This window comes from Ideonella benzenivorans (assembly GCF_020387415.1).
Lineage (GTDB): Bacteria > Pseudomonadota > Gammaproteobacteria > Burkholderiales > Burkholderiaceae_C > Ideonella > Ideonella benzenivorans.
Genome location: NZ_JAGWCB010000006.1, coordinates 109,437 through 334,142, shown reverse-complemented (window position 1 = coordinate 334,142; position 224,706 = coordinate 109,437). Strand labels below are relative to the sequence as shown.

At 70.0% G+C, this 224,706-nt stretch carries 199 protein-coding genes, 1 pseudogene and 1 riboswitch (2 of these 201 running past the window's edge); of the genes and pseudogenes, 81 read left to right on the top strand and 119 right to left on the bottom strand.

Annotated elements, in window-relative coordinates; translation table 11 throughout:
- Positions 1 to 824: the 3' portion of an AEC family transporter gene (locus KGA65_RS02400; protein WP_225861539.1), read on the top strand. Its footprint begins 190 nt before the window's first position; 824 of the gene's 1,014 nt are visible here — the last part of the coding sequence; its start codon lies off the left edge, out of view; the stop codon is at positions 822 to 824.
- Here KGA65_RS02400 and KGA65_RS02395 read toward each other — a convergent pair.
- Together KGA65_RS02395 and KGA65_RS02390 are read right to left on the bottom strand one after the other, a co-directional pair.
- Positions 799 to 2,385: an amidase gene (locus KGA65_RS02395; RefSeq protein ID WP_225861538.1), complete on the bottom strand. Its 1,587-nt coding sequence runs from the start codon at positions 2,383 to 2,385 to the stop codon at positions 799 to 801. The two genes, KGA65_RS02400 and KGA65_RS02395, sit on opposite strands and share 26 nt — an antisense overlap.
- Before the next feature lie 11 nt (positions 2,386 to 2,396).
- Positions 2,397 to 2,819 carry an Lrp/AsnC family transcriptional regulator gene (locus tag KGA65_RS02390; RefSeq protein ID WP_225861537.1) on the bottom strand — a complete coding sequence of 141 codons (423 nt, stop codon included), beginning with the start codon at positions 2,817 to 2,819 and terminating at the stop codon, positions 2,397 to 2,399.
- A 131-nt stretch (positions 2,820 to 2,950) separates the two neighbouring features.
- Here KGA65_RS02390 and ocd point away from each other — a divergent pair, with 131 nt between their 5' ends.
- Positions 2,951 to 4,024 (top strand): ornithine cyclodeaminase, encoded by a 1,074-nt coding sequence (ocd, locus tag KGA65_RS02385; protein WP_225861536.1) that lies wholly within the window; start codon positions 2,951 to 2,953, stop codon positions 4,022 to 4,024.
- Between the two features lie 18 nt (positions 4,025 to 4,042).
- On the opposite strand, the gene KGA65_RS02380 is transcribed toward ocd, so the two are convergent.
- A complete protein-coding gene (locus KGA65_RS02380; protein ID WP_225861535.1) occupies positions 4,043 to 4,849 on the bottom strand; it encodes a carbon-nitrogen hydrolase family protein in 807 nt (268 codons plus the stop codon).
- A 32-nt stretch (positions 4,850 to 4,881) separates the two neighbouring features.
- On the bottom strand, positions 4,882 to 8,880 hold the full coding sequence (locus tag KGA65_RS02375; RefSeq protein ID WP_225861677.1) for a YhdP family protein: 3,999 nt from the start codon (positions 8,878 to 8,880) through the stop codon (positions 4,882 to 4,884).
- A 205-nt stretch (positions 8,881 to 9,085) separates the two neighbouring features.
- On the opposite strand from KGA65_RS02375, the gene glnE reads away from it, so the two are divergent.
- The 3 genes from glnE to KGA65_RS02360 are packed head-to-tail and all read left to right on the top strand — an operon-like array spanning position 9,086 to position 13,368.
- Positions 9,086 to 11,818 carry a bifunctional [glutamate--ammonia ligase]-adenylyl-L-tyrosine phosphorylase/[glutamate--ammonia-ligase] adenylyltransferase gene (glnE, locus tag KGA65_RS02370; RefSeq protein ID WP_375142598.1) on the top strand — a complete coding sequence of 911 codons (2,733 nt, stop codon included), beginning with the start codon at positions 9,086 to 9,088 and terminating at the stop codon, positions 11,816 to 11,818.
- Between the two features lie 12 nt (positions 11,819 to 11,830).
- Positions 11,831 to 12,457, top strand: a complete 627-nt coding sequence (gene rrtA / locus KGA65_RS02365; protein WP_225861533.1) for a rhombosortase — start codon at positions 11,831 to 11,833, stop codon at positions 12,455 to 12,457.
- The gene (locus KGA65_RS02360) at positions 12,454 to 13,368 is read left to right on the top strand and encodes a DMT family transporter (protein ID WP_225861532.1); all 915 of its coding nucleotides are present in this window, start codon (positions 12,454 to 12,456) and stop codon (positions 13,366 to 13,368) included. Before rrtA ends, KGA65_RS02360 begins: the two co-directional genes overlap by 4 nt.
- Before the next feature lie 9 nt (positions 13,369 to 13,377).
- Here KGA65_RS02360 and KGA65_RS02355 read toward each other — a convergent pair whose 3' ends face one another.
- From KGA65_RS02355 to corA, 3 genes are all read right to left on the bottom strand, one after another.
- Entirely contained in the window at positions 13,378 to 14,244 is an 867-nt protein-coding gene (locus tag KGA65_RS02355) for a ferritin family protein (RefSeq protein WP_225861531.1), read from the bottom strand.
- A gap of 325 nt (positions 14,245 to 14,569) precedes the next feature.
- Positions 14,570 to 15,280, bottom strand: a complete 711-nt coding sequence (locus tag KGA65_RS02350; protein WP_225861530.1) for an HAD family hydrolase — start codon at positions 15,278 to 15,280, stop codon at positions 14,570 to 14,572.
- Positions 15,277 to 16,251 (bottom strand): magnesium/cobalt transporter CorA, encoded by a 975-nt coding sequence (gene corA, locus KGA65_RS02345; RefSeq protein ID WP_225861529.1) that lies wholly within the window; start codon positions 16,249 to 16,251, stop codon positions 15,277 to 15,279. Before corA ends, KGA65_RS02350 begins: the two co-directional genes overlap by 4 nt.
- A gap of 444 nt (positions 16,252 to 16,695) precedes the next feature.
- Here corA and hpf point away from each other — a divergent pair, with 444 nt between their 5' ends.
- The 3 genes from hpf to hprK all read left to right on the top strand — a co-directional run bounded on the left by hpf (position 16,696) and on the right by hprK (position 18,724).
- Positions 16,696 to 17,037 (top strand): ribosome hibernation-promoting factor, HPF/YfiA family, encoded by a 342-nt coding sequence (gene hpf, locus KGA65_RS02340; protein WP_225861528.1) that lies wholly within the window; start codon positions 16,696 to 16,698, stop codon positions 17,035 to 17,037.
- 237 nt (positions 17,038 to 17,274) lie between these two features.
- Positions 17,275 to 17,745 (top strand): PTS sugar transporter subunit IIA, encoded by a 471-nt coding sequence (locus tag KGA65_RS02335; protein ID WP_225861527.1) that lies wholly within the window; start codon positions 17,275 to 17,277, stop codon positions 17,743 to 17,745.
- A 19-nt stretch (positions 17,746 to 17,764) separates the two neighbouring features.
- A complete protein-coding gene (gene hprK, locus KGA65_RS02330) occupies positions 17,765 to 18,724 on the top strand; it encodes an HPr(Ser) kinase/phosphatase (RefSeq protein WP_225861526.1) in 960 nt (319 codons plus the stop codon).
- On the opposite strand, the gene fur is transcribed toward hprK, so the two are convergent.
- On the bottom strand, positions 18,678 to 19,157 hold the full coding sequence (gene fur / locus KGA65_RS02325; RefSeq protein WP_225861525.1) for a ferric iron uptake transcriptional regulator: 480 nt from the start codon (positions 19,155 to 19,157) through the stop codon (positions 18,678 to 18,680). The genes hprK and fur overlap by 47 nt on opposite strands.
- Before the next feature lie 220 nt (positions 19,158 to 19,377).
- Here fur and KGA65_RS02320 point away from each other — a divergent pair, with 220 nt between their 5' ends.
- Genes KGA65_RS02320 through KGA65_RS02285 form a run of 8 tightly spaced genes read left to right on the top strand, consistent with a single transcriptional unit; the run spans position 19,378 to position 26,453 of the window.
- Entirely contained in the window at positions 19,378 to 19,833 is a 456-nt protein-coding gene (locus KGA65_RS02320; protein WP_225861524.1) for an outer membrane protein assembly factor BamE, read from the top strand.
- Positions 19,830 to 20,645 carry a 4-hydroxy-tetrahydrodipicolinate reductase gene (dapB, locus tag KGA65_RS02315; protein ID WP_225861523.1) on the top strand — a complete coding sequence of 272 codons (816 nt, stop codon included), beginning with the start codon at positions 19,830 to 19,832 and terminating at the stop codon, positions 20,643 to 20,645. Before KGA65_RS02320 ends, dapB begins: the two co-directional genes overlap by 4 nt.
- A 5-nt stretch (positions 20,646 to 20,650) precedes the next feature.
- On the top strand, positions 20,651 to 21,298 hold the full coding sequence (locus tag KGA65_RS02310; protein ID WP_225861522.1) for a MotA/TolQ/ExbB proton channel family protein: 648 nt from the start codon (positions 20,651 to 20,653) through the stop codon (positions 21,296 to 21,298).
- Positions 21,299 to 21,316: 18 nt separating this feature from the next.
- Positions 21,317 to 21,754 carry an ExbD/TolR family protein gene (locus KGA65_RS02305; protein WP_225861521.1) on the top strand — a complete coding sequence of 146 codons (438 nt, stop codon included), beginning with the start codon at positions 21,317 to 21,319 and terminating at the stop codon, positions 21,752 to 21,754.
- A 39-nt stretch (positions 21,755 to 21,793) separates the two neighbouring features.
- Positions 21,794 to 24,484 (top strand): leucine--tRNA ligase, encoded by a 2,691-nt coding sequence (gene leuS / locus KGA65_RS02300; RefSeq protein WP_225861520.1) that lies wholly within the window; start codon positions 21,794 to 21,796, stop codon positions 24,482 to 24,484.
- Positions 24,485 to 24,495: 11 nt separating this feature from the next.
- Positions 24,496 to 25,062 carry an LPS-assembly lipoprotein LptE gene (locus tag KGA65_RS02295; RefSeq protein WP_225861519.1) on the top strand — a complete coding sequence of 189 codons (567 nt, stop codon included), beginning with the start codon at positions 24,496 to 24,498 and terminating at the stop codon, positions 25,060 to 25,062.
- 10 nt (positions 25,063 to 25,072) lie between these two features.
- Positions 25,073 to 26,164 (top strand): DNA polymerase III subunit delta, encoded by a 1,092-nt coding sequence (gene holA / locus KGA65_RS02290; protein WP_225861518.1) that lies wholly within the window; start codon positions 25,073 to 25,075, stop codon positions 26,162 to 26,164.
- Between the two features lie 55 nt (positions 26,165 to 26,219).
- Positions 26,220 to 26,453 (top strand): DUF2789 domain-containing protein, encoded by a 234-nt coding sequence (locus KGA65_RS02285; RefSeq protein ID WP_225861517.1) that lies wholly within the window; start codon positions 26,220 to 26,222, stop codon positions 26,451 to 26,453.
- 163 nt (positions 26,454 to 26,616) lie between these two features.
- Here KGA65_RS02285 and KGA65_RS02280 read toward each other — a convergent pair whose 3' ends face one another.
- Genes KGA65_RS02280 through thiL form a run of 3 tightly spaced genes read right to left on the bottom strand, consistent with a single transcriptional unit; the run spans position 26,617 to position 28,713 of the window.
- The gene (locus KGA65_RS02280) at positions 26,617 to 27,147 is read right to left on the bottom strand and encodes a CinA family protein (protein ID WP_225861516.1); all 531 of its coding nucleotides are present in this window, start codon (positions 27,145 to 27,147) and stop codon (positions 26,617 to 26,619) included.
- Positions 27,148 to 27,154: 7 nt separating this feature from the next.
- Positions 27,155 to 27,754 (bottom strand): phosphatidylglycerophosphatase A family protein, encoded by a 600-nt coding sequence (locus tag KGA65_RS02275; RefSeq protein WP_225861515.1) that lies wholly within the window; start codon positions 27,752 to 27,754, stop codon positions 27,155 to 27,157.
- Positions 27,751 to 28,713, bottom strand: a complete 963-nt coding sequence (thiL, locus tag KGA65_RS02270) for a thiamine-phosphate kinase (RefSeq protein ID WP_225861514.1) — start codon at positions 28,711 to 28,713, stop codon at positions 27,751 to 27,753. Before thiL ends, KGA65_RS02275 begins: the two co-directional genes overlap by 4 nt.
- Positions 28,714 to 28,872: 159 nt before the next feature.
- Here thiL and KGA65_RS02265 point away from each other — a divergent pair, with 159 nt between their 5' ends.
- From KGA65_RS02265 to KGA65_RS02255, 3 genes are all read left to right on the top strand, one after another.
- Complete coding sequence (locus KGA65_RS02265) at positions 28,873 to 31,167, top strand: NADP-dependent malic enzyme (protein WP_225861513.1); 2,295 nt, start codon at positions 28,873 to 28,875, stop codon at positions 31,165 to 31,167.
- A 272-nt stretch (positions 31,168 to 31,439) separates the two neighbouring features.
- A complete protein-coding gene (locus KGA65_RS02260; protein WP_225861676.1) occupies positions 31,440 to 31,784 on the top strand; it encodes a guanyl-specific ribonuclease in 345 nt (114 codons plus the stop codon).
- 56 nt (positions 31,785 to 31,840) lie between these two features.
- Positions 31,841 to 32,236, top strand: coding sequence for a barstar family protein (locus KGA65_RS02255; RefSeq protein ID WP_225861512.1), 396 nt, complete (start codon positions 31,841 to 31,843; stop codon positions 32,234 to 32,236).
- Positions 32,237 to 32,472: 236 nt separating this feature from the next.
- On the opposite strand, the gene rsmA is transcribed toward KGA65_RS02255, so the two are convergent.
- Genes rsmA through KGA65_RS02240 form a run of 3 tightly spaced genes read right to left on the bottom strand, consistent with a single transcriptional unit; the run spans position 32,473 to position 36,913 of the window.
- Positions 32,473 to 33,249 carry a 16S rRNA (adenine(1518)-N(6)/adenine(1519)-N(6))-dimethyltransferase RsmA gene (gene rsmA, locus KGA65_RS02250; protein WP_225861511.1) on the bottom strand — a complete coding sequence of 259 codons (777 nt, stop codon included), beginning with the start codon at positions 33,247 to 33,249 and terminating at the stop codon, positions 32,473 to 32,475.
- Entirely contained in the window at positions 33,246 to 34,589 is a 1,344-nt protein-coding gene (locus KGA65_RS02245; protein ID WP_225861510.1) for a peptidylprolyl isomerase, read from the bottom strand. The genes rsmA and KGA65_RS02245 overlap by 4 nt, the downstream gene beginning before the upstream one ends.
- The gene (locus KGA65_RS02240; RefSeq protein ID WP_225861509.1) at positions 34,586 to 36,913 is read right to left on the bottom strand and encodes an LPS-assembly protein LptD; all 2,328 of its coding nucleotides are present in this window, start codon (positions 36,911 to 36,913) and stop codon (positions 34,586 to 34,588) included. Before KGA65_RS02240 ends, KGA65_RS02245 begins: the two co-directional genes overlap by 4 nt.
- 190 nt (positions 36,914 to 37,103) lie before the next feature.
- On the opposite strand from KGA65_RS02240, the gene KGA65_RS02235 reads away from it, so the two are divergent.
- On the top strand, positions 37,104 to 38,165 hold the full coding sequence (locus KGA65_RS02235) for an aminoglycoside phosphotransferase family protein (protein WP_225861508.1): 1,062 nt from the start codon (positions 37,104 to 37,106) through the stop codon (positions 38,163 to 38,165).
- 13 nt (positions 38,166 to 38,178) lie between these two features.
- Here KGA65_RS02235 and KGA65_RS02230 read toward each other — a convergent pair whose 3' ends face one another.
- From KGA65_RS02230 to hcaE, 10 genes are all read right to left on the bottom strand, one after another.
- Positions 38,179 to 39,045: an alpha/beta fold hydrolase gene (locus tag KGA65_RS02230; RefSeq protein WP_225861507.1), complete on the bottom strand. Its 867-nt coding sequence runs from the start codon at positions 39,043 to 39,045 to the stop codon at positions 38,179 to 38,181.
- A gap of 17 nt (positions 39,046 to 39,062) precedes the next feature.
- Positions 39,063 to 40,103 carry a 4-hydroxy-2-oxovalerate aldolase gene (dmpG, locus tag KGA65_RS02225; RefSeq protein ID WP_225861506.1) on the bottom strand — a complete coding sequence of 347 codons (1,041 nt, stop codon included), beginning with the start codon at positions 40,101 to 40,103 and terminating at the stop codon, positions 39,063 to 39,065.
- Between the two features lie 11 nt (positions 40,104 to 40,114).
- Complete coding sequence (locus KGA65_RS02220) at positions 40,115 to 41,029, bottom strand: acetaldehyde dehydrogenase (acetylating) (RefSeq protein WP_225861505.1); 915 nt, start codon at positions 41,027 to 41,029, stop codon at positions 40,115 to 40,117.
- 30 nt (positions 41,030 to 41,059) lie between these two features.
- Positions 41,060 to 41,857 carry a 2-keto-4-pentenoate hydratase gene (mhpD, locus tag KGA65_RS02215; RefSeq protein ID WP_225861504.1) on the bottom strand — a complete coding sequence of 266 codons (798 nt, stop codon included), beginning with the start codon at positions 41,855 to 41,857 and terminating at the stop codon, positions 41,060 to 41,062.
- Between the two features lie 29 nt (positions 41,858 to 41,886).
- Positions 41,887 to 43,140: a 3-phenylpropionate/cinnamic acid dioxygenase ferredoxin--NAD(+) reductase subunit gene (gene hcaD / locus KGA65_RS02210; protein WP_225861503.1), complete on the bottom strand. Its 1,254-nt coding sequence runs from the start codon at positions 43,138 to 43,140 to the stop codon at positions 41,887 to 41,889.
- An 18-nt stretch (positions 43,141 to 43,158) separates the two neighbouring features.
- Positions 43,159 to 44,103 (bottom strand): 3-carboxyethylcatechol 2,3-dioxygenase, encoded by a 945-nt coding sequence (locus KGA65_RS02205; protein ID WP_225861502.1) that lies wholly within the window; start codon positions 44,101 to 44,103, stop codon positions 43,159 to 43,161.
- Between the two features lie 105 nt (positions 44,104 to 44,208).
- Entirely contained in the window at positions 44,209 to 45,021 is an 813-nt protein-coding gene (gene hcaB, locus KGA65_RS02200; protein WP_225861501.1) for a 3-phenylpropionate-dihydrodiol/cinnamic acid-dihydrodiol dehydrogenase, read from the bottom strand.
- On the bottom strand, positions 45,018 to 45,341 hold the full coding sequence (gene hcaC / locus KGA65_RS02195) for a 3-phenylpropionate/cinnamic acid dioxygenase ferredoxin subunit (RefSeq protein ID WP_225861500.1): 324 nt from the start codon (positions 45,339 to 45,341) through the stop codon (positions 45,018 to 45,020). Before hcaC ends, hcaB begins: the two co-directional genes overlap by 4 nt.
- Before the next feature lie 2 nt (positions 45,342 to 45,343).
- Complete coding sequence (gene hcaF, locus KGA65_RS02190; protein ID WP_225861499.1) at positions 45,344 to 45,910, bottom strand: 3-phenylpropionate/cinnamic acid dioxygenase subunit beta; 567 nt, start codon at positions 45,908 to 45,910, stop codon at positions 45,344 to 45,346.
- Complete coding sequence (gene hcaE, locus KGA65_RS02185) at positions 45,903 to 47,267, bottom strand: 3-phenylpropionate/cinnamic acid dioxygenase subunit alpha (protein ID WP_225861498.1); 1,365 nt, start codon at positions 47,265 to 47,267, stop codon at positions 45,903 to 45,905. The genes hcaF and hcaE overlap by 8 nt, the downstream gene beginning before the upstream one ends.
- A gap of 123 nt (positions 47,268 to 47,390) precedes the next feature.
- Here hcaE and KGA65_RS02180 point away from each other — a divergent pair, with 123 nt between their 5' ends.
- Positions 47,391 to 48,293, top strand: a complete 903-nt coding sequence (locus KGA65_RS02180; protein WP_225861497.1) for a LysR substrate-binding domain-containing protein — start codon at positions 47,391 to 47,393, stop codon at positions 48,291 to 48,293.
- 8 nt (positions 48,294 to 48,301) lie between these two features.
- Here the strand turns inward: KGA65_RS02180 and lipA are convergent, their stop codons facing one another.
- Complete coding sequence (gene lipA, locus KGA65_RS02175; protein WP_225861496.1) at positions 48,302 to 49,288, bottom strand: lipoyl synthase; 987 nt, start codon at positions 49,286 to 49,288, stop codon at positions 48,302 to 48,304.
- A 69-nt stretch (positions 49,289 to 49,357) separates the two neighbouring features.
- Positions 49,358 to 50,077, bottom strand: a complete 720-nt coding sequence (gene lipB / locus KGA65_RS02170; protein WP_225861495.1) for a lipoyl(octanoyl) transferase LipB — start codon at positions 50,075 to 50,077, stop codon at positions 49,358 to 49,360.
- 89 nt (positions 50,078 to 50,166) lie between these two features.
- On the opposite strand from lipB, the gene KGA65_RS02165 reads away from it, so the two are divergent.
- Positions 50,167 to 50,817: a tetratricopeptide repeat protein gene (locus KGA65_RS02165; protein WP_225861494.1), complete on the top strand. Its 651-nt coding sequence runs from the start codon at positions 50,167 to 50,169 to the stop codon at positions 50,815 to 50,817.
- Positions 50,818 to 50,829: 12 nt separating this feature from the next.
- Here KGA65_RS02165 and KGA65_RS02160 read toward each other — a convergent pair whose 3' ends face one another.
- From KGA65_RS02160 to KGA65_RS02130, 7 genes are read right to left on the bottom strand one after another with little or no spacing between them, the layout of a single operon-like run.
- Positions 50,830 to 51,108 (bottom strand): DUF493 family protein, encoded by a 279-nt coding sequence (locus KGA65_RS02160; RefSeq protein WP_375142597.1) that lies wholly within the window; start codon positions 51,106 to 51,108, stop codon positions 50,830 to 50,832.
- Between the two features lie 60 nt (positions 51,109 to 51,168).
- Entirely contained in the window at positions 51,169 to 52,062 is an 894-nt protein-coding gene (locus KGA65_RS02155; protein ID WP_225861492.1) for an aminotransferase class IV, read from the bottom strand.
- A 27-nt stretch (positions 52,063 to 52,089) separates the two neighbouring features.
- Positions 52,090 to 53,253 carry a D-alanyl-D-alanine carboxypeptidase family protein gene (locus tag KGA65_RS02150; RefSeq protein ID WP_225861491.1) on the bottom strand — a complete coding sequence of 388 codons (1,164 nt, stop codon included), beginning with the start codon at positions 53,251 to 53,253 and terminating at the stop codon, positions 52,090 to 52,092.
- Between the two features lie 54 nt (positions 53,254 to 53,307).
- Positions 53,308 to 53,934, bottom strand: coding sequence for an alpha/beta hydrolase (locus KGA65_RS02145; RefSeq protein WP_225861490.1), 627 nt, complete (start codon positions 53,932 to 53,934; stop codon positions 53,308 to 53,310).
- 3 nt (positions 53,935 to 53,937) lie between these two features.
- Complete coding sequence (locus KGA65_RS02140; RefSeq protein WP_225861489.1) at positions 53,938 to 54,267, bottom strand: (2Fe-2S) ferredoxin domain-containing protein; 330 nt, start codon at positions 54,265 to 54,267, stop codon at positions 53,938 to 53,940.
- A complete protein-coding gene (locus tag KGA65_RS02135; protein ID WP_225861488.1) occupies positions 54,264 to 55,448 on the bottom strand; it encodes a VanZ family protein in 1,185 nt (394 codons plus the stop codon). The genes KGA65_RS02140 and KGA65_RS02135 overlap by 4 nt, the downstream gene beginning before the upstream one ends.
- A 10-nt stretch (positions 55,449 to 55,458) precedes the next feature.
- Positions 55,459 to 55,893, bottom strand: coding sequence for a CopD family protein (locus KGA65_RS02130; protein ID WP_225861487.1), 435 nt, complete (start codon positions 55,891 to 55,893; stop codon positions 55,459 to 55,461).
- Between the two features lie 350 nt (positions 55,894 to 56,243).
- Between KGA65_RS02130 and hemB the strand changes: the two genes are divergently transcribed.
- Both hemB and KGA65_RS02120 read left to right on the top strand, forming a co-directional pair.
- Positions 56,244 to 57,179 carry a porphobilinogen synthase gene (gene hemB / locus KGA65_RS02125; RefSeq protein WP_375142600.1) on the top strand — a complete coding sequence of 312 codons (936 nt, stop codon included), beginning with the start codon at positions 56,244 to 56,246 and terminating at the stop codon, positions 57,177 to 57,179.
- Positions 57,180 to 57,189: 10 nt separating this feature from the next.
- On the top strand, positions 57,190 to 58,308 hold the full coding sequence (locus tag KGA65_RS02120; protein WP_225861486.1) for a magnesium transporter CorA family protein: 1,119 nt from the start codon (positions 57,190 to 57,192) through the stop codon (positions 58,306 to 58,308).
- Between the two features lie 23 nt (positions 58,309 to 58,331).
- Here KGA65_RS02120 and ybeY read toward each other — a convergent pair whose 3' ends face one another.
- Together ybeY and KGA65_RS02110 are read right to left on the bottom strand one after the other, a co-directional pair.
- Positions 58,332 to 58,796: an rRNA maturation RNase YbeY gene (gene ybeY / locus KGA65_RS02115; RefSeq protein WP_225861485.1), complete on the bottom strand. Its 465-nt coding sequence runs from the start codon at positions 58,794 to 58,796 to the stop codon at positions 58,332 to 58,334.
- 27 nt (positions 58,797 to 58,823) lie between these two features.
- Complete coding sequence (locus KGA65_RS02110; RefSeq protein WP_225861484.1) at positions 58,824 to 59,807, bottom strand: PhoH family protein; 984 nt, start codon at positions 59,805 to 59,807, stop codon at positions 58,824 to 58,826.
- Positions 59,808 to 59,860: 53 nt separating this feature from the next.
- Here KGA65_RS02110 and ruvA point away from each other — a divergent pair, with 53 nt between their 5' ends.
- A complete protein-coding gene (gene ruvA, locus KGA65_RS02105; protein ID WP_225861483.1) occupies positions 59,861 to 60,436 on the top strand; it encodes a Holliday junction branch migration protein RuvA in 576 nt (191 codons plus the stop codon).
- 12 nt (positions 60,437 to 60,448) lie between these two features.
- On the opposite strand, the gene KGA65_RS02100 is transcribed toward ruvA, so the two are convergent.
- The 3 genes from KGA65_RS02100 to KGA65_RS02090 all read right to left on the bottom strand — a co-directional run bounded on the left by KGA65_RS02100 (position 60,449) and on the right by KGA65_RS02090 (position 62,174).
- The gene (locus KGA65_RS02100; RefSeq protein WP_225861482.1) at positions 60,449 to 60,946 is read right to left on the bottom strand and encodes a copper chaperone PCu(A)C; all 498 of its coding nucleotides are present in this window, start codon (positions 60,944 to 60,946) and stop codon (positions 60,449 to 60,451) included.
- A gap of 44 nt (positions 60,947 to 60,990) precedes the next feature.
- Entirely contained in the window at positions 60,991 to 61,698 is a 708-nt protein-coding gene (locus KGA65_RS02095) for a Crp/Fnr family transcriptional regulator (RefSeq protein ID WP_225861481.1), read from the bottom strand.
- 92 nt (positions 61,699 to 61,790) lie between these two features.
- On the bottom strand, positions 61,791 to 62,174 hold the full coding sequence (locus KGA65_RS02090) for a DUF2946 domain-containing protein (RefSeq protein WP_225861480.1): 384 nt from the start codon (positions 62,172 to 62,174) through the stop codon (positions 61,791 to 61,793).
- 79 nt (positions 62,175 to 62,253) lie between these two features.
- On the opposite strand from KGA65_RS02090, the gene ruvB reads away from it, so the two are divergent.
- Positions 62,254 to 63,318: a Holliday junction branch migration DNA helicase RuvB gene (ruvB, locus tag KGA65_RS02085; RefSeq protein ID WP_225861479.1), complete on the top strand. Its 1,065-nt coding sequence runs from the start codon at positions 62,254 to 62,256 to the stop codon at positions 63,316 to 63,318.
- Between the two features lie 138 nt (positions 63,319 to 63,456).
- Positions 63,457 to 65,394, top strand: coding sequence for a methyl-accepting chemotaxis protein (locus KGA65_RS02080; protein WP_225861478.1), 1,938 nt, complete (start codon positions 63,457 to 63,459; stop codon positions 65,392 to 65,394).
- Here the strand turns inward: KGA65_RS02080 and KGA65_RS02075 are convergent.
- From KGA65_RS02075 to KGA65_RS02045, 7 genes are all read right to left on the bottom strand, one after another.
- Complete coding sequence (locus KGA65_RS02075; RefSeq protein ID WP_225861477.1) at positions 65,391 to 66,419, bottom strand: sulfotransferase family 2 domain-containing protein; 1,029 nt, start codon at positions 66,417 to 66,419, stop codon at positions 65,391 to 65,393. The genes KGA65_RS02080 and KGA65_RS02075 overlap by 4 nt on opposite strands.
- Positions 66,420 to 66,514: 95 nt before the next feature.
- On the bottom strand, positions 66,515 to 67,330 hold the full coding sequence (gene phnX, locus KGA65_RS02070; RefSeq protein WP_225861476.1) for a phosphonoacetaldehyde hydrolase: 816 nt from the start codon (positions 67,328 to 67,330) through the stop codon (positions 66,515 to 66,517).
- Between the two features lie 41 nt (positions 67,331 to 67,371).
- Positions 67,372 to 68,064 (bottom strand): HAD family hydrolase, encoded by a 693-nt coding sequence (locus KGA65_RS02065; protein ID WP_225861475.1) that lies wholly within the window; start codon positions 68,062 to 68,064, stop codon positions 67,372 to 67,374.
- A gap of 8 nt (positions 68,065 to 68,072) precedes the next feature.
- A complete protein-coding gene (locus KGA65_RS02060) occupies positions 68,073 to 69,182 on the bottom strand; it encodes a 2-aminoethylphosphonate--pyruvate transaminase (protein ID WP_225861474.1) in 1,110 nt (369 codons plus the stop codon).
- Positions 69,183 to 69,233: 51 nt separating this feature from the next.
- Positions 69,234 to 70,982 (bottom strand): putative 2-aminoethylphosphonate ABC transporter permease subunit, encoded by a 1,749-nt coding sequence (locus KGA65_RS02055; RefSeq protein WP_225861473.1) that lies wholly within the window; start codon positions 70,980 to 70,982, stop codon positions 69,234 to 69,236.
- The gene (locus KGA65_RS02050) at positions 70,979 to 72,067 is read right to left on the bottom strand and encodes a putative 2-aminoethylphosphonate ABC transporter ATP-binding protein (protein ID WP_225861472.1); all 1,089 of its coding nucleotides are present in this window, start codon (positions 72,065 to 72,067) and stop codon (positions 70,979 to 70,981) included. The genes KGA65_RS02055 and KGA65_RS02050 overlap by 4 nt, the downstream gene beginning before the upstream one ends.
- Positions 72,068 to 72,126: 59 nt before the next feature.
- The gene (locus KGA65_RS02045) at positions 72,127 to 73,161 is read right to left on the bottom strand and encodes a putative 2-aminoethylphosphonate ABC transporter substrate-binding protein (RefSeq protein WP_375142596.1); all 1,035 of its coding nucleotides are present in this window, start codon (positions 73,159 to 73,161) and stop codon (positions 72,127 to 72,129) included.
- Positions 73,162 to 73,313: 152 nt separating this feature from the next.
- Here KGA65_RS02045 and KGA65_RS02040 point away from each other — a divergent pair, with 152 nt between their 5' ends.
- From KGA65_RS02040 to KGA65_RS02030, 3 genes are read left to right on the top strand one after another with little or no spacing between them, the layout of a single operon-like run.
- Positions 73,314 to 74,075: a phosphonate utilization associated transcriptional regulator gene (locus KGA65_RS02040; protein ID WP_225861471.1), complete on the top strand. Its 762-nt coding sequence runs from the start codon at positions 73,314 to 73,316 to the stop codon at positions 74,073 to 74,075.
- Between the two features lie 26 nt (positions 74,076 to 74,101).
- The gene (locus KGA65_RS02035; RefSeq protein ID WP_225861470.1) at positions 74,102 to 74,653 is read left to right on the top strand and encodes a phosphonate degradation HD-domain oxygenase; all 552 of its coding nucleotides are present in this window, start codon (positions 74,102 to 74,104) and stop codon (positions 74,651 to 74,653) included.
- Entirely contained in the window at positions 74,650 to 75,528 is an 879-nt protein-coding gene (locus KGA65_RS02030) for a DMT family transporter (protein WP_225861469.1), read from the top strand. The genes KGA65_RS02035 and KGA65_RS02030 overlap by 4 nt, the downstream gene beginning before the upstream one ends.
- A 17-nt stretch (positions 75,529 to 75,545) precedes the next feature.
- Here the strand turns inward: KGA65_RS02030 and KGA65_RS02025 are convergent, their stop codons facing one another.
- From KGA65_RS02025 to KGA65_RS02010, 4 genes are read right to left on the bottom strand one after another with little or no spacing between them, the layout of a single operon-like run.
- Complete coding sequence (locus tag KGA65_RS02025) at positions 75,546 to 76,205, bottom strand: histidine phosphatase family protein (RefSeq protein WP_225861673.1); 660 nt, start codon at positions 76,203 to 76,205, stop codon at positions 75,546 to 75,548.
- A 13-nt stretch (positions 76,206 to 76,218) separates the two neighbouring features.
- Positions 76,219 to 76,545 carry a DUF1840 domain-containing protein gene (locus KGA65_RS02020; RefSeq protein WP_225861468.1) on the bottom strand — a complete coding sequence of 109 codons (327 nt, stop codon included), beginning with the start codon at positions 76,543 to 76,545 and terminating at the stop codon, positions 76,219 to 76,221.
- A gap of 51 nt (positions 76,546 to 76,596) precedes the next feature.
- Positions 76,597 to 78,696, bottom strand: coding sequence for a GGDEF and EAL domain-containing protein (locus KGA65_RS02015; RefSeq protein ID WP_225861467.1), 2,100 nt, complete (start codon positions 78,694 to 78,696; stop codon positions 76,597 to 76,599).
- On the bottom strand, positions 78,693 to 80,009 hold the full coding sequence (locus KGA65_RS02010) for a cyclic di-GMP phosphodiesterase (RefSeq protein WP_225861466.1): 1,317 nt from the start codon (positions 80,007 to 80,009) through the stop codon (positions 78,693 to 78,695). The genes KGA65_RS02015 and KGA65_RS02010 overlap by 4 nt, the downstream gene beginning before the upstream one ends.
- A 140-nt stretch (positions 80,010 to 80,149) precedes the next feature.
- Between KGA65_RS02010 and KGA65_RS02005 the strand changes: the two genes are divergently transcribed.
- Positions 80,150 to 81,208 carry a homocysteine S-methyltransferase family protein gene (locus KGA65_RS02005; protein WP_225861465.1) on the top strand — a complete coding sequence of 353 codons (1,059 nt, stop codon included), beginning with the start codon at positions 80,150 to 80,152 and terminating at the stop codon, positions 81,206 to 81,208.
- On the opposite strand, the gene KGA65_RS02000 is transcribed toward KGA65_RS02005, so the two are convergent.
- Positions 81,172 to 81,831, bottom strand: a complete 660-nt coding sequence (locus tag KGA65_RS02000; protein ID WP_225861464.1) for a cyclic nucleotide-binding domain-containing protein — start codon at positions 81,829 to 81,831, stop codon at positions 81,172 to 81,174. The two genes, KGA65_RS02005 and KGA65_RS02000, sit on opposite strands and share 37 nt — an antisense overlap.
- 163 nt (positions 81,832 to 81,994) lie before the next feature.
- A riboswitch (S-adenosyl-L-homocysteine riboswitch) is annotated at positions 81,995 to 82,080 on the top strand.
- Positions 82,081 to 82,128: 48 nt separating this feature from the next.
- Here KGA65_RS02000 and metH point away from each other — a divergent pair.
- Entirely contained in the window at positions 82,129 to 84,945 is a 2,817-nt protein-coding gene (gene metH / locus KGA65_RS01995; RefSeq protein ID WP_255650406.1) for a methionine synthase, read from the top strand.
- A gap of 56 nt (positions 84,946 to 85,001) precedes the next feature.
- On the opposite strand, the pseudogene KGA65_RS01990 reads toward metH, so the two are convergent.
- The 3 genes and pseudogenes from KGA65_RS01990 to cysQ all read right to left on the bottom strand — a co-directional run.
- A pseudogene (locus tag KGA65_RS01990) lies at positions 85,002 to 86,051 on the bottom strand (capsule polysaccharide biogenesis protein); the annotation flags it as partial.
- Positions 86,052 to 86,232: 181 nt separating this feature from the next.
- Positions 86,233 to 88,344 (bottom strand): capsule polysaccharide biogenesis protein, encoded by a 2,112-nt coding sequence (locus tag KGA65_RS01985; protein ID WP_225861462.1) that lies wholly within the window; start codon positions 88,342 to 88,344, stop codon positions 86,233 to 86,235.
- A 19-nt stretch (positions 88,345 to 88,363) separates the two neighbouring features.
- Positions 88,364 to 89,137: a 3'(2'),5'-bisphosphate nucleotidase CysQ gene (gene cysQ / locus KGA65_RS01980; RefSeq protein WP_225861461.1), complete on the bottom strand. Its 774-nt coding sequence runs from the start codon at positions 89,135 to 89,137 to the stop codon at positions 88,364 to 88,366.
- A gap of 553 nt (positions 89,138 to 89,690) precedes the next feature.
- Here cysQ and cysD point away from each other — a divergent pair.
- The 3 genes from cysD to KGA65_RS01965 all read left to right on the top strand — a co-directional run bounded on the left by cysD (position 89,691) and on the right by KGA65_RS01965 (position 94,470).
- Positions 89,691 to 91,064, top strand: coding sequence for a sulfate adenylyltransferase subunit CysD (gene cysD / locus KGA65_RS01975; RefSeq protein WP_255650405.1), 1,374 nt, complete (start codon positions 89,691 to 89,693; stop codon positions 91,062 to 91,064).
- Between the two features lie 120 nt (positions 91,065 to 91,184).
- Positions 91,185 to 93,089, top strand: a complete 1,905-nt coding sequence (gene cysN / locus KGA65_RS01970) for a sulfate adenylyltransferase subunit CysN (protein ID WP_225861460.1) — start codon at positions 91,185 to 91,187, stop codon at positions 93,087 to 93,089.
- Between the two features lie 49 nt (positions 93,090 to 93,138).
- Positions 93,139 to 94,470, top strand: coding sequence for a glycosyltransferase family 61 protein (locus KGA65_RS01965; protein ID WP_225861459.1), 1,332 nt, complete (start codon positions 93,139 to 93,141; stop codon positions 94,468 to 94,470).
- Here the strand turns inward: KGA65_RS01965 and KGA65_RS01960 are convergent.
- Genes KGA65_RS01960 through KGA65_RS01945 form a run of 4 tightly spaced genes read right to left on the bottom strand, consistent with a single transcriptional unit; the run spans position 94,429 to position 98,934 of the window.
- The gene (locus KGA65_RS01960; protein ID WP_225861458.1) at positions 94,429 to 95,463 is read right to left on the bottom strand and encodes a hypothetical protein; all 1,035 of its coding nucleotides are present in this window, start codon (positions 95,461 to 95,463) and stop codon (positions 94,429 to 94,431) included. The two genes, KGA65_RS01965 and KGA65_RS01960, sit on opposite strands and share 42 nt — an antisense overlap.
- 12 nt (positions 95,464 to 95,475) lie before the next feature.
- The gene (locus KGA65_RS01955; protein WP_225861457.1) at positions 95,476 to 96,840 is read right to left on the bottom strand and encodes a glycosyltransferase family 61 protein; all 1,365 of its coding nucleotides are present in this window, start codon (positions 96,838 to 96,840) and stop codon (positions 95,476 to 95,478) included.
- Positions 96,837 to 98,045 carry a DegT/DnrJ/EryC1/StrS family aminotransferase gene (locus tag KGA65_RS01950; RefSeq protein ID WP_225861456.1) on the bottom strand — a complete coding sequence of 403 codons (1,209 nt, stop codon included), beginning with the start codon at positions 98,043 to 98,045 and terminating at the stop codon, positions 96,837 to 96,839. Before KGA65_RS01950 ends, KGA65_RS01955 begins: the two co-directional genes overlap by 4 nt.
- On the bottom strand, positions 98,035 to 98,934 hold the full coding sequence (locus KGA65_RS01945) for a glycosyltransferase family 2 protein (protein ID WP_225861455.1): 900 nt from the start codon (positions 98,932 to 98,934) through the stop codon (positions 98,035 to 98,037). The genes KGA65_RS01950 and KGA65_RS01945 overlap by 11 nt, the downstream gene beginning before the upstream one ends.
- Positions 98,935 to 99,040: 106 nt before the next feature.
- Between KGA65_RS01945 and KGA65_RS01940 the strand changes: the two genes are divergently transcribed.
- Positions 99,041 to 99,727, top strand: coding sequence for a WbqC family protein (locus KGA65_RS01940; RefSeq protein ID WP_225861454.1), 687 nt, complete (start codon positions 99,041 to 99,043; stop codon positions 99,725 to 99,727).
- 7 nt (positions 99,728 to 99,734) lie between these two features.
- Here the strand turns inward: KGA65_RS01940 and KGA65_RS01935 are convergent, their stop codons facing one another.
- On the bottom strand, positions 99,735 to 102,053 hold the full coding sequence (locus tag KGA65_RS01935) for a sulfotransferase (protein WP_225861685.1): 2,319 nt from the start codon (positions 102,051 to 102,053) through the stop codon (positions 99,735 to 99,737).
- Positions 102,054 to 102,168: 115 nt separating this feature from the next.
- Between KGA65_RS01935 and KGA65_RS01930 the strand changes: the two genes are divergently transcribed.
- Positions 102,169 to 102,936, top strand: a complete 768-nt coding sequence (locus tag KGA65_RS01930; protein WP_225861453.1) for a sulfotransferase family 2 domain-containing protein — start codon at positions 102,169 to 102,171, stop codon at positions 102,934 to 102,936.
- Here KGA65_RS01930 and KGA65_RS01925 read toward each other — a convergent pair.
- The 17 genes from KGA65_RS01925 to KGA65_RS01845 all read right to left on the bottom strand — a co-directional run bounded on the left by KGA65_RS01925 (position 102,861) and on the right by KGA65_RS01845 (position 122,495).
- Positions 102,861 to 104,762, bottom strand: coding sequence for a glycosyltransferase family 61 protein (locus KGA65_RS01925; protein WP_225861452.1), 1,902 nt, complete (start codon positions 104,760 to 104,762; stop codon positions 102,861 to 102,863). The two genes, KGA65_RS01930 and KGA65_RS01925, sit on opposite strands and share 76 nt — an antisense overlap.
- Before the next feature lie 8 nt (positions 104,763 to 104,770).
- Positions 104,771 to 105,670, bottom strand: coding sequence for a dTDP-4-dehydrorhamnose reductase (gene rfbD / locus KGA65_RS01920; RefSeq protein ID WP_225861451.1), 900 nt, complete (start codon positions 105,668 to 105,670; stop codon positions 104,771 to 104,773).
- Position 105,671: 1 nt separating this feature from the next.
- Positions 105,672 to 106,736, bottom strand: a complete 1,065-nt coding sequence (gene rfbB / locus KGA65_RS01915) for a dTDP-glucose 4,6-dehydratase (protein WP_225861450.1) — start codon at positions 106,734 to 106,736, stop codon at positions 105,672 to 105,674.
- A gap of 21 nt (positions 106,737 to 106,757) precedes the next feature.
- Positions 106,758 to 107,297, bottom strand: a complete 540-nt coding sequence (rfbC, locus tag KGA65_RS01910) for a dTDP-4-dehydrorhamnose 3,5-epimerase (RefSeq protein WP_225861449.1) — start codon at positions 107,295 to 107,297, stop codon at positions 106,758 to 106,760.
- Positions 107,297 to 108,184 carry a glucose-1-phosphate thymidylyltransferase RfbA gene (gene rfbA / locus KGA65_RS01905; protein ID WP_225861448.1) on the bottom strand — a complete coding sequence of 296 codons (888 nt, stop codon included), beginning with the start codon at positions 108,182 to 108,184 and terminating at the stop codon, positions 107,297 to 107,299. The genes rfbC and rfbA overlap by 1 nt, the downstream gene beginning before the upstream one ends.
- 3 nt (positions 108,185 to 108,187) lie before the next feature.
- Positions 108,188 to 109,195: an NAD-dependent epimerase gene (locus tag KGA65_RS01900; RefSeq protein WP_225861447.1), complete on the bottom strand. Its 1,008-nt coding sequence runs from the start codon at positions 109,193 to 109,195 to the stop codon at positions 108,188 to 108,190.
- An 88-nt stretch (positions 109,196 to 109,283) separates the two neighbouring features.
- The gene (locus tag KGA65_RS01895; protein WP_225861446.1) at positions 109,284 to 111,869 is read right to left on the bottom strand and encodes a glycosyltransferase; all 2,586 of its coding nucleotides are present in this window, start codon (positions 111,867 to 111,869) and stop codon (positions 109,284 to 109,286) included.
- Positions 111,870 to 111,899: 30 nt separating this feature from the next.
- Positions 111,900 to 113,123, bottom strand: coding sequence for a glycosyltransferase family 4 protein (locus tag KGA65_RS01890; protein ID WP_225861445.1), 1,224 nt, complete (start codon positions 113,121 to 113,123; stop codon positions 111,900 to 111,902).
- Positions 113,120 to 113,908, bottom strand: coding sequence for a hypothetical protein (locus tag KGA65_RS01885; protein WP_225861444.1), 789 nt, complete (start codon positions 113,906 to 113,908; stop codon positions 113,120 to 113,122). Before KGA65_RS01885 ends, KGA65_RS01890 begins: the two co-directional genes overlap by 4 nt.
- Entirely contained in the window at positions 113,905 to 114,951 is a 1,047-nt protein-coding gene (locus tag KGA65_RS01880) for a sulfotransferase family protein (RefSeq protein WP_225861443.1), read from the bottom strand. Before KGA65_RS01880 ends, KGA65_RS01885 begins: the two co-directional genes overlap by 4 nt.
- A 51-nt stretch (positions 114,952 to 115,002) precedes the next feature.
- On the bottom strand, positions 115,003 to 115,824 hold the full coding sequence (locus KGA65_RS01875; RefSeq protein WP_225861442.1) for a hypothetical protein: 822 nt from the start codon (positions 115,822 to 115,824) through the stop codon (positions 115,003 to 115,005).
- Positions 115,825 to 115,863: 39 nt separating this feature from the next.
- Positions 115,864 to 117,318, bottom strand: coding sequence for a mannose-1-phosphate guanylyltransferase/mannose-6-phosphate isomerase (locus KGA65_RS01870; protein WP_225861441.1), 1,455 nt, complete (start codon positions 117,316 to 117,318; stop codon positions 115,864 to 115,866).
- Positions 117,319 to 117,471: 153 nt separating this feature from the next.
- The gene (locus KGA65_RS01865) at positions 117,472 to 118,641 is read right to left on the bottom strand and encodes a glycosyltransferase (RefSeq protein ID WP_225861440.1); all 1,170 of its coding nucleotides are present in this window, start codon (positions 118,639 to 118,641) and stop codon (positions 117,472 to 117,474) included.
- Entirely contained in the window at positions 118,638 to 119,606 is a 969-nt protein-coding gene (locus KGA65_RS01860) for a hypothetical protein (RefSeq protein ID WP_225861439.1), read from the bottom strand. Before KGA65_RS01860 ends, KGA65_RS01865 begins: the two co-directional genes overlap by 4 nt.
- Entirely contained in the window at positions 119,603 to 120,817 is a 1,215-nt protein-coding gene (locus tag KGA65_RS01855; RefSeq protein ID WP_225861438.1) for a glycosyltransferase family protein, read from the bottom strand. Before KGA65_RS01855 ends, KGA65_RS01860 begins: the two co-directional genes overlap by 4 nt.
- Before the next feature lie 53 nt (positions 120,818 to 120,870).
- Positions 120,871 to 121,773 carry a hypothetical protein gene (locus tag KGA65_RS01850; protein WP_225861437.1) on the bottom strand — a complete coding sequence of 301 codons (903 nt, stop codon included), beginning with the start codon at positions 121,771 to 121,773 and terminating at the stop codon, positions 120,871 to 120,873.
- Positions 121,770 to 122,495 (bottom strand): hypothetical protein, encoded by a 726-nt coding sequence (locus KGA65_RS01845; protein WP_225861436.1) that lies wholly within the window; start codon positions 122,493 to 122,495, stop codon positions 121,770 to 121,772. The genes KGA65_RS01850 and KGA65_RS01845 overlap by 4 nt, the downstream gene beginning before the upstream one ends.
- A gap of 116 nt (positions 122,496 to 122,611) precedes the next feature.
- Here KGA65_RS01845 and KGA65_RS01840 point away from each other — a divergent pair, with 116 nt between their 5' ends.
- Positions 122,612 to 123,757: a glycosyl transferase family 90 gene (locus KGA65_RS01840; protein ID WP_225861435.1), complete on the top strand. Its 1,146-nt coding sequence runs from the start codon at positions 122,612 to 122,614 to the stop codon at positions 123,755 to 123,757.
- On the opposite strand, the gene KGA65_RS01835 is transcribed toward KGA65_RS01840, so the two are convergent.
- The 10 genes from KGA65_RS01835 to KGA65_RS01790 form a co-directional block, all read right to left on the bottom strand.
- Positions 123,740 to 125,161: a sulfotransferase family 2 domain-containing protein gene (locus tag KGA65_RS01835; RefSeq protein WP_225861434.1), complete on the bottom strand. Its 1,422-nt coding sequence runs from the start codon at positions 125,159 to 125,161 to the stop codon at positions 123,740 to 123,742. The genes KGA65_RS01840 and KGA65_RS01835 overlap by 18 nt on opposite strands.
- 274 nt (positions 125,162 to 125,435) lie before the next feature.
- Positions 125,436 to 129,563 (bottom strand): glycosyltransferase family protein, encoded by a 4,128-nt coding sequence (locus KGA65_RS01830; RefSeq protein WP_225861671.1) that lies wholly within the window; start codon positions 129,561 to 129,563, stop codon positions 125,436 to 125,438.
- A 25-nt stretch (positions 129,564 to 129,588) separates the two neighbouring features.
- Positions 129,589 to 131,340 carry a polysaccharide biosynthesis/export family protein gene (locus tag KGA65_RS01825; RefSeq protein ID WP_225861433.1) on the bottom strand — a complete coding sequence of 584 codons (1,752 nt, stop codon included), beginning with the start codon at positions 131,338 to 131,340 and terminating at the stop codon, positions 129,589 to 129,591.
- Between the two features lie 4 nt (positions 131,341 to 131,344).
- The gene (locus KGA65_RS01820) at positions 131,345 to 132,466 is read right to left on the bottom strand and encodes a KpsE/RkpR family capsule polysaccharide export protein (protein WP_225861432.1); all 1,122 of its coding nucleotides are present in this window, start codon (positions 132,464 to 132,466) and stop codon (positions 131,345 to 131,347) included.
- On the bottom strand, positions 132,463 to 133,146 hold the full coding sequence (locus KGA65_RS01815) for an ABC transporter ATP-binding protein (RefSeq protein ID WP_225861431.1): 684 nt from the start codon (positions 133,144 to 133,146) through the stop codon (positions 132,463 to 132,465). Before KGA65_RS01815 ends, KGA65_RS01820 begins: the two co-directional genes overlap by 4 nt.
- A gap of 7 nt (positions 133,147 to 133,153) precedes the next feature.
- Positions 133,154 to 133,909: an ABC transporter permease gene (locus KGA65_RS01810; protein ID WP_225861430.1), complete on the bottom strand. Its 756-nt coding sequence runs from the start codon at positions 133,907 to 133,909 to the stop codon at positions 133,154 to 133,156.
- A gap of 172 nt (positions 133,910 to 134,081) precedes the next feature.
- On the bottom strand, positions 134,082 to 136,739 hold the full coding sequence (locus tag KGA65_RS01805) for a glycosyltransferase (protein ID WP_225861429.1): 2,658 nt from the start codon (positions 136,737 to 136,739) through the stop codon (positions 134,082 to 134,084).
- 145 nt (positions 136,740 to 136,884) lie between these two features.
- On the bottom strand, positions 136,885 to 137,832 hold the full coding sequence (locus KGA65_RS01800; protein WP_225861428.1) for a glycosyltransferase family 29 protein: 948 nt from the start codon (positions 137,830 to 137,832) through the stop codon (positions 136,885 to 136,887).
- The gene (locus tag KGA65_RS01795; RefSeq protein WP_225861427.1) at positions 137,802 to 138,878 is read right to left on the bottom strand and encodes a glycosyltransferase family protein; all 1,077 of its coding nucleotides are present in this window, start codon (positions 138,876 to 138,878) and stop codon (positions 137,802 to 137,804) included. Before KGA65_RS01795 ends, KGA65_RS01800 begins: the two co-directional genes overlap by 31 nt.
- 62 nt (positions 138,879 to 138,940) lie before the next feature.
- A complete protein-coding gene (locus KGA65_RS01790) occupies positions 138,941 to 140,461 on the bottom strand; it encodes a YifB family Mg chelatase-like AAA ATPase (protein WP_225861426.1) in 1,521 nt (506 codons plus the stop codon).
- Between the two features lie 441 nt (positions 140,462 to 140,902).
- Here KGA65_RS01790 and KGA65_RS01785 point away from each other — a divergent pair, with 441 nt between their 5' ends.
- The 5 genes from KGA65_RS01785 (at position 140,903) to KGA65_RS01765 (ending at position 147,393) form a co-directional block, all read left to right on the top strand.
- Positions 140,903 to 141,241 carry a P-II family nitrogen regulator gene (locus KGA65_RS01785; protein WP_022979924.1) on the top strand — a complete coding sequence of 113 codons (339 nt, stop codon included), beginning with the start codon at positions 140,903 to 140,905 and terminating at the stop codon, positions 141,239 to 141,241.
- Between the two features lie 37 nt (positions 141,242 to 141,278).
- On the top strand, positions 141,279 to 142,808 hold the full coding sequence (locus KGA65_RS01780; protein ID WP_225861425.1) for an ammonium transporter: 1,530 nt from the start codon (positions 141,279 to 141,281) through the stop codon (positions 142,806 to 142,808).
- Positions 142,809 to 142,968: 160 nt separating this feature from the next.
- Entirely contained in the window at positions 142,969 to 144,264 is a 1,296-nt protein-coding gene (gene gshA, locus KGA65_RS01775) for a glutamate--cysteine ligase (protein ID WP_225861424.1), read from the top strand.
- 66 nt (positions 144,265 to 144,330) lie between these two features.
- A complete protein-coding gene (locus tag KGA65_RS01770) occupies positions 144,331 to 146,217 on the top strand; it encodes a potassium transporter Kup (RefSeq protein ID WP_225861423.1) in 1,887 nt (628 codons plus the stop codon).
- 12 nt (positions 146,218 to 146,229) lie between these two features.
- Complete coding sequence (locus KGA65_RS01765) at positions 146,230 to 147,393, top strand: benzoate/H(+) symporter BenE family transporter (protein ID WP_225861422.1); 1,164 nt, start codon at positions 146,230 to 146,232, stop codon at positions 147,391 to 147,393.
- A 23-nt stretch (positions 147,394 to 147,416) separates the two neighbouring features.
- Here KGA65_RS01765 and KGA65_RS01760 read toward each other — a convergent pair whose 3' ends face one another.
- Complete coding sequence (locus tag KGA65_RS01760) at positions 147,417 to 148,199, bottom strand: glycine zipper 2TM domain-containing protein (protein WP_225861421.1); 783 nt, start codon at positions 148,197 to 148,199, stop codon at positions 147,417 to 147,419.
- A gap of 197 nt (positions 148,200 to 148,396) precedes the next feature.
- Between KGA65_RS01760 and gshB the strand changes: the two genes are divergently transcribed.
- A complete protein-coding gene (gene gshB, locus KGA65_RS01755) occupies positions 148,397 to 149,368 on the top strand; it encodes a glutathione synthase (protein WP_225861420.1) in 972 nt (323 codons plus the stop codon).
- A 13-nt stretch (positions 149,369 to 149,381) separates the two neighbouring features.
- On the opposite strand, the gene KGA65_RS01750 is transcribed toward gshB, so the two are convergent.
- The 3 genes from KGA65_RS01750 to KGA65_RS01740 are packed head-to-tail and all read right to left on the bottom strand — an operon-like array spanning position 149,382 to position 152,551.
- Positions 149,382 to 150,071, bottom strand: coding sequence for an ABC transporter ATP-binding protein (locus tag KGA65_RS01750; protein ID WP_225861419.1), 690 nt, complete (start codon positions 150,069 to 150,071; stop codon positions 149,382 to 149,384).
- On the bottom strand, positions 150,064 to 151,299 hold the full coding sequence (locus KGA65_RS01745; RefSeq protein ID WP_225861418.1) for an ABC transporter permease: 1,236 nt from the start codon (positions 151,297 to 151,299) through the stop codon (positions 150,064 to 150,066). The genes KGA65_RS01750 and KGA65_RS01745 overlap by 8 nt, the downstream gene beginning before the upstream one ends.
- Positions 151,300 to 151,309: 10 nt before the next feature.
- Positions 151,310 to 152,551, bottom strand: a complete 1,242-nt coding sequence (locus KGA65_RS01740; RefSeq protein WP_225861417.1) for an efflux RND transporter periplasmic adaptor subunit — start codon at positions 152,549 to 152,551, stop codon at positions 151,310 to 151,312.
- Positions 152,552 to 152,739: 188 nt separating this feature from the next.
- Here KGA65_RS01740 and KGA65_RS01735 point away from each other — a divergent pair, with 188 nt between their 5' ends.
- Complete coding sequence (locus KGA65_RS01735) at positions 152,740 to 154,632, top strand: ATP-binding cassette domain-containing protein (RefSeq protein WP_225861416.1); 1,893 nt, start codon at positions 152,740 to 152,742, stop codon at positions 154,630 to 154,632.
- 11 nt (positions 154,633 to 154,643) lie between these two features.
- Here KGA65_RS01735 and KGA65_RS01730 read toward each other — a convergent pair whose 3' ends face one another.
- Positions 154,644 to 155,090 carry a c-type cytochrome gene (locus KGA65_RS01730; RefSeq protein WP_225861415.1) on the bottom strand — a complete coding sequence of 149 codons (447 nt, stop codon included), beginning with the start codon at positions 155,088 to 155,090 and terminating at the stop codon, positions 154,644 to 154,646.
- Positions 155,091 to 155,279: 189 nt separating this feature from the next.
- Between KGA65_RS01730 and KGA65_RS01725 the strand changes: the two genes are divergently transcribed.
- Together KGA65_RS01725 and KGA65_RS01720 are read left to right on the top strand one after the other, a co-directional pair.
- Entirely contained in the window at positions 155,280 to 155,981 is a 702-nt protein-coding gene (locus KGA65_RS01725; protein ID WP_225861414.1) for a cytochrome b/b6 domain-containing protein, read from the top strand.
- A 58-nt stretch (positions 155,982 to 156,039) separates the two neighbouring features.
- Positions 156,040 to 156,531: a GNAT family N-acetyltransferase gene (locus KGA65_RS01720; RefSeq protein WP_225861413.1), complete on the top strand. Its 492-nt coding sequence runs from the start codon at positions 156,040 to 156,042 to the stop codon at positions 156,529 to 156,531.
- Positions 156,532 to 156,539: 8 nt separating this feature from the next.
- Here KGA65_RS01720 and KGA65_RS01715 read toward each other — a convergent pair whose 3' ends face one another.
- From KGA65_RS01715 to hemE, 3 genes are all read right to left on the bottom strand, one after another.
- Positions 156,540 to 158,606 carry an ATP-dependent helicase gene (locus KGA65_RS01715; protein ID WP_225861412.1) on the bottom strand — a complete coding sequence of 689 codons (2,067 nt, stop codon included), beginning with the start codon at positions 158,604 to 158,606 and terminating at the stop codon, positions 156,540 to 156,542.
- A 63-nt stretch (positions 158,607 to 158,669) separates the two neighbouring features.
- A complete protein-coding gene (gene priA / locus KGA65_RS01710; RefSeq protein ID WP_225861411.1) occupies positions 158,670 to 160,832 on the bottom strand; it encodes a replication restart helicase PriA in 2,163 nt (720 codons plus the stop codon).
- A gap of 388 nt (positions 160,833 to 161,220) precedes the next feature.
- Positions 161,221 to 162,315, bottom strand: a complete 1,095-nt coding sequence (gene hemE / locus KGA65_RS01705) for a uroporphyrinogen decarboxylase (protein ID WP_225861410.1) — start codon at positions 162,313 to 162,315, stop codon at positions 161,221 to 161,223.
- Positions 162,316 to 162,423: 108 nt separating this feature from the next.
- Here hemE and KGA65_RS01700 point away from each other — a divergent pair, with 108 nt between their 5' ends.
- Genes KGA65_RS01700 through KGA65_RS01690 form a run of 3 tightly spaced genes read left to right on the top strand, consistent with a single transcriptional unit; the run spans position 162,424 to position 164,517 of the window.
- The gene (locus KGA65_RS01700; protein ID WP_225861409.1) at positions 162,424 to 163,047 is read left to right on the top strand and encodes a LemA family protein; all 624 of its coding nucleotides are present in this window, start codon (positions 162,424 to 162,426) and stop codon (positions 163,045 to 163,047) included.
- 43 nt (positions 163,048 to 163,090) lie between these two features.
- Complete coding sequence (locus tag KGA65_RS01695; protein WP_225861408.1) at positions 163,091 to 163,987, top strand: TPM domain-containing protein; 897 nt, start codon at positions 163,091 to 163,093, stop codon at positions 163,985 to 163,987.
- A 5-nt stretch (positions 163,988 to 163,992) separates the two neighbouring features.
- Positions 163,993 to 164,517: a TPM domain-containing protein gene (locus KGA65_RS01690; protein WP_310740926.1), complete on the top strand. Its 525-nt coding sequence runs from the start codon at positions 163,993 to 163,995 to the stop codon at positions 164,515 to 164,517.
- Between the two features lie 67 nt (positions 164,518 to 164,584).
- Here KGA65_RS01690 and KGA65_RS01685 read toward each other — a convergent pair whose 3' ends face one another.
- The 13 genes from KGA65_RS01685 to KGA65_RS01625 all read right to left on the bottom strand — a co-directional run bounded on the left by KGA65_RS01685 (position 164,585) and on the right by KGA65_RS01625 (position 176,508).
- Positions 164,585 to 165,004: a F0F1 ATP synthase subunit epsilon gene (locus KGA65_RS01685; protein WP_225861406.1), complete on the bottom strand. Its 420-nt coding sequence runs from the start codon at positions 165,002 to 165,004 to the stop codon at positions 164,585 to 164,587.
- Between the two features lie 80 nt (positions 165,005 to 165,084).
- A complete protein-coding gene (gene atpD, locus KGA65_RS01680; RefSeq protein ID WP_225861405.1) occupies positions 165,085 to 166,497 on the bottom strand; it encodes a F0F1 ATP synthase subunit beta in 1,413 nt (470 codons plus the stop codon).
- Positions 166,498 to 166,537: 40 nt separating this feature from the next.
- Complete coding sequence (gene atpG, locus KGA65_RS01675) at positions 166,538 to 167,422, bottom strand: F0F1 ATP synthase subunit gamma (protein WP_225861404.1); 885 nt, start codon at positions 167,420 to 167,422, stop codon at positions 166,538 to 166,540.
- Positions 167,423 to 167,531: 109 nt separating this feature from the next.
- On the bottom strand, positions 167,532 to 169,085 hold the full coding sequence (atpA, locus tag KGA65_RS01670) for a F0F1 ATP synthase subunit alpha (protein ID WP_225861403.1): 1,554 nt from the start codon (positions 169,083 to 169,085) through the stop codon (positions 167,532 to 167,534).
- A 144-nt stretch (positions 169,086 to 169,229) separates the two neighbouring features.
- On the bottom strand, positions 169,230 to 169,763 hold the full coding sequence (locus KGA65_RS01665) for a F0F1 ATP synthase subunit delta (RefSeq protein WP_225861402.1): 534 nt from the start codon (positions 169,761 to 169,763) through the stop codon (positions 169,230 to 169,232).
- A gap of 2 nt (positions 169,764 to 169,765) precedes the next feature.
- Complete coding sequence (locus KGA65_RS01660) at positions 169,766 to 170,236, bottom strand: F0F1 ATP synthase subunit B (RefSeq protein WP_225861401.1); 471 nt, start codon at positions 170,234 to 170,236, stop codon at positions 169,766 to 169,768.
- Positions 170,237 to 170,273: 37 nt separating this feature from the next.
- A complete protein-coding gene (gene atpE / locus KGA65_RS01655; RefSeq protein WP_225861400.1) occupies positions 170,274 to 170,525 on the bottom strand; it encodes a F0F1 ATP synthase subunit C in 252 nt (83 codons plus the stop codon).
- Positions 170,526 to 170,576: 51 nt separating this feature from the next.
- Positions 170,577 to 171,455 (bottom strand): F0F1 ATP synthase subunit A, encoded by an 879-nt coding sequence (atpB, locus tag KGA65_RS01650; RefSeq protein ID WP_225861399.1) that lies wholly within the window; start codon positions 171,453 to 171,455, stop codon positions 170,577 to 170,579.
- A 22-nt stretch (positions 171,456 to 171,477) separates the two neighbouring features.
- Complete coding sequence (locus KGA65_RS01645; protein WP_225861398.1) at positions 171,478 to 171,996, bottom strand: ATP synthase subunit I; 519 nt, start codon at positions 171,994 to 171,996, stop codon at positions 171,478 to 171,480.
- 151 nt (positions 171,997 to 172,147) lie between these two features.
- Positions 172,148 to 173,059, bottom strand: coding sequence for an SMP-30/gluconolactonase/LRE family protein (locus KGA65_RS01640; protein ID WP_225861397.1), 912 nt, complete (start codon positions 173,057 to 173,059; stop codon positions 172,148 to 172,150).
- 10 nt (positions 173,060 to 173,069) lie between these two features.
- Positions 173,070 to 173,921 (bottom strand): LytR/AlgR family response regulator transcription factor, encoded by an 852-nt coding sequence (locus KGA65_RS01635; protein WP_225861396.1) that lies wholly within the window; start codon positions 173,919 to 173,921, stop codon positions 173,070 to 173,072.
- A 41-nt stretch (positions 173,922 to 173,962) separates the two neighbouring features.
- Complete coding sequence (locus KGA65_RS01630) at positions 173,963 to 175,402, bottom strand: sensor histidine kinase (protein ID WP_225861395.1); 1,440 nt, start codon at positions 175,400 to 175,402, stop codon at positions 173,963 to 173,965.
- Between the two features lie 134 nt (positions 175,403 to 175,536).
- Entirely contained in the window at positions 175,537 to 176,508 is a 972-nt protein-coding gene (locus KGA65_RS01625; RefSeq protein ID WP_225861394.1) for a septal ring lytic transglycosylase RlpA family protein, read from the bottom strand.
- A 28-nt stretch (positions 176,509 to 176,536) separates the two neighbouring features.
- Here KGA65_RS01625 and KGA65_RS01620 point away from each other — a divergent pair, with 28 nt between their 5' ends.
- Positions 176,537 to 177,418: a WcbI family polysaccharide biosynthesis putative acetyltransferase gene (locus KGA65_RS01620; RefSeq protein ID WP_225861393.1), complete on the top strand. Its 882-nt coding sequence runs from the start codon at positions 176,537 to 176,539 to the stop codon at positions 177,416 to 177,418.
- 60 nt (positions 177,419 to 177,478) lie between these two features.
- Positions 177,479 to 178,048: a peroxidase-related enzyme gene (locus KGA65_RS01615; protein WP_225861392.1), complete on the top strand. Its 570-nt coding sequence runs from the start codon at positions 177,479 to 177,481 to the stop codon at positions 178,046 to 178,048.
- Between the two features lie 13 nt (positions 178,049 to 178,061).
- On the opposite strand, the gene KGA65_RS01610 is transcribed toward KGA65_RS01615, so the two are convergent.
- Complete coding sequence (locus KGA65_RS01610; RefSeq protein WP_225861391.1) at positions 178,062 to 179,162, bottom strand: NAD(P)/FAD-dependent oxidoreductase; 1,101 nt, start codon at positions 179,160 to 179,162, stop codon at positions 178,062 to 178,064.
- Between the two features lie 183 nt (positions 179,163 to 179,345).
- Here KGA65_RS01610 and KGA65_RS01605 point away from each other — a divergent pair, with 183 nt between their 5' ends.
- Positions 179,346 to 180,965, top strand: coding sequence for a fatty acid--CoA ligase (locus KGA65_RS01605; protein ID WP_225861390.1), 1,620 nt, complete (start codon positions 179,346 to 179,348; stop codon positions 180,963 to 180,965).
- Between the two features lie 12 nt (positions 180,966 to 180,977).
- Here the strand turns inward: KGA65_RS01605 and KGA65_RS01600 are convergent, their stop codons facing one another.
- Positions 180,978 to 182,303, bottom strand: coding sequence for an aspartate aminotransferase family protein (locus tag KGA65_RS01600; RefSeq protein WP_225861389.1), 1,326 nt, complete (start codon positions 182,301 to 182,303; stop codon positions 180,978 to 180,980).
- Positions 182,304 to 182,408: 105 nt separating this feature from the next.
- Here KGA65_RS01600 and KGA65_RS01595 point away from each other — a divergent pair, with 105 nt between their 5' ends.
- Entirely contained in the window at positions 182,409 to 183,266 is an 858-nt protein-coding gene (locus KGA65_RS01595) for a LysR substrate-binding domain-containing protein (RefSeq protein ID WP_225861388.1), read from the top strand.
- A gap of 91 nt (positions 183,267 to 183,357) precedes the next feature.
- Positions 183,358 to 185,022 (top strand): acyl-CoA dehydrogenase family protein, encoded by a 1,665-nt coding sequence (locus KGA65_RS01590; RefSeq protein ID WP_225861387.1) that lies wholly within the window; start codon positions 183,358 to 183,360, stop codon positions 185,020 to 185,022.
- A 6-nt stretch (positions 185,023 to 185,028) separates the two neighbouring features.
- On the opposite strand, the gene KGA65_RS01585 is transcribed toward KGA65_RS01590, so the two are convergent.
- On the bottom strand, positions 185,029 to 187,443 hold the full coding sequence (locus KGA65_RS01585; RefSeq protein WP_225861386.1) for an ATP-binding protein: 2,415 nt from the start codon (positions 187,441 to 187,443) through the stop codon (positions 185,029 to 185,031).
- Positions 187,444 to 187,542: 99 nt separating this feature from the next.
- Positions 187,543 to 188,337: an exodeoxyribonuclease III gene (locus KGA65_RS01580; protein WP_225861385.1), complete on the bottom strand. Its 795-nt coding sequence runs from the start codon at positions 188,335 to 188,337 to the stop codon at positions 187,543 to 187,545.
- Between the two features lie 13 nt (positions 188,338 to 188,350).
- Here KGA65_RS01580 and pyrE point away from each other — a divergent pair, with 13 nt between their 5' ends.
- The 3 genes from pyrE to KGA65_RS01565 are packed head-to-tail and all read left to right on the top strand — an operon-like array spanning position 188,351 to position 190,114.
- Complete coding sequence (gene pyrE, locus KGA65_RS01575) at positions 188,351 to 189,025, top strand: orotate phosphoribosyltransferase (protein WP_225861384.1); 675 nt, start codon at positions 188,351 to 188,353, stop codon at positions 189,023 to 189,025.
- A gap of 2 nt (positions 189,026 to 189,027) precedes the next feature.
- Complete coding sequence (locus KGA65_RS01570; protein ID WP_225861383.1) at positions 189,028 to 189,732, top strand: DUF4124 domain-containing protein; 705 nt, start codon at positions 189,028 to 189,030, stop codon at positions 189,730 to 189,732.
- Positions 189,733 to 189,748: 16 nt separating this feature from the next.
- Positions 189,749 to 190,114 carry a hypothetical protein gene (locus KGA65_RS01565; RefSeq protein ID WP_225861382.1) on the top strand — a complete coding sequence of 122 codons (366 nt, stop codon included), beginning with the start codon at positions 189,749 to 189,751 and terminating at the stop codon, positions 190,112 to 190,114.
- Between the two features lie 33 nt (positions 190,115 to 190,147).
- On the opposite strand, the gene gatB is transcribed toward KGA65_RS01565, so the two are convergent.
- The 3 genes from gatB to gatC form a co-directional block, all read right to left on the bottom strand.
- Positions 190,148 to 191,602, bottom strand: a complete 1,455-nt coding sequence (gene gatB / locus KGA65_RS01560) for an Asp-tRNA(Asn)/Glu-tRNA(Gln) amidotransferase subunit GatB (RefSeq protein ID WP_225861381.1) — start codon at positions 191,600 to 191,602, stop codon at positions 190,148 to 190,150.
- Positions 191,603 to 191,683: 81 nt separating this feature from the next.
- Positions 191,684 to 193,177, bottom strand: a complete 1,494-nt coding sequence (gene gatA, locus KGA65_RS01555) for an Asp-tRNA(Asn)/Glu-tRNA(Gln) amidotransferase subunit GatA (RefSeq protein WP_225861380.1) — start codon at positions 193,175 to 193,177, stop codon at positions 191,684 to 191,686.
- Positions 193,174 to 193,473: an Asp-tRNA(Asn)/Glu-tRNA(Gln) amidotransferase subunit GatC gene (gene gatC, locus KGA65_RS01550; RefSeq protein ID WP_225861379.1), complete on the bottom strand. Its 300-nt coding sequence runs from the start codon at positions 193,471 to 193,473 to the stop codon at positions 193,174 to 193,176. Before gatC ends, gatA begins: the two co-directional genes overlap by 4 nt.
- Positions 193,474 to 193,863: 390 nt before the next feature.
- On the opposite strand from gatC, the gene KGA65_RS01545 reads away from it, so the two are divergent.
- The 5 genes from KGA65_RS01545 to rodA are packed head-to-tail and all read left to right on the top strand — an operon-like array spanning position 193,864 to position 199,688.
- Positions 193,864 to 194,907, top strand: a complete 1,044-nt coding sequence (locus KGA65_RS01545) for a rod shape-determining protein (protein ID WP_022979182.1) — start codon at positions 193,864 to 193,866, stop codon at positions 194,905 to 194,907.
- Between the two features lie 39 nt (positions 194,908 to 194,946).
- Positions 194,947 to 195,897, top strand: coding sequence for a rod shape-determining protein MreC (gene mreC / locus KGA65_RS01540; RefSeq protein ID WP_225861378.1), 951 nt, complete (start codon positions 194,947 to 194,949; stop codon positions 195,895 to 195,897).
- The gene (gene mreD, locus KGA65_RS01535; protein ID WP_225861377.1) at positions 195,894 to 196,418 is read left to right on the top strand and encodes a rod shape-determining protein MreD; all 525 of its coding nucleotides are present in this window, start codon (positions 195,894 to 195,896) and stop codon (positions 196,416 to 196,418) included. Before mreC ends, mreD begins: the two co-directional genes overlap by 4 nt.
- Before the next feature lie 13 nt (positions 196,419 to 196,431).
- On the top strand, positions 196,432 to 198,537 hold the full coding sequence (mrdA, locus tag KGA65_RS01530; RefSeq protein ID WP_225861376.1) for a penicillin-binding protein 2: 2,106 nt from the start codon (positions 196,432 to 196,434) through the stop codon (positions 198,535 to 198,537).
- The gene (gene rodA, locus KGA65_RS01525) at positions 198,534 to 199,688 is read left to right on the top strand and encodes a rod shape-determining protein RodA (protein ID WP_225861375.1); all 1,155 of its coding nucleotides are present in this window, start codon (positions 198,534 to 198,536) and stop codon (positions 199,686 to 199,688) included. The genes mrdA and rodA overlap by 4 nt, the downstream gene beginning before the upstream one ends.
- A 19-nt stretch (positions 199,689 to 199,707) precedes the next feature.
- On the opposite strand, the gene KGA65_RS01520 is transcribed toward rodA, so the two are convergent.
- A complete protein-coding gene (locus tag KGA65_RS01520) occupies positions 199,708 to 201,198 on the bottom strand; it encodes a sensor histidine kinase (RefSeq protein WP_225861374.1) in 1,491 nt (496 codons plus the stop codon).
- A gap of 55 nt (positions 201,199 to 201,253) precedes the next feature.
- Positions 201,254 to 201,925: a response regulator gene (locus tag KGA65_RS01515; RefSeq protein ID WP_225861373.1), complete on the bottom strand. Its 672-nt coding sequence runs from the start codon at positions 201,923 to 201,925 to the stop codon at positions 201,254 to 201,256.
- A 140-nt stretch (positions 201,926 to 202,065) separates the two neighbouring features.
- Between KGA65_RS01515 and recA the strand changes: the two genes are divergently transcribed.
- The 16 genes from recA (at position 202,066) to KGA65_RS01430 (ending at position 219,411) form a co-directional block, all read left to right on the top strand.
- Entirely contained in the window at positions 202,066 to 203,136 is a 1,071-nt protein-coding gene (gene recA / locus KGA65_RS01510; RefSeq protein ID WP_225861372.1) for a recombinase RecA, read from the top strand.
- 61 nt (positions 203,137 to 203,197) lie between these two features.
- Positions 203,198 to 203,806, top strand: a complete 609-nt coding sequence (locus tag KGA65_RS01500) for a regulatory protein RecX (RefSeq protein ID WP_310740925.1) — start codon at positions 203,198 to 203,200, stop codon at positions 203,804 to 203,806.
- 286 nt (positions 203,807 to 204,092) lie between these two features.
- Positions 204,093 to 205,253 (top strand): ADP-forming succinate--CoA ligase subunit beta, encoded by a 1,161-nt coding sequence (sucC, locus tag KGA65_RS01495; protein ID WP_225861371.1) that lies wholly within the window; start codon positions 204,093 to 204,095, stop codon positions 205,251 to 205,253.
- A 23-nt stretch (positions 205,254 to 205,276) separates the two neighbouring features.
- Positions 205,277 to 206,170, top strand: coding sequence for a succinate--CoA ligase subunit alpha (gene sucD / locus KGA65_RS01490; protein ID WP_225861370.1), 894 nt, complete (start codon positions 205,277 to 205,279; stop codon positions 206,168 to 206,170).
- A 118-nt stretch (positions 206,171 to 206,288) separates the two neighbouring features.
- Positions 206,289 to 207,029 (top strand): TerC family protein, encoded by a 741-nt coding sequence (locus KGA65_RS01485; RefSeq protein WP_225861369.1) that lies wholly within the window; start codon positions 206,289 to 206,291, stop codon positions 207,027 to 207,029.
- A 228-nt stretch (positions 207,030 to 207,257) separates the two neighbouring features.
- Positions 207,258 to 207,947: a TerC family protein gene (locus tag KGA65_RS01480; protein ID WP_225861368.1), complete on the top strand. Its 690-nt coding sequence runs from the start codon at positions 207,258 to 207,260 to the stop codon at positions 207,945 to 207,947.
- Positions 207,948 to 208,010: 63 nt separating this feature from the next.
- On the top strand, positions 208,011 to 209,042 hold the full coding sequence (locus tag KGA65_RS01475; protein WP_225861367.1) for a serine/threonine-protein kinase: 1,032 nt from the start codon (positions 208,011 to 208,013) through the stop codon (positions 209,040 to 209,042).
- Positions 209,026 to 209,772, top strand: coding sequence for a Stp1/IreP family PP2C-type Ser/Thr phosphatase (locus KGA65_RS01470; protein ID WP_310740924.1), 747 nt, complete (start codon positions 209,026 to 209,028; stop codon positions 209,770 to 209,772). Before KGA65_RS01475 ends, KGA65_RS01470 begins: the two co-directional genes overlap by 17 nt.
- A gap of 73 nt (positions 209,773 to 209,845) precedes the next feature.
- The gene (locus tag KGA65_RS01465; RefSeq protein WP_225861366.1) at positions 209,846 to 210,484 is read left to right on the top strand and encodes an FHA domain-containing protein; all 639 of its coding nucleotides are present in this window, start codon (positions 209,846 to 209,848) and stop codon (positions 210,482 to 210,484) included.
- Positions 210,484 to 212,442 carry a CHASE2 domain-containing protein gene (locus KGA65_RS01460; protein ID WP_225861365.1) on the top strand — a complete coding sequence of 653 codons (1,959 nt, stop codon included), beginning with the start codon at positions 210,484 to 210,486 and terminating at the stop codon, positions 212,440 to 212,442. The genes KGA65_RS01465 and KGA65_RS01460 overlap by 1 nt, the downstream gene beginning before the upstream one ends.
- Positions 212,443 to 212,554: 112 nt before the next feature.
- Complete coding sequence (locus KGA65_RS01455) at positions 212,555 to 213,334, top strand: 3',5'-cyclic-nucleotide phosphodiesterase (RefSeq protein WP_225861364.1); 780 nt, start codon at positions 212,555 to 212,557, stop codon at positions 213,332 to 213,334.
- A 207-nt stretch (positions 213,335 to 213,541) separates the two neighbouring features.
- A complete protein-coding gene (locus KGA65_RS01450; protein ID WP_225861363.1) occupies positions 213,542 to 214,012 on the top strand; it encodes a pilin in 471 nt (156 codons plus the stop codon).
- A gap of 85 nt (positions 214,013 to 214,097) precedes the next feature.
- Positions 214,098 to 215,822 carry a PglL family O-oligosaccharyltransferase gene (locus KGA65_RS01445; RefSeq protein WP_225861362.1) on the top strand — a complete coding sequence of 575 codons (1,725 nt, stop codon included), beginning with the start codon at positions 214,098 to 214,100 and terminating at the stop codon, positions 215,820 to 215,822.
- A gap of 56 nt (positions 215,823 to 215,878) precedes the next feature.
- The gene (locus KGA65_RS01440) at positions 215,879 to 217,615 is read left to right on the top strand and encodes a PglL family O-oligosaccharyltransferase (RefSeq protein ID WP_225861361.1); all 1,737 of its coding nucleotides are present in this window, start codon (positions 215,879 to 215,881) and stop codon (positions 217,613 to 217,615) included.
- A gap of 78 nt (positions 217,616 to 217,693) precedes the next feature.
- A complete protein-coding gene (locus tag KGA65_RS01435) occupies positions 217,694 to 218,383 on the top strand; it encodes a DUF6088 family protein (RefSeq protein ID WP_225861360.1) in 690 nt (229 codons plus the stop codon).
- Positions 218,380 to 219,411 (top strand): nucleotidyl transferase AbiEii/AbiGii toxin family protein, encoded by a 1,032-nt coding sequence (locus KGA65_RS01430; RefSeq protein ID WP_225861359.1) that lies wholly within the window; start codon positions 218,380 to 218,382, stop codon positions 219,409 to 219,411. The genes KGA65_RS01435 and KGA65_RS01430 overlap by 4 nt, the downstream gene beginning before the upstream one ends.
- Before the next feature lie 10 nt (positions 219,412 to 219,421).
- On the opposite strand, the gene moaC is transcribed toward KGA65_RS01430, so the two are convergent.
- Positions 219,422 to 219,913: a cyclic pyranopterin monophosphate synthase MoaC gene (gene moaC / locus KGA65_RS01425; RefSeq protein WP_225861358.1), complete on the bottom strand. Its 492-nt coding sequence runs from the start codon at positions 219,911 to 219,913 to the stop codon at positions 219,422 to 219,424.
- A 138-nt stretch (positions 219,914 to 220,051) separates the two neighbouring features.
- Here moaC and KGA65_RS01420 point away from each other — a divergent pair, with 138 nt between their 5' ends.
- Positions 220,052 to 221,638, top strand: coding sequence for a M48 family metalloprotease (locus KGA65_RS01420; RefSeq protein ID WP_225861357.1), 1,587 nt, complete (start codon positions 220,052 to 220,054; stop codon positions 221,636 to 221,638).
- Positions 221,639 to 221,648: 10 nt separating this feature from the next.
- Here KGA65_RS01420 and KGA65_RS01415 read toward each other — a convergent pair whose 3' ends face one another.
- Positions 221,649 to 222,002, bottom strand: a complete 354-nt coding sequence (locus KGA65_RS01415; protein ID WP_225861356.1) for a phage holin family protein — start codon at positions 222,000 to 222,002, stop codon at positions 221,649 to 221,651.
- 261 nt (positions 222,003 to 222,263) lie between these two features.
- On the opposite strand from KGA65_RS01415, the gene KGA65_RS01410 reads away from it, so the two are divergent.
- Entirely contained in the window at positions 222,264 to 222,650 is a 387-nt protein-coding gene (locus tag KGA65_RS01410) for an SWIB/MDM2 domain-containing protein (protein ID WP_225861355.1), read from the top strand.
- A gap of 86 nt (positions 222,651 to 222,736) precedes the next feature.
- On the opposite strand, the gene KGA65_RS01405 is transcribed toward KGA65_RS01410, so the two are convergent.
- Positions 222,737 to 223,576, bottom strand: a complete 840-nt coding sequence (locus tag KGA65_RS01405; protein ID WP_225861354.1) for a hypothetical protein — start codon at positions 223,574 to 223,576, stop codon at positions 222,737 to 222,739.
- 40 nt (positions 223,577 to 223,616) lie between these two features.
- A protein-coding gene (gene uvrA / locus KGA65_RS01400; protein WP_225861353.1) for an excinuclease ABC subunit UvrA crosses the window boundary here: on the bottom strand, positions 223,617 to 224,706 show its final stretch. It continues 1,856 nt past the right edge of the window; 1,090 of the gene's 2,946 nt are visible here — the last part of the coding sequence; the start codon falls outside the window, past its right edge; it ends in the stop codon at positions 223,617 to 223,619.

The window sequence follows — 224,706 nt, the reverse complement described above, 5'->3', positions numbered from 1 at the left end:
TCGTGCTGGGCCTGTACCTGGGGGTGGGCCTGGGGGTGGTGGCCGTGGCGGTGGCGCTGGCCCGCGCCCGCGGTGTGCCCGGCGCGGACGCTGCCTTCGGCGCGCTGGTGGCGGCCTTTCCCAACAGCGGCTTCATGGGCGTGCCACTGCTGGTGGCGCTGCTCGGGCCGGCCGCCGCCGGGCCCATCATCTGCACCGTGCTGGCCGACATGATCGTCACCAGCTCGGTCTGTGTGGCCCTGTCCCAGGCGCTGGGCGGGCATGGCGGCGATGCCCGCGCGGCGGCGCTGCGGTCGCTGCGGGGCGCGCTCTCCAACCCGCTGCCCTGGGCCATCGGGCTGGGCGCGCTGCTGGGCGGCCTGGGGTGGTCGCTGCCCGGCCCGGTCACCGCGGTGGTGAACCTGCTGGCCGACGCCGCCAGCCCGGTGGCGCTGTTCACGATTGGCGCGGTGCTGTGGCGGTCCACCCCGCACACCGGCGCCCATGGCGAGCCGCCAGGCTGGCACCGCGCGCAGCGGGTGCTGGCGCCCTTTCTGCCGGTGCTGCCGGAGGTGCTGCTCAAGCTGCTGCTGCACCCGGCGCTGGTCTGGGGCGGTGGTCGGGCGCTGCAGGCCGCTGGCCTGCCGCTGGACGACGCGGCCCTGCTGGCCCTGACCCTGACCGCCGCCCTGCCCAGCGCCAGCAACGTGGCCCTGCTGACCGAACGCTACGGCGCCGACACCGCGCGGGTGGCCCGCATCATCCTGGCCAGCACGCTGCTGGCCTTCGCCAGCTTCAGCCTGCTGGCGCGCTGGCTGGTCACAGCGGCACCGTCCGGGGGGTGAAGCGGGGCGGCTGACGGGCCTGGGTCACCTGCTCGAAGTGCAGGCCCAGGCTGAGCAGCGTCCACTCGCTCCAGGCCGGGCCGACAAACGACAGCCCCAGCGGCAGGCCGCGCACCAGGCCGGCCGGCACCGTCAGGTGCGGATAGCCGGCCACCGCCGCAGGGGTCGAGAAGCCGGCCAGCGCATGGTCGCCGGCGATCGGGTCGGTCAGCCAGGCCAGACCGCCGGTGGGCGCCACCAGCGCATCCAGGCGGTGGGCGCGGAACACCTTGTCCAGCCCCTCCTCACGCGCCAGCCGGCCGCACAGCGCCAGCGCCGCACGGTAGGCCGGCGTGTCCAGGCCGCCCAGGGCCTGGGCCCGCTCGAACAGCTCCTGGCCGAACCAGGGCATCTCCTGCGCGCGGTGCGCCTGGTTGAAGGCGATCACGTCGGCCAGGTTCTTCACCGGCGCCTGCGGCGCGAAGCTGGCCAGCCAGGCCGCCAGGTCGTGCTTGAGCTCGTAGAGCATCACGTCCAGCTCGGCATCGTTGTAGGGCGTGGTGGGCGGCAGGTCCACCGGGTCGATCACCTCGGCGCCCTGGGCCTGGAGCACCGTGATCATCCGGTCGATCAGCGCATCGGCCTCGTCGAAGCCGGTGAAGTAGGTCCGCGCCACGCCCAGGCGGGCGCCGCGCAGGGCCTGGGGCCGGAACTGGCCGTCACCCGCCTGCGACGCGGGCGCCCGCTCGGTGGCGGCATCGGCCGGGTCACGCCCCGCCAGCACTTTGTAGAGCAGGGCCGCGTCGGCCACGCTGCGGGTCATGGGGCCGGCCGTGTCCTGCGTGTGCGAGATGGGGATGATGCCGTCGCGGCTGATGCGGCCCACCGTCGGCTTCAAGCCCACCAGGCCGCAGATCGAGGCCGGCGAGACGATGGAGCCATCGGTCTCGGTGCCCACGCCCAGGGGCGCCAGCTCGGCGGCGAGGGCGGCGGCCGTGCCCGCGCTGGAGCCACTGGTGTTGCGGTCCAGCGCATAAGGGTTGCGGGTCAGGCCACCGCGGCCGCTCCAGCCGCTGGTGGCGCGGGTCGAGCGGATGTTGGCCCACTCGCTGAGGTTGGTCTTGCCCAGGATGACGGCGCCGGCCGCGCGCAGGCGCTGCACCAGGTGGGCGTCGCGTGTGGCCCGCACGCCGTCCAGCGCCAGCGAGCCCGCGCTGGTGCTCATGCGGTCGCCGGTGGCGATGTTGTCCTTGAGCAGCACCGGCAGGCCGTGCAGCGGGCCATGCAGCCGGTTGCGGGCCCGCTCGGCATCCAGCGCGCGGGCGATGTCCAGCGCCTCGGGGTTCAGCTCGATGACGCTGTGAAGCTGCGGCCCCTGCCGGTCGATGGCCTTGATGCGCTGCAGGCTGTCCCGCACCAGGTCCTCACTGCGCAACCGGCCGGCGGCCAGTTGGGCGGCCAGTGCGGTGGCGGTGGCACCGCCGGCTGGGGGTGACGTGCCCCACGCGCCGGCCTGGACGGTGCCGGCCGCGGCCAGGCCCAGGGAAGAGGCGGAAGACAACAACAGGGTGCGGCGTTGCATGGGGCGCTCCATCAGAGTTTGTGGGTGGACAGCAGCAGGCTGGTCTCGGTGTGGGCGATGCCCTCGATCTGGCGGATGCGGCCCAGCACCCGGTCGAAGGCCTCCAGGCTGTCGGCGCGCAGCTCGGCCACGATGTCCCAGCGGCCGTTGGTCGTGTGCAGGGTGGCCACCGCCGGGTCGCCGCGCAGCGCACGCAGCACCGCGTCGGCCCGGTTGCCCTCCACCGCGATGGTCATCCAGGCGGCGATGCGCTGGCTGTCGGTCTGGGGCTTCAGGCGCACCGTGTAGCCGGTCAGGGTGCCGTCCGCCTCCAGCCGGGCGAGGCGGTTCTGCACCGTGCCGCGCGCCACCCCCAGCGTCTTGGCCAGGGCGGCCACCGGCGTGCGGGCGTTGTCGCGCAGCAGGGCGATCAAGGCCCGGTCGATGTCGTCCATGTCCTGCCTCTCGATTGAACACATCGCCAATTCTGCGCGTCAGTTTGCGCAAACCTGCTGCGCAATCCGCCAGGATGCTGGCTTCACTCTGGCCGGGCCGGTCCGCAGAATCGACCAACAAGGAGATTCCCATGGTGAACTACATCGGCGTGTCCGACATCCAGACCCTGGTGCGCGAGATCGGTGCCGCCGACTTCCTGGCCCGGCTGGCCGACACCCTCGAGGACGACTACCGGCGCTGGGACCAGTTCGAGAAGTCGGCCCGGGTGGCCAGCCACTCGGCCCAGGGCGTGATCGAGCTGATGCCCGCCAGCGACGGCGCGCTCTACGGTTTCAAGTATGTCAACGGCCACCCGAAGAACACGGCCGCCGGCCTGTTGACGGTGACCGCCTTCGGCGTGCTGGCCGAGGTGGCCACCGGCTACCCGCTGCTGCTGTCGGAGCTGACGGTGACCACCGCGCTGCGCACCGCCGCGATGTCGGCCCTGGCGGCCCGCCACCTGGCGCGGCCCGACAGCCGGGTGATGGCCCTGATCGGCAACGGCGCGCAGAGCGAGTTTCAGGCCCTGGCCTTCCACCGCCTGACTGGCGTGCGGGTGCTGCGCCTCTTTGACACCGACCCGCGCGCCACCGCCAAGCTGGTGCAGAACCTGCGCGGCCTGCCCGGGCTGGCCGACTTGCAGCTGCAGGTCTGCGCTTCCGCGGCCGAAGCGGTCGAGGGGGCCGACATCGTGACCACGGTGACGGCCGACAAGCGCCGGGCCGTGGTGCTGACGCCGGAGATGGTCCGCCCGGGCATGCACCTGAACGCGGTGGGCGGCGACTGCCCGGGCAAGACCGAGCTGGCGCGCGACATCCTGCTGCGACCGGATGTGAAGGTCTTCGTCGAGTACGAACCGCAGACCCGGCTGGAGGGCGAGATCCAGCAACTGCCGGCCGACTTCCCGGTCACCGCCTTTGCCGACGTGGTGCGCGGCCAGGCGCCGGGCCGCGAACGGCCGGCGCAGGTCACGCTGTTCGACTCGGTGGGCTTTGCGCTGGAGGACTTCTCCGCACTGCGCCTCTTGCACGAACTGCTGCAGGCGCGGCAGTACGGCGTGCGCCAGATCGATCTGGTGCCGGCGCTGGACGACCCGAAGGACCTGTTCGGCGGCACGCTGGGCCGCGCCGCCACCGGCCCGACGCGGCTGCGCCGGGTGGCCTGAACCCGCCGCGAACCGCGCTCAGCAGGCCAGCGTGCGGTGGCGCAGCGCGGGCAGCTGGGTGCGCACGGCGTCGCGCCGCAGGCGGGACAGCTCGCCCAGCACCACGCCCTCGCCCTCGGCCTGCATCGCCATCACCTCGCCCCAGGGGTCGACGACCATGCTGTGGCCCCAGGTGCGGCGGCCGTTCTCGTGCAGGCCGCCTTGGCCGATGGCCAGCACATGGCACTGGTTCTCCACCGCCCGGGCGCGCAGCAGCAGCTCCCAGTGGGCCTGGCCGGTGGTGTAGGTGAAGGCCGCCGGCACGACCAGCAGGTCGCAGGGCGGGGTCATCAGCGCCCGGTACAGCTCCGGAAAGCGCAGGTCGTAGCAGACCGACAGGCCGATGCGGTGGCCATCGGCCTCAAAAGCCACCGGCGTGTCACCCGCCTCCAGCACCCGCGCCTCGTCATAGGCCTCGCGGCCGTTGTCGAAGGAGAACAGGTGGATCTTGTCGTAGCGGGCCACGCGGGTGCCGTCCGGCCCCCAGGCGCAGCAGGCGTTGCGCACCCGGCCGGGCGTGGCGGCGCGGATCGGCAGCGTGCCACCGATCAGCCACAGGCCGTGCTGGCGGGCCAGGGCGGACAGCGCGTCCTGGATCGGGCCCTGGCCATCGGCCTCGGCGATGGCGAGCTTGTCTTCGTCGCGCCGGCCCATCAGGCAGAAATACTCGGGCAGGGCCACCAGGCGGGCACCCGCATGGGCGGCCTCGCCCACCAGGCGGGCGGCGGTGGCCAGGTTGCGGTCCACGTCGGGCGTGGAGACCATTTGCAGGGCAGCAATCTTCATGGTCGCCGAGCATAGCGCCCGCCGCCCGGGCGTCAGCCGCCGTGGGGTTTTGAAGCCGCCGGGGCGGCGCCCTCGGCCTCGCGGCGCGGCACCGGCACCACGGTGGGATCGTCCCAGGTGCCGCCGACACGGAATTCGCGCGTGCCGGCCTCGGCCAGCGGCTTGCTCAGCAGAAACTGGGCCAGGAAGGCCCCCAGGCCGATCACCGGGTTGATCGCCGCATAGGCCAGCGAGGCGGTGCCCGCGCTGATCTCGGGCACCACCACCATGCGCAGATCCTGGGTCTCGTGGCGCAGATCGGTCTGGCCGTCCATCAGCACCACCGCCTGCACGCCGCGGATGCGCAGGTTGTTGGTGCGCGCGATGCCGTCGGAGAGCTGCACGTCGGCACTGACGTTGTCAAAGGCAAAGCCGGCGTCGAACAGGTCCCGGAAGTCGAGCAGAAAGCGGCGCGGCAGGGCCTGCAGGCTGAGCACGCCCAGCAGGCGGCCGGCCCCCGGGTTGATCTTGAGGAACTGGCCCTTGTCCAGCGCCAGCTGCATGTGCCCGGTCATGCCCGACCAGTCGGGCGACAGCGGCGAGCCGTTCCAGGCCAGCTGGCCGGTCACCTCGCCCTTGGCGCCCTTGAGCTGCCGGCCCAGGCCCAGGTGTTCCAACAGGTTGCCGCCATCCTGCACCTCGAGCTTGAAGTCCAGCGCCATGCGCCGGCGCGGCCCGGGCAGCCATTGCCCGCTGCCGGTCAGGCGGGCATCGGGCCCGCTCATCGCCAGCCGGGACAGCCGCCACTCCTGCCCATCACTGCCGCGGTAGTTGGCCAGCACCTCCAGCTTGCCCAGCGGCCGGCCCTTGAAGACGAAGTCGTCGACCACGATGTCCAGCGCGGGCACGCTGTCCCCAGCCTGGTCGAGCAGGCTGTCGACCTGCTCGACCTCGGCCGCGGGCACCACCAGCCGGCCCAGCCGCGCCACCAGCCGCCCGGACTGGGGCGCACCGGCCTGGGCCGGCCGGTAGTCGACCCGGCCCTGCACCTGTTGCGCGCCCAGCTCGGCCAGCCAGTGCAGGCCATCGGCCTGGCTGCGGCGCTGCACCTGCGCCTGCACCTGGTCGAGCCGACGCCCATCCAGGTGCAGCGTGCGGGCGCGGACGCTCAGGTCGGTGGGTTGGTAGTCCAGGTGCCCCGAGGCGGCGGTGGTGGTGGCGACACTCTCCAGGCTGCGGCCCAGCGCATGCCAGGCGTCCAGGTCCACGTCGCCCAGCTGCAGCGCGGCCTGCACGCTGCCGGGCGCCGCGGCCGGCAACGGGGCCCCCACCCCGACGGCACCGCGCAGCACCTGGGGCTGCGGGCCGGACAGGTCGCGCTGGTATTCCGCCACGACCAGATCACCCAGGGCCACCCGCAGCGTGTCGCGCAGCGGTGCGCCCGCGGTGCTGTCGTTCAAGGTCGTCTGGTAGCGCAATGGCAGGGCCGCCTCGGCCGGCTTGGCCAACGGGGCCGGCAGCCGGCTGGCCAGGCCGGTCAGCGGGCTGGTCAGCAGCATCTCGGTCTGACCGTGCCGCACGTCCAGCGCCAGCCGGTACGGGGCCTGGCCGCTCAGCTGCGCAGCCAGACGGGACACGGCGCCCAGCTCCGGCGCCTGGCGCAGCCCCTCCGCGGTGGCCACGCCCTGGCTCTGGAAGCGCAGGCTGCCATCGCTCTGCAGGCTGCCCGCCAGCGTGGTCTCGCCGCCCAGCACCCGGGCGGTGGCACCGGTCAGGCTGAAGCTGGTGTCGCTGAAGGCGATGGTGCCGCGCGTGCGGCCGAGCAGCGGCAGGTCGGGCGCCATGCGCACGTCGTTGCCGGTCAGCGCCAGCTGGCCCTTCACCGTCGTCTTCTCGGTGTGCTCCAGCGGAATGGCCAGGGCCAGCGTCAGGTCCATCGGCCCGGCGGCGCTGGCCTGGCGCAGCGCGCCGTCGATCAGGCCGTCCACCGGCGAGTTGGCGACGTAGCGCAGCCCGTCGGCCAGCGGGCCACGCACCATGCCGCCAATCGTCAGCACCGGGTGCTGGATCAGGTCGGCGATCTCGCCGTTGATGCCCTGCAGCGTCAGCCCATAGACGCGGGCCTGGGCGTTGCGGATGCGCATGCGGTCGCGGTCGAACAGCAGCTCGCCGCGCAGCTGCTCGAAGGCCGGCCAGGCCGGCGCGGCCCCCGCCTGGTCCGGCGGCACATAGGCCAGTGTCACGTCCTGCAGCTGGGCGCCGATGTGGAACTCGCCGCTGCCGGCCTGCGGATAAGGGAAGTCCCAGAGGTCGCCCCGGGTCTTGAACTGCAACTGCCGGACCTGGCCGGCCAGCACCGCGGCGCGCACATAGTCGCGCGCCTCCGGGCCCACCCCCAGCGGCAGGTAACGCACCACCCGGGGCGCCGCCACCTGGGCGATGCGCCCGCTCAGATCCAGCCAGCCGGGAAAGCGCTTGCCGCTGCCCGTCCCGGGCTGGGCCCCGGTGCGCCAGCGGGCCTGCAGCTCGCCCTGCAGGTCGGGGTTGGCGAAGCGGACATCGCGCACCAGCAGCTCGATGGCGGACGGCTGGCCGGCGGTGCTCTGCCGGAGCTGCCACACCAGCCTGGCCGACAACCGGTCCATCGGCACCTCGGCTTGCTCGAACACGCCCGGGAAGCTCAGCGCGCCCTGGTGCACCGACAGCTGGCCCTCGCCGCCGGACTCGTTCGCATCCACCGTCAGCTCGGCCCCGCGCCAGCCCGGCCGGGCGGGTTCGGCGGGATGGGCCGGGTCCACCTCGCCGGGCTGCAGTGACAGGCCGGTGGCCCGGGCCTGCACGCGGTAGTGGTCCGGGTGGTCCAGCGGGCCGCTCCAGCGCGCCTGCAAGGCTTGCACGACGCCTTCGGGCTGGGTGCGTGCCAGGCCCTGGCGCAGGCCGGCGGGCAGCGGCAGACGCTCGGCGATGTGGGCCATCACCGCCAGGTCGAGTCGGTCGGCGCTGAACTCGCCGCCGATCACCGGCGCCTCGGGCCAGGAGGCCCCTGCGGCGGCACCGCGCTGCTGGTCCTGCTGCCAGCGCAGCGAGAAGGCGCCGGCCGGCCAGACCTGGCCGTCGTCGGTCACGAAACCCAGCCCGCTGGCGCTCAGCTGCACGCCGTCGCGCTGGCGTTGCAGCTGCAGCCGGCCGTGCAGCCGGCTCAGCGCCAGCGGCTCCAGGCCGCGCCCCAGGGCCAGCCGGACCTCGTCCAGCGCCATGTCCAGCGTGCCGCCGCGCCAGTCGCCATGGTCCACATCCAGCCACAGCCGCAAGCCGCCCAGCCCGGCCTTCAGGTCGAAGGGCAGCGCGACGTAGCGGTTGAGGGTGTCCACATCGGCCCGCGGCAGGTCGGCATAGGCGGTGCCGGACCAGCGCTGCCAGTCCCCCGCGCGCGCCAGCAGCGGCTGGGCAAAGCGCCCGCGCAGGCTGAAGCGCTGGCCCCAGTCGGCCGGCGGGGTGGCGTCCAGCCGCAGTTCGTGGCGGCGCAGGCCGTTGCGCACCACCAGATCCACCTGCGTCAACACCAACGGTGGCGCGGCGCGCTGCTCGTCCAGCCAGCGCAGCTGGCCATTGCGGATCACGAATTCGGGCTGGGCGAAGAACCAGTCGGCCACCCGGTGGTCGTCCGCGCCGGCCGGCCGGCTCAGGTCCAGCCCGCCGATGAACAGGCGGCCTTGCGGATCGCGGCGGATGTCGAGCCGCGCGCCGTCGATGTGGATCTGCGAGAGCCGCAGCGACCAGCTCAGCAGCGAACGCAGCGACAGCGCCGCGTTGACCCGCGGCAGGCGCAGGGCCTCGCGGCCTTGGGGGTCCAGCAGCACGACGTCGCGCAGCTCCAGCGCCGGCACCCAGCGCGACGAGCCGGCGCGGATGCCCCCGAGCCGGACCGGCACCCCCAGGGCCCGCGAGGCCTGCTGCTCGATCTCCGGACGCCACTGGGCGATGTGCGGCAGAATCCCCCAGTGCAGGGTCAGCCATCCCAAAAGCAATAAGCTCCACGCGCTGATCAGCATCAGCGACAGCGCACGGAAGGCACCGCGTGACAGGGATACGAGCAAAGGACGGCGAGGCTTGGGCACTCGCTCGGATTCTGGGGGCATCAACGGCATGGGACGGCGTCTCGGCGTGCACCGCACCCCCCCTGGACGGAACGGTGCTCCGCAACGTGGTTGCACGCCCGTCGCGTTGGCAATCTAGCACACCGGATGGACGCGCGTGATGGAAGGTTTACAACCGGTGACGCCCCCTTGCCGGGCGCAGGCAAGCCACAGCCGTTTCGTACAACGCATCCGCCGCCGCTACCCGGACGAACTCAGCCTGCTCCCACCGGGGGTGCCGGACCGCGCCACCATCCTGGCCCTGATCGCCCGGCTTGAGGCCGATGGCCGGCCGCTGGTGTCGGCCCTGCGGGTGGCCCGGCAGTTGGTGGTGGAGCGCCTGGTGGTGCTGGATGTGGAGCAGCACGCAGCGCTGGCCGATGTCACGCTGACCATGACCGCGCTGGCCGAGGCCACACTGGAGCGCGCCCTGACCCAGGCCCGCCTCGAGGCCGATGCGCGCCACGGCAGCCCGCGCACCGAGCGCGGCGAGCCGATCGACTTCTGGATCGTCGGCATGGGCAAGCTGGGCGCCCGCGAGCTCAATGTCTCCTCCGACATCGACCTGATCTACGTCTACGAGGACGAGGGCGAGACCGACGGCCCACTGCCGGTGACCGCGCACGAGTACTTCGCGCTGGTCGCCAAGAAGCTCTACGCGCTGATCGGCGATGTGACCGAGGACGGCTTCGTCTTCCGCGTCGACCTGGCGCTGCGCCCCAACGGCAACTCCGGCCCGCCGGCGGTCAGCCTGGGCATGCTGGAGGAGTATTTCTTCGTCCAGGGCCGCGAATGGGAGCGTTTCGCCTGGCTCAAGAGCCGGGTCGTCGCCCCGCTGGCCAGCGTCGCCAGCGGCCGGCCACTGGCCCTGCGCGCCCTGGTCACCCCCTTCGTCTACCGCAAGTACCTGGACTACGGCGTCTTCGAGGGCCTGCGCCAGCTGCACCGCAAGATCCGCGAAGAGGCCCAGCGCCGCGCCGCCGGCCGGCCCGAGCGGGCCAACGACGTCAAGCTCTCGCGCGGCGGCATCCGCGAAATCGAATTCATCGTCCAGCTGCTGCAGGTGGTGCGCGGCGGGCAGTACCCGGAGATCCGCACCCGCGCCACGCTCAAGGGCCTGCAGAAGCTGGCCGCCGGCGGGCTGATGAAGCCGCTGACCGCCCAGGCGCTGGCCGACGCCTACGTCTTCCTGCGCCAGGTGGAGCACCGCATCCAGTACCTGGACGACCAGCAGACCCACTTGCTGCCCACTGCGGACACCGATCTGGGCTGGATTGCCGGCAGCCTGAACCTGGCCTGCAACGCCGACGCCTGCGAGCTGCTGGACCGGCTGTGCGAGGTGCGCGAGCTGGTGGCCACCGAATTCGACGCCCTGCTGCACGACGGCCAGGGCGGCGGCACCTGCCGCGGCAAGGGCTGCGGCGCCCCGCTGCCGATCGACAGTGAACGGCTGTGGGAGAAGCTGCCGCCCGAACTGCTGCCGCGGGTGAAGGCGCTGGCCGCCAGCCCGCGGGTGCAGGCCTTGCGCGAGGACAGCAAGCTGCGCCTGGGCAAGCTGGTGCTGCGCGCCGCCCACCGCGTGGCCCAGGGCGATTGCAGCCTGCAGGCGGCCGAACGCTTCGTCGACTGGCTGGAGCCGCTGCTGCGGCGCGAAAGCTACCTGGCCCTGCTGGTGGAGCGGCCGGCGGTGCACCAGCGTCTGCTGCGCCTGCTGGGCCTGGCCCGCTGGCCGATGCGCTACCTGATGCAGCACCCGGCGGTGATCGACGAGCTGGCCGACGAGCGCCAGATCGCCGAGCGCTTCGACCGCGCCGCCTTCACCGCCGACCTGGACGAGCGCCACACCGCCTGGGTGCGCGCCGGCGAGGCCGACGAGGGCGAGCTGCTGGACACGCTGCGCCGCGCCCACCACGCGGAGACCTTCCGCACCCTGGTGCGCGACGTGGAGCAGCGCATCACGATCGAACAGGCCAGCGACGATCTCTCGGCCCTGGCCGACGCCATCGTCGACTGCTGCATCCGCTGGGCCTGGGCCCACCTGAAGCAACGCCATCGCGACGAGCCGCAGTTCGCGGTGATCGCCTACGGCAAGCTGGGCGGGCTGGAGCTGGGCTACGGCAGCGACCTGGACGTGGTCTTCCTCTACGACGACGATGCCGAGCCCGACACCGACCGGGCGCAGGAGGTCTACGCCGCCTTCGTGCGCAAGCTGATCGCCTGGCTGACGCTGCGCACCGCCGCGGGCGAGCTGTTCGAGATCGACACCGCGCTGCGCCCCAATGGCGGCGCCGGCTTGCTGGTGACCTCGATCGCCGCCTTTGACAAATACCAGCGCGGCCGCGGCAGCAACACCGCCTGGACCTGGGAACACCAGGCCATCACCCGGGCCCGCTGGTGCGCCGGCAGCCGCCACCTGGCCGAGCGCTTCGAGGCCACGCGGCGCGCCGTGATCAGCGCCCCGCGCGACCCGCAGGCGCTGCAGCAGGAGGTCACCGCGATGCGCCAGAAGGTGCACGCGGCCCATCCGGAGCGCGGCGGGCTGTTCGACGTCAAGCAGAGCACGGGCGGCATGATGGACGTGGAGTTCTGCGTGCAGTACCTGGTGTTGGCGCACAGCGGCCAGCACCCCGAGTTGCAGGACAACGCCGGCAACATCGCGCTGCTGCAGCGTGCCGAAGCAGCCGGCCTGCTGCCGGCCGGCGTGGGCCATGCGGCAGCCGATGCCTACCGCGAGCTGCGCCGCGCCCAGCACCGGGCCCGGCTGGACGAGCAGCCGACCCAGTTCCCGCCCGAGCAGCTGGCCACCGAGCGCGCTGCCGTGCAGGCCCTGTGGCAGGCCGTGTTCGGCGCCTGAGCCGGCGGCCCCGTGCGCCTGCGCCACCGCCGGCATCTGGCCCGCCCCGCCGCTCTGGCCTGGCCGCTGTTCGCGGCCGGGCTGGCGCTGCTCGCGCTGGGGCTGCAGGCCGGCAGCCCCGCCTGGCCCGACCCGCGCTGGGACTGGCAGCCCACGCTGGCCTTTCAGCAGCCCTGGCGCTGGTGGACCGCCGCCGGCGCCCACTGGAGCCCGCAGCACCTGCGGATGAACCTGGTCGGCTGCGGCCTGCTGGCCTGGCTGGGCTGGCGGGCCGGCCTGGGCCCGCGCGCCACGCTGGCCTGGGCCCTGGCCTGGCCGCTGACCCAGCTGGGCCTGCTGCTGCAGCCCGCGCTGGCCCACTACGGCGGGCTCTCTGGCGTGTTGCACGCCGGCATCGCGGTGCTGGACATCTGGCTGCTGCAGGGCCCGGCGCGTGACAAGCGACTGGGCCTGGCGCTGGCCGCCGGCCTGCTGCTCAAGCTGATGAGCGAACAGGCCTGGACCGGCCCCGCCCATGCGGTGGCCGGCTGGGACTTCCCCCTTGCGCCGCTGGCCCATGTGAGCGGCGCCATGGCCGGCTGGCTGTGCGGCGCGGCGCTGCTGCGCCGCCCCCGGCGCCCTCCCCCTGTTGCCGAATGACCGAACGACACCTTCACCTCGACCGCCTGGCGGTGCTGTGCCTGCTGGGCTGCACCGCCGTCTGGGGCCTGAACCAGGCCGCCGTCAAACTGGCGCTGCATGATTTCCCGCCGCTGGCGCAGGCCGGCCTGCGCTCGCTGGGGGCGGCGCTGCTGCTGCTGGCCTGGGCCCGCTGGCGCGGCATTGCGCTGGCCCCGACGCGGGCCACCTGGGGCCCCAGCCTGCTGACCGGCCTGCTGTTCGCCGGCGAGTTCGGCATCTACTTCAGCGGGCTGCAGTTCACCACGGCCTCGCGCATGGTGGTGTTCGTCTACCTGTCGCCCTTCGTCGTCGCGCTGGGCATGCCGCTGATCGCGCCCGGCGAGCGGCTGGGACGGGTGCAAATGGCCGGACTGCTGCTGGCCTTTGCCGGCGTGGCCGGCGCCTTCACCGACGGTGGCCACGGCCACCCACAGCAGTGGCTGGGCGATGCGATGGGCGTGCTGGGCGCGGTGCTGTGGGGCAGCACCACGCTGGCCATCCGGGCCAGCACGCTGTCCCACGCCCCGGCGGAACAGACGCTGATGAGCCAGCTGGCCGTCTCGGCCGTGGCTCTGCTGGCGGCCTCCCGGTTGGCGGGAGAGCCCTGGCCGGCCCACATCCAGCCGCTGTCCTGGGCCGCCTTCGGCTTTCAGACGGTGATCGTGACCTTCGCCAGCTACCTGCTGTGGTTCTGGCTGATGCGCCACTACCCGGCCACCAAGATCTCGGCCTTCACGCTGCTCACGCCGGTGTTCGGCCTGCTGGCCGGGGTGCTGCTGCTGGGCGAGCCGGCCACACCGCGCATCCTGCTGGCGCTGGCGGCGGTGGCAGCCGGCATCGCGCTGGTGAGCCGGCCCAGCCCGGCGCCGCGGGCGGCGGCGGCGGACTGAAGCTGCCGCTCAGGCCGGCTTGACGGTGCCGGCCGGGGCTGCGGCGGCCAGGCGCTGGGTCAGTTCCTTGCGGAAGCGGTTGAGCTCCTGCACGGAGGCGAAGCTGCGCTCCATCAACAGGCTCATGTTGTGCAGGATGCGCTCGACCACCTTGCTCTCCCAGACGGCGTCGAACTGGATCTGGGTGTCCAGCCAGCGTTCCAGCCACGCCGGGTCGGGCAGGCGGCTCTGCACGGTGTCGCGCGGGAACAGCTTCTCGTTGACGTGCAGGTTGGTCGGGTGCAGGGCCTGGGCCGTGCGCCGGGCGCTGGCCATCAGCACGCCCACCTTGGCGAAGGCGGCGCGGGCCTCGTCGCCGAACTTGTTCATCGCGCGCTTCATGTAGCGCAGGTAGGCGCCGCCGTGCCGGGCTTCGTCCTTGGACAGGGTCTCGTAGATGGCCTTGATCACCGGCTCGGTGTGCCATTCGGCGGCGCGGCGGTACCAGTGGTTCAGCCGGATCTCGCCGCAGAAGTGCAGCATCAGCGTCTCCAGCGCCGGGGCCGGGTCGAACTCGAAGCGCACCTCGTGCAGCTCTTCCTCGGTGGGCACCAGGTCGGGACGGAAACGGCGCAGGTACTCCATCAGCACCAGCGAATGCTTCTGCTCCTCGAAGAACCAGATGCTCATGAACGCGGAGAAGTCCGAATCGTCCCGGTTGTCGCGCAGGAACATCTCGGTGGCCGGCAGTGCCGCCCACTCGGTGATGGCGTTCATCTTGATGGTCTGGGCCTGCTCCTCGCTCAGCAGACTGGCATCGAAACGGTCCCAGGGAATGTCTTTGTCCATGTTCCAGCGAACGGCTTCCAGTTGCTTGAACAGTTCGGGGAACAACATCGGGCTCGGCTCCTTGGCGTTGATGCAGATCAGAAAAAGACCGCGCAGTGTCTCATGCCCTCTTTACAGACGGAAATCAAAAGCCGTGGAACTTTCCCTTGAACCGCGGTTCTGACAGAGCGTGGGTTGGGTTGTGGCGCTTCGGCGCCCACCCCGGTCTCGGCGCAGTGGTGCCCGGGGCCGTCTTCTTTGAGCCGCGCAGCCGCCGGAGTTTTCCGGTCGATGCCGGGAGTGCCTCTCCTCCTCCCTCCCTGTTGCACTCCCGGTCGCTGCGCGGCTTCTTCTTTTCCGCCCGCGCCTCCCCCTTCGCTTCCTGCCGCCGGGCTCAGTCCGGCAGCGCGTCCAGTGCGTCGGCCAGGGCCTGCAGATCCGCCACGATGCGCCAGGGTTGCGCCGCCGTCGGGGCCGGCACGGTCAGCTCGGGCCGGCGACGGACCCAGACGCTGGGCAGGCCGGCGGCATGCGCCCCCTCAATGTCCAGCGCCCAGTCGTCCCCGATGTGCAGCACCTCGTGCGGCGCACAGCCCAGCTGCGCGCAGGCGGCCTGGAAGAAGGCCGGATGGGGCTTGCCCAGGCCGAAGGTCCGCGCGCCCAGGGTGCCCACGAAATGGGCCCCCAGACCGATGCGCGCCACATCCGCATTGCCATTGGTCAGCGCCAGCACCGGAAAGGCGGCCGAGAGCCGGGCCAGGGCCGCCGGCACGTCCGGGTAGAGCTCGACCCGCTGCCGGTGGTCCATGAAGAGGGCGAACGCGGGCTCCGCCAGCACGGGGTCGTCCCCACACTGGGCCAGGGCCCGGGCGATGCTGGTCTGGCGCAGCCAGCTGAGGTCGTGCGCCCGCTCCGGGTGCTCGCGCCCGACCTGTTCGCGCACCGCGCGCAAGGCCGGCGTGTCGAAGGCCGCGGCGGTGGCCGGGGCATGGTCCCTCAGCCACGCATGCAGGACCGCCTCGGCCCGCTCGATGGCCGGCCAGACCGGCCAGAGCGTGTCGTCCAAGTCCAGCGTGAGCGCCCGCGGGCGACGGGTCAGACTCACCGCATCCAGCCCTTGCGCCGGAAATAGATCAGCGGCGCCGCCACCGACGCCACCATCAGCGCCAAGGCGAAGGGATAGCCCCAGGTCTGGCTGAGCTCGGGCATGTGCTGGAAGTTCATGCCGTAGATGCTGGCGATCAGCGTGGGCGGCAGCAGGGCCACCGAGGCCACCGAGAAGATCTTGATGATCTTGTTCTGGTTAATGTTGATGAAGCCGACCGTGGCGTCCATCAGGAAGTTGATCTTGTCGAACAGGAAGGCCGTGTGGCTGTCCAGCGAGTCGATGTCGCGCAGGATCTGGCGCGCCTCCTCGAACTGCTCGGCATGCAGCATGCGGCTGCGCATCATGAAGCTGACCGCCCGGCGGGTGTCCATCACGTTGCGGCGGATGCGGCCGTTCAAGTCCTCCTCCTTGGCGATGGCGGTCAGCGCCTCGCCGGCAGCGGCGTCATCCACCTCGTGCTTGAGCACCCGCGCCGAGACCTGCTCCAGCGCGTCGTAGATGCCCTCCAGCGCGTCGGCGGAGTATTCCGCGTCGGCGTCGTAGAGCTTGAGCAGCACGTCCTTGGCGTCCTCGATCAGGGCCGGGATGCGGCGCGCGCGCAGGCGCAGCAGGCGAAACACCGGCAGGTCCTCGGAGTGCACCGAGAACAGCACGTTGTTGTAGAGGATGAAGGCCACCCGCACGTTGCGCGGGGTGACATCGTCGTCGATCAGGAAGTCCGAGCGGATGTGCAGCTCGCCGTTGTCTTCCTCGTAGAAGCGGGCCGACTCCTCCAGGTCATCGTCGACGATGTTGCCGGGGATGTGCAGGCCGAAACGGCCGGCGATCCAGCCGATCTCCTCGGCGGTCGGATCTTCCAGGTCGACCCAGATCGGCTGCACCTGGGCCAGGCCGGCCGCGGAATCGATTTCCTCTTGCAGCAGGCGGCCACTCAGGCGGCCCTTGTCGAGGGTGAAGACATTGAGCATCGGGTACTTCCAGCATCGACACGCCCCTCACGACGGGAGGGGCATGCGCATGTGAACAGGCAGGCGAGGGGGCGGGGGTCAGACCGTCTCGCCCCGGCCTGCACTCCGGGCGCGGCAAGCGCCAGTGGGCTGCTGGAGCGGACGGTCACCGAGGGTGAGGTGTGTCCAAAAGATGCTCTTCTTTCAAGAAACGCAAGGCACGGAACCGGCAACGCGGAAACAGGTCTGTGGGTGGACAGTGGACCCGTGCCAGACCTCTCGTTCAGCTGTGCGGTTGTGCACGCCAAACGGAAAGTCTAACCGGGGTTTCCCTGCCTGACCATTCTTGTCAAAGCATGGCCCGATGGGCACACTGATTCCAACCGATGGCGTCATCGAGGCGTCATCGGCCACGCAGGGCGAAACGTCCTGCTTCTGTCACCTGTCCTGAGAAAGGAGTCCTCGATGAACCTGACGATCAGCGGACATCACCTGGAGGTCACCCCGGCCCTGCGCGAATACGTGCGCACCAAGCTGGATCGCATCACGCGCCATTTCGACCAAGTCGTCGACGTCAACGTGCTGCTGATGGTGGAGAACCTGAAGGAAAAGGCGCGACGCCAGAAGGCTGAGATCACGCTCCACATCAAGGGCAGGGATATTTTCGTGGAACAGTCCCACGAGGACCTGTATGCCGCGATCGACCAGTTGGTCGACAAGCTGGACCGGCAAGTCTGCCGTCACAAGGAACGCATCCGTGAATACCATCACGAACCGGTCCGCCGTCAGGCCGCCAGCCTGACGTGACGCAAACGAAAGATCCCTGACCCGGCGGCCCTCAGGGGCCGCTTTGTTTTGGGGCTTCTGTTGCTGCAATGCAGCACCCAGGCCAACCGTTCGGGGTTCTCGCGCGTTCTCAAGTCACCGCACCGGCCGCCGATTTCTATAATCCGCTCCCTTACGCGTGCAGATCAGTTCCAGGATCCGGGCACGCAGGGGTCGGCCCGACCGCCCGAGTCTCATTCAGTTGCCGGAGATTTGCCCATGAACCGCCTTGCCGCCATCCTGCCTGCCGCCAACGTGTTGGTGGGTGTGGAAGCCACCAGCAAAAAGCGCGCGTTCGAACACGCCGGCCTGCTGTTCGAGAACCAGCACGCCATTGCCCGCGCCACCGTGACGGACAACCTGTTCGCCCGTGAACGCCTGGGCTCCACCGGCCTGGGCCACGGCGTGGCCGTGCCGCATGGCCGCGTCAAGGGCCTGAAGAACCCGCTGGCCGCGGTGATCCGCGTCGAGCAGCCCATCCCCTTCGACGCCCCGGACGAGGAACCCGTCAGCCTGCTGATCTTCCTGCTGGTGCCGGAAGCCGCGACGCAGCGCCACCTGGAGATCCTCTCGGAAATCGCCGAGCTGCTGTCCGACCGCGAGATGCGCGAGAAGCTCAAGACCGCGCCGGACGCTGCCACCGTGCACGAGCTGATCCAGCGCTGGGAACCGCTGAAGTCGGTCGCTTGAGCCCGACCCGGCGCGGCCCATGAAGGCCCTCTCCATCAGCGCCGAGGCGCTGTTCGAGGAACACCAGCCCACGCTGCGCTGGGAGTGGATTGCCGGCCATGCCCATCCGGAACGCCGCTTCGATGAAGCGGCCATGCGCGAGGCGCAGTCGGCTGCCGACCTGGTCGGCTACCTGAACTACATCCACCCCTACCGGGTGCAGCTGGTGGGCAAGCGCGAGGTCGCCTACCTCACCGCGAACATGGCGGCCGACGTGATCGAGCGCCGCATCCAGCGCATCGTCACGCTGGAACCGCCGGTCATCATCGTCGCCGACGGCCAGCACCCGCCCGACCGGCTGGTGGCCTTGTGCGACCGGGCCGAGATCCCGCTGTTCGTCACCGACCAGCCGGCCGGCTACGTGATCGACGTGGTGCGCAGCTCGCTCACCCAGCACCTGGCCGAGCGCACCACCCGCCACGGCGTGTTCATGGACATCCTGGGCCTGGGCGTGCTGCTGACCGGTGAATCCGGCCTGGGCAAGAGCGAACTGGGGCTGGAGCTGATCTCACGCGGCCACGGCCTGGTGGCCGACGACGCGGTGGACCTCTACCGCATCGCACAGAACACGCTGGAAGGCCGCTGCCCCGAGCTGCTGATGAACCTGCTGGAGGTGCGTGGCATCGGCCTGCTGGACATCAAGGCCATCTTTGGCGAGACCGCCGTGCGCCGCAAGATGCGGCTCAAGCTGATCGTCCACCTGGTGCGCAAGGAGACGCTGGAGCGCGACTTCGAGCGCCTGCCCTACGAGCCGCTGCACGAAACCATCCTGGGCGTGCCGGTGCAGAAGGCGGTGATCGCGGTGGATGCCGGCCGCAACCTGGCCGTGCTGGTGGAGGCGGCCGTGCGCAACGCCATCCTGCAGCTGCGCGGCATCGACACCTACAAGGAATTCATTGCCCGTCACCAGGCGGCCATGAACTCGTCGGCGGAGTCTTGACCACCGTGGCACGGTGTTCGCACTGCGGCTTGACGCAGGTGGCATAAAGCGCCAGCGCATGGTCCTGCAGCGCGAAGCCGTGTTCTTCGGCGATCGCGCGCTGGCGGGCCTCGATCGCAGCGTCGTAGAACTCCTCGACCCGACCGCAGGTCAGGCACACCAGATGGTCGTGGTGCTGCCCCTCGTTGAGCTCGAACACCGCCTTGCCGGACTCGAAATGACTGCGCTCCAGGATGCCCGCCTGCTCGAACTGCATCAGCACCCGGTAGACCGTGGCCAGACCGATGTCGGACCCCTCGGCCAGCAGGGCCTTGAACACGTCTTCGGCCGTCATGTGGCGCTGCTGCGCCTTCTGGAAGATCTCGAGGATGCGGATGCGCGGCAGCGTGGCCTTCAGGCCACTGTTCTTCAATTCGTCTACATGGCTGGTCATGGTGTCTCCTGGCCCGGGAACAGCGCCGGCGGGACCGCTAGAATCGGCGCATCATAGCCAGCCCCACCGTTTCCACGAACGATGGGGGTGTTTCCGGCCCCGTGCCGCTGCCCCGCCGCGCAGAGCGGCCCGCCGTATGCCCTTGTCTCCTCGGATTGTCGCACTCGCCTTGCCACTGGCCGCAGGCCTGCTGGGTGGCTGCACCCTGATCTCCCGCACCATGAGCGAAGGCATCACCAGCGTGATCACGCCCTACAAGGTGGAGGTCGTGCAGGGCAATGTGGTCACCCGGGAAATGCTGGCCCGCATCCACCCCGGCAGCTCCCGCACCGACGTGCGCGACGCCCTCGGCTCACCGCTGCTGGCCGACCCCTTCCACGCCGACCGCTGGGACTACGTCTTCACGATCAAGCGCCAGGGCACCGAGCCGCAGAAGCGCTCGGTCGTGATCTGGTTCGACGGAGACTCGGTGAAGTCCATCGACGCGCCGGAACTGCCCTCCGAAGACGAATTCGTCGCGTCCATCACCCGCCAGCGCGCCGAGCCCCTGCCCGAGCGCAAGCTGATGCTGACGGATGAAGAGCGCGCCGCGCTGCCCGTGCCCAAGGCCCCCGAGCCCACCGAGGCCCAGCCCCAGGGCGCCAAGCGCAGCTACCCCCCGCTGGAGAACCCGTGAATTCCGCCTCCCCTTCCCTGCGCATCGCGATTGCCGGTGCGAGCGGCCGCATGGGCCGCATGCTGATCGAAGCCGTGCAGGCCGCCCCCGACTGCGTGCTGGCCGGCGCGCTGGACCGCGCAGGCAGCCCCACCATCGGCCTGGACGCCACCGCCTGGCTGGGCGTGTCCAGCGGCGTGGCCATCACCGACGACCTGGCCCAGGGCCTGTCGCAGGCCGACGTGCTGATCGACTTCACCCGCCCCGAGGGCACGGTGGCCCACCTGGCCGCCTGCCGCCAGGCCGGTGTCAAGATGGTCATCGGCACCACCGGCTTTTCCGAAGTGCAGAAGGCCGAGATCGCCGAAGCCGCCAAGGACATCGCGATCGTGATGTCGCCCAACATGAGCGTGGGCGTGAACGTGGTGATGCGCCTGCTGGACATGGCCTCGCGCGCACTCAACGAGGGCTATGACATCGAGATCATCGAAGCCCACCACCGCCACAAGGTCGATGCCCCCAGCGGCACCGCGCTGGCGATGGGCGAGGTGGTGGCCAACGCGCTGGGCCGCGATCTGCGCCGCTGCGCCGTCTACGGCCGCCAGGGCGTGACCGGCGAGCGCGATCCCTCGACGATCGGCTTCGCCACCATCCGCGGCGGTGACATCGTGGGCGACCACACCGTGCTGTACGCCGGCATCGGCGAGCGCATCGAGATCACCCACAAGAGCAGCAGCCGCGTCACCTATGCCCAGGGCAGCCTGCGCGCCGCGCGCTACCTGGCCGGACAGTCCAATGGCCTGTTCACGATGAACGACGTGCTGGGTCTCTGACCACCATGAACGGGCTGCAGGATTTCTGGTCCCAGAGCGATGCCGTGGGCCGCAGCGTGGCCCTGCTGCTGCTGGCCATGTCGATCGGCACCTGGGTGGTGATCCTGTGGAAGGGCTGGCTGCTGCGGCGCGCGCTGCGTGGCCTGGCCCCCAGCAGCCACGCCTTCTGGCAGGCCAGCGACCTGAGCGCCGGGCAGGACCGCCTGCGCCAGCTCGACCGCGAGCAGGTGCTGCTGCCGCTGGCCGTGGCCGCCGCCCAGCCCGTGACCCACGGCACGCTGGAAGCCGCCGCCAGCACCGAGGCTCAGCTCACGCGCCGCCTGCGCGACGCCCTGCAGGCCACGCTGGGCCGGCTGCAGACCGGCCAGGTCTTCCTGGCCTCGGTCGGCGCCACCTCGCCCTTCATCGGCCTGTTCGGCACCGTCTGGGGCATCTACCACGCACTGCTGGGCATCTCGGACGCCGGCGCGCTGTCCATCGACAAGGTGGCCGGCCCGGTGGGCGAGAGCCTGATCATGACCGCCTCGGGCCTGGCTGTGGCCATCCCCGCGGTGCTGGCCTACAACCTGTTCAGCAAGTGGCTGGGCCAGTGCGAAGCGGAACTGGAAGGCTTCGCGCAGGACCTGCTGCAGCTGGCCCAGCGCCAGGCCTGAGCCCCGCGGCGGCAGACGATGGCCTTCGGACGCCTGACCCGCCAGCCGGCCCCCAAGCCGATGAGCGACATCAACATGACGCCGCTGATCGACGTGATGCTGGTGCTGCTGGTGATCTTCATCATCACCGCGCCGCTGATGGCCAGCAGCCTGCGCCTGAACCTGCCCAAGGCCCAGGGTGCCGCCCCCAGCGACAGCACCACCGTGCTGGCCATCTCGGTCGATCCTGGCGGGCAGCTCTACCTGCAGGACCAGAAGATCGACGCCGTGCACCTGACCGAACAGGCCAAGGCCGCAGCCCAGCGCAGCCCGGAGACCGAGGTGCAGCTGCGCGCCGACCAGAGCGTGCCCTACGGTCGGGTGGCCGAACTGATCGGCCTGCTGCAGGACGCCGGCCTCTCGCGCATCGGCTTCGTCACCAGCGGCACCCCGACAGATCCGCCAGCCGGCCCCTGAGCCCGGCCCGGGAGCGGGCGCCGCTCCTACAATCCGGGGATGAACGAGAAATACGTCCCCGCCGAGGTCGAAACCGCTGCCCAAGCGCACTGGAACGCGCTGGACGCCTACCGCGTCACCGAGGGCGCGCGCGACAGCCAGGGCCAGCTCAAGCCCAAGTTCTACGCCTGCTCCATGCTGCCCTACCCCTCGGGCAAGCTGCACATGGGCCATGTGCGCAACTACACCATCAACGACATGCTGACCCGTCAGCTGCGGATGAAGGGCTTCAACGTGCTGATGCCCATGGGGTGGGACGCCTTCGGCCTGCCGGCCGAGAACGCCGCCATGAAGGGCAAGACGCCGCCGGCGCAGTGGACCTACTCGAACATCGCCTACATGAAGGGCCAGATGCAGGCCATGGGCCTGGCCATCGACTGGTCGCGCGAGGTCGCCACCTGCCAGCCCAGCTACTACAAGTGGAACCAGTGGCTGTTCCTGCAGATGCTCAAGGCGGGCATCGCCGAGCGCCGCACCCAGGTCGTCAACTGGGACCCGGTGGACCAGACCGTGCTGGCCAACGAGCAGGTGATCGACGGCAAGGGCTGGCGCTCGGGCGCGCCGGTCGAGAAGCGCGAGATCCCCGGCTACTACCTGAACATCGTGAAGTACGCCGACGAGCTGCTGAGCGCGGTGGCCAACCCCGAGGACCCGAACTACCTGTCGGGCTGGCCCGAGCGCGTGCGCCTGATGCAGGAGAACTGGATCGGCAAGAGCGAGGGCGTGCGCTTCGCCTTCCCGCACGAGATCCGCGACGCCTCGGGCACGCTGATCCAGGACGGCAAGCTCTACGTCTTCACCACGCGCGCCGACACCATCATGGGCGTGACCTTCTGCGCCGTGGCGCCGGAGCACCCGCTGGCCACCCATGCCGCCGCCGGCAATGCCGAGCTGGCCGCCTTCATCGAAGAGTGCAAGAAGGGTGGCACGACCGAGGCCGAGCTGGCCCTGAAGGAAAAGGAAGGCCGCCCGACCGGCCTGTTCGTCACCCACCCGCTGACCGGCGCCCAGGTCGAGGTCTGGGTCGGCAACTATGTGCTGATGAGCTACGGCGACGGCGCGGTGATGGGCGTGCCGGCGCACGACGAACGCGACTTCGCCTTCGCCCAGAAGTACGGCCTGGCCATCCGGCAGGTCGTCGCCGTCGACGGCGAGACCTTCTCCACCGAGGCCTGGCAGGAGTGGTACGGCGACAAGCAGAAGTGCGTCTGCGTGAACTCCGGTGAACTCGATGGCCTGGGCCACAAGGCGGCGGTCGGCAAGGTGGCTGAACTCTTGGTTGCCCGTGGCCTGGGCGAGAAGAAGACCACCTGGCGCCTGCGCGACTGGGGCATCAGCCGCCAGCGCTACTGGGGCACGCCCATCCCCATCATCCACTGCGACGATTGCGGCGCCGTGCCGGTGCCCGAGCAGGACCTGCCGGTGGTGCTGCCCGAGGACCTGATCCCCGACGGCAGCGGCAACCCGCTGAACAAGTGCGCGTCCTTCCTGAACGTGCCCTGCCCCTGCTGCGGCAAGCCGGCCCGCCGCGAGACAGACACGATGGACACCTTCATCGATTCGTCCTGGTACTTCATGCGCTATTGCGACCCGACCAACCCGGACGCGATGGTGGCCGAGGGCGCCAAGTACTGGATGCCGATGGACCAGTACATCGGCGGCATCGAGCACGCGATCCTGCACCTGCTGTACGCCCGCTTCTGGACCAAGGTGATGCGCGACCTGAAGCTGGTCGAGGTCAGCGAGCCCTTCACCAAGCTGCTCACCCAGGGCATGGTGCTCAACCACATCTACTCGCGCCGCACCGACAAGGGCGGCATCGAGTACTTCTGGCCGCACGAGGTGGAGAACGTGCTGGACGCCGGTGGCAAGGTCGTCGGCGCCAAGCTGAAGGACGCCAAGGGCGATCTGCCCGCCGGCACGCCGATCGACTACCAGGGCATCGGCACGATGTCCAAGTCGAAGAACAACGGCGTGGATCCGCAGGACCTGATCAACACCTACGGCGCCGACACCGCGCGCCTGTTCGTGATGTTCGCCAGCCCGCCCGAGCAGACGCTGGAGTGGAACGACGCCGCCGTGGAAGGCGCGCACCGCTTCCTCAAGCGGGTCTGGGGCTTCGCGGCCAAGCACAGCGAACTGCTGAAGGCCGCTGGCAGCGATTTCGCCGCCCTGTCGGCCCCGGCCAAGGTCCTGCGCCGCGAAGTGCACCTGGTGCTCAAGCAGGTCTCGTCCGACTACGAGCGCATGCAGTACAACACCGTGGTGTCGGGCTGCATGAAGCTGCTCAACGCGCTGGAGGGCTTCAAGCCCGACGGCTCGGCCGGCGACACCGCCGTGCTGCGCGAAGGCTACTCGGTGCTGCTGCGCGCCCTCTACCCCGCCTGCCCGCACATCACCCACGGCCTGTGGACCGAGCTGGGTTATGCCGCCATGCTGGGTGACCTGCTGGACGCGCCCTGGCCGCAGGTGGACGAGGCCGCGCTGGTGCAGGACGAGATCGAGCTGGTGCTGCAGATCAACGGCAAGTTGCGCGGTGCGGTGAAGGTGTCCGCCACGGCCGACAAGGCAACCATCGAAGCGGCCGCCGTGGCCGCACTGGCCGACCCGGAGCTGGCCAAGTTCACCGAGGGCAAGCCGCCCAAGAAGGTGATCGTGGTGCCGGGCCGTCTGGTCAACGTGGTGGTCTGAGGCCGGTGCCCATGACGCCCCCCCGTCGCCGCCTGCTGCAAGGCTTGGTCAGCCTCTCGCTGGTGGCCGCGCTGGCCGGTTGCGGCTTTGCGCTGCGCCGCCCGCCCGAGCTGCCCTACACCCGCATCGCACTGGTGGGCTTCCAGGCCCGCTCGCCGATGGAAGCCGCCCTGCGCGCTGCGCTGCCCACTTCGGCCGTGGTCGTGGACAGCCCGGCCCAGGCCGAGGTGGTGCTGACCGCGCTGGATGACCGCACCTACCGCATCGTGGCCGCCTCGACCACGGCCGGCCAGGTGCGTGAATTCCGCCTGCGGGTGCAGCTGCGCTTCCGGCTCAGCCGGCCGGACGGCCGGGTGCTGCTGGGCGACACCGAACTGCAGCGCGAGCGCGACCTGAGCTACAACGAAACCAACGCCCTGGCCAAGCAGACCGAGGAAGCCAGCCTGCTGCAGGAGATGCGCGACGACCTCGCCCAGCAGGTCCTGCGCATGCTGGTGGTGGCCGCGCACAAACCGCTGCCCCCGCTGCCGGCCGCCTCGACGGCCAGCGCCGCGGCCTCGGCCCCGTCGGCCCCCTGAGGCGCGCGCGATGCAGGTGCGCGCCGACCAGTTGGCCTCGCAGCTCGCCCGCGGGCTCAAGCCGCTCTACACCGTCCACGGCGACGAGGCCTTGCTGGCCCAGGAGGCCGGCGATGCGGTGCGCGCCGCCGCCCGGGCCGCCGGCTACAGCGAACGCCAGGTCTTCACCGTCAGCGGCGCCCACTTCGACTGGAGCGGGGTGCTGGGCGCGGCCCAGTCCATGGGCCTGTTCGCCGACCAGAAGCTGATCGAGATCCGCATCCCCTCCGGCAAACCGGGCAAGGACGGCTCGGCCGCGCTGCAGCAATACTGCGAGCGGCTGCCCGAGGGCGTGCTGACCCTGGTGCACCTGCCCCGGCTGGACCGCCAGCAGCTGCAGGGCGCCTGGTTCCAGGCCCTGGACCGGGCTGGCGTCACGGTGCGGGTGGATCCGGTGGAACGCCACCAGCTACCGGCCTGGATCGCCCAGCGCCTGGCCGCCCAGGGCCAGCGCGTGCCCGTCGGCGAGGCCGGTCAGCAGGCCCTGGCCTTCTTTGCCGACCGGGTCGAGGGCAACCTGCTGGCCGCGCACCAGGAACTGCAGAAGCTGGCCCTGCTCTACCCGGCGGGCGAGCTGGATTTCGCCCAGATCGAAGAAGCCGTGCTGGACGTGGCCCGTTACGACGTGTTCAAGCTGGGCGCGGCCGTGCTGGCCGGTCAGGCCGGCCGGGCCTTGCGCATGCTCGACGGCCTGAAGGCCGAGGGCGAGGCGGCCGTGCTGGTGCACTGGACGCTGGCCGACGACATCCGCGCCCTGGCCCGTGCCCGCGCGGCGATGGCCGATGGCAAGCCGCTGCCCATGGCCCTGCGCGAGGCCCGCGTCTGGGGCGAGAAAGAGCGCCTGTTCGAGCGGGTGCTGCCCGGTCTGGACGACACCCGGCTGACGGCGCTGGTCGAAGCCGCCAGCGTCTGCGACGGCCTGGTCAAGGGCCTGCGCCACCCCGCGTGGCCGGAAGACGCCTGGGACGGCCTGCGCCGCCTGGTGCTGATGATGCTGGACACGGTGGCCACGCCGCCGCGCCGCGGCCAGCCGGTGCCGGCCCGGTTGACCCTGCCCGCCTGACACGCCGGTCCGTCGCCAGCGTGCGACACTGCCCGCTCCCGACGGAGGATCTGCCATGGACGCCACCTTCCACCCGCTGAGCGAACTCTTCAAGCAACTGGGCCTGCCGTCCTCGCCCGAGGAGATCGAGGCCTGGATCGCCGCCCACCGCTGCGACGCCCAGGGCTGCGCCCTGCCGGAGGCGACGGTCTGGACGCCGTCCCAGGCGGCTTTCCTGCGCCAGGCCATTGCCGACGACGCCGACTGGGCCGAACCCGCCGACCAGCTCTGCGAACGGCTCTGCCGCTGAACGGGCCCGCCCCGAAGGGCGCCCGTACAGCGCCTTCGGCGACGACACGGTCCAGAACGCCAGGCAAACCCAGCGCAGCCGCGCCGTCTGGCACGGTGGTTCGGCCCGGCGGCACAACCTGGGCCTGCACGGCGACTTCTGAACCGGCGTCGCCGCCGCCCGCTCAAGCCTGCAACAGGCCCTGCGCGGCGCGCTGCAGCGCCTGCAACGCGGCGGCCACGGTGGCCGAGCGCACCGCCGTGCGATCCCCCGGCAGCGACAGCAGCCGGCTGACGACCTCGGGCGCCACGCCAGTGCCACGGCGGGCCAGGGCCAGCCACACGGTGCCCACAGGCTTGCCCGGCACCGCGCCGCCGGGGCCGGCAATGCCGGTGACGGCCACCGCCAGTTGGGCCTCGCTGTGGGCCAGCGCGCCCAGGGCCATGGCCTCGGCCACCGGCTGGCTGACGGCGCCCTCGGCCGCAATCAATGGCGCCGGCACGCCCAGTTGGGCCGTCTTGGCGGCATTGCTGTAGGTCACGAACCCGCGGTCGAACCAGTCGCTGGAACCGGCCACGCTGGTGCACAGCGCAGCGATCAGCCCGCCGGTGCAGCTCTCGGCCGTGGCCAGGCGCCAACCCTGGGCCCGCAGCGTGTCGCCCAGGGGGCCCAGGGCCGCCTGCAGCGCGGCGGCATCGGTCAGCAAGGTGTCCATCGCGTCCTCAGGCCTGCCAGAGGGCCAGCACCAACAGCGCGCACAGCGCCGCCACCAGGTCGTCGAACAGGATGCCGAAGCCCTGCGCCCAGCCCGGCATCTGACCGGGGGCGAGCTTGAACAGGCGATCGGCCCAGCCCACCGGCCCGACCTTCACCATGTCGAACAGACGGAACAGCACGAAGGCGGCCAGCTGCAGGCCGAAGCTGGCGGGCATCACGACCCACAGGATGATCCAGAAGGCCAGCACCTCGTCCCAGACCACGCAGGACGGGTCGGCCACCCGCAGCGCGCGGGCGGTGGCGGTGCAGGCCCACCAGCCGGCGAAGAAGCCGACCCCCAGCACGATCGCCCAGGCCGGCGTGCTCAGCCACGGGTCCAGCAGCCGCCAGGCCAGCCAGGCCCACAGCGTGCCCATGGTGCCCGGCGCCACCGGCGACAGGCCACTGCCCATGGCCAGCGAGACCCAGTGCAGGGGCGAGCGCCCCAGCAGCCAGACGCCCGGCCGCACCGGCGGCTGGGCCGCGGCGGGGTCCAGGCCCGTGCGGGTGGTTTCGGCGAGGACGCGGGCGTCGGAGACGCCGTCCTGCGGATCGGTGATGCTCATGTCCTGAAGTGATCAAAGGCGGCCCAACCCGCCAGGTCCAGCGCTGCGCCCGTTTCGTCCCGAACCTGCAGGCCGGGCTCGGCGGTGATGCGGCCGATGCGGTGCACCGGCACCCCGGCCTGGGCGGATGCCGCCTGCACGGCATCGGCCGCTGCCGGCGGCGCAGTGAACAGCAGTTCGTAATCGTCGCCGCCGGTCAGCCAGGCCATGCGCTGCACCGCCGCGGGCTGACGCGCCAGCAGCGGGCGACGTGGAAAATCGGCCAGGCTCAGCGCCGCCCCGACGCCAGAGGCCTTCAGCACATGGCCCAGGTCGCCCAGCAGGCCGTCGCTGACGTCGATGGCCGCGCTCGCCACGCCGCGCAAGGCCAGGCCCAGCGCCACGCGCGGCTCGGGCTGTTCCATCGCCCGGCGGGCGGCGTTGAAATCCACCTCCGGCAGCGACAGGGTGCCGCGGAACACCTCCAGCGCCAGCCGGGCCTCGCCAGGCCAGCCACTGACCCACAGCGCGTCGCCCGCCCGGGCCCCGCTGCGGCGCAGGGCCTGGCCGGCCGGCACCTCGCCCATCACGGTGATGCCGATGGTGAGCGGCCCGGCCGTGGTGTCGCCCCCCACCAGCTCGATGGCATGGCGGTCGGCCAGCGCCAGCAGGCCCTCGGCAAAAGGCGCCAGGAAACGCTCATCCGGCCGGGGCATCGACAGGCTCAGCGTGAAGGCCAGTGGCTCGGCGCCACAGGCGGCCAGATCGCTCAGGTTGACCGCCAGCGCCTTGTGCCCCAGCCGCACGGGGTCGACGGTCGAGAGGAAGTGCCGCCCCTCCACCAGCAGGTCGGTCGAGACGGCCAGCTGCATGCCGGGACGCGGCTGCAACAGTGCGCAGTCATCCCCCACGCCGAGCACGGCGCGCCGCACCGGACGGCGGAAAAAACGGTCGATGAGTTCGAATTCGCCCAGGGCCATGGCAGGGATTGTCGCAGCCGACAGAACGGCCCTCTGCCGCGATGATGGCGAGCGATGCCAGGCGGCCCAGGGGGCCGGTTTTTCGCATGGCGACCTGGCCTTCTACAATTTGGGATTCCCTGCACCCAGCCGGGGCACACGAGACCAAGGAACGCCGCGATGTCCACTGCCGAAGAACGCCAAGCCCAGCTGCGCCGTGCCGCACTGGAGTACCACGAGTTCCCGACCCCGGGCAAGGTTGCCATCAGCGCGACCAAGCAGCTGGTCAACCAGCGCGATCTGGCCCTGGCCTACTCGCCCGGCGTGGCCGCGGCCTGCGAGGAGATCGTCGAGGACCCGGCCAACGCCTTCCGCTACACCAGCCGCGGCAACCTGGTGGCCGTGGTCTCCAACGGCACCGCCGTGCTGGGCCTGGGCAACATCGGCCCGCTGGCCTCCAAGCCGGTGATGGAAGGCAAGGGTGTGCTGTTCAAGAAGTTCGCCGGCATCGACGTCTTCGACCTGGAGGTGGCCGAGAACGACCTGGACAAGCTGGTCGACATCATTGCCGCCCTGGAGCCCACCTTCGGCGGCATCAACCTGGAAGACATCAAGGCGCCGGACTGTTTCTACGTCGAGCGCAAACTGCGCGAGCGCCTGTCGATCCCCGTCTTCCACGACGACCAGCACGGCACCGCCATCGTGGTGGGCGCCGCCCTGCTCAACGGCCTGAAGGTGGTCGGCAAGGACATCAAGCAGGTCAAGCTGGTGTCGTCGGGCGCTGGCGCGGCCGCGCTGGCCTGCCTGAACCTGCTGGTGAAGCTGGGCCTGCCGCGCGAGAACATCTACGTCACCGACCTGGCCGGCGTGGTCTACAAGGGCCGCACCGAGCTGATGGACCCGGACAAGGCGCTGTTCGCCCAGGACACGCCGCACCGCAGCCTGCGCGAGGCCATCGCCGGCGCGGACATCTTCCTGGGCCTGTCGGCGGGCGGTGTGCTGAAAGCCGACATGGTGGCCAGCATGGCGACCCAGCCGCTGATCTTCGCGCTGGCCAACCCGACGCCGGAAATCATGCCCGAGGAGGTCAAGGCGGTGCGCGACGACGCCATCATGGCCACCGGCCGCACCGACTACCCCAACCAGGTCAACAACGTCCTGTGCTTCCCCTACATCTTCCGCGGTGCGCTGGACTGCGGTGCCAGCACCATCAACGACGAGATGGAGATCGCGGCGGTGCGGGCGATCGCCGAGCTGGCCCAGGCCGAGCAGAGCGACGTGGTGGCCTCGGCCTATGCCGGCACCACGCTGTCCTTCGGCCCGGAATACCTGATTCCCAAGCCCTTCGACCCGCGGCTGATGATCCAGATCGCCCCGGCGGTGGCCGAGGCGGCGATGGCCTCGGGCGTGGCCACGCGGCCGATCGCCGACATGGTGGCCTACGAGGAGAAGCTGCAGAGCTTCGTCTATGCCTCGGGCACGCTGATGAAGCCGATCTTTTCGGTGGCCAAGAAGGCCAAGGCCAAGCGCGTGGCCTTTGCCGAGGGTGAGGACCGCCGTGTGCTGCGCGCGGTGCAGGTGGTGGCCGACGAGGGCCTGGCCCGGCCGGTGCTGGTGGGCCGCGCCCACATCATCCGCACCCGCATCGAGAAGCTGGGCCTGCGCCTGGAAGAGGGCCGCGACTACGAGATCGTCAACATCGACGACGACCGCCGCTACCGCGACTTCTGGCAGACCTACCACCAGATGATGGAGCGCAAGGGCGTCACCGAGCAGTTCGCCAAGATCGAAATGCGCCGCCGCCTGACGCTGATTTCCAGCATGCTGCTGCACAAGGGCGAGGTGGACGGCATGATCTGCGGCACCTGGGGCACCACCGCGATGCACCTGGCGCACATCGAATCCGTCATCGGCCGCCGCGCCGGGGTGAAGAACTTCGCCTGCATGAACGGCCTGATGCTGCCCAACCGCCAGGTCTTCCTGGTGGACACCCACGTCAACTACGACCCCACGGCCGAGCAACTGGCCGAGATCACCATCCTGGCGGCCGAGGAGATGCGGCGCTTCGGCATCCAGCCCAAGGCCGCCCTGCTCTCGCACAGCAACTTCGGCAGCAGCTGCCAGCCCTCGGCGGTGAAGATGCGCGAGACCCTGGCCCTGGTGCAGCAACAGGCGCCCTGGCTGGAGATCGACGGCGAAATGCACGGCGATGCGGCACTGGACGCCGAATACCGTGCCGAACTGATGCCCCGCAGCACCCTGAAGGGCGAAGCCAACCTGCTGGTGCTGCCCAACATCGATGCCGCCAACATCAGCTACAACCTGCTGAAGACCGCCGCCGGTGGCGGCATCGCCATCGGCCCGATGCTGCTGGGCGCGGCCCAGCCGGTGCACATCCTGACCCCGTCGGCCACCGTGCGCCGCATCGTCAACATGACGGCCCTGACCGTGGCCGACGCCAACGCCGCCCGCTGAACACCCGCCACCGCAAGGGCTAGCACAAAAGCGAGCCCCTACTCACAAAACCCTCCGTTGCACGTTTTTCGGGCAGCGGACTTGTGGTATTTCTGCCAATCGGCTACGATTGTGGTTTAGGCTTTCAGGGTAAACCCGTGGTTTCGTCCAGTCCGGATTCGGTGGGGCAGTCCTTCGACAAGAAGGGCCGCGTCGCGGCAGCCGGGCTGTGCTGGAAGCGTGCCTGGCTGGCCCTCTCGGTCGGCGTCCTGGCCCTGGCGGGCCTGGGGGGAATGACACCGGCCGCCGTCTGGGCCCGTGAAACGGCCCCCGCAGTCGCCTCGGTGCTGCCCACGGTGGCGCTGGCCGATCTGCCCCGCCAGGCCCAGATCACCGAGCGTCTGGTCCGTGCAGGCGGCCCCTTCCCTTACGAAAAAGACGGCATCGTGTTCGGCAACCGTGAACGCATCCTGCCGCGCCAACCCCGGGGCTACTACCGCGAGTACACCGTGCCCACACCGGGCGCGCGCGACCGCGGTGCCCGGCGTCTGGTGTGCGGCGGACGTCAACCACGGAACCCCGACGCCTGTTTTTACACAGATGATCATTACGCCAGCTTCCGGCGTGTGCTGCCCTGATGACACACGCCCTGGAAGCCGGTCCGGCTTTTTTTGACCACAGGAGGAACGCGACCATGCTGCTGCAGTCAGTCCGTCCCAACATCGTGCAGGCGATACGCGCCTATCGGGTCGACGACCTGATGCGCGCGGCCCAGGAATCGGGCCAGCACTTTCTGTTCGCCAATCTGACCGATGCCCAGTCCAAGCAGGATGTGCTGGAGACCATTGCGACCTCGTTCCTGTTCCCGCAGCACTTCGGCAAGAACCTGGATGCGCTCTACGACTGCATGACCGATCTGGTCAACAAGTCGGGCGCGCAACCGGGCTTCGTGGTGGTGCTGGAGCACATCCCGGACAACGGCAAGTTCGACCGCGAGTCGCGCGAGCAGTTGCTGGACGTGTTCCGGGATGCCGCGGACTTCTGGGCCGACCGCAAGGTCCCGTTCCGATGTTTCTATTCTTTTCAGTAGCCCGCTCCCAAGAAAACGGGTCATGGGAGCGGGCTGCTGAAACGGCCCCCACGAAGCCGGCCACCAAGGCCAGCACCAAAGCAGGCACCAACCCCAACTTCGGCATGAACATGCCGATGATGTGCAGTGCCTTCGACACCGCGATGTGGCGCGACGCAGCCTGAGCGGCTGCCACAGCGTCCATCCACCGCGCCACAAACGGCCCGCTGAAGCGGGCCGTTTGTCTTGGCGCAGCCTCAGGCCTGGGGCAGGACCTGCGCCAGGGCGACGTACTCCGCCACCGGCACTTCCTCGGCCCGGCGCTGCAGGTCGAAGCTGCCGCCAAAGCCCTGCTCGTCCAGCCAGCGGCCCAGCGAGTGGCGCAGCAGCTTGCGCCGCTGCGAGAAGGCCACCTGCACCATCTGCTCGAAGCGGGGCAGGTCCAGCTGCGCGGTCGACGGCCAGGGCAGCATGCGCACCACCGCCGAATCGACCCGCGGCGGCGGGTCGAAGGACTCGGGCGGCACATCCAGCAGCGCCTCGATGTGGTAGCGCCACTGCAGCATCACCGACAGGCGGCCATAGGCCTTGTGGCCCGGCGTCGCGGCCATGCGGTCCACCACCTCCTTCTGCAGCATGAAATGCTGGTCTTCCACCCGGTCCGCCCAGGGCAGCAGGTGGAACAGGATGGGGCTGGAGATGTTGTAGGGCAGGTTGCCGATCACGCGCAGCTTGCCGCCCAGGCGCTCGGCCAGGGCGCCGAAATCCACCGTCAGCACGTCGGCCTCGACCACGTCCACATCGCCCCGCTTGCGCAGGCGGGCGGCCAGGTCGCGGTCCAGTTCGATCACGGTCAGGTGCTGGCAGCGCGCCAGCACCGGCTCGGTCAGCGCGCCCAGGCCAGGGCCGATCTCGACCAGCGGCTGGCCCGGGTGCGGGTCGATGGCGCGGACGATGTCATCGATCAGCGCGGTGTCGGTCAGGAAGTGTTGGCCGAAGCGCTTGCGCGCGTGGTGGCCGGTGCCGGCACTCACAGCGGGGGCTCACGCATCTCAATGAAAGCGTGGCTGCGCAGCTCGTCGAGCCAGGCGGTGTAGGCGTCGTTGTACTTGCGCTCGCTCAGCACCGCGCGCGCCTGGCTGCGCAGCTGCTCGGGACTGACCTGCACGTCGCGCCGGTCCAGCACCTGGATCAGGTGCACGCCAAAGCGCGACACGACCGGCTGCGAGATGCCGCCCTTGGGCAGCGCGTTCATCGCGCTCTCGAACTCCGGCACGAAGGAGCCCGGCGAGGTCCAACCCAGATCCCCCCCGGCGGCGGCGCTGCCGTCTTCGGAATACTCCCGCGCCAGGTCCTCGAAACGGGCCTTGCCGGCCAGGATCTGGCCGCGGAAGTCCGACAGCCGGCGTTGCGCATCCTCGACCGACAGCTGGGCCGAGGGCCGCAACAGGATGTGGCGCGCCCGCGTCTGGGTGACCTCGCCTGGATTCGATTCCGCCCGCGACAGCAGCTTGAGCAGGTGGAAGCCTGCGCCGCTGCGCAGCGGCTGCGGCGTCACGCCGCCCACCGGCAGGAAGCGCACGGCGTTAACGAACAGGTCCGGCAACCGGTCCATCGCCCGACCGCCGATCTCGCCGCCGCGCTCGCGGTTGCTGTCTTCCGACATGTCCTTGGCCACCACGGCGAAGGGCTCACCCGCCTTGAGACGGGCCTGGGCCTGCTCGATGCGGGCCTTCTTCTCGGCCACCACCGCGTCGCTGGCCCCCTCGGGCACCCGCACCAGGACCTGGGCGATGTTCAGCTCCAGCCGGCTGGCCTGGTTGCCGCGCTGGGCGGTCAGGTAATCCTCGATCTCGCCGTCGCTGACCTTGATGCGGCTTTGCACCTCGCGCTCACGGATGCGCTGCGCCAGGATCTGGTCGCGCAGATTGCTGCGGAAGGTGCCGTAGTCCAACCCGTCCTGGCGCAGGCGCTGGCGCAGCTGGGCCACGCTCAGCTTGTTCATGGAGGCGATGTTCTCGACCGCCCGGTCCAGCTCGGCGTCATCGACCTTCAGCCCGCTGTCGCGGGCCGCGCTGATCTGCAGCCGTTCGTTGACCAGCGCATCCACGGCCTGCTGGCGCAGGGCGGCGGCGTCGGGCACCGGCGCCTGGTTGCGCTGCGCCTCGGCCGCGATCTGGCTCATGCGCTGCTGGACCTCGACCTCGGTGACCAGCTCGCTGTTGACGACTGCGACGATGTAGTCGGCCGTCTTGGGGGGCGTTGCCGTGGCAGCGGCCCGGGCCGCCGTCTGCGCCAGCACGGCCGCATGCGGGAAGGCCAACGCGGCCGCCAGGGCCAGCACGCGGAAAACAGGACGGGGAAATGCGCTCATGGGGTCTCGGAAGTGGGGGACAGGCCCGCGCCCTCATCGCGCAGCAGCCGGTAACCGGGGATATTGTCCTTCAGGACCTGCAGCGGGTTGGTCCCCAGGCTGGACAGGCCGACCAGCTCCAGCTGGATCATCCAGCGCTGGGTGGCTTCGCTCTGGCCGGTGGACTGCCGGCTGTTGACCACACGCAGGATCCAGCAGCCGGCGTCGTACTCGATGCCGGCCACCGAATCGGTGACCTTCTGGTCCTTCATGCTGTAGTTGACCCGCCCGACGCCGTACAAGGTACCCTGGCAGCGGCCCGAGGAGCCGGTGCCGCCGCCGCGGTAGAGCGGCCACTGGACGCCCAGCTCAAACTGCTCGCTGCTGCCGCGGGTGTAGCGGTAGGTGCCGGCGATCGTCTGGAACGGCCCCGGGCTGTAGCGCGTCGACAGGATCGTCCGCTCGGAGCTGTGGATGTCCGAGTTGTACTGCAGCATGGTGTCCATGCTCCAGGCCGGCGTGAGCTGGCCGGAGGCGAACAGCAGCAGGTCCGAGGCCCGCTTGGTGCTGGGCGTGCCGCTGGCAGTCAGGCGCTGGTCGCGGAACTGGAAACGCTGGGCCGCGCCAAAACGCAGCCGCTCGATGCCGGACTGGTCGTCCAGGAAACGGGTGGTCGCCCCGACCGTCACCTGGTGCTCGTCGCTGACCCGGTCGATGCCGGTGAACTCGTTGTCCTGGTAGATGGACATCGAGTTGAAGTCGCTCGCCGCGGTGTCGAACTCCGGCAGCAGCGACTGGTCCCGGTAAGGGGTGAACACATAGTGCAGCCGCGGCTCCAGCGTCTGGGTCAGGCCGGCGCCAAACCAGGAGACGTCGCGCGCCATGCGCAGGCCGCTGTCCAGGCTGAAGGTCGGGATGCCCCGGCTGGCATGCTGGCGGCCGTTGCTCATCGGCTGGTCCAGCGAATAGCTGGCGTAGTTGAGCGACGCCTTGGGCGTCAGCCAACCCCAGCCGTTGTCGAACCGGCGCGACACGGCGGCCAACAGATGCCCCCGGTTGCCCTCGGGCCGGTTGTCGTCGGCCGTCCGGTCGGCCAGCACGAAGCGGTTGGCCTCGGTCTCGAGCGAGAAATCGATGCCCTGCATCAAGCCCAGGTTCAGCTGCAGCCCCAACTGGGGTGCGCGCTCGTAGGGCACGACGATGGGGTTGTCCGGATCCTGCAAGGTGCGCCAGCCCTGAGCGCGGGCGTACAGCGTGACGTCGCCCCGGTCCAGGGCCCACTGCTTGGCCACCCCGGCCGCCTGCGACAGCAGCCGCGGCGTGGGCGTGGACAACATCCCGGAGAAATCCTTCCAGTAGCGGTCGTCCGAGGCGTCGCGGTAGGACAGCTCGTAGCGCAGCCCGTCGCCATCGTCGCCGTAGTGCTCGGCCTGCACCGAGTAACGCTGGTGGTCGATGGTGCGGTCGAACGGCAGGTAATGCGCGGCGATGCGCCCGCTGTCGTGCGCCCCCAGGTAACGGAACTCGCCCAGCAGCGCGGCGTCACGCCGGGTGGACAGGACCGGCCCCAGGGTCAGGTCGTAATTGGGAGCCAGGCGCCAGTAGTAGGGCTGCCCGTACTCGAAGCCGCCGCGTGAGTCGATGTTGAAGGTCGGCGCCAGCAGGCCGCTCTTGGCCGCGGCCGTGGCCGGGAAGCTCATCACCGGCGCCGCCAGGATGGGCACCCCCAGAAAATGCAGCACCGCGCCCCTGGCCAGGCCTTCGTTCTGGTCGAAGTCCAGGTCGAGCTGGTCCATGCGCAGCTCCCAGTCGGGCTGCTGTCCATCGCCGGGGCGGCAGCTGCTGTAGCTGGCGTCGTAGGCGTGCAAGCGCTGGGGACTGTCGAAATCGATGCGGGCGGCCTGCCCACCCGCCTGGGTGCGGCCGAAGAAGTAGGTCGGCTGCGCCACCGTGCCGGCGTTGCTGTCCAGGTGCAACTGGGCCGTCGTGCCGGTGAAGCGATCCCCCTGGTTGCGCAGCGTCACATGCCCTTCGGCGATGGCGAGCTGGCTGGGCTGCAGGTAGCGCAGCTGGTCGGCAGTCAGCACCAGGCCGCCGCGCCGCAGCTCGACCTCGCCCACCGCCACGCTCTCGCCGTCCAGCACGCTGTGCACGGTGTTGGCCGTCAGTTGGGCCGGGCCATTGGGGGCATCGGTGGCCACCAGCTGCCCGAACGGCGCACTGGCGGCCGGATCCGGCACCGGCGTCGCGGGCACCGGGATGGCCGCGCCGGACTGGGCCCGGGCCGGCAAGGCCAGCAAGGCCCCCGCACTCAGCACCCCGGCGGCCATCAGCGCACGGCTCAAGCGGCGTGCGCGGCCAGGCAGCGGCCCACACGGGGACGCCGCCACGCGGGAAGGAACAGGGGACATGGGATGGAACAAACGCACTTCGCGGACTCTCGGCCGCCGCCGCCCGGGGAGGGCGTCATTAGAATCCCGCAGATTATCCATGAGCCCCGCCCCTCGGTGTCTGCCGAGGGCAGGCGCACTGCGCATGAGTGCCTCTTCCCTCCCCGCTTCCCCCGCCATCACCTGGGCCGATCCGACCCGTGAGGCCGCCTTCCAGGCCTGGCTGGCCCCGCTGGCGAGCCGCCACGGCCTGCAGCCCGAAACGCTGGCGCCGGCCTCGGCCGACGCCAGTTTCCGGCGCTACTTCCGCATCCAGTCGGCCCAGGGGCCGCGCATCATCATGGACGCGCCGCCGCCCCAGGAGGACGTGCGCCCCTTCCTGCAGGTGGCCGGGCTGATCCAGGCCGCAGGCCTGCACGGCCCCGAGGTGCTGGCCGCCGATGCAGCGCAGGGCTTTCTGCTGCTGACCGACCTGGGCAGCACGCTGTATCTGGACGCCGTGCAGGCCGATGGTGGCGCCCAGGCCGAGCGCCTGATGCGCGAGGCCGTGGCCGCGCTGGTGCAGTGGCAGGTCAAGGTGGACGCCAGCAGCTTGCCGCCCTACGACGACGCGCTGCTGCGGCGTGAACTGGCGCTGTTTCCCGAGTGGTGCGTGCAGCGCGAGTACGGCGTGACCTGGACCGCCGAGCAACAGGCCCGCTGGCAGCGCATCTGCGACCGGCTGGTGGCCAGCGCCCTGGCCCAGCCCACGGTGGCGGTGCACCGCGACTGGATGCCGCGCAACCTGATGGTGACCGAACCCAACCCCGGCATCCTGGACTTCCAGGACGCGGTGCGCGGCCCCATCAGCTACGACGTGGCTTCGCTGCTGCGTGACGCCTTCCTGTCCTGGGACGAGGAACGCGAGCTCGACTGGGCGGTGCGCTACTGGGAGGCCGCCCGCAAGGCCGGCCTGCCGGTGGACGCCGACTTCGGCGAGTTCTGGCGCCAGCTGGAGTGGATGGGCCTGCAGCGCCACCTGAAGGTGCTGGGCATCTTCTGCCGCCTCAAGCACCGCGACGGCAAGCCCAAGTACAGCGCCGACCTGCCGCGCTTCTTCCAGTACGCGGTGCGGGTGGCCAACCGCTATGTCGAGCTCAAGCCCCTGATCCCCCTGCTGGAGACGCTGACGGGCCCGCTGACGACGACCGCCTTCAGCCTGCGCTGAGGCGGCGGGCCGGTCAGCGCGACAGGAAGTCCGCCACCAGGCGGTTGAAGCTGTCCGCATGCTCCCACTGCGCCCAGTGGCCGCAGCGGTTGAACACATGCAGCTCGACCTTGGGAATGCCGGCCAGCAGGCGCAGGCCGGTGTCCATCGGCACGAAGCGGTCCTCGCGGCCCCACACCACCAGGGTCTCGGCCGCGATCTCGCCCAGCCGCGGGCCGAAGTCCGGGAACTGACGCGGATTGGCCTGCAGGCTCTTGACGAAGTTCTCCAGGTGGTCGCGCCGCGCCAGCATGTTGGCCAGACGCGCCTGGTAGAGCTCTTCGGTCAGGCTGGCCGGATCGAACACGAACACGGCCATCATCTTCTTCAGGTTCTCGATGGTCGGCTCGCGGTACAGGCCCTGGAGCAGCTTGATGCCCTCGGTGGGCATGGGCACGAAGGGGCTGGCCCCGCCGGTGCCGCCGCCCATCAACACCAGCTTGCCCACCCGCTCGGGGTAGCGCAGCGTGAAGGCCACCGCGCTGTGGCCGCCCATGGAGTTGCCGATCAGGTGGGCCTGCGGGATGTCGAGCACGTCGAGCAGGCCTTTCAGCGCGGTCGCGTTCAGGTCTGACCGGGACCCGGTGCTGACGATGGGATCGCTCTGGCCCCAGCCCGGGCAGTCCATCAGGATCACCCGGTAGCCGGCCGCCACCAGCGGCGCCACATTGCGGTTGAAGTTGGCCCAGCCGGTGGCGCCGGGGCCGGAGCCATGCAGCATCACGACCGTCTCGGCGCCCGCGCCAGCGTCGTTGTAGTGCAGTTGCAGGTCCAGCTCGCCTTCGCGGATGCGGGCCAAGCGGCTGGTGCCGGCTTCGGTGAGGGGGGTTGCAGCGCTCATCGTGTCTCCCTGGGGGTTCAGGCCGCGACCGGCATCAGGCCCTTGGCCCGTGCCAGCGTCATGGCGGTGTCTTCGATCATGTCTTCCTGGCCGCCGACCATGCCGCGCCGGCCCATCTCGACCAGGATCTCCCGCGCCGGCACGCCGTACTTCTTCTCCGCCCGCTTGGCGAACAGCAGGAAGGAGCCGTAGACCCCGGCATAACCCAGCGTCAGCGCGTCGCGGTCGAGGCGGATCGGGAAGTCCATGATCGGCACCACCAGGTCCTCGGCCACGTCCTGGATCTTGAACACGTCCACGCCGGTGGCGATGCCCATCAGCGCACAGACCGCCACCAGCACCTCCATCGGCGTGTTGCCCGCGCCCGCGCCCAGGCCGGCCGCCGCCGCATCCACGCGGTTGGCCCCGGCCTCGATCGCGGCGATCGAGTTGGCCACGCCCATGGCCAGGTTGTGGTGGCCGTGGAAACCCAGCTCGGTCTCCGGCCGGAGCGCGTCGCGCACCGCGCGCACCCGCGCCTTCACGGTGTCGGGCAGCAGGTGCCCGGCCGAGTCGGTCACGTAGATGCAGTTGGCGCCGTAGCTCTCCATCAGCTTGGCCTGGCGGACCAGCCCTTCGGGCGTGTTCATGTGCGCCATCATCAGGAAGCCAACCGTGTCCATGCCCAGCTGGCGGGCCATGCCGATGTGCTGTTCGGAGACATCGGCCTCGGTGCAGTGGGTCGCCACCCGGAGGGTGTTCACGCCCAACGCATGGGCCCGCTTCAGGTCCTCGACGGTGCCGATGCCTGGCAGCAGCAGCGCCGAGACCTTGGCCTGCGTCATCAGCGGGATCACCACCGACAGGTATTCCTCGTCGGTGTGGGCCGGGAAGCCGTAGTTGACCGAGCTGCCGCCCAGGCCATCGCCGTGGGTCACTTCGATCAGCGGCACCCCGGCCTGGTCCAGCCCCACCGCGATGGTCTTCATCTGGTCCAGCGTCATCTGGTGGCGCTTGGGGTGCATGCCGTCCCGCAGCGTCATGTCGTGGACGGTGATCTTCTTGCCTTGCAGGCTCATGGTGGGTCTCCTCAGGCGGCGATCGGTTGAAGCTGGAGTTCGCCCTTGAGGATCTCCTCGGCGAACATCTCGGCGGTGCGGGCCGCGGCGGCGGTCATGATGTCCAGGTTGCCTGCGTACTTGGGCAGGAAGTCCCCCAGCCCTTCGACCTCCAGGAACACCGACACGCGGTGGCCGTCGAACACCGGGCCATTGATCAGCTTGTAGCCGGGCACGTACTTCTGCACCTCGGCGATCATGGCGTGGATGGAGGCGGTGATCTTCGGCTGGTCCGGCGTGGTCGCGGTCAGGCAGTGCACCGTGTCGCGCATGATCAGCGGCGGGTCGGCCGGGTTGATGATGATGATGGCCTTGCCCTTCTGCGCACCGCCCACCTTCTCCACCGCGCCCGAGGTGGTGCGGGTGAATTCATCGATGTTCTTGCGCGTGCCCGGGCCGACCGACTTGCTGCCCACGGTGGCGACGATCTCGCCGTAGGTCACCGGCTGCACGCGGGAGATGGCCGCCACCATCGGGATGGTGGCCTGGCCCCCGCAGGTGACCATGTTGACGTTCATCTCCTTCTGGCCCACGTGCTGCTTCAGGTTCACCGGCGGCACGCAGAAGGGGCCGATGGCCGCCGGGGTCAGGTCGATCATCATCACCCCCAGCGCGTTGAGCTTGCGGCTGTTCTCCGCGTGCACATAGGCGCTGGTGGCGTCGAAGGCGATCTGGATGCCATCGGCCTGCACATGGGGCAGCAGGCCGTCCACCCCGTCGGCGGTGGTCTTCAGGCCCATCTCGGCGGCGCGCTTGAGGCCTTCCGACGTCGGGTCGATGCCCACCATCCACACCGGCTCCAGCAGCGGGCTGCGCTGCAGCTTGTAGAGCAGATCGGTGCCGATGTTGCCCGGCCCGATCAGGGCGCATTTGATCTTCTCGCTCATGTTCTTCCTCTCAGTGATGCGGACGGGCGCTCACGCGAAGCGTGCGCTGACGTGGCCCAAGCCCTCGATGAACACCTCATAGCTGCGGCCCGAGGCCGCGGCCACCATGGGCCCCAGCGCCCCGGTCAGGACGATGTCGCCGGCCTGCAGCGGCCGGCCGCAGCGCACCATCACGTCGGCCAGCCAGACCGCCGCGTTGAGCGGGCTGCCCAGGCAGGCCCGGCCGTGGCCCTGTGAGACCCGCTCGCCCGCGCAGTGCATCTGCATCGCGCAGGCGGTCAGATCGACATCGCGCAGGCGCACCGGGCGCCCGCCCAGCACGAACAGGCCGCTGGAGGCGTTGTCGGCAACGGTGTCGGCAAAGCGAATGTTCCAGGCCTCGATGCGGCTGTCGACGATCTCGATCGCCGGCAGCGCGTAGGCGGTGGCCCGGATCAGGTCGGCATAGGTGTGGCGCTCATGGGTCAGATCGGCCCCCAGCACCAGCGCCACCTCGGCCTCCACCTTGGGCTGGATCAGGCCCCCGGCCGGCACCGGTTCGCCGTCCCCCACCGCCATGTCGGCGAACAGCATGCCGAAGTCGGGCTGGTCCACGCCCAGCTGGGCCTGCACCGCCGGGGAGGTGAGGCCGATCTTGCGGCCCACCAGGCGGCGCCCCTGCGCCAGCCAGGCCTGTGTGTTGACCTCCTGGATGGCGTAGGCCGCCTGGGCGTCCAGCCGGGCCAGCCGGTCGCGCAGCGGCGCCACCGGTCGGCCGCTGCGATGGGCCTCGAACAACAGCGCGGCCGCGGCCGCCGTGTCCAGAGGACTCGATGCAATCGTGCTCATGTCAAACATCTCCGGATGGGGCTGGCGCATCAGGCCGTCGCGGCCAGCGCCGTGGCCAGCTTGCGCAGGTCGCGGGTCGGGTCGAGCAGCGCGTCGGCGTCGCCCAGCGGCGCGGCGGCGGCCACCAGCTGGCGCGCAGGGCGCATCTCGCGGCCGTTGTCGACGGTGATCGCGCCGACGATGCGGCCGTCGCGCACGCCGAACTGGGTGCGTCGGCCGGCCGCGTCGCCCCGGGTCAGCCAGCGGTCCACCTCGACCTCGCCGGCGACCTGGATGTTGTGGCCGTACTGGTCGGTCCAGTACCAGGGCAGGTCGGGCGCGAAGCTGCTGCCGTCAAGCATGGCCCGGGCCACGTGCTCGCCCTGGTGCTGGGCATTGCTCCAGGTCTCCTGACGCTGGTGGCGGCCGGTGCGGGGGTCGCGCTGGCGGGCCACGTCACCGGCGGCATAGATGCCACTGACCGAGGTCATGCCCTGCGCATCGGTCAGGATGCCGTCGTCCACGGCCAGGCCGGCCTGGCGGGCCAGACCGTCGTTGAGCGTGACCCCGATGCCGTACACCACCAGATCGCCCTCGAAGCGGCGCCCATCGGCCGCCTCCAGCACGATCGCGCCGGCCTCGTCGCGCCCGGCCCAGGTCAGCTCGGCGCCAAAAGCAACCTGCACCCCGTGGGCCAGGTGCAGGTCCAGCAGCGCCTGGGACAGGTGCAGCGGCGCGGCCCGGTTCATCAGCCGGGTGCCGCGCTCGATCACGCAGACCTCGGCGCCCAGCCCGCGGGCACTGGCCGCCACTTCCAGCCCGATCACCCCGCCGCCGACCACCAGCAGGCGCACACCGGCCCGCAGGCGGGCCCGCAGGGCCTCGGCATCGTCCAGCGTGCGCACGGCGAACACGCCCTCGCCCAGGCCGTCGAGCAGCGGATAGGGCCGCGCCTGGGCCCCGGTGGCCAGCAGCAGCTTGTCAAAGCCGATGCACTCGCCATCGGCCAGCGTGACCGTCCGGGCCAGCGCGTCGAGCGCGGTGACAGCCACGCCGAAGCGGCACTCGATGCGCTGCTGCGCATAGTCGGCCGCGCTGAACAGCGTCGTCTTGGCGCTGGCCGGCGAGACCAGCACTTCCTTGGACAGCGGCGGGCGCTCGTAGGGCAGATGCCGCTCGGCGCCGATCAGCACCAGGCGCCCGTCAAAGCCCAGTCGGCGCAGCGTCGTGGCCGCCACCGCGCCGGCCTGGCCACCGCCCACCACCACGAAGCACGCGCCCCCCGATGCGGGAGAGTTTTCCATGACCATCGTCCGTCCTCCTCAGGCCGCCACCGGTTCGGCGCTCAGCATCGCCATGCCGACGATCCACTCGTCGATGGCGCGGTAGTAGTGCGACTGGGCGCGGTACTCGCCGCAGGCCCGCAGCGCCGAGAACGCGGCGATCCAGGCGCGGATCTCCTGCCCGCCGCGCCCGCCTTCGGCGAGGATCTCCTCGTCGGTCAGGGTCAGAAAGCGCTCCAGCCGGGCGTCCAGGAAGGTGTCGATCAGGCCGCGGTCCCACGCGGCGTTCAGCCGCAGGGCGCTGTCCTCCCCGGCGGCCAGCCGGCGCCCGGTTTCGATGACCTTGCTCTGGCGGCGCGCGCGCGCGTCCTCGCTGGGGTTGCGCCCGGCGATCAGGAATTCCTCCACCTCCGGCGGCACCTGGCCGAACTGGGGCGTGGGCGGGTCATGGGACAGGCCGCCGGAGCCGATGATCAGCACCCGCTCCGGCCGCTGGGCCAGGAAGCGGCCCACCGCCTCGCCCAGCTTCAGCACGCGCCGGCACGGCGGCAGCGGGCGCGCCGCGCTGTTGATGAAGATGGGAATCACCGGGCAGGGCCGCTGCCCCTGGGTCAGCAGGCTGAGCGGCTGGGTGAAGCCGTGGTCGGCCTGCATCCGGTAGGAATAGGCCACGTCCACATCCTCGGCCTGCACCGCGCGCACCAGCGCCAGCGCGGTGGCTTCCGGGATGTCCAGCGCCGCGGTGCCAAAGCCCCAGTCCCCGGCAGACTGGCCGCGCAGGCCCACGCAGAACGGCGGCATCAGGTCGTAGAAGAAGCCGTTGAAGTGGTCGGGCGCGAACATCACGATCAGCTCGGGGTCGTAGGCCCGCACCTGTTCGGCCAGGCTGGCGAAATGGCCGCGCACCTCGCGCTCGATCTCCCCCGCCAAGGGCACGAAGTCCATCATCGGCGTGTGAGAGGCGCAGATCAGCTTGACTGGCATGAAGAGTCTCCTGGTGTGGGCGCCTTCGGAGGCGCCTCGTTTGTCATGGCTGGCGTGGGATCCCCCGGTCGGCGGCGCGTGGGGACGGCCGCGAGCCGGCCGCGGCTAGAGCGACAGCCCGCCCGCCACGTGGCGGATGCCGCGGATGCCCAGCCCGCAGTCGGCATTGATCGCCACGCCGCTCAGGGTCTGGTTGTTGGCCCGCGAGGCCAGCAGCACGAAGGGCCCGGTGAAGTCGGCCGGATCGGGAAAGACCTGCAGCGGCAGGATGGCGCGGATGGCCTCGGGGCTGCGCGAATCCATGATCGCCCGGTCCTGCTGGCCCAGCGCCGCCGGGCCGCGCAGGTCGCTGGCCATGCCGCTGGGCCCGACCGCGTTCACCCGCACCTTGGGCGCCAGCTCGTAGGCCAGCTCGCGCATCAGCCCCAGCACCGCATGCTTGGACGCCGTGTACAGCGGCCCGCCACCGCCCGGGTAGAAGGCGGAGTTGGAGAGCGTGTAGATGATCGAACCGCGTGAGGCCAGCAGCGCCGGGGCCGCGGCCTTGGCCCCCAGCAGGCAGCCCTTGACGTTGATCGCAAACAGCTCGTCGAAGCCCTTGGCCAGGCCTTCCATCGAGGTGTCCACCAGGCTCGCGCCGTGGTCCCAGATCGCCGCATTGCCGATGAAGCAGTCGAGCTGGCCGAAGGCCTCCACCGTGGCGGCGACCGCCTGGGCGTTGGCCGCCGGGTCGGCAACGTCGCCCTCGACCACCGTCACCGCGGCGCCAAAGTCGGCCCGCAGCGCCGCCGCCTTCTCGGCGGAACGCTCCAGCACCCCGACCCGCGCGCCCTCGGCGATGAAGCGCGCCACCAGGGCCCGCCCCAGGCCGGAGCCGCCGCCGGTGATGAGGCAGCTCTCCCCCGCGAGCCAGCTCATGCCGCACCGCCTTCCGGCACGTCGACAAAGATCTCGCCGCCCTCGACGCTGACCGGGAAGGTCTGCAGCGGCTCGGTCGCCGGCTGGCACAGCGCGGCGCCGGTCTTCAGGCAAAAGCGCGCGGTGTGGATCGGGCACTCGACGGTGCAGTCGTCCTCCAGATAGCCCTCGGAGATCGAGGCGGTGGCGTGGGTGCACAGGTCGGCCACGGCGTAGAAGGCATCGTCCACATGGAACAGCGCGACGGCGGGCGTGGTGTCCACCCGGCGGCCTTCGCCGGCGGGCAGCTCGGAAACAGAACAAACGTGGATGCGGGCCATGGTCAGAACAGGATGCTGAGGTTGGGGGCTTGCAGCACGAACTCGTCCAGCGCCAGCTCGCGGCTGGCAACTTCCCAGCCGGGGCCGGTGTCGGTGCGGCGCAGCACGTCGCGGCGGGTCCCGACAAAGGTGTAGATGTCGTGGGCCTTCGAGGCGCGGTGGATCAGGTAGTTGCAGCTGGTCTCGACGCTGCGGCCATCGTCCGAGAGCACGCGCAGGTTGGAGACGAAGTGACGGGTCCGCGAGGGCGGCTCCTCGGCCCAGGCCATGCCGGTCTCCAGGCGCGCCACCCGGCGCTCCAGCTGGAACTTGTCCTCGTTGAAGATGTAGGTCAGCGGCGGGGCCACGCCGCGGCGCCGGTCCCGGGTCTGGGCCTGGGTGTTGGTCGTCAGCACGTAATGGATGTCGTCGGCCATCAGCGCCAGCCATTCGCGAAAGCGCCATTCGTCCAGCAGGGCCGCTTCCAGGTAGAGGAACTGCTCCACCGCGTAGTGCACCGCCTGCGGGACCAACACCGCCGGCTGCACGGTGGGGCGCAGGGCTTCGATCAGGGTCGCCGGTTCACTCATGGACAAGCTCCTTCTCGTAGCTGGCGTTCAGGGCCTGGATCTCGTCCCAGTTTTCGGCGGACATCATGTTGGCCCAGTGCTGGTAGAAGCCGCGCGCCGCGGTTTCGGCAAAGGTGTAGTTGGTGACGCCGGGAATGCCATCGGCGCGGCGCGCCTCGTGGCCCAGGCCCATCTCCATGCAGAACTCGGTCTGACGGGCCTTGTGGCCCTGCAGCACCTTCTGCACCTCGACCCAGTTCTCCGAATCGTCCTGTTCCAGGAAGCCGGCCGGGCCAAAAGCCCGGGCGTGGCTCTTGATCAGCGCATCCTTGACTTCGGCCGGTGCCTCTCGGTCGCAGAGGCAGAACGCCCACACCTCGATCTTGTTCGGCCCCCGCGGGTGCCAGACGCGCAAGGTCTGAGTCCCATTGAGCCAGGAGAGCGTCGGGAAGAGCGTGTTGTGGCCGGCCAGGCGCAGCGCGCGGACCTTGCCCAGGCGGGCTTCGGCCTCCGGATAGGTGTCGCGGAAGTAGGCCGAGACGGCCCCGTCCACCCAGACGTTGGCGTCCGGCTTCTCGGTGAAGAAGAAGGCGCTGCCGTGGCCCTGGCCGCCGAACTGCACGCCGCCCAGCGCATCGGCCCACACCGGCCGCGCGGTCTGCCCTTCGCCCAGCGGCTTGCCGTCGCTCTTGTTGGCGGGGCTGGCCTGCAGCACCTGCACCGCCGAGGCGTGGGTGTAGGGCGCGTGGTACTGGTCGCTGCAGAACTGCTCCGCGGCGAACTTCCAGTTGCAGTCGATGACCCACTTGTGGATGCCGCCCAGCACCTCGGTGCCGCCGGCGCGGCGGTCCAGGAAGCCGTCGAGGTACCAGGCCATGTCGCCCATGTACGCCTCGAGCGAGGGCGCGCTCTCATCCCAGTTGCCGAACACCAGGCCCTTGTAGGTGGCCAGGCGTGGCACACGGGTCAGGCCCCAGCGCGACTTGTCGAGCTGATTGCGGTAGGCCTGCTCTTCCAGCGGCACCGAGGTCAGGCCGCCGTCCAGGCCATAGGCCCAGCCGTGGTAGGGGCAGGTGAAGGCCTTGGTGTTGCCGCCATCGGCGTGGCACAGGCGCATGCCGCGGTGGCGGCACTGGTTGAGGTAGGCCTGGAGACTGCCGTCCTTCTGGCGCACCACCACCACCGGGTCCTCGCCCATGGAGGTGGTGAAGAAGTCCCCGGCCTTGGGCAGCATGCTCTCGTGGGCCAGGAACAGCCAGCTGCGCGCGAACACACGTTCAAGCTCGAGCTGGTAGATCTCCGGGTCTGCGTAGATCTGCGGTTTCACACGCCCATGGCGGGCGTCGACCATGCTGCGGACCTGAAGCCGATCGTCCATCTGCGTCTCCTCTTATGGTGTTTTGAGCACGACACCCCTGTGCCGTGGCGCCAAGATTAGAAGAGCGCTTGATGTTTGTGAAATACTTATGAACTCGCTTTTAAGACGTCTGACGTCTTACCGATGGAACTGAGGCACCTCCATTACTTCATCGCCGTCGCCGAGGAACTGAACTTCACCCGCGCCGCCGCCCGCCTGCACACAGCCCAGCCTTCGCTGAGCCAGCAGATCCGGGACCTGGAGGCCGAGGTCGGCACCCCGCTGTTCGAGCGCAGCAAGCGGCATGTGGCCCTGACCCCGGCGGGCGCCGTGTTCCTGAACGAGACCCGGTTGGTGCTGGCGCAGGCCACGCGCGCGGTCGAGCTGGCGCGCCAGGCCGCCCACCGCCAGGGCAGCACGCTGCGGGTGGGCTTTGTGCCGGCGGCCGAGGTCCGCATCTTTCCGCGCGTGCTGCCGATGCTGCGCGCCCAGTTCCCCGAGGTGGAGCTGAGCTTTCACAGCCTCACCACCGCGGAACAGACCGAGGCGCTGCTTGCCAAGCGCATCGACGTGGGCTTTCTGCGCCCCCCGCTGGACCATCCCCAGCTGGCCAGCACGGTCGTGATGAACGAAGGCTTGGTGCTGGTGCTGCCAGCCGACCATCCCCTGGCCGCGCGGCCGGACATCCCTCCACAGGCTCTGCAGGGCGTGCCCTTCCTGCGCATCAACCCCGATCAGGCCGGCCACGCGCTGGACGACGCGATCCAGGCCTGGCTCCGGCAACGTCAACTGGCGCTGCCGGTGTTCCAGGAGGTGCACAACGTGCTGACCCTGCTCAGCCTGATCAGCATGGGTGGCGGCGTGACGCTGCTGCCCGAGTACGCCGAGCAACTGACCTTCCGCAACGTGGTGACGCGCAGACTCAGCGTGCCCTCACAAGCCGTTCCGCTGCTGCTGGCCTGGCGCAAGGACACCGCGCAGCCGATGGCCGACGCCTTCGTCCAACTGGTCCAGGAGAGCCTGGGCTGGCCCGATCCCGCAGCCTGAGCGGGGGTTCAGGCCCCCACCCCGGCCTGCGCGGCCTGCTGGTCGGCGTGGTAGCTCGAGCGCACCAGCGCACCGACGGCCGCGTGGGTGAAGCCCATCTTGTAGGCCTCGGTCTCGAACATCTTGAAGGTGTCCGGGTGCACGTAGCGGCGCACCGGCAGGTGGTGGCCCGAGGGGGCCAGGTACTGGCCGATGGTCAGCATGTCGATGCCGTGGGCGCGCATGTCGCGCATGACCTCGAGGATCTCCTCGTCGGTCTCGCCCAGGCCCACCATCAGGCCGCTCTTGGTCGGCACGCCCGGCACCTCTTGCTTGAAGCGCTGCAGCAGGGTCAGGCTGAACTGGTAGTCGGCACCGGGGCGCGCTTCCTTGTAGAGGCGCGGCACCGTCTCCAGGTTGTGGTTCATCACATCCGGCGGGTTGCCCTTCAGGATGTCCAGCGCCTTGTCCAGGCGGCCGCGGAAGTCCGGCACCAGCACCTCGATCCGGGTCTGCGGCGACTGTTCGCGCACCTGGCGGATGCACTCGACGTAGTGGCCGGCGCCGCCGTCGCGCAGGTCGTCGCGGTCCACGCTGGTGATGACCACGTACTTGAGCTTCATCGCCGCGATGGTCTGGGCCAGATGGGCCGGTTCCTCGGTGTCCAGCGGATCGGGCCGGCCATGGCCCACGTCGCAGAAGGGGCAGCGGCGGGTGCACTTGTCACCCATGATCATGAAGGTGGCCGTGCCGTGGCCGAAGCACTCGCCGATGTTGGGGCAGGAGGCTTCCTCGCAGACGGTGTGCAGCTTGTGCTCACGCAGGATCTGCTTGATCTCGTAGAAGCGGGTCGTGGGGCTGCCGGCCTTCACGCGGATCCAGTCGGGCTTCTTCAGCGTCTCGGCCGGCACGATCTTGATCGGGATGCGGGCGGTCTTGGCCTCGGCCTTCTGCTTGGCCGAAGCATCGTAGGCGGCGCCGGTCTTGTGTTCGTGCGTGGTGTTCTCGGTGGCCATGTCGTCAGTGCCTTGCCGCCGGGGCGGCGTTGCGTGAGATGCGGGAAGAAGCGAAAAAACCGGGGCGGCTCAGGCCGCCGCAGGTGGGCTCAGGTGGGCGGCCAGGCGCTCGATCAGCACGGCCGCCACGGCCTCGGGCGTGACGTGGACGCCCAGTGTAGCGAGGTCCACCGTGGCCAGACCGGCATAACCGCAGGGGTTGATCTGGTGGAACGGCGCCAGGTCCATCGCCACGTTGAGCGAGACCCCGTGGTAGGTGCAGTGGTTGCTGATCTTGATGCCCAGCGCAGAGATCTTGGCCAGACCGGCAAACGGGTCCTGCCGGGGCCCGGCCGGCAGGCCGGCGTGCAAGGGATCCGCCAGGTTCACATAGATGCCCGGCGCGCCCTCGACCCGGAAGCCGATCACGCCGAAGCGCTCCAGCGTCTGGATCACCGCGGCCTCCAGGCGGAAGACGTATTCCTTGACGTAGATGCCCAGCCGGCGCAGGTCCACCAGCGGGTAGACCACCACCTGGCCCGGGCCGTGGTAGGTGACCTGCCCGCCCCGGTTGCTCTGCACCACCGGAATGTCGCCGGCGGCCAGCACATGCTCGGGCTTGCCGGCGATGCCCTGGGTGAAGACCGGCGGATGCTCGACCCACCAGAACTCGTCAGGGGTGTCCGGGCCGCGCGCGGCCGTGAAGGCCTGCATCGCGGCAAAGGTCTCGGCGTAGGGCACGCGGCCCCAGGTGCGCACACGCGGCCCCGGGGACACCTCGGGGGCGGCGGGCACGATGCTGCTGTTCATGACCTCGATTGTCCCCGACCCGCCAAGGGCTTGCCGGAGCGGGTTTATCGTCGGAACCCCGCCCCCCCCCCGCCTGGAGCCCGACCGCCATGCCCATTGCCATTGGTTTGCGTTGCTGGACCGCCCTGGCGCTGGCCGGGGCCATGGCGGCGGCCCAGGCCGCGCCCGCACTGCCCGAGGCGCTGGCGGCCTATGCCCAGGGCCGCTGGCCCCAGGCCGAAGCCGCGTTCCAGACCCTGGCCGCGCAGGGCGAGCCGGTGGCCCAGCATGATCTGGCGGCCATGCACCTGCGTGGCGAGGCCCGCGCCCCCAGCGTGGCGACGGCGCTGCACTGGCTGCTGCAGGCCGCCGAAGCCGGCTTTGTCACCTCGCAACTGGCCCTGGGCGAACTCTACGAGAGCGGCCGACTGGGCTGGAAGGACCTGCCGCAGGCCGTGGCCTGGTACCGCCGCGCGGCCGAGGCCGGCAGCCCGCAGGCCGCGCTGGAGATGGGCACCGCCTGCTTCCTGGGGCGTGGCACGGCACAGGACCTGCCCCAGGCCGCGCACTGGTACCGCCAGGCCGCGCTGGCCGGCGACGTGGGGGCGATGTACATCCTGGCCTCGATGTACGAGAAGGGCGAAGGCCTGTCGGCCGACCGCCGGCTGGCCCGCTACTGGTACGCGGCCGCCGCGCAGGCCGGCGACGAGGCCGCGCCCTTCAAGCTGCGGGAACTGGCCGACGACGAGGCGACGCCCTGAGGCCCGCCGGGCTCAGAGCACGACCTTGACCAGCGGGTGCGAGGTCAGGGTGCGGTAGAGCTCATCGAGCTGGTCGCGGCTGGTGGCGGTGACGGTGATCGTCAGGCCCAGGTAGTTGCCGCCCTTGCTGGGGCGCCGCTCGACGCAGCCCGGGTCGAAACCCGGATCGAACTGCATCGCCACCTCGACGATGGCGGTCTCGAAACCCTCGACATGCGCGCCCATCACCTTGATGGGAAAGGCGCTCGGGTATTCGATCAGCGATTCTTCGGGGGGGATGGGTCGGTTCATCATGGCGCCTGAAGTGGGGACGGTGGACGGAAATTGCAAGACCCCGCCCACCGGAAAGGGTCAGGCCGCCTGCTCGGCCTTGGCCCGCTGGTAGGCCTCGTACAGGTGGCCATAGACGGGCCCGGGCTTGCCGCGCAAGGCGCCATGCCCCACGAGCTCGCCGTCCAGCCGGGTCACGGCCAGCACCTCGCGGGCGGTGGAGCTGAGCAGCACCTCGTCGGCGACCCGCAGCTCGGCCTCGCTGATCGGCCGCAGGTTGTAGCCGATGCCGGTCTCCTCGCACAGCGCCTGCAGCAGCCCGACGCGGATGCCAGGCAGCAGGTGCTCGCTCATCGGCGGCCCCAGCAGGGCGCCGTCCTGCACGATCCAGACGTTGCTGCTGGCCCCTTCGGTCAGCCACGGCCCGCCGGGCTCGCCCTCGCGCAGCAGCAGGGTCTCGGCGGCGCCTGCGTCGGCGGACAGCTGGCGGGCCATCACATTGCCCAGCTGGGAGATGCTCTTGATGTCGCCGTGCGACCAGCGCAGGTCCGGCGCGGTGACGCAGGCCACGCCCTGATGCCGCTGCTCGGCCGGCACCGGCCGCATCGGCGTGCTCATCAGGAACACCGTCGGCGTCAGGCCGGGCGTCATCGCATGCTCGCGCAGCGCCACGCCGCGGGTGACCTGCAGGTAGATCAGCTGGTCCTCGAAGGGCTGGGCCGCCACCAGGCGGCGCACGCGGGCCTCCCAGCCGGCGGCATCCAGCGGCGACGGGATGCGCACCCGCGCCTGGTTGCGGGCCAGCCGGGCCAGGTGGTCGCTCAGACGAAACAGGCGCCGGTCGTAGACCGGCAGCACCTCGTAGACGCCATCGCCCAACAAAAAGCCCCGGTCCAGCACCGACACGCGGGCCTGGGACAGGGGCAGCAGTTCACCGTTGAGATCGCAGACGAAGTCCGGCAGCGGTGCGTTCATGGGGCCCTCCTGACCGAGGGCCCGAGATTACTTGATCCAGAGCCGGATGGCATCCCAGGCGCGGCCGAAGATGCCGGCCAGCGGCACGTCCTCGGCCACCACCAGCGGCACGGTGGCAACGGTGGCGCCGGCCGCGTCGGTCACCTTCAGCGTGCCCACGCGCTGGCCCTTGGTCAGCGGGGCCACCAGCGGGTCGGTGCGCTCGACGCTGGTCTTGAGCTTGTCGCCCTCGCCCTTGGGCACCGAGACATAGACCGCCCCATTCGGGCCGACCAGCTGGACCTCGTGCTTCGCGCCCTTCCAGACCTTCACGGTGGCGACCGGCTTGCTGCTGTCGAACAGGCGCACCGCGTCGAACTGGGTGAAGCCCCAGTTCAACAGCTTCTGGCTCTCGTTGGCCCGGCCGTCCTTGGAATCCGCCCCCAGAACCACCGACAGCAGGCGGCGCTTGCCGTTGGGCAGGTCGCGCTGGGCCGAGGCCACCAGGCAGTAGCCCGCGCCATCGGTGTAACCGGTCTTCATGCCGTCCACCGCCGGATCGCGGCGCAGCAGCAGGTTGCGGTTGTCCTGCCGGATCTTGTTGAAGGTGTACTCCTTGATGGCGTAGTACGGGTAGCGATCCGGGAAGTCGCGGATGATGTGCTGGGCGATCACCGAGAGGTCACGCGCGCTGGAGTAGTGCCCCGCCTCGGTCAGACCGGTGACGTTCTTGAAGGCCGTGTTCTTCAGCCCCCAGGCCTGGGCCTGGCGGTTCATCAGGCCGACAAAGCCCTCCACGCTGCCGGCAGCGCCTTCGGCCAGGGCGACGGAGGCGTCGTTGCCCGACACCACGATCATGCCCTTGAGCAGCTCATCGACGGAGGGCTGCATCGTGGTGTCGATGAACATCAGCGAGCCGCCGCCCTTGCGTTCGGCCCAGGCCCGTTGCGACACCGGCAGATGCTGGTCCAGCGACAGCTTCTTGTCGCGCAGCGCCTGGAACACCTCGTAGGCGGTCATCAGCTTGGTCAGCGAGGCCGGCTCGAAGCGGGTGTCGGCATTGCGCTCGGCCAGGACCTGGTTGGTCGTCATGTCGACCAGCAGGTAGCCACGGGCGGCGATTTCAGGCGCGGCCGGCAGTTGCGCGGCGGCGGGCAGCACGGTGCCCAGCGCCAGCGTGGCGCCCAGCAGGGAAAAGCGGAAAGAGGTCATGGGGTTCCGGTCACAAGAGGAAGAAATGCGCCCTGCCGTTCGCCGGGCGGCGCCTCAGCGGCGCCAGGCTCCGACCACCAGGGACTTGAGGACAGACAGCTGTCCGTGGAAAAAGTGCCCTACGCCGGGCACGACCACCACCGGCAGGGCCTGCGGGCGGGCCCAGTCCAGCGTGGCCTGCAAGGGCACAACGTCGTCGGACTCGCCATGGATGACGAGGGTGTCGGCCGGCACGGTCGGCACCGGAAAGCGCGAGGTCGCGGTGCCCACCAGCACCAGGCGCTCGGCGGCCTGCGCCGCCGGCAAACGGGCCGCGGCGGCAGCGGCCACGTAGGCGCCAAAGGAGAAGCCGGCCAGGGCCAGCGGCAGCGCCGGGTCCCGCTCGGCGGCGATCACCGCCAGCGCATCGTCCACCTCGCCCCGGCCCTCGTCGTACTGGCCGGCGGAGGCGCCCACGCCGCGGAAGTTGAAGCGCACCACCCGGTAGCCCAGCTGCAGAAAGGCGCGGGCCAGGGTCTGCACCACCTTGTTGTCCATCGTGCCGCCGTGCAGCGGATGCGGGTGGCAGATGACCGCCACACCGCGCGCCGCGGTTTCCGGCGGCACGTCCACCACCACCTCCAACGCGCCGGCCGGGCCGGCCAGCGACAGCAGACGGGACTGCGGATTGAGGCCCGCCATCGTTCAGCGGCCGACCGACGGCGGCAGCATCAGGCGCTCGACCGGCTGGCCGTCCCGCAGGTGCGACTGCACGATCTCGTCGATGTCCGCCTCGTCCACGAAGGTGTACCAGACGGCTTCGGGATAGACCACCGCCACCGGGCCACCGGCGCAGCGGTCCAGGCAGCCGGCCTTGTTGACCCGCACCCCGCCCGGCCCGGCCAGCCCCGCCGCCTTGACCTGCTGCTTGCAGCGGTCGAAGCCAGCCTGGGCGCCATGCTGGGCACAGCAGTCCTCGCCGTTGGGGCGCTGGTTGAGGCAGAAGAAGATGTGGCGCTGGTAGTAGCTGCTCATGCCGCCATTGTAGGCAGCGGCGGCATGCGCTCGGATGAACTCAGGCGCATGGTCATCCAGCCCAGCGTCAGCAACGGCCACAGCCAGCCCACCCACTTGGCCAGGCCATGGAAGCGGATGAAGCGGCCCTGCTCCCAGCCCTGCAGGCTGAGCGCGAAATAGGGATCGGCCGGCGCCTGCACGACGATGACGATCTGCAGCGCCAGCACCACCAGGCCCAGCGCGGCCGCCAGCCGCTGGGGCATGGGCAGGGCCAGCAGCGCCAGCAGACCGCCCAGTTCCAGCGCCGGCGTGACGCCCGGGGTGATCCAGGCCAGCGCATGGGCCGGCCCGAAGTTCAATGCCGCCGACAGCGTGGTGGCCCCCAGGCCCAGCAGCGCCACACCCAGGCCCAGCACCACCCGGCGCCAGCCCGGCCGGGTCACCGAATAGGCCAGCAGACAGGGGGCCAGCAGGCCCAGCGCGGTGCCCAGCGCCTCGACCGGCTCGGGCAGGCGGTCCTCCGGCACGGGGATGTCGCTGACCCACTCCAGCAGGCCCTGGGCCCAGGAGACGTCCAGCAGCCAGTCCACCAGCTGATCCTGCATGCGCGACCAGCTCGGGCCCAGGCCCAGCGGCAGCGCGGCCGGGAACAGCAGCCCCACCGGCCAGAGCAGCAGCAGCAGCAAGGCACCCCGGCTGCGGCGCCAGAACCAGCGGTCGCGCGTGGCCTGCCAGCGGTCGATCAGCGACAGGGCCTGCAGCAAGGCGCCCAGCGTGGCACCGGCCACCGCGCCCACCGTGTTGAGGATCCAGTCCAGCGCGGACGGAAAGCGCCCAGGCAGGAACTGCTGGGTCACCTCCATCGCATAGGACAGCCCCGAGGCCAGCCCGCAGGCCAGCAGCCAGGCCCCGACCGGGAGGAAGCGGCGGCTGCGCACCCCGGCCAGGTAGAACAGCATGCCCAGCGGCGCATAGCCCAGCCCGTTGGCCACCATGTCGAAGCGGTCCCGCCAGGGCGGCAGCGGCAGATGCAGGATCTCCAGCCAGCCCAGGTGGCTGGGCCAGGTCCAACCCTCGAACGGGTACAGGCTGGCATAGACGATCAGCCCGGCGAACAGCAGGGCCAGCGGGATCGTCGTGCTCAGATGGCCAAGGCCACGCGGCGGCAAGGTGTCCCGTGCCGCCTCGGAAGCAGACATGCGCCGGCCCTCAGAACGGCTTGACCACCACCAGCAGCACGATGGCGGTGAACAGCAACACCGAGAGCTCGTTGAACCAGCGGAACCAGCGATGGGGCCGCCGGTTGGCGAAATGCTCGAACTGACGCAGGAACTTGCGGCACTGCACGTGGTAGGCGATCACCCCCAGCACCAGCAGCAGCTTGGCATGGATCCAGCCCTGGCCCTTGCCGATGCCAAAGCCCAGCCACAGCCACAGGCCCAGCAGCACCGCCGGCACGGCCAGCAGCGTGGCGAAACGGTAGAGTTTGTGCCCCATCAGCAGCAGGCGTTCGCGCTCGGCATGGCTGTCCTGCGACACCATGGCCAGATTGACCAAGATGCGGGGCAGGTAGAACAGACCGGCAAACCAGCTCGCCACGAAGACGATGTGGAAGGCCTTGACCCACAGGTAGAGGTTGCTCATGCCGGGGATTATGGTCCGGGCCTCGCCGGCGTCGCAAAATGGGGGCCGGAAAGAAAAGAGCCCCGGCCAAAACTGACCGGGGCTGGAAAGCCTTGACGCTGTCATCACGTGAAGGCACCTGCTCAGGGAGGAAAAGCAGGGAACGCAACCCGGAGGCTGCGCTCAGAACAGATCGTAACACCCTCCCTGGCCGATGCCATCGGGTTTTTGTCAGCAAAATCTCACACTTGCGCGCCCTGGATGCGGCCTTCCGAGAGAGGCCTGCGGCGCGCCGAAGGATCACCGTGACTCTCCCCCTGTTCCCCGCCCACCGTCCCCGTCGCCTGCGCCGGGATGCCTTCAGCCGCGCCATGGTGCGCGAGCATCGCCTGAGCCCGGCCGACTTCATCCTGCCGGTGTTCGTGCACGACCTGCCGGGCCGTGCGCCGGTGGCCTCGATGCCCGGCGTGGAGCGCCTGTCGATCGACGAACTGCTGAAGGTGGGCGAGCAGGCCCTGGAGCTGGGCGTGCCGGCGCTGGACATCTTCCCGGTCATCAACCCCGCGGCCAAGAGCCTGGATGCGGCCGAGGCCTGGAACCCCGAGGGCCTGGCCCAGCGCGCCGTGCGCGCCCTCAAGGAACGCATGCCCGAGCTGGGCGTGATGACCGACGTGGCGCTGGACCCGTACACCGTGCATGGCCAGGACGGCATCATCGACCCGCGGGGCTATGTGCAGAACGACATCACCGTCGAAGCGCTGGTCAAGCAGTCGCTGTCGCATGCCGCCGCCGGCGTGGACATCGTCTCGCCCTCGGACATGATGGACGGCCGGGTCGGCGCGATCCGCCACGCGCTGGAGGCCGGCGGCTACATCCACACCCGCATCATGGCCTACTCGGCCAAGTACGCCTCGGCCTTCTACGGCCCCTTCCGCGATGCGCTGGGCAGCTCCAGCAACCTCGGCAAGTCCGACAAGTACACCTACCAGATGGACCCGGCCAATGGCGACGAGGCCCTGCGCGAGGTGGCGCTGGACATCGCCGAAGGCGCCGACATGGTGATGGTCAAGCCCGGCCTGCCCTACCTGGACGTGCTCTGGCGCGTGAAGCAGGAATTCCACGTGCCGACCTTCGCCTACCAGGTCAGCGGCGAGTACGCGATGATCAAGGCCGCCGCCCAGAACGGCTGGCTGGACCACGACAAGGTGATGATGGAGTCGCTGATCGCCTTCAAGCGGGCCGGCGCCGATGGCGTGCTGACCTACTTCGCGCTGGACGCCGCGCGCCTGCTGCGCGAGCAGCGCTGACCGCCCGCCGATGCGGATCTTCCACATCACGGCCGAGCACTCGGCCGTGCTGTCCGAGCCCCCGCCGGTCCTGCCCGCGGCGGGCTACCTGTGGCTGAGCTTCAGCCGCCGCACCTTCACCGACGCGATCCCGATGCTGCAGCGCCAGCTGCAGCACTGGACCGGCGCCGGCCTGGTGGACCTGCACCTGAGCGACCTGCTCAACCCGCAGCTGCCCTCGCACTATGAGGACACCTCCTGGTACGACCTGCTGGTGTTCCGCCGGCTGGCCGCCGCCAACGGCACGCATGGCAGCCCGGTCGCGGCCGGCCCCGACGAGACCGTCGCCCCGGGGCCGCTGACGGCCCTGCCCGCCAGTGCGATCGATACCAACCCGGTCGGCTTCGCGGTGTTCGACCGGGTGCTGGTCACGGTGCACCCGGAGGACTGCCTGGTGCGCGAGTATTTCGCGCAGCGGCTCTCACAGCAATCGCGCGAGACGGACCTGCGCGGCAGCGGCCGCCTGCCCACCAGCCCGGCCGAGCAGATGCTGCGCATGGTCAACCACATGGTGGACAGCTACCTGGACCTGCGCCGCCTGCTGACCCGGCATTTCGCCGCACTGCAGGTCGAGTTGCTGCGCCCGCGCAGCCGCTTTGCCGACTGGAAGATCATCCTGCAGTCGCGTGAGGCGCTGCACCGGCTGGAAGACACCTGCGAGGACCAGCGCAGCGCCATCCAGGAATGGATTGACGCACTGGGCGAGTGGCCGGAGGCCGAGGGGGCGGGAGCCCAGCGTGAACGCGAGCTGCTGCGGGTGCGCTCCCGGGACGTGCTGGAACACATCGAACGGGTGCTGACCCATGTGCGGCGGCTGGACCAGACCCTGGAGGCCGCGCTGCAGATGCACTTCTCCGCCGTCGGTCAGCGCACCAACGACATCATGCGCACGCTCACGGTGCTGACCGCCATCTTCCTGCCGTTGAACCTGATCACCGGCATCTTCGGCATGAACTTCGAGGGGCTGCCGCTGATCCACAAGCAGGATGGCTTCTGGATCGCGGTGGGCGTGATGGCCGCCATCGGCCTGGGGCTGGGCGGGCTGTTCTGGCGCAAGCGCTACCTGGGCACCCGGCACGCGCCCGACTGAAGAGCCGCGCCGGTGGGGCCGCGTCAGGCGCCGCGGCGCTGGCGGTACGGGTCCTTGAAGCCAAGGCCCAGCAGGATCTCGGTCTCGCGGGCCTCCATGGCTTCGGCATCTGCCTCGCTGGTCTCGTGGTCCCAGCCCTGGGCGTGCAGGGTGCCGTGCACCAGCAGGTGGGCGTAGTGGGCGGCCACCGGGATGCGCAGCTCGCGCGCCTCTTTCGCCACCACCGGCGCGCACAGCACCAGGTCGGCCATCACCACCGGCTCCTGCGCGTAGTCGAAGGTCAGCACATTGGTGGCGTAGTCCTTGCCGCGGTATTCACGGTTGAGGGCCTGGCCCTCCTCGGCATCGACGATGCGCACCGTCATCTCGGCCGGCGCCGCCAGCGCGTGGCGGATGCAGCGGATGACGGTGTGGCGCGGCAGCTGGTCGCGGTGACGCGCATCGGCGAACTGCAGGGACAGGCTCAGCGTGGGCAGGGCAGCGGGCATGGGCGGTTCAGGTCGAAAAGAAAGAGATCAGCGGCGCTCGGCCTTGCTCAGCTGTTCGCGCTGGGCCTGCTGGGCGTCGTAGGCCTCGACGATGCGGGCCACCAGCGGGTGGCGCACCACGTCGGCCGCGGTGAAGCGGGTCATCGCGATGCCCTTGACGTTCTTCAGCACCTGGGCCGCATCCACCAGGCCACTGGGCATGCCGCGCGGCAGGTCGATCTGGCTGATGTCGCCGGTGATCACCGCCTTGGCGCCGAAGCCGATGCGGGTGAGGAACATCTTCATCTGCTCGGGCGTGGTGTTCTGTGCCTCGTCCAGGATGACGAAGGCGTGGTTGAGCGTGCGCCCGCGCATGAAGGCCAGCGGGGCGATCTCCAGCGTGCCGCGCTCGAAGGCCTTGGTCACGCGGTCAAAGCCCATCAGGTCGTAGAGCGCGTCGTAGAGCGGGCGCAGGTAGGGGTCCACCTTCTGCGTCAGGTCGCCCGGCAGGAAGCCCAGGCGCTCGCCGGCCTCCACCGCCGGGCGGGTCAGGATGATGCGCTGCACCGTGCTGCGCTCCAGCGCGTCCACCGCGCAGGCCACCGCCAGAAAGGTCTTGCCGGTGCCGGCCGGGCCGATGCCGAAGCTGATGTCGTGGGCCAGGATGTGCTGCAGGTACTGGATCTGGTTGGGCGTGCGGCCGGTCAGGTCGGCGCGCCGGGTGTGCAGCACGATGTCGCCACCGTCGGCCGAGGGCGCATGGGCCGGCAGGTCACCGCGGCGCACATCGTCCAGCGCCAACTGGAAGGTCTCGGCGCTGATGGGCTTCTTGGCCCGCTCGTAGAGCGACTCCAGCAGGCCCAGGGTCTTCTCGGCATCGCGCTTGGCGCCCTCGATGCGGAAGGCGCCCTGGCGGCGGGTGATCGTCACCGGCAGCACCGCCTCCACCAGGCGCAGGTGCTCGTCCAGCGGGCCGCACAGGTGCGACAGGCGGGTGTTGTCCAAGGGGGAAAAAGTGTGTCGCAGCAGCATGGGCGCAATCGGGGGTCGGGCTGGGATTGTCCGGCAAACGATAATCCCGCGCCATGATCGGACGCCTCACAGGCATCGTGGCGGAAAAGGCCCCGCCCCAGGTGCTCATCGACGTCGGCGGCGTGGGCTACGAGGTCGACGTCCCGATGAGCACGTTTTTCAACCTGCCCGGGCTGGGCGAGAAGGTCACGCTGCTGACCCACTTCGTCGTGCGCGAAGACGCCCAGTTGCTCTACGGTTTTCTCAGCGCCGAAGAACGCCAGACCTTCCGCGAACTGGTGAAGATCAGCGGCATCGGCCCGCGCACCGCGCTGGCGGTGCTCTCGGGCATGTCGGTGGGCGATCTGTCGGGCGCCGTCGCGCGCCAGGAAGGCGCCCGGCTGCAGAAGGTGCCCGGCATCGGCAAGAAGACGGCCGAACGCCTGCTGCTGGAATTGAAGGGCAAGCTGGGACCGGACCTGGGACTGCCGGCCGGCGCCAGCGTGGCCAGCGACGCCCAGGCCGACATCGTCCAGGCCCTGGTGGCCCTGGGCTACAGCGAGAAGGACGCCGGCCTGGCGCTCAAGAAGCTGCCGGCCGACGTCGGGGTGTCCGAGGGCATCAAGCTGGCCTTGAAGGCCCTGGGCTGAGGCCCCCTTGGCTCAGTGCTGCATGCCCTGCATGTGGTCATGGGGCGCCGCGGCCGGCGCGCCCAGGGCCCGCACCGGGGCCTTGACCTCGACCGTCTCGGTCTTGCCGTCCTTGCTCTTGACGGTCAGGGTCAGCGGCACGGTGTCCCCGGCCTTGAGCGGCTGCTTCAGGTCCATCAGCATCACGTGGTAGCCGCCCGGCTTGAGCTCGACGGCCTGGCCGGCCGGCAGCGCCAGCGCGTCGACCGCGCCCATCTTCATCACGCCGCCGTCCATCTTCATCTCGTGCACCTGCACCACGCCGGCCACCGGCGAGCTGGCACCCACCAGGCTGCCGCCCTGGACGGAGGTGATGCGCATGAAGGCGCCGGTGCTCTTCTGCGTGGCCACGGTGCCGCGCACCCAGGGCTCGGTGACGGTGGTCTGGGCCAAGGCCAGGCTGACGCCGGCCAGGTTCAGCGCGACCAGCGCGGTCGCCTTCAGCCAGCGGGAGGAACGGAAAGAGGTCATGGGAAGGTCCTTCTGAGGTTGGCAGGGGAAAGAGAACAACGGGCTCAAGCCGCCCAGGCAGCGGTCGGTAGACCGCCCGAGGCCCGCTGGCGCAGGGTCTCGCGGTCGGTGCGGGTCATGCCGGTCGGCCAGGTCACCTCGCGCAGGCGGGCCGGGCTGAAACAGGCGGTCTGGCGCTGGCGGCCATCGAGCAGCCGGGTGCGGCGCAGGCTGCTGAGGATGCGCGACACCGTCTCGGGCGCGGTGTCGATGATGGCGGCCATGTCCTTGAGGGTGGGCAGGTCCCAGGCGCTGACGTCATCCGCCGATGCGGCGGCTTCGGGCGCCAGCAGCAGCAGCAACTGCTTGAAGCGGTCCTGGGCCGAGCCGCTGCGCAGCAGCACCAGATCCTCGCCCCGGCGCTGTTGCTGCAGCAGCCCTTCGGCCATCCAGTGCAGGCGCTCGGCCACGCTGCCGGCCGGCAGGCGCTGGACCCGGCTGGGCACGATGGCCCGCACGCGGTAGGCCGCGGCCTCGCCGGCCAGGCCTTCGAGGCCGACCAGATCGCCTGGCAGCACCAGCTGCATGAACAGGCCGCCCGCCGGATCGACCGGGTCCAGGCGGTCCAGCCGCAAGGCGCCGCTCTTCAGGCGCCAGAGCGGGCCGGGGGCGCCCGGCGCGGCCAGCACGTCGCCAGCCGCCAGTTCGGAGATGGAAAAACAGGCCTCGGAAGCGTCGTCGGCCTTCCAGGCACAGGACAGGGTGTGAGGCATATCGCCCTCGCTCGTCGAAGAGAACACGGGGTGCGCGGCCCGCCATCGGCAGGCGACCGCGCAGCGGCCACCGGGCCTGCGCCCGGCATGGTTCAGGCGAGGAGCGGTGGGGCCCGCGGCTGGGCCGAGGCCCAGCTGAACAGCGGCCGGGACGACTGGCCGAACAGCGGCGGCGGGCCGGCGCGCAGGCCGGACGGCACGGCCAGGGTGGCCAGCGTCGGCGGCAGCAGCGGACTGGCGCCCAGCCCGCACAGCGGGCAATGCTGGAAGTGATCCCCCGTCACCGGCAGGTGGCTGCCCCCGGCATCGGCGGCACCCGCCGCCGGGGTGTCGGCCGAGCAGACGTCGGTCCAGGCGCCCCCGGTGGTGGCCAGGGCGACCGCGTGCGAGATCGTCGGCGCGAACACCAAGCCGAAGATCGCGAACAACGCGACCCAGGACAGGCGACGGCAACGGTGACGCAACAGACTCAGCATCGTGGCTTGATTCTAGTCAGCCGCCCGGCCGCGGCACATTGCGCTTGGTCAGCCGGAACGCGCCAGGGATAATGACTGTATGTCCATCCAGACCGACGACTTCGGCAGCCCCCCGCCCCGTGTGGCCCGGGTGGTCACCGCCGACCCCGCCACGCCCCAGGAAGAAGCCCTGGAGCGGGCCCTGCGCCCGAAGGCCCTGGAGGAGTACGTCGGCCAGACCAAGGCCCGCGAACAGCTGGAAATCTTCATCGGCGCGGCCAAGAAGCGCAGCGAGGCGCTGGACCATGTGCTGCTGTTCGGCCCGCCGGGCCTGGGCAAGACCACGCTCTCGCACATCATCGCCGGCGAGCTGGGCGTGAACCTGCGCCAGACCAGCGGCCCGGTGCTGGAGAAGCCCAAGGACCTGGCCGCCATCCTGACCAACCTCGAGAAGAACGACGTGCTCTTCATCGACGAGATCCACCGGCTCTCGCCGGTGGTCGAGGAAATCCTCTACCCGGCGCTGGAGGACTACCAGATCGACATCATGATCGGCGAAGGGCCGGCCGCCCGCTCGATCAAGCTGGACCTGCAGCCCTTCACGCTGGTGGGCGCCACCACCCGCGCGGGCATGCTGACCAACCCGCTGCGCGACCGCTTCGGCATCGTCGCGCGGCTGGAGTTCTACACCGCCGAGGAGCTGGCCCGCATCGTCACCCGCTCTGCCGGCCTGCTGAACGCGCCGATCGACCCCGACGGCGCGGTGGAGATCGCTCGCCGCAGCCGCGGCACGCCCCGCATCGCCAACCGGCTGCTGCGCCGGGTGCGCGACTACGCCGACGTGAAGGGCAATGGCCGCATCACCCGCGCGATGGCCGACAGCGCGCTGAAGATGCTGGACGTGGACCCGGTGGGCTTCGACCTGATGGACCGCAAGCTGCTGGAGGCGGTGGTGCAGCGCTTCGACGGCGGCCCGGTGGGCCTGGACAACGTGGCCGCCGCGATCGGCGAGGAGCCCGACACCATCGAGGACGTGATCGAGCCCTACCTGATCCAGCAGGGCTTTCTGCAGCGCACGCCGCGCGGGCGCGTGGCCACGCTGCTGGCCTGGCGCCACCTGGGCCTGACGCCCCCGGGACGGGACGGCGAGCTGTTCGAAGGCTGAGCCGGCCGCAGCCAGGCCTGCGGGCGGCGATCCCGTTGCTGCGTTGCGCTTCACAACCGAGGGTTTTTGCCGATAACCCGGCTTGGCCCGGCGGCAACGACGCCGCCGGACGTTGCTGGTTGCATCTCCCGAGGAGCCATGAAGTTGCCGTCTCTCGTCCCTACCCAGTGGCGCGTCAGTACCAAGATCCTGCTCAGCGCGGGGGTGGGCGCCGGAGTCTTGTTGCTGCTGCTGGCGTCCTTCTCGCTGCGCATGTGGCAGCGCGAATACCGCGCCAACTCCGAGGCCCTGCTCGGCACCTCCGCCTCGCTGGCCCACACCATCGAGGAGATCAACGTCAGCGGGTCCGAGGGGGCTGTCCGCAGTGCCGCCACGCTGCGCGACCGTCTGCCCCCGGAGCTGCTCTCCCCCGGCGAGACGGAGGGCCGCGCCACCCTGCTGATGGGGGGCATCCCGCTGGACGACGACTACAACGCGGTGGACGCCTATGCCAAGTCCGCCGATGGCGCGGCCACCGTCTTCGTGCGCGATGGTGACGATTACCGGCGCCTGGTCACCAGCCTGAAGAAGGAAGACGGCAGCCGCGCCGTCGGCTCCTTGCTGGGCAAGCAGCACCCCGCCTGGGCCCTGATGAACGAGGGCAAGCCCTACACCGGCATGGCCATCCTGTTCGGCCACGCCTACATGGGCCATTACGAACCGATCCGGCAGGGCCAGCAGACCATCGGCATCATCTTCAACGGCTCGGATCTGAGCGTGCACCTCAAGCTGCTCCGGGACGCGTTCGTGCAGGCCCGCAGCGGGCAGATCCAGACCTATGCCCTGGACCTGCGCAGCGGCCCCACCCAGGGGGCGGTGTTCGGTCTGGAGGCACAACAGACCCTGGCCAAGGACGCGCCACTGCTGACCACCCTGCAGAAGGCGGTGGCCGCGGGAGAACGCAGCGGCACGCTGCCCGCCTGGCGCCAGGCCACGGCCGCCGGCCAGGCGGGCGTGGCCCGCCACGTGACCTGGACCTGGCAACCCCAGTGGCAGTGGGCCGTCATTGTCGAAGAGCCCGAAGCCACGATGATGGCGGCCAGCCGCAACGACCTGCTGTCCCTGTGGGGCATGCTGCTCATCGGGCTGCTGCTGGCGGCTGGCGCCATGATCTGGGCCACGCGCCGCTTCATCGGCATGCCGCTGGCCGAGCTCCAGGCCGACCTGAAGAACCTCGCCGAGGGGGACTTCAGCCATCCGCTGGTGCCGGGCGGCCGGGACGAGGTCGGCCAGCTGCTCAACAGCCTGGAAACCGTGCGCGGCAGCGTGGCCAGCCGCTTGCACGAGGTGCAACAGGCCAGCGAGGCCATCGCCACCGCCAGCCGCGAGATCGCCAGCGGCAACACCGACCTGTCCCAACGCACCGAGACCACCGCGGCCCACTTGCAGCGCACCGCCTCGACGATGGAAGAGATCACCGAGACCGTGCGCCACAGCGCCTCCAACGCCGCCCAGGCCAGCCAGTTGGCCCAGGCCGCCAGCGCGGTGGCGCAGCAGGGCGGCGGCGTGGTCGAGAACGTGGTCGCCACCATGCAGGACATCCACCAGGCCAGCCAGAAGATGGCCGACATCATCGGCGTGATCGACGGCATCGCCTTCCAGACCAACATCCTGGCGCTGAACGCGGCCGTCGAGGCGGCCCGCGCCGGCGAGCAGGGCCGCGGCTTCGCGGTGGTGGCCAGCGAGGTGCGCTCGCTGGCCCAGCGCAGCGCCGAGGCCGCGCGCGAGATCAAGGGCCTGATCGACGCCAGCGTGCAGCGGGTCGCCCAGGGCAACGCCCTGGCCGGCGAGGCCGGGCAGACGATGCAGGGCGTGGTCGACTCGATCCGCCGCGTCAACGACATGGTCGGCGAGATCAGCGAGGCCAGCCAGCAGCAGAGCGTGGGCGTGAGCGATGCCGGTCAGACCATGCGGGAGATGGACCAGGCCACCCAGCAGAACGCCGCGCTGGTGGAGCAGACCGCCGCCGCCGCGGCCAGCCTGCAGACCCAGACGCAGCAGCTGCTGCAGGCCGTCTCGGCCTTCAAGCTGGCCTAGGCGTAGAGCGCGATGTCCCGCCCGTACAGGCGCTCCAGGCGCTGGCGGGCATCGGCCGCCAGCAGCTGGTCCGGCCAGGGGCCGGACCGGGCCTGCTCCACCGTGAGGGGCAGCTTGTAGAGCGCATCGATCTGCCCGCTCATGGTTTCTGGCACCCGGTTGGCCTGCAGTTCGTGCAGCCAATGCAGCTGGGCGAAATCGGTCGCCGGCAGGCCCAGCCGGGCCTCGAAGGCGTTCAGCCCCTCGAACAGGTCGCTGCGGTCGATGTTGATGAGCTGATCCGGCGTGCGCACCGCTTCCAGCGGATGCCATTGCTGGCGGTGGTGCGGATCGCAGGTGGCCAGGTTCTCGGTCTCCAGGAAGTCGATGAACTGGCGGAACGACAGGCCCTGGGTCTCGACATCGACACCGAGGGCCTGCCGGATGGCCGCATTGGCATAGCCCAGGCCCAGCGCGTGGCGAAAGCTCGACACCGCCCGGCGCAGCGGATCGCGCACCACCTTCAGCACCTGGACCTGCTCCGGCCGGCTGCTGGCCCGCGCGGCCAGGTAGTCCTCGCGCTTGTAGAAGCGCTTGAGGCGGTACTCGTGCGGCCAGTTGCCATAGGTCCGGGCTTCGTCAGCCAGGCCCAGCCGGTGGAAGAACCAGATCACCACGCTGGAGCAGGCCGACTTGGGTGAGAACAGCACCACGAAGCGGCCCTGCGGGTCCAGCAGCGGCATTTCCTGCTGGCACAGGGCCGCCCGCCAGCGCATGGCCGTCGCCTCCTGCAGCGAGGGCACCTCGTCCGGCAGGAACAGCACCCGCCGGCCGGCCTTGGCCTCGGGCGGGTTCGCCGCCGGCGGCCGGCGGAACACGCCCAGCCCCGCCACCGGCTGCGGGGACCCCGGCTCGGCCGCCAGGGCGGCCTCGCGCACGGCCAGCAAGGCGGCGCGCAGCAGCTGCATCTGCCGCGCGGTGGGCGGCGTATCCAACACGGAAGGGTCCAGCGCGCGCACGCGCTGCATCAGGCCTTGGATGTCCATGCCGCCACCTTAGCCGATGGCCGGCCGGCCGTCACCGCACGTTCACGGGATCACTGGCTCCGCCTCCGGCAGTGGCCTACCTGCAACGCAGTGGTTCAGGGCCGCTCACCACGGGCCAGTCGGGCCTCGATGTCGTCCAGCACCGGCAACAGGTCTGCCACGCTGTCGATCACGTAGTGGGCGCCCTCGGCCTTCAGCTGGGCGGTGGCCTTCTCGCGCAGGGCCTGCTGCGCGGCCGCCGGCAGGGCCTCCCACTCGGCCCGCGACAGGCCCACCGCATTGCCACTGACGGCCACGCCGACGGCCCAGGTGCCGGCGTTCAGCCCCTCGGCCAGACCGACGCCGGTGTCGTCCACCTTCACCACTGTGTGCGGCGGCCAGACCCCCAGGTCGGCGAAGCAGCGGTACATCATCAGCGGCGTGGGCCGGCCGGCGGCCAGGTCACCGGCGCAGACCAGGTTGTCCGGCGTGTAGCCGGCCGCGGTGGCCAGCCGGGTGACGACCTCCATGATGGGCCGGTTGTAGCCGGTGGTGGAGCCGATCTTCAGGCCACGGGCGCGCAGCGCGGCCACGGTGTCGAGGGCGCCGGGGATGAGGTCGGCAAAGTCGGGAATCACCGCCGCGTTCATCGGCGTGAAGACCTCGTAGAGCCGGTCCACGTCGGCATCGGTGACCGGCCGGCCGTGCAGGGCCTGCCATTGGCGCTCAACCGAAGGCAGGTGGCCCAGCGCACGGATGTGGTCCCATTTGGCCATGCCCATCGGGCCGCGGGCCTCCTCGATGCTCAGCGTGACGCCGAACTGTTCGAACAGGCGCACGAAGGCGCCCATGGGGGCGCGCGAACCGAAATCCAGGATGGTGCCGGCCCAGTCGAAGACCACGGCGGTCAGGGAGGTGGCGGGAGAGTGCATCGGAAGGGCCTCGCAGGAAAGAAGGGAAAAAGGGATGCCGGTCAGGCCGGCGGGTTGACGGCGCGATCCAGCCGCAGCACCGGCCAGCCGCGCAGGCGCGCCTCACGGGCCAGCCGGGCATCGGGGTCCACCGCCACCGGGTGGCCCACCGCCGCCAGCAGCGGCAGGTCGTTGATCGAATCGCTGTAGAACCAGGCCTGCGCCAGCGCCGCTTCGGGCGCCAGGCCCTGGCCGACCAGCCAGGCCCGCAAGCGGCTGACCTTGCCCTCACGCATGTTGGGCGTGCCGCGCAGCGCGCCGGTGAAGCGCCCTTCGGCGTCGACCGCCAGCTCGGTGGCCAGCAGCTCGGCAAAGCCCAGCTCGGCCGCGCTGGGCTCGACCAGCACCCGGTTGGTGGCACTGGTCAGCAGCAGGCGGTGGCCTTGGGCACGGTGCTGTGCCACCAGGGCCCGGGCCGAGGCCGGCAGGCGCGGCCGCAGCACTTCGTCCAGAAAGGCCTGCCGCAGCGGCTGCCACTCGGCCGGGCTGCGGCCGGCCAGCGTGCCGGCGTAGAAGGTGCAGAACTCAACCGCCCCGACGGTGCCGGCCTGGTAGGCCTCGGCCAGGGCCTGGTTGCGGGCGGCGAAATCCGGCCCGAGCAGCCCGCGACCGACCAGGAAGTCACACCACAGCAGGTCACTGTCCCCCGACAGCAGGGTGTGGTCCAGGTCGAACAGGGCCAGGGGCGGGCTCATGCGCGGGCTCAGTCGGCGCGCTGCAGGCCCATACTGGCCAGCGTGTGGGCCACGGCGTCCACGGCCTGCTGCATCTCCTTGGGCCCGATGGCGCCGATGCAGCCGACGCGGAAGGTCTCGACCTCGGTCAGCTTGCCGGGGTAGAGCATGAAGCCATGCGCCTTGGCGCCGGCGTAGAAGGCCTGGAAGTCGTAGCGCGCGTCGGCCGGCGCATGGAAGGTGACGATGATGGGCGAGAGGTGCTCGGGCGCCAGGAAGGGGCGGAAACCCAAGGCCGCCATGCCGGCCATCAGGGTGTCGAAGTTGGCGGTGTAGCGGGCCAGGCGGGCCGGCTGGCCGCCCTCCTCCTCGTACTGGTCCAGCGCGCAGGCCAGCGCGGCCACCACGTGGGTGGGCGGCGTGAAGCGCCACTGGCCGGTGCGTTCCATGTAGCGGTGCTGGTCGTGCAGGTCCATTGCCAGCGAGTGGCTGCGCCCGGCGCAACCGTCCAGGATGGCGCGGCGCAGGAACACGAAGCCCATGCCGGGCACACCCTCCAGGCACTTGCCGCTGGCAGCGATCAGCGCGTCGAACTGCAGCGTGCGGGCGTCGATGGGCAGCGCGGCAAACGAGCTCATCGCGTCGACGATCAGACCGCGGCCCAGGCGCTGGCAGATCTCGCTGACCGCAGCCAGCGGGTTGACGATGCCGGTGCCGGTCTCGCAGTGGATCAGGCCCACGTGGGTGATGCTGGGGTCGGCCCGCAGCTGCTGCTCCAGCACGGCCGGGTCCACCGGCAGGTGCTCGGGCAGGGGCAGGACCGTGGTGCGCCGGCCCATCAGCGCGGCCAGCTTGCCCATGCGCTTGCAGTACGCGCCGTTGTCCAGCACCAGCAGGTGGCCGTCGCGCGGCACCACGGTGGCCACCGCGGCCTCCACGCTGAAGGTACCGCTGCCCTGCAGGGGCACGACGACGTGGCTGTCCTGGGCGTGCAGCACGTCCAGCAGGCCACGGCGCACGCGGGCGGTCAGCGCGTTGAAGTCGGCGTCCCAGGAGCCCCAGTCCTTGAGCATGGCCAGCTTGGTGCGCAGCGTGGTGGTCAGCGGGCCCGGGGTGAGGAGGATGTTGTCGCGGTCCATGGTGAAAGTCGTTCGTTCAGGTCGAAAGGAAACAGGCGGATGCCGCGCCCCTCAGCGGGCGGGCTGGCGCCAGGCCTGGGTGCGGCGCTGGGCCCAGGCGCCCAGCGCCAGGTAGAGCCCGTTGACGGTGATGGAGCTGGCCATGATCAGCACCGCCATCGCCGCGGCCGGGCCGATGTCGCCGGCCTCATCCAGGTTCAGGATCGCCACCGAGGCCAGCTTGGTGTCGGGCGTATAGAGGAAGACCACCGCCGAGATCGTCGTCATCGCGTTGACGAAGAAGTAGCGCGAGACATCGAGCAGCGTCGGCAGGCAGATCGGCAGCGTGACGCGGCGCAGCGTGGTGGTGAACGGCACCTTCAGCGAGGCGGACACGGCCTCGAACTCCGGGTCCAGCGCCTTCAGCGCGGTCACCAACGTCAGGTGGCCGGTGGTGTAGAAGTGCACCACCGTGCACAGCACCAGCAGGGCCCCGGTCTGGTAGAGGCCGTGCAGCGGGTTGGCCGGCGCGTTGAAGAAGAAGATGTAGCCCAGGCCCAGCACCAGGCCGGGCACCGCCATCGGCAGCATGGCCAGCAGGCGCAGCAGCGGGCGCAGCGCCGCCCAGCCGGACGTCTTCTCCAGCAGGTAGGCGCCCAGGAACACCACCACCGGCCCGATCAGCGCGGTGCCGGCGGCCAGCTTCAGGCTGTTGATCAGCGCATCGCCCAGCTCGGCATCCACCAGGCCCATGGTGTAGTGGTCCAGGCTGAGCGTGAGGTTGTAGGGCCAGAAGGCGACGAAGGAGGCGAACACCGCCATGCCGGCCATCGCCAGCATCAGCAGCGCGATCACGCTGCAGTAGGTGGTCATCAGCAGGTCGAAGCCGGCCGAGCGCTGGGGCACCAGGGCCACGGCCCGCGCGCCCAGCTGGGCCGTCTGGCGGCGCTGCACCCAGTGGTCGATGCCAAAGGTCAGCAGCGCCGGGGCCAGCAGCAGCAGGGCCACCACCGCGCCGCGCTGGAAGTCCTGCTGACCGATGACCAGCTTGAACACATCGGTGGCCAGCACGTTGAAGTCGCCCCCCACCACCTTGGGCACGCCGAAGTCGGTGACGACCAGCGTGAAGGTGACCAGCGCGGCCGAGATCAGGCCGTACTTGGCGCCCGGCAGCGTGATGGTGAAGAAGACGCGCCAGCGCGAGGTGCCCAGCGCCGCGGCCGCCTCGTACAGGCGCGCGTCGGCCAAGGTCAGCGCGGTGACCAGGATCATCAGCGTGTGCGGAAAGACCGCGAAGCACTCGGCCAGCACGATGCCCGGCGCGCCGTAGATGCCATCGAAGCCCAGCGCCAGCCAGAGGTCCTTGGCCAGGCCCTGGTTGCCGAACCAGTAGATCAGCGAGATGGCCGACAGCAGCGAGGGCGCCAGCAGCGGGATCAGGCTCAGCGTGCGGAACAGGCCCTTGCCGGGCATCGCGCTGCGGGTGAGCGCATAGGCGAAGGTGAAGGCCAGCGGCAGCACGATCAGCGTGACCAGGGCCGACACCCACAGGCTGTTCCAAAGGCTGGACAGCAACGCGGGTGAAGCGAAATAGGTGGCGACATGCTGCCAGACACCCTGGCGCTGGCCATCGACCACGCCCGGCGCGAAGGCCTGGGCCAGCAGCGCCAGCAAGGGCCCCAGCAGGCCCAGCCCCAGCAGCAGCGCCAGCCCCAGCAGGCCGGCACGCGCCAGGCGGTCGGTCCAGTGCAGGCGCAGCACCGGCGGGGCCGGCAGCACCACCGCCCCGGTCTCGGCGGGCAGGGAACGTGCGCCCGTCATGCGACCGCCGGGAAGACGTGCAGCCGGTCGGTGCGCAGTGCAAAGCGCAGGCCGCCGCCCGCGCGCACCTGGTACTCGTCCATCTGGTTGAGCGAGAACTGCAGCTGCAGCGGGGCCGGCAGGCCGGGCAGCACCACCTCGGCCAGGCAGTTGCCGCCCAGGAACTCGACCTGCTGCACCTGGCCTTCACAAGCCGCGGGATGGTCCGGCCCCAGGCCGTCGACGATGCGGTCCTCGGGCCGCAGATAGAGCCACACCGGCGTGCCCACCCGGTAGTCCGCCCCCTGCCCCGGCGGGCACTGCCAGCGGAAGTCGCCGCAGCGGAACCAGCGCTCGCCCTCGGCCACCGCCGGCAGCTTGTTGACCTTGCCGACAAAGTCCGCCACGAAGGCGGAGGCCGGCTCGCGGTAGATCTGCAGCGGGGTGCCGACCTGCTCGATGTGGCCCTGGTTCATCACCACGATGCGGTCGGCCACCGACAGGGCCTCCTCCTGGTCGTGCGTGACCATGATGGTCGTCACGCCCAGGCGGCGCTGCAGCGCGCGCAGCTCCTCGCGCAGCCGCACCCGCACGATGGCGTCCAGCGCGGAAAGCGGCTCATCCAGCAGCAGCAGCCCCGGCGAGGTGGCCAGGGCCCGCGCCAAGGCCACCCGCTGCTGCTGGCCGCCCGACATCTGGGCCGGGAACTTGGCCCCGCTGCCGGGCAGGCCCACCAGCGCCAGCAGCTCGTCGACGCGGGCCGTGACCTGCGCCCGCGGCTGCCGCCGGTTGACCAGGCCATAGCCCACGTTGTCGGCCACGCTCAGGTTGGGAAAGAGGGCGTAGGACTGGAACACGATGCCGTAGTCCCGCTGGGCCGGCGGCAGGCGGGAGATGTCCCGCCCGTCCTGCACCAGCGTGCCACGGCTGTGGGCCTCCAGGCCCGCGATGATGCGCAGCAAGGTGGTCTTGCCGCAGCCCGACGGGCCCAGGAAGCAGACGAACTCGCCGCGCGGGATGGACAGGTCGATGTCCTCCAGCGCGGTGAACGCGCCAAACTGCTTGCCCACGCCTTGCAGCGTCAGATAGGCCGAAGCCTGCGTCATCACGAAGCCTTTCTTCCACTCGATCCGGATCTGCCGTTCCCGCCTTGCGGGGGCGCGGCTTACTTCTTCTTTTCGCTCTTGGCGTCGTAGCGCTGGGTCCATTCGGTCAGCACACGGGCACGGTTGCGGGCCGACTCGGTGAAGTCCAGCTTGACCAGGCGCTGCTCATAGTCGGCCGGGATGCCGGTCAGCTTGGGCGCCACGCCCGGCTGCGCGGTGATCGCGAAGTTCTTGCCATACAAAACCATCGCGTCCTTGCTCGAGGCCCAGTCGGCCAGCTTCTTGGCAGCCGCCAGGTGCTTGGTGCCCTTGTGGATCGCGAAGGCTTCCAGGTCCCAGCCCAGGCCTTCCTTCGGGAAGATCAGCTCGATGGGCGCGCCCTTGGCCTTGTTGGTGTAGCCGCGGTACTCGAAGGAGATGCCGGCCACGTACTCACCGGTGGCCGCCATGTTGCAGGGCTTGGAGCCGGAGTGGGTGTACTGGGCGATGTTCTCGTGCAGCGCGTCCATGTACTTCCAGCCGCCGCCCTTGCCGTTGTCATCGCCCCAGAGCTTGAGCCAGGCGTTCACGTCGAAGTAGCCGGTGCCCGAGGAGGCCGGGTTGGGCATCACGATCTGGCCCTTGTAGATGGGCTTGGTCAGGTCCTTCCAGCTGGTGGGCGCCGGGATGCCGCGCTTCTTGGCCTCGACGGTGTTGAAGCAGATGGTGGCGCCGAACACGTCCATGCCGAACCAGGCCGGCGGCGTCTTCTTGTCACGGTACTGCGGCATGATCGCGTCGAGGTTCAGCGGCGCGTAGGGCTCCAGCATGCCGTTGATGTCCAGCAGGGCCAGGCTGGAAGCGGCCACGCCCCAAACCACGTCGGCCTGCGGGTTGGCCTTTTCGGCCAGCAGCTTGGCGGTGATCACGCCGGTCGAGTCGCGCACCCACTTGATGTCGATGTCCGGATTGACCTCGTTGAAGGCCTTTTGATAGGCCTTGAGCTGGTCGGTCTCCAGCGCGGTGTAGACCGTCAGGGTGGTCTTTTCGGCCATCGCCCCGACGGCGAACACCGAGCCCAGCAGGCCGGCCAGCATCGATTTCCAGAACTTCATCGCTACCTCCAAAGTTGTGAGAGACCACCCTTGTGGCCCGAGGACATGACAAGCGCGTGAAAGTGCCTGAGCAATTTCAAGACCAGCCCATTCTGCTCATCGCATATTGCCAATTGTTGACAATCTGCCGCTCGTCTACACTGGATGCCGCCATGAACGCGACGCCGCCCGCCCCTCCGACCATCGCCCAGCTTCAGTGCAATTCCCTGGCCAACCTGGTGCAGGGCGCCATTGAGCGCAAGATCCTGGACGGCACGCTGAAGGCCGGCGACAAGCTGACCGAGGCGGCGCTGGCCGACGAGCTGGGCGTCTCGCGCGGCCCGGTGCGCGAGGCCTTCCGCATGCTGGAGGAGGCCGGCTTGGTGCGCACCGAGAAGAACCGCGGCGTGTTCGTGCGCGAGATCCCGGTCGAGGAGGCGCTGGACATCTTCGAGGTTCGGGCGGTGATGGACGCCTACGTCGGCCGCAAGCTGGCGCAGACCCTGCCCGTGGCCCAGGTGAAGGAGCTGCGCCGCGGGGTCGAGACGATGGAGGCCGCCGCCAAGGCCCAGGACGCCGCGCTGTTCCACGAGGCCAACCTGGCTTTCCATGACCGCCTGCTGGCGCTGGCCGGCAATGCCAAGCTGACCACGGTCTACCGCAAGCTGACCAAGGAGCTGATGCTGTTCCGGCGCCAGAACCTGACGCCCGAGAGCATGGCCATCTATGCCAAGGAGCACCGGCAGATCGTCAAGGCGATCGCCGCCGGCGACGTGGAGGCGGCCGGACGCGCCATGTTCGACCATGTGATGGCCAGCCGCGAGCGCACCCGCATCAACCACCTTCCCGCGTTGGCCCCGGTGCCGACGCCGGCGCCCTCCGCAGCCCCCCCGGCCCGCCGCCCGCGCGCAAACGCCGCCCGGCGGTCCGTCTGAATTTCTTCCTGACCGAACCCCAGCCCATGGCCCTCAGCCTCGACGACATCGCCTGGCTCTTTCAGCAGAAGGGCGACGCCCAGTACAGCGGCGAGCCCGTGACCCAGCGCGAACACGCGCTGCAGTCGGCCTGGCTGGCCGAACAGGCCGGCGCGGACGCCGTGCTGGTCACGGCCGCGCTGCTGCACGACCTGGGCCATTTGCTCAACGACCAGGGCGAGACGCCCACGCTGCGGGGCGTGGACGACCGCCACCAGTACGTGGCCCTGCCCTTTCTGCGCGGTGTCTTCCCTGATCGGGCGCTCGACGCCATCGTGCTGCACGTGGACGCCAAGCGCTACCTGTGCGCCACCCGGCCGGGCTACCACGACGCCCTGTCGGCGGATTCGCAGCGCAGCCTGGCGCTGCAGGGCGGCGTGTTCGACGCCGGGCAGGCCGCCGCCTTCATCGCCCGCCCGCATGCGGCGGACGCGGTGCAGTTGCGGCTGTGGGACGATCTGGCCAAGCAACCCGGGCTGGCCACGCCGCCGCTGGACCACTACCTCGCGCTGGCCCGGACCTGCTGTCTCACCCCATGAGCCTCGACATCGGCAGCGGCGTGCTGCTGGCCGTCCTGCTGGGCGCGCTGCTGCACGCCAGCTGGAACGCCCTCATCAAATCCGCCCAGGACAAATCGCTGGACACGGCCCTGATCCACGGACTGGGCACCCTCACCGCACTGCCGATGCTGGCGCTGTTCGGCGCGCCACCGGCCGCAGCCTGGCCTTACGTGCTGGGCTCGACACTGATCCACATCGGCTACTACACCTCGCTGGCCGGGGCCTACCGGCACGGCGACCTGGGCCTGACCTACCCGCTGATGCGCGGCAGCGCGCCGCTGCTGGTGGCCTTGTTCAGCCACGCCCTGATCGGCGAGGCCCTGTCCCCGTGGGCCTGGGCCGGCGTGCTCACGATCTGTGCCGGGGTGCTGACGCTCGGGCTCGCGCGCAGCGCACTGCGCAACCAGGGGGATGAAGTGCGCCGGCGCCAGGCGCTGCGCTACGCGCTGACCAACGCGCTGTTCATCGCCGCCTACACACTGGTGGACGGCATCGGCGTGCGGGTCAGCGGCAACGCGCCAGCCTATGTCTCGGCGCTGTTCCTGTTCGACGGCCTGCCCTACCTCAGCCTGGTGCTGTGGCAGCGCCGGCACGACCTGGCCCCGGTGCGGGCCTATGCGCGGCGGCGCTGGCCGGTGGCGCTGCTGGGCACGCTGGCCTCGCTGGGCAGCTACGGCATCGCGCTGTGGGCGATGACCCGCGCGCCGGTGGCCATGGTGGCCGCGCTGCGCGAGACCTCGGTGCTGTTCGCTGCGGCGCTGGGCACCCTGCTGCTGCGCGAGCCCTTCGGCTGGCAGCGTGCGCTGGGCACCGGCGTGATCGTCGGCGGGGTGATGCTGCTGCGGCTGGGCTGAGCGCCCCGCGCCGCCCCTCAGGCCGCGTGACCGACCCGGTCGGACGATTCGTCGCGCGCCGCGTCGTCCAGGTGCTGCACATCGCCCCAGCCGACCAGCGTGAAGCCTTCGCCGGTCCACAGCAGGCGGTTGACCCCGGTGTTGGGCAGTTCCCAGGTGCGGGGGGCATTGAGCGCGATGCGCGAGGCGGCGCGGTACAGGCAGTCCAGCACCCCGCCGTGCGCGACCAGCACCAGCGTGTGCCCCGCATGGGCCCGGGCCAGACGGGTGGCGGTGGCGACGATGCGGTCGAAGAACTGCTGCAGCGTTTCGCCGCCCTCCGGGCCGAAGTCGGGCTCGCGGCGGCGCCAGCGCTCGCTCTGCGCCGGCCAGCCGGTCTCGACCTCCTGGTAGGTGTGGCCCTGCCAGATGCCGAAATGACGCTCGCGCAGCCCGGCGTCCAGCTGCAGCGGCAGGCCGGTGGCGGCGGCAATCGCCTCGGCGGTCTGCCGGGCCCGGGCCAGGTCGCTGCTGACCAGCACCTGCGGCGCCTCGTGCTGCAGGGCCAGGCCGACCCGGCGGGCCTGTTCCTCGCCGCGCGGGTTCAGGGGCACATCAATCTGCCCCTGCAGGCGGGTGCCGACGTTCCAGGCCGTCTCGCCATGGCGCACGGCAATCACGCGGGTCGGCTCGGGCATGCTCATGCGCGCCTCACACGCCCCAGACGATCGGGTGGTCGTCCTCGATGCACTGGTGCATCATCTGGACCAGTGGCCAGACCCGCTGGCGCAGCGAGACGGGATCCAGCGGCTCGCGCGCCGGGCTGTCCTCGGCCGGCTCGGTCTCCTCGGGCGGGCGGGCCCGGCGTTCCTCGTCCTCGGCCACGGCCTGGGTCAGGCGCTCGATCGCGGCCGGCATGTCGGCCACCTCGACAATGCCTTGCGGGGCCGGTTCGCGCCCCAGCAGGGCCAGCACCCGGTCCCCGGTGGGGGTCAGCATGATCAGGTCGGCGGTGGCCTGGCTGCGGAATTTGTACATGGCGGCGCTCCTGGACAAGAGCCACCATTGTGCCGCCCCACGGGGGGAGACTCAGCGGCCGGTGGACGCCCCCACCAGATGGCGCGCCGCGCGCCCCAGCACCGCCCGCTCGCAGGCCCGCGGCTCCAGCGGGGCCGCGCCCAGCAGGCCCTGCCAGCCCGCGCAGCCCAGCTCGGTGGTGATGAACTGGCGCTGCGCCTCGTGCTCCACGCCTTCGGCCAGCACCTTCAGACCCAGCGCCCGGGCCACCTGGGCCAGGCCCCGTGCCAGATCGGCCTCGGCCGGATGGTCCGGCACGGCCCGCAGCAGACGGCGGTCGATCTTGACGGCCGAGAATGGCACCCGCCGCAACCAGCCCAGGGCGCAGTCGCTCAGGCCCCAGTCGTCCAGCACCAGCCGCACGCCCAGGCGGTGCAGCGCATCCAGGTTGTTCTGCGCGGCCTCGGGGTCGCGCTGCAGCGCCTGTTCGGTGACATCCAGTTCCAGGAAGCGGGCCGGCCAACCATGGTGTTCCAGCACCGCCGCGAGCCGGCGCGCGCAGGCCGGCTCGGCCAGCGACGCGCCGCTGATGTTGACGGTCAGGGCCTGGCGCCAGCCCTGGGCGGCCCAGCGCACGGCCTGGTGCACCGCCTGCTCCAGCGCCCAGTCATCGAGTGCGCGCATCAGCCCGGCCCGCTCGGCCAGCGGCATGAAGCGCGGCGGCAGCATCAGGCCCTCCTGCGCATCCTGCCAGCGCAGCAAGGCCTCCATGGCCTGGACTTCACCGCTCACGCTGTCGAAGCGGGCCTGGTAGTGCAGGCGGAAGGCCTGGCTCGACAGGCCCTCGCGCACCGCCTGTTCCAGCCGTTGCCGCCGGCGCCCTTCATGGGCCGGGTCCGAACCGCCGCGGTGCAGTTCCCAGCCGGACACCCCGGCGCCGCGAGCGCGGTGCAGGGCCGTCTCGGCATGCTGCAGCAGCTCTTCGCCACACCAGCCGGCCTGCGGATAGACCGCCGCCCCCACATGCACCTTCAGGCCGGCGGTGGCCAGCAGCGCCGGCTCCGGCCGGCTGCCCAGCAGCACCAGCCGCCGCGCCAGCGTCTCGGCGGCCGACTCGCCCGCCGGGCGCAGCAGCACCCCGAAACGGGCCGCGCCCAGGCGCGCGATCCGGGCCGGCTCGCGCACCGCCGCCCGCAGCGCCTCCAGCAGCTCGGCCATCGTGCGGGCACGGGCCGTCCCGTCGGCGGAGAACAGCGCATGGCGGTCGAACTCCACCGCCAGCACGGCCAGCGGCTGGCCGTCGTCGCGCGCTTCCAGCACGGCCTCGTCCAGGGCCTCCAGGAAGCCATGGCGGTTGGGCCAGCCGGTGGTCTCGTCCAGTCCGGGCATGCGGTTCCCCTCCGCGCTGGCGCTCCGGGGGGCCGCCAGCTCGCGGAAGGAGTACACCCGGCCGATCGGCCGGCCCGCTCGCCACTGCGGCTGGGTGTAGCGTTCCAGCTGCCGTCCGTTGAGCAGAGCGAGGGTGTCGGTGCCGGTCAGCAGCAGCTGTGCCTGGATGTCGTCCAACCGGGCCTGGTAGGCCTCGGGCTGCAGCACCGAGCGGCGCATCCAGTCCAGCACCGCCTCGTCCGAGGGTTCGGCCAGGGCCGGCTCGGGCAGGTCCCAGAGCTGAGCGAAGCGGCGGTTGAAGGCACGGATGCGGCCGGCCGTGTCCAGCACCAGGATGCCGTCGGCGGTGGATTCGAGCGTGGCCCGCAGCTCGGCCAGCAGGGTCTCGCGCTCGGCCGTGGCCTGGACCTCGCGGCTGCGGTCCTGCAGCGTGACCAGGTAGGCCTGGGCCGGCTCGCCCAAGGGCACGATGCGGCGGTGCACCTGGCGCAGGCCCTCGGGGCCGGCCACCTCGGTGTCGGAGGCCAGCCGCCCCGGCGTCCCGGCCCGCAGCTCGGCCCAGAACACCTGGTCCTCCAGCCCGGGCAGCAGGGTTTCCGGGGCCTGCCCGACACACTGCGCCAGCGGCAGGCCCAGCCAGCGCAGTGCGGCCGGGTTCAGCAGGCAGACGCGCCAGTCGCTGGCATCGACCAGCCAGGCCGGATCCTCCAGCCCGTTCAGCCACTGGTCGGCGCCCAGCAACAGCGCCGGACGCGACAGCAGGCCAGGCTCCAGCGGGATCACACCAGGGCCGGTGTGTCGCTGTCCGCGTTCACCGGTTCCACGTCGAAGAAGTACGCCACCCGCAGGCGCGGCGCCAGGCAATCGGCGGCGGCGGCCGGCAATTGGTCGGCCCGCAGGCTGCGGCGGATGCCCAGGTCCGGAGTGGTCTCCAGATCCAGGTGGATGGCCCGGCTGCTGGAGCGGCTCGGGTCGTAGACCTGGACCCGCGGCTTGAGCGGGCGGGCCGCGTTGATCGCGGTGACCGTGGCGTAGCGGTCGTCGCTGAGCTGCACCACCGAGCCGGGCGGGTAGATGCCCATCAGGCGGATGAAGCCGCTCAGGATCGCCACGTCGAACTTGCTGCGCGACTGGGCGAACATGCGCGAAAGCGCCTCGTGCGGCGTCAGCGACTGCGACGGCAGCGCGCCATTGCACAGGTTGTCGTACAGGTTGACCATCGAGACGATGCGCGCCGGCACCGACTGGCTGTCCAGCTTCGAGCCGCGGGGGAAGCCCGAGCCATCGGCGTACTCGTGGTGCTGGGCCAGCACCAGCAGCGCCCCGGCCTTCAACCCCATGCGCTGCCCCTGCAGCACCCCCTGGGCCACGTGGTCGCGGTAGAGGGCCTGTTCGGCGTGGGTGAAGTCCTCGCGCGGCAGGCGCACCCGCTCGGGCAGGGCCAGCTTGCCGATGTCGTGCAGCAAGGCCCCGGTGCCCAGATCCAGCAGGTCCGGGGCGGCCATGCTCAGGGAGCGGGCCAGCAGCAGCGACACCACCGTGACGTTCATCGCATGGGCCGTCGCGCGGTCGCTCAGCGGCTCGGCCAGCAGGCGCACGCACAACTCGCCCTCGACCAACAGCTTGTCGAGCAGCGCCTGGGAAAGCCGTTCGGCCCCCTCGCGGGCCTGCTGGGGCTCAGCCCCCACACCATCGTTGATACGGCGCAGGTCGCGGCAGGCCTCCTGGTACTGGCGTTCGCAGACGCGCAGGGCCGCCTGCTGCGCCTCCAGCCAGGCGGCTTCCCGGCTGCGAGCGGCCTCGGCAGCCCCCTGCCCCGCCAGGGCAGCCTCGGCCACCGGCTTGCCGGAGGCAGCGGCCGCGGCGGTCTCGGGGTCGGCCGGCGCTTCGGCGGCCACATCCGGGGTGTCGGCATCGCTGCGGTCGGGGCTCCAGCGCAGCTGCTTCAGGCCCAGCCCGCGGATCACGTCGATCTGCTCGACCGAACTGAGCTTGAAACTCGACAGCGGAAAGGGGTGCGACATCCAGCCCACGTCGAGGTGGATGAACATCCCCACCCGCAAATCCTCGACTGCGATCACCGCTGTTGCTGACATCTTGTTCAACTCCCGTGAGGCCACACCCAACCCGCAGGCGCCTCGTCTGGCCTTGTTTCGGCCGTTTCAGAGTGAAACTTGAGTGTCCCCCAAGCCCCCCTCGCCCGAAGGTGCAACGCCGCCTTTTTTAGAATAGCCCCATGAACACCCCTGCCCAGCCCCATTACACGCGCGGCGCCGCCCTGCCGGCCCTGTTGCGTCAGCGCATCGTCATCATCGACGGGGCGATGGGCACCATGATCCAGCGTTACAAGTTGCAGGAAGCCGATTTCCGCAACGCGGCCCTGAAGGACCACCCCAAGGACCTCAAGGGCAACAACGACCTGCTGGTGCTGACCCGGCCGGACGTGATCCGCGAGATCCACGCGCAATACCTGGCCGCCGGCGCCGACATCATCGAGACCAACACCTTCGGCGCCACCTCGGTGGCCCAGGCCGATTACGACCTGGCCCCGCTGGCCCGCGAGATGAACCTGGCCGCGGCCCGCATCGCCCGCGAGGCCGCCGACCAGTTCAGCACCCCCGAGCAGCCGCGCTTCGTGGCCGGCGCCCTGGGCCCGACGCCCCGCACCGCCAGCATCAGCCCGGACGTGAACGACCCGGGCGCCCGCAACATCAGCTTCGACGAGTTGCGCGCGGCCTACGCCGAGCAGGCCCAGGCCCTGCTGGATGGCGGGGTGGACCTGTTCCTGGTCGAGACCATCTTCGACACCCTGAACGCCAAGGCCGCCATCTTCGCGCTGGACGAGGTGATGGAACGCAGCGGCGAGCGCCTGCCGGTGATCATCTCCGGCACCGTGACCGACGCTTCCGGCCGCATCCTGTCCGGCCAGACGGTGGCCGCCTTCTGGAATTCGGTGCGGCACGCCAAGCCCATCGCCATCGGGCTGAACTGCGCCCTGGGCGCGGCGCTGATGCGCCCCTACATCGAAGAGCTGGGGCGCATCGCGCCGGACACCTGCATCAGCTGCTACCCGAATGCCGGCCTGCCCAACCCGATGAGCGAGACCGGCTTCGACGAGACGCCGGAGATCACCGGCGGCCTGATGGGCGACTTCGCGAAAGCCGGCTTCCTGAACATCGTGGGCGGCTGCTGCGGCACCACCCCGGCCCACATCGCCGCTATCGCGCAGAAGGTGCGGCCCTACCGGCCGCGCCATCCTCAGGACCCGCTGTTCGGCAAGCTGCTGGCGGACTGATCCCCGGCCAGGGTGTCCCCGTTCGGGGAGGCGCCCTCCCCCGGGCCCTGGCGCTGGGCCGATCCGGCCATCACGTACTGCAACTGCCGGTTGACCTCATCGAGTTCATCCTGCATCGCCCGCATCAGCTGGTGGTAGAGCCGCTGCTGGCGGCCGGATTCGCGCAGGCGCTCGGCCAGGCGGCTGCCGATGCTGGCCAGCAAGCGGGCGGCGGCGACGGGCTCGTCGTCCATCAGGCGGCGCAGATCGCGCCGGGTCAGGCTGGCGCAGATGACGGTGGACTGGGCCACGCAGGTGGCCATGCGGGGCGCGCCATCGAGCAGCGCCATCTCGCCGATCAGGCTGCCCTCGCCCAGCACCGTCACCACGACGGGGTTGTCCCGGCTCATCACCGAGGTCTCCACGCTGACGTCCCCATGCAGCACCAGCAGCATGTGGGCGTTCTCGCCCTGGTCACCCTCCTGCAGCAGCACGTCGCCATCCTCAAAGCGGCAGGGCCGCATGTAGGACACGATGCAGCGGGCATCGCTGCGGCTGAGCTGCGACAGCACCGACGGCCGACACAACAGCTCAGCCGCCTGGATCATCCAGGGCTCGTCGGCGGAAAGGAAACGGAAGGCCATGGGGAGTGCAGCAAGCACGGGTGAACGCAGCTTAAGGGCCCTCCAGTGTCGCGCCAATGCGCCAGATGGCGCATACGCCAACGCGCCTGGTGCGGGTGGGCGGGCAGATTTCACGCCGCTGTGGCCGGGGCGCGGCGACCCGGCCGGCTAAAATCGCAGCCCATCTGCCAAGGAGCGTTGCAGCGCGGAACCCGTCCCGGACCGGTCCCGCGTCAGGCTTGGTGACGAATTCAACGACGCTCACCCCTTGCCGTGGGTGAGTGCCGTGCGTCCTCGCCCGCGACAGGGGCCCGGTTTCTGCCTGTTGCCGCCACCATGACCGCTGCCACCGTCCCCTTCGCCCCCCCGCCCCTGCGCCTGTCCGGGCTGGAACCGCTCACCATCGACGCGCAGAGCCTGTTCGTCAACATCGGCGAGCGCACCAACGTCACCGGCTCCAAGGTCTTCGCCCGCATGATCCTGGCCGGCGAGTACGAGAAGGCCCTGGCCGTGGCCCGCCAGCAGGTGGAGAACGGAGCCCAGATCATCGACGTCAACATGGACGAGGCGATGCTGGACAGCCAGGCGGCGATGGTGCGCTTCCTGAACCTGATCGCCAGCGAGCCCGAGATCGCCCGCGTGCCCATCATGATCGACAGCTCCAAGTGGAGCGTGATCGAGGCCGGCCTCAAGTGCATCCAGGGCAAGGGCATCGTCAACTCCATCAGCCTGAAGGAGGGCGAGGCCGAGTTCATCCGCCAGGCCCGGTTGATCAGGCGCTATGGCGCCGCCACCGTGGTGATGGCCTTCGACGAACAGGGCCAGGCCGACACCTACCAGCGCAAGACCTCGATCTGCGAGCGGGCCTACCGCATCCTGGTCGAGCAGGTGGGCTTCCCGCCCGAGGACATCATCTTCGACCCCAACATCTTCGCGATTGCCACCGGCATCGAGGAGCATGACAACTATGCGGTGGACTTCATCGAAGCCACCCGCTGGATCAAGCAGCACCTGCCCGGCGCCAAGGTGTCGGGCGGCGTGTCCAACGTGAGCTTCAGCTTCCGCGGCAACGAGCCGGTGCGCGAGGCCATCCACACCGTGTTCCTGTACCACGCCATCCAGGCGGGCATGGACATGGGCATCGTCAACGCCGGGATGGTCGGCGTGTACGACGACCTGGACCCGGTGCTGCGCGAGCGCGTCGAAGACGTGGTGCTCAACCGCACGCCGGTCCTGCAGCCCGGCGAGGCCGCCAAGTCCCCCACCGAGCGCCTGCTGGAGATCGCCGAGCAGGTCAAGGGCGCCGCCAAGGACGACAGCGCCAAGCTGGCCTGGCGCGCCGCGCCGGTCAACGAGCGCCTCTCGCACGCCCTGGTGCATGGCATCACCGACTTCATCGAGGTCGACACCGAGGAGGCCTGGCAGGCCATCCACGCCCGCGGCGGCCGCCCGCTGCACGTCATCGAAGGCCCGCTGATGGCCGGCATGAACGTGGTGGGCGACCTGTTCGGCGCCGGCAAGATGTTCCTGCCCCAGGTGGTCAAGAGCGCCCGCGTGATGAAGCAGGCGGTGGCCCACCTGCTGCCCTACATCGAGGCCGAGAAGCAGGCCCTGGCCGACGCCGGCGGCGACGTGAAACCCAAGGGCAAGATCGTCATCGCCACCGTCAAGGGCGATGTGCACGACATCGGCAAGAACATCGTCACGGTGGTCCTGCAGTGCAACAACTTCGAGGTCGTGAACATGGGGGTGATGGTCCCCTGTCAGGACATCCTGGCCAAGGCCAAGGCCGAGGGCGCGGACATCATCGGCCTGTCCGGCCTGATCACGCCCAGCCTGGAGGAGATGCAGCACGTGGCCGCCGAGATGGCGCGCGACCCCTGGTTTGCCGGGCGCCAGATGCCGCTGCTGATCGGCGGCGCCACCACCAGCCGGGTGCACACCGCGGTGAAGATCGCGCCGAACTACGACGGCCCTGTCGTCTACGTGCCCGACGCCTCGCGCGCGGTGGGCGTGTGCTCGGACCTGCTGAGCGACGAGCGCGCTGCCGCCTACATCGCCGAGCTGGAGGCCGACTACGAGCGGGTGCGCCTGCAGCACGCCAACAAGAAGCAGACCCCGCTGGTGACACTGGCCCAGGCCCGCGCCAACAAGACCCCGGTGGATTGGGCGCAGTTGCCGCCGGCGCCCAAGTTCCTGGGCCGACGCGAGTTCCGCCACTATGACCTGGCGGATCTGGCCCCGTGCATCGACTGGGGCCCCTTCTTCCAGACCTGGGACCTGGCCGGCCCCTTCCCGGCCATCCTGGACGACGCGGTGGTGGGCGACACCGCCCGCAAGGTCCTGGCCGATGGCCAGGCCATGCTCAAGCGCCTGATCGACGGCCGCTGGCTGCAGGCCAACGGCGTGCTGGCCTTCTACCCGGCCAACACGGTGGACGACGACGTGATCGAGATCTACCGCGACGAGACCCGGCAGGAGGTGCTGATGCGCTGGGCCCCGCTGCGCCAGCAGCAGGAGCGCCCGGTGATCGACGGCGTGCCCCGCCCCAACCGCTCCCTGGCCGACTTCATCGCCCCCAAGGGCCAGGGCGCCGACCACATCGGCCTGTTCGCGGTGACGGCCGGCCTGGGTGCCGACCAGAAGGCGGCCGAGTTCGAGGCCGCGCACGACGACTACAACGCCATCCTGCTCAAGGCCCTGGCCGACCGCCTGGCCGAGGCCTTTGCCGAGCGCCTGCACCAGCGGGTGCGCACCGAGCTCTGGGGCTACGCGCCGCAGGAAGCGCTGAGCAATGCCGAGTTGATCGCCGAGAAGTACCAGGGCATCCGCCCGGCGCCGGGCTACCCGGCCTGCCCGGACCACGGCGTCAAGGCCGACATGTTCCGCGTGCTGCAGGCCGAGGCGATCGGCATGGGCCTGACCGAAAGCATGGCGATGACGCCGGCCGCCAGCGTCAGCGGCTTCTACCTGGCCCACCCACAGGCGGCCTACTTCAATGTGGGCGCAGTGGGCGAGGACCAACTGGCCGCCTGGTCGGCGGCGCTGGGCGTGGACGAGGCCAGCGCACGGCGGCGGCTGTCACCGGTGCTGAGCACCGCGCCGATGTCCGGCAAGCCGGGCGCCGCGGCGTAGAAGCTGGCGTTGAGCTGGGTTTCGCGCAGCACGTGGGCGCGGAACTTCAGGAACAAGGGGCGGTTGACCCGCCCGGGCTGCCGCCAGAAGGTCTCCAGCGGCCCCGCGTGCACCAGGCCAGGCACGGCATAGAAGCACTCGCCCAGCGTCACCACCGGCGTGCCGTGGTAGAGCGACTGCAGACCCGTGGTGCTGTTGACCGTCACCACCCCGCGGGCGAAGCGCAGCAGGGTCGGCAGATGCTGGTCGTGCAGGTAGTGCACCCGCCCGTCCAGCCCCAGCCGCGCGGCATGGTCGCGGATCAGGGCCCGGTAGTCGTTGTAGGGCCGGTCCAGCGGGTGGTGCTTGAAGACCAGCAGCTGGTCCTGCGGCGCATGCTGGGCGAAGGACTCCAGCACCTCGACGATGAACTCGGCCACCGAGCCAAAGCGGGAGTGGCGCACGATCTGGGCATCGTTGTGCACCTGCAGCGGCACCAGGAAGTAGCGTTTGCGGCAGGCCGGGTCGCTCAGCTGGGCCTGCATGTGGCGCTCCGTCCAGCGGCTGCGCCACTTGCGCCAGCCCCCCAGCAGCCAGCGGCTGCCTTCGCGCACCGGGTGCAGGCAACGGTGGTGTTCGTAATGGGGGAACTGCGCCCGGGCACGCCACAGGGCCCAGCTGTAGCGCATCGCCAGTTCGGCCACCCCCCAGAAGTTCTGCCCGGTGGGCAGGGGATCGGGCTCGTCCTGGCGCTCCTGGGCCCGGTAGAAGGCGGTGTCGCGCGGCAGGGAGGAGTCGGCGTTGACGCCGCCCACCTCCAGCGTGACGTAATCCGGCCGCAGGTAGCCTTCCTCGAAGACGAACACCCGCACCCCCAGCGAAGTGGCCAGTGCCAGGGCCTGTTCGTGCAGGCGTCGGGTCTGGCCGAACAGCACGATGGCGTCGATCGCGCGGGTCTGCAGCAGGCCACGCAGGTACTCAGACCACTCGGCGCCCGGGCGATCGAAGCGGAGCACACCTTCCGCCGGCGGGAAGAAGAACTCGTCTCCACCGTTGAAGTTCACCTTCCAGACCTGCTGCCCATGCGCCCGCAGCACCTGGGCCAGCTGGGCAAAGAACGGCCCCATGGGCCCCTGCAGCAGCAGGGTGCGGTCGTGCGACAGCAGTTCTTGAAGGGAGGACGGGACCATGGTACTGCAGGCCTTCCAGCCAAGCCGGCCTCTCGCCACGCCCCTGGCATGCCGAAAGTCTGCTTCGCCGATAGAAGATGAGCCGAGTCTGCGGGAGCCCAGAAGGGCTGACCATCCCCTAATTCACAGGCCCTGGCGGGAATTCATCACCATTCTTCACGAAATCATCGTCTTCGGGCACCTGTCGACGTCGCCAGGCGACCGCTTCGCGCAGCACGGCCCGCCGCGCGGCCTGCCAGAGCCGCCGCCAGCCGGGCAGACGCGACTGGGCTGACGCCGCCTCCGCCCGCCAGGCCAGCAACTCGTCCAGCGCGCCTTCGGGGGTGGTGAAGTGCCCGGTCCGGCGGCTGACATAGGTGGGGTACTGGATCAGCGCCGCCGCGACCAATTCGTCCAGGTCACGCGGCCGCCCCCGCCGGGGCGCCGGCAGGCGGTCCTCGGTCAGGCCCCAGCCGGCATAAAAGGGCAGGCCCCAGCAGACCACCCGCCGACCGCGCAGCAGGGCCTCGAAACCCGCCAGCGAAGTGAGCACATGCACCTCGTCCACCTGCTGCAGCAACGCGGTGATCGGCGGATCGGCCACGATCTCATCGCACCAGCGGCCGGCCTCGTCCTCGTCCGCCCCCCGGGCCCGCAGCCGCGCCACCACATCGGGGTGCGGCCGGTAGACCAGCCAGGCGTCCGGCCGTTCGTGCCGCACGGCCTGCAGCAGGCCCAGGTTGGTACGGATTCGGGGGGAGCCGAGGGCCAGCGAGGCGTCGGACTCCACCTGCCCCACCACCAGCACCACCGGCTTGTCGCCCGGCGGACGCTGCCAGCCCCCCTGCCCCACGTTGTACTTGGTCAGGTCGGCGGCCACCAGCCGTTCGCGCAGGCGCTGGGCGCGGGCCCGCAGCGCCCCATCACACGCCCCCTGTGCCAGCGCGTGCTCCAGGTCGGACGGTCGGCGGGCGTCGTAATGCAGCCCGCGGCCGTCGATCACCCAGGACAGGGGCTGAACCAGATCCGCGCCCAGGCCGACCGAGCGCAGAAAGCCGTCCTCGACCCGCAGCAGCCGCCTCGGCTCGGCCGGCGGCCAGGCCCGCCGGCCCCAGACCGCCACCGGCCCGGCAAAGGTCTGCGCCGCCGCCGCCGAACCGGACACGATCCGGCTGCCGGCCAGAAAACGCCGCAGGCTGGCCAGCTTCCAGCCGGAGAAACCGACCGCCATCACCTCGGCCGGAAAGCGCTCACGCTGCTGCCGCTGCAGGCCAATCCAGGCCAGCAGGCGCTCGGGGCTGCAGGGCCCGCCGGTCTCCGGATCCAGGTAGCGCGGATAGTCCACCAGGGCCGCATGGACCAGCGCCGACCCTTCGACCGGGCGGCGGCGCGCCGGCGCGGGCAGCTCGTCCTGCGTGAGGCCCCAGCCGGCGTAGAACGGCAGGCCGAAGCAGCGCACCGGCCGCTGCCACAGCAGGGCCTCGAAGCCCATTTGCGAGCTGACCACGTACACCGCCGTCGCCTGCGCCAGCAGGCCGGCTGGGTGCACCGGCGCCGCCAGCACCCGCACCCGGCTGCGCTGGCCCGGGGTCAGATCGGCAAAGTGACCGCGCTTGCGCCCGGCCAGCACGTCCGGATGCACCTTGAGCCAGACGGTGGCCGACGGGTGCTCGTCCAGGGCCGCGTCCAGCATGCGCCGAAAGCTCCCGGCATCGGCCTGCGCCCCGGCGATCGAGGCGTCACCAGCGGTCTGGTCCACCACCAGCACGTCGCCCGGCGCCAGCTGGCCAGTCCATTCCCGGGCCTGGTTGTACTTGGACGCCCGCGCGGCCTGCCAGGCGGCCTGCAGGGCCTCGGCCCGCTGCCGCCGGGCCTCGGTCAACGGCAGCTGCACCAACGCCTCCAGGCGCGAGGGCCGGCTGGCGTCGTAGTAGATGCCCTGGTCGTCCAGCACGATCGACAGTGGCGGCTCGTCCGCCCCCAGGCCGACCGAGCGCAGGAAGCCGTCCTCCAGCCAAAGCACCGGCAGCCCCCGCCGGCGGGCCCAGGCTTCGGCCCGTTGTGCGCTCGGCTTGCGGCCCCAGGCCAGCACGGCCTGGGCGCCTTCGGCCTCGGCCCGGGCCGCCGGCACCAGGCGCCAACCGTCCAACAGGCCCGGCAGGGTCGGAATCCGGCCCACGCCACGCCCATGCCAGGCCACACAGCGCAGCGTGGCCAGCAGATCGGGGGTCAGCGTCCGTGGCCCCGGCATGGACAGCCCGGCGACCGACTCAGAGACCGGCCGCGGCGAAATGGGGGTTGTCGAAGCCCGGCTTGCCATAGCGCAGCGGCTGCCCGTCGGCCACCACGGTGACCTTGCCCCCCGCGGCCCGCAGCACGGCATCGCCGGCGGCGATGTCCCACTCCATCGTGCGACCCAGGCGCGGGTAGAGATCGGCCTCGCCGGCGGCCACCAGGCAGAGCTTCAAGGACGAGCCGGCATTGGTGCGCGACGCCACCTTGCGCCCAGCGAGGAAGGCGTCCAGCGCGGTCTCGTCGCCGTGCGAACGGCTGGCCACCACGGTCAGGCCCTCGGCCGGCACCGGGCGGCAGGCGATGGTGCGCCGGCCGTGCGTGTCTTCCAACCAGGCTCCGGCACCGGCCACGCCACCGAACAACCGCCCGATGGCCGGCGCATAGACCAAGCCCAGCACCGGCACGCCGTGCTCGACCAGCGCGATGTTGACGGTGAATTCGCCATTGCGGCTGATGAACTCCTTGGTCCCGTCCAGCGGGTCGACCAGGAAGAAACGCTCCTTCACCTCCGGCACCCGCCCCGCGGCCACCGACTCCTCGGCCACCACCGGGATGCCGGGCGCGATCTCGGCCAGCCCGGCCAGGATGACCTCCTCGGCCTTCTGGTCGGCCTGGGTGACGGGGGACGCATCCCCCTTCTGGGTCACGTCGAAGTCGGTCGCATAAATGTCCATGATGACGCGGCCAGCCTCCCGGATCAGGGGCACCAGGCGATCCAGCAGGGCGACGGTGGCAGAGGTCTCTTGCATGGGGTCACTTTCATATGAGGGATATGGCATTGTGCAGACCGGATGGCAGAATGAAACTCCCTAAAACATTTAATGACCACACTTCGTGCCCCACGTCGCCCCCGAACTGGATGAGCTGAATGCGCGCCGCCGGCGGGCGGTTCAGTTGCGGGTGGACGGCCTGAGCCTGTCACGCATCCGGGAAGAAACCGGCCTGAGTGTGCCGACCATCATCAAGGCCTGCCAAGCCTTCGAGCGGGGCGGATGGCAGGCCATTGACGTGGGCGAGCGCGGCCGGCCGCGCGGCACCGGCCGCGTGCTGAGCGCCGCCCAGGAGGCCGAGCTGCGGCAGGCCGCGCTGACCCAGACCCCGGAGCAGGCCGGCCTGGCCGTGGCCTTGTGGGATGGTGCCGCGCTGCAAGGGTTGGCCCAGACGCGCTTTGGCCTGACCCTGCAGCCACGTGCGCTGTCTCGCCTGCTGGAACGCTGGGGCCTGGCGCTGCGCCCGCTGCGTGAACTGGCGGCCACGCAGGCCGAAGGCAGCCGCTGGCTGGACACCCACTGGGACCCGGGCATGCGCCAGACCACCGGCCAGCAGGCCTGGGCCGGCACCCTGGCCCACCCGGACCGGCCGGCCCCCGGCGGGCTGGTGCTGGCCGTCTCACCGCGCGGCAGCCTGCGCTGGCTGCCGGTCGAACGCCTGGCCAGCACCGACACCTACATCGACTTCCTGGACCGCCTGCTGCGCAGCCGCAGCGGCGCCTGGCGTGTCTGGCTGCACGGACCCGCGCTGGACCGGGCGCCGGCCCTGCGGGACTGGCTGGCCCGCCAGCCCCGGCTGACGCTGCAGCCCTGCCCGGTGGCCCCGCAGGCGCGCACCCAGGCCGAGGCGCGGCCCGACACCTCCGCGACGGTGCCCGCACCACCGCCGGCCCATCCTGCCGCCCAGGCCGAACCGCTGCCCGTGCCACGGGCCGTCACAGCGGCCCGACGCGTCCCGGCCTCTCCCATTTCGTCCTCTTTTGCACAGCCCACCACGGAACCCACCATGAGCCTGACCCACCTGCAGCGACTGGAAGCCGAAAGCATCCACATCATGCGCGAGGTCGTCGCGGAAGCCGACAACCCCGTGATGCTCTATTCGATTGGCAAGGACTCGGCGGTGATGCTGCACCTGGCCAAGAAAGCCTTCTACCCGGCGCCGCCCCCCTTCCCGCTGCTGCACGTGGACACGACCTGGAAGTTCCGGGCCATGTACGAGATGCGCGACCGCATGGCCCAGGAGCTGGGCATGACGCTGCTGGTCTACCAGAACCCCGAAGCCAAGGCGCTGGGCATCAACCCCTTCGAGCATGGCTCGCAGATCCACACCGACATGTGGAAGACCCAGGGCCTGAAGCAGGCGCTGGACAAGTACGGCTTCGATGCCGCCTTCGGCGGTGCCCGCCGCGACGAGGAGAAGAGCCGTGCCAAGGAGCGCATCTTCTCGTTCCGCACCGCGCAGCACCGCTGGGACCCGAAGAACCAGCGCCCCGAGCTCTGGCACCTCTACAACGGCCGCAAGCAGAAGGGCGAGTCGATCCGCGTCTTCCCGATCTCCAACTGGACCGAGCTGGACATCTGGCAGTACATCTACCTGGAGAACATCCCCATCGTGCCGCTGTACTACGCGGCCGAGCGGCCGGTGGTCGAACGCGACGGCACCCTGATCATGGTGGACGACGAGCGCTTCCCACTGCGCCCGGGCGAGGTGCCGATGATGAAGAGCGTGCGCTTCCGCACCCTGGGCTGCTACCCGCTGACCGGCGCGGTCGAATCCACGGCCGACACCCTGACCGACATCATCCAGGAGATGCTGCTGACCCGCACCTCCGAGCGCCAGGGCCGCATGATCGACCACGACAGCGCGGCCTCGATGGAGAAGAAGAAGCAGGAAGGCTATTTCTAAAGCCCCCACGCTCCCTGCCGGTCGCTGCCCCCCGAGGGGGCTCGCGCGGCGGACCGGCCAAGCCGGATCCGCGCACGCCACTGGGTTGAACACCCCACACCCGTTTCGAAGGAATTGACCATGGCCCACGTTTCGGACCTGATCTCCACCGACATCGAGAAGTACCTCAAGCAGCACGAGAACAAGAGCCTGCTGCGCTTCATCACCTGCGGCTCCGTGGACGACGGCAAGTCGACCGTCATCGGGCGCCTGCTCTACGAATCGAAGATGCTCTTCGAGGACCAGCTGGCCGCGATGGAGAACGACTCCAAGAAGTGGGGCACCCAGGGCGGTGACCTCGACTTCGCGCTGCTGGTCGACGGCCTGGCCGCCGAGCGCGAGCAAGGCATCACGATCGACGTGGCCTACCGCTTCTTCTCGACCGACCGCCGCAAGTTCATCGTCGCCGACACCCCGGGCCACGAGCAGTACACCCGCAACATGATCACCGGCGCCTCGACCGCCGATGTGGCGGTGATCCTGATCGACGCGCGCAAGGGCGTGCTGACCCAGACCCGCCGCCACAGCTACCTGGTCAAGCTGATCGGCATCCGCAAGGTGGTGCTGGCCATCAACAAGATGGACCTGGTCGACTTCTCGGAAGACGTGTTCCGCAAGATCGACGAGGACTACCGCGAGTTCGCCAAGCAGATCGGGCTGGAAGACATCACCAGCATCCCGTTGTCGGGCCTGAAGGGCGACAACATGACCGAACGCAGCCTGCACACGACCTGGTACCACGGGCCGACGCTGATGGGCTTCCTGGAAACCTGCGAGATCGACGAGACGCGCCTGCAGAAGCTGCCCTTCCGCATGCCGGTGCAATGGGTCAACCGCCCCAACCTGGACTTCCGCGGCTTCTGCGGCCTGGTCGCCAGCGGCGTGATCAAGCCCGGCGACCGGGTGCGCGCCCAACCCTCGGGCCGCGAGAGCAAGGTGGCCCGCATCGTCTCGCTGGACGGGGACCTGCCCGAGGCGATCGCCGGCCAGAGCATCACGCTGACGCTGGAAGACGAGATCGACATCTCGCGCGGCGATGTGGTCTCGATCGCCGAGTCGCCGGCCGAGGTGGCCGACCAGTTCGAGGCCACCGTGGTGTGGATGACCGAGGAGCCGCTGCTGCCGGGCCGGCCTTACCTGCTGAAGATCGGCACCCAGCTGGTGACCGCGACGATCACCGAGCCCAAGTACAAGGTGAACGTCAACACGATGGAGCACCTGGCGGCCAAGCAGCTCGAGCTCAACGAGATCGGCGTGGTCAACCTGGCGCTGGACCGGCCCATCGCCTTCGACCCCTACACCGACAACCGCGACACCGGTGGCTTCATCCTGATCAACCGCCTGACCAACAACACGGTCGGCGCCGGGATGATGCACTTCGCGCTGCGCCGCTCGCACAACATCCACCTGCAGCCGGTGGACGTCAACAAGACCGCCCGCGCCGAAGCCAAGGGCCAGAAGCCCGCGGTGCTGTGGTTCACCGGCCTGTCCGGCGCCGGCAAGTCCACCATTGCCAACCTGGTCGAGAAGAAGCTGTTCGCGATGGGTCGCCACACCTATCTGCTGGACGGCGACAACATCCGCCACGGGCTGAACAAGGACCTGGGCTTCACCGAAGCCGACCGGGTGGAGAACATCCGCCGCGTGGCCGAGGTGGCCAAGCTGATGGTGGATGCCGGCCTGATCGTGATGACCGCTTTCATCTCGCCCTTCCGCTCGGAGCGCGCGATGGCCCGCAGCCTGATGGGTGAAGGCGAGTTCATCGAGGTCTATGTCGACACCCCGCTGAACGTGGCCGAAGACCGCGACGTGAAGGGTCTGTACAAGAAGGCCCGCCGCGGTGAGATCGCCAACTTCACCGGCATCAGCTCGCCCTACGAGGCGCCGGAACTGCCGGAGATCCGCGTGAACACCACCAACTGCACGGCCGAGGAAGCAGCCGACAAGGTGATCGCGCGCATCCGCCAGCTGGGTCTGATCGACTGACACAGGCGGCTCGGCGGGTCGGGCAGCGTGTAGAGTCCGGGCTCTGCCCATGCCCGACATCGCCGACCTGCTCGACCAACTGCGGCGGGACATCCCGCTCTACGGCCACCTGATGGCCTCCATCGGCTTCAAGCGCGAGCTGGTGGCCCGCCTGGGCGTGCAACAGGCCCACGCCGTGGTGCGCGAGCCCTTGCAGTTGCCAGACATGGAGCGCCTGCGCCGGCTGCCGGTGACCCCGCTGCGCGAGGCCGCCCGCACGCAGGGGCGGTGTTACCACGAGCTTTGGCCCGGCGGGAAGACCGCCACCCTGCCGCGCATGCAAGTGGTCGGCGAGGGCGACGATCAGCCCTGCCCGGTCACCGACCGCGCCGGCTACCTGACTTGCCTGGAGGACGTGGCCGTCCGGGGCCGCTCGGAGTTGCTGCTGTGGCGCGACCAGGTGCTGCACGACGTCGAAAGCGACGAGGCCAGCCGGACCCACGACCAGTTCATCTTCGACGCCCAGGTGTTGCACGCCGAGGCGGACCACTGGTGGGTGATGGACAGCGCCGAGCCCGCGCCGGTGATCGAGGAGGCCTTCTGGCTGGGCGGCCACCATGCGCACGACTTTGGCCACTGGCTGAGTGAATACCTGCCCAAGCTGGCCACCGCCCGCCTGGCCGGCTGGCCGGGCGGCATGCCGGTGCTGGTGGACGCCAGTGCGCCGGCCACGGTGCGCGAAGCCCTGCCCGCCCTGTTGCCGCCCGACACCCCGCTGCGGGTGCTGCCCTACCTGGGCCGGCTGCGCGTCAAGCGCCTCTGGTGTGCGCCCAATGTCAGCTACCCGGGCTTCTGCCCCTCGCTTGCCAGCAACACGGACGCGGTGCGCCTGCTGACCGCACCCTGGCGCATGGCCAGGCTGATCCAGTCCACGGCCGAAGCTGCTGACCAGGCCCTGAGCCAGCCCACCGGCATCGACCGCCTGTACCTGGCCCGGCGCCCAGGACGCCACAAGGCGATCGTGAACCACGAGGCGGTGGACGCGGTCCTGGCCCGACATGGCTTCGTGCGCGTGCTGCCCGAGGAACACACCCTGCTGGCGCAATGGAACCTGGTACGGCAGGCCCGCTGGATCGTCGCGCCGGAAGGGTCGAACGCCCTGCTGGGTTTTTTCGCCCAGGCCGGCACCCGCATGGCCCTGCTGACCTCCCCGTACACCCAGCCTCTGCTGGACCTGAGCGCCACCGCCACTGCGCTCAACCTGCCGTTCACTGTCGTGACCGGCCCCTGCGCCACCGACAGCCCGCACCACACCGAGCACCCGTTCTGGCGCTTCTGGAACGACTACCGCATCGATCCGTCAGCGCTGGACCGGTTCCTGAGCGACTGGCTCGGCGCCTGAGGCCGGCCGGGCGGCGTAGTAGGCCGGGAAATAGCCGTCCCCCACGCTGGCGGGCACGCCCGCGGCGGCGCACAGCTCGGCGTAGCGGGCCGGGTCATACACCTGCTTGAGGCGCCGAAAGGCCTGGGAGCGGGGACGCCAGCGCAGCTTGGCGGCCGCCACGTTGTCGCCCGGACGCACCCCACCGCCCAGATTGAGCCAGGGCACCGCGCGCTCGGCCAGGTCCCGCACCCCGCCCAGCATCAAGGCCGTCGTGTGGTGGCGCCCCTCGGGCAGGGCCGCCTGGATCACCCCTTCCGCGCCCCAGGGCGTCCAGCCGTAGAGCGTGACCGCCACCAGGCGGCCCTCCATGTCGGCGGAGCCCAACAAGCCGGCCCCCGGCGCCCGCAGCAGGGTGGTCAGGGCCGCGTCGTTCCAATAGGCGGCCGGGCCGGCCCCCATCCGGTCCAGGAAGGGACGGTGCTGGGCCCGCATGAATTCAGCCAGGTGATCCCGCTCCAGGATGAACCGATGGCCCTGCTCCTGCCAGCGCCGCCAGTCGCGCCGCCGGTCGGTGCCCGCTTGGGCCAGCACGCCGTCCAGCCCCGACTGCAGGTCCAGGAAGTACAGCATCTCATCGCCGGCCGGCGCCCCTTCGAGCGAAGGATCCCCGAAGGCCGGGTGTTGGGCGATGTAGCCGCAGACCGCCCCCTGGGCCCGGGCGAATGCCGCCCAGTGCGCCGCAAAGCCAGGCCAGGCGCCGTTGCTGGCGAAGCCGGAGAAGCCCACCGGCGTCACCCAGTCCAGCGCGCCATCGCGCTCACGCACCGAGAACGGACAGACCACCCGCACCCCTTGCTGCTCGCCCACGTACAACCAGGTCGGCCGCCCGGTGTTGAGGGCGGCGGCGTGGCAACAGTCCCAACTGGCGTAGAAGCTGTGCGGCACCCCGGCCAGGGCCGCCTGCCAGGCCTGGGGGTCCTCGCTGCTGATCAACCGGTCGGTCGTGCGCATGCGGTCCGTCCGTCAGGCCGCGGCACCACCGGCCTCGAGCCGCTGCAGCAACTGGGGCAGCAGGGCCAGGTCGATCTCGTAATTGCCGAAGTACTCTCCCGGTCGCAAGGCCGCCGGCTGCTGGCCATGGCACAGGCACAGGTGCTGGCCCAGCGCCTGCGTCACCTGGGCATAGGACTCGTGGTGCACCACGCGCGGCCCGGCCAGCACGCCGATGCGCGTGCCGGCCGGGGCGAACAGCGTGTTGCTGAGCGCCGAGCCCTCCGGCGCCACCACCCACTCGGCACCGCGCATCAGCGCCAGCTGGTCCCGGAACGACAAGCCATTGCAGTCGACCACGGCAAAGCCCTGGTCCCGGAACCAGGCCTCCACCGCGGGACGGTTGAGCAGCCGACGGTGCTGGCTGTCGGAGCGCGCCAGGTAGAGCCGGCGCAGGGGTCCGCCAGGCACGGCCTCGGCCCAGCGGGCCGACAGCCGCTGCAGGCAGGCCGCCATCCAGGGGCCATCCATCACATGCCAGCCCACCCCGTCCTCGGCCCCGGGCGCCGGACCGATCGGATAGAACAGTGGCGCGGTGACCGCCCACAGCGCCCGCACCCGCAGGGCCTCGCCGGGCCGCACGGTGCGCACCCGGTCCAGACCACCCAGTGCCAGCGCCAGAGACTCCAGGTGCTGCGCCGGCATCTGGGCATCGACCAGCACGGGCAGGGTCTCGACCCCCGGCACGCCCAGGCAGGCCCAAAGCTTGGGGAACAGCTCCTCCAGCCAATGGCCGTAGGCGAATGAATGCAGCCCCAGCAGGGACAGCGCCCGCGGCAGCTCCGGCAGGTCTGCGCGGTCGGGCAGGGCCACCTGCTCGCCCGCGTGGGCCAGCACCGCGCCATCGGTGCTGAGGTGGCAGGGCACATGCGCGAACTCGTCGTTCTGATGGTCCAGCAGGGCCACCTCGCCCACCCGGACCAGATTGGACTTGCTGTGCACCACCGCATCCGGCAGCCGCACCAGGGCCATGCTGCGGCAGCGGTATCGGCCAGCGGGCTGGTCCGGCGCGCCCACCGCCGGCAGCACCGGCACCTCGACCTCGCGGCTGGCCGAAAAGACGGTCACCGGCCAGCCGCGCGCCTGGGCCTCACCCAGCAGCGGCCGCAGCGTGTACCAGCGGGCCTGCCAGGCCCCCGGCTGATCCAGGGCCGCCATCCAGCCCTCCACCAGCGCCTGCACGCCCAGCGCCGCGGCCAGCGCGTCCTTGGCCGGTCGCAGGCCATAGAACTGCGGGCGCGGCGCCAGCAGCCCCTCGCGCAGACGGGCCATGGGCAGCAGGGCCTCGGCCTGGCTGCGCTGGGCCTCGGTCCAATGGGCCGGCCAGCCGGTGCTCATGTGGCTCCGGCCTCGCGCAGGCGCGCGGCCACCTCGGCGCCATGCCGTCCCCAGTTGGCCAGCCGCTGGCCCAGGCGCTGCGCCTCGTCGGGCGACAACTGCCGGCCCGAGGGCAGCTGCAACAGGGTCTGGCTGAGCCGGTCGGTGACCGGCAGCGACGGCGGGCCGCCCGGACGGGACCGATACGGCTCACCGCGGTGACAGCCCGGCCGGAAGTAGCGCCGGGCATAGACGTTCTCCGCCCGCAGCAGGCGCACCAGCTGATCACGGTCGAGCGCCGCGCCGGGCAGCACCTCCAGCACGATGTAGTGGTGGCTGAAGGCCTCTCCCGGCGCCGGGGCCACCAGCCGCAGGCCGGGCACACCGGCCAGGGCCGTCGCATAGGCCTCGTAGAGACGGTGGTTGTGGGCACACAGGTCGTCGAAGTGGTCGAGGTTGCACAGCCCCACCGCGGCGCTGAACTCGTTCATCTTGGCATTGGTGCCCACGCAGCTCACCTGGTCCTCGTCCGGGATGCCGAAGTTGCGCATCAACCGGATGCGCTGGGCCAGCGCCTCGTCGGTGGTGGTGACCAGCCCGCCTTCGAGCGAATTCAGGCCCTTGGTGGCATGCAGGCTGAACACCTCCACCGTGCCGCGCGAGCCCAGGGGCCGGCCCGCATGACCACAGCCCATGGCATGGGCCGCGTCCAGAATCAGCGGGATGCCGTGCCGGCGGGCGATGTCCTCCAAGGCCTCGACCGCGCAGGCCCGGCCCCACAGATGCACCCCCAGGATGGCGCCGGTGGCCGGGGTGATGCGGCGCGCCACCTCGGCCGGGTCCAGGCCATGGTCGGCGTCGCGCACATCGCAGAACACCGGTGTGAGGCCCAGCCACTGCGCCGCATGCGCCGTGCCGATGAAGGTGAAGGCCGGCAGCAGCACCTCGCCCTGCACCCCCAGCGCGCGCAGCGCCACCTCCAGCCCCAGCGTGGCATTGGCCACCGCGATGCAGTGCGGCACCTGCAGGCGCTCGGCGCAGCGATGTTCCAGTTCCTGCACCAGCGGGCCATCGTTGGTCAGCCAGCGCCGGTCCAGTGCGCTCTGGATGCGCGCATGCACCTCGGCCTCGGGCGCCATGCTGGGCCGCCCAACGTAGAGCGTCCGGTCGAACAGCGGCACGCCGCCCAGCAGGGCCGGCGTGAGGTCGGCAGGCTCAGTGGCCATCGGGATGCCCCTCCGGATGATCCAGCAGCTGGCGGGCCGATTGCAGGGCGCCCTCGGCCCGCAGGCTCGCGAATTCCTGCGCATCCAGGTGCTGCAGCGCGAACTCGGCCTGCACCGCCGCCTCGTCCGGCAATGCGGCCCAGCGCCGCCAGTGCCAGGCCGCGCCGGGCGGAAAGCGGTCTGGATAGGCGCTGAACAGGGCGCGGATGTTGGCCAGCTTGCGGGCGAAACGCTCGGCCGTGCTGAACGGCAGGTGGGCGGTGATGAGGTCGCGCGACAGCGCCCGGACAAAGGGCTGGCCCGGCTGGCCCTGGGCATCGTGGCAGCCCAGTTCCAGGCTGGCCAGGTGACGCGGCCGCACCGCGATCTTGGGCACCGGCACGCCGGAGATCCAGGGCGTGAGCGGGTGCGTCGCCAGGTGCTGGCGGAACTCGGGGATGGGGCGCGCAAACAGCCAGAGCCGGTCGTACACCGCGGGCGTGGGCGGCCAGGGCAGGTCCAGCCCCTGCGGGCCCAGGGCCACGTTGTAGCGGGGCACCCGAAGCAGGTCCAGGCCATCGTCCTGCCACTGCGGGCTGTCGCGCAGCCGGCCGGTGGCAGGCAGCCAGAACTCGTCGGCATCCAGGTGCAGCACCCAGTCGGCCCGGGTCTGCTCGGCGATCTCGCGCTCGCGCGCATGCCAGGCCGACGGCTGGGTCTTCTCGTCCTCGCCCACCGGCACCAGCCGCAGGCGCGGCCCCTGGTGGGCCTGGGCCCATTCCAGGCTGCCATCGGTGGAGCCGGCATCGCGCACCACCACCTCGTCCACGCCGATCTCGTACAGGTGGCGCACGCAGCCGGGCAGCAACACCCGCTCATCCATCACGCCCACCACCGCCACCAACTTCATGTTCGGATGCCTTCCCGCCTGCTGGCTCTGGCCATAGTGTAGAGGCGCCCATCCCCGGGGGCGTGGCATGCTTGCACACTTCATCCCCCCACTTGCCCCTTTGCCCATGCCCGCCCCGACACGCCCCCGCACGGTGGCGGTGATGCAGCCCTACTTCTTTCCCTACGCCGGCTACTTCCGCCTGCTGGCCCAGGCCGATGTGTTCGTGCTGTTCGACTGCGTGCAGCACCGCGCGCGCGGCCGGGTCCACCGCACCGAGGTGCCGGCCCCGGCCGGCGGGCTGGAATGGCTGACGCTGCCGCTGGCCCCGGCCGCGCGCGAGACCCGCATCCAGGACCTGCGTTTTGCCGATCAGGCCGATGCGCTGTGGGCCGAGCGCCTGGCCCGGCACGCCGACTGGCCGCGCGCCTCGGGCGAGGCGGCGCAGGCGGTGCGGGCCTTCCTGCACCGGCCCCTGCAGGGCCCGCTGGTGGACCACCTGGAAGCCGGCCTGCGGCTGGTGGCCGGGCTGCTGGACCTGCCAGCCACGCTGGTGCGCAGCTCCAGCCTGGGCATCGACCCCGCGCTGCGGGCCCAGGACCGGGTGCTGGCCATCGTGCAGGCGCTGGGCGGCCAGCGCTACCTCAACCCCCCCGGCGGACGCGCGCTGTACCAGGCCGAGGCCTTTGCCGCCCACGGGCTGACGCTGGATTTCCTGCCCGACTACAGCGGGCCGCACCGCTGCCTGCTGCCCACCTTGCTGACGGCCCCCACGCTGGATGCGCTGCGGGCCGACGTGCACGCCCCGGCCTGACCGTCCCTCAGACGGCCGGCCGCCAGGCGGCGGCCTGCCAGTCGGCCCACAGGGCCGCCACGTCCGCCGGCAAGGCGGCCTGGACATCGCCGGCCAGGTTCTGGTGCACCCGGCCCGGGCGCACCTGGGCCAGGGCCTGGGCCCACTGTCCCTCGCTGGCCTGCAACCCCAGGGCGGCCAGCACCGGGGCCAGGGTGGCCCGGGGCGCGGCCAGCAGGTCGCTGTGCAGCAGCACCGGCACCTCGGCCCGCCCGCGCCAGGGCGCGAGCGCCCGGTGGTGGGCGGCCCACAGCGCCAGGCCGTGGCGCAGGCTGCTGTAGCCGCCGCGGGCCCGCAGCGAGCGGGCCACTGCCAGGGGATGGCGCAGCACCACCAGCCCCTGCAGTTCCGGCACCTGGGCCTGCCAGAAGCCGGCCGTGTAGCACAGGCGCGGGTCCTTGAAGGCGGTGAGCACGGCCCCTTCCGGCCGCGAGCGCCACAACCCCCGCAGCCACAGACGAGCCTGTGCCTGCAGCACGGGATCGGTGGCCAGGGCCTGGACGCGGGCCAAATCGGGCGCGGGGTCGTCCCAGGCCGAGTCCGCCCGGTCCAGCACCGCCTCGTCCAGCCCCATCAGGGCCGGGTGCTCGAAGAAGCCTTCGGGGTTGTCCGGCTGGGGCCCCAGCAAATCCTCGGCCGGCCCCAGCCAGACGCCCAGGGCCTGCAGCATGCCTGCCAACAGCGAGGTGCCCGAACGGTGCATGCCCAGCAGGGCCAGCCAGCGCGCTTCAGGGGCCCGCCAGTCGGCCAGCGCGGCCTGCACCGGGTCCGAGGCCCGCAGGGCGGGCGCCTGGGCGCAGGCAGCCATCGCCTGCACATGGGCCGCCAGGCGCGTCTCGGTCGGCAGAACCGCCAGAGACGCCGCCGTCCACTGGGCGGGCGCCGGCGCCGCGGCAACCGGCAGCTCGGCCCCGGGCGGTTCGGCCGCGGTGCCCGCCGGCCAGACCTGCCGCCCCTCCAGGCGCCCGTGCGCCAGGTAGTGGAAAAACGGGTTCAGGCCCGCCTCGCGCACATCGGCGTGCCAGGCCAGGTAGGCGCGGGTGCCAAAGTCCGGGCTGGGGTCCAGCCCCTGCGCCGCGCCGCGGGTCAGGTAGTGGAGTACCGGGTCCTCCCCCCGCTCCTGCGGGGACAGCTGGGCCGCGTAGAACACGGGGTCGAGATGGCCCCGGATCAGCTCGACCATCGCTGGATCGACATAGACCGCGGCAGCGCCTTGGGGCCCCGAGGTGCCGGGCTGCGCATTCACCGGCGCGCTGGGCGCCCGGGCGGGCGCTGACGGCGCCGGCGACGACGCACCGTCCAGGGCCCGCAGATCGCCCAGTTGCAGCCAGTCCATCGCCGCGGCCAGCGCAAAGCCCCGCTGGCGGGCGGCCTTCTGCACCCGGTGCCAGTCCGCGTGCAAGGTGGCCAGGTCCGGCACCGGCGCGCCGGACAGTTCGGTGGGCGGCACCGGCCACTCGAGCCCCCAGCGGTGGCTCAACCGCCGACGGTCGCCGGCATAGGCTCCCGCCACCTGGGCCGCCAGCTCGGGCCCCACCCGCATGCTCCCCTGGAAGCTGGGCTTCAGCTTGGACAGCACCATCAGTTCGTCCACCATGGACGCCGCCTCGGCCGGCGGCAGCAGGTTGTTGAGCAGGCGCTTGATGAACAGCAGGTTGCCGCTGATCGAGGGATTGTTCTCGTAGGGCTTGCGCACGAAGCGGCCCAGGTCGCCCTCCAGCCCGACCTGGGCGGCGAAATCCTTCAGCACATCGCCGCCCACCAGGCTGCGCCGGTCGTAGAGCCGCAGCGTCAGCTGCCCATGGCCAAACACCTGGCCCCAGGTCTCGGCCACCTCGCTCAGGGGTTTGTGGGTGAGGTGGCAGAAGGTCTCAAAGCTGCACGACAGGCCCGAGGCCTGCACGTTCTGCTGGTACCAGCTGGCCAAGTAGGCCAGGTGCTCACGCAGGTACAGCACGATGCGCACTGGATGCCCCTGCAGCAGCCGCGCCAGGTTGCGTGCCCCGCGCGGCCCCCGCGCATGGAAGTCCTCGGACGACAGCCAGACCCTCGGCATGCCCTGGATCTCGGCCAGCAGCGCCTGGGCCACCGGGCTGGCGCTGGGGTCGGCGTCGGCCTCGGCGCTGCCCACCCAGGCCGACAGGGCGTGATGGGCCGCACCGGTGCGACCCGCGCGGGGATAGCAGATGCCCTCGGCCCGCAGCGCGTCGGTGTTCAGGGCCAGGAAATCCTGGATCGAGGAGGTGCCGGTCTTGTTCAGACCGATGTGGACGACGACGTCGGACATGCGAGGGGGTCGGTCAGCGAAGGGGCAGGGTCGAGGCATCATAGGCGAGGCCCTCCCCGGTGCCGATCCCCCATTGCTAGACTGCGCCCACTCCTCCGGCCCTTGTCTGCGGACCATGATCGTCTCGTTCAACCGTCAATTCGTGTTCGTCCATGTGCACAAGTGCGCCGGCACCAGCATTGAGGTGGCGTTGGCCGCGCACCTGATGCCCAACGACCTGGTGCTGGGCTCCACCCCGGGAGGCGAGCGCCTGCAGGCGGTGTTCAAGCAGGTGATCGGGCTGGACAAGCACGCCACCGCGGCCCAGGCCCGGCAGTGGCTGGGGCCGCAGCGCTGGGCGCAGTGGTTCAGCTTCGCCTTCGTGCGCCACCCGCTGGAGCGGCTGCGCTCGCTCTACACCTTCGCGCGCGGCCTGGCGGAGACGCAACCGATGACGGACGACGAACGGCGGCTCTGGGAGGAGCAGGAACGTTGGCCGAACCGCCTGCCCTACCACTACGCGGCGGTGCGGGCCGCGCTCCAGAGCGAGACCTTCGACGCCTTTCTGTGCCACCCGCTGACCTGGCGCGATGCCGGCGCCCAGCCGATGTGGCGCAGCCTGTGCGACGAACGCCAGCAACTGCTGGTCGACTTTGTCGGCCAGGTGGAACGGGCCGAGGACGACTGGGCCGAGGTGCAGCAGCGGCTGGCGCTGCAGGCCCCGCTGGGCATGCACAACCGCAGCCAGCGCAACACCGAGGCCCAGTTGTCCGACGCGGCCTGGGCCCAGGTGCGGGCGCACTGCCTGACCGACTTCCAGCTGTTCGGCTACCCGGTGCCCGAGCCCTTGACGGGTGAGCCCTGGCCCGCCCCCTCGCCCGAGAACGACGACGCGGCGGGGTGAGCCCGCCGGGCCAGCCAGCGCGCCACGCGCGCCTGGGCCTCGGGCTGGTCGGTCTGCAGCCAGGCCGCTAGGCGCCGTTGCAGTTCGGCCCAGGGATCGGCCTCCGGTTCGCCCCCGCTCACCGCGGCGCCGGGCTCGGCCAGCGCACGCAAGGCCCGGGCCCAAGGCTCCGGGCTGCAGACCGGCCAGCGCCCCTCCAGCAGCAGATGGAACCAGGCCAGCACGCAGCGTTGCCAGACCGGCAGCGGCGCGCGGCGCAGCGCCTGCCAGCCCGCAGCATCCAGCCGCAGCGGGGCACGGTAGTGAAAGCGCGCCGGGCAGGCCAGGCGCAGCAGCACCAGGCGCTGGATCACCGGCATCGCCGTCGCCATTGCGGCCGGATCCCGCCAGGGCCCGGGCCGCGACAGGACGACGTCCTGCACTGCCCCGTCCGCAGCGGCCAGGCTGCAGAGCACCGCGCCGGTCAACACGTCGCTGTGCACCCAGTCCGGCCCCAGCACGCCCCCGGAGCGATCCAGCGCCTCGGCCACGGTCCACAGGCCGGGGTCGGGCACACCGTCCGCCACCTGGCCCAGCAGCGCCAGCCAGGCCGTCGGGGGGGTCTGCCCGCGCAAGGCCGCCACCGGCAGCGGGGCCCCGCCCAGCGACAAGGCGGGCACGCTGTCCAGCCCGGCCAGCACGGCACTGGCCTGCAGCCGCACAGACCAGGACAGTCGCCCGGTGCCCGCCAGATCGCGCAGCACGGCCCCGCTGTCCTGCCAGAGCGGCTGGCCACGGTGGCTCCGCAGATAGGCCAGGGTGGCCGGCGCCTCCTCGGCAGCCAGCCGATCCTGCAACTGGGTCAGGGCGTGCGCCAGGCGTTCGGCCGCGTGGCCGGGGAACAGCCGCCGCGCCAAGTCGGCCAGCGGCGCCGTGTTCAGGTACACCAGCCCAACCCAGTTCGCGCGGCGGCCCTCTGCCGCACGGCCGTGGACGGCCGGGCCGGCCAGCGGCACATGGTGCAGCGCGGCCACGCGGGGCGCCAGAAAGGCCTGGCCAAAGCGGCCCGGCCGGCGCGACAGCACCGTCAGCTCGCCCGGGAGACGCCCCAGCAGCTGCAGCCCGTGCAGCGCGCTGCCCTCGGTGAACACGAGCTGGGTGTGCGCGAGGTAGGTGGCCAACTGCTCGGCCAGTGGGTGCTGCTCGGGACGGTAGATGCGCGCGCCCAGGGCGGCGAAGAAGTCCTCCAGCGCGGCCTCGCCCACCAGGCCCTCCCCCACCCCGGCGCGGCTGACGAACAGCACCTCGCCGGCCGGCGCGACGGGCAGCGCCGCCTGGCGTTCCGCCAGCCGTGCCAGGTAATCGGCCGCGGGCGGCGGGCCACCCAGGCACTCGGCCTGCGGGGCCACCCACAGCATGCCCACGCGGGTCGGGCGGTCCAGCACCCGCACGCGGCCGGCCACGCCCAGGTATTCAAAGACGGCCTGGATGAAGCCGGGCAGCGGCTCGGCGCCCTGCCCCGGCCGGGTGACGTAGAGGATGGGCAGATCGGGTCGGGCCTGGGCGGCCGGCAACAGGCGATGGGCGAACTCGGCCAGGAAGTGGCCGAAGTGGTTCACCAGGCAGCCGCCCCACAGGGCTTCGCCGTCCAGGCTGTCGATGGGCTCGCCTTCGGCCGGGGGCTGCGGACAGACATCCACCGGGGCCGTGCCGCGCCAGTGCCGAGCCCGGCCCTGCCGGTCGAAGTCGGGATAGATCGGACCGGCCTGGTGCACCGGCCCGCCGTGGAAGGCTGCGAACAAGGCCTGCACCGGCGCTACGAGGATGTCGGCATAGGCCTGCAGCATCGCCAGGCTCAGACGCCGAGGAACTCGGTCAGCATGCGCTCGACGCCGCTCTGCCAGGGCGGCAGCTGCAGGCCGAAGGCCTCGCGCAGCCGGGTGGTGTCCAGCCGCGAGTTGAGCGGGCGCTGCGCCGGCGTGGGGTAGGCACTGGTGGGAATGGCCTCGACCGTCTGCACCTTCAGCGCCTGCCCATGGCGCCGGGCCCAGGCGAGCACATGCTCGGCATAGCCGTGCCAGCTGGTCTGGCCATCGGCCGCCAGGTGGTACAGGCCGGCCAGCTCGGGCCGCTGGGCCAGGGCGCGCAGCGCATGGGCGGTGACGTCGGCGATCAGCTCGGCCCCGGTGGGCGCGCCGATCTGGTCGGCAATGACGCGCAACTGCTCGCGCTCGCCGGCCAGGCGCAGCATGGTCTTGGCAAAGTTGCCGCCGCGCGCGGCATAGACCCAGCTGGTGCGGAAGATCAGGTGGCGGCAGCCGCTGGCCTGGATGGCCTGTTCGCCCGCCAGCTTGCTGCGGCCGTAGACCGACAGCGGGCCGGTGGCGGCGTCCTCGTCGCGCGGCTGCTCGCCGCTGCCGTCGAAGACGTAGTCGGTGCTGTAGTGGACCAGGGTGGCGCCCAACTCGGCCGCCAGCTGGGCCAGCGTGGCCGGGGCGCGGGCGTTGAGCAGTTCGGCCAGGGCCGGCTCGCTCTCGGCCTTGTCCACCGCGGTGTGGGCCGCGGCATTGACGATGATGTCCGGCCGCAGCATGCGCACGCTGCCAGCCAGCTCGCCCGGGTGGGTCAGGTCGCCGCACAGGCCATCGTGCTCACGCCCCAGGGCGATGACGCGGCCCAGCGGGGCCAGGGCGCGGCGCAGCTCCCAGCCGACCTGGCCATTGGGTCCGAGCAGAAGGATTTTCGGCGGCGCCATCTCAACGGGCTCCGTAGTGTTGGCCGACCCAGTCCTTGTAGGCCCCGCTCTGCACATCGGCCACCCAGTCCGGGTGGTCCAGGTACCACTGCACCGTCTTGCGGATGCCGGTCTCGAAGGTCTCGGCCGGGCGCCAGCCCAGCTCACGCTCGATCTTGCGCGCGTCGATGGCGTAGCGCCGGTCGTGGCCGGGGCGGTCGGTGACGTAGGTGATCAGGCGGCTGTAGGGGCCCGCCGGGTCCGGGCGCAGCTCGTCGAGCAGCGCGCACACCGTCTGGACGATGTCCAGGTTGGCCTTCTCGTTCCAGCCGCCGATGTTGTAGGTCTCGCCCAGGCGGCCGCCGGCCAGCACGGCGCGGATGCCGCTGCAGTGGTCCTTGACGTAGAGCCAGTCGCGGATCTGCTGGCCGTCGCCATAGACCGGCAGGGGCTTGCCGGCCAGGGCGTTCACGATCATCAGCGGGATCAGCTTCTCGGGGAAGTGGTAGGGCCCGTAGTTGTTGCTGCAGTTGGTGGTGAGCACCGGCAGGCCGTAGGTGTGGTGCCAGGCGCGCACCAGGTGGTCGCTGGCGGCCTTGCTGGCGCTGTAGGGGCTGTTGGGCTCGTAGGGGTTCGTCTCGGCAAAAGGCGGGTCGCTGGGCTTGAGGCTGCCGTAGACCTCGTCGGTGCTGACGTGGTGGAAGCGGAAGGCGGCCTTCTCGTCGCCTTCGAGCGTGCCCCAGAAGGCCCGCGCCGCTTCGAGCAGCGTGAAGGTGCCTTCGACGTTGGTCTTCATGAAGGCGCCGGGGCCGTGGATGGAGCGGTCCACATGGCTTTCCGCCGCGAAATGCACGATGGCGCGCGGGCGGTGGGTGGCCAGCAGCTGGTCCACCCGAGCGCGGTCGCCGATGTCGCCGTGCACGAAGTGGTGGCGCGCGTCGCCCTCGAGCGAGGCCAGGTTGGCGCGGTTGCCGGCGTAGGTCAGCGCGTCCAGGTTCACCACCGGCTCGGCCGCGGGGTCCGCCAGCCAGTCCAGCACGAAGTTGCTGCCGATGAAGCCGGCACCGCCGGTCACGAGAATCGTCATGGGTTCAGTCCGGGGTCGGGTTCAAAGATCACGCAGGAGACCGGCAGCGGCATCCTTGGCCGAGAGCTGCGGGGCCATGCCGATGTCGGGCCAGGCGATCGCCAGGTCCGGGTCGTCCCAGCGCAGCGCCCCCTCGGCCTGCGGCGCGTAGTAGTCGGTGGCCTTGTAGAGGAAGTCCGCGCTGTCGCTGAGCACCAGGAAGCCGTGCGCCAGGCCCGGCGGGATCCAGAACTGGCGGTGGTTGTCCGCACTCAGCTCCACCCCCACCCAGCGGCCGAAGGTGGGGCTCTCGCGGCGGATGTCCACCGCCACGTCGAACACCGCGCCCGCCGTCACCCGCACCAGCTTGCCCTGGGCGTGCGGGGCCTTCTGGAAATGCAGCCCGCGCAACACGCCCTTGGCCGAGCGCGAGTGGTTGTCCTGCACGAAGTTCACCGGCTGCCCCACCAGTTCGTCGAAGACCTTCTGGTTGAAACTCTCCATGAAGAAACCGCGCGCATCGCCGAACACCTTCGGCTCCAGGATCAGCACGTCGGCAATCGCCGTCTGGATCGCCTTCATCAGTACACCTTGTCCTTGAGAATCTGCTGCAGGTACTTGCCGTAGCCGCTCTTGGCCAGCGGCGCGGCCAGGGTCGCGAGCTGTTCGTCGCTGATCCAGCCGTTGCGCCAGCAGATCTCCTCGGGGCAGCAGGCCTTCAGGCCCTGCCGTCGTTCGAGCGTCTGCACGAAGGCGCTGGCTTCCAGCAGGCTGTCATGGGTGCCGGTGTCCAGCCAGGCGTCGCCGCGACCGAACTTCTGCACGTCCAGTTGCCCGGCCTCCAGGTAGCGCCGGTTCAGGTCGGTGATCTCCAGCTCGCCGCGGGCGCTGGGCCGGATGGCCTTGGCGTGTTCCACCACCTGGGTGTCGTAGAAGTACAGGCCGGTGACGGCGTAGCGGCTCTTGGGCTGGGCCGGCTTCTCTTCCAGGCTGATGGCGTGGCCCTGGGCATCGAACTCGACCACGCCGTAGCGCTCGGGGTCGGTCACCGGGTAGGCGAAAACGGTGGCGCCTTCGGTCTTGCGGTCAGCCGCCTGCAAACGCCGGCCGAGGTCGTGGCCGTAGAAGATGTTGTCGCCCAGCACCAGGGCGCTGGGCGCGCCGGCCAGGAAGTCCTCGCCGATCAGGAAGGCCTGGGCCAGGCCGTCCGGGCTGGGCTGCACCGCGTACTGCAACGAGAGCCCCCAGGCCGAGCCGTCGCCCAGCAGCTGCCGGAAGCGCGGCGTGTCCTGCGGCGTGCTGATCAGCAGGATCTCGCGGATGCCCGCCAGCAGCAGGGCCGACAGCGGGTAATAGACCATGGGCTTGTCGTACACCGGGATCAGCTGCTTGCTGATGGCCAGCGTGGCCGGATGCAGCCGGGTGCCGGAGCCCCCGGCCAGGATGATGCCTTTGCGTGCGGATGTCATGGGTCAGATGCGGTGGTAATCGCGGTACCAGTCGGCAAAACGCTGAATGCCTTCGCGCAGCGGGGTGCCGGGGTTCAGCCCGGTCCAGGCGGCCAGGGCGCTGACGTCGGCCGAGGTGGCCACCACGTCGCCGGGCTGCATGGGCAGGTACTGCTTGACGGCCTCGCGGCCCAGCGCCGCCTCGATGGCGGCGATGAACTCGCCCAGCGGCAGCGGGTCCTGGTTGCCGATGTTGAAGATGCGGTAGGGCGCGTTGGACAGGCCCGGGTGCGGCGCAGCTGGGTCGTAGGCCTCGGCCGGGGTGGCCGGCTTGTCCAGCACCGCCACCACGCCGTCGACGATGTCGTCGATGTAGGTGAAGTCGCGCTGCATGCGGCCTTCATTGAAGACCGGGATGGGCTCGCCCGCCAGGATCTTGCGGGTGAAGCTGAAGTAGGCCATGTCCGGCCGGCCCCAGGGCCCGTAGACGGTGAAGAAGCGCAGGCCGGTGGTGGGCAGGCGGTAGAGGTGGCTGTAGGTGTGGGCCATCAGCTCGTTGGCCTTCTTGGTGGCCGCATACAGGCTCACCGGGTGGTCCACCGCGTCCGCCTCGGAGAACGGCATCTTGGTGTTGCCGCCGTAGACGCTGGAGCTGCTGGCGTAGACCAGATGGGCCACCGGATGCTGGCGGCAGGCCTCCAGCACATTCAGAAAGCCCGTCAGGTTGGACTCACCGTAAGCATGCGGGTGGGTGATCGAGTAGCGCACCCCCGCCTGGGCCGCCAGATGCACCACCCGGTCGAAGCGCTCGGCGGCGAACAGCGCCTCCACCCCGGCGCGGTCGGCCACGTCCAGGCGCTGGAAGCGGAAACCCGCCCGGGGTGTCAGCCGGGCCAGCCGGGCCTGCTTGAGCGCCGGGTCGTAGTAGTCGTTGAGGTTGTCGATGCCGACCACCTCATCGCCGCGCGCCAGCAGGCGCTCGGCCACGTGCATGCCGATGAAGCCGGCCGCGCCGGTGATCAGGACTTTCATGGCTGCCCCCCGTGCAGGGAACAGTCCGGGAACAGAAACGGACTCATGGGGTGATTGTCGACCAGCCCGCGCCTGGGCGGAACTCGGCTCAGCCCAGCGCCGTGCCCGGGCGCACCCAGTGGCTCAGCTGCGGGTTGCCGCCGCGGTCCTCGATCACCCAGCCGCCGGAGCGGGCCTCGAAGGCCTGGCGCTCGTAGTCGGCCCGGGCCTGCTTGAGCGGGTCCTGGAAGTCGAAGCCGCGGCTCTTGGACTCCAGGTGCACCAGGCTCAGCAGCGGGCTGTAGACGATGTGCCGGTCCGGAAAGCGCTGGCCGGCGCGCTGGCACCAGTCCACGTCGTTGAAGGTGACCGAGAGCTGGGCCTCGTCCATGCCGCCGGTGGCCGCGTAGGTGGCCGCCGTGCAGGCCAGAAAGGCGCCGGTGACCGCCGGCATGCGGCGAGTGAGCTGCGGGCCCAGCAGGCCCAGGCCATCGTCCACCGGCACGCCCACCGCATCGTGGGCGACGAAGCGCTCCTGGCCGGTCAGCACGCCGGCATGCTGGATCGTCATGTCCTCATACAGCAGGCGCGCGCCCACGGCCAGCACGTCCTCGCGTTCCAGCAGGCCGCGCAGGATGTCGTCCCATTGCGCCGTGAGCATGCGGGTGTCGTTGTTGAGCAGCAGCAGGTGTTCGCCGCGGGCCGCCTCGGCCATGCGGTTGTTCAGCCGGCTCCAGTTGAAGGGCTCGTCGATGCGCAGCACGCGGAAGTCGCCACGCGCCGCGCCCTCGGCCAGGTAGGCCAGGGTCTCGGGCTCGGTGCTGCCGTTGTCGGCCACGACGATGTCCAGCGCGCCGGGGTGCAGGGCCTGCTCACGCAGGGTGTCGATGCAGTCGCGCAGCAGGCCCAGCTGGTCGCGGGTGGGCAGCAGCACGCTGAGCACCGCCTCGGGCCGCTGCGGCGTCCAGCGCACCAGGGGCTTGGGCGAGGCGCCCAGCGGATCGTCCACCCGCTGCCAGCGCCGGCCCTGCCAGGCCGCCGGCAGCCAGGGGGACAGGGTTTCGGGGTCGGCCTGGGCGACCAGGCGTTGCACGGCATCGCCGGGGACCTCCTCCTGTGCCTCGCCAACCCGGCTGAGCAGGAACTGTGGCACATGCACCAGCGCGCCCTGACGGGCCAGGGCCCAGACCAGGGCTTCGCGCGCGGCCGGCGCAGGGCTCAGAGCCCCCTCCGCCGCGGCGGACAGCGCCGGCGCCACCGCCTGCAGGGCGGCGGCCCGCAGCGCCAGGCTGCGCCCCACCCCGTTGAGTTCCAGCATGGCGTCGGCATCGAAGGCCCGGCGCAGCAGGGGCCGTACATGGCGTTCCTCACGCGCTGGCGCCCGGCCCCCCGGGTACAGCAGCGTGTCCTCGTCCCAGTAGAGCGCCGCCGCCTGGGGGGACTGGCGCGCCGCATGCACCAGCCAGGGCAAGGCCATCGGGTCCAGCTGTTCGCCCGCTTCCAGCAGCAGCCACCAGGGGGCAGCGGACGCAGGCAGATCGTCCCAACCCGCCACCCCGCGCACCCGTGGCTCGGCGGCGGCCATCAGGGCCGCCACCTCGGCGACGGCCCGGCCAGCCCCGACGACCACGGCCTGCCAATGTGGCCAGGGTTGGGCCCGCAAGGCATCCACCGTGCGACGGGCCGCGATGGGATCCCCCGCGCCGCCATCGATCAGCGCCATGAAAGCCGGCCCCTCGCTGGCGGCGGGCGGGGTCAGCACGCCCGCCCAGGCACGCTCCTGCAACCAGGGCGGTGGCGGCACCCGGTGGGTGCGGCGGTAGAGGTCGTAATGGTCCAGCGGAAAGGCGGCGTAGCGCAGTGCCTGCGGCACCATCTCGGCCAGCACGTCGATGCGGCGCTGGATCTCCTCCAGCTCCTTGGACAGCAGCTGGGCCACGCCCAGTTGGTCCAGCCGGGAGTTCTCGTAGCGGTAGAGGGCGCCGACGGGGGTGTCGGTGCCCGCCTCGACCAGCTGCAGGTCCAAGGCCTGACCCGCAGGCCAGGCCTGCGGCCGCCAGGGCAGGCGAAAACCGCACAGTCCGCTGCCGCCGATGTGCTCGCGGATGTCGGGCCGCAGGCTGTGGGCCGAGCCGGTGGCGACGAGACGCCCCTGGCAGTGCACGGCCACCCGCAGCGTGGCGCGCTGCTCCGACAGATCGGTGACCCAGCCGGAGATGAACTCGTGGTTGGCGAACTCGATCTTGCCCTGCAGGTCCAGCGCCTCGGGCTGGGCGAGGCGGGCCGCCACCTCGGTGAACAAGCCACCGTGCACGTCCGCCAGCACCTGCACCAGGCGGGGGTGGGTGCACAGGCGCTGCAGCAGGCGCTCGGGGCGCACCCGGCCCAGCGGTTCGCCCCCGGGGCAGCCCAGGCGCTGCCCCATCCAGCGCCAGAGCCGTACGCGGTCCGCCTCGGTGAGGTGGCTGTGCGGCAGCGCGCGCTGCTGGACCAGCGGCGTCAGCACCTTGAGCGCCATCTCCTCGCTGCGCAGCATCTCCAGCGCCATCTCGGCCAGGGGGCGACCGGCGGCGCGGGCGGCCACACCGGGGTCGGGATCGCGCCCCAGACAGGCTCGGTAGAGCTGGAGAACGTCGTCCTCGCTCAGCGCGTCGGAAGGCAGGTCGGGGATCGGAGCGGAAACGTCAGAAGGCATGGGGCGGCCGTGAAAGGGCGGGGAAACCGCTCAGGCCGCGCCGGCCTGCGGAAAGCGGGCCAGCCAGGCCCGGTAGGCCTCGGCCGAGTGCTGGACAGTGCAGTGGGACCGGATGTAGGCGGCCGCCCGGCGCCCCAGCGCATCCCGCAGCGGGGCATGGGTGAGCAGGCTGTCCAGCGTCGCCGCCAGGTGGGCCGGTGCGCCCAGCTCCAGCGGCACCTTCAGCACCACATCGTCTGGGTACTCGCTGGAAGGGCCGAAGTTGTGCACCACCGCGGGCAGGCCCAGCGCCAGCGCCCGAGCCAGGGTGCCCGAACTCTCGCCGACCGTGGGATAGCGCAGGTTGACCAGCGCGTCCGCCGCCACGATGTACTCGAAGAAGTCCGCCTCGGGCGCGTAGCCGGTCACGGTGACCCAGTCCTCCAGGCCATGGCGGCGGATGTGGGCGTCGATGTCGAAGCCGGCGTTGCGCTCGCCCACGATCACGAAGCGGAACTGCCGCCCCCGCTGCCGCAGCAGGCCCAGGGCCCAGAGCGTGGCCTGGATCTGCTTGGGCGGGGTGATGAAGCCCAGCGAGAGGAACAGGAAGGGCTCGGCCGGCAGGCCGCGGCGCTGGCGGGCTTCGGCCTGGGACAGGCCAGACACCTCGTCGACCGCGGGTGAATGATGGTGCGGCACCACGCAGGTGGCCTCACGCAGCTCGACCGGCAGCCGATCGTGGATCCAGTGGTTGTGCACGATGACACCCTGCGCCTGACGCAGCAGGTGGCGGTTGAGCGGCAGGCTCAGCTTCTGCGCCTCGGAAAACACGCCCGCGCGCCGCAGCATGGCCAGGGTGGTGCCGGGGTCGCCATACTCTTCCTGCAACACCGCACGGTAGCCCTCGGCATCGCCGCGTGCCAGGGTGGCGTCCTCGACCAGGTAGTGCAGGTTGAAGTCGTGCTGGACCAGCAGGCCCGGGCGCGCCCGGAAGGCCTGGTAGGCGAACACATGGTCGGCGTTGTTGCCGATCTGGTAGATGTGCGGCAACGCGCGCAGGCCCGGCTCGACCTGGTACTCGGCCAGCGACAGCACCTGCAGCGCATCGCCGCAGTCGGGCAGCTGCGCCGCCACCTCGGGTGAGAGCCCCTCCTCGTTGACCACGGTCACCGGCCCTTGCGCGCACAGCGCGGGCAGCAGCTCGGCGGTGTAGGCCGCAATGCCGGACCTGCGCGGCGGCAGCGGTGAGAACATCACCAGACGCAGCGCACTCATGCTGACTCCGAAGCGTTGGCGGCCGCAGGCCGGGTCTGGACGGCCACGGCCGCCAGGGCTTCACGCTCCTGGTGGGCCAGATCCGCTTGCACCGTGGTGAGCGCGTTCACATAGTCGGTCAGTTGGCGCTTGAGATCGTCGGCGGTGCGGCCGGGCAGTTCATCCACCCGCCCCTGTTCCAGCGCCTGCACCCGCTGCCCCAACCGGATCAGCTCATGCACCATCCAGGCCGGTGTGCCATCGGCGGGCAGTGGCTGCTGGCTGAGAACCGGCTGGGCCAGGCGGGCGCGCAGGTCCGCCAGTTCGGATTGCAGGCTGGCCAGCCGCGATTCCAGCTGGGCCAGTTGGGCCATGCTGGTTTCGATCACCGTGCGCACCGCGTCACCGATGCCCTCCAGGCTCACCCCCGACAGCAGGGCCTGCAGTTCCTGCGACTGGGCGGCGAGCTGCGGCACCCGCAGACGCTCGCAGGCCGCCAGGTAGCTCAGCCGGGCCTGCACCGGATCGGCAGTTCGCGGGGCGGCGGCCTGCTCGGGCGGGAAGTCGTCCTCGAAGCGCACCCCGGTGCGCTTCGAGGAGGCAGAGCCGGCGATATCGCGCAGTACCTCCAAGCGGGCCTCGGGACGCTGGGACAACAGCCAGTGGTAGTGGGCAAACCCCCCCGGGTCCGGCCACTGCCGCTGCAGGGCCAGGTAGGCGTTGATCACGAAGCCCTCGTCATCGCCTTCCAGCAATTCGCTGGCACGGACGGTCTGGGGCGGACGGGGGAGATGGACGTCGGTCACGGGGCAAGGTCCGGGCGGGCGGCCAGGTCGGCCAGGAAACGTTCACGCAGTTGCCGCGTGTTGTCATGGGTGGCCGACAGCTGAGTCGGCAAGGCGGCGAAATCCACCCGCTCGGGATGGGCCGGCAGGCCCAGAAAGGCGGCGCAGCGCGCCAGGGTCTCCAGCGGTTCGGCCACCACCGTCTCGTAGTCCAGCGCCAGCACCCGGTCGGCGGGCAGTTCGGCCATGGCCAGATCCAACGACCGGTCTTCGTCCAGGGTGCGCCGGTGGATCTCGCTCAACTCGGCAAAGTCGTAGGCCACCTGTGCCAGGCGACGGCGACGCCCCTCGGCCAACGCGCCCCGCGCATGCCAGACGCCGCTGCGCTTGGCGCTGAACTTCGAGAGCGTCTGCGCCACCGGATCGCGGCGCAGCCGGATGAAGCGAAACCCTTGTTCGGCCCAGCCTTGCAGAAAGGCCCCGGCCTGCGCCTGCCCCACCGCATCGAACAGGAAATGCGAGATCAGCTTGGTGCCAAAGATGCCATCGACCGCGCCGTGGCGCTGCACCTGGTCGAAGGCCACGTCGGCCGCCACCCCGTGGCGCAGTGCGTAGATCAGGGGCCAGCGCAGATGTTCGCGGGCCGCGCCCAGACCGCCCGCCTCCAGCAGCTCGCACAGAAAGGTGCTGCCGGTGCGCGGCGTGCAGACGACCGCAAAACGGTGCGTGGGCAAGGGCAGCCGTTCGCCCGGCACCGGCAGCTTGCGGTCGGCCACCAGGACGGGGATGAGGGAGGTCCAGCCATACACCGCCAACTCAGGCCGGGCGGCCTGCACCTGGGCCACCAGACCGGCTTCGTCATCGGGCGCATGTGCAAAGACGCGCTTGACCCCCAACGGGATGTCGGCCACGGTGCTGACCGCCGGACACGCGGGCACCCCCGCCTGGGCCGTCAGCGCCTGCAGCAAGGGCGCCGGCGCCAGCAGGCAGGCCTGCGCCCCCCGGTGGACCAGGAACTTGGCCAGGCCACAGTCCTCGCCCGCGTCCAGAACGGTTTTTTTCATCACGGCCTCACCGTCGTCCGAGTCGTGCACCCGTCGGCCCCGCCCTGGCGGTCACCCCGCCAGCACCGGTCGTTCATAGCCGTGGCGTTCGATCAGCAGCCATTCGCGCTCGGCCACCCAGTCCAGGCACTGCTGATCATAGTAGTGGGCAAAGGGATGGGGCCGCGAGGAGCGGTTGGTCGGCGGGGCCTCACGCAACGCTGCGCACTGGGCCGGCGACAGGGGCTGCCCCAGGGTCTCGCCCAGCGCGATGAGGTCCTCCGCCACCCGGTGCAGACGGATCATCTGGGTCGGTTCGAAATGCGTGTCCACCCACCGTCGAAAATCGTCGACCGTGGCAACCTCGTCGGACAGGTTGTCGACCCCGCTGGTGAACAGGCGCAGGTAACGGTAGGTCATCAGCCCGCAGCCGAACTGGCCGACCCGGGACTTGTTGAAGCCCATCTGCACCGTCAGGCGCATCTCGGGCAGGCAGACCGCCCGCAGCCACTCCCGAAAGCCCTGGGCGCTGCCGACATCGGCGTACCAGACGTCATGGGCCCGCACCGGCGTGAGCTGCGCCACCGGCAGGTCGCCGTGCAGGCGCTGGCGCTGCTCGATCAGCAGCAGGCTGCGCTTCCAGGCCTCGGGATCGACCAGCCGGTTGTACAGGCTACCCCGCCGCTGGCAGCCGTAGGACCACAGCGACAGGTACCAGGACCAGGGATCCCGGATCGAGCCGATGACGGCCCGGCCGGAGGCCAGCATTTCCGGCGTGGGCTTGTTGTGCTTGCCCTCGTTGACACCGCCGAACAGGGCCTGGAGCTGCTGCTTGATGTGGGTGGAGCCGGTCTTCTGCAACTCCACGAACAGGAACTTCTCACCAATCAGCATGCCGTGCCCCTCCTGCGGCGTGTGTGGATCGGCCGCGGCTCAGCTGGCGCGACCGTAGGTGTCCTGGAAGCGGACGATGTCGTCCTCGCCCAGGTAGCTGCCGGACTGGACCTCGATGAGCTCGAGCTCCAGCTTGCCGGGGTTGGTCAGCCGGTGCACCTCGCCCAGCGGGATGTAGGTGCTCTGGTTCTCGGTCAGCAGCAGGGTCTTGTCGCCGCAGGTGACCTCGGCGGTGCCACTGACCACGATCCAGTGTTCGGCGCGGTGGTGGTGCATCTGCAGGCTCAGCGAGGCACCGGGGCGGACCAAGATGCGCTTGACCTGGAAGCGCCCGCCATGGTCGATGCTGTCGTACCAGCCCCAGGGCCGGTGCACCTTGCGGTGCAGCGTGTGCTCGTTGCGCCCCCCGGCGCTGAGCTGGGAGACGATGTGCTTGACGTCCTGGCTGCGCGCACGGTCGGTCACCAGCACGGCGTCGGGCGTTTCCACCACCACCACATCGTTCAGCCCCACCACGCTGACCAGCCGGCTGGTGGCGTGCACCAGGGTGTCGCGGGCATCCTGCAGCAGCACGTCCCCCTGGGTGACGTTGCCGGCCTCGTCCTTGGCGCCCACCTGCCAGACGGCATCCCAGGCGCCCAGGTCGTTCCAGCCGGCCGCCAGCGGCAGCACGCGGATGTCGAAGGCGCTGCCGGGGCATTTCTCCAGCACCGCATAGTCCACCGATTCGGAGGGCACCGCGGCAAAGGCCTCCTTGCCCGGGCGCACGAAGACACCGTCCTGCTCGCGCGCGGCCCAGGCCGTGCGCACGGCACTGGCGATGTCGGGGCGGAAGGCTTCCAGCGCGGCCAGCCAGACGGAGGCCTTGAGCACGAAGATGCCGCTGTTCCAGGTGTAGCCGCCTTCGGCCAGGTAGCGCTCGGCGGTCGCGCGGTCGGGCTTCTCGACGAACTGGCGCACCTTGGCCACTTCGCCCGGCTCGGCCGCCGCGGCCCGGATGTAGCCGTAGCCGGTCTCGGGACGGTCGGGCGTGATGCCCAGGATCACGATGGCGCCACCGGCGGCCACCCGCACCGCCTCGCGCAGCGTGCTGGCGAAGCCGGCCTCGTCGGCCACCGTCTGGTCGGCCGGGGTGACCACCAGCACCGGGTCCTGCCCGCCCGCCGTCGCCTGCAGGGCCGCCAGGGTCAGCGCCGGAGCGGTGTTGCGACCCACCGGCTCCAGCAACACGGCCGAGGGCGTCTGCTGGAGTTCACGCAGCTGCTCCAGCGCCAGGAAACGGTGCTCGCCATTGCCCACCACCAGCACCGGCTGGGCGGCGATGTCGTCGCTGGACAGGCCCGCCAGACGGCGCGCGGCCTGCTGGAACAGACTGTCATCGCCCGACAGAGCCAGGAACTGCTTGGGGAAGCCCGCGCGCGAGAGCGGCCACAGCCGGGTGCCACTGCCACCGGCCATGATCACGGGTTGCACAGGAATCTGAGAAATCGACATGGTGAGCATTCCTTGGGTCTTGTCGGGCAGTGTACGAGAGCCCCATGTCGGTGCAATCCCACGGGGCGCCGGGGCAGCAGCTTACGCAAGAAGCACACCCCGCCCGGTGCCGCATCGCCCCCGGCACCGCAAACATCCCCTCGCCAGACGACATCAGGCGGGCCGCCCCCCGCCCAGCCGCCGCGACAGCCAGCGCGCCAGGCGGGCCCGTTGCGCGTCGAACTCGGCGTCCAGCGCCTGCCGCGTGGCGGCCGCCTGGGCCAGCAAGCCGTCCAGCCAGGCCTGGCGCGGCCCGGCCAGCCACTGGCTGAGATCGGTAGCCAGGGCCTCGGCCGAGGCGGACACGGGCAACTGCCAGACCTCGCCAAGCCCCTGGATGCCCGCCGGGGTGGACAGCACCGGCCGACCAAAGGACAGCGGCTCCACCGTCTTGATCTTCAAGCCGGTCCCGCCGACCATCGGGTTGATCGCGACATCGATGGCGCCATAGAAGGTCTGCAGCTCCTGCACGAAGCCCATCTTGGCCATGCCGGGCTGGTCCGCCAGATGCCGACAGATGCCCCCGGCCACCAGCAGCCGGGCGGGAGGACGATCGGCCTGGGCCTGCCAGGCCTGCAGAAAGGCCCGCATGCTGCGGATGTTCCAGTCGTTGCCGCTGCCCAGGTAGCCCAGCACCAGCGGCCCACTGGCCCCCCGGGGCCCGAAGGGCTGCTCCTGCGGCTCCAGATAGGGCAGGAAGAGGATATTGGCATGGCCGCGCGCGGCCATCACCCGGGCCTCGTCGCGCTGGATGGCCAGCACCGCATCGGCCAGGCGGAAGGCCCGGTCCTCCTCCGCGCAGGTGGTGCTGAACCAGGCCGGGGTCAGCCCGGCCTGCCGGTAGGCCTCGGCCCGGTCGGCGAACACATCGTGGCTGTCGAGCACCTTGACGACGCTCGGACCGAAATGGGCCAGCAGCGGGGCATACCAGATGTAGTTGACATGCACGACCTGGTAGTCGCGCAGGCGGTGCATCTCCTGCGCCACGGCAGGCAGTTGCGGGTCGTACCAATCCGCCAGACGGCAGACATGGTCCGCACCGATGCGCTTGGTGGCCCTCGAGGACACACAACGCACCAACCCGAAGCGCTGCTGCAGGGCACGCGAGAGGCCCGGGTCCAGCCCTTCCTCGGCGTGGTAGAGCACGTCCACCGTGCACCCCAGCCCTTCATACAACCGCACCAGCTGCATGATGCGCCGGGCATTGCCCTGGTCGGCCGGGATCAGCCGGTTGAAGGTGACCAGCAGCACACGAGGCGCTCGCGAAGCCGAAACCTGCATCATGCGGCGAACTCCCAGGCCAGGGCCTTCACCTCAGCGCCATCCTGGTACGGCAGGGCATGGGCCGGCAGTACCCCCTGCAGGCAGGCCCCTTGCCCCGGCGCCAGCGCCGGCAGAAAGGCCTCCAGCAGTTGCCCGTGGTGCGTGCTGCGCACCCGGGCCGTCAAGGCCGCGCCCCCCGCCAGCACCAACGAGGCCTCCGTCAGGCGCACGGCCAGCCCCCCCCATTGCAGCCGCAGTGTCAACGGCCCCGTCCAAGGGCGCAGCAGGCCGAAGTTGCCCCGCCGGTCGGCCAGGGCCCGTCCCCAGATCGTCAGGCGCTGGCGCACCATTTCCGAGGGCGCCACCATGGCCTGCATGGGGTCCACCAGCAGCCGCCATCCCGGTTGGGGTTGATGCACCCGCTGCAAGGCCAGGCCCCGCTGGCCCAGCGCCTCACACCAGCCGTCCAGCCCCCCGGCCCGCCCCCAGCCCGTGGCTTCGGCGCGCAGGCACAGGTCGGGCGAAGCCAGGCCTCGCCAGCCCGCGGGCATCGGCAGCTCACGCAGGCCAACCGCGGCGATCAGGCCCATGCAGGCAGCCCAACCGGCGTCGCCGGTTGGGCCCCACAGCAGCATCTCACCAGTGTGGCCGCCGTCTTTCGGCCAAGACTGCAGCGCAGGCAGGCGATGGGCCGCCGACACGGACATCACCCGCAGATCGGCCCGGCGCCACAAGGCTGCGAGCTCCGGTCCATCCCGTGTGCCCTCCAGACGCGGCCGCAGATCGGGCCGGCAGCCTGGCGAGCGGCGCATGTCGCCCGGGTGAGGACCGGCCACATGCACGCCCACCAGCGTGGTCAGCGCATCCAACAGGGGCCAGCCACGCGGCACCGCCTCGGCCAGCACCACCAGCGACGATGGCGGCGCACCGTGCAGGGCCAGCCAGGCGTCCAGCCGCAGGGCCACATCCGGTGCCACCGCGCTCATCGCCCCAGCTCCGCGGCACAGCGGTGCAACCAATCCCGCAAGGCCGGGTAGAGCGCCGCGGGACTCAGCGCCGCCTGACGGTCCACCTCGGCCTGCTGGCGCGCCTGGCGCTCGGCGGGCGACAGGGGCGGCTCAGCGGCCAACGCCCGCATCGCCCCGACCAGGCTGTCCACCAACCAGGCCCCCACCCGCAGGGGGGTGACCAGGGGAGAAGAGAACTCCGGGTAGGCGCCGATGTCCACCGTCAACACCCGCGCGCCCCCCAGCGCGGCGCGCGGCAGGATGCCGGAGGACTCGCCATAGGTCGGGTAGCGCAGCACCAAGCTCAGGTCGGCGCGCGCCAGCAGAACATCGAGGGCCTGCGCATTGAGGTAGCCCGTCACCGTGGGGCCGCCCCCGGTCGGCCACCAGTCGGCAATGCGTCGGGACAGCGCGTATTCGTCCGGCCGTTCCTCGCCGGCGAACAGCAGTTGCAGCGGGAGGCCTTCGGCCTGCACCTGGCGGAAGGCCGCCAGGATCTCGTAGAGCATCTTGTTGCCCGTCAGAAAGCCGGGGACCAGCAGCAGCCGCGCCTCCTCCGTCACGCCGTGACGGGCCAGCACCTCGGCCACCCGGGCCGGCGGCAAGGGCTCGGCCGGTGCGACGAAGTGCGGCAGGCGGGTCAGGCGTGCCAGAGGCAGGCTGGGTACCGCCCCCAGCAGCCGCCCTTCGGCATAACGGGTGTGCACCAGCACCCCAGGCGCGTCCTGCAGCAGGCGGCGCAGCATCAGGCATTCCTGGTACAGCAGGCCGGGCGTGCGGGCCAGGGAACCATCTCGTCGCACGAAGGCGCGCGGCACCGCGTGGCCGTCGTCGGCCAGCCAGCCGTCCATCAGCGTGCCCATCCAGCCCTGCTCGGCCGCGAGTTGATGCAGATAGAACAGCGAGATGTCGTGCAGCAGCACCGCGCCCCGGCAGCCCGGCAGATGATCCAGCATGTAGACGCAGTCGCTGTTGTTGCCCAGGTTGTAGAGGACCAGCGCCTCCGGGTCAGGCTGGCGGGCCCGGAACCCCGCTTCATCCAGCACCCGCCAAGGTGCGGCGGCCGGCCGGGCCGCCTGCACCGCCGACGCCTGGTCGGACGCAGCCACCACCCACACCTCGTGCTCGGCCGCCAGGCGGGGCAGATAAGCCATCAGGTAGTCGGCCAGCCCATTACGCTGCGGCGGCATGGGCGAGAACACATACAGCCGACGCGGTCCGCGGGCCCCGGACTGCGCTGCCGTCATGGTGTCGAATCGGCGGGCGGTGACGGCTCGGCGGCGGCCAGCGCCAGCCGCAGGCGCGCATCGATCTCGCGCTCCAGGTGGATGCGCTGCATGCCCAGCATCTCGGAGCAGATGCCCACGATCTCGCTCTTGAGCAGGTCCAGCGGCGCCGCGCCCGTGCCGCCCTCCGGCGGGCTCAGCAGCAGGCGCTTGAGAAACTGCACCTCGGTCTCCAGGGCCTGCAAGCGCTGGGCGGGATCGCCTTCAAAGGCCGCCCCCAGACGGATCGGGTAGCTGGCCAGGGGTTGCCCCTCCCGCCCCGTCAGCTGCAGCAGATTGGCACCCGCCTGCAGAGACTCGGCAGCCAGCGGGATCTCGAAGCGGTGCACGCCGGCCTCGGCCGGCTCCCCCAGCCAGGGAACGGGCTGCGCCGGCCCCTCGTTGAAGCGCACACACAGCGGTGGCCGGTGCCCCAAGCCCAGGCGGTCCCTCACCTCCCCCAGAAGCGAGCCGCCCTCCACGCCCTGGAAATGCACCTCGTAGAGCAAATCCACCGGCGCGCCATCGGTCAGCGCCAGCACCGCCGCGCCGCCGGCCAGTGAGGTCTCCAGCAGGCATCGGCCCTGGCTGTCCTGCACTGCCAAGGTCAACGGCGCCGCACTCAGGTGAGATGGCAGCAGCCGCCGCTGTGGGATGCGCAGCGCAAACCCGCTCTGCTCGCGGGCCGGCACGGGCAGGCTGGCCCAGGCCTCACCCAGCTCGAACACCGACCGGTTGGCCACCGCCGACACCAGCGGCAGACCGTCCAGGGTCAGCGTGACGCGCTCATAGAGCACATCGTCGGTGGCAGGAAGGGCAAAGCCCAGCACCTGCCCCCCCGCCCAGTCGATGCAGGCAGCACCCGCCACGCTCGGGCTCATGGCGTCTCCTCGAACACATCCGGGTCACCCCCCGTCGTGGCCACGGGCTGCACATGCATCGACGCCTGCATCCCCCGCAAGGTGATGGTGCCACGCCCCGCCGCCGGGAAGATCAGATGCAGGTCCAGCACCTGCAGCGATGCCGGCTGAAGCCACCCCAGGTCCAGCGACAGCTGCACCGGCTCACCAGCCTCCACCCCGGCTTGGCTGACCTGCAGCTCTCCTCCTTCGCTGCGCCAACTGCACCGGACCTGCAGCGCCTGCGCCGGCAGTCGCTCGTGTTCAGCCCACAGCACCAGCCGCGTCTGGCCTGGCAAGACCGTCTCCAGCAGTGGACGCAGGTCGAACACCAGCGACATCCACTCCCCGTCGAAATCGGCGAAGTTGATGCGGCAGGCATAGCGCGGGGCCCCCACGCCAGAGACCGGGGCCTGCACCAGTTGCAGCACGCCCTGGTGCTCGCCCACGTAGAAGATGGCTCCTGGCCCCAGGGCCGTGCCGGAGGCTGGCTGCAGACGCACGGGCTCCACCAGCGGCAGCGAGAACAGTGCAGGCCCCCAGTCCTCCCCATGGGCCGGGGCCGGGACGGCCTCAGCCACCTCGCCAGCGGCCAGCCCGCACAACGCATCCACAGTCTGGTTCAGACGCCGCTGCAGGGACCGCAAGGTCAGCGTGAGTTCATGCGCCCGTGCCAGGCGCGGCGTGTCGGCAGAGTCGGGCATGGCACTCCGAAGCAAAAGAATTCCCCATGGCCATCGGAACGACGCGCCCCAGGGTGCGGGCAATGATAATGCGGCCCAGCGTCCGAAATGGCCGATACCTGGGAGGGTCTGCACGAATGGCTTGGCTGGATGATCAACTGGATTTTCGTTGGGCCGACATCTCGCCAGGGAGGACGTTTGCGCTGACCGAAGCCGGATTGGTCGCTTGTCGGCAGATGGCCCAGATGGGTGTTCTGGACCCCGACACCCCCTGCTATTTCCCGACCGCCAGGGGAGAGGCCGCTTCTCGCTGGGATGACGCCACGGGCGCCTTCGTGGAAAGCCACCCGGAAACCAAGCGCCCATTGGCTCGCCGCCAGGCGCGTTTTGGCAATCTGGTCCGATCCTGGAAATTGCACGGTCTTTTCATGACCAATTGGTCAGACGGTCAGCCCTGGGACTACACGCAGTTCATGCCAGAACTGCAGGGGACGCCCGTGCTGCAGTTCGCACGGAAACGCGCTCAGCGTGGGCAAGTGGTGCTGCTCCCGCTTGGCTGGTATTTCATGGGCCCGGGCAGCACCAATCTGCCGTTGGAGCCAGATCCCATTCCGTTTGAAGCCAAAACATCCAACCTGATCTGGCGAGGTCGAATCAGCGGCACGATCCCTTCGGACGACAGGCAATTGTGGTGGGCTGCCTCATCTTTCATGGCAGGTCAAGAATCCAGAGCACAGCACCATCTGCCCCAGACGGCGCGCTGGCGCGTGGCCCATGCTCTGCGCAACACGCCTTGGGCGGATGTGAAGTTGATCCTGTCCGCGCAGGAGCAGACCCGCCTTGACCACAGCCCCATCCTTCAAACGCTGCTGGATGGGCTGGTGGGCCAGCGACGCACACAGGCCGAGCATTGCGGGGGCAAGTTTCTCCTCGTGATCGATGGCAACGACATCGGCACCAACAAATACTGGAGCCTGCTGTCCAATTCGGTCACGCTGATGGTCGACTCGGAGTGGGAAACGGCCCTGGATGCCGGCCTGGAGCCCTGGGTGCATTACGTGCCCGTGCCCCCCGAGCGCGAAGCCATCGAGGCCACCGTGGACGACCTGCTGCGACACCCTCGACGCTGTCTGGACATCATCCGCGCCGCCCACGCCTTGCTGCAACCGCAGTTGGATGTGGCGATGCGCGAGGCCGCCGACTACGCCACCTTGCGGCGCTATGAACAGCAGGTGATCTGCACCGCCGGCTTGCCAACGACCTGGTCACTGGCCCGCCGCTGAAGCGGCCGGCGGCGCGTAATAGCGCGCCAGCATCGCGTAGTCCTGGGCGTAGATGTCGATCAGCTTCTTCATCGAGGCCGGCCCGATCTGCCCCACGGTCAGCTTGGGCCCGCCCCGCTGTGAATGGGGCATCGTGAAAGGTTGCCCGGTGCGCTGGGACAGGTCCGTCGCCAAGGTGGACAGTTCCTCAAACGCGTAAACCCGGTCAAAGGCCACCAAGGGCGCGACGAACTCGCTGACGGGCCGGAAATGGTGGTGGATGGTCGGCACGCGACAGTAGAAGTCGAAGTTGGCGATGAAGGTGTCCAGATCCGGGTCACAGGGAAACTCGTCCGGCTGCAGCCCCAGGCTGTCGGACAAGCGGGCGACATAGTCGCGCGAGAGTTCCCGGTGGTGCAGCACGCGGTTGCTGTAGCCCGACAGGAAGCGTTGGATCGGATCACGGACCACCAGGAACCGCCAAGCCGCCTGCGTGACGTCCTGCTCACGCTGGTCGAAATAGGCATGGATGTGCGAAGCGCCCCCGCCCAGATTCGGCGAGAACGGCGCCTGCATCACCAGCCGGAACAACGCTTCCTTCAAGGACGTGCACGCCACCTTGGGTATCGGCTGATAGCCAATGGACCAGCGGGACAGAAAGATGCCCAACACCTGCGGGCGCGGGTGCGGCTGGAACCGGAGGTCCAACGCGGGGATATCCGCCCCATCGGCAGGTTGCACGACCAGGCGGGCGGGGCGGCGGTCATCCGCTTGCAGGGGGGCCGCCCGAAAACGGGCGGCCTTGGCCGCCGGCAGATCCGGCCATTTGGCGGCGACGCCCGGAGACGGACACGGCCAGTCCAGGGCATGGGTCACGCCGTCCTGGGCCAGGCTGAGTCGAGCCGGGGCCGGACTGTCAAAGAGCACCACGCCTCCCGGATTCAGCCGGCTCCCCTTCTCCAGCCAGGGCGGCAGGCCATCGAAGCGCGCCAGCTTGACGCGCGGATCGCGCCCTTCGGGTTCTGACGCCTTCGGCCGCAGGAAACAGGGCCGCTGTTGCAGATCCGTTCGCCAAGCCGTCTCTCGATTCAACTGGGCTTCGGCCGCATCGGCCAGCGGTGCCGACGCCGCCTGCAACGCGCGGCTCATGGCCTCCCCCCAGGGGGCGGGCAGGCCCGAGAAGAGCAATGCGTCCGGGGGCGCTGCCAGCGACACCGCTTGCCAGTCATGGCCGCCTGCCTGCATCAATTGGCAGACATACGCCAACCGTTGCTGGATGGCGGCGTCGGCGCGCAGCAAGACCGGCAAACGACGCTCCTGGTCCGGCCACCCCAGACGATGGGCCACTGCACGCAACGCCCGCAGCCGGTCCGCCCAATGCAGCACGCGATGCCGATAGCCCAGACGGGTGGCCAGGCGCAGCAAGGCCCACTGGAACAAAGGCCCCCCGTCTCCCCCCCCATGCACGAGGGGCCGGCGGCGGGCCAGAGCCTCTTCCAGGGTCGCCTTGAGTTGGGCGTGGCGCCAACGGTCGTCCTGGGCCGACGACGCCGATCCCCCACGTTCCGCCATGAACGGACGGATCCAGGGCACCCCTTCTTCGGTCGTTGGCATTGAGGGCGCGTCCGCCACCGCCACGCCGTCAGGCCACCACCAGAGCACGGGCGCCTCCTGTGCGGGCAGGATGGGGAAATGCTGCTCAGTCATCGCGGTGGGTGTCCCACAGATGGGTCATCAGCTGCCGGCTTCCCGTCCATCGCCGGGATTGCTGGGGATCCTGCAGGCTTTGACGGGCCTCGGCCACCAAGGCCAGATATTTGCGGTATTCCTCGGCCCCGTTGAAATGCTGCTTGCGCGCGATTTCCTGCAAGACCTTTTGCTGGAAGCCCGCGTGGTACTTGAAATGGGCAAAGGCCACCGGCTGCGGCGCCACCTTCAGGTTGGAAGCGTAATGCAGACCCTGCGACAGCCTCACCCAGGGGGCATGACGGAACACCGCCACCTTCTGCGAGGTGTAGAGGTTGGGAGCCGAGCCGGGAATCAAGCGATGCCGCAAGGCACTGAGGTAGGTCGGACCGTTGGAATAGTGGCCCGCCCCCAGCTGCCAGTGCACCAGGGGCTGCGCATCGAAATACGGCGCAATCTCAAACGGGCTGCCACCGGCGGTGAAATCAGCGGCCGACAGATCGCCTTCCGGATACATGTCCACCATCAGGGTGAGGGCAGCGTCGTGCCCCTGGGCATCCAGCTCGGCCAGCCATTCGGTGATGGGGCGGTGTTCGCAGTCTTCGTAGACCAGCATCTCGTCGATGTCAGCCAGCACGACCCAGCGCCCCAGCGCGTGCGCCCCCAGCACCGCCTGCTGCCAAGCCACCCCATAGTGGGAATGCCGGTATTCCGTGTCGGCTGAATAGAGCACCACGTCTGGCTGGGCCCGCAGGTACTCCCGCGTGCCATCGTCGGAGAGGTTGTCCACCAGCACGAAGTGGCGCACGCCCAGGGCCCGGTAATGGGTCAGAAAGTGCGGCATCAGGATCTTCTCGTTGCGCGCCACGGCCACCACGATCACCGGCGCGTCGGCCAGGGCCGCCACCCCTTCGGGGGTACTGAGCAACTCCAGCTGGTTGGTGCCCGCCACGCCGCCCAGCACGGGCTGGGCCACGGTGGGCCAGAGGCGCGGCGGGCGCAGCGCGGTCTGTACCCGCGCGGCCTCGACGCTGGCCATCGAGCTGGACTCGTCCAGATGCGTCACCCAGGTGGGACTCGACTGCCCAGGGAAGAAGGTGTTCTGGTATGCATTGACCGGAGCAGCTCCCGGGCCAAAACGCCGGCGCACCAGGGTTTCGTAGCCTTCGGCACTGAGGGGGACGCCGCAGCCCGCCAGCAGATCGCCGATCAGCTTGTCCTCCATGAAGGACGCCAGGCGCAGGCGTGCGCCCTGGGTGGTCGCGCTGCGCCGTCCCAGCCATTGCATGGCGGGCCGCGAGACAAAGTAGCCGGAGCCCCCATCGGCATAGACCGAGGGCTCAGGCGATTTGTCCAAAGCCCCCGCCCCGCGCGCAGAGGCTGAACGCGCCTGGTGCCAGCGGCGGTCCGTATCGCCCTCCCCGCGGCGGAGCGGGCGCCCCATGTAGTGATGGCAGCGATGCAGAGAACGGGCCTGGAAGGTCCCCACGTCCAGATGGCAATCGTCGTCGATCTTGTAGAGGTAGGCGAAATCGGTGTGCCGGACCACCCAGGCCATCAGGGCCAGGGTCTTGTCGGGCAGGTGCTCATAGGCATCCGACACCGGCAGCGCCAACAGGTCGCCGGCCAGCCCCGTCGGCGCCACTCCGTCCCCTTCGCCCACCAGCACCACCCAGGGCACCCCCTGCACCGTCAGGCTGCGGCCCCAGCTGTCGCGGATGGCCTGCACACGGCTGGCCAGGTTCGCGCGACAGGAATAGACGACCACCAGCGTGTCCTGCCCCCAGCCAGGGCTGCTCAGCCGCAGCTGTTCCTCGTCGGGCAGATGAACCGGCGCCTGCGCTTCGGGGGTCAGGCAGGCCGACCAATCGGCCACCAGGTCGGACCAGCCCGACTGCGCGGGCCAACGCCGCAGCAGCCGCTGCACCAGCAACCAGGCGTTCCACAGCGGCGCGCACGGCACCTCGTCCACCGCCCGCTGCTGCCAGGCGCTCATCCAGAGGCTGCGCAGCTCGGCCAGCTCGGCATCGGGCACCTGCCCTGCCCCCGTGGAGTCCCGTTCCGCCATCAGCACCAGCCGCAGCGTCGCCAGATGGACCCCGAGGAACTGGGTCTCCCTAACATTGAGGCGCCGACATTCGCTCAGCGTGGGCAGGGCCGCATGAGCCTGATCGGAACGGGCCGCCGCCAGGGTCCGCCAGACAGCACAGGTCTGCTCGGCCAGCGGCCCCAGCGGCACCCCGGTGACACCGCGCACGGCCTGGCGCAGCAGGTCGCTCGGCAAATCGGTCTGCACGTCGGTCAGCGGATGCGCCGCCAAGCGCAGCACATCCGACGGCGCCAGTCCCTCCAGCTCGGCCACCCAGCGCGGCAGCCCCGGGGGGGTGCCCGGCGTCATGCGCAGGGCCAGAATGATCTCGCGCGCGGCCTGCCAGGCATCGGCATGTCCACGATTGAGGCCGCCACGCAGCTGCTGCAAGGCCAGTTCCAGATCGCTTTCGGCCAAACGTCCCGAGGCCCCTGGACGCAGCAAGACCTGCAACTGGGTCATGGCGCGCTGCGCGGCTGCCAGCCGCCCTGGCAGGGCCACGCCCGCGGGCCAGCGGCGCAGCAGGCAGTCCCAGAACGCCGGCACCAAGGCGTAGTGCCGCTGCGCCTTGTCCAGCAGCTCTTCGGTCAGCTTCGCGGGCCAGGCCGGCGCCATCAGCAGCAAAGACACCTGGGCGTCGATCAGATGGAGATCGTGGGCACGCCCCCAAGGATCGCGGGCCACCCGGTCGAGCAAAGCCACCAGCGCCCGCCCCAGCGCCATCGCGGCCTCGTCACGCACGGGATGGCGTTCGCCATGGCGCAGGAAGTCCCGGGCGGCCTGGGCCACGCACTCGGTGTTCAGCCAGCCCGGCGCGTCCAGCAGGCGCTGGGTCACCTTGGCGGCCTGCTGGAAATCGGCGGCTGCGACGCACTCGGCCAGCAGCAGGGAAATGGCCCAGGCCTGTCCCCCCTTGGCCTGCATCTTCAACGCCGGAATGTCCAGGTGGACCCGCAAGGCCGCGTACTGGTGCTGGGCACAGAAGAACGGGATCAGGGTCTGCAGGAACCGCTGCGCGGTGTCCTCGCCCAGTGCCTGCGCCTTCAGCGTCTCCCGCAGCACCGCGGCCGCCTCGGCCCCTGGCCTCCAGCGGGCGTTGAAATCCCGCTGTGCCCGCCACACGGTGAGCTGGGCGATGTCGTGCTCCGCACGCGGCCGTGCAAGCTCCGCGCCCGGCCCGGCGTCTTGCGGTGCCGGCAGCCCGAAACGCGCGGTCTCTCGCCGCACGAAAGCGGCCAGCGCCGGCGGCAGGTGGGTCATCAGCCCCGCCGCCGCCGCATGCTCCAGCGCAGCCAGCAGGCGGTACTGCCGCACAGGCCGCGTGTCATCTGCCGTGTCCGCGCTGGTGGCGAGCGCCTGCAACTCCTCCAGCACCTGATGCCGCCCCACCCGCAGCACCACGTCGCTGGGCAGCACCTGGTCCTGGACCCGCACCGACAGCTGCGCCTCACGACCCTCGGGCAGTTGCTGCCAGAGATGCGAGGGCAGCTCCAGCTCGAAGCCGGGCAGCGCGGGCGCCCCCGGCACCGTCTGGCGCACGTCTTCGCGCTCCACCCGGACACTGGCGGCGTCCACGAGCTCGCCGGCCAGCAGCAATTCGATGCGTGCCCGGGGATCGGCCGTCACCACCCACCCCTTCAGCAGCAAGCCCTCCAGCGCCTCCAACCGCCCCTGCACCGCCCCCACGGTGGGAGCGGGCACCGCCAGCGCCGCCCAGCGGGCGGCATCCAGAGTCAGGTCCACATCCGCGGGCAACAGTTGCCCGTTGACCCGCACGGCCAGCCGGCAGCGGCCGCCATCGGCCAGCCGCTCCTCCAACCCGGAGGGCAGGACGATGCGGAAGCCCAGGGCCAGACGCTCGCTGTGCAAGGCGGCCTGCACATCGGCCCGGTCGAGGCGAGTCACTCCGGCGATCACCGCCTGGCCATCGACGAGCAGCTCAAGGGTCTCGCTCGGCCCCACCGCACAGGCCCAGCCACGCAGGCTCCGCCCCTCGACCGACTCAACCCGCCCACGGACGGAGGAACTCGCCTTCTTGGCCCGACCGAACATCAGCACCCCTTCCCTGCTCTGCCCATCACAGCCCGAAGGCCACCTTGGCCGCGATCGCAATCTGGTAGAGGATTTGCGTGATGCCGCGGGTCACCTCGATGTTCTTCGAGTCGATCTTCGGCAGGATCAAGATCTCGTCACCCGGCTGGGGCGTCGCGCCCGGTTCGGCCACGCTGCCGTTCGGATGCAGCACGATCTCCTTGGACGTGTCGGCCGACTGGGTGTAGCCACCGGCCATGGCCACGTACTCGGACACCGAGGCCCCCGGTTTGTAGACCAGGGCATTCGGGAACAGCACCTCGCCGCTGAGCATCACGGTGTTCTGCTTCTCAGGAATGACGACCACGTCGCCATCCTCCAGCAACATCTCGTTGGCCTGGGCCTGGCTGGTCAGCACCACCTGGCCCAGGGGCTGGATCTGCTGGGCCTTGGCCACGAAGGCCATCATGAGATCGGCTTCCTGCTTGCGCAGTGCGGCTTCCTCGGCCGTCGCCGAGCGCGCGGTCAGCGCCGCGGTTTCCAGGTTGCGCAGTGACAGATCCAGCGACCGCTTCTGCCGTTCTTGCACCGACTTGCGATAGAGCTGCAGGCCTGCCATGTCCGCCTGCGGCGAGGGGTTCAGACGCGCGATCAGATCCTTCAACCGGGCCCCGTTGGACATGACCAGGGCGCGTTCACCCAGCTGCGCCCCGCCGATGCGCACCAGCAGCGTCGTCGGGTACTTGTCCGCGGTGAAGGTGACCAGATCGCCGTTGTGGACCATGACCCCGGCCAGTTGCCCCAGCGGGTGGTACTCGCTCTTGAGCTCCACCCCGGTGTTGCGCACGATGCTCAGGTGCGTGGCGGTGGGTTTGGGCTGGGCCAGCGTCAGCAGTTCCGAGGCCGGCACGCTGGGGCGCTCCAGCTCGAACAGATAGGGGTTCTGCGCCTCGCCCTGCACGGTGACGACATAGCGGCGGGGACGCACCACCACGGTGTCGCCATCATGGAACTGCAACCGCTCCAGCTTGCCCTCCAGCAGGAACTGGTAGAGGTTGATGACCGCGCGGGGTTGCCCCGCCCGCAGCACCTCGATGTTCAGGTAGCTGCCGCGGTCGACATCAATGCCACCGGCCCGGTCCAGGAAGCTCAGCACCGAATCCGAGGAGATGCCGCCATACAGCCCCGGCGCCCGCACATACCCGGTGACGTACACCTTGACCGGCTGGGCCGATTCGAGCGAGGCATACACGCCCACGTTGGCCCGGTAGGTGCGCTTGATCTGCTCGTCCACCCGTTGGTTGAGCTGGTCGTTGCGCACACCCCGCACCTGGATCGGTCCGGCGTTGGGCACGAAGATGTTGCCCTGGGCATCCACCACCTGCACCGCGTCGTAGTTCAGCGCACCCCACATGCGCAGGGCGATGCGGTCACCGGTGGCGATCTGGTATTCCGGGTTGAAGCCGGTGTAGCTCAGGTTGGCAAACCGGCCACTGAAGACCTGCGAGCCGAACACCACGGGGTTCACGCCCACCATGTCGCCCGAGGGCTGGGCCGGCAGCGCCTGCACCGGCAGGGCCTGGGCCGATGGCACGAGCGGGGCCGCCGGCTGCAGCACGGTGGTCGTTGACCCGGGGACCGCCGCCATGGACTGCAGCGTGCTGAGTACCTGCGGCGGCAGATTGCTGGGCAGCGCGGTGGTCGCCCCGGACGGTGAGGCATCGGCAGCCCACGCCCCCGAGGACAACAGCACGAGCGCCAGGCCCATCGACAGCAGGCGGTGGAATCGAGTCAACATGGTGTCAGTCCTGGTGTTCGCGGATCGTGGCGTGGACGAGGCGGATGATGGTGAAGATCATGCCGCACACCGCCACCACGGTGAACCAGTCCACCAGGCGACGGGGATAGACGGGCAGATCCGGCAGCGTGGGCGGCTCCATGACCATCAGGGTCTTGAGCTTGCGGCTGGCATCCAGGCGGGCCTGCTCCAGCGACAGCAGCGCCGTCTTGTGCTCGTCGCTGGCAAAAGCGGCCCGGGTCAGCAGGCTCTGGTACTCGATGGCCAGCGCCGGCAGTTGTGTGCCGTTGACCGCCCCGGTGGCGCGCAGGCGCTCCACCTCGATCTGGGCCTTGGTGGCCTCCAGCTGGCCGCGCAGACTGCGCACCTGCAGGCTGTCCTCGCTCATGTAGGACAGGGCGGCCTTGAGATCCGCTTCCTGCTTGGCCTGCGTGGCCTGCAACGCCGCGGTCAGCGTGCTGTTGGCCGTGGCCTGGGACAAGGGATCCAGCAGCTTGTGCTGGGTCTGAAAGGCCAGCACCGCGGCATGGGCCTTCTGCTCAAGGGCCGCTGCACGCTGGACTTCCCCTTCCGAGAACACCATGCGTTCGCGCGCAACGCGGTGGGCGTTCTCATTGACGAAGCGCTCGGTCTCTTCCAGGACCGCCTGGGCCAGTTTCTGCGCGAAGGCCGGCTCGAAACCCTGCACCTCGATCGTCAACAAACCAGAATACTCATCCAGCGAGACCTGCACCCGGTTGCGGAAATAGGCCAGGAAGTCCTCCCGCCGGACCTCGGGGTTCAGACGGTAGATCAGGTCCCTGCGCGGGGCGCTGTAATGGGCGCGCAGGTTGAAGCGTTTGTCCAGCTTCTGCAGCAGGTCCATGGACTGGACATAGTTCTGGACGAAGAAGGTATCCGCCAGCGAGATGGGGGCAGAACCGCTGCCGCCCAGCAGGGCCGCCACCGACGCCGAGGTGGAAGACACGGAGGTGGCGGACATGTCCCGCACGCTCACCACCGTGACACTGGCATAGCGGTCGGCGGCCACCGCGCTGTAATAGAGCGTTGCCAGCGCCACCGGGATCACGAACAGGCTCCAGGTGAGACGGGCCGGGGTGACGAACTTCAGGGCATTCAGATTCATGGGCCCTCGATCTTGGTTGGACGTTGCATGTTCTGGTAAATCTCCAGACCTTCCTTGACGTCGTTGTAGAGCGTGGCCTGGCCGTTCTCCAGGATGACCACGACATCACACAGGTTCTGGATGTCCTTGGGGTTGTGGGACACGAGGATGAGCTTGCCTTTGGAGACGTGCTGCTCGAACGCGGCCTGGGCCTTCTTGCGGAAGATGGGATCGCCCGCCGCCATGCCTTCGTCGATCAGGTAGTAGTCGAACTCGAAGGCCAGACTGAGACCGAACGTGACCCGCCCGCGCATGCCCGAGGACAAGGACTTCATCGGCATGTCAAAGAACTTGCCGATCTCGGCGAACTCCTCGACATAGCGCACCTTGGCGCGGGTCTCCTCCGGGCTGGCGCTGAACAGCCGGCAGACGAAACGCACGTTGTCCCGCGAGGACAGGGTGCCCTGAAAGCCCCCCCCCAGCCCCACCCGCCAGGACATGGTCTTGTCGGTCCGGACATGGCCCTGGTCGGGAACCTCCACGCCGGCAATGATGCGCATCAGCGTGGATTTGCCTGCGCCATTGCGCCCCATCAGGCCGATGCTCGCGTCCTCCGGGAAGTGGAAGTTGAGGTTGCGAAAGACGTAGTGCCGCCCCAGCGGCGTCGGGTAGTACTTGGTCAGGTTGACGAGTTCGAGCATGCGCGCCTCACTCCCCTGCGGCCAGGGCGCCGCGCCGCAGGCGGCAGAGCGACATCCCCAGGAAGCACAGGGTCAGGGCCCACATGGCCGGGTAATTCAGGCTGATCCCCTGCGGCAGGATGTAGCCCGGCAGGTAAGCCGCCCGTCCACATTCAACCAACTGCATCATGGGGTTCAACTGCAGCCAGTCTCCCATTGGGGGGGGCGGCTTGGGAAGGGAGAACAACACGCCGGAGAAGAGGTACAGCGGCGTGGCCAGCAACTGCACAAAGGTTCCCACGCGCGGTAACGGACCGATCAGCCCAGCCAGCACCAAGCCCATGCCGGTCCCGAGAAAGAAATACACCATCCAGACGACCATGAAGCCCAACAGGTGCTGCGGCAGCACTTCGGTGTAGCCCAGCCGCGCCATGATCAGCATCACCAGCACGAAGGTCGAGGACTCCAGCACCAATTCCAGCAGGGCCCGGGTGGCCAAGGCATCCATCGGTGTGACCTGGCGGTAGTTGAACAACCCCTGGTTGGCTTTGGGCGCATTCATCAACTGCGTCCACAGCCCGATGGACATGCGAAACGGGATCAGCGCAACCAGCAGAAAGATGGCGTACTCATAAAGCCCCGCATGCAACCGGCCACGCAGATAGGTGTTGATGGCCACCAGCATGAACACCTGCGCCAACGGTGTTCCCAACAGCCAGACCACGCCGGTCCAGTGGCCACCAAAGCGTGTCTTCAGCTCCCGCATCAGCAGGGCAAAGATCACGGCACGCTGAATCTGCCAGGGAGTGCGTTTCTTCACAGACAGAACGACCAAAATGAGACCGCGGGCCCCGAACTGCGCGCCACCCCGTGACCGTCACCGGTCGGGGTCTTCGCCGTGGCCGACTGTACCCCAGGGCACCGCGTCACTCGGGGTCGTAACAAGGGGAACATCATCAGGCCTGTCCCTCTCCTGGCGCGGGTGAACCCTCGGGGGATCCGACACCCCCTGCCCCGGGCTGATGGGCATCGGCCCCGCGCAGGCTCTGCACGAGCCCGTCGGCCAAGACTTCCGGCTGCTCCACCCAACGCAGCGGCAGCACCAGGTGATGCGCCCCGTGCGCGCGGACCCGGTCGGCCTGCGCCCCCAGATCGAACACCGCCACACGGCGGTCGCTGGCCAAGGCCGCGGTGAGCACATAGCAGTAGGTCTCGGGCCAGATGGACGGCACGAAGATGAGGTCGGGGTCAAAGGCCGCCATCCGGTCGGCCAGTTCATGGTCGAAGTAGCGCCCCAGCAGGGTGACCCCCAGCGCCGCCAGCCGGGCGTCATCCGAGGAGTAGCCCAACAGGCCCAGGGTCAGCCCGCCCTCGCCATGGCAGCGGCTGGCCGCCAGCCCCTCCAGAACCGAGAAACCCTTCACATGGTTGATGGCCCCCACCACCAGCACCCGCAGGGGACGGTCGGCAGGCACCGGCAGGCACGCTCCGGTGGGCGGCGCCGGCGGTGCCTCGTGCGGCAGGACCCGGATCGCATCGCTCAGGTGCCAGGCCGAGAAGCGACGGGCCACGTCGTCCGAAGGCGCCACGATGCTGTCGGCCGCCGCCAGCAGCTGCCGTGACCGCGCGCGCCAGGCCGCAATCGGCCCGGTGGGCGGCAGGTGGGCATCGCCTTGCAGACAGCGCTCACACTCCGCCTCGGTCGGCTCGCCGCAGAAGCGACCCTCGCGGTTGACCAGGTTGACGCGGGGGCACAGCAGGTAATAGTCGTGCACAGCGACCCGCAAGCGGATGCCCAGGGATTGCGCCAAGTCGACCAACACCTCGGCCGTGCCGGCCGGAAAGTCGATCAGGTGGTGCACATGCACCTCGCTGATGCGAAGCGCCTGCAGCGCCTCGCGCAGCAGGTCCAGGGCATCCACCGGCACCTGGGCCAGGTTGTCCAGCCCGAACAGGCCTGGATGCAGCAGCGCCAGGGCACCGGCCTGCGCCGAGGGACGCAGCTCGAACACGCCCCAGCCCTCGGCCAACAGGGTCTGCCCCTGCTCCAGCAGGTGCCGCTCGGTGCCGCCCCCCCGGTTGTGGCAGACCAGCAGCACATTGCGGGGGCCGCATTGGCGCGCCAGGCGCCCCAGATCCAGACGGGTCCGTGCCCGCCAGGAGGGGTCCTCGGCGATGTAGCGGGCCACATCGGCCTCATAGGAGGGATGCAGGCGCGCCAGCGTCTTCATCGCCGCCTGGGTGCGCTGCAGCGCCTCCCCCTTGAAGCTGACCGACCCCACGTGCCGCACGTAGACGTCACAGGCGATCGCGTTGCGCCAGCCCTTGCGCAGCACCCGCTGGCACCAGTCGTTCTCCTCGCCGTAACCGCGCCCGAAGTGGCGCTCGTCCAAGCCGCCGACCTCATCCAGGGCGCTGCGCCGCATGTACATGCAGAAGCCCACGCCGGTGGGCGCCTCGACATGCACGCCCGGGTTCACCTCCCCGGCCAGGCGGTCGATTTCCTCGTGCGTGAGCTCCAGCGCCGTGCGGTTGTCGGCCAGCGTCTCGGGGTAGCTGCAGATGGTGGCGTTGTTGGACAGGGGGGTGATGCTGGCCAGGCGGGGGTGCTGATCCGCATGGGCCAGCAAGCGGTCCAGCCAGTCGTTGTAGACCACCGTGTCGCTGTTGAGGATGACCACGTCGCGCCCCTTGCACAGCCGCAGCCCGTGGTTGACCGTCTTCACGAAGCCCTGGTTGCTGCGGTGCTGCTCCAGCACGAACAGATCCCGGGCCGCCAGGCTGCGCAGCAGCGCATTGAGCTCCGGATCCGGCCCGGCGTCATTGATGACCACCACGCGGTGGGGCGTGCGCACCGGTGCGGTCAACACGCTGTGCAGGCAGTTGAGCGTCTCCTGCAGCCCGCCATAGACCGGGATGAACACATCCACCCGGGGCGACGCCTGGCCATGCCGGGGCTGGACCTCGGCCCACTGTGCCGGCGCCCGCATGTCCGGGCCCGGTGCCTGCGCAGCCGCACCACGCACCTGAAGGGGCGCCCGCCACCAAGCCGGCCCCCGCCCTGGCTCCGGGGCCTGAAGCACTTGTGCCAGCTCGCCCGTCGCGAAGATCGACAACACCCCGCCCTTGAGCATACGCAGCTCGGGCCGGGCGTTGAGCAGACGGCGCATGTCCAGGCCGGGCAGCGGGTTGCGTCCCTCGCGCCAGCCCCAGCGCTGGAAGTGCACCAGCGCCTGGATGGCCGTCTGGCCCACGTCCGGGTTGTTGCGCAGGTAGTACTCGACGTCGAACCAGGGCGAGGGCGAGAAACCCCGGAACTGCGCCACCAGACCGAAGTGCAGCAAGCGGTTGACGCCCCGCCGATCGGACCAGTGGGCGTCGTAGTGGGAGACATCCAGCAGCGGGCTGGGCGAGCAGCCCTGGGCATCGCCCCGGGTCACGTAATGGCGCAGCGGTGACATGCCGCCCAGCCCGGCCGGATCGACCTGGGACAGGTAGTGGTCGCGGTCGAACAGCCCGAGTTGCCGTGTCAGCTCGACCTCGAAATCGAGCAAGGCCTGGGGCCGCCCGAAGCGACGGCCCACGGTCCGCGCCAGCCAGATGCTTTGCAGCATGACCTTGGCGTCGAAAGACCGCTTCGGCACCTCGATCACAGCCACTGTCGACACACTCCTTCGCGCCCGGCCAGCCAACCGGAACCCGCCTGCCGGCCGGCAGGCCCTGGGCCGTCACTCCGGCCGTTGGACTTTATACGACTTGTCACGACCCGCCATCCCCTGCCCGGCTGAAGACCTCGCCCTCCAGCCGCGACACCTCGCCTGTCGCGCACCAACGCGCCACCAGCGCACGCTCGCGCGCCCAGTCGTGCCGATGGCCCCGCCGGTGCCAACGGCCCAGGACATGGGCGCTGCCGGTCTGCGGGGGGGCCAGGTCCACGATGCGCAGCGTCCCGGCGGGCCAGCCCATGTGGCGCAGCCAGCCCAGCATCAACAGCCCCGCACTGGGCGGCGCCGCCAGGGCATCCACCAGTTGACGCCACACCGCCAGCGGCACGGTCAGCACCGGCACCCCCAGCCGGTCCAGCGACTGCACGGGCGGCCATCCGGCCATGCGCCCCCGGGGGTCCGCGCCACTCACCACGGCCCAGCGTGGCGTTCCCTCGGGCGCGGTGGGTCCATCGGGGGCCACCACCCAGACATCCAGCCGCCGCCCCAGGGCCCGATCCGCCACCTCCCCACCGGAGCGCCAGCGGTTGAAGCGCACCACCACCGCATGGGCGTCGATGACCGTGCCGAGGGCCTGCTGCAAGGCCCCGCCGGCATTGCCGACGACGCAGATGCCCCCTCGGGCGGCCTGCGCCCGCAGCCAGGTCACGAACACGGCCCGCTGGGCCTCCATGGCTGCAGGCGCCCGGTCCGCCGCCAACAAGGCCTCCGCACGCACCCGCAGGGTGGCCGACACGCCCGGCTGCCGGATCGCCGCCTCCAGCCAGCGGCGCCAGCGCGCTGGCAAGGGCCGGCCGTGGTCGCGCCAGCAACCGCCCAGGCGCAGCATGTGCAGCACATCGGGCTGGCGCAGCCAGGCCACCCACCGCCAGCGTCGCAGCGCCGGGCCATAGCGCCCACGCCAGCGGCACCAGTCGGCCCAGAGGGTCAGCCCGGCCGCCCGCCAATCCATCACGCCCTCCGCCGGCCGGGGACCGGCCATGCCCGCACCGTCTCGCACCAATCGCTGGCGAGCTGGTCGATGTCGGCCAGCGCCAGCACGCGCTCTCGCAGGGAGGCCGTCAGGTGCAGGCGCGTCGGCCCATCGTCCAGCAACAGGCTCAGCCAGCGGGTCCAGTCCGCAGGCGTCTCGGCCACGCAGGCCCCGGCCCCCACGAAGCGCAGGGCATCCTGCAGTGGCGAACACACGGTGGGCACCTGCCAGAAGGCCGACTCGATCACCTTCAGCGCCGACTTGCAGGCGGTGAACGGGGTGGCTTCGAGCGGCGCCAGGTTGATGCCCGGCGCGCGCACCACCTGGTGATAGTCCGCGAAAGGACGCCGTGCCTGGTGCTGGATCTGGCGGGCCGGCAGATCCAGCGCGAAGGCCAGCGGCCCCACCACCTCCAGCCGGGCCTGCGGCCGCACCCGCAGCACCTCGGTCAGCACTGGCGCGATCAGGGCAAAGTCCCGGTCATGGCTGGGGGTGCCCGGCAGGTAGCGCAGCACCGGCGCCAACGGGTCGGTGGCCGGCTCGGCCGGCAGCGTGCGCCAACCTCGGTACACGGCATTGGGCAACCAGTGCACCTTGGCGCCCGCCGGTCGGCGGGGCAAACGCGCCGCCGCAGCCGCCAGAGGCTCGGTCGACGCGGTGATCAGGTCGAAATGACGCAAGGCCTCCCGATGACGCCAGAAACGCCGCCGCAGGGCCTGGATCGGCAGCTGGCCATTCAACACGGCCGGGCTGTGCGCCGCCAGCGCCGGGTCGAACACCAGGTCATCCACATCAGCCACCAGCCGCACCCCCTGGCGGCGCAGCCGCAGCCACCACCAGGCCAGCGTCCAGGACAGCAGCGGCCGGTGGAAGACGACCACGTCCGGCCGCCTCGTCCAGCCCGGCGCCGTGAGGTGCGACCACGTCACCTGGTGCCCCTGCGCGGCCAGAGCCAGCCCGAGGTTCTCGCAGCGGTAGGTGAATGAAGGGTCCTCGCGAAACCGCGTCGGGTTCTTGTTGCAGGCCAGGAAGGCGATGGCCAGCGGACGGGACACGGTGAAACTCCAGAGGACAGGCGTCGACCGGCTCAGTGTAGCCAGCCCATCCGCGCCCAGGCTCAGGCCGTCTGCAGCACGCGCCGATACTGCACCGCCTCGGCGACATGCACCACCTCGATCGCGTCGCTCTCCGCGAGATCGGCGATGGTGCGCGCCACCTTCAGCACCCGGTGCAGGCTGCGGCCGGACCAGCCCAGGCGCTGGGCCGCGGTCTGCAAGAACTGACGGGCCGGCGCCTCCAGCCGCGCATGGCGCTCCAGCACCACACCGTCCAGCGCCGCATTGGGCAGGCCCTGGCGGGCCTGCTGCCGCGCCTGGGCCGGACGGACCCGGGCCACCACCGCGGCCGTGCTCTCTCCCGCCGGCCCTTCCAGCAACTCGGACGGCCGCACGGCCGGCACCTCCACCTGCATGTCGATGCGGTCCAGCAGCGGGCCCGAGATCTTCCCCTGGTAGCGCGCCACGGCATCGGGCGCACAGCGGCAGCTGCGCCCTGTCGCCGCCGCGGCCCCCAGCCAGCCACAGGGACAGGGGTTCATGGCCGCCACCAGCTGGAACCGGGCCGGGAAACGCGCCTGCCGGGCCGCGCGCGAGATGGTGATGTGGCCACTCTCCAGCGGCTCGCGCAAGGCCTCCAGCGCACTGCGCGCGAACTCGGGCAGCTCATCGAGGAACAACAAACCGCCATGGGCCAGCGAAATCTCGCCCGGCCGCGGTGGGCTGCCGCCCCCCACCAGGGCCACCGAGCTTGCACTATGATGGGGCGAACGCACCGGACGGGTGCACCAGGCCGCGCCCTCCAGTCCACCGCTCCCCAGGCCTTGCAGGGCCGCACTTTCCAGGGCCTCCTCCTCGCCCATCGGCGGCAGCAGGCCGGACAGGCGGTGCGCCAGCATGGACTTGCCCGCCCCCGGAGGCCCGATCAGCAGCAGACTGTGCCCACCGGCCGCGGCGATCTCCAGCGCCCGCCGCGCCGCCGTCTGGCCCCGCACGTCGGACAGATCGGGCCCGCCGGTCGCGGCGGGTGGGCGCGGAGGCACCGCGGCCGGCAGCGGAGCGCCCTCCGGCAGCAAGGCCTCGACCACCTCACCCAAGGTGTTGGCCGGGTGCACGGCCAACCCCGGCACCCGGGCCGCCAGCAGGGCACTGGCAGCGGGCAGCACCAGCCCGCGAACCGTCCCGGCCTGCCGTGCGGCCAGGCCCAGTGCCACCGCGCCGCTGACGGGACGCAGCACCCCGGCCAGCGACAGTTCCCCGGCGAACTCCCAGCCCTGCAGGCGCACCGGGTCGATCACCCCCATGGCGGCCAGGATGCCCAAGGCGATCGGCAGGTCGAAACGGGCCGACTCCTTGGGCAGATCCGCCGGTGCCAGATTGACGGTGATGCGCCGATTGTGGGGAAACTCGAAACCGCTTTGCGACAGGGCCGCCCGCACCCGCTCGCGGGCCTCCTTGACCTCGGTATCGGCCAAGCCGACGAGGGTGAAGCTGGGCAGGCCGTTGGCCAGATGCACCTCCACCATCACGGGGGGCGCCTGCACCCCGTCCAGGGCCCGACTGGCCACCACCGCATACGACATGAGACTCCCCTGCGTCAGCCGCCGCCCCAGGACAGGAGGGCGCGCAGGCCAGGTGTAGCGCAGGCCACCCGCCCGGGCCATCCTCGGCTTGACGACAAATGCCGTCCCAAAGTGGTGCAACCCAACACCCTGCTTCGGCGCACGCACCAAGACCGTTCCCCCGGCTCGGTGCATGGGATGGGCTCATGGCACGAAAGCTGCAAGAGTGTTGCCGAGATTCCGTTCCAACCCACCCGTTTCGCCGAGAACGGTCCTACCGGAGCCCACTGCATGACGTCCTGTTTCATCGCAAGCGCCTCGTTGGCGGTGCTTCTCCCAAGCACCTGCGCGGAGGCGATCCTCGCCGCCGCGGACCGTCACCCCGGCAGCGTCCACAAGACGTTCTGACCCCCTGTTACTCGGCCGACCCGCCGGTTGGCCTCAACCCTCCAGGAGCACACAATGAAAATGGTGACAGCCATCGTCAAGCCCTTCAAGCTTGATGAAGTGCGGGAAGCCTTGAGCACCATCGGGGTGCAAGGCATCACCGTGACCGAAGTCAAGGGCTTCGGCCGCCAGAAGGGCCACACCGAGCTCTATCGCGGCGCCGAGTACGTCGTGGACTTTCTCCCCAAGGTCAAGATCGAGGCCGCCGTCGACGACGCGCTGGTCGACCGCGTGATCGAGGCCATCGAATCCTCCGCCCGCACCGGCAAGATCGGTGATGGCAAGATCTTCGTGTCCCCCCTCGAACAAGTCGTCCGCATCCGCACCGGTGAGACCGGCAAGGACGCTCTCTGACGCCGCCCAACCAAGACAAAGAGACTCACACATCATGATGAGAAAGCTTGTTGCTTCCCTGGCCCTGGGCCTCGCGGTCCTGGGTTCGGCGGGCACTGCCTTCGCGCAGGACGCCGCCTCGGCCCCGATGGCCACCGCTTCCGCTGAAGCTCCGGCCGCCGCTCCGGCGGAGGCCGCCTCGGCCGCGCCCGCAGAGGCCCCGGCCGCCTCCGAGGCCGCCGCGCCGGCCCCCACGCCCAACAAGGGCGACACCGCCTGGATGATGGTTTCCACGCTGCTGGTCATCCTGATGACCGTGCCTGGCCTGGCCCTGTTCTACGGCGGCCTGGTGCGCAGCAAGAACATGCTGTCCGTGCTGATGCAGGTGATGGTCACGTTCTCGCTGATCGTCGTGCTCTGGTGCGTCTACGGCTACAGCCTGGCCTTCACCGAGGGCAACGCCTTCATCGGTGGCTTTGACCGGCTGTTCCTGAAGGGCATCTGGGACAACGTCGCCGGCACCTTCGTGAGCGGTGCGACCTTCAGCAAGAACACCCCGATGTACGAGATCGTGTTTGCCGCCTTCCAGGCCACGTTCGCCGGCATCACCTGCGCGCTGATCGTGGGCTCGTTCGCCGAGCGCATGAAGTTCTCGGCCGTGCTGCTGTTCATGGTCCTGTGGTTCACCTTCAGCTACGCGCCGATGGCCCACATGGTCTGGTTCTGGATGGGCCCGGATGCCTACACCGACGCCAGCGTGGTGGACGCCATGAACGCCAAGGCCGGCTTCATCTGGCAAATGGGTGCCCTGGACTTCGCTGGCGGTACCGTGGTGCACATCAACGCCGCCGTCGCCGGCCTGGTGGGTGCCTACATGGTCGGCAAGCGCATCGGCTACGGCAAGGAATCGATGGCCCCGCACAGCCTGACGCTGACGATGGTCGGTTCCGCCCTGCTGTGGGTGGGCTGGTTCGGCTTCAACGCCGGCTCGGCCCTGGAAGCCAACGGCTTCGCCGCCCTGGCCTTCATGAACACCTTCGTCGCCACCGCCGCCGCCGTGCTGGCCTGGTCGCTGGGTGAAGCACTGCACAAGGGCAAGGCCTCGATGCTGGGTGCTGCCTCCGGTGCCGTCGCCGGTCTGGTGGCCATCACCCCGGCTGCCGGCAACGTCGGTGTGGGGGGCGCGCTGATCATCGGCCTGCTGGCGGGCTTCATCTGCCTGTGGGGCGTGACCGGCCTGAAGAAGCTGCTGGGCGCCGACGACTCGCTGGACGTGTTCGGCGTGCACGGCGTGGGCGGCATCCTGGGGGCCCTGCTGACCGGCGTGTTCAACTCGCCGGCCCTGGGTGGCCCGAGCCTCGTTGGCGACTGGGTCACGGCCACGACCGTCACCCCGGATGCCTACAGCATCGCCGCTCAAGTGTGGATCCAGGCCAAGGCCGTGCTGGTCACCATCGTGTGGTCGGGTGTGGTCTCGGTGATCGCCTACAAGATCGTCGACCTGGTCATCGGCCTGCGCGTGCCCGAAGAGGAAGAGCGCGAAGGCCTGGACATCACCTCGCACGGCGAATCCGCCTACAGCAAGTGATGCGCTGGGTGGCGCCCCTGGCGCCACCCTTCGACAGAATCGGAGCGAGTTGGGGACTGCCTTCGGGCAGTCCTTTTTTTTCGTCCGGTTCGGGCCCTCTTGCAAAACCCGCGGCCGGCCCGATCTGACAGAATTCCGTCTCCACTCTGCCTGCCGCACCATGGTTCCCCACCTCGTCACCGCGCTGAACGGCCCCATCAACGAGCTTGAGCAGCGGATCCTGGAGTCCATGCCGGCCATCGAGCGCTGGTTCCGGCTGGAGTGGATGGAACACACGCCGCCGTTCTACACCTCGGTGGACATCCGCAACGCCGGCTACAAGCTGGCCCCGGTGGACACCAACCTCTTCCCCGGCGGCTTCAACAACCTCACCCCGGAGATGCTGCCGCTGGCGGTGCAGGCGGCGATGGCCGCCATCGAGAAGATCTGCCCCGAGGCCAAGAACCTGCTGCTGATCCCTGAGAAGCACACCCGCAACATGTTCTACCTGATGAACGTGCAGCGGCTGATGCAGATCTTCAGCCAGGCTGGCCTGAACGTGCGCCTGGGCACGCTGGACGACGCCATCACCGAGCCGACGGCCCTGCAGCTGCCCGACGGCAGCGAACTGGTGCTGGAGCCCCTGCTGCGCACACCACGCCGGCTGGGCCTGAAGGATTTTGACCCCTGCACCATCCTGCTCAACAACGACCTCTCGGCCGGCATCCCGGACGTGCTGAAGAACCTGCACGAGCAGTACCTGCTGCCGCCGCTGCACGCCGGCTGGGCGGTGCGGCGCAAGAGCCACCATTTCCAGAGCTACGAGGAAGTGGCCAAGAAGTTCGCCAAGCTGCTGGGCATGGACCCCTGGCTGATCAACCCGATGTTCAGCCACTGCGGCGAGGTGGACTGGCAGGACGGTGCCGGTCTGGACCAGGTGCAGAACCAGGTGGACGCGCTGCTGACCAAGATCCGGCGCAAGCACAAGGAGTACGGCATCAACGAGAAGCCCTTTGTCGTCGTCAAGGCCGACAACGGCACCTACGGCATGGGCATCATGACCGTGCGTGACGCCAAGGAACTGGAAGACGTCAGCCGCCGCACCCGCAACAAGATGGGCGTGGTCAAGGACGGCCAGGCCGTCTCCGAGCTGATCATCCAGGAAGGCGTGCCGACCTACGAACGCGTCAACGAGGCGGTGGCCGAGCCGGTCGTCTACATGATCGACCGCTACGTGGTGGGCGGCTTCTACCGCATCCACGCGGACCGCGGCATCGACGAGAACCTGAACGCGCCCGGTGCGAGCTTCGTGCCGCTGGCCTTCTCCGAGAGCCACCACCTGCCCAAGCCGGGCGTGCGCCCTGGCGCCAGCGCGCCCAACCGCTTCTACATGTATGGCGTGATCGGTCGCCTGGCCATGCTGGCGGCCTCCTATGAGCTGGAAGCCACCGACCCCGACGCCGAAGTCTACGAGTGAACATCGGGGGGGTCAGGCCGGGACCGCGAAGCGCACAATAGAGGTTTGCCCCAGCGAGTCCTGCCTTTGAGTTCTCACGCCCCAGCCCCCCGTTCCCCGGCCGCCCTGGCCACGTTGACGCTGGCCGCGCTGGGCGTGGTCTATGGCGACATCGGCACCAGTCCGCTCTACGCGCTCAAGGAAGTCTTCCACGCCGGCCACGTGCCGGCCTCGGACGAGAACATCCTGGGCGTGCTCAGCCTGCTGTTCTGGACCATGACGATCATCGTCTCGGTCAAGTATGTGCTGCTGATCCTGCGGGCCGACAACAACGGGGAAGGCGGCCTGATCGCGATGCTGGCCCTGGCCACCACCGCGGTGAAGGACCGGCCCCTGCTGCGCCGCATCCTGATGGTCGTGGGCCTGTTCGGCACCGCCATCTTCTATGGGGACGGCGTGATCACGCCGGCCATCTCGGTGCTCTCCGCCGTCGAAGGCCTGGAGGTGGCCGCGCCGGCGATGCACGCGGTGATCATCCCGGTCACGCTGCTGGTGCTGACCGGCCTGTTCGCGGTGCAGCGCTTTGGCACCGGCGGCATCGGCAAGTTCTTCGGGCCCATCACGCTGGTCTGGTTCTTCGCCCTGATCGCCCTGGGCCTGCCCCATATTCTCGAGAACCCGGCCGTGCTGGTGGCGCTCAACCCCTTCTACGCCATCGGCTTCTTCGTCCAGCAGCCGCTGGTGGCCTTCATCGCGCTGGGCGCGGTGGTGCTGTGCGTCACCGGCGGCGAGGCGCTCTATGCCGACATGGGCCACTTCGGCCGCCTGCCCATCCGCATCGCCTGGTACGCGCTGGTGATGCCAGCCCTGGTGATCAACTACTTCGGCCAGGGGGCCGTGCTGCTGGGCAACCCCGAGGCCATCGACAACCCCTTCTTTCTGATGGCGCCGCACTGGGCCCGGCTGCCGCTGGTGTTCCTGTCCACCGCCGCCACGGTGATCGCCTCGCAGGCCCTGATCTCGGCCGCCTTCTCGGTGACCAAGCAGGCCATCCAGCTGGGCATCCTGCCGCGCATGACGATCCGCCACACCTCGGTCAAGGACACCGGGCAGATCTACGTGCCCTTCATCAACTGGGGCCTGTACGCCTTCATCGTGCTGGCGGTGGCGCTGTTCAAGTCCTCGTCCAACCTGGCCTCGGCCTATGGCATCGCGGTGACGCTGGACATGACCATCACCACGGTGATGACCTTCTACGTGATCCGCTACGGCTGGCGCTACCCGCTGGCGCTGTGCCTGCTGGCCACCGGTTTCTTCTTCACGATCGACATCACCTTCTTCCTGTCGAACCTGCTCAAGCTGATCGCCGGGGGCTGGTTCCCACTCGTGATCGGCACCGGCATGTTCATGCTGATGCTGACCTGGAAGCAGGGCCGGCAGATCATGCGCGAGCGGGTGCGCAACGACGCGGTCAAGCTCGAGGGCTTTCTCGACGCCGTGTTCCTGAACCCGCCGGTGCGGGTGCCCGGCACCGCCGTCTTCCTGGTGTCCGAGGAAGACCTGGTGCCCAACGCGCTGATGCACAACCTCAAGCACAACAAGGTGCTGCACGAGCACAACCTGTTCGTCACGGTGCGTCACCACGAAGTACCCTGGATCGGCTTCGACAAGCGGGTGAGCATGCGTTCGCTGGGCCATGACTGCTGGCAGGTCAGCGTCAACTTCGGCTTCAAGAACGACCCGGACCTGCCCGAGGCCATCAAGCAGCTCAAGGGCCGCGGTGTGCCGCTGGACGACATGGACACCAGCTACTTCCTCTCGCGCGAGACGGTGATCCCGACCCGCGGCGATGGCATGGCGATGTGGCGCGAAAAGCTGTTCGCCAGCATGCACCGCAATGCCACCGACATGGCCGACTTCCTGAACCTGCCCACCAACCGCATCGTCGAGCTGGGCGCCAAGGTCGAAATCTGACCCCTCTCCCCCATGCGCAGTTTCTGGCAAGACGTTTCGGTGTCGGCCGTGGTGGCCGGCTTTGTCGCGGTGCTGGTGGGTGTCACCAGCTCGATCGCCATCGTGTTCGCCGCCGCCCAGGCGGTTGGCGCCACACCGGGGCAGACGGCCTCGTGGATCTGGGCCCTGGGCCTGGGCAATGCGGTGCTCACGCTGGGCCTGTCGCTCTGGTACCGCCAGCCGGTGCTGACCGCCTGGTCCACCCCTGGCGCAGCCCTGATCGCCGCCACCCAGGGCATTCCGATGGCCGACGCGGTCGGGGCCTTCGTCGTCTGCGCGGTGCTGATCACCGTGGCCGGCTACAGCGGCCTGTTCGCGCGGCTGATGGACCGCATCCCGATGGCCATCGCCTCGGCCCTGCTGGCTGGCGTGCTGACCCGCTTCGCGCTGGATGCCGCGCTGTCGACCCGCAGCCAGCCCGGGCTGGTGATCGGCATGGTGGTCGCCTTCCTGGCCGGGCGACGCTGGTGGCCGCGCTATGCGGTGCCGGGCGTGCTGGTGGCCGGCACCGTGCTGGCGGCCGCACTGGGCCTGCTGCAGCCCGGGCAGATCCACCTGGACTGGGCCCGCCCCGAATGGGTCACGCCGCATTTCAGCTGGCATGCCGTGATCGGCCTGGGCCTGCCCCTGTTCGTCGTCACGATGGCCTCGCAGAACCTGCCCGGCGTGGCCGTGCAGCGCGGCGCCGGCTACGACACGCCGGTCTCGCCCACGGTCGGCGCCACCGGCCTGGCCTCGCTGCTGCTGGCCCCCTTCGGTGGCTACGCTCTGAACCTGGCGGCCATCACCGCCGCCCTCTGCATGGGTCCACAGGCCCATGAACAGCCCGAACGCCGCTACACCGCGGCCGTGTCGGCGGGGGTCTTCTACCTGCTGCTGGGCCTGGCCGGTGGTGCGGTGGCCGGCCTGCTGGGCGCCTTTCCCAAGGAGCTGGTGATCGGCATCGCCGGCCTGGCCCTGCTGGGCACGATCGGCGGCGGTCTGGCCAGCGCGCTGCAGCAGGAACGCCACCGCGACGCTGCCCTGCTGACCTACGTGGTGACGCTGTCGGGCATCAGCCTGGCCGGCATCGGTTCGGCCTTCTGGGGCGTGGTGGTCGGCGCGCTGGCCCTGCTGGCCAGCCAGCGCCGGGCCTGAGGCGCGCCCGGCCACGCGCCCGCTCAGTTCGACGCGCCGGTATCGCCGGTGCCGTTGTTCACCCGCAGCACGCCGTTGTGCACCGTGACAGGGGTGCCCACCGGCACGCTCTGGGCCTGGGTCACGGTCTCGCGGCTGCCATCCTCCATCCGCACCACCACCTTGTAATCCACCGTCGAGCGCACGTCGCGCTCGATCTGGTGGCCGACCAGGGCCCCGCCGATCGCCCCGATGATGCGGGAGTTCTTGCCAAACTGGTTGCCGACGACGCCGCCGACCACCCCGCCGGCCACCGCCCCGAGGCCGGTGCCGTGGCCCTTCTCCTTGACCTCCTGCACGGATTCGACCACCCCGCAGTTGGTACAGACCGCCCGCGTGGCGGAGGCGGGTGGCGCCTGCACCGTGGCCACCGGGGCCGCTGTCACCGAAGAGGCCGGTCGCTCGGCCGGGGCCACCGGTGTCTTGGCCGGCGCGGCGGGCTTGTGCGAGGCCACCTTGTGCGCCGGGTGCACGACAGGGGCCGGGGCCGGCACCGCAGAGGCGACCCCGGCCACCGACGCGGCGGCGGCCGACGCAGCGCCTGAGGCCGCGGCAGGGGCCGGCCCGGCCACCGCAGAAGCGGCCAGCAGCGGCAGGGGGGCCGACGGTGCCGCGGGGGTGGCGACCTTCTGCCAGACCAGAGCCCCCGCCGCGGCGGCCACCACCCCCGCCGCCAAGCCGGCCCCGGCCCAGAGCACGGGAGAAGGCCGGCGACCGGACGGGGTGCCGGACAGCGAGGTCGAAGACGAGGGCAAGGGTGCGTTCATGGCCATTCCTGTGTCGGTATCTGCGGCGGCCTCCCCAAAAGGGAGAAAGCGAAAGGCCGACCGATGCTTCTGTAACGCGGCCGCCGTGCACGGCGCTGACGTCGGCCCCCCTCAGATGTGACACCCTGTGTCGCCCCACCGCCAGCGCAGGTCCTGGCTTCAGGGCACACTGCGGTTTTCAGACTGTCGCCCGCGCCATGAGACTGCTGTTCGTTGCCGACCCCTTGTCCACCTTCAAGACCCACAAGGACTCGACCTTCGCGATGATGCGCGGGGCCGCCCGGCGCGGCCACACGCTGGCCCATTGCGGCCCGCAGGACCTGTCCTGGGTCAGCGGTGGGAAGATCAGCGCCCACGTCCAGACCCTGGCGCTGACGGGCCGCTCGGGCCCCGGGGTGAAGGACTGGTACAGCGTGCAGGCCGAGGGCCGCGAGGCCCTGGCCGACTTCGACGCGGTGATCATGCGCAAGGACCCGCCCTTCGACAGCGAGTACTTCTACGCCACCCACCTGCTGGGCCGCGCCGAAGCCGAGGGCGCGCGGGTGTTCAACGCGCCGCAGGCGCTGCGCGACCACCCGGAGAAGCTGGCCATCCTGGAATTTCCGCAGTTCACCGCCCCCACGCTGGTCACCCGCCAGCCGGACGACATCCGCGCCTTCCACGCCGAGCACCGGGACATCATCCTCAAGCCCCTGGACGGCATGGGCGGCATGGGCATCTTCCGGGTGCGCGAGGACGGTCTGAACCTGGGCAGCATCATCGAAACCCTCAACCGCGACGGCGCGCAGACGGTGATGGTGCAGCGCTACGTGCCCGAGATCGTGCAGGGCGACAAGCGGGTGCTGGTGATCGGCGGCCAGCCCGTTCCCTACTGCCTGGCACGCATCCCGCAGGGCAGCGAGATCCGCGGCAACCTGGCCGCTGGCGGCAAGGGCGTGGCCCAGCCACTCTCGGACAGCGACCGCGCCATCGCCGAGGCCCTGGGCCCGGTGCTGGCCGCCCGCGGCCTGCTGCTGGTGGGTCTGGACGTGATCGGTGACCGCCTCACCGAGATCAACGTCACCAGCCCGACCTGCTTCCAGGAAATCACCGACCAGACCGGTTTCGACGTGGCCGCCCGCTTCGTCGACGCGCTGGAGGCCGCGGTGGCGGCCCGCCGCGCAGCCTGAGGAACACGCCGGCTCAGGCCTGCAGCCGGCCATCCACCACCCGCACCGTGCGGTCGCAGCGCGCCGCCAGTTCCGGGTTGTGGGTGACGAAGAGCACCGCGGTGCGGTGCTCGCGGGTGAAACGGCGCAACAGCGCGAACACCGCATCCGCACTCTGCGTGTCCAGGTTGCCGGTGGGTTCGTCGGCCAGCAGCAGCGGCGGGTTCATCGCCAGGGCACGCGCCACCGCCACCCGCTGCTGCTGACCGCCCGAGAGCGCGGTGGCCAGGTTGTTCTTGCGCTCCGTCAGCCCCACGGCGTCGATCAATGCCTCGGCCCGTTCACGCATCGCCGCGCTGGGAAAACCGGCATCGCCCAGCATGGGCATCATCACGTTCTCCAAGGCCGTGAAAGCCCCCAGCAGATGGTGGTACTGGAACACGAAGCCGATGCTGCGCCCGCGCAGCCGGGTCAGCGCGGCATCGTCCAGCCGCGTGGCCTCCTGGCCCAGGATGCGCAGCGAGCCCTGTGTGGGCCGGTCCAGCAGGCCCACGATGTTCAGCAGCGTGCTCTTGCCCGAGCCCGAGGGCCCCATCACCGCGACGAACTCACCCGCCTGCAGCTGCAGGTCGATGCCGTGCAGCACCTCGGTCTCGACCGGCGTGCCGACATTGAAGGATTTGCGGATGCCCGTCAGGGCCACCACGGGATCTTGTTCAGCCACGGATCGCCACCACCGGATCAAGACGAGCGGCCCGCAAGGCGGGCGCGAAGGCGGACACCAGCCCGGTCAGCGTGGCCAACAGCAGCGCGCCGATGAACAGCTTGGGATCGAACACCAGCGGGAACAGCGGCGTGCCGTCGGCATTGCGCGCATAGCGCTGCCACAGCACCAGCGCCAGCGCACCGATGCTGGCCCCGACGATGGAGCCGCCCAGACCCAGCAGCCCACCCTGCAACAGGAAGACCCGCAGGATCTGCCCGCGCCGCGCCCCCATGGCGCGCAGGATGCCGATCTCGCGCGACTTCTGCACCACCGACACCACCAGCACGCTGGCGATGCCGAAGGCCACCGACAGGCCAACGAAGAAGCGGATCGCAGTGTTGGCCGTGGTCTGCGCGCTGACCGCGGCGAAGAACTGGGCACTGGTCTTGATCCAGCTGTCGGCCTCGATGCCGGTGTCGGCCGCAATGCGCTGGGCCACCCGCTCGGCCGCATAGACGTCGTCCAGCGTCACCTCCAGCGTGGTGACGGCCCCGGGCAGCGCCAGCAGGCTTTGCGCCGTGTGCAGCGCCATGTAGGTGGTGCGCTGATTGGCCCCCTTGCTGCCCAGGTCGAACAGGCCGGCGATCGTCAGCGTGTTGCTGGCCCCAGCTGCGGTGCTGACCCGCAGCTTGTCACCCACCGACACCCCCAGGTCCGAGGCCAGGTCCACCCCGACCAGGATGTCGGTGGCGGTCAGCCGCGTCTGGCCGGCCACCATCTTGCCCGGCACATCGACGATGCGGAAATAGTCCTCCGGCTCGATGCCCACCGCGGTGACGGCCTTGCTGGCATCACCGCGCACCACCAGGATGGAACCGCTGGTGGTGGGCGTCACCACCCGCACGCCGCGCAGGCTGCGGATGTGGGCCGCAATGGCCTGCCACTGGTCGATGGTGCGGGTGCGCTGCAGGGGCGGCTGCACCACGGCTCCTTCCAGCAGGGTGCCGCCCGGCACCATGCGCAAGGGGCGCGACACCTGTTGCGGCGGCAGCAGCTGGATGTGCGACTGCGCCGTCAGCACGCGGCGGATGAAGTTGCCCTGCAAGCCCGCCAGCAGGGCCGACATGAAGATGATCACGCCCACGCCGATGGCCACCCCGGCCACGATGAACAGGGTCTGCATGCGCCCCTCGCGCAGAAAGCGCCAGGCGACGATCCATTCGAACGGCAGCCACGCGGTGTTCATGGTCGGACACTCAAGGAGCCGAGGCGGCCAGGGCCACCGGCCGCACCCGCTGCCCCTCCTGCAGCACGGTGCCAGCGGCGGCCACCTGGTCGCCTGGCTTCAGACCATCGCGCACCTCGGTCCAACTCGGGCTGCGCAGGCCCAGGTGCACCGGCTGGCGGGTCACCACCCCGCCCTGCACGCGCCAGACCCAGGGCTGGGCGCTGTCCAGATCCTGCACGCTTTCGGTGGGCACCAGCACGGCCCGGGGACGGCGGGCCACCTCGATGTCCACCGACACCGTCATGTCCTGCCGCAGATAGGCCGGTGGCTCGGGCACGTCCAGCTTGACGTCCACCGCGCCGGTGGCCGCATTGACCCCCGGATTGATGTAGGCCACCCGGGCCGGGAAACGCTGGCGCGCATAGGCGTCGGCCGACGCCAGCGCGGTCTGGCCCAGCGCCAGCAGGCGCAGGTTTTTCTCGTCCACCGACAACACCAGCTGGGTCGGACCCGCGGGCGACAGGGTCAGCAGCGTCTTGCCCGCCTGCACCACGCTGCCCACCTCGACGCTGCGGTCGATCAGCACGCCGGCTTCCGGCGCCACCAGCGTGGTGTAGCCCAGCCGGGCCCGTGTGGCGGCGGCAGCGGCCCGGGCCTGGACCAGGGCCTGCTCGGTGCCCGCACGGTTGCTGCCGCCCGTGGCGACGGCCGCGGCCTGCGCCTGGGCGGCACGCCACTGGGACTCGGCGAGGTCCAGCGCCTTGCGGGCATCGTCCAGCGCCGCCTGGCCGATGAAGCCCTGGTTGAACAGATCCTGCTGGCGTTGCCACTGGGCCCGGGCGTTGTCGCGCGTGACCTGGGCCTGGCGCAGGCTCTGGTCCGCCACCGGCAGCTGCACCTCACCCAGTTGCCGCAGCTGCTGCTCGGCCTGCGCCACCGCCGCATCGGCCTGACGCAGGCTGGCCCGCGCCTCGGTGTCATCCAGCCGCACCAGCACCTCGCCGGCCTTCACGGTGGCGCCCTCGGCCACCGGCACCGCCACCACGGTGCCGGTCACCTGGGCGCCGATGTCCACCCGGTGCGGGGCCTCCACATGGCCGCTGGCGACCACGGTCTGCACAAAGTCCCGCTGCTGCACGGCATGCACCGACAGCAACGGGCCCCGGCGCAGCAGCCACCACCCCAGGCCCAGCGCGATGGCCACGCCCAGCAGCAGCCAGGTCCTGCGCTGCCGCCAGACAGGAAGGGGGGACGCGGTCGTGTCGGTCATCGGAAATCAGCCTTGCCAACCAGCATGGAACGGTTCGCCCTCCGGGCGCTTGTCGAAGCCAAGCGCAAGCATGCCCCGGGCCAGCCAGGGCGGCACGACACCCGCGCCCGCAAACTTGATTCGCATCAAGTTTGCACCGAACGGTGTTCCGTCGGCGCCACGCCCGCCCGCCGACGGACAATCGCCCCATGGCATTGCTCACCCTCACCCAAGCCCACCTCGCCTTCGGCCACGTGCCCCTGCTCGACGGGGCGGACCTCTCGCTCGACAACGGCGAACGCATCGGCCTGATCGGCCGCAACGGCGCCGGCAAGAGCTCGCTGCTGAAGATCCTGGCCGGGCTGGAGAAGCCCGACGACGGCCTGTTGCAGGTGCAGGGCGGGCTGCGCCGCGAGTACGTGCCGCAGGAGCCCTTCCTGCAACCGGGCGCCACCGTCTTCCAGGTGGTCAGCGAGGGCGTGGCCGAGGCCAAGGCCTTGCGCGAGCGCTACGAGAACCACGCCCCCGGCGAGGACCTGGACGCGCTGCAGACCCGGCTGGAGGCTCTGGATGGCTGGAACTGGGAGCAGCGGGTCGACGAGGCCCTGCAGCGCCTGGAACTGGACCCGCAGGCCCCGGTGGATTCGCTCTCGGGCGGCTGGCGCAAGCGCGTGGCCCTGGCCCGCGCCCTGGTGGCCACGCCCGACGTGCTGTTGCTGGACGAGCCCACCAACCACCTGGACCTGGACGCCATCGACTGGCTGGCCGGGCTGCTGAACAACTTCCGCGGCGCGCTGCTGTTGATCACCCACGACCGCGCCTTCCTGGACGCGGTGACCACCCGCATCATCGAGCTCGACCGTGGTCAGCTGCGCAGCTACCCCGGCAACTTCGCCGCCTTCGAGGCCGCCAAGCAGCGCGAGCTGGAGGCCGAGGCGCTGCAGAACGCCCGCGCCGACAAGCTGCTGGCCCAGGAGGAGGTCTGGATCCGCAAGGGCGTGGAGGCCCGCCGCACCCGCAGCGTGGCCCGCATCGCCCGGCTGGAGAAGCTGCGCGAGACCCGCGCCACGCGGCGCGACGTGGTCGGCAAGGTGCGCCTGGACGTGGACACGGGCAGCGCCAGCGGCAAGATCGTGGCGGAGCTGGAGCATGTGACCAAGGCATTTGGCGACAAGGTGGTCGTGCGCGACTTTTCCACCACGGTGCTGCGCGGCGACAAGATCGGCCTGATTGGCCCGAACGGCGCGGGCAAGACCACGCTGCTCAAGCTGATCCTCGGCCAATTGGCGCCCGACAGCGGCACGGTGCGCCAGGGCAGCCGCATCGAGGTGGCCTACTTCGACCAGATGCGCGAGGTGCTCAACCCCGAGGCCACGCTGGCCGACACCATCAGCCCCGGCAGCGAGTGGATCGAGATCGGCCACCAGCGCAAGCACGTGATGAGCTACCTGGGCGACTTCCTGTTCTCGCCGGCCCGGGCCCATTCGCCGGTCAAGAGCCTGTCGGGCGGCGAGCGCAACCGTCTGCTGCTGGCCCGGCTGTTCGCCCGCCCGGCCAATGTGCTGGTGCTGGACGAACCCACCAACGACCTCGACATCGAGACGCTGGAGATGCTGGAAGAGCTGCTGCAGGACTACGACGGCACCGTCTTCCTGGTCAGCCACGACCGGCGCTTCGTCGACAACGTGGTGACCAGCACCCTGGTGGCCGAGGGCCACGGCCTGTGGCGCGAGTACGAGGGCGGCATCAGCGACTGGCAGGCCCAGGCCGCCCGCAGCGCCGCCGCCCAAGAGGCTGCGCAGAAGGCCGCGGCCAAGGCCGAGTCGGCGCCCGCGCCCGCTTCAGCCCCGACCCCGGCCGCCGCACCGGCCGAACCCAAGCGCAAGCTCAGCTACAAGGAGCAGCGCGAGTTCGACGAACTGCCCGGCAAGATCGAGGCGCTGGAGGCCGAACAGGCCGAGCTGGCCGTTCTGCTGGCCGACAGCGGTTTCTACGCCCAGCCACCCCGGCGGGTGGCCGAGGTGACCCAGCGCCATGCCCAGATCGAGGAGGCACTGATGGCCTTGCTCGAACGCTGGGAGGTGCTGGGCCAACGGGCCTGATGCAGGCCTGATCAGTCCTTCTTGAAGGCCTCGTGGCAGGACTTGCAGGACTTGCCCACCGCCCCGGCCGCGGCCTTGAGCTGATCCAGGCTGCCGGCCTTGGCGGCCGCGTCCAGCTTGGCCACGTTGTCCATCAACTGCTGGGCACCGGTCTTGAACTTGTCGGGCTGGCTCCAGACTTCCGGCTTGGCCTCGGTGTTGCCCACGTTGGAGCCGGCCGGGAAGGCGTCCCAGGGCAGCTTGGCCAGGACGCTCAGCACCTCGGCATTGGCCTGGGCCGCCTTGGCGTCAAACGGCACCTTGCCCTGGGCCATGGCGTTGATGCGGCCGAAGTGGGTGGCCATCAGCTTGAAGGCCGATTCGCGGTACTTGACCGCATCGGTCGGCTTCGCAAACTGGGCGGCCGCGGGAAAGGCAGCGAACAGGGCCAGGGTGGCGGCAGCGACGGCGTGTTTCATGCAATTCCTCCAGGTGAATGGGCCGGTCTGGGCCCGTGAGATCAAGGGATACCGCCCTGGGGCACAGCGCCCGGGCGATGGGCCCAGTGTAGGCAAGCCCTGCGCCGCGGTGTATCCAGCCGCACACACACCACGGCGGGACACGGTATGGTGCAGGGATTGACACGACCGCTGCCCAGGAGTTCACAGATGCCGGTTCCCCCCGTCACGCCGTCCCGCCCCAGCCCCGCCGCGACCAACCCGGTCCGCGTCTGGGACCTGCCCACCCGCCTGTTCCACTGGGCCTTGCTGGGGGGGGTGGTGGCGCTGTTCGTGAGCGGCAAGGTGGGCGGCAACGCGATGGACTGGCATGTGCGCCTGGGCCTGGCCGCCGGGGCGTTGATCGCCTTCCGGCTGGTCTGGGGCCTGGTGGGTGGCCGCTGGTCGCGCTTTGCCAGCTTCGTGCGCGGGCCGGTCACCGTCTGGCGCTACCTGCGGGGCCAGCTGCCGGCCCCCGCCGGCCACAACCCGCTGGGCGCGCTGTCGGTGCTGGCCCTGCTGGCCGTGCTGGCCCTGCAGGTGGCCACCGGCCTGGTGGCCGATGACGAGATCGCCACCGTCGGTCCGCTCAATGCCCTGGTGCCGGAAGACTGGGCCAGCTGGGGCACGCGCTGGCACACAGGCCCGGGCCAGACCCTGTTGCTGGTGCTGGTGGGCCTGCATGTGGCGGCCATCGGGTTCCACGGCCTGGTCAAGAAGCACAACCTGGTGCGGCCGATGCTGACGGGTGACCAGGCCCTGCCGGCCGACACCCCGCCCAGCCGCGACAGCGCACTGACACGGCTGGCGGCGCTGCTGCTGCTGGGGCTGTGCGTGGCCGGTGCGGTGTGGGTGGCCCGGCTGGGGGGCTGAACCCGCGATCGGCCGACAGCCGCTAGACTGACGGTCCCCGCGACTTCGCCCCACGGCGATGGACACCCCCGAGATACAGCTGAAATCGCCCGAGGACGAGGCCGCCCTGGCCCACACCCGGACCCTCTTCACCGAGTACGCCCAGGCCCTGGGCGTGGACCTGGGCTTCCAGGGTTTCGAGGCCGAGCTGGCCAGCCTGCCCGGCCACTACGCCGCGCCGCACGGGTTGCTGCTGCTGGCCTATGTGGACGGCGAGGTGGCCGGCTGCGGTGCCTTCCGCCCACGCGCCGACGTGGATTACGCCAACGCCTGCGAGATGAAGCGGCTGTTCGTGCGCCGCCCGTTTCGCCGCTTCGGCCTGGGCCGGCTGCTGGCCCAGACGCTGATGGACCAGGCCACCCAGGCCGGCTACTCGGCCATGCTGCTGGACACGCTGGACGAGATGGAGGCCGCGCGCGAGCTCTACGCCTCGCTGGGCTTCGACGAAATTCCGCCCTACTACTTCAACCCGCTGCCCGGCGCCCACTACCTGAAGGCCGAGCTGGGCTGAGCCGGCGCTCAGGCCGCTGCCGGCGGTGCGCTGGCCGCCTTGGCGGCCAGCTCGGCGCGCAATCGCTTCAAACGGTCCTTGGGGTCCTCGCGGCCAGCGGCCTCGTGCAGCTTCATCTCGGCGATGAAGCGGCTGGGGATGCCGGCGATGGTCTCGCGGCCCTTCTTGCGCCGGCGCAGCGTGCTGACCACCAGCGAGCGCTGGGCCCGGGTGATGCCCACGTACATCAGGCGGCGCTCCTCCTGCAGCCGCTCGGGCGTCATCTGCTCCTCGTCGGCCTTGAAGGGCAGCAGGCCCTCGTTGACGCCGGCCAGGATGACGTGCGGCCACTCCAGGCCCTTGCTGGCGTGCAGCGTGGTCAGCACCACCTGGTCCTGCCCCTCGTCGCGCTCGGCCAGGCTGAGGATCACGCTGATGCTCTGGGCCACCTCCAGCACGCTCTTCTTCTCGGTTTCGAAGGTGCCGCCTTCCTGCAGGATCTGGCCGCCGCAGCGCTTGGCCACCCAGTCGACGAAGTCCAGCACGTTGGTCCAGCGGGCCAGCGCGACCTTCTCGTTGTCCTCGTGGTCGTAGAGGTGCTGCTCGTAGCCGATGTCGCCCAGCCATTCCAGCAGCAGCGCCTTGGCATCCTCCGCGCCGACGGTGTGGCGGGCCTTGTACTCCAGGTCGTTCACATAGCGGCCGAACTCGTGCAGTGAGCCGATGGCCTTGGCCGAGAGCTTGGTGCCCAGGCTCTGCGCGAACAAGGCCTCGTACATGGACATCTTCCACTGCCCGGAGAACTCCCCCAACGCGCCCAGCGTCTGGTGGCCGATGCCACGCTTGGGCGTGGTCACCGCCCGCAGAAAGGCCGGGTCGTCGTCCTGGTTCACCAACAGGCGCAGCCAGGCGCACAGGTCCTTGATCTCGGCCTTGTCGAAGAAGCTCTGCCCGCCCGAGACCTTGTACGGAATCTGCGCCATGCGCAGCTTCTGCTCGAAGATGCGGGCCTGGTGGTTGGCGCGGTAGAGGATGGCGAAGTCGGCGAACTGGATGCGCGGATCCTGCGCCCGCAGAGCCTGGATGCGGGTCACGGCCCGCTCGGCCTCGTGCTCCTCGCCGTCGCACTCGACCACCCGCACCGGCTCACCCTCGCCCAGGTCGCTCCACAGCTTCTTCGGGAACAGCTTGGGGTTCAGGCCGATCACCTCGTTGGCCGCGCGCAGGATGGCGCTGGTGGAGCGGTAGTTCTGCTCCAGCGGGATGACCTTGAGGTTGGGGAACTCCTCGGGCAGGCGCTTCAGGTTTTCGATGGTCGCGCCGCGCCAGCCGTAGATGCTCTGGTCGTCATCGCCCACCGCGGTGAACAGGCCGTGCCGGCGTTCGTCGGGGTGTTCCACCAGGGCCTTGAGCAGCTCGTACTGCACCGCGTTGGTGTCCTGGTACTCGTCCACCAGCACATGGCCGAACTGGTTCTGCCACTTGGCGCGGGCCTCGTCGTTCGTCTGCAGCAGCTTGAGCGGCAGGCTGATCAGGTCGTCGAAATCCACCGCCTGGTAAGCCGCCAGCCGCTCCTCGTAGAGCCGCATGACCTTGGCGGCCACCAGCTCGTTGTCGTCCTTGGCCACCGACAACGCGCTGCTGCTGTTGATGCCCTGGTTCTTCCACAGGCTGATGGTCCACTGCCACTGGCGAGCGATCTTGTTGTCGGTGCAACTGCCGGCATCGCGCAGCACGCCCAGCACGTCGTCGGCGTCCAGGATGGAGAACTGCTCCTTCAGCCCCAGCTTGGTGCCGTCCTCGCGCAGCATGCGCACGCCCAGCGAGTGGAAGGTGCTGATGGCCAGGTCCTTGGCCGCGCGCGGCCCCACCAGCGACTGCGCCCGCTCGCGCATTTCGCGCGCGGCCTTGTTGGTGAAGGTGATGGCCGCGATCTGCTTGGGCCTCAGGCCCTCCTGCAGCAAGCGTGCAATCTTGTGCGTGATCACCCGCGTCTTGCCCGAGCCCGCCCCGGCCAGCACCAGGCAGGGCCCCTTGAGGTAATTGACCGCTTCCATCTGGGCGGGGTTGAGGGTGGCGGGACCGGAAGAGGACATGGGCAGCGGAGGTTGGGGCGGCGATGATAGACAAGCCCGCCAGACGGCACGGGCCCAGGGGCTTCAGATGGCGAGCGGGTCCACGTCGATGGCCCAGCGCGCCAGGCCGCGGTGGGCCGCACGCAGCGCATGCAGCCCCGGCACCCAGTCGGCGAGCAGATGTTGCAGGGCGCCACGGTGGCTGGCCTCCAGCAGCATCTGGCGCCGCTCCAGCCCGGCCACCTTGGCGATCTGTGGCGGCACCGGCGCGTAGAGCATCACCGGCGGCTCGCCGTGCTCGGCCAGCCAGGCCCGGGCCGTCTCGCGGGCCGCGCGCAAGAAGGCTTCGGCCACCGACGGGTCGCGGGCCTCGGCCCGCAGTAGGGCCAGGTGGCTGAAGGGCGGCAGGCCGGCCATCTCGCGCTCCTCCAACTGGCTGGCCGCGAAAGCGGCGTAGTCGTGCTGGCGCAGCGCGGCGAACAGGGCATGGCCCGGCGCCCAGGTCTGGATCCACATCTCGCTGCGGGCGGCCACTTCCGCGTCGCGGCCGGCCCGGCCGGCAGCCTGCAGCAGCGAGGAGAACAGGCGCTCGGGCGCGCGGAAATCCGCCGCGTAGAGCGCGCTGTCGGGGTTGACCGCCACCACCAGGGTCACGTGGCGGAAGTCGTGGCCCTTGGTGATCATCTGCGTGCCCACCAGCACATCCACCTCGCCCGCGTGCACGGCCGCGAGCTGCTGCTCCAGGCTGCCCTTCAGGCGGGTGGTGTCGGCGTCGATGCGGGCCACCCGGGCCGGGCTGCCGTCTGGGCGCTGCACGCCCTCCAGCAAGGCCACCATCTGTTCCTCCAGCCGCTCGGTGCCGCGGCCCATCGGTTCGATGTCCTGGTTGCCGCAATCGGGGCAGGCGGTGGGCACCCGTTCGGTGAAGCCGCAGTGGTGACAACGCAGCGTGCGGTCCAACTTGTGGAAGACACGCCAGGCGCTGCAGTGCGGGCAGCCGCTCTTCCAGCCGCAGGCCGCGCAGTGCAGCACCGGCGCGAAGCCGCGCCGGTTCAGGAACAGCAGGCTCTGCTCGCCGCGGCTGACCCGCTCCTGCACGGCGGCCAGCACCGGCGGGCACAGCGGCGAGGGCTCGCGCCCCTGCGGCGGCTTGGGCTGCTGCGCCATGTCCACCACGCGCACCTTGGGCAGTTCGCCCTGCCCCACCCGGTTGGGCATGGCCAGCAGCTGGTAGCGGCCGGTGCGGGCCTGCTGCCAGCTTTCCAGCGAGGGCGTGGCCGAGCCCAGCAGCACGGGCACCTTTTCCAGATGACCGCGGTAGACCGCCAGGTCGCGCGCCGAGTAGCGGGCGCCATCCTGCTGCTTGTAGCTGGGGTCGTGCTCCTCGTCGACCACGATCAGGCCCAGGCGGGGCAGCGGACAGAAGACGGCCAGCCGGGTGCCCAGCACCAGGTCGGCATGGCCCAGGTGGGCGCCCAGCCAGTTCAAGAGGCGCTGCGCCGGCGTGAGGCCGCTGTGCAGCGACACCAGCCGCCGGCCGGGGAAGCGCTCGGCGAAGCGGGCTTCCAGCTGCGGTGTGAGGTTGATCTCCGGCACCAGCACCAGGGCCTGCCGGCCGGCGGCCAGCGCGGCCTCGGCGGCGCGCAGGTAGACCTCGGTCTTGCCGCTGCCGGTGACGCCATGCAGCAGCTGGCAGGTCGGCGTCTCGGCCGCGAACTGGGCGTCGATGGCGGCCAGCACCTGGGTCTGGTCGTCGGTGAGCGGCGGCCGCTCCGGCTCGGGTCGTGGCGCTTCCGCAGCCGGCTCGGTCGCCGGCGCGGCGCGGCGCCGGCGCTTCGGGGCCGCATCCCCCTCGGGCAGGGGCAACCCCCACTGGCGGCGCAAGCGGTTCAGGCGCTTGCCCAGCGCGGTGTTGTCCAGCTTGCGCAGTTCGGGCGGCAGCACCGACAGCGCCACCTCCCCGATGGCGCGCTGGTAGTAGTGCGCGGTGAACGCCACCAGCCGGCACCAGGCCGGGCCCAGCGGGGGCAGGCAGTCCAGCGCTTCGCCCACCGGGCGCAGGGTCACGCCCGGATCGAGGGGTGCGTCCTCCGGCACCTGTTCCCAGACCAGGCCCAGCGTGTCACGCCGGCCCAGCGGCACGCGCAGCAGGCTGCCGGTCGGCTGGGGCCGGTCGGCGGTGTAGTGCAGCACGTCCCCCAGGGCGGCGTACTGGGGCGCATCGACGGCCACGCCCAATCGGATCATCGAACGGCCTCCGACGGGTGCGGGCAGATCGCCCAGTTCAGATGAAGAAGTGGCGCTAAATCCATGATTGGAGGGCGCTTTTCCACTTGTTCATCACTCTGTGGATAACTTTGTGAGAAACCGGCAGAAGAGGGGTGGTTCAAGAGGGGCAGGGCCAGGCGGGTCAGCCAGCGGCCCTTTGCGACCAGATTGGAAACTTCCGTTTCAAAACAATCACTTGCAACGGCACGCCGACAAAAACCGGCGCTGCGCCGCAACAAGCAGATCCTGATCTCTCGCTGCGTCGAAGATGGGGATAAGTCAAGCACTGAGCAAGCACTCACCCCACCAATTTGGGGCGAAGAAGCGTCCGGGTTTGCCCTGAAGCAAAGGCCGTGAGGCACTGTTTTCAGGCAGCGGGCGCCCGCAAGGTGCGCGAATGGGCGTGCACGGCCTCGACCAGCGCGGCCACATGCTCCGGCGGGGTGAACTGGCTGATGCCATGCCCCAGGTTGAAGACATGCCCATCCCAGGTGCCATCGGCCCGCTGCGGCCGGCCAAAGCGGTCCAGCAGGCGCACCGCCTGGGCCTGCACCACCGCCGGCGGGGCGAACAGGATGGTCGGGTCCAGATTGCCTTGCAAGGCCACCTTCTGCCCGACCTGCGCGCGCGCGCGGGCCAGATCCACCGTCCAGTCCAGCCCGACCACGTCGGCGCCGACCTCGGCGATCTCGTCCAGCCACAGGCCGCCGCCCTTGGTGAAGACGATCACCGGGATGCGCTGGCCGTCCTTCTCGCGCCGCAGCTGCTGCACCACGCGCCGGGTGTAGGCCAGCGAGAAGTCCTGGAAGTCGCCATCGGCCAGCACGCCGCCCCAGCTGTCGAAGACCATCACCGCCTGGGCGCCGGCTTCGATCTGGGTGTTGAGGTAGAGCGCCACCGCGTCGGCGTTCACCTGCAGGATGCGGTGCATCAGGTCCGGGCGGCTGTAGAGCAGGGTCTTGACCTGGCGGTAGTCGTCCGAGCCGCCGCCCTCGACCATGTAGCAGGCCAGCGTCCAGGGGCTGCCCGAGAAGCCGATCAGCGGCACCCGGCCGTTCAGGGCTTTGCGGATCGAGGTGACGGCGTCGAAGACATAGCGCAGCTTCTCCATGTCCGGCACGGCCAGCTCACGCACCGCGGCCTCGTCGCGCACCACCTTGGCAAAGCGCGGCCCTTCACCCTGCTGGAAGGACAGGCCCAGGCCCATCGCGTCGGGCACGGTCAGGATGTCCGAGAACAGGATGGCCGCATCCAGCGGAAAGCGCTCCAGCGGCTGCAGCGTCACTTCGGTGGCAAAGTCCACGTTGGTGGCCAGACCCATGAAACTGCCCGCCTTGGCACGCGTGGCGCAATACTCCGGCAGATAGCGGCCGGCCTGGCGCATCAGCCAGACCGGCGTGTGGGAAGTCGGCTGGCGCAGACAGGCGCGCAGGAAGGTGTCATTGAGCAGCGGTGCGAACATGGTGCAATTATCCCAGGCGCCCCGCTTGAAGCGCCCGGCACCGCCCCCATTTTCCGAAACGTTTGCCCGCCATCATGGGGGCCCCTGAATCCGAGGAGAACTGTTGCAATGAACACCCGCCGTCTTGGAGCCGCCGCCCTGCTGCTGGCCGCCAGCCTGAGCCTGTCGGGCTGCGGGTACAACGAGTTCCAGCGCCAGGACGAGGCCGTCAAGGCCAGTTGGTCCGAGGTGCTGAACCAGTACCAGCGCCGGGCCGATCTGGTGCCCAACCTGGTGGCCACCGTGAAGGGCGAGGCCAACTTCGAGCAGGACACCCTGACCAAGGTGGTCGAAGCCCGCGCCAAGGCCACCTCGATCCAGGCCACGCCGGAGCTGATCAACGACCCGCAGGCCTTCCAGAAATTCCAGGCCGCCCAGGGCGAATTGAGCAGTGCGCTCAGCCGCCTGCTGGTGGTCAGCGAGAACTACCCCAGCCTGAAAGCCAACCAGGGCTTCCAGGACCTGCGGGTGCAGCTGGAAGGCACCGAGAACCGCATCACCGTGGCCCGCAACCGCTACATCAAGACGGTGGCCGACTACAACACGCTGACCCGCAGCTTTCCGACCAACCTGACGGCGATGGCGTTCCACTACGAGGTCAAGCCCAACTTCACGGTGGACAACGAGAAGGCCCTGGCCGAACCGCCCAAGGTGGATTTCGGCGGCTCGCCGACTCCGGCCGCCTCGCGCTGAGGCCGGCATGACCGGGTACGCCGCGTCACTCGGCCGAGTCGGCATGACCATGGGGTGGCGCCGCGGCTGGCTGCTGCTGGCGCTCTGCTTCGCCTGGATCGGCACGCTCGCGCATGCCCAGGCCACCGAGCAGCCCATTCCGGCGCTGAACGCGCGGGTGATGGACCAGACCGGCACGCTGACCCCGGCCCAGACCCAGGCCCTGACACAGAAGCTGGCGGCCCTGGAGCAATCGACCGGTGCGCAGGTCGTGATCCTGATCGTGGCCAGCACCGCGCCCGAGGACATCACCGCCTACAGCTGGCGGGTCGCCGACCAGTGGAAGATCGGCCGCAAGGACGTCGGCGATGGTGTACTGCTGCTGGTGGCCCAGCAGGACCACGCCGTGCGCATCGAGGTGGCCAAGACGCTCGAAGGCGCCATTCCCGACCTGGCCGCCAGTCAGATCATCCAGAACGCCATCATGCCCGCCTTCAAGGCCAGCGACTATGCCGGGGGGCTCAATGCCGCCGTGGATCAGCTGGCGGCGCGCATCCGCGGCGAAGCCCTGCCCGCCCCCACCGCCCGCAACCGCCCGGCCGCCGGTCCGGACTGGCAAGGGCTGGGCCTGTTCTTCTTCGTCGGCGTGCCCATCGTGGGCTCGGTGCTGTCGGCCCTGCTGGGCCGGCGTGCCGGAGGGTTCCTCACGGGCCTGGGGGCCGGCACCCTGGCCGGCTGGCTGGCCGCCAACTGGCTGATCGGCCTGGGGGCGGGCCTGCTGGCTTGGCTCTTCGCCGGGGTCATGGGCGGTGGTGGCGGACGTGGGGGCTCCGGCGGTCCGCCCATCATCTGGGGCGGTGGTGGCGGTGGCGGCTCCTGGGGCGGCGGCGGTGGCGGAGGGGGTTTCTCCTCCGGCGGTGGGGGCGACTTTGGCGGCGGCGGCGCCTCGGGGCGCTGGTGATGGACATGCCCTTCTCTTCCACAGGCGCGCGCCTGACCCGGCTGTGGCGCCACTTCTGGCACGACGAGACCGACACCCGGCGCTGCCTGCCCGCGGCGGCATTGACACGCCTGACCGAGCGGGTGCGCCTCAGCGAGGCCGGCCACCGCGGTCAGATCCGGCTGTGCGTCGAATCCAGCCTGCCGGTGGCAGCGGTGTGGGCCGGCATGACGCCACGCGCCCGGGCCCTGGACCGCTTCGCCCACCTGGGGGTTTGGGACACCGAGACCAACGTCGGCGTGCTGATCTACCTGCTGCTGGCCGACCGGGCGGTGGAGATCGTCGCCGACCGTGGGCTGCGCCAGCGTGTCAGCGAGGCCCAGTGGGCGGCCCTGGCCCAGCAGATGGGGCAGGCGTTTGCCGGTGGCCAGTTCGAAGCCGGCCTGCTGGCCGCCGTAGATGCCGTGGATGCGCTGCTGCGCCAGGAGGTGCCGCGCCAACCCGGCGAGGCCCAGGACAACGAACTGCCCGATGCTCCGTTGCTGACCTGACAACGAAAAACCCGCCAGCCCCTGACGGGGTGTGGCGGGTGCTCGGTGCCGGGACTCGGCCCGCGGGTCAGCGGGTCTTGCGCAGCTTCTGGATGGCGGCCAACTGGGCGGCCATCATCGCGAACTCGCTCTGCGCACGGGCAAAGTCGATGTCGCTCTTGGCGGACTTCATCGCCTCTTCGGCCAGCTTCTTCGCCTCGCTGGCCTTGGCCTCGTCGAGGTCATGGCCACGGATGGCGGTATCGGCCAGCACGGTCACGCAGTGGGGTTGCACCTCCAGGATGCCACCGGCCACGAAGACGAACTCTTCCTGGCCGTTGTCAGCCCGCTCGATGCGCACCGCGCCCGGCTTGATGCGGGTGATCAGCGGGGTGTGCTGCGGCAGGATGCCCAGCTCGCCCGCCTCGCCCGGCAGCGCGACGAACTTCGCCTCGCCCGAGAAGATGCTCTCTTCGGCGGAGACGACGTCGACGTGAATGGTTGCCATGGTCGGGTTCCTTGACTTGAAGATGGGTCAGACAGAAGGCAGCGGGCAGACGGCGTGCGTCCGTCCCGCCGCGCCTCGGCTTACTGCATCTTCTTGGCCTTTTCGAAGGCCTCGTCGATGGTGCCGACCATGTAGAAGGCCTGCTCGGGCAGGTGATCGCATTCGCCGGCAACGATCATCTTGAAGCCGCGGATGGTTTCCTTCAGCGGCACGTACTTGCCCGGCGAGCCGGTGAACACCTCGGCCACGTGGAAGGGCTGCGACAGGAAGCGCTGGATCTTCCGGGCACGGGCCACAGCCAGCTTGTCTTCCGGCGACAGTTCGTCCATGCCCAGGATGGCGATGATGTCGCGCAGTTCCTTGTAGCGCTGCAGGGTGGCCTGCACGGCACGGGTCGTGGTGTAGTGCTCTTCGCCGATCACGTTCGGGTCGATCTGACGCGAGGTCGAGTCCAGCGGGTCCACGGCCGGGTAGATGCCCAGCGAGGCGATGTCACGCGACAGCACCACGGTGGAGTCCAAGTGGGCGAAGGTCGTGGCCGGCGACGGGTCGGTCAAGTCATCCGCCGGGACGTACACGGCCTGGATCGAGGTGATCGAGCCAACCTTGGTCGACGTGATCCGCTCTTGCAGGCGGCCCATTTCCTCGGCCAGCGTCGGCTGGTAGCCCACCGCGGACGGCATGCGGCCCAGCAGCGCGGACACTTCGGTACCGGCCAGGGTGTAACGGTAGATGTTGTCCACGAAGAACAGCACGTCCTTGCCTTCGTCACGGAAGGCCTCGGCCATCGTCAGACCGGTCAGGGCGACGCGCAGACGGTTGCCCGGGGGCTCGTTCATCTGGCCGTACACCATGGCGACCTTGGATTCGGACAGGTTGTCCTGCTTCACCACGCCGGCATCCGACATCTCGTGATAGAAGTCGTTGCCTTCACGGGTCCGCTCGCCCACCCCCGCGAACACCGACAGACCGCCGTGGCCCTTCGCGATGTTGTTGATGAGCTCCATCATGTTCACGGTCTTGCCCACACCGGCGCCACCGAACAGACCCACCTTGCCGCCCTTGGCGAACGGGCAGATCAGGTCGATCACCTTGATGCCGGTTTCCAGCAGTTCCTGCGACGGGCTCAGCTCGTCATAGGCGGGCGCCTTGCGGTGGATCGAGGCGGTCAGATCCTGGGGGATGTCACCGCGCTCGTCGATCGGCTGGCCCAGCACGTCCATGATGCGGCCCAGGGTGGCCTTGCCCACGGGCACGGTGATGGGGTTGCCGGTGTTGGTCACCATCAGGCCACGACGCAGGCCGTCGGAGGAGCCCAGCGCGATGGTACGCACCACGCCATCGCCCAGCTGCTGCTGGACTTCCAGCGTCAGCGCAGAGCCTTCCATCTTCAGGGCGTCGTACACCTTGGGCACCCGGTCACGCGGGAATTCCACGTCCACCACGGCGCCGATGCACTGAACGATCTTGCCTTGGGCTTGAGAGTTCGACATTTTTCGGTCCTTCAATCTTGATTCGCTGTGTTCGGGCAGATCAGCCGCTGATCGCTGCGGCGCCACTCACGATTTCCGACAGTTCGGTCGTGATCGCGGCCTGGCGCGTCTTGTTGTAGATGAGCTTGAGCTCATGGATCAGCGTGCCGGCGTTGTCGGTGGCGGCCTTCATGGCCACCATCCGCGCCGACTGTTCGGAGGCCATGTTCTCGGCCACCGCCTGGTAGATCAGCGCCTCAACATAGCGCTTGATCAGCTCATCGATCACCGAGGGCGCATCCGGTTCGTAGATGTAATCCCAGCTGTGCTCGGCTTTCTCTGCTTCGGTCTGCGCCAGCGCGGAGGCCTGCAGCGGCAGCAGCTGCTCGACCACCGACTCCTGCTTCATCGTGTTGATGAAGCGGGTGTAGCAGAGGTAAACAGCGTCAACCTTGCCCTCGACGAAGGCATCCAGCATCACCTTGAGCGGGCCGATCAGCTTTTCGAGCTGAGGGGCATCGCCCAGCTGCACGGCCTGGCTGACCACCTTCACGCCCAGACGGTTCAGGAAGCCCAGGCCCTTGTTGCCAATGGCCACGGCTTCGGCCTGCACGCCCTGCTGCTGCAGCGCGTGCATCTTGTTGGTGACCGCCCGCAGCAGGTTGGTGTTCAGACCGCCGCACAGGCCCTTGTCGGTGGTGACCACCACAAAGCCTTGCGTGCCGGCCTCGCCGCCTTCACGCATGTAGGGCGACTTGTACTCCGGATTGGCCTGCGACAGGTGGGCCGTGATGTTGCGGATCTTGTCGCTGTACGGACGGGCTGCCCGCATCCGGTCCTGCGCCTTGCGCATCTTGGACGCGGCAACCATTTCCATGGCCTTGGTGATCTTCTTGGTGTTCTCCACCGATTTGATCTTGCCGCGGATTTCCTTTCCGACTGCCATTACTTGCTCCTTGCATTTGACCCGCAGGCCACCGCAATACCGGCTTGGCCGGGCTGCTGGTGGCGCCCCCAGGGGGGAGCACCGGTGGCGCTACGGGGGGCGTTCATGTTCAGGCGAAAGACTTCTTGAACGCCACGATCGCGCCGTTCAGTTCTTCCTCGGCAGCCTTGTCCATGGCCTTGTTCGCTTCCAGCTTGGCCAGCAACGCAGCGTGGCTGGTCTTCAGGAACTGGTGCAGACCGGCTTCGAAGCTCAGAACCTTCTTCACTTCGATGTCGTCCATGAAGCCCTTGTTCGCCGCGTACAGCGAAGCGCCCATCAGGCTGATCGGCAGCGGCGCATACTGAGCCTGCTTCAGCAGTTCGGTCACGCGGGCACCACGGTCGAGTTGCTTCTTGGTGGACGCATCCAGGTCGGAAGCGAACTGCGCGAAGGCGGCCAGCTCGCGGTACTGGGCCAGGTCGGTACGGATACCGCCGGACAGCGACTTGATCAGCTTGGTCTGGGCCGCGCCGCCCACGCGAGACACCGAGATACCCGCGTTGATGGCGGGACGGATGCCGGCGTTGAACAGGTTGGTTTCCAGGAAGATCTGGCCGTCGGTGATCGAGATCACGTTGGTCGGCACGAAGGCGGACACGTCGCCGGCCTGGGTCTCGATGATCGGCAGCGCGGTCAGCGAGCCGGTCTTGCCCTTGACCTCACCCTTGGTGAAGGCTTCGACGTAGTCGGCGTTCACACGGGCAGCACGTTCCAGCAGGCGGCTGTGGAGATAGAACACGTCGCCAGGGAAGGCTTCGCGGCCCGGCGGGCGACGCAGCAGCAGCGAGACCTGACGGTAGGCGACGGCCTGCTTGGACAGGTCGTCATAGACGATCAGGGCATCCTGACCGCGGTCACGGAAATACTCGCCCATCGTGCAGCCGGCGTAGGCCGACACGTACTGCATGGCCGCCGATTCGGAAGCGGTGGCGGCCACGACGATGGTGTAGTCCATCGCACCGGCTTGTTCCAGCGCGCGCACGACGTTCTTGACCGACGAAGCCTTCTGGCCGATCGCGACGTACACGCAGGTCATGTTCTGACCCTTCTGGTTGATGATCGCGTCGATCGCCACGGCGGTCTTGCCGGTCTGGCGGTCGCCGATGATCAGCTCACGCTGGCCGCGGCCAACGGGCACCATCGCGTCGATCGACTTCAGGCCAGTCTGCACCGGCTGGTCCACCGACTGCCGGGCGATCACGCCCGGGGCGACCTTCTCGATCACGTCGGTCATCTTGGCGTTGATCGGGCCCTTGCCGTCGATCGGCTGGCCCAGCGCGTTCACCACGCGGCCCACCAGCTCGGGGCCGACCGGCACTTCCAGAATGCGGCCCGTGCACTTCACGGTGTCGCCTTCGGAGATGTGTTCGTATTCGCCCAGGATCACGGCGCCGACGGAGTCGCGCTCGAGGTTCAGGGCCAGGCCGAAGGAGGGTTGACCATCCTTGCCGGCGGGGAACTCGAGCATTTCGCCTTGCATCGCGTCCGACAGGCCATGCACGCGCACGATGCCATCGGTCACGGACACGACGGTGCCCTGGTTGCGGATGTCCGTCGAGGCGCCGAGGCCCTCGATGCGGCTCTTGATCAGTTCGGAAATTTCAGCGGGATTCAGTTGCATTGCGGTACTCCCAATCTGGTCAGGCGGCCCCCGGCACGAGCCTCGGCGCGGTGGTCGTCGGGTTGACGCAGGGACTGTTCATGGCGGGTTGCCCGGGCCGGCACGGCGCGTCCGAAGACACGACCGGGCCGGACCGAAGCGGCATCAGGCGGTGAGCGAGACCTTCATCTGTTCGAGGCGGGCCTTGACGGAGGTGTCCAGCACCTCATCGCCCACTACCACCCGGATCCCCCCGATCAGCTCGGGGTCCAGCGCGACACTGGCCGACAGCTTGCGCCCAAATCGCTTCTCCAGGGTCGCCACGATCTCGGCCAGTTGCCCGGCATCGATCGGATAGGCGCTCTGAATCACGGCATCGGACACACCGCCCTCGGCATTGACCAACGCACGGAACTGCGCGGCAATGTCGGGCAGCGCCGCCAGGCGGCCGTTCTCGACCAGCGTGCGCAACAGGTTGCGCACGCCGTCGAGCGCCGGCGCCTTGAGGGCCGCGACGATGACGTCCAGCACCTGCTCGGGCGTGACCTTGGGGTCCTCGGCAAACTGGCGCAGCTGTGCGTCCTGGGCAACCAAGCCCAGCGCCTCGATCTGGTCCAGCCAGCCCTTCAGGTCGCCTTTGCGGGCCACCTGAAAGACAGCTTCCGCATAGGGACGTGCGATGGTGGCAAGCTCAGCCATGGTCAGAGCTCCGTCTTCAGACGGGCCAGCAGCTCGGCGTGGACGCCGGCATTGACCTCGCGACGCAGGATCGCTTCCGCGCCCTTGACGGCCAGCGTCGCAACGTCTTCCCGCAGCGCTTCGCGCGCCTGGGTCAGTTGTTGGTCGGCATCGGCCTTGGCGGCGGCAATGATCTTGGCCGCTTCCTCGTTGGCACGGCCCCGGGCCTCTTCGACGATGGCCTGGGCGCGCTTGTCAGCATCGGCCAGACGTTTGGTCGTTTCGTCGCGGGTCTGAGCCAGCTGTGCTTCCACCCGCTTGTTGGCGGAGGCGAGATCCGCCTTGGCCCGGTCGGCAGCGGCCAGGCCATCGGCGATCTTCTGTGCGCGTTCATCCAGCGCCTTGGTCAGCGGCGGCCAGATGTAGCGCATCGTGAACCAGACAAGGATCGCAAAGACGATCGCTTGCAGGAACAGCGTTGCATTGATGTTCACGGCTCGATCCTTTCGCTCGTGAAAGGTTCGTCGGGAATCAAGCGGCCAGTTGGAACGGATTCGCGAACGCGAACAGCAGGGCGATGGCGACGCCGATCAGGAAGGCCGCGTCGATCAGACCAGCCAGAATGAACATCTTGGTTTGCAGTTCGTTCATCAGCTCAGGTTGACGGGCCGACGATTCCAGGAACTTGCCGCCCATCAGCGCGATACCGATCGAAGCGCCGATGGCGCCCAGACCGACAATCAGACCACAAGCCAGCGCGACCAGACCGAGGATGTTTTCCATGATGACTCCTAGAGAGAGATAAAAAAGTGAGAGAGAAACGAAGGAAAAAGATCAGTGAGCGTCGTGCGCCTGACCGACGTAGATCAGCGTCAGCATCATGAAGATGAATGCTTGCAGCGTGATCACCAGGATGTGGAACAGGGTCCACACAGTGCCGGCAACGACGTGGCCGATGGCCAGACCGATGCCGGTAACCGACAGCGTGAACGCACCGCCCATCAGCGCGATCAGCATGAAGACCAGTTCACCGGCAAACATGTTGCCGAACAGCCGCATACCGTGGGAGACGGTCTTGGCGATGAACTCGATCATTTGCATCAGGAAGTTGAACGGCCACAGCAGGGGGTGCGCACCGAACGGCGCCGAGATCAGTTCGTGGCCCCAGCCGCCCAGGCCCTTGATTTTGATGTTGTAGAACAGGCACAGCAGCAGCACGCTGGTCGACAGGCCCAGCGTGGTCGAAAGGTCGGCTGTCGGCACCACCCGCAGGTAGGCGTGGTGTGCGTCGTGACCAGCGGCGGCGTAGGCCTGGCCCCAGGCGGCCGGCAGCAGGTCAACCGGCAGCATGTCCATCGCGTTCATCAGGAAGATCCAGACGAACACCGTCAGCGCCAGCGGCGACACCAGCTTGCGGCTGGTGACGTTGTGGATCACGCCCTTGGCTTGGCTGTCCACCATCTCGGCCAGGATTTCCACCGCGGCCTGGAAGCGGCCCGGCACGCCGGAGGTGGCCTTGCGAGCCGCACGCCACATGAAGAAGCATGCCAGCGCGCCCAGCACGATGGAGAAGACCAGCGAGTCCAGGTTGAACAGGCTGAAGTCGACGATATGGGACTGCTTGACGCTCTGCAGCGAGAAGTCCTTCTGCAAGTGCTGCAGGTGGTGGGTGATGTACTCACCTGCGGTAGGCCCGTGCGCTTCGCTCGACATGGTGTCCGTTTCGTCTAACCGTTTAACCAACCCGGCGCTGCAGCCACAGCGCCAGCCAATTCGCTTTCAGGCACACCACCACCCCGACCAGCAAGGCCAGCCAGCGGAGGTCGTGCACCACATACCGTGCGGCGACCAGCATCCCGATCGCCAGAGCAACCTTCACAAACTCCCAGACCATGAAGCCGAGCGCCGCAGCGCCCAGATTCGCCCCTGGAAGCCGACCCATGCCACGGGCCAACACGGCCTGCGGCAGGACCACGGCGGCCGCGCCATACAGCGCGGACCAGCCGGCCGCCCCTGACGACAGCAACCCAAAGAGGGCCGCCGCCACCAGACCAGTCACAGCCTGAACCATGACCACCCGCCAAGGCGACAAGGGCGGGAACTTGGCTCTCAGCGCCTGAGCCTCTTCGGCCGACAGGGGCTTGAAATCCGGTTCACCATCACCACCTGCGTCCTCACTGTCCTCCACCCACCGATGCGGTGGCGGGAGGGCTGCGCCTGCCTGCGGCGCGCCATGATCGGGGGTGGGAGTCATGGCTGGAGGGCTTAGCGGTGCTGGCAAAACCCGATGATTATACGAAGTAACCCGGATGAAACAGCAACACCCCCCCGTTTCTCTTTGAATTGGGGCTGCCGTCGCCAGACGGTGGTGCACGCCGCACCAAGAACGCGCTTGGTTCGGGGGCTCAGACCTGGGCCAGGTTGACAGGCAGGCCGGGCACGGCCACCCGCATGGCCAGCACGCAGCCCGCCCAGGGCTGACGCGCCAGTTCCGCCGCCGGCCGGCCGTGGCGGGCCGTGGTCAGGTAGAGCGTGCGCAGGTCATCGCCTCCGAAACAGGGCATGGTTGGACAGCGCACCGGCAGGGGCACCTCCTGCCGCACCGCCCCGTCAGGCGACAGGCGCAGCAGGCGCTGGCCCTCGAACATCGCGACCCAGTAACAGCCCTCGCTGTCGACGGCAGCCCCGTCGGGCCGACCGCCGTAGGTCTCGAGTGCTTGCCCGGGCGTCTTCAGCGGGAACTGCTGCAGCACCCGCCGACGCGACAGTGATCCGTCCTGTGGATCCATGTCCAGCGCCATGATGGTGTGGCTGGTGGTGTCGCTCCAGTACAGCGTGCGGCCGTCGGGGCTCCAGGCCAGGCCGTTGCTGACGGTGATGTCGCCCGCCACCCGATCCAGCGCGCCCCGGCTCCAGCGGTAGAGGGCCGCCGCCGGCCGGTCCTTGGGCTCATAGAGCGTGCCGACCCAGACGCGCCCCTGGGGATCGGCCTTGCCATCGTTGAAGCGCTCGCAGGCCGGGTCATAGGGCGGCGGCACCAGGCGCGTGCGCTCATGGGCTTCGGGGCGGTAGAACCACAGGCCATCGCGCATGCCCAGCACCAGCCCGCCGCCCAGCGCCGGCATGCAGCAGGCCGGCTCGGTGTCGAAGTCCCAGCAGTCGTGGCGCAAGGCCTGCGGGGCAAAGCGGTTCAGGCGCCGGCCGGGGATGTCGCACCAGTACAGCACACGCTCGGACGGATGCCAGAACGGAGACTCCCCCAGCAGCGAAGGCGCCACCGGCAGCGGCAGGGGCTCGAACAAGGCCTCAGTGTGCATGCCCGCGACCTCACATCCCCTTGAACAGGTGGGTGTAGCTGCGGCTGACCTCCAGCTTCTGCGGATGCCCCTTCACACTGACGATCTGACGGCCCCGGAAATCCCGCGTGACCGCGGCGATCGCATTCACGGCGACCAGCGCGGAACGGTGGATCTGCCAGAACTTCTGGGGGTCGAGCTCGTCGACCAGCTCCTTGATGGGCTTGCGGATCAGCGCCTCCACCGTGGGGGTCTGCACCCGGGTGTACTTCTCATCGCTGACAAAGAACAGCACTTCGTCGACCGGGATCATCTGGATGCTCTGCCCCACCGAGGCCTGGATCCATTGCAGATAGGCCGGGCGCCCGGCCTCACCCGCGCCGGCCAGCCGGTGCAGCAACTGCTGCAGCGAGGCCGACGACGGCAGGTCCTCCGCCGACACCGGTTGGCCGGCTTCCAGCTGCTGGCGCGCAGCCAGACGCTGGCGCAGCCGCTGCACCGTGCGCTGCAGCCGCTCCCGCTCGGCCGGCTTGAGCACATAGTCGGCCGCCCCCTGCTCGAAGGCCTCCACGGCGTACTGGTCGTAGGCGGTGATGAAGACGATCTCCGGCAGCCAGCCGTCTTCGCCGACATCCAGCTGGGCGATCTCGCGCGCCGCCTCCACCCCCGTCATGCCCGGCATGCGGATGTCCAGGAACACCACGTCCGGCCGGTGCTGCTGCACCAGCTCGACCGCCTCGGCACCATGGCGCGCCTCGGCCACGATTTCCAGCTCGGGCCAGGCCTCGGCCAGGCGGGCGCGCAACTGCTCGCGCATCAGGCGTTCGTCGTCGGCCAGCACGGCGCGCACACGGTTCGGGGCGGTGTCGGGGGAAGCACTCATCGGAAGGGTCACTGCGAAGAGGAAGGAAACACAAGTCAGGGTCAGGCGGTGGTGTCCCCCGCCCCGGCCACGGTGCGGTAGGGCACGGTGATGGTCACGACGGTACCGCAAGGCTGGTTGGCCGTCACGGTCAGGCTGGCCTGAGGGCCGTGCAGCAGCTGCAGACGCTCGCGGATGTTGGCCAGACCCACCCCGGTGCCCGCGGTGGCGGCGGCACCAAAGCCCACGCCGGTGTCGGCCACCGAGACCTGCAGCTTGCCATGCACGATCTCGGCCTTGACCCGCAGCTGGCCGCCTTCGGGCTTGGGCTCCAGGCCGTGGCGGATCGCGTTCTCGACCAGGGTCTGGATCATCATGGCCGGGAACTCGGCCGACAGCAGCCCATCCGGCACATCGATCCGGGCGTCCAGCCGTTCCTCCATGCGCACCTTGAGGATCTCGATGTAGGGCCGCACCACCGCCAGCTCACGGCCCAGGTCGCGGCTGGCCGCGTCGGCAGTCTCGCGCATCGAGGGCATGCTGGCCCGCAGCAGCGCGATCAGGTTCTTCTGCATCTGGCTGGCGCGCGGCGGGTCGGTCTCGATCAGATGGTCGATCGAAGCCAGCGTGTTGAACAGAAAGTGCGGCTCGACCTGGGCCTGCATCGCGGCCATGCGGGCCTCCACCACCTGCCGCTTGAGCGATTCGGCCTCGGCCGTCTCGGTGGCCTGGGCGGCCTTGACCTCGGCCTGCATGCGGCCCTTGTAGGTGATCTTGATGATCGCGGAGGCCACGATCCAGAGCGCCGCCAGGTCGGTCAGGAAGTCGCCGAAATGGATCTTGCGCGTGCGCACGGCGGTGGATTCGTCCGCGGCCTCCTGGGCCGCATCCCGCGCCTCCTGGGCGGCATCGCGGGCCTCCTGCATGGCGTCCACGACTTCCTGCTTGGCCTCCTCGATCGCATCGCGCACCTCGTCGGCGCGGGCGCCAGGCGGCAGCTTCACCGCCACCTTCTGGTCCCCGGCCTGGATCACGACCCGGGCCCCATCGGGGATGGAGGCGACCTCCGCCGGCGCCGACGCCGCGCTGGCCGGGGCACCGGACGCCCCCTTCGACAGCAAGCGCACGCCATGCTCGTCGATCGACAGCTCGAAGCCACGGGCCCCGGCACTGGCGGCAGCGCCGGGCGAGGCCGGCACCTCGATGTGCACGTCCGGCACCGCCCCCTGGGGCAGCGGTGGCAAGGGCGGCAGCGGTGGCACGGGGGTGCGCGAGGCCTGCGGTGCGACCACCGATTCGGTGATCGTCCAGGTGAAGGGGGGCAGCTTCTGCAGCAGCGACACCACGATCATCAACAGCACCGCCAGCAGCGCAAAACGCTTCCAGCTGATGCTGGCCAGCCAGGTGCCATAGGCATGGAAGGCACGCACAGCGGCAGCGGCGAACCGCTGCCAGCGCTGCAGCCAGAGGTCGGACGAGGGGTCGGGAGAGGAGGTGCTCATCGGAAAGGCTCGGCATGGCCCGGATCGGCCATGTGACGCACTGTAGCCAAGCCCCGCCCCGGCGCCTGCGGGCATGCGACACGCGGCCCTGGGAACGCGACAGGCTGCAGCCCGCCGCGACCGGCGTCGGCGGCTCAGCGACGCTCGACGATCACCGGCACCAGCTGCAGCGCGTCGCGCACCCGCTCGGCCACCATGCTGGCCTGCTGCCGCGAGGCATACGGCCCCGCCTGCAAGCGGTGCAAGCCATCTTCCGCAAAGATGGCCAGTTGCTGGGGCGACAGCCAGGACAGCGTGGTCGCCACCTGCCGACGGAAGCTGTCGGCCCCATCGCTGCGGCTGAAGGCCCCCAGTTGCAGCCAGAAACCGGCGGCCTGTGCGCCAGCAGGGTCGGCGGCGGTCGGGGTCTCGGCCCGCCTGTCGGCAACGCCCGGCGTCATCGGTGCCGGCAGCGGAACCGGAGTGGGCGCCACAGCCACCGGCGCTGCCGCAGGGGCCGCCGGGCGGGCTGCCGCCAGCGCGGTGGCGGCGTCGGTGCGCCAGGCGCCGGTGCGGATCTCGTCATGGGTGATGCGCTGCACCTCCACCGGAGCCACCCCGTTCTGCACCCCCAGCTTCACCGCCGCGGCATAGGACAGGTCGATCACCCGCCCGGACACGAAAGGCCCGCGGTCGTTGACCCGCACGATCACCTCGCGGCCATTGGCCGGGTTGCGCACCCGCGCATAGCTGGGGATCGGCATCGTGCGGTGCGCCGCCGTCATCGCGTTCATGTTGTAGGGCTCGCCGCTGGCGGTGCTGGCGCCGTGGAACTTGGTGCCATACCAAGAGGCGAGGCCCTCCTCGTAGAGCGGCAGGTCGGCCGTCATCGGCACATAGCTGCGTCCCAGCACCGTGTAGGGTTTGTTGGGCCCGCCCACCCGGATCGGGTCGACCCGGGGCACGGCATCCGGCCCGCTCACCGCGCCGCCCGGGGGGGGGCCATCCCGCCGCGGGGTGGATGAGCAGGCGGCCAGGGCCAGCACCACCGCCAGCAGCAGCCCGCCCGTCGTCAGGCGCTGCGGCCTGCGCCCACGCCGCAGGTGTTCACAATGTCCTGTCGACATGGTCTTCCTCTGCTTTTCGGAACCCGGCATGCCCACCTCTCCCCGCATCATCCTCATCGGCAACTGCCAAGCCGCCCCGCTGGGCAAGGCCCTGGCGGCCTTGTCGCCGTCGCTGCAGGTCTCGCCGCCGCTGATCGTCCATCTGGCCCGCCCGGCAGACGAGGCCCGCTGGCAACCGGTGCTGGCCGAGGCCGATCTGCTGCTGACCCAGCCGGTGCAGGATGGCTACGGCTGCGCTTTCGTCGCGACCCGCCAGCTGCGCCAATGTTACGGCGACAAGGTGGTGGTGATCCCCAACCTCTACAACAAGGCCTACTTCCCGGACGCCTGCCACCTGGCCGCGGCCAACGGCCGGCGGCTGAAGGGCCCGCTGGGGGACTACCAGGACGCCTGGGCCTACGAGGCCTGGCAGGCCGGGCTGAGCGTCGACCAGGCCCTGGCCCGCCTCGCGGACGACGATTTCCAGCACGAACGGCACGCCCAGGCCACCGAGGCCGCGCTGGCCGAGGAGGCCCGCCGCGAACAGCACACCGACATCCGCATCAGCGACTGGATCGCCGAACACCTGTGGCGGCAGCGGCTCTTCATGACCTTCAACCACCCCAGCCGCGCCCTGCTGCACCAGCTGGCGCTGCGCATCGCGGCCCATTGCCGCTGGCCGGTGCCCGACCCCGAGGCCTGGCGCCAGGGGCCGCGGGAACCCCTGGGCGGCATCGTCCTGGGGCTGTCCCCCTGGGTCGTGCGCCGGCGGGCCCTGGCCTTCCCGCCGGAGGTGGACAGCCTGGGCCAATCGGTCCAGCTGGGGCCGGAGATCGTGCTGGGCGAGGCTCAGCACTACACCCCGCAGACCCTGTTCGAGACCTTCTACCGGGTGTTCGACCACAGCCCCCCCACGGGCCAGCGGGCCTGAACCCGCACGCCCAGCCCCGGCTGGCATCATGGAGAACGCACCCCACGACACGGAGACACCATGACCCTGCCCGCCATCAGCCGCTTTCCCGTCCCCGAGCTGGCCGACCTGCCGGCCGACATCCGCGAACGCATCCTGGCCGTGCAGGAGAAGGCCGGCTTCGTGCCCAACGTGTTCCTGGTGCTGGCGCACCGGCCCGAGGAGTTCCGGGCCTTCTTCGCCTACCACGATGCACTGATGGACAAGCCCGGCGCGCTGAGCAAGGCGGAGCGGGAGATGATCGTCGTGGCCACCAGCCAGGCCAACCAGTGCCAGTACTGCGTGGTGGCGCACGGGGCGATCCTGCGCATCCGGGCCAAGAACCCACTGATTGCCGACCAGGTGGCCATCAACTACCGCAAGGCCGACCTCAGCGAACGCCAGAAGGCCATGCTGGACTTCGCGCTGAAGGTCTCGAGCGCCGCGCACGCGGTGGGCGAGGCAGACTTCGCGGCCCTGCACGCCCATGGCTTCAGCGACGAGGACGCCTGGGACATCGCCGCGATCAGCGCCTTCTTCGGCCTGTCCAACCGCATGGCCAACGTGACCGGCATGCGGCCCAACGACGCGTTCTACGCGATGGGCCGCTGACCGGGCCCCTGCCTCAGACCCGGCAGGCCACCTCGGCGGCAATGGCCAGCGAGGCCGTCAGCCCCGGGGACTCGATGCCGAACAGATTCACCAGCCCGGGCACGCCATGCTCAGCGGGACCGGCGATCCAGAAGTCCGCCGCCGGCTCGCCCGGCCCGACGATCTTGGGCCGGATGCCGGCGTAACCGGGTTGCAGCGCGCCATCGGGCAGGCCGGGCCAGTAGCGGCGCACCGCCGCGTAGAAGGCATCCCCGTCGCGTGGATTCACCTGGTAGTCCTCGGCCTCCACCCACTCGACATTGGGCCCGAAGCGGGCCTGACCGCCCAGGTCGAGCGTGAGGTGCACCCCCAGCCCGCCCGGCTCCGGCACCGGATACACCAGGTGCTGGAAGGGGGCGCGCACCGTGCACGAGAAGTAACTGCCCTTGGCCAGGTAAGGCGTCGGCACCTGCCCGGCTGGCAGGCCCTCCAGCCGGCGGGCCAGCGCGACCGCGGCCAGGCCGGCGCTGTTCACCACGGTGCGGGCCCGCAGCCAGGTGGTTTCGCCACCGCTGCGCACCTCCAGTTCGATCCCGCCATCGACCGCCACCCCGCGGACCACGCGCGAATCCACCCCCACCATGGCCCCCGCGGCTTGCGCATCGCCCTGCAGCGCCAGCATCAGGCCGTGGCTGTCCACGATGCCGGTGGAGGGCGAGAGCAGCGCGGCCCGGGCGCGCAGGGCCGGCTCCCGGCGGGCCAGGTCCGCCGCGTCCAGCCACTGCAGGTCATCGACGCCGCAGGCCTGGGCATTGCGCTGCAGGGCCGCCAGTTCATCTTCCTGCCCGGCGTCGGTGGTGACGATCAGCTTGCCGCAACGCCGGTGGGCCACGCCGTGCGAGGCACAAAACGCATACAGCATCTCCCGCCCCTGCACGCACAGCCGCGCCTTGCGCGACCCCGGTCGGTAGTAGAGACCGGCGTGGATGACCTCGCTGTTGCGGGAACTGGTGCCGGTGCCGATGGCGCGTTCGGCCTCCAGCACCACCACCTCGCGGCCCTGCTGGGCCAGCGCCCGGGCCACGGCCAGGCCGACCACGCCGGCGCCGACCACGATGCAATCCATCTGTTCCAAGGGCTGTCCTCTTCTGTCATCTCGGGGCAGGTTATCCGATGCCGGCATCCCGCCGCGCTGGCGGCGGGACGGACTAGGGCAAACCCGGAGCTCCGGCGCCGACAGCGCCGCCTAGGATCGAACGATCGTTCAGAAATGAATTGAGTCCATCCACTCCGAGCTGGCTGAACCAGCCTGACTGCCATGATCGACCGCACGCCCGAAGCCTATGCCTACCCCCTGCTGATCAAGCAACTGCTGCACACGCCACGGGCCACCGCGCTGAAGCAGGAGATCGTCTATGCCGACAAGGTCCGGCTGAGCTATGCCGATCTGTTCCAGCGCATCGGCCGGCTGGGCAATGTGCTGCGGGCGCACGGCGCCGGCCTGGGCCGCACGGTGGGCGTGATGGACTGGGATTCGCACCGCTACCTGGAGTCCTTCTTCGCGGTGCCGATGCTGGGCAGCGTGCTGATGACGGTCAACGTGCGGCTGGCGCCCGAGCAGATCGTCTACACCCTCAACCACGCCCAGGTGGACGTGCTGCTGGTCAACAGCGAGTTCCTGCCGGTGCTGGCCCAGATCCGCCACGAGCTCACCAGCGTCAAGACCTTCATCCTGCTGACCGACGACGGCACCGCCCTGCCCGAGGGCTTTGCCGGCGAGTACGAGGCCCTGCTGGCCGGCGCCGCGGTGGACTGCGACTTCCCGGACTTCGACGAGAACACCCGCGCCACCACCTTCTACACCACCGGCACCACCGGCCTGCCCAAGGGCGTGTACTTCAGCCACCGCCAGCTGGTGCTGCACACGATGGGCGTGCTGACCACCCTGGCGCTGGCGCGCGACCAGGGCGGCGTGCACCGCGGCGATGTCTACATGCCCATCACGCCGATGTTCCATGTGCACGCCTGGGGCATGCCCTACGCGGCCACGCTGGCGGGGCTCAAGCAGGTCTACCCGGGCCGCTACCAGCCCGACACCTTGCTGAAGCTGATCGCGCGCGAGCAGGTCACCTTCTCGCACTGCGTGCCCACCATCCTCCACATGCTGCTGCAGTCGCCCGTCTCGAAGGAGGTGGACCTGTCGCACTGGAAGGTGATCATCGGCGGCTCGGCGCTGAACTCCGGCCTGGCGATGGCCGCCCGCGAGCGCGGCATCGACGTGTTCACCGCCTATGGCATGTCCGAGACCTGCCCGATCCTGACCGTGGCCCAGGTCGACGCAGCCGACGTGGGCACGAACCGCGACCTGCCCACCCGCATCAAGACCGGCCGCCCGGTGCCGCTGGTGGATCTGCGCACCGTGGACCCGGACATGCAGGACGTGCCGCGCGACGGCATGTCCACCGGCGAGGTGGTGGTGCGCGCCCCTTGGCTGACCCAGGGCTACCTGCACAACCCCGATGCGTCGGCCGAGCTGTGGCACGGCGGCTACCTGCACACCCAGGACATCGGCCACATCGACGTGCGCGGCTACCTGCAGGTGACCGACCGCATCAAGGACGTGATCAAGACCGGTGGCGAATGGGTCTCCTCGCTGGAGATCGAGGAGATCATCGCCCGCCATCCGGCCGTCAGCGAGGTGGCGGTGGTGGGCGTGAAGGACCCGAAGTGGAGCGAGCGCCCGCTGGCCCTGGTGGTGCCCAAGCCCGGCGTGGCCTGCACGCCGCAGGACATCACCGCCCATGTGCTGGCCGCCGTGAAAGAGGGCCTGATCAGCAAGTTCGGCGTGCCCGACCAGGTGCTGTTTGTCGAGCAGTTGGCCCGCACCAGCGTGGGCAAGCTCAACAAGCGGGCGCTGCGTCAGCAGTACGGCGGTTGAGCGCCGGCGGCCTCAGCGCCCCTGGTTGAGCGCGAGGCCCACCGCCCGTTCGATGGCCCGGTCCATCAGGTCCAGGCCCTGGTCGATCTCGGCGTCGCTGACCGTCAGCGGCGGGGCGATGCGGAACACGCCGCCCATCTGCGGCAGCTTGACGATGTTCATGCTCAGGCCCAGGGCCATCGCCTCGCGGCCGATGGCCTCGCCCAGCGCAAAGGCGGGCTCCTTGCTGACGCGGTCCTTCACCACCTCCAGCCCCAGCAACAGGCCGCGGCCCCGCACATCGCCGATGCAGTCGTGCTTCTGCTGCAGGCGCAGCAGGCCGGCCTTCAGGCGCTCGCCCGCCACCTGGGCGCGCTGCATCAGGCCGTCGCGCTGCACCACCTCCAGCACCTTCAGGCCCACCGCGGCGGGCAGCGGGTCGGAGACGTGCGTCGTGTAGAACAGGAAGCCCTTGGCGTGGGCGGCCTCCTCGATCGCCGCGGAGGTGACCACGGCCGCCAGCGGCAGGCCGGCGCCCAGGGTCTTGGACAGGGTCAGGATGTCCGGCGTCACGCCGTCGCGCTCACAGGCGAACATCATGCCGGTGCGGCCCACGCCGGTCTGCGCCTCGTCCAGGATCAGCAGCATGCCGCGCTCCTCGCACTTGCGCTTGAGGGCGGCCATGTAGCCCGCCGGCAGCTCGATGATGCCGCCGCTGCTCAGGATGGGCTCGGCGATGAAGGCCGCCAGCGCGCCGGTGGACTGGGCGTCGACCAGGGCGAAGGCATCGTCCAGCTCGGTCTGCCAGTCCAGCACGCCGTCCTTCGTGAAGCGCGGCCGGTAGCTGTTGGGCGCCGGAATGGCCAACGAGCCCACCGCTGCCGGGCCATAGCCCTTGCGCCCGGCGCTGTAGGTGGCCGCCGCGGCGCCACCGGTCATGCCGTGCCAGGACTGGGCAAAGCCCACCACCTCCCAGCCGCCGGTCACCAGCTTGGCCATGCGCAGCGCGGCCTCGTTCGACTCGGCGCCGGTGCTCAGCAGCAGGCAGCGGTCCAGTCCGGGCGGCGTGACCTCGGCCAGGCGGGTGGCCAGCGCCACCACCGGGCGCGAGAGCATGCCACTGAACAGGTGGTCCAGCGTGTGGATCGACTCGGTCACCACCGCGGCGATCTCCGGGTGGGCGTGGCCCAGCAGCGCGCTCATCTGGCCGGAGGTGAAGTCCAGGATGCCGCGGCCGTCGGCGTCGTACACATAGCAGCCCTGGGCCCGCTCGATGATCATCGGCTCGAAGCTGCCGCCGTAGCGCACCAGGTGCTGGCGGGCGCGCTGCCAAAACAGGGGATCGTCGTTCTTGGACATGATGGGCCTCGAGACAGATGAAACAGGAATGGGGCGATCTTGCGGCGGCCGAGCCATCTGGTAAAACGAAAGCTTCTTGCATCACCCATCAAGGAAGTTGATACCTTGCCCGCCTCCCTGGACATCGACCTGCTGCGCAGCTGGCTGGCCGTGGCCGAGACCGGCGCGCTCAGCCGGGCCGCCCAGCGGGTGCATCGCACCCAGTCCGCGTTGAGCATGCAGATGCAGCGGCTCGAAGCCGTGGTGGGCCAGCCGCTGCTGCTGCGCACCGGGCGCGGCGTGCGCCTGACCCCGGCCGGCGAACGGCTGCGCGACCATGCCCAGCGTCTGCTGGCCCTGCACGACCAGGCCCTGGCCGACCTGGCCGAGGACCCGCTCAGTGGCGTGCTGCGCTTTGGCTGCCCAGACGACTACGCGGTGCGCTTCCTGCCTCCGCTGCTGCGCGGCTTCGCGCGGCGCCACCCGCGGGTGCTGGTGGAGGTGGTGTGCGCCCCCACGCCGCAGCTGCGCCAGGCCCTGGCGCGGCGCGAGCTGGATCTGGCCCTGGTCTCGGTGAAGGACCCGGCCGGCGCGCACGGCGTGCTGCGCACCGAACCCCTGGTCTGGGTCGGCGCCCCCGGCGGCGAGGCCCTGCAGGCCGACCCGCTGCCGCTGGCGCTCTCCGGGCCCGAGACCGAGGACCACCAGGCCGCGTTGGCCGCCTTGAACCGGGCCGGCCGGCGCCACCGCCTGGCCTATGCCAGCAGCAGCCTGGCCGGCCTGCTGGCCGTCGTGCGCTCGGGCCAGGCCCTCAGCGTGCTGACGCAGACGGCCGTGCCCACCGACCTGAGCATCCTGGGCGACGAGGCCGGCCTGCCCCCCTTGCCCACGCTGGGCATCGTGCTGGCGCACGACCGCCCCCGCCCCAGCCCGGTGGCCCAGGCCTTCGAAGCCCTGGCGCAGGCGCTGCTGCCCACGGCCTGAGCGCCCGCGCGCCCCGTCGCCCATCGGGACTTGTGTCGATACCCCGGCCGGCGCCGGTGTGGCCTGATGGGAGTCCCCCCGGGAGGCCGCCATGGACTGGAACACCCACACCGTCACGAACCAGGTCGACGAGTTGCGCGACGCGGACCTGCTGGCCCTCGACCCGGCGCTGCAACAGCACCTGCAGCGCCTGGGCGCCGACTGGGCCCTGCCCGGCCTGCACGCCTACGGCACGGCCCTGGGCCGCCGCGAGACCTTCGAGCAGGCCGCCCAGGCCAATGCCGCAGGCCCGGTGCTGCAACGCTTCGATGCGCGTGGCCGGCGCATCGACGACGTGCGCTTCCATCCCGACTGGCATGCCCTCTTGACCCTGCTGCGCGGCCAGGGCTGGATGGCCCGGCCCTTTGCCGACCACCGCCCGGGCCGCTGGGCCGCCGCCGCGGCCGGCATGCTGCTGCACGGCCAGGTGGAGGCCGGCACCCTGTGCCCGGCCACCATGACGCAGGCCGCCATCCCGGTGCTGCGGCGCGACCCAGCGCTGTGGGCCTGGCTGGGCGAGCGCCTGCTGGACCCACGGCACGACCCGAGCGACCGGCCGATCGACGCCAAGCCGTCGATCTGGCTGGGCATGGGCATGACCGAGAAGCAGGGCGGCTCGGACGTGCGGGCCAACACCACCACCGCCACGCCCATCGGCGGCCCGGACAGCGCCGAGGCCCTGCTGCGCGGCCACAAGTGGTTCTACTCGGCCCCCAGCAGCGACGCCCACCTGGTGGTGGCGCGCGCGGCCGAGGGCGGCCTGTCCTGCTACCTGGTGCCGCGCTGGCGACCCGACGGCCAGCGCAACGCGGTGCGCATCCAGCGCCTGAAGGACAAGCTGGGCAACCGCAGCAACGCCAGCGGCGAGGTGGAGTTCGAAGACGCCTGGGGCCTGCGCGTGGGCGAGCCCGGCCGCGGCCTCCCCACCATCCTGGAGATGGCCACCCACACCCGGCTGAACTGCGTGCTGGGCAGCACCGCGCTGATGCGCGCCGGCCTGGTCCAGGCCCTGGCCTATGCGCGTGGGCGTCAGGCTTTCGGCCGGCCGTTGGCCCAGCAGCCGCTGATGCGCAGCGTGCTGGCCGACCTGGCGCTGGAGAGCGAGGCCGCGCTGGTGCTGGCTCTGCGCCTGGCCCAGGCCTTCGAGGACGCCGAGGGCCCGGCGCCCGACCCGCTGGCCCGCGCCTGGCAGCGGCTGATGACGCCCGCGGCCAAGCTGTGGGTGTGCAAGCGCGCGGTGGCCCAGGCCGGCGAAGCGCTGGAGGTGCTGGGCGGCAACGGCTATGTGGAGGAGAGCAGCCTGGCCCGCCTGTACCGCGAGGCACCGGTCAACTCGGTCTGGGAAGGCTCGGGCAATGTGATGGCCCTGGACCTGCTGCGCGCCCTGGGCCGCGAGCGCGAGGCGACCCAGCGGCTGTGGGACGACCTGGCCGAGGGCTGCGGCGACGAGCCGCGGCTGCGCGCAGCGCTGACCGCGCTGGCGCCGGTCTGGCAGCGCCCCACCGACGCGGCGGAAGGCCAGGCCCGGAGAATCGCCCAACGCCTGGTGCTGCTGGCCCAGGCGGTGCTGCTGCGCCGCCATGCGCCCGCCGCGGTGACCGAGGGCTTTCTGGCGACCCGCTTCGGGCCGGACACCGCCGGCATCTTCGGCGCGCTGGCCCCGGCGGCGCTGGACGTGGACGCGCTGCTGGAACGGGCGCTGCCCACCCAGGCCTGAGGCGGTTCAGGCGCGCGGCCGCCCTCCGCTCTCGCGCAACGCCGCGGCCGCCGCATGGCGCAGCACGGACAAGTCCACCGGCTTGGCCAGAAAGGCCGCCCACCCCGGGCCGGCCGCACGACGGTCGTCATCGGTGGCCTGCGCCGTCAGCGCAATGCACGGCACCTCGGCCAGCCGGGGATCGTCACCCAGGCGCTGGCGCAGCGCCGGGCCGCTGAAATCCGGCAGGCGGAAGTCGATCAGCATCAATTCAGGGGGCGCCGCCTGCGCCAGGCGCAGCGCATCACCGGCGCTGCCCGCCACCTGCACCTGGTGGCCATCCAGCGCCAGCGCCTGGCTGACCAGCAGAGCGCTGACCGGATCGTCCTCCACGCACAGCACCCGCGCCGGCCGCACCTGCAGCAGTTCGGACGAGCGGCCTCCCACCGGCCCCTGGACCGGGGCCTCGGCCGCCGGCAGCGAGACCCAGAAGGTGGACCCCACCCCGGCCTCGCTGGTGAAGCCCAGTCGCCCCCCCATGGCCTCCACCAGGCGCCGGGTGATGGTCAACCCGATGCCGGTGCCCGGCACCGCGGAGCGGGCCTGGTCCAGCCGGTTGAACGGCTCGAACAGATGGGGTTGCTGGGCAGCCCGGATGCCCAAGCCCGTGTCCGATACCGCCACGGTCCAGTGCCCGGCCTCGGCCGTCACCTCGACGCGCACCCGACCACCCTCGCGGTTGTACTTGACGGCGTTGCTCAGCAGATTGATCAACACCTGGCGCAGGCGCAGCGGATCGGCGTGCACATGGTGGGCCCCGAGCGCCGGTGGGGTCTGGACCAGAATCTGGCGCCGGGCCGCATCGGCCTGCACCATGGCCAGGGCCTCGCCCAGCAGGGACGCCAGCGCCACGGGCCGGCAGTCCAAGGCCAGCTGGCCCGCCTCGATGCGGGAGAGGTCCAGCAACTCGTCGATCATGCCCAGCAAGTGCCAGCCCGACTGCAGCACATGCCGCAGCCGCTCCTGCTGGCGGGCCACCGGCGCCTGGCCCAGTTCAGTCTGCAGCAGCTGGGCAAAACCCAGCACCGCGTTGAGCGGGGTGCGCAGTTCATGGCTCATGTGCGAGAGCAGCGCACTCTTGGCCTGGCTGCGGGCCTCGGCCTGGGCGGCCTGCGCGCGCCACTGCTCGGCCTCCAGTTGATCGGTCACATCCAGCAGCGAATAGACCGCTCCGCCCTGCTGGGTGCCCGCCACCGGCACGCGGTACAGCATCCCATGTCGTGCGGGGCCGGTGGACAGCGCCAGGCGGGTCAGCACACCCTGGCCGTCACGGGCCACCCGCACGGGCAGCAGGTCGCCCAGCGGACGCCCCTGCAGCTCCTGTGGCGAGCTGGCGCCCAGCAGGCGAGCCCCGGCCGGGTTCAGCTGGACGATGCGTTCCTGCGCGTCCACCAGGCACAGCAGCACCGGCGTGGCATCGGCCATCGAGCGCAGCAAGGCCTCGCCATCCTGCACCTGGCGCAACTGGAGTTGCAGACGTTCGCGCACGGCCCCGATCAACACGGTTGGAATGACCGTGACCAGCATCGCCGTCACGACCATGGCCGCCGCGCCGGGATGGGCCTGTTGCAGCGCCGTCAGCCCGAGTGCGAACTGGGCATTGAGCAGCACCGACGCCAGGATGGCCGCCACCGCGGCGAGCAGAAAGCCGCCGGCGAGGGCCACCGCCCCCAACATCACCATCAGGTAGAGGAAGGGCATGAACACGAACTGCGGCACGAACCAGCAGCAGAGGGCAACCCCGGCCAGCGCCGCCAGCACCCGGGGCCGTTGCAGGCGGCGCCAGGGTGAACCGTGCACCAGCACCCAGAGCCCCAGGGGCAGCAGGGTGGCCGCGCCAAAGAAGGTGCTCACGACCCAGGACCACCACAGCTGGGCCACCGAAGGCCCCAGCGGCGACCCCGCAACCACCGGCACGATCAGGCTGGCCACGCCGCCCCCGAAAGCGGCCGGCACCGCGCCGCCCAGCGCCATGGCCCGCAAGAGATGGGCCGGCTCGGTCAACGCCCGCCGAGGCTGCACGTGGCGCTCCAGCAGCCACACCGCCAAGGCGATCTGCGACAGGTTGGCCAGCGTGAAGGACACGGCCAACCGCCAGGGATCCCCATAGCTCAGGTTGGCGGCCGGGATCACCAGCGCCAGACCCAGCAGGGGCCAGCGACGCTGATGGGCCGGCAACATCAGCAGCCACAGCACGGCCAGGGCGTCGGGCAGCCAAAGGGTGGAGATCTCTTGCGGCAGGCGGGACAGCACGATGCAGCCCAGCGCCAGCAGGTAATACGCGCCCCAGCCCCCCAGCACGAACACGGGTGAACACGCGCGGCGGCCCCACACGCCATCTGGCTCGACCGCCGCAGACGGGTCCCGCACGCCCACCGACATGGCGCCCCCTCCTGGGGCTCAGGCCCCGTTGCTGCCCTGCGGCAAGAATACGCGGACTGTTATCCCGTCAAGGCCGGAAATGGACCGAAGGGCCCCCGTTCAAAGCGAGAAACCGTAATCGATGGTCAGCGGCGCGTGGTCGGAGAAACGCTGATCCTTGTAGATGGCCGCCTGGCGGGCCTGCTCGGCCAGGGCCGGCGTGGCCAGGTGGTAGTCCAGCCGCCAGCCCACGTTCTTCGCCCAGGCCTGGCCCCGGTTGCTCCACCAGGTGTAGGCCTCGCCGGTGGTCTCCGGGTGCAGGCGACGGTAGACGTCCACCAGACCAGCCTCGTCCAGCAGCCGGGTCATCCAGGCCCGCTCCTCGGGCAGGAAGCCGCTGTTCTTCTGGTTGCCCTTCCAGTTCTTCAGGTCGATCTCCCGGTGGGCGATGTTCACGTCACCGACCAGGATGAACTCGCGCGTGCCCTTGAGCGCGTGCAGGTGCGGGTAGATCAGGTCCAGGAAGCGGAACTTGGCCTGCTGGCGCTCCTCGCCCGAGGAACCGCTGGGAAAGTAGCAGCTGATGAGGCTCAGTTGGCGACCTGGCTTGTCAAAGCGCAACTCGACGTAGCGGCCCTCGGCATCGAATTCGGGCTCGCCCAGGCCGACGATCACGTCGCTGGGCTCGTGGCGGCTGTACATGCCGACACCGGAGTAGCCCTTCTTCTCGGCATAGTGGAAATGCCCCACCATGCCGGCCACCGTGTCGTATTTCCCCTGCACGTCGGGCGCCTGGGCCTTGACTTCCTGCACCCCCATACAATCGGGCGCGATACTCTCCGACCAGGGCATGAAGCCCTTGCTGGCCGCCGAACGGATGCCGTTCAGGTTGAGCGTGACCAGTCTGAATCCCATTGAAGTCCCTTCCATGACGAACACCACCCACACCGACCCGCTGGCCCAGGACTTCGTGAAGTTCTCGGTGGACGCGGGGGTGCTGCGCTTCGGCGAGTTCACGACCAAGGCCGGCCGGAAGTCGCCGTACTTCTTCAACACGGGCCTGTTCGACGACGGCGCCAAGCTGATGCGGCTGGGCGAATTCTATGCACGCCGCCTGCTGGCCTCGGGCCTCGAATTCGACATGCTGTTCGGCCCGGCCTACAAGGGCATCACGCTGGCCGCCGCGGTGGCCATCGGCCTGGCCAAAGAGGGCCGCAGCGTGCCCTACGCCTACAACCGCAAGGAAGCCAAGGACCACGGTGAAGGCGGCACGCTGGTGGGCGCGCCGGTGAAGGGCCGGGTGCTGATCATCGACGACGTGATCACCGACGGCGCCTCCAAGCGCGAGGCGGCCGAGCTGATCCGCGCGGCCGGCGCCACCCCGGTGGGCGTGGCCATCACGATGGACCGCCAGGAACGCGCCAGCGACGACCCGGCCAACACGCGATCGGGCGTGCAGTACGTCGAGCAGGAGCTGGGGCTGAAGGTGCTGTCCATCGCCACGCTGGCCGACCTGATGCAGTTTCTGGACACCACCGGCGACCCCGCCCTGGCCGTCAACCGCGACAAGGTCGCGGCCTACCGTCAGCGCTACGGGGTCTGAACATGGCACGGCCGGCCCGGATGATCTGCCGTCCTGGGGTGGCTGCGCTGGCCGCCGCGCTGGCCGGTGGACTGACGCCGGCCGCCCAGGCGGCCCCGCCTGCCGGAGCAGCCTCGGCCCCGATCTACAGCTGTGTGGACGCCAACGGCCGGCGCTTGAGCTCCGACCGCCCCATCCCCGAGTGCCTGAGCCAGGAGCAGCGCATGCTGGGCCGGGACGGCACGGTGCGCCGCACGGTGCCACCGCTGCTGTCGCCCGAGCAGCAGGCGCAGCGCGATGCCGAACGCAAGGCCCAGGAGCGGGCCCAGGCCGCCCGCAACGACGCCGTGCGACGCGACCGGCTGCTGCTCTCGCGCTATCCGACGCTGGCTGCCCATGACGCCGCCCGCCAGCGCGCCCTGGAGCCGGTGCAAAAGGCCATCGACACCATCCGCGTGCGCATCGCCCGGCTGGAGACCGAGCGCCTGGCGCTGATCAACGAGCGTTCCGCGCTCGGCTTCAAGCCGGTGCCCGAAGACCTGAAGCTGCGCACCAACGGCAACGATGGCAGCCTGGAGGCCCAGCGCACCATCCTGCGCGACCAGGAAACCGAGCGCGCCCGGCTCAACCAGCAGTTCGACATTGAGCGCCAACGCCTGCAGCTGCTGTTGGCCGGCCTGCCGCTGGGCGGCCAGCTGGACAGCGCCACGCCCACGGCGCCGCACTGACCCGTCGACCCAACCCATGTCTGTTGTCTTGCTGCGCCCGGCCCGCTGGGCCGTGCTCTGCGGGGCCTTGCCCTGCGCCGCCCTGGCCGGACCGGCCCGCTACGACTGCCCGCCGCCGCACACGCTGAGCGCCACCTTCACGCCGCGCGATGCGAACGTGACCTTTGACGGCCAGCGCCACACGCTGCGCCGGGTGCGCGACAGCGGCGAAGCCCGTTTCGTGAACCGGCAGGACGGCCTGACGCTGGTGCTGGCCGGCAGCCAGGCCCGCTGGCTGCGCGCCGGCGAGGCCGAACTGGCCTGCCGCAAAGTGGTCGGCCCGCTGGCGCCCGAGGCGCTGCAGGGCGGCGGGCGGCCGGCGCCCTCGGCACCGGCCCACTGAGCGGCGCGGCCCTTCCCAGGGCCGCCCGCGGTCTCAACCGAGCTTCTTCTTCAGCAGCTCGCTGGCCTGGCCGGGGTTGGCCTTGCCCTTGGACGCCTTCATCACCTGGCCGACCAGGGCGTTGAAGGCCTTGTCCTTGCCGGACTTGTACTCCTCGACCGACTTGGCGTTGGCCGCCAGCACGTCGTCGACGATCTTCTCCAGCGCGCCAGCGTCGTTCATCTGCTTGAGGCCCTTGGCCTCGATGAGCGCGTCCACCGCGCTGCCCTCACCGGTCCACAGCGCGTCGAAGACCTGGCGCGCGGCGGCGTTGGAGATGGTGCCGTCCTGGATGCGACCGATCAGCTGGGCCAGCAGGGCCGGCGTCACCGGCGCGGCCTCGATGGTCCGCTCTTCGCTGTTCAGGCGCTTGCTCACCTCGCCCATCAGCCAGTTGGCCACCAGCTTGGGCTGGCCGCAGGCCTCGCGCGCCGCCTCGTAGTAGCGGGCGAAGGCCAGCGACTGGGTCATCATCGTCGCGTCGTAGGCCGGCAGGCCGTCCGCCTGCTGAAAACGATCGGCCATCGCGCGCGGCAGCTCGGGCATCTCGCCCTTCACCCGCTGGACCCACTCGGGGGCGATGACCAGCGGCGGCAGGTCCGGATCGGGGAAGTAGCGGTAGTCGGCCGAGTCTTCCTTGCTGCGCATGGCCCGGGTCTCGCCCCGGTCGGGGTTGTAGAGCACCGTGGCCTGGTGGATGGGCAGCCCGTCCTCGATCTGGTCGATCTGCCAGTTCACCTCGTAGTGCACCGCGTCCACCAGGTAGCGGAAGCTGTTGAGGTTCTTGATCTCGCGCCGCGTGCCATAGGGCTGGCCCGGCTTGCGCACCGAGACATTGACGTCGCAGCGGAAGGAGCCCTCCTGCATGTTGCCGTCACAGATGCCCAGCCACATCACCAGCGCATGCAGCGTCTTGGCGTATTCGGCGGCTTCCTCGGCCGAGCGCAGGTCCGGCTCGGAGACGATCTCCAGCAGCGGCGTGCCGGCCCGGTTCAGGTCGATGCCCGACATGCCGCTGAAGTCCTCGTGCAGGCTCTTGCCCGCGTCTTCCTCCAGGTGGGCGCGGGTCAGGCGCACGGTTTTCTTCTGCTCGCCGACGAAGAACTCGATCAGGCCGCCCTGCACCACCGGAATCTCGAACTGCGAGATCTGGTAGCCCTTGGGCAGGTCCGGGTAGAAGTAGTTCTTGCGGGCGAAGATGGACAGCGGCGCCACCTTGGCACCCACCGCCAGGCCGAAGCGGATGGCCCGCTCCACCGCGGCGCGGTTGAGCACCGGCAGCGTGCCGGGCAAGGCCAGGTCCACCGGGCAGGCCTGGGTGTTGGGCTCGGCGCCGAAGGCGGTCGAAGCGCCGCTGAAGATCTTGGACTGGGTGGAGAGCTGGACGTGGTTTTCCAGGCCGATCACGACCTCGTAGCCACGCACGAGTTGGGAAGCGCTTGTTGTCATGTCAGTTTTCCGCCGGGCCGCCCCAAGGAAAACGCGCCCCCAAGGGGGGTCGCGCTGCGGCGCAGCCGCAAGCCAGGGGGCTCACAGGTAACCCTCCGGGGTGCGGAGGTGGTGGTCGGTCACCTGCTGCAGCGCGTGCGCGGCCTGCAGCAGAGTGCCTTCCTGGAAGTAGTTGCCGATCAGCTGCAGGCCCACCGGCATGCCGTGGGCGCCAAAGCCGGCCGGCACGCTCATGCCGGGCAGGCCGGCCAGGCTGGCGGGCAGCGTGAAGATGTCGGCCAGATAGGCCTGCAGCGGGTCGTCGCCCTGGGCGCCGATCTGCCAGGCCACCGTCGGTGCCACCGGGCCGGCGATGACGTCGCACTGCTGGAAGCAGCGCTGGAAGTCGTCGGCGATCATGCGGCGCAGCTTTTGCGCCTGCAGGTAGTAGGCGTCGTAGTAGCCGTGCGAGAGCACATAGGTGCCGATCATGATCCGACGCTTGACCTCGGGGCCAAAGCCTTCGGCCCGGGTCTTCTTGTACATGTCCAGCAGGTCGGTGTACTGCGCCGCGCGGTGCCCGAACTTGACGCCGTCGAAGCGGCTCAGGTTGGAACTGGCCTCGGCCGGGGCAATGATGTAGTACACCGGGATGGACAGCTCGGTGCGCGGCAGGCTGACCTCCACCAGCGTGGCGCCCAGGGACTCCAGCTGGGCCAGGGCGGCACGCACCGCGCCGTCCACGTCCGCGGCCAGGGCCGTCGGGAAGAACTCCTTGGGCAGGCCGATGCGCAGGCCCTGCAGCGGCTTGGCGGCGCTGGCGCCCTCGCGCGGGGCCAGCATTTGGGCATGGAAATCCTGCGGCGGGCGCTGGGCGCTGGTGCTGTCGCGCTCGTCGAAGCCGCTCATGGCCGACAGCAGCAGCGCGCAGTCCTCGGCCGAGCGGGCCATCGGGCCGGCCTGGTCCAGGCTGGAGGCGAAGGCGATCATGCCGTAGCGGCTGCAGACGCCATAGGTGGGCTTGATGCCGGTCAGGCCCGAGAAGCTGGCCGGCTGGCGGATCGAGCCGCCGGTGTCGGTGCCGGTGGCCGCCGGCACCAGGCGCGCCGCCACCGCGGCGGCCGAGCCGCCGGAGGAGCCGCCGGGCACCCGGCTGCGGTCCCAGGGGTTCTGCACCGGGCTGTAGGCCGAGTTCTCGTTGGCCGAGCCCATCGCGAACTCGTCACAGTTGAGCTTGCCCAGGCTGACCGTGCCGGCCGCCTTCAGCCGCGCCACCACGGTGGCGTCGAAGGGGCTCTGGTAGCCCGCCAGCATCTTGGAGCCAGCGGTGGTCGGGGCATCGGTGGTGACGAAGATGTCCTTGTGCGCCAGCGGCACGCCGGTCAGCACGCCGGCCTGGCCGGCGGCGCGGGCGGCATCGGCGGCCTGGGCGGCGGCCAGGGCGCCGTCACGGTCCAGGTGCAGGAAGGCGCCCAGCGCGGCATGGGCCTCGGCCCGGGCCAGCAGGGCCTGGGTCAGCTCGACGCTGGAGACGGTCTTGTCGGCCAGGGCGCGGGCGGCGGCGGCCACGCCCAGGGTGTGCAGGTCCGCGCTCATTCGATCACCTTGGGCACGAGGAACAGGCCGCCCTCGACGGCCGGGGCGCTGCGCTGGTTGCGCTCACGGTCATTGCCTTCGGTGACGGCGTCCTCGCGCAGGCGCAGCTGCACGTCCATCACCGCCGACAGCGGGGTGTACAAAGGTTCGACACCAGAGGTGTCGACGGCGCTCATCTGTTCGACGATGCCGAAGAAATCGTTGAGCTGGACCAGCATTGCGTCGGCCTCGGCGCCGGAGAGTTCCAGGCGTGCCAGCTCGGCAATGCGGCTCACGTCCGCAGGGGTCAGGGCCATGGGTGTTTCAAGTCGATTCGAAGGGCGGAACCAATGCCGCCGAAGCCCCACCAAAGGGCAGGAGCCCCCCAGTGTCAGGGGGGCTTTGGGGTATTATCTCCGGTTATCTACACCCCTGCGGATGCCTTGCAGTCCCTGGCCGGCCGCTGGATCGTGTAGCCCTGTTGACAGCGCCCTTTCCAGAGCTTTTTTTCGTCCGTTGAGGCAGATGCCGCCACCGGTTCCCCGGAACCGCCCAGGCCGCCTGCCCCTGTTTCGTTCCCGCCACTTTCCACTTCATGCGCATCACGGTCTGCCACCAGCTCCGGGTCTTTCGCCAGACCGTGACAGTGGCCGACCTCGCCGTGCGCCTGTCGCCGGCCCGCCTGCCCAGCCAGAACTGAGCCCCCCATGTTCGCCTCCCTGCGTCGCTACGTTTCCACCGATCTCGCGATCGACCTCGGCACCGCCAACACCCTGATCTACGTCCGGGGCAAGGGCATCGTGCTCGATGAGCCCTCCGTTGTCTCCATCCGCCACGAAGGCGGCCCCAACGGCAAGAAGGTCATCCAGGCCGTCGGCCACGAGGCCAAGGCCATGCTGGGCAAGGTGCCCGGCAACATCGAGGCCATCCGGCCCATGAAGGACGGCGTGATCGCCGACTTCGTGATCACCGAGCAGATGATCAAGCAGTTCATCAAGATGGTGCATCCGCGCTCGGTGCTCAAGCCCAGCCCGCGCATCATCATCTGCGTGCCCTGCGGCTCCACCCAGGTGGAAAAGCGCGCCATCCGCGACGCCGCCCTGGGGGCAGGCGCCTCCGAGGTGCACCTGATCGAGGAACCGATGGCCGCCGCGATCGGCGCGGGCCTGCCGGTGTCCGAAGCCTCCGGCTCGATGGTGATCGACATCGGCGGCGGCACCACCGAGGTCGGCGTGATCTCGCTGGGCGGCATGGTCTACAAGGGCTCGGTGCGCGTCGGCGGCGACAAGTTCGACGAGGCCATCATCAACTACATCCGCCGCAACTACGGCATGCTGATCGGCGAGCCCACCGCTGAAGCGATCAAGAAGAGCATCGGCAGCGCCTTCCCCGGCTCCGAGGTCAAGGAGATGGAGGTCAAGGGCCGCAACCTCTCCGAAGGCGTGCCGCGCAGCTTCACCATCTCGTCCAACGAGATCCTGGAAGCCCTGACCGACCCGCTCAACCAGATCGTCTCGGCCGTGAAGAACGCGCTGGAACAGACCCCGCCGGAACTGGGCGCCGACATCGCCGAGCGCGGCATGATGCTGACCGGCGGCGGCGCGCTGCTGCGGGACCTGGATCGCCTGCTGGCCGAGGAAACCGGCCTGCCCGTGCTGGTGGCCGAGGACCCGCTGACCTGCGTGGTGCGCGGCTGCGGCATGGCGCTCGAGAGCATGGAACGCCTGGGCTCGATCTTCACCTCGGAATAAGACTTCGGCGGGCGCCTGGCGCGCCCCGGGACGACACCCATGCCGCTCGGCACGCTCGACCGCAACCCGCCGCCGTTCTTCCACCAGGGCCCCTCGGCCCTGTCGAGGCTGCTGCTGGCGGCGGCCCTGGCCATCTTCCTGATGGCCGCAGATCACCGTTTTGCCCTGATCCAGCCCCTGCGCAACGGGCTGGCCACGGCGCTGGTGCCCGTCGTGCAGGCCGTGGGCCTGCCGGTGGAGCTGGCCGCGGGCAGCGCCGACTACGTGGGCGGCCTGCGCCAGGCCCTGGCCCGCAACGAGGCCTTGCAACACCAGCTGACGGCCCAGGCCGAACAGGCCACCCGCGCCGACCGCCTGGCGCAGGAGAACGCGCAGCTGCGCGCCCTGCTGGACCTGCGGCCGGCCGTACCGCCGCACAGCCAGGTGGCCGAGGTGCTGTACGAGGCCCCCGACCCCTATGTGCACAAGATCTTCATCGACCGCGGCACCCGCCAGGGCGTGGTGGCCGGGGCGCCGGTGATGAACGAGCACGGCATCCTCGGCCAGGTCACCCGCACCTACCTGCTGTCCTCGGAGGTGACGCTGCTGGCCGACCGGGACGCGACCATCCCGGTGCTGAACGCCCGCACCCAGCACCGCAGCGCCGCCTTCGGCACCGGGGACGAGGCCCAGATGGAACTGCGTTTCGTGGCCACCAACGACGATGTGAAGCCCGGTGACCTGCTGCTGACCAGCGGCATCGACGGCCTCTACCCCGCCGGCGTGCCGGTGGCCAAGGTGAACAGCGTCAACCGCCAGGGCGAAGGCGGCTTCGCCCACATCAGCCTGACACCGGCAGCCAAGACCGGCGGCCTGCGCTTCGTGCTGCTGCTGGGCCCGGTCAACACCCAGGCCGACACGGCCGTGGCCGCCGCGGTGGCCGCCGCCAGCGCCGCGGCCTCGGCCGCCTCCGCCGCCAGTGCCAACGAGTTCGGGAGCGCGCCGAAATGAGCATCATGCCGCGCGCGGCGGACCAGCTGCTGCTGCCCGTCAACCCCTGGTTCCTGTGGACCTCGCTGCTGGTGGCCCTGGTGCTGAACCTGCTGCCCCTGGGCCCGCTGCCCTGGATGCCCGACTTCCTGGCCCTGGTGCTGGTGTTCTGGAGCGTGCACCAGCCCCGCCGGGTCGGCATCACGACCGCCTTCGTGCTCGGCCTGCTGATCGACGTGCACCACGGCTCGCTGCTGGGCCAGCATGCGCTGGCCTACAGCCTGCAGAGCTTCTTCGGCATCGCCATCCACCGCCGGGCCCTGTGGTTCGGCCCCTCGGGCCAGATGCCGCAGGTAGCGCCCGCTTTCTTCCTGGGCGCGCTGGTGACGCTGCTGGTGCGCCTGGTGGCCGGCGACGGCCTGCCCGGCTGGAGCTTCCTGATCGCCCCGCTGGCCGAAACCCTGCTGTGGCCGGTGGCCAGCGCGGTGCTGCTGGCCCCGCAGCGCCGCCCGCCGGACCCCGACAAGAACCGCCCGCTGTGACCCGGGTGACCGCATGACCGAGTTGCGCAACATCCAGCGGGAACTGGAGCGCTTCCGCTTCCGCTCGATCGCGGCGGCCGCCTTCGTGCTGCTGTGCTTCGGGCTGCTGATCACCCGGCTGGTGGTGCTGCAGGTGGCGCGGCACGCCGAACTCTCCACCCGGGCCGAGGCCAACCGCATCGCGGTGCTGCCCATCGTGCCGCAGCGCGGCCGCATCCTGGACCGCAACGGCGTGGTGCTGGCCAACAACTACACCGCCTACACGCTGGAGATCACCCCCTCCAAGGTGGCCAACCTGGAAGAGACGATCGGCCAGCTGGCCCAGCTGATCGACATCCAGCCGCGCGACCGCAAGCGCTTCAAGCGGGCGATGGAGGAGGGCAAGAGCTTCGAGAGCCTGCCCATCCGCACCAAGCTGACCGACGAGGAGGTGGCCCGTTTCCTGGCGCAGCGCTTCCGCTTCCCCGGCGTGGACATCAAGGCCCGGCTGTTCCGCAACTACCCGCTGGGCGACACGGCCAGCCACCTGCTGGGCTACATCGGCCGCATCAACCAGGCCGAGAAGACCGCGATGGAGGACTGGGACGAAGACCGCCAGGCCAACTACCGCGGCACCGAGTACATCGGCAAGCTGGGGCTGGAGCAGGCCTACGAGGCCGAGCTGCACGGCCAGACGGGCTACGAGGAGGTGGAGACCGCCGCCAGCGGCCGCGCCGTGCGGCGCCTGAACAGCCACCCCCCGACGCCGGGCAACGAGCTGCACCTGTCGATCGACATCAAGCTGCAGAACCTGGTGGAACAGCTCTACGGCAACCGCCGCGGCGCGCTGGTGGCCATCGACCCGCGCAATGGCGAAGTGCTGGCCTTCGTTTCCAAGCCCACCTTCGACCCCAACCTGTTCGTCGATGGCATCGACTTCGACAGCTGGCGCGAGCTGAACGAATCGATCGACAAGCCGCTGCTCAACCGCGCGCTGCGCGGCACCTACCCGCCGGGCTCCACCTTCAAGCCCTACATGGCGGTGGCGGCACTCACCACCGGCAAGCGCGACCCGCATCTGGTGATCCAGGACAACCTGAGCTACACCTTCGGCGGCCACACCTTCGGCAGCCCGGAAACCGACCGAGCCGGCCCCAAGGACATGCGGCTGGCCATCGTCACCTCGTCGAACGTCTACTTCTACAGCCTGGCGGTGGAGATGGGCGTGGACCTGATCCACGACCAGCTCGAACCCTTCGGCTTCGGCCGCAAGACCGGCATCGACCTGGAGGGCGAGGTCACCGGCGTGCTGCCCTCCACCGATTGGAAACGGCGCACCTACAAGCGCCCCGAGCAGAAGAAGTGGTACCCCGGCGAGACGGTGTCGCTGGGCATCGGCCAGGGCTACAACAACTTCACGATGACCCAGCTGGCCACGGCCATGGCCACGCTCAGCTCCGGCGGCCAGCGTTTCGAGCCCCGGCTGGTGCGCGAGGTCGAGGACCTGGTCACCCACGAGAAGCGCATCGTCTCGTCCAAGGCCCTGCCGCCGCTGCCGCTCAAGCCGCAGGACGTCGCGCTGGTGCTGGACGCGATGGTGGGCGTGGCCCAGGCCGGCACCTCGTCGCGGGTCTTTGCCGGCGCCCCGTACATCAGCGGCGGCAAGACCGGCACGGCCCAGGCCGTCACGATGCGGGGCAACGAGAAGTACAGTGCCGCCCGGGTGGTCGAACACCAGCGCGACCACTCGCTCTACATCGCCTTCGCACCGCGCGACAACCCACGGGTCGCCCTGGCCTTGATCGTCGAGAACGCCGGCTGGGGCGCGGCCGCCGCAGCGCCGATCGCCCGCCGCGTGCTGGACTACGTGCTGCAGGGCCAGTACCCGAGCGAGGAAGACATCGCCCTGGTGCGCGAGGGCAAGGCCAGCGGCCCGCCGGTGGGCACGCCGCGCCGCGCGGTGGACGTGCCCCTGCCCAGCACCAACCCGGTGGACCTGCCGCTGGGGCTGGCGGGCGCCCCTGATGCCGCGCTGGCGGCCTCGACACCCGCGTCGGCCGCGGCCAGCGCGGCGGCGCCCTCGGCCGCCGCCGGGCCACGGCACCCGGCGGCCCCCATGTCCTCAGGAGCCTCCCGATGAGCGTCGTCTACGAACGTCCCTCGCTGTGGCGCCGGTTGCTGCCCATCTTCGGCGGCTTCGACCTGCCGCTGCTGGCCGGGCTGCTGGTGCTGGGCGCGATGGGCCTGGTCACGATGTACTCGGCCGGCTATGACAACGGGAACCGTTTTGGCGACCACGGCCGCAACATGCTGCTGGGCCTGGGCATCCTGTTCATCGTGGCCCAGGTGCCGCCACAACGCCTGGCCCAGCTGGCGGTGCCGCTCTACAGCCTGGGGCTGGCCCTGCTGGTGGCCACCGCGCTGTTCGGCATCACCAAGAAGGGCGCCACCCGCTGGCTCAACGTGGGCGTGGTCATCCAGCCCAGCGAGCTGATGAAGATCGCCATGCCGCTGATGCTGGCCTGGTGGTTCCAGAAACGCGAGGGCCAGCTGCGCCCGCTGGACTTCGTGGTGGCCGGGCTGCTGCTGCTGGTGCCGGTGGGCCTGGTGGTCAAACAGCCGGACCTGGGCACCGCGATCCTGATCCTCTCGGGCGGGCTGTACGTGATCTACTTCGCCGGCCTGTCATGGAAGCTGATCCTGCCGGTGCTCTTGGCCGGCGCGGTCGCGGTCACCGCCATCGTGCTGTCGGCCGACGCCATCTGCCAGGACGACGTGACCTGGCCGCTGCTGCGCGAGTACCAGAAGCACCGCGTCTGCACCCTGCTGGACCCGACCACCGACCCGCTGGGCAAGGGCTTTCACATCATCCAGGGCATGATCGCGATCGGCTCGGGTGGCGTCACCGGCAAGGGCTTCATGCAGGGCACGCAGACCCACCTGGAGTTCATCCCCGAACGCACGACCGACTTCGTGTTCGCCGCCTTCGCCGAAGAGTTCGGGCTGATCGGCGCGCTGGCGCTGATCGGCGCCTTCACCTTCGTGATCGCCCGCGGGCTGGTGATCGCCAACCAGGCGCCCACCGTGTTCTCGCGGCTGCTGGCGGGCGCGCTGACGATGAGCTTCTTCACCTACGCGATGGTGAACATGGGCATGGTCAGCGGCATCCTGCCGGTGGTGGGCATCCCGCTGCCCTTCATCAGCTACGGCGGCACCGCGATGGTGACGCTGGGCCTGGCGCTGGGCATGCTGATGTCCATCGCCAAGAGCCGCCGCATCATCCAGACCTGAGGGTCTGCGTGGGCCGCCCTCAGGCGGGCGGCAGCACCGGAAAGCGCACCGTGAACAAGGTGCCGGGCCGCTCGCCCGGCGGCACCGGCGCACCGCCGCGGGCGGTGTCGATGTCCACCGTCGCGCCATGCCGTTCGGCAATCTCCTTGACGATGGCCAGGCCCAGGCCGCTGCCGTCCACATCGGTCCCCAGGGCGCGGTAGAAGGGCTGGAACACCTGCTCGCGCTCGGCCGCCGGGATGCCCGGGCCGTTGTCCTCCACCTGCAGCGCCACCACCTGGCCGAAGGGGTCGGGCACCACGCGCACGGTCACCGTGCCCTCGGCCGGGGTGTACTGCAAGGCGTTGTCCACCAGGTTGCGCACCAGCTCGCGCACCAGCAGCGGCTGGCCCACCAGCGGCAGCATCGGCTCGCCCGGCGCCGGCCCTTCGTAGCCCAGGTCGATGCGCTTTTCCAGCGCCTTGGGCACGAAGTCCTGCACCGTCTCGGTGGCGATCTCGGCCAGGTCGAAGGGCTGCTGACGCCGCGCCTGCTCCTCGTCCTCGGCCCGGGCCATCGACAGCAGCTGATTGACCATGTGCGCCGCGCGCTGGCTGGACAGCGCGATCTGCTCCAGCGAACGCCGCACGGTGCGGGTGTCGCCGCCGGCATCGATCTCGCGCTGGGCCAGCTCGGCCTGCATGCGCAGCCCGGCCAGCGGCGTCTTGAGCTGGTGCGCCGCATCGGCCAGGAAGTGCTTCTGCGCCCCGACCGACTGGTCCAGCCGGGCCAGCAGGTCGTTGATGGAGCGCACCAGCGGCGCCACTTCCTCGGGCGCCTCCAGCTCATCGATCGGGCTGAGGTCGTGGCTCTCGCGGCGGCGGATGCGCTGCTGCAACTCGTTGAGCGGCGCAATGCCGCGCGCCAGCGCGAACCACACCAGCAGCACCGCCACCGGCAGGATCACGAACTGCGGCAGGATCACGCCCTTGATGATCTCGGTGGCCAGGCGCGAGCGCTTGCCCAGGGTCTCCGCCACCTGCACCAGCGCGATCGGCGAAACCACCCCTTCCGGCAAGGTGGGCCGCACCGCCACCACCCGGACCGGCTCGCTGAACACCTCGGCGTCACGCCAGACCAACTCGCCCAGCGGCGAAGGCTCCCCCAGCGGCACCGGGATCTCGCCGTCGCCGGCCAGCAGGCGGCCCTGCGCATCCAGCACCTGGAAGTACACCCTGTCCACCTCGTCGCTGCGCAGCAGCACCGCAGTGGATTCGGGCAGACGGGCCGGCAGCTCCTCCGGGTGAACGGCCAGCTCGGCCGCGATCTGACGCGACACCACCCGCGCCAACTGCCCCAGATCGCGGTCGTACGGACGGGCGGCGATGTTCTGCGCCACCAGCCAGGTCAGCGCAACGCTCATGGGCCACAGCAGCAGCAGTGGCGCCAGCATCCAATCCAGGATCTCGCCGAACAGCGAACGCTGCTCGCGCGGGGCGCTGGCGGGACGGGCGGACGTGAGCAACTTCATGGTGGGCGCAGCCTAGGGGAGCCGGCTGACGCCGCGCTGGCACCGTGGCGGGCGCTCAACCGGGAATCTTTTCCAGGCAGTAGCCCAGCCCGCGCACCGTGGCGATGCGCACCGGGCCATGCTCGATCTTCTTGCGCAGGCGGTGGATGTAGACCTCGATGGCGTTGTTGCTCACCTCTTCGCCCCACTCGCACAGACGGGCCACCAGCTGGTCCTTGCTGACCAGCCGCCCAGCCCGCTGCAACAACACCTCCAGCAGGCTGATCTCGCGCGCCGAGAGGTCGATCATCTGGTCGTTCAGGTAGGCCACGCGGCCGGTGGCATCGAAGGACAGCGGCCCGTGCTTGATGATGCTGGAGGCCGTGCCCAGCCCGCGCCGGGTCAGGGCGCGCACCCGCGCCTCCAGCTCCTGCAGCGAGAAAGGCTTGGCCATGAAATCGTCAGCGCCCAGGTCCAGGCCCTTGACCCGCTGCTCGACCGAATCGGCCGCGGTGAGGATCAGCACCGGCGTGGCGCAACCCCGCGCGCGCATGCGCCGCAGCACCTCCAGCCCGTGCAGCTTGGGCAGGCCCAGGTCCAGGATCACGAGATCGAACTCGTGCGCCGCCAGCGCGGCATCTGCCTCGGAGCCGGTACCGACCTGATCGACCGCATAGCCCGTTCCGCGCAGCGAACGCAACAGGCCGTCCGCCAGCACCTGGTCATCTTCGGCAATCAGGATACGCATGATCTCTCTCCTGAGGGGGATTTTAGGCAGCCACCCACGCCGCCCCGCGCAGGACAACCCTGCTCACCATCGCCCTCCTCAAAAAGTACTGTACGAATATCCAGCCTCTGCCATAATGGCTGCCATCTGAGGAGATTTGCATGAACGCCCCTGTCACCAACCTGAACCCCGACAAGGCCAAGGCCCTGCAGGCCGCGCTGTCGCAGATCGAAAAACAGTTCGGCAAGGGCTCCATCATGCGCCTGGGGGTGGATGAAAAGCCCGAGGACATCCAGGTGGTGTCCACCGGCTCGCTGGGCCTGGACGTGGCCCTGGGCGTGGGTGGCCTGCCCCGCGGCCGCGTGATCGAGATCTACGGCCCCGAATCCTCCGGCAAGACCACGCTGACCCTGCAGGTCGTGGCCGAGATGCAGAAGCTCGGCGGTGTGGCGGCCTTCATCGACGCCGAACATGCGCTGGACGTGCAGTACGCCCAGAAGCTGGGCGTCAACCTGCAAGACCTGCTGATCAGCCAACCCGACACCGGCGAGCAGGCCCTGGAGATCGTCGACTCGCTGGTGCGCTCCGGCGCCGTCGACCTGATCATCATCGACTCGGTGGCGGCGCTGACCCCCAAGGCCGAAATCGAAGGCGAGATGGGCGACCAGCTGCCCGGCCTGCAAGCCCGTCTGATGAGCCAGGCGCTGCGCAAGCTGACCGCCACCATCAAGAAGTCCAACTGCACGGTCGTCTTCATCAACCAGATCCGCATGAAGATCGGCGTGATGTTCGGCAGCCCCGAGACCACCACCGGCGGCAATGCGCTGAAGTTCTACGCCTCGGTGCGGCTGGACATCCGCCGCATCGGCTCCATCAAGCGCGGTGAGGAAGTCATTGGCAACGAGACCCGCGTCAAGGTGGTCAAGAACAAGGTCAGCCCGCCCTTCCGCGAGGCCGAGTTCGACATCCTCTACGGCGAAGGCGTGAGCCGCGAGGGCGAGATCATCGACCTGGGCGTCCAGGCCAAGGTGGTCGACAAGGCCGGCGCCTGGTATTCGTACAACGGCGAGAAGATCGGCCAGGGCAAGGACAACTGCCGCGAGTTCCTGCGCGAGAACCCCGAGCTGGCCCGCGAGATCGAGAACAAGGTGCGCGCCGCGCTGGACGTGCCGCTGCTCAATCCGGCCGCGGCTTCGGCTGCGCCGGCTGCCGCCGAAGCCAGCGGCGCGTAAACCGCAGTTCTCGTCCCCCTGCCACCGGGCGGCCCAGGCCGCCCGGTGGCACATCCAGCCCATGAAACGCGCTCCGCTCAGTCTCAAGGCGCAGGCCCTGGCCCTGCAGTCCCGGCGCGAGCACAGCCGGGCCGAGCTGCGCACCAAGCTGCTGGCCCATGCCCGCAAGCGCGCCGCCTTCGAGGCCGAGGCCACCGCGCCGCCGAGTGGCTGGGGCAGTGGTTGGGAGGGGGACCCGTTCGGTGAAGCACCGGACGCCGCCATCGCCCCACCGGCGGTGGTGACCGAAGACCGCGCCAGCCGGTCGGCCGCCACCGAGGCGCTGCTGGCCGAAGTCGATGCCGTGCTCGACTGGCTGCAGACCCAGCGCTACCAGAGCGATGAACGCTTCATCGAAAGCCGGCTGAACAGCCGGGCGCCGCGCCAGGGCCTGGCCCGGCTGCGGCAGGACCTGGCCCGCCACGGCGTCAGCCTGGATGCCGAGACCGTGCAGAGCCTGCGGCAGACAGAGGTGCAGCGCGCCCGCGACGTCTGGCGCAAGCGCTTCGACCACCTGCCGGCCGACGCCAGCGAACGCGCGCGGCAGATGCGCTTTCTGGCCGCCCGCGGGTTCAGCGGGGAGGTGGTGCGCAAGGTTCTGGGCGGCAGCGCCGACGACGACCTGTTCTGACCCGTCACCAAGGGTTTCCCCGCTGCTGCAGTGCAGCACGCCATGCTACGGTCATAGGCTGCCTTAAAAGCTGCCTGAATCAGGGCTTTCCCTGGTGCGCCGGGCTTTGTCAGTCGACTGCAAGCGCTGCGGCTGATGCTCCGAGCACCTTGGGGGTTTTGGCCAGAAAGTTGGCCCGACCGTCCTGCAGAATGGCGCCCCTGAAGATGCCGTCAGCCCATTCGTCGATGTGCTGGCCGCGGATTCCGCTCCTCTCTTTCGTCCTGAACTCACGAAAAGACCACCCATGAAGATTCACGAATACCAAGGCAAGGAAATCCTGCGCCAGTTCGACGTCCCGGTGCCCAAGGGCATTCCGGCCTTCAACGTGCAAGAGGCGGTGGAAGCTGCCCAGAAGCTGGGCGGCCCGGTGTGGGTGGTGAAGGCCCAGATCCACGCCGGTGGCCGTGGCAAGGGCGGTGGCGTCAAGGTCGCCAAGACCCTGGACGACGTGAAGAAGCTCTCCGAGCAGATCCTGGGCATGCAGCTGGTCACGCACCAGACCGGCCCGGAAGGCCAGAAGGTCCGCCGCCTCTACATCGAAGAAGGCGCCGACATCCAGAAGGAGTTCTACGTCTCCCTGGTGACGGACCGTGGCACCCAGAAGGTGGCGCTGATCGCCTCCTCCGAGGGCGGCATGGACATCGAGGAAGTCGCCCACTCGACGCCCGAGAAGATCGTCACCGAATACATCGACCCGCTGGTCGGCCTGACCGACGCGCAAGCGGCCAAGGTGGCCCAGGCCATCGGCATGGAAGGCCACACGGTCGACCAGGCCGTCACGCTGTTCAAGAACCTGTACCGCTGCTACATGGAGACGGATGCCTCGCTGGTCGAGATCAACCCGCTCAACCGTGACAGCAAGGGCAACCTGATCGCGCTGGACGCCAAGTTCAACTTCGACGCGAACGCGCTGTTCCGTCACCCCGAGATCGTGGCCTACCGCGACCTGGACGAAGAGGATCCGGCCGAAGTCGAGGCCTCCAAGTTCGACCTGGCCTACATCAGCCTGGACGGCAACATCGGCTGCCTGGTCAACGGCGCCGGCCTGGCCATGGCGACGATGGACACCATCAAGCTGTTCGGCGGCGAGCCGGCCAACTTCCTGGACGTGGGCGGCGGCGCCACCACCGAGAAGGTCACCGAAGCCTTCAAGCTGATGCTCAAGAACCCCAAGGTCAAGGGCATTCTGGTGAACATCTTCGGCGGCATCATGCGCTGCGACACCATCGCCGAAGGCGTGATCGCGGCCTGCAAGGCCGTGAACCTGAGCGTGCCGCTGGTCGTGCGCATGAAGGGCACCAACGAAGAACTGGGCAAGAAGATGCTGGCCGAATCCGGCCTGCCCATCATCTCGGCCGACACCATGGCCGACGCCTCCACCAAGATCGTGGCCGCCGTCAAGTAAGCACGCCCAGAAGGAATCTAGTCATGTCGATCTACATCAACAAGGACACCAAGGTCATCACCCAGGGGATCACCGGCAAGACCGGCCAGTTCCACACCCTGGGCTGCCAGGCCTATGCCAACGGCAAGAACTGTTTCGTCGCCGGCGTGAACCCGAAGAAGGCCGGTGAGAAGTTCTCCGACATCCCCATCTACGCCACCGTCAAGGAGGCCGCCAGCCAGACCGGCGCCACCGTCTCGGTGATCTACGTGCCGCCCGCCGGCGCCGCCGACGCGATCTGGGAAGCCGTCGAAGCCGACCTGGACCTGGCGATCTGCATCACCGAAGGCATCCCCGTGCGCGACATGCTGATGGTGCGCAACAAGATGAAGGCCAAGGAGGCCGCCGGTGGCAAGAAGACCCTGCTGCTGGGCCCGAACTGCCCCGGCCTGATCACCCCGGAAGAAATCAAGATCGGCATCATGCCGGGCCACATCCACCGCAAGGGCCGCATCGGCGTCGTGTCCCGCTCGGGCACGCTGACCTATGAAGCCGTGGCGCAGCTGACCGAGATCGGCCTGGGCCAATCCACTGGCGTGGGCATCGGCGGCGACCCGATCAACGGCCTGAAGCACATCGACGTGATGAAGGCCTTCAACGACGATCCGGACACCGACGCGGTCATCATGATCGGCGAGATCGGCGGCCCGGACGAGGCCGAAGCCGCCCGCTGGTGCAAGGCCAACATGAAGAAGCCGATCGTCGGCTTCATCGCCGGGGTCACCGCCCCTCCGGGCAAGCGCATGGGCCACGCAGGTGCGCTGATCTCCGGTGGCGCCGACACGGCGGACGCCAAGCTGGCCATCATGGAAGAGTGCGGTTTCAAGGTGACCCGCAACCCGTCCGAGATGGGCAAGCTGCTGAAGGCCCTGCTGTAAGCACGGCCCGTTGCCATCCCCAGGCCGCCTTCGGGCGGCCTTTTTCATGGGCGCCTACACTGTTGGATTGGCAGCCACACCCGTGGCCACTGTTTCACCCACGACACGCACCAACCCAATGGAATTGGAATCCCTGCTGCATCTGCCCTTCTGGCTGGGGGTGGGCCAGATCATCCTGATCGACATCCTGCTGGGCGGCGACAACGCCGTCGTCATCGCCCTGGCCTGCCGCAAACTGCCCGAACATCAACGCCTCAAGGGCATTCTCTGGGGCACGGCCGGCGCCATCGCGCTGCGCGTGGTGCTGATCTTCTTCGCCCTCACACTGCTGGCCATTCCCTATCTGAAGCTGGCCGGCGCCGCGCTGCTGGTGTGGATCGGTGTCAAGCTGCTGGCCCCGGATGAAGAGGACGAGCACGGCAAGATCGAAGGCAGCGACAAGCTCTGGGGCGCGGTCAAGACCGTCATCGTGGCCGACCTGGTGATGAGCGTGGACAACGTGATCGCGATCGCCGGCGCCGCCCAGGCCGTGGGCGGGCAGCACCAGATGCCGCTGGTCATCCTGGGCCTGCTGGTCAGCATCCCCATCATCGTCAGCGGCAGCCAGCTGGTGATCAAGCTGATGGATCGCTTCCCGGTCGTCATCACACTGGGCGGCATGCTGCTGGGCTGGATTGCCGGCAGCATGGCGGTGACGGATCCGTCGCTGCTGCACCGCCTGCCCACCCAGGCGGCCAGCCATGCCGGCGCCACGGTGGAGGTGATCCCGGCGGTGCACTACGCCGCCGGCGCCATCGGGGCGCTGCTGGTGCTGGTGATCGGCCGCACGGTGAGCACCCTGCGGGCCCGCGGCCAGTGAGGTTTTCAGGCCGCCATGGCATACTCGCGGCCTGAAGGGGAGTAGCTCACTTCCGGTCGGGTCGTCAGTACGAGGCGCAAGCCTCCGGCCCGCCAGCCACCATCCGGTGGCCGAGCCAGACCTTCGAACCCCGCCCCCTGGCGGGCGGTTCGAAGGCATTCCTCCCGGCATGTCCCGTCCGTCCGCCAGGGTGTTCTCCACATCCCTGCGACACCTCGAAAGACCGACATGCCGCTGTTTTCCCCTGAATGGTTCTCGGCCCTTGCGGCCATCGTCCTGATCGACCTGATCCTGGCCGGCGACAACGCCATCGTCATCGCGCTGGCCGCCCGCAGCCTGCCCACGCACCTGCAGCGCAAGGCCATCGTCTGGGGCACGGTCGGGGCCATCGGCATCCGCGCACTGATGACGATGGTGGTGGTCTGGCTGCTGAAGGTCCCCGGCCTGATGCTGGTCGGCGGCCTGGGCCTGGTGTGGATCGCCTACAAGCTGCTGGTGCCGGGCGACGGTGGCGAAGGCCACGAAGGCGGCAGCGCCACCACGCTGTGGGGCGCGCTCAAGACCATCATCGTGGCCGACGCGCTGATGGGCGTGGACAACGTGCTGGGCGTGGCCGGCGCCGCACACGGTGCTTTCGACCTGGTCGTGATCGGTCTGCTGATCAGCGTGCCCATCGTGGTCTGGGGCAGCAGCATCGTGCTCAAGCTGGTGGACCGCTTCCCGTCCATCACCTACCTGGGCGCGGGCGTGCTGGCCTGGACGGCCGCCAAGATGATGGTGGGCGAGCCGGTGCTGGACCCGGTGCTGGACCCGCGCCCCTGGGCCGGCTGGCTGGTGCAGGCCGTGGTGGTGGCTGGCGTGCTGGCCGCCGGCTGGTGGATGGGGCGCCAGAGAGCCCGGTCGGCCCATGCCGCCTGAGCGCCCGAGCGCCGCGCCCCCCTGTGATAATGTGACGAGCTACCGCAGGGAGAAAGCACAACGATGGCCGGCGCGGCACGCTTCTGGCGCACCCTCCTGGGCCGGCCGTCCCCCGCGGACCCACCGGCCGGTGCGGCCACGCCGGTGCCCAGCACCCAGCCCGCCTCCTCGCTGATCGACAGCTCGGTGCTGCCGGCCGCGACCGAGGGCTTCCACATCCTGCGCGCCTGTGCCCAGGGCCCGCAAAGCGAGCTCTACCAGGCCCGCGTGGCCGGCAGCGATGAACTCGTCGCGCTGAAGGTCGTGCGCTTCCGCGAGGGCCAGCAGACGACCTACTTCCTGCGCGAAGCCGCCGCCGCCGGCCGGCTGCAGCACCCGGCGATCGTCCACACGCTGGGCGCCGGCATCGTGACCCAGAACGGCGAGCGTTGCGGCTGGCTGGCCATGGAATGGGTGCCCGGCAGCGACCTGACCCGCTACACCCAGCCCGGCCGCCTGCTGCCCGAAGGCCTGGTGCTGCGCATGGGCGCCGTGGTGGCCGAGGCCCTGGCCTACGCCCATGCCCAGGGCGTGGTGCACCGCGACCTCAAACCCGGCAACCTGCTGTTCAACCCGGCCGAGGGCGGCACGCTCAAGGTCGGTGACTTCGGCTGCGCCCGGCTGGACGACCATGGCTACAGCCTGAGCGGCCTGCTGGTGGGCACCCCCTGCTACATGGCCCCCGAACAGCTCAGTGGCGTGCCGCTGGATGGCCGCTGCGACCTCTACGCGCTGGGCATCGTGCTGTTCGAGCTGCTGACCGGCCAACGCCCCTTCGACCGGCCGTCGATGGGCGAGACCCTGGCCGCCATCGCCAGCGAAGCGGCCCCGCCGCTGCGCAGCCTGCGCCCCGACCTGCCAGAGGTGCTGGGCGATGTGCTGGCACGGATGATGGCCAAGTCGCCCGCCGACCGCCACGCCGATGGCCATGCGCTGGCCCGTGAATTGCGCCTCATTGCCCGTGCTTGCGACGGGTTCACCCTGCCCGCATCCCGCGACAATGCCGACATCCACAAGAACAACAGCAGGATCGAGCCCCGTGTCACTGCGTCTTGAATACAGCAGCGCGCTCGACGTCGGCCGCGCGCGCCAGAACAACGAAGATGCCGTCCTGATCGACGCCGGCCTGGGCCTGTGCCTGCTGGCCGACGGCATGGGTGGCTACAACGCCGGCGAGGTGGCCAGCGACATGGCGGTCAAGGCCATGCGCGAACACTTCCGCCAGTGGCTGCAAGGCCTGAGCGCCGCGCCCGACGATGGCGCCGTGACCCGGGCCCTGATCGACGCGGCCCAGGAGGCCAACCGCCAGGTCTTCACCGCGGCCAGCACCGTGCCGGCCTACGCCGGCATGGGCACCACCCTGGTGACGGCGCTGTTCGAGCGCAGCCGGGTCTGGATCGGCCACCTGGGGGATTCGCGAGCGTATCGCCTGCGCAACGGCCGGATGACCCAGCTCAGCCGTGATCACTCGCTGCTGCAGGAGCAGATCGACGCCGGTCTGATCACGCCGGCCGAGGCCGCCTACGCGCTGCACCGCAATCTGGTGACACGCGCCGTCGGGGTCGAACCCGAGGTGGTTCTTGAGGTCCACCCCCATGATGTCGAGGTGGGTGACGTGATCCTGTTGTGCTCGGACGGGCTGTCCGACATGCTCACCGACCCGCAGATGGCCCACGTGTTGCAGATCAACAAGACACTGGACGAGCAGGCTGCGGCCTTGGTGGACGCCGCCAATGCTGCAGGCGGACGGGATAACATCTCCGTCATCCTGGCCAAATTGCACTGATCATCAGGATTCCGCCGCATTCCCCCGGAGGCGGCGCGACACAAGCCCGGACGCGGGCAACACGAGGGTATTCATGGGCAAGCTGGTCGTCTCACTCGACAACGTGGTTCTCAAGGAAGTGGCCATCCAGAAGGATCGGACCACGCTGGGACGCCGCCCCTACAACGACATCGTCATCGACAACCTCGCCGTGAGCGGCGAACATGCCGTGCTGCTGACGGTGGGCGATGACGTCTTCATCGAAGACCTCAACAGCACCAACGGCACCTACATCAACGGCAAGGCCATCAAGAAGCAGCTGCTGGCCCCCAACGACGTGATCGAGATCGGCAAGTACCGCATCAAGTACCTGGCCGACGAGGTGACCGATTACGAGAAGACCATGGTGCTGCGCCCCGGCACCCTGCTGCCCAAGGAGCCGCCGCCCCCGCCGCTGCCCACGGTGCAGGTGCTGCCGGCGTCGATCAAGGTGCTCAACGGTGCGGCCGCCGGCCGCGAGGTGCTGCTGACCAAGGCCGTCACCACCGTCGGCAAGCCCGGCACCCAGGTGGCCTCCATCGCCAAGCGCCCCACCGGCTATGTGCTGGCCCATGTGGAAGGCGACCTGCGCCCCAGCGTGAACGGCACGCCACTGGGTGACGGCGTGATGCCGCTGAAGAACGGCGACGTCATCGAACTGGCCGGCACGCAGATGCAATTCATCCAGGGCTGATGGCCCTGCGGCCGCGCGCCCTGGCTGCGCTGGCGGGCGTGGCCCTGGCCGCGCTCGGGCTGTGGCACGCCCTGGTGGCCCCGCTGGCCCTGCTGACCCGCCTGGAGCTGGCGGTCGATGACTGGCAGCAACAGCACGCCCGCCCTTCGGCGCCGCATCCGGACATCGTCATCGTCGACCTGGACGAGGCCAGCCTGCAGACCGTGGGCCACTGGCCCTGGCCGCGCGAGCGCCTGGCCGCCCTCAGCCGCGAGCTGCTGCAGCGCCAGCAGGTGGCCGCGCTGGGCATCGACCTGGTCTTTCCCGAACCCACGCCGCAGGACACCGCGCTGGCCCAAGCCTGGCAGAGCGCGCCGGTGGTGGCCGGCTTCTACCTGACCAGCGACCGCGGCGGCCTGCGCAGCGGGCAGCCACCGCGCGCCCTGTTCAACGTACCCGGCCCCCGCCCGGCCGGCCTGCCGGCCTGGAACGGTCTGGCCGCCAACACGCCAACGCTGGCCGCCGCCGCGCCCCACGGCGGCTTCTTCAACGTCGTGCCCGACGCCGACGGCCTGGTGCGCGCCGTGCCCGCGGTGGCGGTGCTGGATCACCAGGCCTGGCCCTCGCTGGCCCTGGCCCTGGCCTGGCTGGCCAGCGGCCAACCCCCGGTGCAGCCGCAGTGGCAGCCCACTGGCGTCGGTCAACCCGCCGTGCTGGAAGCCCTGCAACTCGCCCCCTCCCCGGGGCACCCGGCCCAGCGGCTCAAGCTGGACGAGCACGGCCAATGGCGGGTGCCGTACCAAGGCCCCGGCGGCCCCGCCGGCGGCAGCTTCCGCTACCTCAGCGCCGCCCAGGTGCTCGCCGGCCAACTGCCCGCGGGCCACCTGCGGGGCCAGCTGGTGCTGCTGGGCAGCTCCGCCCCCGGCCTGGCCGACCTGCGCGCCACCCCGGTCAACCCAGCCCTGCCCGGCGTCGAGATCCACGCCCTGATGCTGGCCGGGCTGCTGGACGGCACGCTGATCCACCGCCCCGCCTGGGCTCCCGGCTATGAGGCTGCCCTGATCCTGCTGGCCCTGCTGGGCACCGCCTGGGCCGCACGCCGCGGCAGCCCGCCCCGCACCCTGGCTGCCCTGGCCGCCGTGGCCGCGCTGCTGCTGGGCCAACACCTGGCGTGGCGACAGGGCGCCGGCCTGCAGCTGCCCCTGGTCAGCGCTGGCGCGCTGTCGGCCCTCTATGCCGCGCTGCTGCTGACCCACCGCCTGCTGCGCGAATGGCAGCAACGCCAAAGCCTGCAGCGCCTGTTCGAGCAGTACCTGCCCCCGGCCCGCGCCCGCGCCCTGGCCGCCCGGGGCGACACCCAGGCGCTGGAAGCCAGCAACCGCGAGCTGACCATCCTGTTCTGCGACCTGCGCGGCTTCACCACCCTGAGCGAACACCTGGCGCCGCAGGCCCTGCGCGAGCTGCTCAACCTCTACTTCGGCACCGTCACCGAGATCGTCCACGCCCACGGCGGCACGCTGGACAAGTTCATCGGCGACGCCGCCATGGCCTTCTGGGGTGCCCCCCAGGCCCAACCCGACCACGCCCCCCGCGCGGTGCGCGCCGCCCTGGCCCTGGCCCATGCCACCGGCCCGCTCAACGCCCACCTGGCGGCCCAAGGCCTGCCCGGCGTGCACTTTGGCATCGGCCTGGCCACCGGCGTCGTCTGCGTGGGCGACCTGGGCACCCCGGGCCGGCGCACCTACACCGCCGTGGGTGACGCGGTGAACCTGGCCGCCCGCCTGGAAGCCCTGACCCGCGAGCTGGGCGTGGACCTGCTGGTGGCCGACAGCACCCGCGCCGCCTGCGGCCACCAGCTGGACGCCGAACTGGCCTGGCGGGAGGTGGACCGCTGCCACGTCAAGGGCCGGGAACAGGCTGTGACGGTTTTCACACCGCTCCCTACTTCCTCCCCAAACGGGCCGACAAGCTCCGTATGAGTGCCAACTTGGGTGCTTGCGCTGCCGGCGCCCCGCGGCGACCATGCGCGTTCTGCCCGCGCCTCCGGCCGTGCGATTTCTCTTGCCCGTCCACCCTTCGCCCGCCTTCACCATGAGCCTGCGCGTCCTCGGCTGCTCCGGCTCCATCGCCGCCGGCTGCCGCACCACCGCCTTCCTGTTGGATGACGACATCCTGTTCGACGCCGGCACCGGCGTGGGCGACCTGACGCTGGACGAGCTGGCCCGCATCGACCACATCCTGCTCAGCCATTCCCACCTGGACCATGTGCTGGGCGTGCCCCTGCTGGCCGACAGCGTGATGCGCCGCCGCGCCGGCCGGCCCCCGATCCAGATCCACGCGCTGCCCGCCACCCTGGCCGTGCTGCGCCAGCACCTGTTCAATGGCCTGCTCTGGCCCGACTTCACCCGCCTGCCGCGGGCGGACCAGCCGGTGCTCAGCCTGCACGAGCTGCAGACCGGCCAGCACCTGCACCTGGGCCGGGCCCAACGCCACATCGAGGTGCTGCCCGCCCGCCACAGCGTGCCCGCCGTGGGCTATGCGGTGGAAGGCGCCGCCGGCGGCTGGTGGGTCTACACCGGCGACACCGGCCCCAACCCGGCCCTGGTGGCGGCCCTGGGTCCGCGCAACGTGCAGCACCTGGTCATCGAGATCGCCTTCTCGGAAGCCGAGCGCGGCGTGGCCGCCGACAGCCTGCACCACTGCCCCTCCACGCTGGCAGCCGAACTGGCCCGCCTGCCCACCGGCGCCCAGATCCACCTGACCCACATCAAGCCAGGCGAGCAGCACGCCGTGCTGGACGACCTGCGCCAGCGGGTGCCGCACCTGCACCTGCACCCGCTGAGCGCGGGCGACACCCTGGCCTGGCGCTGACACGCCGATACAAACCGGCTGACAAAACAGGGCACCCCGCCCCCGCCGCGACCGGACTTGGGCACCCCAGACTGACAAAAATTGTCAGTCGCCCCTGCCCACTGCGCAGTTCTGCACGGTCTGCCCCCTGGCACGGCTTTCGCTGAGAGAAGAGCGTATCCAACCCACCGGCCCCACCTTCGCGGGCCTTGCTTTCAGGAGTTCCTCATGAAGCGTGTTCAACAAGGTTTCACCCTCATCGAATTGATGATCGTCGTGGCGATCATCGGCATCCTGGCCGCCGTGGCGCTGCCGGCCTATCAGGACTACACCAAGCGCGCCAAGATGTCGGAAGTCGTGCTGGCCGCTTCGGCCTGCCGCACCACCATCTCCGAGGTGTACCAATCGGGCTCTGCGTCATCCATCGGTGCCGGCAACTGGGGCTGCGAATCCGCTAGCCAAAGTTCCAAGTACGTGAAGTCTGTTGCAACGAGTGATGATGGTGTCATCACTGTGACAGCCACCGGTTTCGGCGACACTACTATCGACGACAAGGCTATCACGCTGACCCCCGCGAAGGCGGATGGAACTGCTATGACTTATAGCGGCAGCTCGCAACAGGTCTACCAATGGAAGTGCGGCCCTGCATCTGCGAGCCCTGTGCCCTCCAAGTACCTGCCGGGCTCTTGCCGCGGTTAATTCCATTCTCTGCTGTCATAGCAGACAGCATGGACATCAAGGACTCCGGGACCGGAGTCCTTTTTTTTATTTGGGACGCCGGTGCATGTCTCCTCCTTCCGGTCTGCGGGGGGTAGCCACCCTGTTTGGCCTGCTGTTGCTGGCCCTCAGTTTTCTTCTGCCAGGGCACTATCCCCCCTGGAGCTCCTTTGAGCAACAGTGGTCCGCCGCCTTCGGCTGCTTGCTGTTGTTGGCAGCTTGGCTGACAACGCATGACGATCTGAACTGGTCGCCACTTTCCCAACTGACCATGGCCAGCGCCTTGCTGCCCTGGGGGCAATGGTTGGCCGGCCAAGAGGTTTACCTCGGCGACGCCGCCTTGAGCAGCCTCTACCTGCTGGCGTTTGGCATGTGCCTGTTGGCCGGCCAATACCTGCGCGATCGGTTCGACCGAAGATTTCTGAACTGGCTTTTCACCGCCTTGGTCGTGGCCGCCAGCCTCTCCGTGCTGGCCGCCCTGCTGCAATGGCTGCACTGGAATACACACCTGCTGTGGGTCACAGCCGTCCCACCAACCTCCACGCCGTTCGCCAATCTGGGCCAACGCAATCACCTGGCCACCTTGTGCGCAATGGCTGTTGCAGGAACCTTGTACCTGCAAGCCAACCGGGCTCTGCGCCTGTGGCCCACCTTGGCATTGCTGGGCTGGCTCTCGGTTGGATTGATCCTGGCTCAGTCTCGGACGGGCTGGTTTGCCATCGCCGCTGGCGGCCTTGCCACACTCGGCATGCGTCGGCGTTTGAAGGCACTTCCCTCACCCCAGGCCGTGGGGGCTTATCTCGGCATCGTGTTGACTTGCGCCGCCCTCATGCCGTCGCTCAGCCAAGCGTTGCTGCTCAGTGACGTTCAAGGCTTTTCTGACCGTCTCGCCCAGGAAACGGGGCGACTGACACTTTGGACCAATCTCCTGCACGCCGCCCAACTCGCACCGTGGACGGGCTATGGCTTCAATCAGATCGCGCTGGCTCAACAAGCCGCTACAGCCGTCTACCCCACCTTCAGAATGACCCAGGATTCACACAACCTGCTGGTCGATCTGATCATCTCGGCAGGGGTTCCGTTTGCCGTTCTGTGGGCAGCGGGTCTTCTTCTGTGGCTCAAAAACACCCTGAAGCACTGCAACACCAGCCCTGTTTGGTGGGCATTGATGGCTGTCAGCGCTGTACTCATCCATTCACTGCTGGAGTTTCCCCACAGCTACACCTATTTCTTGCTGCCATCCGGCCTGCTGATGGGGTGGCTCACCAGCGCCCCAGACCATGGAAGACAAACCTTTCGGCTGGTGCTCCCCGTCAGAACCACGCTGTTGGCCGTGGCCACCATCGCTTTCTGCTGGGTCACGATTGACTACCTGAAAATCGAATCCAGTACGCGGGACTTGCGGTTTTATCTCCGGCGAATTGGCCCTCAGGACGTTCCGCCCGCGTTGCCCGACGTCCGTCTGTTGGATATGCAGCGGGAATATGAGTGGTTGCTACTGACTCCCGCGTCCCCCGGCATGTCGGCATCAGAGTTGGTCAGAATGAAACATGCAGCCCAACGTTTTCCCTATCCACCCGCGTTGATGCGCTACGCCTTGGCCGCCGCGTTGAATGAGCGCCCCGAGGTCGCTCGCACCACATTGATCAACCTGTGTGGGATGAGCGTGGCCGAACGCTGTGCGGAAGCGCGCCAGGCTTGGGGTGAAGCCCAGGCAAAATGGCCGGTCTTGCAGACCGTCGACTTCCCCGCGTTGCCATGGGAAGGCAGGACACGCTCTGCCGCTCCTTGAGAGGAAGCCTCTCGCAACGCCCTATGCAGCAGCCAACCAGCCTTTCTCGCAATCCATTGTGGGTCGCCGCCCTCCTCGCCCTCACCGCCCCCGCCCTTCTCGCCTTCAACGTCAGCCCCTCCACCACGCTGCTGAACCAGCTGCTGGCGGTCGGTGGCTGGGGGGCGGTGCTGATGTGCCTGCCGCGCGCGCCGCTGCGCCACGCCCTGCCGGCGGTGGCCCTGCCGCTGCTGGTGCTGGGGGTGCTGCTGGCCGAGGTGCTGTGGTCCTGGCACAGCGGGCTGCCCTCGTCGCTGGCCCTGTCATCGCTGGCGCAGATGCTGTGCGCCGGGGCGGTGCTGCTGGCGGCCCAGGCCCCCGCCGCCAAGGATGGTGAGGACGACACCGGCGGCCCCTTGGTGCAGCCCGTGCTGGCCGGCCTGGTGCTGGCGGGGGTGCTCAGCAGCGTGATCGCGCTGCTGCAGGTGTTCGCGCCGCAGTGGACGGACGGCACATGGATCGCCCATTCCGGCCTGCCGGGCCGGGCCGTGGGCAACCTGCGCCAGCCCAACCACCTCAGCACGCTGATCCTGTGGGGCGTGATCGCGCTGGTGCCGCTGGCCCAGGCGGGCCGGGTGCTGCGCTGGCCGCTGCACCGCGGGCTGGCCGCCGCCCTGGGCGTGCTGATGATCGCCGCGGTGGTGCTGACGGCCTCGCGCACCGGCATGGTGGCCACGGTGCTGCTGGCCGGCTGGGGCGCGCTGGACCGGCGCCTGTCCGGCCGCGTGCGCCTGGCCCTGCTGGCGGTGCCGGTGGTCTATGGCCTGTGCTGGCTGGGCATGGCCGGTTGGGCGCATGAGAGTGCCCATGTGTTTGGCGGCGAGGCCCGGCTGGCGGAGAAGGACCTGTCCTCGTCCCGCTTCGCGATCTGGAAGAACACGCTGTCGCTGATCGCGGCCCAGCCCTGGACGGGCGTGGGCTGGGGCGAGTTCAATTTCGCCTGGACGCTGTCGCCCTTCCCGGACCGGCCGGTGGCCTTCTTCGACCACACGCACAACCTGCTGCTGCAGTTCGCGGTGGAGCTGGGCGTGCCGGTGGCGCTGCTGCTGGCGGCGCTGCTGGGGGGCACGCTGGTGCAGGCCTTCCGCCGCAGCCGGGCCCAGCCGGTGGCCGCGGCGCCCGGGGCCCACGCCGCCCTGGTGATGGTGCTGCTGGCCGGCTTGCACAGCCTGCTGGAATACCCGCTGTGGTACGCCTATTTCCTGCTGCCCACCGCCTGGGCGTTGGGCCATGCGCTGCGCCGTCCGCCCGTGGCCGCCGCCGAGTCCACCCGGTTGCCCACCTCACCACGGCCCTGGGCCCTGCGTGTGATGGGCGGGCTGATGACCGCCGGCGCGCTGTTCGCGGTGTGGGACTACCACCGCGTGGTGGTGATCTACCAGCCGGGCGACACCACCACCTCGCTGGCGGAACGCATCCGCGACGGCCAGCGCAGCGTGTTCTTCAGCTACCAGGCCGACTACGCGCTGGCCACCACCACCGAGCCGCCCTCGCAGGCCCTGGGCGCGTTTGAAACCGCCACCCACGCGCTGCTGGACACGCGGCTGATGATGGCCTGGGCCCAGGCGCTGGATGAGTCCGGCCACCCGGACGAGGCCCGCGCGCTGGCCGAGCGGCTGCGCGAGTTCCGCAACCCGGCCAGCGACGACTTCTTTGCCGTCTGCGACGACCCGGAGCAACAGCCCCGCCCCTTCCAGTGCGAGGCCCCGGCCCGTGCGGTGCCGTGGCAGGCCTTCATGCCCGCCGCGCATTGAGGGGTGCGAATGGGTGAGGCGGCGGGCTCTTGAATTGTCCGTAATTTGTATATAAATTTCGGACAAAGAGAGGGCCCCATGCCAGACGTCAGAGACCAGATCCTGAAGCAGGTGAATGCTGCGCCACCGAGCAGCGTCTGGGCGCCTGCAGACTTCGCGGCCTTGGGCAGCCGTGCAGCCATCGACAAGGCCCTGCAACGCATGGCCAACCGTGGAGAGCTGCGCCGGATCGACCGCGGCCTGTATGACCGTCCCCGCCTCAACCGGCTGACCAGGCAGCCCGCAGCCCCCGACTACCGCGCCGTGGTGGACGCACTGGCTCGGCGCGACCAGAGCCGCATCCTCATCGATGGGATGACGGCCGCCAACGACCTCGGATTAACCGATGCCGTGCCTGCGCGCGTGACGCTTTACAGCGACCTGCGCCGCCGCTCCATACAGCTCGGCAGTCTGTTTGTCGAGTTCAAGCTGACAGCCCCCAGCCGCCTCTACTGGGCTGGTCGCCCGGCGATGCGGGTCGTTCAAGCACTGTACTGGCTCAAAGACATGCTGCCATCCGAGAGCAATGACATCAGACAAAAGCTGACCCGGCTTTTCGCCGACGCACGATATGGATCGGTCCTCCAAGAGGATCTGATCCAGGGCTTTGGCGTGCTTCCGGCATGGATGCAGGCCTTCCTGCGCACCGTGCCGGGCTTCGACCCCACCTGCACGCCCCCACCGACACGCTCCGACGCTTCCTCTGCTGAACTCAGGGGAGCAAGATGAACGGCGCCTATGGCGAAATCATTCAGGCCAGCGACGCCGACCGGGCAGGTCTGTTCGCTGGTGCCGCAGCACGCCTGGGCACACCTTTGCAAAACGTCGAAAAGGACTTTTGGGTGTGCTGGACCTTGGATGCACTGTTCAACGGTTTGGCGGCAGACAGCCCACGCCTGCTGTTCAAGGGTGGCACGTCGCTGTCCAAGGCCTTTGGCCTCATCTCACGCTTTTCGGAAGACATCGACATCACGGTGTTCCGCGAGGACATCGGACAAGAGGTCGATCCCGCCGCGTTGGAAGCACTCAGCGGGAAGCAACGCCACCGCCGACTTGATGCCATCCGCGATGCCTGCTGCACATTCATCAATGGGCCACTGGCCGAACAACTGACCCAGCGGGTGGTGGCCCTGGGCGATCCGCGCCTACGCCTGGAGCGCGACCCCGACGATCCGGATGAACAAACGCTGCTGCTGAGGTATCCGCCAGCAACGATGACAGAGGGCTACATCCGCTCCGCCGTGAAGATCGAGGCGGGCGCGAAGTCGGCGCTCGACCCACACACCTTCGCTTCAATCGTGCCTTACGTCGCCCAGGACCTGCCTGATCTCGACCTGTGCGTCGGGAACATCACGACCGTCGAAGCGGGGCGCACATTCTGGGACAAGATCATCATCCTGCACGGCCTGCGCCAATGGTTTGAGAGGCGCGGTGTGTTGCGGCATGGTGGACAGCGCGTGTCACGTCACTATTACGATGTACATCAGCTCCTGCGCCACGAGCAGGCCAGCAAATGGCTTGAAAACCAGACGCTTGCGACGGACTGCGCCAGACACGCGCGGCTGTTCTTTGGCAGCCCTGACCTGAGCCACGAAACGGCCGTGCATGGCAGCTTCACATTGATGCCATCGCCGGCCATGGAAGGAGCACTGCGCGCGGACTACACCGCCATGTCGGGCATGATCTTCGGCGGCATTCCATCTCTGGACGAGGTGCTGGCCAGCATTGAGCGTGCAGAGCGGACACTGAACGCCTGAGCTGGGCCGCTCAGGCGACGTCCGGCGCCACCCAGTGGCCGCTCTTGCCGCCCTGCTTCTCCAGCAGGCGGATGTCGGTCATGACCATGCCGCGGTCCACGGCCTTGAGCATGTCGTAGATGGTCAGCAGGCCCACCTGCACCGCGGTCAGGGCCTCCATCTCGACGCCGGTGCGGCCCAGCGTCTCGGCCTGCACGGTGATGTGCACGGCGCTGGCGGCTTCGTCCAATGCGAGCTCCACCGCCACCCGGGTCAGCGGCAGCGGGTGGCACAGCGGCACCAGATCGGCGGTGCGCTTGCTGGCCTGGATGGCGGCGATGCGGGCGATGCCCAGCACGTCGCCCTTCTTGGCCGTGCCGCTGGCCACCAGCGCCAGCGTGGCCGGCTGCATGCGGATGCTGCCGCGGGCGCGGGCCACGCGGTGGGTTTCGGCCTTGCCGGCCACGTCCACCATGTGGGCCTGTCCTTGGGCATCGAAGTGGGTGAGCGGCTGGGAAGGCATGGGCAAGGCATCCGTGGGAGAAACGCGGGCGCAAACTCCGGCCCGCCCGGGGGTGCGATGATAGCGAGCCGAACTTTTGCGCGCGCCAGGAGTCTTTGAGAGGAGCGTGGCCGCCGCCACGAGAAAGCGGATTTGTCGATGAAAGCCCCCCTGGCGCACCGCCTGCTGCGCCCCACGGCCCTGGCGCTGGCCCTGATCACCGCCACGGCCGGCTCCGGCTGGCCGCAGCCCGCGGCCGCCCAGGTCAATTTGCCTGCGCTGGGCGATGCCGTCTCGGAAGATTTCGACATCACCGCCGAGAACCGCCTGGGCGAGCGGATCATGATGGAGATCCGCCAGGACCCGGACTACCTGGACGACCCGGTGCTGAGCGACTACATCCAGTCGATCTGGCAGCCGCTGGTGCAGGCGGCCCAGAACGCCGGCTACCTGGAACCGGAACGGGCCCGGCTGTTCGCCTGGGAAACCTTCGAGGTGCGCGAAAAGTCCATCAACGCCTTCGCGCTGCCCGGCGGCTATGTGGGCGTGCACCTGGGCCTGATCGCGATGACCGGCAGCAGCGACGAACTGGCCTCGGTGCTGGGCCACGAGCTGACCCACGTGGTGCAGCGGCACATCGCCCGCAGCATGGCGGCCCAGAAGCAGCAGAGCATCCTGTCGATGGCGGGCCTGGTGCTGGGCCTGATCGCCGCCGCGCACAGCAACAGCGTGGACGCCGCCAATGCCGTGGTGATGGGCAGCCAGGCGGCGGCCGTGCAGGGACAGCTGAACTTCTCGCGCGAGATGGAGCGGGAAGCCGACCACATCGGCATGCAGCTGATGACCCAGGCCGGCTTTGCCTCGTCGGGCATGTCGCAGATGTTCGAGAAGCTGGAAGCCAGTTCGCGCCTGAACGACAGCAACCAGTACCCCTACCTGCGCAGCCACCCGCTGACGATCGAGCGCATCAGCGATGCCCGGCTGCGCATGAACGCCTCGCCCTCGCACCGCCCGCCCAGCGCGGCCGTGCATGCGCTGATGCAGGCCCGCGCCCGCGTGCTGATGGACACCAGCGAGCCCACGCTGCGCCGCCTGCAGCAACAGGCCGCGCCCGGCTCACCGGCGGTGGACACGGCCCGCCTGGGCGCGCTGTATGCCGGGGCCTTCGCGTCGCTGAAGCTGCGCGAGTTCGACACCGCCCGCCGCATCGCCGACAGCGCGCTGGCCCTGGCGGCCCAGCGCTATGCCGACGAGCCCGTGGCCTTGCGCGACCTGCGCCTGCTGAGCCTGGAGATCGAGACTGCGCTGAACCGCCCGCGCGAGACGCTGACCGCCGCGCTGGCGCCGCTGGGCCAGGACCGCTCCCGGCCGGTGATGCTGGCCCGCTCGGATGCGGCCCTGGTCTGGCAGCGCGCGGGGGATGCCGAGGCCGCCGCCCAGGTGCGACAGAACCTGGAAACCCTGCAGACCTGGGTCACGGAGCACAAGAGCGACACCCTGGCCTGGCAGGCCCTGTCGCAGTGCGCCGAGGCGCAGGGCCTGCGGTTGCGCGCCCTGCGCGCCGCCGCCGAAGTGGCCGCCACGCAAGGCGATGTGAACGGCGCGGTGGACCGCTTCCGCACCGCGCAGCGCCTGGCCAAGGAGGACCCGCGCTCCGACTACGTCGAGGCCTCCATCATCCAATCCCGCCTGCGCGAGATGGAGGCAGAGAAGCGGCGCCTGCAGGCCGAAGCCCGCAACGACTGAGCGGCCGGGCTCAGTCGCTGGGGAACAGCCGCTCCATCGCAATGTCGATCACCAGGCCACACAGGCTGTAGAGCAGCGAGCCCACCAGGGCCGCGCCGAAACCGGTGACGGCAAAGCCGTCCAGCAGGCCGGCGGCCCAGTAGAACATCAGCGCGTTGATGACGAACAGGAACAGGCCCAGCGTCACCAGCGTGACCGGCAGCGTGAGCAACACCAGCAGCGGCCGCACCAAGGTGTTGAACAGGCCCAGCACCAGCGCCGCGATCATCGCGCTGCCAAAGCTGGCCACCATGACCCCGCTGTAGAGATTGGCCACCAGGGCCAAGGCGGCTGCCAACAGCAGCCAGCGCACAAAGAGTTTCATCGACCATGGCCTCCGAGGTGGGGAGGCTTTGATTGTGCCGCGCGCCCCTCGGAGACCGCGAATCTGCACGCCTGACGTTGCGGGGCCACAAAAATGCGCGTTTCAGAGGGAAGGACGAGGGTTTTACGAGGGAAAACTGCTTCTCAGCCCCTGGTGCAGGCATTACCATTGCCCTCGCTGCGGTACTGCAGAGAAGCGAGAGTTCATGCAGCTTTCGCCCGCGCCCGGCACATCAACATTTCTTTGATGGAGAGATTCCAAATGGCAACTGCGAAGAAGGCGGCTCCGGCCAAGAAGGCTGCGCCCGCCAAGAAGGCTGCAGCACCCGCGAAGAAGGCGGCGGCTCCGGCCAAGAAGGCTGCGGCTCCGGCTGCGAAGAAGGCTGCGCCCGCCAAGAAGCGCACCCCCAACGCCGCCTTCATGAAGGAGATGACCCCCAGCCCGCTGCTGGCCGCCGTCATCGGTGACAAGGCCCTGCCGCGCACCGAAGTGACCAAGAAGGTCTGGGAGTACATCAAGAAGCATGGTCTGCAGGACGCTGCGCAAAAGACCATGATCAACGCCGACGCCAAGCTGAAGGAAATCTTCAAGAAGGCCCAGGTGTCGATGTTCGAGATGACCAAGCTGATCAACAGCCACCTGAAGTGATGCCACGGCGGGCCACCCGGCCCGCTGGCAACACGCCAAAGCCGGCCCATGGGCCGGCTTTTTTCATGCCCGAAGCGGACGCGGGTTCAGGATGGCAGACCGGCCAGGACCTCGGCGCACCAGGCCTGCGTTGACGGCTCATCAATCTGCGGCAGCAGCGCCTGCATGGCCTGGCGATGGGTCACCAGCTCGGCCGGCCGCCCGGCGCTGCGCGCGGCATGCACCGCGCACTCGTGCGCGAAAAAGCGCTCCATCGCATCGGCCCCATGGGCCACACAGGCGTCCAGACAGGCCCGGGCATGGCGCTGCGCCGCCTCCCCCTGCCCCGCCGCCGCATGGCACAAGGCCAGTTGGTAGTCCGCCCGCTCCACCTCCAGCCAGCCGCCGGCGGTCTGCCAGGCACGCCGTGCCAGGGCGATCATCACGGCATCGCGTTGCGCATCGCCTCGGGGCCCCAGACGCAGCGCCAGGGCCGTGTTGTTGCAGTTGGCCGCAAAGGCGCGCCGTGCGGCAGGTGCCGGGTGGTCGCAGGCCTGCGCCTCCTGGGCGGTCAGCAGCGCCAGCACCTCGCCGGCCCGGCCGGCACGACAGCGGGCCTGCAACACCTCGCCCAGCAGCGGCCAGGCCACCTCGTCGGCCAGGGCCAGGGCCAGGGCCGGTGTCCGCTCCTGCCAGGTGGCCAGGGCCCAGCCGGCTCGCTCCCGCGCGTCCTGCAAGCCGGCATGATCGGGAAGGGCTTCAATGAAGGCTTGCAGGCGCTCGCCATCGGCCAGGTGGGCCAGCATCACATGCCGGGCCAGCCGCACCAGCTCCGCCCCATCGGCACTGTCCGGCAGCCGCAGGGCATCGGCCAGGGCTGCGGGATCCTGGTCATGGCTGTCCCAGGCCTTTGCCAGCCAGACGACCAGCGTGTCATCGTCGTTCATCGGGGTGCCTCCTGGGTGCGGGCCCTGATGATCGACGGAATCAGCGCGCTTCGTCCAGCAATGGCTTGAGGAAGCGCCCGGTGTGGCTGGCCGCGCAGTCGGCGATGACCTCGGGCGTGCCCTCGGCCAGCAGCGTGCCGCCGCCAGCGCCGCCCTCGGGGCCCATGTCCACCAGCCAGTCGGCGGTCTTGATGACGTCGAGGTTGTGCTCGATCACGACGATGGTGTTGCCCGCGTCGCGCAGCTGGTTGAGCACCTTGAGCAGCAGCTGGATGTCCTGGAAGTGCAGGCCGGTGGTCGGCTCGTCCAGGATGTAGAGCGTGCGGCCGGTGTCGCGCTTGGAGAGCTCCTGCGCCAGCTTGACGCGCTGGGCCTCGCCGCCCGACAGCGTGGTCGCGCTCTGGCCCAGCGTGATGTAGCCCAGGCCCACGTCCAGCAGGGTCTGCAGCTTGCGGGCGATGGACGGCACGGCGCTGAAGAAAGCGTGCGCGTCCTCCACCGTCAGGTCCAGCACCTCGGCGATGTTCTTGCCCTTGTAGAGGACCTCCAGCGTCTCGCGGTTGTAGCGCTTGCCCTGGCAGACGTCGCAAGGCACGTAGACGTCGGGCAGGAAGTGCATCTCCACCTTGATGACGCCGTCGCCCTGGCAGGCCTCGCAGCGGCCGCCGCCGGAGCCGGCCGCGACGTTGAAGCTGAAGCGGCCGGCGCCGTAGCCGCGTTCGCGCGCCGCGGGCACCTCGGCGAACAGCTCGCGGATGGGCGTGAACAGCCCGGTGTAGGTGGCCGGGTTGCTGCGCGGCGTGCGGCCAATCGGGCTCTGGTCGACGTTGATGACCTTGTCGAAGGCCTCCAGGCCCTCAATGGCATCGTGCGCCTCAGGCTCGGCGTGGCTGTTGTAGAGCTTGCGCGCCACCGCGGCATAGAGCGTGTCGTTGACCAGCGTGCTCTTGCCGGAACCGGACACGCCGGTGACGCAGGTGAACAGGCCCACCGGGATCTGCACCGTCGCGCCCTTGAGGTTGTTGCCCCGCGCATTGACCACCCGCAGCATGCGCGGCTGGCCGTGCTCGTCGCGCTGCGGCTGGCGGCGTTCATGGGGCACCGCAATGCGCAACACCCGGCCCAGGTAC

Coding starts and splice junctions, on each gene's coding strand:
- KGA65_RS02395 (WP_225861538.1), bottom strand. CDS start 2,385: ATGCAACGCCGCACCCTGTTGTTGTCTTCCGCCTCTTCCCTGGGCCTG.
- KGA65_RS02390 (WP_225861537.1), bottom strand. CDS start 2,819: ATGGACGACATCGACCGGGCCTTGATCGCCCTGCTGCGCGACAACGCC.
- ocd (WP_225861536.1), top strand. CDS start 2,951: ATGGTGAACTACATCGGCGTGTCCGACATCCAGACCCTGGTGCGCGAG.
- KGA65_RS02380 (WP_225861535.1), bottom strand. CDS start 4,849: ATGAAGATTGCTGCCCTGCAAATGGTCTCCACGCCCGACGTGGACCGC.
- KGA65_RS02375 (WP_225861677.1), bottom strand. CDS start 8,880: ATGCTGATCAGCGCGTGGAGCTTATTGCTTTTGGGATGGCTGACCCTG.
- glnE (WP_375142598.1), top strand. CDS start 9,086: ATGGAAGGTTTACAACCGGTGACGCCCCCTTGCCGGGCGCAGGCAAGC.
- KGA65_RS02360 (WP_225861532.1), top strand. CDS start 12,454: ATGACCGAACGACACCTTCACCTCGACCGCCTGGCGGTGCTGTGCCTG.
- KGA65_RS02355 (WP_225861531.1), bottom strand. CDS start 14,244: ATGTTGTTCCCCGAACTGTTCAAGCAACTGGAAGCCGTTCGCTGGAAC.
- corA (WP_225861529.1), bottom strand. CDS start 16,251: ATGCTCAATGTCTTCACCCTCGACAAGGGCCGCCTGAGTGGCCGCCTG.
- hpf (WP_225861528.1), top strand. CDS start 16,696: ATGAACCTGACGATCAGCGGACATCACCTGGAGGTCACCCCGGCCCTG.
- KGA65_RS02335 (WP_225861527.1), top strand. CDS start 17,275: ATGAACCGCCTTGCCGCCATCCTGCCTGCCGCCAACGTGTTGGTGGGT.
- hprK (WP_225861526.1), top strand. CDS start 17,765: ATGAAGGCCCTCTCCATCAGCGCCGAGGCGCTGTTCGAGGAACACCAG.
- fur (WP_225861525.1), bottom strand. CDS start 19,157: ATGACCAGCCATGTAGACGAATTGAAGAACAGTGGCCTGAAGGCCACG.
- KGA65_RS02320 (WP_225861524.1), top strand. CDS start 19,378: ATGAGCGAAGGCATCACCAGCGTGATCACGCCCTACAAGGTGGAGGTC.
- KGA65_RS02310 (WP_225861522.1), top strand. CDS start 20,651: ATGAACGGGCTGCAGGATTTCTGGTCCCAGAGCGATGCCGTGGGCCGC.
- KGA65_RS02305 (WP_225861521.1), top strand. CDS start 21,317: ATGGCCTTCGGACGCCTGACCCGCCAGCCGGCCCCCAAGCCGATGAGC.
- leuS (WP_225861520.1), top strand. CDS start 21,794: ATGAACGAGAAATACGTCCCCGCCGAGGTCGAAACCGCTGCCCAAGCG.
- KGA65_RS02295 (WP_225861519.1), top strand. CDS start 24,496: ATGACGCCCCCCCGTCGCCGCCTGCTGCAAGGCTTGGTCAGCCTCTCG.
- holA (WP_225861518.1), top strand. CDS start 25,073: ATGCAGGTGCGCGCCGACCAGTTGGCCTCGCAGCTCGCCCGCGGGCTC.
- KGA65_RS02285 (WP_225861517.1), top strand. CDS start 26,220: ATGGACGCCACCTTCCACCCGCTGAGCGAACTCTTCAAGCAACTGGGC.
- KGA65_RS02280 (WP_225861516.1), bottom strand. CDS start 27,147: ATGGACACCTTGCTGACCGATGCCGCCGCGCTGCAGGCGGCCCTGGGC.
- KGA65_RS02275 (WP_225861515.1), bottom strand. CDS start 27,754: ATGAGCATCACCGATCCGCAGGACGGCGTCTCCGACGCCCGCGTCCTC.
- thiL (WP_225861514.1), bottom strand. CDS start 28,713: ATGGCCCTGGGCGAATTCGAACTCATCGACCGTTTTTTCCGCCGTCCG.
- KGA65_RS02265 (WP_225861513.1), top strand. CDS start 28,873: ATGTCCACTGCCGAAGAACGCCAAGCCCAGCTGCGCCGTGCCGCACTG.
- KGA65_RS02260 (WP_225861676.1), top strand. CDS start 31,440: ATGACACCGGCCGCCGTCTGGGCCCGTGAAACGGCCCCCGCAGTCGCC.
- KGA65_RS02255 (WP_225861512.1), top strand. CDS start 31,841: ATGCTGCTGCAGTCAGTCCGTCCCAACATCGTGCAGGCGATACGCGCC.
- KGA65_RS02245 (WP_225861510.1), bottom strand. CDS start 34,589: ATGAGCGCATTTCCCCGTCCTGTTTTCCGCGTGCTGGCCCTGGCGGCC.
- KGA65_RS02235 (WP_225861508.1), top strand. CDS start 37,104: ATGAGTGCCTCTTCCCTCCCCGCTTCCCCCGCCATCACCTGGGCCGAT.
- KGA65_RS02230 (WP_225861507.1), bottom strand. CDS start 39,045: ATGAGCGCTGCAACCCCCCTCACCGAAGCCGGCACCAGCCGCTTGGCC.
- dmpG (WP_225861506.1), bottom strand. CDS start 40,103: ATGAGCCTGCAAGGCAAGAAGATCACCGTCCACGACATGACGCTGCGG.
- KGA65_RS02220 (WP_225861505.1), bottom strand. CDS start 41,029: ATGAGCGAGAAGATCAAATGCGCCCTGATCGGGCCGGGCAACATCGGC.
- mhpD (WP_225861504.1), bottom strand. CDS start 41,857: ATGAGCACGATTGCATCGAGTCCTCTGGACACGGCGGCCGCGGCCGCG.
- hcaD (WP_225861503.1), bottom strand. CDS start 43,140: ATGGAAAACTCTCCCGCATCGGGGGGCGCGTGCTTCGTGGTGGTGGGC.
- KGA65_RS02205 (WP_225861502.1), bottom strand. CDS start 44,103: ATGCCAGTCAAGCTGATCTGCGCCTCTCACACGCCGATGATGGACTTC.
- hcaB (WP_225861501.1), bottom strand. CDS start 45,021: ATGAGCTGGCTCGCGGGGGAGAGCTGCCTCATCACCGGCGGCGGCTCC.
- hcaC (WP_225861500.1), bottom strand. CDS start 45,341: ATGGCCCGCATCCACGTTTGTTCTGTTTCCGAGCTGCCCGCCGGCGAA.
- hcaF (WP_225861499.1), bottom strand. CDS start 45,910: ATGAGTGAACCGGCGACCCTGATCGAAGCCCTGCGCCCCACCGTGCAG.
- hcaE (WP_225861498.1), bottom strand. CDS start 47,267: ATGGACGATCGGCTTCAGGTCCGCAGCATGGTCGACGCCCGCCATGGG.
- KGA65_RS02180 (WP_225861497.1), top strand. CDS start 47,391: ATGGAACTGAGGCACCTCCATTACTTCATCGCCGTCGCCGAGGAACTG.
- lipA (WP_225861496.1), bottom strand. CDS start 49,288: ATGGCCACCGAGAACACCACGCACGAACACAAGACCGGCGCCGCCTAC.
- lipB (WP_225861495.1), bottom strand. CDS start 50,077: ATGAACAGCAGCATCGTGCCCGCCGCCCCCGAGGTGTCCCCGGGGCCG.
- KGA65_RS02165 (WP_225861494.1), top strand. CDS start 50,167: ATGCCCATTGCCATTGGTTTGCGTTGCTGGACCGCCCTGGCGCTGGCC.
- KGA65_RS02160 (WP_375142597.1), bottom strand. CDS start 51,108: ATGAACCGACCCATCCCCCCCGAAGAATCGCTGATCGAATACCCGAGC.
- KGA65_RS02155 (WP_225861492.1), bottom strand. CDS start 52,062: ATGAACGCACCGCTGCCGGACTTCGTCTGCGATCTCAACGGTGAACTG.
- KGA65_RS02150 (WP_225861491.1), bottom strand. CDS start 53,253: ATGACCTCTTTCCGCTTTTCCCTGCTGGGCGCCACGCTGGCGCTGGGC.
- KGA65_RS02145 (WP_225861490.1), bottom strand. CDS start 53,934: ATGGCGGGCCTCAATCCGCAGTCCCGTCTGCTGTCGCTGGCCGGCCCG.
- KGA65_RS02140 (WP_225861489.1), bottom strand. CDS start 54,267: ATGAGCAGCTACTACCAGCGCCACATCTTCTTCTGCCTCAACCAGCGC.
- KGA65_RS02135 (WP_225861488.1), bottom strand. CDS start 55,448: ATGTCTGCTTCCGAGGCGGCACGGGACACCTTGCCGCCGCGTGGCCTT.
- KGA65_RS02130 (WP_225861487.1), bottom strand. CDS start 55,893: ATGAGCAACCTCTACCTGTGGGTCAAGGCCTTCCACATCGTCTTCGTG.
- hemB (WP_375142600.1), top strand. CDS start 56,244: ATGGTGCGCGAGCATCGCCTGAGCCCGGCCGACTTCATCCTGCCGGTG.
- KGA65_RS02120 (WP_225861486.1), top strand. CDS start 57,190: ATGCGGATCTTCCACATCACGGCCGAGCACTCGGCCGTGCTGTCCGAG.
- ybeY (WP_225861485.1), bottom strand. CDS start 58,796: ATGCCCGCTGCCCTGCCCACGCTGAGCCTGTCCCTGCAGTTCGCCGAT.
- KGA65_RS02110 (WP_225861484.1), bottom strand. CDS start 59,807: ATGCTGCTGCGACACACTTTTTCCCCCTTGGACAACACCCGCCTGTCG.
- ruvA (WP_225861483.1), top strand. CDS start 59,861: ATGATCGGACGCCTCACAGGCATCGTGGCGGAAAAGGCCCCGCCCCAG.
- KGA65_RS02100 (WP_225861482.1), bottom strand. CDS start 60,946: ATGACCTCTTTCCGTTCCTCCCGCTGGCTGAAGGCGACCGCGCTGGTC.
- KGA65_RS02095 (WP_225861481.1), bottom strand. CDS start 61,698: ATGCCTCACACCCTGTCCTGTGCCTGGAAGGCCGACGACGCTTCCGAG.
- KGA65_RS02090 (WP_225861480.1), bottom strand. CDS start 62,174: ATGCTGAGTCTGTTGCGTCACCGTTGCCGTCGCCTGTCCTGGGTCGCG.
- ruvB (WP_225861479.1), top strand. CDS start 62,254: ATGTCCATCCAGACCGACGACTTCGGCAGCCCCCCGCCCCGTGTGGCC.
- KGA65_RS02080 (WP_225861478.1), top strand. CDS start 63,457: ATGAAGTTGCCGTCTCTCGTCCCTACCCAGTGGCGCGTCAGTACCAAG.
- KGA65_RS02075 (WP_225861477.1), bottom strand. CDS start 66,419: ATGGACATCCAAGGCCTGATGCAGCGCGTGCGCGCGCTGGACCCTTCC.
- phnX (WP_225861476.1), bottom strand. CDS start 67,330: ATGCACTCTCCCGCCACCTCCCTGACCGCCGTGGTCTTCGACTGGGCC.
- KGA65_RS02065 (WP_225861475.1), bottom strand. CDS start 68,064: ATGAGCCCGCCCCTGGCCCTGTTCGACCTGGACCACACCCTGCTGTCG.
- KGA65_RS02060 (WP_225861474.1), bottom strand. CDS start 69,182: ATGGACCGCGACAACATCCTCCTCACCCCGGGCCCGCTGACCACCACG.
- KGA65_RS02055 (WP_225861473.1), bottom strand. CDS start 70,982: ATGACGGGCGCACGTTCCCTGCCCGCCGAGACCGGGGCGGTGGTGCTG.
- KGA65_RS02050 (WP_225861472.1), bottom strand. CDS start 72,067: ATGACGCAGGCTTCGGCCTATCTGACGCTGCAAGGCGTGGGCAAGCAG.
- KGA65_RS02045 (WP_375142596.1), bottom strand. CDS start 73,161: ATGAAGTTCTGGAAATCGATGCTGGCCGGCCTGCTGGGCTCGGTGTTC.
- KGA65_RS02040 (WP_225861471.1), top strand. CDS start 73,314: ATGAACGCGACGCCGCCCGCCCCTCCGACCATCGCCCAGCTTCAGTGC.
- KGA65_RS02035 (WP_225861470.1), top strand. CDS start 74,102: ATGGCCCTCAGCCTCGACGACATCGCCTGGCTCTTTCAGCAGAAGGGC.
- KGA65_RS02030 (WP_225861469.1), top strand. CDS start 74,650: ATGAGCCTCGACATCGGCAGCGGCGTGCTGCTGGCCGTCCTGCTGGGC.
- KGA65_RS02025 (WP_225861673.1), bottom strand. CDS start 76,205: ATGCCCGAGCCGACCCGCGTGATTGCCGTGCGCCATGGCGAGACGGCC.
- KGA65_RS02020 (WP_225861468.1), bottom strand. CDS start 76,545: ATGTACAAATTCCGCAGCCAGGCCACCGCCGACCTGATCATGCTGACC.
- KGA65_RS02010 (WP_225861466.1), bottom strand. CDS start 80,009: ATGTCAGCAACAGCGGTGATCGCAGTCGAGGATTTGCGGGTGGGGATG.
- KGA65_RS02005 (WP_225861465.1), top strand. CDS start 80,150: ATGAACACCCCTGCCCAGCCCCATTACACGCGCGGCGCCGCCCTGCCG.
- KGA65_RS02000 (WP_225861464.1), bottom strand. CDS start 81,831: ATGGCCTTCCGTTTCCTTTCCGCCGACGAGCCCTGGATGATCCAGGCG.
- KGA65_RS01985 (WP_225861462.1), bottom strand. CDS start 88,344: ATGCCGGGGCCACGGACGCTGACCCCCGATCTGCTGGCCACGCTGCGC.
- cysQ (WP_225861461.1), bottom strand. CDS start 89,137: ATGCAAGAGACCTCTGCCACCGTCGCCCTGCTGGATCGCCTGGTGCCC.
- cysD (WP_255650405.1), top strand. CDS start 89,691: ATGCGCCAGACCACCGGCCAGCAGGCCTGGGCCGGCACCCTGGCCCAC.
- cysN (WP_225861460.1), top strand. CDS start 91,185: ATGGCCCACGTTTCGGACCTGATCTCCACCGACATCGAGAAGTACCTC.
- KGA65_RS01965 (WP_225861459.1), top strand. CDS start 93,139: ATGCCCGACATCGCCGACCTGCTCGACCAACTGCGGCGGGACATCCCG.
- KGA65_RS01960 (WP_225861458.1), bottom strand. CDS start 95,463: ATGCGCACGACCGACCGGTTGATCAGCAGCGAGGACCCCCAGGCCTGG.
- KGA65_RS01955 (WP_225861457.1), bottom strand. CDS start 96,840: ATGAGCACCGGCTGGCCGGCCCATTGGACCGAGGCCCAGCGCAGCCAG.
- KGA65_RS01950 (WP_225861456.1), bottom strand. CDS start 98,045: ATGGCCACTGAGCCTGCCGACCTCACGCCGGCCCTGCTGGGCGGCGTG.
- KGA65_RS01945 (WP_225861455.1), bottom strand. CDS start 98,934: ATGAAGTTGGTGGCGGTGGTGGGCGTGATGGATGAGCGGGTGTTGCTG.
- KGA65_RS01940 (WP_225861454.1), top strand. CDS start 99,041: ATGCCCGCCCCGACACGCCCCCGCACGGTGGCGGTGATGCAGCCCTAC.
- KGA65_RS01935 (WP_225861685.1), bottom strand. CDS start 102,053: ATGTCCGACGTCGTCGTCCACATCGGTCTGAACAAGACCGGCACCTCC.
- KGA65_RS01930 (WP_225861453.1), top strand. CDS start 102,169: ATGATCGTCTCGTTCAACCGTCAATTCGTGTTCGTCCATGTGCACAAG.
- KGA65_RS01925 (WP_225861452.1), bottom strand. CDS start 104,762: ATGCTGCAGGCCTATGCCGACATCCTCGTAGCGCCGGTGCAGGCCTTG.
- rfbD (WP_225861451.1), bottom strand. CDS start 105,670: ATGGCGCCGCCGAAAATCCTTCTGCTCGGACCCAATGGCCAGGTCGGC.
- rfbB (WP_225861450.1), bottom strand. CDS start 106,736: ATGACGATTCTCGTGACCGGCGGTGCCGGCTTCATCGGCAGCAACTTC.
- rfbC (WP_225861449.1), bottom strand. CDS start 107,297: ATGAAGGCGATCCAGACGGCGATTGCCGACGTGCTGATCCTGGAGCCG.
- rfbA (WP_225861448.1), bottom strand. CDS start 108,184: ATGACATCCGCACGCAAAGGCATCATCCTGGCCGGGGGCTCCGGCACC.
- KGA65_RS01900 (WP_225861447.1), bottom strand. CDS start 109,195: ATGAAAGTCCTGATCACCGGCGCGGCCGGCTTCATCGGCATGCACGTG.
- KGA65_RS01895 (WP_225861446.1), bottom strand. CDS start 111,869: ATGCCTTCTGACGTTTCCGCTCCGATCCCCGACCTGCCTTCCGACGCG.
- KGA65_RS01890 (WP_225861445.1), bottom strand. CDS start 113,123: ATGAGTGCGCTGCGTCTGGTGATGTTCTCACCGCTGCCGCCGCGCAGG.
- KGA65_RS01880 (WP_225861443.1), bottom strand. CDS start 114,951: ATGAAAAAAACCGTTCTGGACGCGGGCGAGGACTGTGGCCTGGCCAAG.
- KGA65_RS01875 (WP_225861442.1), bottom strand. CDS start 115,824: ATGCTGATTGGTGAGAAGTTCCTGTTCGTGGAGTTGCAGAAGACCGGC.
- KGA65_RS01870 (WP_225861441.1), bottom strand. CDS start 117,318: ATGTCGATTTCTCAGATTCCTGTGCAACCCGTGATCATGGCCGGTGGC.
- KGA65_RS01865 (WP_225861440.1), bottom strand. CDS start 118,641: ATGATGCAGGTTTCGGCTTCGCGAGCGCCTCGTGTGCTGCTGGTCACC.
- KGA65_RS01860 (WP_225861439.1), bottom strand. CDS start 119,606: ATGAGCGCGGTGGCACCGGATGTGGCCCTGCGGCTGGACGCCTGGCTG.
- KGA65_RS01855 (WP_225861438.1), bottom strand. CDS start 120,817: ATGCCGCCGCAGCGTAATGGGCTGGCCGACTACCTGATGGCTTATCTG.
- KGA65_RS01850 (WP_225861437.1), bottom strand. CDS start 121,773: ATGAGCCCGAGCGTGGCGGGTGCTGCCTGCATCGACTGGGCGGGGGGG.
- KGA65_RS01845 (WP_225861436.1), bottom strand. CDS start 122,495: ATGCCCGACTCTGCCGACACGCCGCGCCTGGCACGGGCGCATGAACTC.
- KGA65_RS01840 (WP_225861435.1), top strand. CDS start 122,612: ATGGCTTGGCTGGATGATCAACTGGATTTTCGTTGGGCCGACATCTCG.
- KGA65_RS01830 (WP_225861671.1), bottom strand. CDS start 129,563: ATGTTCGGTCGGGCCAAGAAGGCGAGTTCCTCCGTCCGTGGGCGGGTT.
- KGA65_RS01825 (WP_225861433.1), bottom strand. CDS start 131,340: ATGTTGACTCGATTCCACCGCCTGCTGTCGATGGGCCTGGCGCTCGTG.
- KGA65_RS01820 (WP_225861432.1), bottom strand. CDS start 132,466: ATGAATCTGAATGCCCTGAAGTTCGTCACCCCGGCCCGTCTCACCTGG.
- KGA65_RS01815 (WP_225861431.1), bottom strand. CDS start 133,146: ATGCTCGAACTCGTCAACCTGACCAAGTACTACCCGACGCCGCTGGGG.
- KGA65_RS01805 (WP_225861429.1), bottom strand. CDS start 136,739: ATGCTGCAAAGCATCTGGCTGGCGCGGACCGTGGGCCGTCGCTTCGGG.
- KGA65_RS01800 (WP_225861428.1), bottom strand. CDS start 137,832: ATGGCCGGTCCCCGGCCGGCGGAGGGCGTGATGGATTGGCGGGCGGCC.
- KGA65_RS01790 (WP_225861426.1), bottom strand. CDS start 140,461: ATGTCGTATGCGGTGGTGGCCAGTCGGGCCCTGGACGGGGTGCAGGCG.
- KGA65_RS01785 (WP_022979924.1), top strand. CDS start 140,903: ATGAAAATGGTGACAGCCATCGTCAAGCCCTTCAAGCTTGATGAAGTG.
- KGA65_RS01780 (WP_225861425.1), top strand. CDS start 141,279: ATGAGAAAGCTTGTTGCTTCCCTGGCCCTGGGCCTCGCGGTCCTGGGT.
- gshA (WP_225861424.1), top strand. CDS start 142,969: ATGGTTCCCCACCTCGTCACCGCGCTGAACGGCCCCATCAACGAGCTT.
- KGA65_RS01765 (WP_225861422.1), top strand. CDS start 146,230: ATGCGCAGTTTCTGGCAAGACGTTTCGGTGTCGGCCGTGGTGGCCGGC.
- KGA65_RS01760 (WP_225861421.1), bottom strand. CDS start 148,199: ATGAACGCACCCTTGCCCTCGTCTTCGACCTCGCTGTCCGGCACCCCG.
- gshB (WP_225861420.1), top strand. CDS start 148,397: ATGAGACTGCTGTTCGTTGCCGACCCCTTGTCCACCTTCAAGACCCAC.
- KGA65_RS01745 (WP_225861418.1), bottom strand. CDS start 151,299: ATGAACACCGCGTGGCTGCCGTTCGAATGGATCGTCGCCTGGCGCTTT.
- KGA65_RS01740 (WP_225861417.1), bottom strand. CDS start 152,551: ATGACCGACACGACCGCGTCCCCCCTTCCTGTCTGGCGGCAGCGCAGG.
- KGA65_RS01735 (WP_225861416.1), top strand. CDS start 152,740: ATGGCATTGCTCACCCTCACCCAAGCCCACCTCGCCTTCGGCCACGTG.
- KGA65_RS01730 (WP_225861415.1), bottom strand. CDS start 155,090: ATGAAACACGCCGTCGCTGCCGCCACCCTGGCCCTGTTCGCTGCCTTT.
- KGA65_RS01725 (WP_225861414.1), top strand. CDS start 155,280: ATGCCGGTTCCCCCCGTCACGCCGTCCCGCCCCAGCCCCGCCGCGACC.
- KGA65_RS01720 (WP_225861413.1), top strand. CDS start 156,040: ATGGACACCCCCGAGATACAGCTGAAATCGCCCGAGGACGAGGCCGCC.
- KGA65_RS01715 (WP_225861412.1), bottom strand. CDS start 158,606: ATGTCCTCTTCCGGTCCCGCCACCCTCAACCCCGCCCAGATGGAAGCG.
- priA (WP_225861411.1), bottom strand. CDS start 160,832: ATGATCCGATTGGGCGTGGCCGTCGATGCGCCCCAGTACGCCGCCCTG.
- hemE (WP_225861410.1), bottom strand. CDS start 162,315: ATGTTCGCACCGCTGCTCAATGACACCTTCCTGCGCGCCTGTCTGCGC.
- KGA65_RS01700 (WP_225861409.1), top strand. CDS start 162,424: ATGAACACCCGCCGTCTTGGAGCCGCCGCCCTGCTGCTGGCCGCCAGC.
- KGA65_RS01695 (WP_225861408.1), top strand. CDS start 163,091: ATGACCATGGGGTGGCGCCGCGGCTGGCTGCTGCTGGCGCTCTGCTTC.
- KGA65_RS01690 (WP_310740926.1), top strand. CDS start 163,993: ATGCCCTTCTCTTCCACAGGCGCGCGCCTGACCCGGCTGTGGCGCCAC.
- KGA65_RS01685 (WP_225861406.1), bottom strand. CDS start 165,004: ATGGCAACCATTCACGTCGACGTCGTCTCCGCCGAAGAGAGCATCTTC.
- atpD (WP_225861405.1), bottom strand. CDS start 166,497: ATGTCGAACTCTCAAGCCCAAGGCAAGATCGTTCAGTGCATCGGCGCC.
- atpG (WP_225861404.1), bottom strand. CDS start 167,422: ATGGCAGTCGGAAAGGAAATCCGCGGCAAGATCAAATCGGTGGAGAAC.
- atpA (WP_225861403.1), bottom strand. CDS start 169,085: ATGCAACTGAATCCCGCTGAAATTTCCGAACTGATCAAGAGCCGCATC.
- KGA65_RS01665 (WP_225861402.1), bottom strand. CDS start 169,763: ATGGCTGAGCTTGCCACCATCGCACGTCCCTATGCGGAAGCTGTCTTT.
- atpE (WP_225861400.1), bottom strand. CDS start 170,525: ATGGAAAACATCCTCGGTCTGGTCGCGCTGGCTTGTGGTCTGATTGTC.
- atpB (WP_225861399.1), bottom strand. CDS start 171,455: ATGTCGAGCGAAGCGCACGGGCCTACCGCAGGTGAGTACATCACCCAC.
- KGA65_RS01645 (WP_225861398.1), bottom strand. CDS start 171,996: ATGACTCCCACCCCCGATCATGGCGCGCCGCAGGCAGGCGCAGCCCTC.
- KGA65_RS01640 (WP_225861397.1), bottom strand. CDS start 173,059: ATGCACACTGAGGCCTTGTTCGAGCCCCTGCCGCTGCCGGTGGCGCCT.
- KGA65_RS01635 (WP_225861396.1), bottom strand. CDS start 173,921: ATGAGTGCTTCCCCCGACACCGCCCCGAACCGTGTGCGCGCCGTGCTG.
- KGA65_RS01630 (WP_225861395.1), bottom strand. CDS start 175,402: ATGAGCACCTCCTCTCCCGACCCCTCGTCCGACCTCTGGCTGCAGCGC.
- KGA65_RS01625 (WP_225861394.1), bottom strand. CDS start 176,508: ATGTCGACAGGACATTGTGAACACCTGCGGCGTGGGCGCAGGCCGCAG.
- KGA65_RS01620 (WP_225861393.1), top strand. CDS start 176,537: ATGCCCACCTCTCCCCGCATCATCCTCATCGGCAACTGCCAAGCCGCC.
- KGA65_RS01615 (WP_225861392.1), top strand. CDS start 177,479: ATGACCCTGCCCGCCATCAGCCGCTTTCCCGTCCCCGAGCTGGCCGAC.
- KGA65_RS01605 (WP_225861390.1), top strand. CDS start 179,346: ATGATCGACCGCACGCCCGAAGCCTATGCCTACCCCCTGCTGATCAAG.
- KGA65_RS01600 (WP_225861389.1), bottom strand. CDS start 182,303: ATGTCCAAGAACGACGATCCCCTGTTTTGGCAGCGCGCCCGCCAGCAC.
- KGA65_RS01590 (WP_225861387.1), top strand. CDS start 183,358: ATGGACTGGAACACCCACACCGTCACGAACCAGGTCGACGAGTTGCGC.
- KGA65_RS01585 (WP_225861386.1), bottom strand. CDS start 187,443: ATGTCGGTGGGCGTGCGGGACCCGTCTGCGGCGGTCGAGCCAGATGGC.
- KGA65_RS01580 (WP_225861385.1), bottom strand. CDS start 188,337: ATGGGATTCAGACTGGTCACGCTCAACCTGAACGGCATCCGTTCGGCG.
- pyrE (WP_225861384.1), top strand. CDS start 188,351: ATGACGAACACCACCCACACCGACCCGCTGGCCCAGGACTTCGTGAAG.
- KGA65_RS01570 (WP_225861383.1), top strand. CDS start 189,028: ATGGCACGGCCGGCCCGGATGATCTGCCGTCCTGGGGTGGCTGCGCTG.
- KGA65_RS01565 (WP_225861382.1), top strand. CDS start 189,749: ATGTCTGTTGTCTTGCTGCGCCCGGCCCGCTGGGCCGTGCTCTGCGGG.
- gatB (WP_225861381.1), bottom strand. CDS start 191,602: ATGACAACAAGCGCTTCCCAACTCGTGCGTGGCTACGAGGTCGTGATC.
- gatA (WP_225861380.1), bottom strand. CDS start 193,177: ATGAGCGCGGACCTGCACACCCTGGGCGTGGCCGCCGCCGCCCGCGCC.
- gatC (WP_225861379.1), bottom strand. CDS start 193,473: ATGGCCCTGACCCCTGCGGACGTGAGCCGCATTGCCGAGCTGGCACGC.
- KGA65_RS01545 (WP_022979182.1), top strand. CDS start 193,864: ATGTTCGCCTCCCTGCGTCGCTACGTTTCCACCGATCTCGCGATCGAC.
- mreC (WP_225861378.1), top strand. CDS start 194,947: ATGCCGCTCGGCACGCTCGACCGCAACCCGCCGCCGTTCTTCCACCAG.
- mreD (WP_225861377.1), top strand. CDS start 195,894: ATGAGCATCATGCCGCGCGCGGCGGACCAGCTGCTGCTGCCCGTCAAC.
- mrdA (WP_225861376.1), top strand. CDS start 196,432: ATGACCGAGTTGCGCAACATCCAGCGGGAACTGGAGCGCTTCCGCTTC.
- rodA (WP_225861375.1), top strand. CDS start 198,534: ATGAGCGTCGTCTACGAACGTCCCTCGCTGTGGCGCCGGTTGCTGCCC.
- KGA65_RS01520 (WP_225861374.1), bottom strand. CDS start 201,198: ATGAAGTTGCTCACGTCCGCCCGTCCCGCCAGCGCCCCGCGCGAGCAG.
- KGA65_RS01515 (WP_225861373.1), bottom strand. CDS start 201,925: ATGCGTATCCTGATTGCCGAAGATGACCAGGTGCTGGCGGACGGCCTG.
- recA (WP_225861372.1), top strand. CDS start 202,066: ATGAACGCCCCTGTCACCAACCTGAACCCCGACAAGGCCAAGGCCCTG.
- KGA65_RS01500 (WP_310740925.1), top strand. CDS start 203,198: ATGAAACGCGCTCCGCTCAGTCTCAAGGCGCAGGCCCTGGCCCTGCAG.
- sucC (WP_225861371.1), top strand. CDS start 204,093: ATGAAGATTCACGAATACCAAGGCAAGGAAATCCTGCGCCAGTTCGAC.
- sucD (WP_225861370.1), top strand. CDS start 205,277: ATGTCGATCTACATCAACAAGGACACCAAGGTCATCACCCAGGGGATC.
- KGA65_RS01485 (WP_225861369.1), top strand. CDS start 206,289: ATGGAATTGGAATCCCTGCTGCATCTGCCCTTCTGGCTGGGGGTGGGC.
- KGA65_RS01480 (WP_225861368.1), top strand. CDS start 207,258: ATGCCGCTGTTTTCCCCTGAATGGTTCTCGGCCCTTGCGGCCATCGTC.
- KGA65_RS01475 (WP_225861367.1), top strand. CDS start 208,011: ATGGCCGGCGCGGCACGCTTCTGGCGCACCCTCCTGGGCCGGCCGTCC.
- KGA65_RS01465 (WP_225861366.1), top strand. CDS start 209,846: ATGGGCAAGCTGGTCGTCTCACTCGACAACGTGGTTCTCAAGGAAGTG.
- KGA65_RS01460 (WP_225861365.1), top strand. CDS start 210,484: ATGGCCCTGCGGCCGCGCGCCCTGGCTGCGCTGGCGGGCGTGGCCCTG.
- KGA65_RS01455 (WP_225861364.1), top strand. CDS start 212,555: ATGAGCCTGCGCGTCCTCGGCTGCTCCGGCTCCATCGCCGCCGGCTGC.
- KGA65_RS01450 (WP_225861363.1), top strand. CDS start 213,542: ATGAAGCGTGTTCAACAAGGTTTCACCCTCATCGAATTGATGATCGTC.
- KGA65_RS01445 (WP_225861362.1), top strand. CDS start 214,098: ATGTCTCCTCCTTCCGGTCTGCGGGGGGTAGCCACCCTGTTTGGCCTG.
- KGA65_RS01435 (WP_225861360.1), top strand. CDS start 217,694: ATGCCAGACGTCAGAGACCAGATCCTGAAGCAGGTGAATGCTGCGCCA.
- KGA65_RS01430 (WP_225861359.1), top strand. CDS start 218,380: ATGAACGGCGCCTATGGCGAAATCATTCAGGCCAGCGACGCCGACCGG.
- moaC (WP_225861358.1), bottom strand. CDS start 219,913: ATGCCTTCCCAGCCGCTCACCCACTTCGATGCCCAAGGACAGGCCCAC.
- KGA65_RS01420 (WP_225861357.1), top strand. CDS start 220,052: ATGAAAGCCCCCCTGGCGCACCGCCTGCTGCGCCCCACGGCCCTGGCG.
- KGA65_RS01415 (WP_225861356.1), bottom strand. CDS start 222,002: ATGAAACTCTTTGTGCGCTGGCTGCTGTTGGCAGCCGCCTTGGCCCTG.
- KGA65_RS01410 (WP_225861355.1), top strand. CDS start 222,264: ATGGCAACTGCGAAGAAGGCGGCTCCGGCCAAGAAGGCTGCGCCCGCC.
- KGA65_RS01405 (WP_225861354.1), bottom strand. CDS start 223,576: ATGAACGACGATGACACGCTGGTCGTCTGGCTGGCAAAGGCCTGGGAC.